Source organism: Streptomyces sp. T12 (assembly GCF_028736035.1).
Lineage (GTDB): Bacteria > Actinomycetota > Actinomycetes > Streptomycetales > Streptomycetaceae > Streptomyces.
In genome coordinates this window covers 5250624-5481309 of record NZ_CP117866.1, presented here as the reverse complement: position 1 = coordinate 5481309, position 230686 = coordinate 5250624, and the positions used below count along the sequence as shown (strand labels likewise).

Sequence of the window (230686 nt, the reverse complement as noted above, 5' to 3'; positions counted from 1 at the left end):
CCAACCGAGGCGCCCGCGTTCTGCGCGGGGCCCGGGCAGACAGCCGCCGGTGGACACCCCCCGTCCACCGGCGGCTTCTGGCGTGACGCAGGCGCCGCGCGCTCGTCAGTGCCTGACGTGGCCCACGAAGGCGACGTACGCCTCCGGCGAGAGGGTGAGGGCGCCGACCTCGGGGTTCTTGGAGTCGCGGACGGCGATGTGGGGGGTGAGGTGGGCGACCTCGACGCAGCAGCCGCCGGTGTTGCCGCTGTACGAGGACTTGCGCCAGGCGGCGCCGCCGAGGGGCGCGCACTCGACGCAATCGCCCCCAGTGCTTCCGCTGTAACTGGACTTACGCCAGGGGACGTTGGTCAGATCCGGTGTGCTGCCCATAACGCTCCTCCAGTACGCCCTTGATCAGTTCCGCCGAATCCTCCATGGACAAGGCGGCTCCCTGCAAGTCAGCGTAACGAAGGGCGGCGTCGCGGATAGTGTCCGGGTTGGCGGTCATGTGGCCCGAGATCAGGTCCTCGGTGTAGATGACGTCCGGGTCGTCGTCGAAGCGGAGCAGGTTGAACGAGCCGTCCAGGCTCGCGTGTCCGCCCACCCCGAAAGGCAGCACCTGGAGGCGGATCCAGCGCTCGTCCTGGAGACCCAACAGGTGGTGGAGTTGCTTCCGCATGACCTCCGGGCCGCCGATCGGGCGGTGCAGCACCGCCTCGTCGAGCACCACCAACGTCAGGGGAGGATGCTCCCGCTTGAGGATGCGCTGGCGTTCCATGCGGGCGGCGACCAGTTCGTCGAGCTTGTCCGGCCGTCCCGTGGCCAGCACGGCACGGGCGTACTCCTCCGTCTGCAACAGCCCGTACACCAGCTGGCACTGGTACGTGGAGATGTACGTCGCCTTCGCTTCCATGTCGGCGTACGCCTGAAACCACGTCGGCAGTTGGCTCCGCAACACCAGCCCGACGAGCCGCGAAAAGCACCCGTCCGTCAGCAGCGCCGCATCCGCCCGTTCCGCGAACTCCCTGGTCGGCACCTTGTGGGCGGTCTCGATCTGGCCCACCAGGGAGCCGGTGCAGAAGATGCAGTCGCCGAGCTCCTGCTGGGACATCCCCGCCGACTCCCGGTACCGGCGGAGCTCGGAGCCGAAGTAGTCCAGCGGCGAGGCGGTGGGGTCGAGTGTGCGGATGTTGGGCATGCGGCGGTCACCCCCAGGTCAGAACGCGGCGCGGCGTTCAGTTCGGTCTGTAGCCGAGCGTAATCACACGACTCCACGCTGATGGCATGAATCACGTAACTGCCCTGCCCGAGGAAGGACTTGGCGCCCGGTACGGCACCGACTTCACCCTCGGTGAGCACTCCGCCCGGCACCTGCGCCGCATCCTGCGCCGGTATCTCGCCGCCTGGGAGATGGACGACCTTTACGACTCGGCGTCCCTCGCGCTCACGGAGCTGATCGCCAACGTCGTACGCCACTGTCCCGACCGGCGTGCCGCGGTGCTGATCCTGCGGCTGTCGGAGGGGCGGGGGCTGCGCGTCGAGGTCACTGACACGAGCCCGCGTCCGCCGTTGTCCACAGCTGTGGACGGACTCTCCGAACTCTCCGAGGACGGGCGCGGAGTGGCGATCGTCGAGGCCGTCACGGATCGGTGGGGGTGGGTTCCCCTGACCGACCGGCCCGGCAAGACCGTCTGGTTCGAGTGTGACGGCAAGGCCGCGGGACGACGTGAGGTGAACTCCGAACGGCGCGAGGGGAACGGGTGTTGACGCCGCGAGGAACATCCCCCCGAAACGCCGAGGACGATTGATCGCTCTGTTCAGAACATGCCGCCAATCAATTCGGCGCGCTCCAGTCTCGGTCTCGTCCCGCCGGACTCCCGGCAGAACGAACCACCGGAGCACCCACATGCCGAAGACAGCCAAGCCCCGCCGACGCTCCCGCCTCGCCCAGGCCGCCCTCGTCCTGGTCAGCGCCGCCGCACTGACCGTAGGCCTGACGGGCAGCGCCAGCGCCGGCGTCCTGAATCCGCTGCCCTGGAACGCGAGCACCTTCCAGAACAAGTACATGCCGCTGTTCGACTACGACGGGGACGGCTGCTTCCCCGCGGCGGCTGTGGACGCGGGCGGAAACCTCAACGGCGGTCTCAACCCCAGCGGCTCGATCACCGGCCAGTGCCGGGACGGCCACCTCGGCCGAGCCAACACGTACTCACAGTCCCTGTGCAGAAACGGCTGGTGCGCCTACGTGTACGCGCTCTACTTCGAGAAGGACCAGACGCTCAACGGCGCCGACGCCTTCGGGCACCGCCACGACTGGGAGTCCGTCGTGGTCTTCCAGAAGCAGGGCGAGGAGCGCCCCCGGTACCTGGCCGCGTCCCGGCACGGCGGCTACAGCACCCACCCGATCAACGAGGTGCCGATGGACGGCAACCACGTCAAGATCGTTTACCACAAGGACGGCGCGAGTACGCACGCCTTCCGCTTCGCCAAGTGGGGCGAGGACACGGAGGCCTGGGGGCCGGGCAACCACTGGGACACCCCGGCCCTGGTGACCATGGAGCAGATGGACAAGACGCCGCGCGACGCCCTGTGGAACTCCCAGTGGGGCAGGGCCAACTTCCCGCTGACCAACAACCTCGTCAGCAACATCAACAAGGCCCGGCCCGACGAGGTCCCCGCGTTCTGACGCGAGGTCCCCGCTTCTGACGCACGGACCGACAACGAGCCGCCCCGGCGGGACACCACCCCCTGGTCCCGCCGGGGCCTCCCTTTGGCTCTCTGTCTCTCACCCGTCTCTTACGCGCCCTCTTCGCCCGGCTGTCAGCGCCATGACTTAGCCTTCGATCACTCACGGCGGCACGCGTGTCCTCTTCTGCCGCGGCCGCCCCTCACTTTTTCGTTCCGGGGGGTTCGAAACCACCGTGCGCAGACGCACTCTCCCCGCCGCGACAGCGCTCGCGGTCCTGTTCAGCTCGGTCGCCCTGGTCGCGACCGGCACCGGGTCGGCGGCCGCCGACTCCAGCACGTCCCTGCCCCTGAAGTCGACCGGCGACATCGTCGTCGACGGGGTCCACCAGCGGGTCTTCATCAGCGACCCGACCGCGGGCCAGGTCGTCGTCACCGACTACGCCGGCGCGCTCGTCGGCACCGTCGGCTCGCTGCCCGGCGTCCGCGGCCTGGAGCTGTCGCCCGACTCCGGCACCGTGTACGCGGCCGTGGGCGACGCCGACGCGATCGTGGCCATCGACACCGCGACCGCGACCGAGGCCCACCGCTACTCCACCGGCACCGCCGACCCGCAGTACCTCGCGGAGACCGGCGGCAAGATCTGGTTCGGCTACGGCGGCGCCGCCGAGGGCAACATCGGCTCGCTGGACCTCAGCGGCACCGACCCGGCCGTCACCCTGAACCAGGCGCCCACCAACGCCTGGTACTCCGCCCCCATCCTGGACGCCTCCGCCGGCGCGCCCGGCACGCTGGTCGCGGGCGCCCTGGGCCAGAGCCCGGTCGTCCTCGCGGTGTACGACGTCTCCTCGGGCACGCCCAGCCAGACCGCGTATGCCTTCGACCCGGGTTCCACGGGCGGCGGCAACCTCATGGACATGGCCGTCACGCCCGACGGCAAGGATGTCGTCACGGCCAGCGGCGCCCCGTACTACCAGGCGGTCTACAAGCTCACGGACCTGTCCAAGGACGGCAAGTACGTCACCAACCCGTACCCGAACGCGGTCGACATCGCTCCCAACGGCGATGTCGCGGCGGGCACCAGCTCGACGGACGAGGCGGACGTCCATCTGTTCAAGCCGGGCACCTCGCTGCCGCTGAAGGAGTACACGTTCGGCTCCGACCAGCTCGCCGCGCGCGGGCTCGCCTGGGCGCCGGACGGCAGCAAGCTGTTCGCGGTCTCCAGCAGCAACACGCTGTACGTCTACGACGACCCCACCAAGGTGTCGTCCACCCTCACCGCGTCCGCACCGGCCACCGCGACCCGCGCCCAGCCGCTGACGGTGACCGGCACGCTGACCTCGTCGGCCGCGTTCCCGGCGGGCACCACGGTCGCCGTCACCCGCACCGACGACGAGTCCCCGAGCGGCAAGTCCCTCGGCACGGCGACCGTCGCCGCGGACGGCTCGTACTCCTTCACGGACACCCCGCCGGCCGGCGGCAAGGTGACCTACACGGTGACCTACGCGGGCGACGCGGACCACGCGGGTGCCACGGCCTCCGGTTCGGTGACCGTCGCCAAGACGGCGACGACGGTGACGCTGAACAACAACCTCAAAGTGTACGGCTACGGCAGCGACGTCACCTTCACCGCGCACCTCGGCACCACGTACAAGAACCGCACCGTGGAGATCTGGGCCGACCCCTACGGCTCCGACAAGCCCAACGCGCTGGTCAAGAAGGGCACGGTCGACTCGTCCGGCAACCTCACGGCGACCGTCCGTCTCACCCGGGACACCAAGGTCAGCGCCAAGTTCACGGGTGACACGCGGTACGCGGCGAAGACGACGACCAACACGGTCTACTCCAAGGTGGCGATCTCCACGTCGCTGACCGGCGCCTACAAGACGGCCACCGCCTGGAACGCGAAGTACTACTACTTCCACCAGTCCAAGGACCCGGTCTTCAACACGACGATGACGATGTACCCGGGCCGCAAGTACCAGTTCCAGATCCAGCAGTTCTACAGCGGGGCCTGGCACACCAACACCACCCAGTACTTCGGCCTGGACCGCTACGGCAAGGACTCCGTCCTCCTGGACGACACCCCGCCCACGGGCGTCCGCTTCCGGATCCGCTCGTCCTACATCGACACGACGTCGGGCGACAACGTCAACACGACGACGTACGGCAGCTGGAAGTACTTCACCTTCACCCGCTGAACCGTCACCCGCTGACCTGCAGCTGCCGCAGCCGCTGATGGACGTTCTCCAGAGCGCCCCGTCGGCGGCCCGGCACCCGGCCCCTCAACTCCGCGAGCGCAGACCCCAGTTCACGCGCGTGTGCCGTGTCGTGGATCTGCCCCCACTGATGGTGGGCCCGGTCCACCGCGGCCTCCACCGCGGGCGTGTCCGGGGCCTGCCCTGCGGAGAGCCTCGCCGAGGCGACCGTCAGCCAGGTACGGCAACTGCGCACCGAGTCCCCCGCCAGCATCGCCAGATCCGCCCGGACCTCGATCCAGTGCAGGGCCTCCTCGGAGTAGGGCCCATGACTGCGCACGGCAACCTGCTCATGATGCGCAGCCAACCCATCAGCCTCCCCGGCCCGCCCGCCCTCGATGGCGGCAGCGATATCGGCGTGCGGGTCACTCGGCAAGGGGCTGTGCGAGGGGCTCAGCGCGAAGGCCAGGGTGGGGGTGGGGGCGGCAGCGGGCATGGGGGTGGACGCGGCAGCCGGCACGGGGGTCGGCGGCGCGGAAATGGGGACGGGGGTCGGCGTGGAAGCCGGTGCGAGGTCCGGCGCGGGAGTCGATGCGGGGCTCGGCGGCGCGGAAATCGGGACGGGGGTCGACGCGGAAGCCGGTGCGAGGTCCGGCGCGGGAGCCGATGCGGGGCTCGACGGCGCGGAAATCGGGACGGGAGTCGGCGCGGAAGCCGGTGCAGGGCTCGGCGGCGCGGAAATCGGGACGGGAGTCGGCGCGGAAGCCGGTGCGAGGTTCGGCGCGGGAGCCGATGCGGGGCTGTGGGCAGGGATCGGCGGGAGGTTCTGCGCGGCACTCGACGCGGAAGCTGAGGCGGAGCTCGGCATGGAAGCCGACGCGGGACCGTGAGCAGGGACCTGCGGGGCACTTTGCACCGGCCCCGGCGGGAAGTTCTGCGCAGCACTCGACTCGGAAGCCGACCCGGAACTCGGCATAGAGGCCGATGCGGAACTCGGCACGGACGTCGACACAGAGCTCAGCCCGGAAGTCGCCACGGAACCCGGCACAGAAGCCGACGCGGAGCCATGAGCAGGGACCTGCGGGGCACTCTGCCCTGGACCCGGCGGCAGATTCTGCGCGGCACTCGACGCAGGGCCCAGTACGGGACTCTGCACAGGGGCCGGCGGAGGATTCTGCCCGCCACCCGGCACAGGTACCGGCACGGAACTCCGCGCATCACCCGCCACCGGAAGCGGCACAGCACCCTGCCCGCCACCCCCCACCGCAACCGGCACAGCACCCCGCGCATCACCCGCCACCGGAAGCGGCACAGCACCCTGCCCGCCACCCCCCACCGCAACCGGCACAGCACCCCGCGCATCACCCGCCACCGGAAGCGGCACAGCACCCCGCGAAGCCCCCGGCCCCGGGGCCGGTGCCGGTGCCGGGCTCGGGGCAGGGAGTTGGGTCGGGCCCTGGGCCGTCAGGATGATGTCGGTGCCCGGGCCGCCCTCGGGGGCGATTCGGGACAGAGCCTGGTGGTGCAGTTGGTCGAGGGGTGGGCGGTGGCCGCTGCGCAGGAGGGTGGCTACGGCCTTCATGTAGGCCGGCGTCGCCACCGTGCGGCGGTTCGGCGGGGGCGCGATGCGGCCGTACACCGTACTGTTGCGGCCCGAGTCGAGGGGGTTGGCGAGGAGCCACTCCCAGGCCTCGGCGTCGGCGTGCAGGTCGAGGAGCAGGGTGGTCGAGCCCGGTGCGCGCAGGCGCAGTTCCTCGCGGAACCAGTGCCAGGGGAAGCCGGTGTAACGGACCGTCGCCGGGGTGGTCCGGGCCAGCGCGAGGTGGGGCAGGTGCTGGCGGCGGTCCAGTTGCAGCTGGCCGGTGACGAAGACGGTGAGCGGGGCGGGGGCGGCCGCGGCGGCGCGCAGGCGGGTGAGGACGGCCTGCGGTTCCAGGGGGTCGGCGAGTTCCACGACGTTCGCCGTGTCCGTGCCGGACAGCACCGTGGGCGGGACCGCGGCGAGGACGGGGAGCACGGAGGCGGCGTCCACCAGACAGCCCTTGGCCGCCGGTGCGGCGGCCAGCAGCAGCACGGTTCCGGGCATCGGTCCCTCCCCATCCCCCGTCGATCACGTACGGCAGCACCGTAACCGCTGCGGCTGCAAAGGGGGGATCTCAGGACCGCAAACGTCCATTTCCGTCCCCATTCCCCCGCATCCCCTTCCCCTGCATCCCGTTCTCCCGCCGTACCGCGAACACAGTTGTGTCGTCGTCCAGATGCCCGCCGCAGTGCCGCAGCGTGCGCTCCCGCACGAAGGCGACCAGACGCCGGGGCTGCGCGAGCCCCGGGTCGGCCGCGATGGCGGCGGCGACCTCGTCGGCGAGCGGATAGAAGGCGCCGTCGCCGTCCCGGGCCTCGGTCACGCCGTCCGTGGTCAGCAGCAGCGTCTCGCCGGGAGCGAGCGGCACCCGCAGCACCGGCGGCGGGCCGTCGGCGGGGACGAGTCCGCCGTAGCCGAGGGGCAGACCGTGGCCGGGCGGCAGGGACCGTACGCCGTCGGGGCAGACGACGAGCGGGGTCTCATGGCCGAGGACGACGGCGTCCATGGCGTCCCGCTGCTCCTTGGGGAAGCCGAGCAGCACGGCGGTGGCGAACCGGTCGCCCTCCTCCTTGCCGAGCGCCATACCCATCCGGATGTGCCGCTGCATGCGCACCTCCAGCCGTACGGCGACCGTCGTCAGGTCCACCTCGTGGTAGGCGGCCTCGCGAAACGTGCCGAGCAGCGCGGCCGCCGCCTCCACCGCGCCGAGCCCCTTGCCCTGCACGTCGCCGAGGATGACGCGGGTGCCGTGCAGGCCGGTCTGGATGTCGTAGAAGTCGCCGCCGACCCTGGCCTCGGTGTCGGCCGCGAGATACACCGCCGCGTGGTCGAGGCCGCCCCACCCCGCAGGCAACGGGCGCAGCACGGTACGCCGGACGGTCTCGGTGACGTCCTGCATGTGCAGCATGCGCTGCTCGCTGCGGACCCGGACCACGCAGGCCAGCGTGGCGAGGACGCCGCCGATGCCGGCGAGCACGAGGTCGGGCAGGCCGGCCTGGTACTCGTGCGGCAGGACGGCGTCTGCGGCGACGTACGTGGCGGGCGCGAGCACCGCGAACACGGCCGTCCCCCACACCCCGCAGATCGCGGCGGCGATACCGGGCACCAGCACGATCCAGGACAGGATCCTGAAGTCGCTGCTGGTCTTGAAGTCGACCAGCACGATGCCGACGAGCAACAGCAGAGGCGGCACCCAGGCGACGCTACGGCCGCGCACGCGCAGCAGCTGCGCCCGACGCGCCTCGCCCTGCGGGCCGGCTCCAACGTCGCTTACGGCCCTCATGGGCTTCAGCGAAGCACGGCGTTCGGTGAGCCGCATCCGGGTACCCGGGGTCTCTGAATTCGCCATCGAATTCGCCACCGAAATCGCCACCGAATTCGCACCGTCGACTTGCCGAACGGCCGCCATCAGGTGTGCCCTGGATGGCGGGGGCGAGGAGAGAGAGGAGTGCTCTCATGGCTCATGCGGCACCCGCGCCCGGCGGGCGGACTGCAAGGACGGGCACCAGCGGCACGAGCGGCCTGCCCGACGTGTTCAGCGCGCGGACGCACCGCGTCGCGAGCGTGGCCGTACCGATCGTCCTCGGCCTCGTCTACGGCTACTGGGCCGCGGCGAACCGGCGCTCCGGCGGTGAGATCACCGGCTGGAACCTGCTCTTCGGCTTCGTCACCGCGGCCGCGTTCATGGTGCTGTACGTCGCCGTGCGCTGGATCGCCGAACGCTCGATCCGCGAGGTGCACGCGATCCTGTGGGCCGCCTTCGCGGGCAGCGCGTTCGGGTTCCTGTACGACCAGACCGGCAAGAGTGTCCTCAGGTCCGCGCTCATGGGGCTGGTGATCGGCGCGGTCTTCTTCGCCGTGCTGTTCTACCGCTACTACACGCACGAGGACGCACAGGGCCGCCGTATCGGATGACGGACGCGGACGACGCACGCGGACGACACACGCACAGATCGGCCCCGGCCGCCACTGGAGCCGGGGCCGACCCGTTCCCCTTCATCCACCCACGGAACCAGGAGCGTCGTTCCGCTCCTTGCTCCTCTGATCCATGAGACACCCGTTCGGGTGAACGCTCCACCGGAGAGCGCAATAGTGCCGCCGTATGCAGGCACACCACTGGCCCGCCCGCCCCGATGACCCTTGCCTGAAGGCGTGCTCCCCCGTCTGCGGAACGCCCTGTCGGCAGCGCTGATCGCCCTGTCGTGCCTCCTGGTGCCGTTCGGCGTGCTGGCGGCCTGGGTGACGTACGGGCTGGCCGACACCGGCCGGTACGTCACCGCGATGGCGCCGCTCGCCGCGGATCCGGCCGTGCAGGGCGCGGTCGCGGACACCGTCGGGGCCGGGATCACGCAGGAGGTCGACCGCAGGCTGGCCGAAACCCCCGCGTCGCCCGAGCTGCGCACCATGCGCCCCTTCGTGCACGACGCGGTGCGCTCGTTCACCCGCACCGAGGCCTTCCGTACGGCGTGGGACGCGGGCAACAGGGCGCTCCACGACGCCCTCCTGAGCGCCCTCCAGGACGGCCGCGACCGCCCGGTCACGGTCGACGTCGCCCCCATCACCGCCCAGGTCAAACACCAGCTCATCGATGACCACGTCTCGTTGGCGCACCGCATCCCGGTCGAGCACACCGAGGTCCCCGTGCTCCCGGCCCACCGACTGGACCGGCTCCGGAAGGGGTACGACGTGCTCGAAGTCGCCGGTTTCTGGCTGCCCGTCTCGGCCGCCGTGCTCGCCGCGACCGGCATCGCGGTCTCCGTCTGCCGCCGCCGCGCGGTCACGGCGACCGCGCTGGGCACGGCCCTCGGTGGCGCGTTCCTGGCCTTGGCGGTGGCGATCGGCCGCCGGCTCACGCTGGCCGACCTGTCCGAGCCGGCCCACCGCCCGGCCGCGGGCGCGGTCTACGACGCCCTGACGCAGACCCTGCGCACGGTGTCCTGGCTGCTGGTCACCCTCGGCCTGACGGTGGCCCTGCTCTGCCGGCTCGCGGAGTTCCTCGTACGACGCCGGCGAGCGTCCGCAGCGCCCGCCGCAGATCAGGCTCCGGCGCCGACGCGAGCCCGAGCCTGACGGCGTCCGGGGTGCGGTTCGGGTCGACGACGAAGGCGGGTCCGGGCGTCACCGCGATGCCGTGCGCGGCCGCGGCGGCCGTGAAGGTGTCCGCACGCCACGGGGCGGGCAGCTCCCACCAGGCGAAATAGGCGCGCGGATCGGACCGTACGGCGAACCCGCGCAGCTCCTCGCCGACGATCCGCTGTCGGCGCGCCGCGTCCGCCCGCTTCGCCGCGACCAGCCGCTGCACCGTCCCGTCCCCGATCCACCGCGCGGCCGCGTCCACCGCGAACCGCCCCGCACTCCACCCACCGGACCGTACGGCCGCCGCCACCGCCCCGAGGCGCGCCTCGGGCACGAGGACGAAGCCGACGGTGAGCCCGGGGGCGACGCGCTTGGAGAGCCCGTCGACGACGTGGGTGAGGTCGGGCGCGTGGGCGGCGAGGGGGTCGTCGTCCGTGAGGAAGGACCAGATGCGGTCCTCGACGACGGGGATGTCCAGGGCGCGGACGGCGGCGGCGAGTTGGCGGAGCCGCTCACCGCTCGCCGTCAGGGACGTCGGATTGTGCAGGGTCGGCTGGAGGTAGAGCGCGGACAGCGGGGCTCTGCGGTGCACGGCGGCGACCGACTCCGGCTGCACCCCGCCCTCGTCCGCCGCCAGCGGGACCAAGATGATGCCGAGCCGGGCGGCGATCTCCTTGACCAGGGGATACGTCAGCGGCTCGACGCCGAGGCGCCCGCCGGGCCGGACGAGGGAGGCGAGGGTGGCGGCGATGGCCTGGCGGGCGTTGCCGGTGAACAGGAGCCGGTCGGGGGCGGGGCGCCAGCCCGGGGTGGCGAGCAGGGCGGCCGCCGCTTCCCTGGCCGCGGGTGTGCCGTTGGCCGCGGCCGGGCGCAGGGCCTCGGTCAGGACGTCGGGGCGCAGGAGCGGTGCGAGGGCCGGGGCGAGGAGCTCCGACTGGCCCGGTGCGGACGGGTAGTTGAGCTCCAGGTTGACCGGCGCCGCGGTCGCGGCTTCGACGAGCGCCCGCCCGGTCGCCGCCGGAGCGGCCCGCACGAAGGTGCCGCGGCCGACCTCGCCGACGACCAGTCCCCGCCGTACGAGTTCGGCGTACACCCGCCCCGCCGTCGACCCGGCGATCCCGCGCCGCCGCGCGAACACCCGCTGCGGAGGCAGCCGTTCGCCGGGCTTGAGCCGACCGGCGGTGATGTCGTCGGCTATGTGCTCGGCAAGGCGCCGATAGTCGTTCACGTGCTCTCCCCCTGACATTGCACCGAGAGCAAAGATCTTATTGCACCGAGCAGTTGGGCCGATCTAGGGTCGATCACATGACCCCTTCCCTCGCATCCCTAGCATCCCTCGTATCCCTCGCATACGAGGACAAAGGCGGCGCCGATCCGTCATCGACTCCCCTCGTCCTCGTCCACGGCCACCCCTTCGACCGCACGATGTGGACCCCGCAGATCGAGGCGTTCTCCGCCGCCCGCCGCGTGATCGCCCCCGACCTGCGCGGCTACGGCGCCTCCCCGGTCCTCCCCGGCGTCACCCTTCTCTCCGACTTCGCCCGGGACATCGAGGCCCTGCTGGACGACCTGAAGGTGGAGACCTTCGTGCTGGCGGGCCTGTCGATGGGCGGCCAGATCGCCATGGAGTGCTACGCCCAGTTCCCCGGCCGCATCCGGGGCCTGGTCCTCGCGGACACCTTCCCGGCGGCGGAGACGGCACAGGGCAAACGGACCCGGGGCGCCATGGCGGACCGGCTGCTGCGCGAGGGCATGCGCGGATACGCCGACGAGGTGCTGGAGAAGATGGTCGCGCCGTACGCGGACGCCGAGGTCAAGGCCCATGTGCACCGCATGATGACGGCGACGCCGCCCGAGGGCGCCGCGGCGGCCCTGCGCGGCCGGGCCGAACGCCCCGACTACCGCGACCTGCTGACCCGGGTCGGGGTCCCCGTCCTGGTCGTCGTGGGCGCGGACGACGCCTACACCCCGGTGTCGGACGCGGAGGCGATGCACGCGGCGCTCCCGGACTCGACCCTGCGGGTGATCGAGGGGGCCGCACACATGCCGAACCTGGAGCGGCCGGGGGAGTTCAACGAGGCGCTGGGGGCGTTCCTGTCCCGCGTCGACGCGTGAGCCGGGCGCCACCCATGCCCCTACGCACCACTCGAAGCCATGTTCAAGACGGCCACGAGCAGCACGAACGCGATCGCCACCCCCTGGACGGCCTTCCCCCAGCCAGGCATCGGCTCGCCCCTCTTGGCCACCGACCGCGCGGCGGTGAAGGCGACCAGCAGCCCGATGACGGCGAGGGGGGCGAGTACCAGGGTCAGCCAGTTGATCTGCACGGGCGTCATCTCGGATCTCCTTGCTCGTACTGTTCCGCTCGGTGACCGGCGCCTCATCATCGGCGCGCACCACCGGGACCCCTCCCGCCCACGCAACCTTCACCCCATGGCCCCCGTCTTTGAGGGAGGATTCGGGCATCCCACCCACGAGCGGAAGGCCGACACTTGGAGACTGCGGCTGCCGAGTGGACGGCGTCCCCGGACGGCATCCCCGGACGACGGGCCGGGCGGCGGTTCGGCGCCTGGTCGGCCGGCCTGCTGTTCCTGGGCGTCAGCGTGGTCGTCGGCTGCCGGGTCGCCGACACCGACGGAATCACCCCCGTCCCGCAGTTCCTCGCCTTCCTGCCGTGGCTGCTCGTGCCCACCGGACTCGGGCTGCTGCTCGCGCTGTTCTCGCGCTGGTGGTCCGGCGTCGTGTGGGCCGTCGCCCTCTTCGGGCTGCTGGCCTGGTTCATCGAGCCGTACGGGAAGACCGGTGAGCCGGGCGGGCCCGCGCTCGTCTCCTTCCGGGTGCTGACCTCGAACGTCGAGTTCGGGCACGCGACCGACGCCCTGGTCGCCGCCGTCCGCCGCGAGAAACCCGACATCGTCTTCGTGCAGGAGTGCGAGTACACCTGCGACGCCAGGCTCAAGGAGGCCCTGAGCGCCGGCTATCCGCACCGGGCGGCACAGGTGGCGGGCGGCTCGGCGGGCTCGGTCGTCCTCAGCCGCTTCCCGCTCGGCTCCGCCGACGGCGTCGACGGCGCCATGGCCATGCCGGGCGCCGTCGCCGACGTACGCGGGCATGCCGTACGGCTCCAGCTCGCACACCCCACGCCCCCGCTGCCCGGCCGGACCGACCTGTGGCGCCGGGAGCTGGGCGACCTGCGCGACTTCGCCGCCGAGAACACCGGGGACGGCAGGACCCCCCTCGTCCTCGCCGGCGACTTCAACGCCTCCCAGGACCACGCCGCCTTCCGCCGCATCCTCTACACCGGCCTGCGCGACGCCGCCCGGCTCGCCGGCCACGACCGCACACCGAGCTGGCCGGCCCGCACGACACCGGCGTTCGGCGTGCAGATCGACCACGTGCTCCTGTCCGCCGGCTTCTCCGCCCGTACCGCCCGGTTCCTCGACCTGCCCGGCACCGACCACCGCACGCTGCTCGTCGACATCACCCTTCACCAGCGCCGATGAGGCCGACGACGAGCTGACCAAGGGTGCTCATAATGGGCCGCATGTCCCGCGAGTTCCCCATCGGCCGCACACCCCCCGACTGGCTGGTGCGGAACCTCCGGGCCCAGCCGGCCCCCGTCAACTGGCCGGCCGTGGCCCGCGCCGCGATCGCGATGGCCCTCCCCCTGGCCATCGGGCTGGCCGTCGATCGCCCCTTCTACGGCGCCCTCGCCTCCATGGGCGCCCTCAACGGCGTCATCAGCGACACCGCCGCCGCGTACCGCGTCCGCATCCCCACCATCGCGATCCCGCAGCTCTTCGGCGCCGTCGGCGTCACCGTCGGTGCCCTGGTGTACGGCCACGGCTGGGTCGCCGTCGCCGCGGTCACCGGCGTCGCGCTGGTCTCCGGGATGATCTCGACGATCGGCGCGGTCGCCTCCGCGGCGGGGCTGGTGCTGCTGCTGACCTGCGTGGTCGGCGCGGGCCTGCCGATGCCGGGCGAGTGGTGGCTGGCGCCGCTGCTGATGTCCGGCGGCGGGCTGCTCGTGCTGGCCCTCGCGCTGCTCGCCTGGCCGCTCAGGTCGGGGGTGCCGGAGCGGGCCGCGGTCGCGGACACCTACCGGGCGGTCGCCGAGCTACTGGCGGCCGGGGGCAGCGGCAGCACACCGGCGTACGACGACGCCCGGCACGCCGTCACCCAGTCCCTGAACCAGTCGTACGACATCGTCCTTGCCCACCGCGCCCGCCATCACGGCCGCAGTCCCGAACTGACCCGGCTGCTGGCCCAGCTGAACGCCATCACCCCGGTCGTGGAGGCCGCCCCCGCCGCCCGCCTCAGCGGCACCCCGCTCCCGCCCGAGGTCCCGGCGGCCGTACGGCACCTCGCCTCCGCCGTCGAGACCGGCTACACCGGACCGATAGGGCTGCGGCTGCCCACCCCGACCACCGAGACCGCCCGCGCCGTCGACCACGCCCTGCGCCACGCCGCCGAGGTCGTGACCAGCCCGGACGTTGACCCCCATGGCATCGACGACCGCCTCGGCCGACCTGCGGCCCTGAGCATCCGCGCCGCGCGCGCCGCCCGCGACGTCGCCCTGTCCGCCGCCTCCTGGCGCTACGGCCTGCGCCTCGCCCTGTGCATCGGGATCGCCCAGGCGCTGGTGTCCCTCATCCCGGTCCCCCGCTCCTACTGGGTCGCCCTCACCATCACCTTCGTCCTCAAGCCCGACTTCGGCTCGGTCTTCTCCCGCGCCCTGCTGCGCGCCCTCGGCACGGTCGGCGGGCTGGTGATCGCGGCGGCGGTGCTCGCGGAGGTGCCGCGCGGCTGGTGGGACGTACCGGTGCTGTTCCTGCTCGCGCCGCTGATCCCGGCGCTCACCCCGCGCGGGTACGGCTACCAGACGGCCGCCATCACCCCGGTGATCCTGCTCCTGTCGGACGTCCTGAACCGCCAGGGCACCGCGCTGCTGCTGCCCCGCCTGGTCGACTCCCTGATGGGCTGCGCGATCGCCCTCGTCGCCGGGTATCTGCTGTGGCCGGAGAGCTGGCACACGCGGGTCGGCGACCGGCTCGCGGACGCCGTGGAGGACACGGCGCGCTATGTGGAGGGCGCCTTCGGGCCGGACGCCGTCGACCCACCGGCCCGCGCCCGGATGCGCCGCCGCCTCTACCGCAACCTCTCCGCCATCCGCACGGAGTTCCAGCGCGCCCTGACCGAACCCCCGCCGACCGGACGCCGGGCGGCCGCTTGGTGGCCCCTGGTCGTCGCCGTGGAACGCATCGTCGACGCGACGACGGCGGCACGGGTGCGGGTGAAACACGGGGCGGATCCGCCGTCCGCGGGCGAGGTGGCCCAAGTCGCGCGTCAGCTGTGGGAGTTGGCGCAGGGAGTGCGGGAGGCCGAGACGCTGTACGCGGTCCGTACGGACCTCACCGGCCCGGCGGACAGCGTCCTGGAGCCGCTACGGCAAGAGGTGGCGGCGGCGCGGGCGATCGCCTCCCCGCACTGAACAAGAAGGCGCGGCCGCCCCGTGCAGGAGGGCGACCGCGCCATGTGGGGGGTGGGTTCTTGACCGTGCCCGCGCTAGCGGGCCTTGTGCAGGGCCTTGTCCATCGCCGCGGCGAACCCGTTGGCCCACAGCTGCTCCACCTTGGCCCGCTCGTTCGCGTCCGGGATGGAGTTCGTGCAGGACGTGCCGGGACCGCCGCCCGACATCAGCTCGCTGCACGGCCCCTCGTAGTGGTCCGGCAGACCGAGGACGTGGCCCGTCTCGTGCGCGGTGACGCGAGTCGAGTCGTACTCCTCGTTCTGCGCGTAGTCGAGGAAGATGTAGCCGTTGCCGTGACCGTCGGTCGAGGCGTAGGAGCCACGCGAGTCGTTGCCCTCGCGGTAGGTGAAGTCGGCGCTGGAGCCCTCCTGGAGCTTCACGTTGGACACCGAGCTGTTCCATATCTCGGTGCTGCGGGCTATCTGGGCGCTGAACTTGGGTGCGGCGGACGCGTCGTAGGTGACCGTGACGGCCGCGGCCTTCGGGTTCGCGGCGCGCTTCTCGGCGACCGACTTCAGGACAGCCTGGAAGAAGGCCCGACTGGCGTCGGAATCGGCCGACTTGGCGACGTAACCGGCCTGTGCGGGGGCCGGGGCCGCCGTCGCCGGAGCGATCGTGCCGAAGCCGAGGGCCGCGACACCGAGACCGACTGCCACCGCTGAACGGGCGGACAGGGAAAAGGACATACGCATCGATGACTCCTAGGTGGGGGGTGAGTCGTCAAGGCGAGTGTCGGTGCCTGTGCGGCGGCTGTGATGATGGCAACCGGTGATAGCACGGACCTATCACGGCCCCGATTAGCAAGCTTCAGGGCGGATTTGTGCGGCTGGTGAAAGCTTTGATTCCGCTTTAGTCTCCGAGGGCATGGACCTCGAGGTGAGACACCTCCGCGCACTGTGCGCCATAGCCGACACCGGCAGCCTGCACCGGGCAGCCCGCCAGCTGGGCGTCGCCCAGCCGTCGCTCAGCACACAACTGCGGCGGATCGAGCAGGAACTGGGCGGCGCACTGTTCCTGCGCGCGAGATCCGGCTGCCGCCCCACCCCGCTCGGCCGGCTGGTCCTCAGCCGTGCCCGCCCGCTGGTGGCCGATATGCGTGCCCTGGTCGCCGAGGCGAGGGCGGCCGCCGTGGGCGGCCCGGAGCTGCGGGTCGGCTCGACGGCCAGCAAGGCCCTCGCGGGCTGGCTGCGCCGGCTGCGCGGCCACGGCCAGGACCCGACCCTCCACATGAACGTCTCCCCGAACGCCCTCCTGCGCATGGTCGCCGACGGCCAGCTGGACGTCGCCTTCGTGCACGAGGTGGAGGGCAGCCCCCTGCGCGTCCCACCCGAACTCCGCCTGCGCGTGCTGATGGAACGCGAGCCGCAGTTCGTGTCGCTGCCGACCGACCACCCGGCCGCGGCGAAGTCGGAGGTCACCCTCCCTGACCTGGCCGACGACCGCTGGATGGTCGACCCGACGGTCGACGGCGAGTGGGACGCCGTGCAGCGGATGTTCCGCGCGGCCGGCGTCAACCCCCATGTCCTGCACGGCGACTACTACACGGCGGACGCCCTGGTCGCCACCGGCGAGGTGGTCGCCGTCTGCCAGCCGACCCACGCCGACAGCCCCACCATGGCGGTACGGCGCCTGCACGGCGACCCGCTCGGCGTACGCCTGCTCCTCGCGGCCCGTACGGAGACGGACCTGGACGGCGTCTATCCCGCGCTGGAGGAGGCGTACTGGGAGGCGGCGCGGCAGGCACCGGCGTACCGGGAGTGGCTGGAACGCGACGGCGAGCGGCAGCCGCCGGTCCCAGCACTCCCGTAACCGGTGTCTGTGGGGGTCAGACGCCGATGTCGCAGCCGTCCTCGCGCCAGACCGCCACGACGGCCGGACGGTTGATCTTGCCCGGGCCCTCGGGCCAGTCGCTCAGCGGCTTCTCGGCGGTCGCGCCGTCGATCTCGCCCGGGTGCTGCACGGAGACGAGCACGCGGCGGTCCTGGATGACCGGGCCGCAGGTCTCCGCGCCCTTCGGCATCGTCAGGAACTGCTTGAGCTCACCGCGCCGGTCACCGCGCGTGGCGACACCGAAGAGGCCGTCGTGCGAGCCGAGCTGGTTGCCGTCGGTGGAGATCCACAGGTTGCCGTACGAGTCGAAGGCGACGTTGTCCGGGCAGGAGATCGGGGAGACGTCCTCCTTCGGGAACCCGGCGAAGTAGGTGGCCGGATCGTTCGGGTCACCGGCCACCAGGAACAGCTTCCAGGCGAACTTCTTGCTGTCGGCGCGGTTCCAGCGCTCGGTCAGCTCCAGGACCTGGCCGTGCTTGTTGCTGTTGCGCGGGTTGGCCTCGTCGACGGCGGCGAAGCCGGCCTTGCCCCGGTTGGAGTTGTTGGTGAGGGCGACGTACACCTTGCCGGAGTACGGGTTCGGCTCGATGTCCTCGGGCCGGTCCATCTTCGTGGCGCCCACCTTGTCACCGGCGAGACGGGTGAAGACGAACACCTCCTCCGCGCTCATCCCCTCGACGTGCGAGACGGCACCGTCGGCGGTGGCGGTGGCCAGCGGGATCCACTCACCGCTGCCGTCGAACTCACCGTCGGACGGAAGCTTGCCGGTGCCGTCGATCTCGATGGCGGGCGAGTCACCGGTGAGCTTGGCGACGTACAAGGTCCCCTCGTCGAGCAGCGAGAGATTGTGCTCCCGCACCGCCCGGCTCGTCCCCTTCTTCATCCGCTTGCTGCTGACGAACTTGTAGAAGTAGTCGAAGCGCTCGTCGTCACCGGAGTAGACGACCGGACGCCCGTCCTCGGTCAGCCGCACGGTCGCGCCCTCGTGCTTGAAGCGGCCGACCGCGGTGTGCTTGCGCGGCTTGGAGGACGGGTCGTACGGGTCGAGCTCGACGACGTACCCGAACCGGTGCGGCTCGTTCGGCTCCTGCGCCACGTCGAACCGCTTGTCGAACCGCTCCCACTTGCGCTCGCTCGCCCCCGTCCCGAGGCCGTAGCGCTTGTCCGTCGCGCGGGTGGCGTTGGCGAAGTACTGGTTGAAGTTCTCCTCGCCGTGCAGCGTGGTGCCCCACGGGGTGACGCCACCTGAGCAGTTGTTCAGCGTGCCGAGGACCTTGGTACCGGTCGGGTCGGCGGAGGTCTTCAGCAGGTCCGAGCCGGCGGCGGGGCCGGTGACCTTGAACTCGCTGGTGGCGGTGACGCGCCGGTTGAGCGGGTGCCGGGGCACGGCGGTGAGCTTGCCGCTCCCGCGATCCCCCTCGACGACGACGGCGGACAGGCCGTGCGCGGCCCAGGCGACCTCGACCTGCTGCTTGGTCGGGTTGGCGGCGTCGTACCCGCGGAACATGAGCACTTCGTCGGTGTACTCGTGGTTGGCGACGAGTATCTGCCGGCCCCGCTCGCCGGGCAGCGGGAGCAGGGCGAGGAAGTCGTTGTTGTAGCCGAACTGCTGGGACTGCGCCTCGCCGGTCTGGTTCTCCGGGTCGAACGCGGGCGCGCCGCGCAGGATGGGCTCGCCCCAGCGGATGACGATGTTCTGCGCGTAGCCGTCCGGAATCGTCACGGTATCGGCGGTGTTCGGCGCGACGGGGTCGAACCGGAGACCGCGGGCACCCCGGGAGAAGGTACCGCCGGCCCGCTCGGCCTCGGCGGCGGCCTCGGCGGCGGCCGCCTTCGGCGCGGAGACGGTGGCGGTGGCGCCCACGGCGGCGGCCGCGGTGACGACGGCGGCGGCACGCAGCGTGGTACGGCGGCTGACGGCCTCGGCGATGACGTCACCGACGTACGGGTTCGTGGTGGTGTTGGGCACCTCATGGAAACAGGCGTCACCACACCGGAACCGGCAGGTCAGGGCGGCCCGGCCACCAGGATGCGAGTCACTGTTGGTCCGGATGATCGGCAACTGAATACGCATGGCTTTTTGTACTCCCCTTGCTTCCCCTTGAGTGCAGCGTGGGGGACGGTAGGGGCACGTTTGTGCGGGAGCGGGGCGACCGTATGAACTAGAGGTGAATCAGAGGTAGACGTACGGCAGTTGGGGTCGGGGCCGGACTCGGCTCGATGCCGCCCTTGACGTACCGAGGGCCCCTGTGTCAGCCCCTCCCCAAGATCACCATCTGGGGCCGCTAACCTTACGTGTCCGTCCTGGCCAGGGATCTACGGGCATCAACTCACGCGAAGGGTTGCGCACATGGGCATTCTCACTCTCCTGCGGAACGCATTCGGCCGGTCACGCAAGGGGCGTACCGCCGAAGCAGAGGGTGCGACTCCTTCGCCGGAGCCACAGCCGACGGTCCCGTCCCCGTCCCCGGAACCGCAGCCGGCGGCTACCGCGCAGGTACCGGAACCGCGCGCGTCGGAAGGGTCGACGAAGTCGGAGGGAACCGGCAAGTCCGACAAGACAGACAAGCCTGCCAAGGCGGACCCCGTCGAGCAGACGGACGACGGAGCGCACGAGCTGGTCTCGGCCGCCTTCGACAACGTCGCGGTGCCGAAGCCGACGACGCCGGTGGAGACGCGGGCGGAGTCGGCGGCGGCGGAGCCGACGGGGGCCGAGGAGCGGGCGGCGGAAACGCCGGTCGCCGAGGAGCCGGTGGCGGAAACGCCGGTCGCCGAGGAGCCGGTGGCGGAAACGCCGGTCGCCGAGGAGCCGGTGGCGGAAACGCCGGTCGCCGAGGAGCCGGTGGCGGAAACGCCGGTCGCCGAGGAGCCGGTGGCGGAAACGCCGGTCGCCGAGGAGCCGGTGGCGGAAACGCCGGTCGTCGAGACGCCCGCGGACGAAGAAGCCGTCGCAGAGACGCCCGTCGCCGAGGAAGCCGCCGAAGCAGAGCCCGCAGCCGAGACGCCCGCGGCCGACGAGGCCGTCGCGGAAGCGCCCGTCGCCGAGGAACCCGTCGACGCGGAGCCCGCCGCCGAACCGGTGACCGAAGAGCCCGCTGCCGAGACGCCGGTCGTCGAGGAAACCGTCACGGAAGAGCCCGTCGCCGAGACGCCCACCGCCGAGGAAGCCGTCGCTGAGACGGCGGCCGAGGCGCCTGTGGCGGACGAGCCGGTGGCCGAGGAGCCCGCGCCGGTGGCGGCGGACGAGGCGCCGGCACCCGAGCCGGAGGCGATCGCCGAGGTCACCCCGGAGCCGGCCCCCGAGGCCGAGGTGCCCGCCGAGGTCACACCCGACCCCGAGCCGGTAGCCGCCGAGGCCACGCCTGAACCGGTCGCGGAGCCGGTCGCCGCCGAGGCTGACCCTGAACCCGTCGCGGAGCCGGCGCCCGCTGAGGCGTCCGACGAGCCCGCGGCCGCCGACGGCGAAGAAGCCCCGCAGGAGCCACTCGCAGCCGACGACGAAAACGCCACGGCCACCGCCGCCGACCTCCCCCCGGGCCTCCTCACCGCCTACAAGTCCGCCGGCGCCACGCTCGACGAGCTCAACCTCACCGGCACCCGGGCCAAGGTCTACCTCGTCCTCGACCGCTCCGCCTCCATGCGCCCGTACTACAAGGACGGCTCCGCCCAGGCCCTCGGCGACCAGACCCTCGCCCTCGCCGCCCACCTCGACCCCGAGGCCACGGTCCACGTCGTCTTCTTCTCCACGGAACTCGACGGCACCGCCGACCTCACCCTCACCGACCACGAGAACAAGATCGACGAGCTGCACGCGAGCCTCGGCCGCATGGGTCGTACGAGCTACCACGTGGCCGTCGACGAGGTCGTCTCCCACCACCAGAAGACCGCCCCCGACACCCCCGCCCTGGTGATCTTCCAGACGGACGGCGCCCCCGACGCCAAGACCCCCGCCACCCAGGCCCTCACGGACGCCGCGAAGAACCACCCCTCCGTGTTCTTCTCCTTCGTCGCCTTCGGCGACCCCGAGAACAAGGCCTTCGACTACCTCCGCAAGCTCAAGACGGCCAACACCGCCCACTTCCTGGCCGGCGAGACCCCGCTGGAGCTGACCGACAAGCAGGTCTACGAAGGCATCCTGGCGAACTGGCGCCCGTAGCGGACGGGAGCAGCCCAACCACCGCCCCCGCCCACGGCCGCCCCTTCCCACCCCTTAAAACGGGAAGCGGGCGGCCCACCCATGTCGGCTACGATTTCAAGGTTCACAAAACGACCGACATGGGAGCAGCCCCCGATGGCTCGACACCTCATCACCAGCGCCCTTCCGTACATCAACGGGATCAAGCACCTGGGCAACATGGTGGGGTCCATGCTCCCGGCGGACGTGTACTCCCGGTACCTGCGCCAGCGCGGACACGACGTCCTGTACATCTGCGCCACGGACGAGCACGGCACCCCCGCCGAGCTGGCCGCCAAGGAACAGGGCGTCCCGGTCGACGAGTTCTGCGCGCAGGCGCACGACCAGCAGAAGGCGATCTACGACGGCTTCAACCTGGCCTTCGACTACTTCGGCCGCAGCTCGTCCCCGCAGAACCACGAGATCACGCAGGAGATCGCGCGGGAACTGAAGGCGAACGGCTTCATCGAGGAGCGCGCGATCCGCCAGGTGTACTCGATCACGGACGGCCGCTTCCTCCCCGACCGCTACATCATCGGCACCTGCCCGCACTGCGGCTACGACAAGGCCCGCGGCGACCAGTGCGAGAACTGCACGCGCGTCCTGGACCCGACGGACCTGATCGATGCCCGCTCGGCGATCAGCGGCAGCAGCGATCTGGAGGTCCGCGAGACCAAGCACCTCTTCCTCCTCCAGTCGGTGCTGGCCGACGAGGTCGAGGCGTGGGTCGACGAGCGCGCCGACAACTGGCCGGTGCTCGCCTCCTCCATCGCCCGCAAGTGGCTCACCGAGGGCCTGCACGACCGCGCGATCACCCGTGACCTGGACTGGGGCGTTCCGGTCCCGGCCGACACCTGGCCGGACCTGGCCGCCGAGGGCAAGGTCTTCTACGTCTGGTTCGACGCCCCGATCGAGTACATCGGCTCCACGAAGGAGTGGGCGGACCAGGACCCGGAGAACCGCGACTGGCGTTCGTGGTGGTGGGAGTCGGACGCGGACGTCCACTACACACAGTTCATGGGCAAGGACAACGTCCCGTTCCACAGCGTGATGTTCCCGGCAACCCTGCTGGGCACCCGCGCGCCGTGGAAAAAGGTCGACGTCATCAAGGCCTTCAACTGGCTCAACTACTACGGCGGCAAGTTCTCCACCTCGCAGAAGCGCGGCGTCTTCACGCACGACGCGCTGGAAATCCTGCCCGCCGACTACTGGCGTTACTTCATGATGGCCAACGCCCCCGAGTCGGACGACTCGTCCTTCACGTGGGAGCACTTCACGGCCACGGTGAACAAGGACCTGGCGGACACCCTCGGCAACTTCGTCAACCGCGTCCTGTCCTTCTCCCGCAAGCGCTTCGGCGACGAGGTACCGGCGGGCGCCGAGCCCGGCGAGGCGGAGGCGAGGCTGGGCGAGGAGATCGCCCGTCTGCTCGCCGAGTACGAGGAGCACATGGAGGCCATCCAGTTCCGCAAGGCAGCGGCAGCCCTGCGCGCCCTGTGGTCGGCCGGCAACTCCTACCTCGAGGAGAAGGCACCCTGGCTGGAGATCAAGACCGACAAGGACGGCGCCGCCCTCACCCTCCGCACCGCGATGAACCTGATCCACCTCTACGCGGTGGTCTCGGAACCGTTCATCCCGGCGACGGCGAAGACAATGCGCGAGGCTTTCGCCCTGAGCGACGACACCGCCACCTGGGTCGGCGCCGACGAGGCGAAGTCCCTGACCTCCGTCCCCGCCGGCACCCCCTTCACCGTCCCGCCGGTCCTCTTCGCGAAGCTCACGGACGAGGACCTGGAGACGTACAAGGAGCGCTTCGGCGGCGAGTAGGAACGGAACGGAACGAGACAGCGCGAACGGGCCCGGAACCTGCCTCACCGGCTGGTTTCCGGGCCCGTTCGCTTCTGCCGTTCAGCCTCCGTACGCAAGCGCCAGGGCCCCGACCACGGGGGCGGCGTAGACCAGCGGGAACGGGATGTGGGCATACCACCGGGCACGCGCCACGGTCACGGCGGCCCCGAGGAAGTACAGCACCAGCCCCACCCCCGCCAGCACCCCGATAACCGGCACGAACAGCCCGACCACCAGCCCGACGGCCCCGGCAACCTTCGCCAGCCCGAGCCAGGTCCACCACGACCGGGGCACGGAGTAGTCGGTGAGCGCCTGCACGATCCACTGGGCCCGCATGAGCAGGACGGTGCCGGAGAAGCCAGCCATCAGGGCGGCGACGAGGGTCACGACGACATACGCGGTCTGCATGGAAACTCCTGGTCAGGTGCAGTCGGAGCCGCGCGGCCGGTGCCACGCGGCGGGTCCACTGCCTCCCTGACGCCGCCCGCCGCGAAAGTGTGACGGCACTACTCAGAAGATTGCCCCCTCGGCGCCGAAGTCCGCTTCCCGCGTCAGCACCCCGGCCGGCACGACGGTCACGAAGGGTGCGGTCCTGTTCCCACGCCTGGAGGAGAAACCTGGTGCGGAGTAACGCAGAAACCTGCAAGGCCCCGGTTCCGCAAGGTTCCCGGGGCTTTGCGCTGAGTTCACAGCACTCTGGTCACTTCCTGCGACTGTCGGCAACACTGTGATGCCAAGCGGAACTTGGTCACCTATGCTGATGACGGGTCAGGCGGGCGGGGGCGATGGCAACACCAGGGGAGACGAGGCCGGAAGCGGCATCCGTACGCAACGAGTTCGCACTGGAGCGGTATCGGTATCTCCTCCAGCAGATACATGCGGTGAACGAGAACGCTCACCGCTTCCTCGCCCTCTACCAGACGCTCGCCACCACACTCGTCGGTGCGGCCCTCGCCCTCTTCGTCGGGTACCGCAAGTGGGATCTGGCGCCGGCCACCGCGCGCAGCGGGGTGATCGGGTTGTTGATCCTCGTCACAATGGTCGCCGCGTTCACCGCCACACTGATCGTGGTGGGAGCCCTTGCCTGGCTGGACTACCGCAACGAGGAGTGCGACATCACCGACGAGGTCGTCGGAGCGGGGTTCCGCACACGCCCACGTCCCGGCAATTTCCTGCGCTGGTACGAAACGTACGTGCTGCTCTTCATCCTCGTATCGGTGATCACCATGTGGGTGCTCGCCGCGTTCTTCCTCCTGCCCGCGATGAGGTGATCCTCCCCGGTGCCCGAGCACGACTACACCAACACATCCCTGTGGCGGCACACCCTAGTCGCGCGGCCGGGCCCCGATCCCCACGCCCAACAGCGGGAACGACTGCGCGCGTCGTACGTGGAACTGCGGAAGAAGGCGGCCACGCTCCTTGAGGAGAACGCGCGCAGTATGCCCGATTTCACGGTGCACGACATCAGCCATGTGGACGCGCTGTGGGAGACGGCCGATCTCGTCTGCGGGACCGAGGTGACCCTGAATCCCGCCGAGGCGTACGTGCTGGGGTGCGCCTTCGTGCTGCACGATGCCGCGATGGGGTCGGCCGCGTACGGAACGAGCGTGCCCGAGGCGCTGGGCGAGAAGCGGTGGCGGGATCTCGTGGCGATGACCTACTACGACCGGGAGGGATGCTGGCCCGACCGGGAGGAACTGGACGCACCGCCTCCCGAGATAGCGAAGGCCTGCCAGGCGGCCGCGATCAGGGCGACGCACGCGGATCAGGCCAGGCGGCTGGTGGACCAGCCGTGGCGGTCCAACACGGGCAACGACATCTTCCTCATCGAGGAGGTGCAGTTGCGGGAGGTGTACGGTCCGCTGATCGGCGAGCTGGCGGCCAGCCACTGGTGGCCCGTGGACCGGCTCGCGGACGAGTTCCGCCACCAGAGCGGCTCGCTGCCCTGGCAGCCCAGCAACTGGACCATCGAGCCGCTGAAGCTGGCCTGCGTCCTGCGGCTCGCCGACGCGACCCAGATCGACAGCCGCCGCGCCCCCACGTTCCTGTCCTCTCTGCGCAAGCCGCGCGGCGTCTCCCGTGAGCACTGGCGGTTCCAGGAACACATCAGCCGCCCGTACCTGAAGGGCGACCGGGTCACCTACAACTCGCTGCGTCCCTTTCCCCCGCAGGACGCCACCGCCTGGTGGCTGGCCCTCGACTATCTGCGCGGTATCGACCAGGAGCTGAAAGCGGTCGACGCCCTACTGCACGATCTCGGACGGACTCGACTCGCGGCCCGGGCGGTCGCCGGCGTCGACTCCCCCGAGCGTTTCGCGGAACTCTTCCGTGTGCAGGACTGGCGGCCCATCGACGCGACCGTCAAGGTGTCCGACGTCCCGGCCCTGGTCAGAAACCTCGGCGGGGAGCAACTGTACGGTGACGCACCCGAGGTCGCCGTACGCGAGCTGATCCAGAACGCCCAGGACGCCGTCCTGGCCCGCCGAGCACTACAGCCCGGTTTCCCGGACGGGCGCGTGGAGGTCCGGCTGGCCGAGACCGACGGTTCCTGGTGCCTGGAGGTCAGCGACAACGGCGTCGGCATGGACGAGGAGATCCTCCTCCACGGCCTGCTCGACTTCGGCAGCAGCGGGTGGAGCTCGGCCCGGGTGCGCAACCGGCTGCCGGGACTGGCCAGCGGAGGCTTTCAGCCCAGCGGCCGGTTCGGTATCGGCTTCTTCTCCGTCTTCCTGCTCGGCGACCGCGTGGAGCTGATCACGCGCCGCTACGACGGCTCGCTCGCGGACGCACGTCGCATCGCCTTCGACGGGCCCGCCAGCCGCCCTCTCCTCACTCCACTGTCCACACAGGACTGGGTCCCGGAGGGCACGACCGTACGCGTCATGCTCAAGACGAGCCCCTACGACGCCCAGGGCCTCTTCCAGCGATCCGACGACGAACGACTCACCCAGCTGGTCCAACGGCTGGTCCTGGAGAACGCCGTACCGGTTCACGCGTGGGAGCCTGGCGCGACCGGACCCGAGGTCATCCCACCGTTCTCGCTGGCCATGGGATCACCGGACGAGGTCTTCGACCGCCTCTACCCGCCCCAGACCGACAGTTGGCGCAGTGCGGAGGAGAAACTGCGCCTGCGGATGCGCGACGACTTCGCCGAACGAGCGACCGAAGTGCTGGACGAGAAGGGACGGCGCATCGGGCTGGCCACACTCTGGAACAGCATGCACTTCCAGGGACGGCGCAACTTCCTGGGCACCGTCACGGTCAATGGCTTCCTCGCCGACACGTCCGTGTCCTTCGCGGGCTACCTCGCCGGACAGCCCAGCCGGGCCTCACGGGACAGGGCCGACCTGGTCGCCACACAGGAGCAGGTACGGCACTGGATGCGTGCCCAGGAACAACGTCTCCGCAGCACGGGGCACTTCGAGGACCCACTTCAGCTGGAGCTGGCCCACACCCTGCACTGCGCCTTCGACCTCCTGCCTGACAACGTCGCCTTCGCTCTGACGGCACAGGGCGTGCTGCGCCCGGCCGACGTGGCCGAGTGGGCCGCGCAGCGCAACGAGGTCTTCCTTACCTTCGGATGGCCCATCACCTGGCGTACCCGACCGCCGGAGGTCTACCACTACCTCTCCGGACAGCCGGTGCCGCTCCCCGACAACTGGATCTTCATCGTCCAGATAGTCTCCACCTCACCCCTGGGGCAGGTCTTCCCGGCGAACCGCGACACCGCGTATGACTCAGCCCGCGACCACCCCACGCTGACCTGGCAGAAGCAGTGGTGGCGCCTGTCCGGTGGCCTGCACGGGCTCTTCCTGCGGGAGCTGTGCCAAGTCTGGTCCTGCACCATCGAGTCCCTGCTCGCACCGGTCGCCCAACGCAACTGGTCCGACACCCTCCACTTGGACGACGAGAGCCTCGGTCCCGTTTCGGGCTACCTCCTGCAGCGTCCTTCGAGCGCGGCCGACAAGAACAGCTGACAAAGTGTCGGCGTCACGTACGGCTCGTCCTCAGAAGGCGCACGAGCGCGGCGAGTCCGTTGGGGGTGACGGGGAGTATTCGGGCGGGGTCGTCGCTTTCGCGGAGGAGTAGCTTGCCTTCGGCGGCGGCCAGTTCCACGCAGTTGGCTCCGTCGCTCCCGCTGGAGAAGGTCGACTTCTGCCACTTGATCACGTCTACAGCTCCTTCGCCAGACGGTGGATGTAGTCCCGGGACCGGGCCGGTTCGAGGGACACCGCCTCCACCTTACGAAAGAGCGTTCGCATGGACAGGAGCTGAACCGGCGCATCCACGAAGGCCGTCCCCTGAGGGGTATCCCGCTGGGCCGTGTCCAGTACGGGTACACGACCGCCCGCGTACATCAGTTCCGCACTCGCCCCCGCGAAGCCGTCCACGTCAAACGGGATCACTCGTACCGTGACGCCGGGCGCCTCGGAATGCGCCAGTACCGCGTCGAGCTGAGCCCGCGCCACGCGCCGGTCGGCGACCCGGGTACGCAGCACCGGTTCGTGGAGTACCGCCGTATACGGGGTCGTCCCGAGGTCCGCCTGCCGCCGCAACCGGTGCTCGACCCTCACCTCAAGCTCATCCTGCGGAAGTTCGGGGCGCCAGTAGGCGAACACAGCACGCGCGTACTCCTCGATCTGCAGCAGCCCCGGCACATGTGCGGTGGCGACCTCCTGGAGGAACGTCGCATGGTGCTGCAGCTCCGCCAGGTCGAGGAACACGGGAGGCAACCTGTCCCGGTACTCCTCCCACCACCCCCGCGTACGATCCGTCGCCATCGCCACCAGCGCGTCGACCAACGCGGCGTCCACACAGCGATAGTGGGCCGCCAACCTGCGCACCCGCTCCTCACTGACTCCCGCGATGCCCGCCTCCATCTGGCTCATCTGCGTCGATGTCGACCCGAGGAACCCCGCCACCTCCCGCGCGGTCATGCCCGCGGCTTCCCTTAGCCTGCGCAGCTCCGCGCCGAACCGCACCTGACGCGCAGTCGGCTGACTTCTCGGCGGCATGCGGCCCTCTTCCCTCAACAAGCCTTACCGGCATCCCACTTGTGGGTGCCAGAGTACGCAACGAGCTTGCCATGGAATAAATTAATGCCATACCGTCAGTGACGCGACGCACACGCTGCGGCACCCCGGGACCCCGGAAGCGCATCGCCCCGCCCTGCCACGGCGGCCGCGACGGAGCCACCGCCCACGCCACCGCAGCACATCCCAACTCCCCACCCTTCGAGCGGAGTTCACGCATGCGCGAAACCGAACCCTGGGAGTACGTCCTCTACATCCCCAACACCCCCCTGGCCGTCCCCATCTGCCGCCGCACCCTCCGCCTCGTCCTCACCGGCCACGGCCTCCCTCACCTCATCGAAGCCGCCGAACTGCTCACCACCGAACTGGTCACCAACGCCATCCAGCACACAAAGGGCCCCGCCGCCATAAAGCTCCGCGCCGAAGGCACCACCCTTCGCATCGGCGTCTGGGACGCCGACCCCACACCACCCCTCCACTCCCGGCACACCACCCCGGGGGACGCGGAGACGGGCCGCGGCCTCGCCCTCGTACAAACCTGCGCGGACACCTGGGGCTGGGTACAGCAACGGGACACCAAGCGCATCGTCAGCGCCGGCAAGTACGTCTGGTGCGAACTCACCGGCGACGCGGCCTGAACGTTCCCCCGAACCCCGAAAGAGTGAACGACCCCTAATCGGCCGGACGCCACGGCCCTTGATCCACCTAGGTTGCGCGCATGGTCACATCGGCACACGAGGGCATGCACCGCATCTTCCAGGAGCGGCCCGAGATCCTCACGCCCGTCTTCAAGGTGCTGGGCATCGAGTTACCGGAGAAGGCGGCCGCATACGCGATCACCACCGACGCGACGGAAACCAAACCAATGGCCCGCCACATCGACACCGCGCTGCGCATCGACCCGTCCGACGGTGACCCCTTCCTGCTCGCCGTCGAGGCGCAGGAGCGGCGGGACCCGAAGAAGGCGTCGAGCTGGCCTTACTACGTCGCATATCTACGGGCGAAGTACAACCTGCCGGTGCTCCTACTCGTGGTCTGTCGGGACCGGGCCACGGCGAAGTGGGCAACCGGCCCCTTCGACTGCGGTACGCGCGGCTGGATCGCGCAGCGGACGTGCCCTCTGGTCGTCGGTCCCGACAACCTGCCCGTCATCACCGACGAGAGAACCGCGGGCGAGAAGCCCGCACTGGCGGCGTTCTCCGCCCTGACGCACGCCAACAGCCCTGGCATCAGCGCCATACTGGACGCGATGGGACGCGCGCTTCTGGGCATGGATGAGAAGGCCGCCGAATACTTCTACCAATTCCTGGACGTCACCCTGGGGAAGACCCCTGCCGGAGACAAGTGGAGGAACATCATGGGTTTCGTCAACTATTTCCCCGGCAGGGGGCACCTGATGGAGAGGACCTATCTCGAAGGCCAGGCCAAGGGCGAGGCCATGGGAATCCTGCGGGTCCTGGAGGTGCGCGGCCTCCCCGTCTCCGACGAAGTCCGCCAGCGCATCACCACGTGCACGGACCTCGGCCTCCTCAACGAGTGGCTCGACCGCGCCGGTACGGTCACGCATGCGGAGGAGCTGTTCACCGAGGCCCCTGAGACTCCTGTGAGCGCCCCCGAACAGGCCTGACCAACCCCTGTCCTAGGACAGCACCCCGGCCCCGGTCGTCGTAGCCAGCTCCGTGACCAAGTTCTTCGCGGACGTCTGCAGCCCCGCCGTGAGCGCCGGCTTCCAGTTGACCGTCGTCTTGATCTTCTTCGAGCTCGCGGCGTTGTAGGCGGCCACGATGTCGGTCGTCGTGCCGTTGACGAGGTTGCCGCCGCCGGCGATCGAGCCGGTGCCGTCGCCGCTCAGCAGCTTGGCGACCTTGGCGCCGGACGGCAGCTTCCAGGCGTTGTGCTCGGCGACGACCTGGGCCTTGGCGCGGGAGTCGATGCTGTACTTCGGCGCATAGCCGTTGAGCGTGGTCGTGCCGTAGACGTTGTTGTAGAGGTGGATCTGGCCGATGCGGGCCAGGGGCGCCCGCTGCACGATCCCCTTCCACACGTTGTGGTGGATCGTGACGCGGAGCTTGCCGGTGCTGTCGGTGTCGCTGCTGCCGATCAGCATCGTCTTGTCGTGGTTGCTGAACACGTTGCGCTCGACGGTCACCAGGTCGGAGCCGTTGGTGATGTCGAGGGCTCCGTCGTGGACCTGGTACTTGCGGCCGAAGTAGGTCTTCTCGGAGCTGTCTAAGGTCGGCGCGTCGGTGAAGGTGTTGTGGTCCGCCCACACGTTGGTCACCCCGCGCAGGGTGACGGCGTCGTAGTTGGAGTTCCACTCGCCGGACGAGCCGTCGGTCGGGTCCCACTGCGGGAAGCAGTCCTGGGTGTCGGCGAAGGTGAGGTTGCGGACGATGACGTTCTTGACGTTCTGCACCTGCAGGCTGCCGCCCCTGATGCCGGCGTTCGTGCCGGGGATGCCCACGATGGTGGTGTTGGCGGGCACCCGGAAGACGATGTTCTTCTTCTGCTTGTCCGCGGCGGCCTTGCGGGCGTTCTCCTGCGTGCCGGACGGCGCCTTCTTGCCGTAGGTCGCCGGGTCGTAGGCCTTGAGGTAGGCGGACAGTGAGTAGCCGGTGCCGGAGGCGTAGTCGGCGCAGGTCAGCTTCTTGCCGACGTCGCTGGTGTTGGCGTCGATGGTGCCCTTGATCTTGATGATCCGGGGTGTGGTGTCGGAGACCGAGCCCAGCGCCTTCACGAGCTGCGCGCGGGTGCTGACGGTGAAGGTGTGCGCGGAGTCGGCCTTCGCACCGCCCGTCGTACCGGATCCCGAGGCCGCCCATCCATCCTTCGCGGGCAGGGACTGGTGGTACAGGTCGACCGCGCCCGCGTTCGCGTTCAGCACGAGCACACCGGCACCGACGCCGGCCGCCGCGACGGCGGCGGTGACGACGAGGGTGCGGCGCTTGCGGAGGGAACGGCGGTGAGTGGGGCGGTGGGAAGGGGCTGCCACGAATTGAGTCCTTACGTGCTTCGGTGAGGCTCGCGCACCGGCGAGCGGGCCCGCGTGAGCGGGCTTCCGATTCCTTCGTGGTCGCGGAGATCGGAAAGGTTGCCGTGGATTTTTTGGCTGAATGGTGGTCAAGTCGCGGACATCACGCGGATGTTGCCCATTGGGTTGGCATCGATCGCCCCCCACCGCCACCATGTCCCCCTTCACGACCGTATGGTTTCCGCCATGGCAGTCCCTGAGGTCATCCCGATCGCCTACGAGCCGCACGGCCGGACCGAGGCGATCGGCTGTTACGCAGACGGGCAGTTCATGGGGTCGGTCATCTACGCCTTCCCCAAGGGGTTCGACCTCGACACCGGCTGGGAAGAGCACAAACGCCTCTATTCGGTCCTGCACACCTTCGACGCCGAGGGCAGGTACCGCGACTCGGAGATCTGGTGCGCGGGCACCTGGGCCGAGCAGCAGCGCGCCCCGCACGGCCCCGACTCGGTGCTCGCCCGCGCCCGGGCCCACCTCGCGACCCGGCTGCGCAGCCTCCCGCGCCGTACGTACACGGACATCGCGATCCGTCCCTTCCAACTCACCGTCGACGGCGTGCTGTTCGGCCTGGTGACGGGGGAGGACGAGGACGAGGCATGGGCCGAGCTCCATCCGGACAACCTGGGCTTCGGCGCGCCCTGGGACGGTTCGTACGACACCTGATCGTTTACGCCTCTATGCCTGGACACCCCCAAGGCGCTATACATTGCGAAGATCACGCAAGGCCATCAAGTGGGGGGATCCATTCATGGCACTCTTCGGGAACGCGCACACCATCGACCAGGGGCAGGCGCAGCAGGACTTCGCACGCCTGCTGGGCCACGGGGAGCAGGTGCACGCCGCGTACCTGCTGATACGCGACACCATCCTGTTCACCGACCGCCGTCTGATCCTGGTCGACAAGCAGGGCATCACCGGCAAGAAGGTGGAGTACCACTCCATCCCTTACCGCAGCATCACGCACTTCGCGGTCGAGACCGCCGGCACCTTCGATCTGGACGCCGAGCTGAAGATCTGGGTCTCGGGGACGCCGACGCCGATCGAGAAGACGTTCACCAAGGGCGTCGACATCTACGAGGTTCAGGCGATCCTCACGCAGTTCGTGGCCAAGTAGCCACACCTGTACGGCGGCATGTTGGCACCGCGCTGATCCGGGTACGGACGCGATAATCGGGGCCACCATGCCGCCGCTCCCGCACCACGACCTGGTGACCGACGTCCTCACCGTCGGCGCCCGCTACCCGCTCGTCCTGGCCGGCGACAGTGCTGTCCAGGCACACGGCCTGACCGCGCGGCGTACGGCATCGGTGGAGGTGGCGACCGAGAACCCCGAGCCCATGGACCAGATCGCGGCGATGGTCCGTCACGGCCTGACGGAGCGGGGCTGGCAGGTACGCCCCCTGGAGACCGACCCGCTCGCCTCCCGCCTGCTCGTCACGGACCCCGACGCGGGTGAGGAACGTACGGTCGACCTGCTCAAGGAAACCCTCTGGCGCCCTGCGGTGATGACCGACCTCGGCCCGGCCCTCTCCCTGGAGGACCTGATCGGCACGAAGGTCCGCGCCCTGACCGACCGCGGCGCCGCGCGCGACGTCGTCGACGTCTATGTGGCCGCGGGCCACTGGAGCTACCCCGACCTGGAGGAGCGGGGCCGCCGCCACGCCTGGGACGAGCTGGGCCTGGCGGACCTCCAGTCCCGGCTGGAGGCGACGGAGCTGTTGGACGACCGGGAGTTCACCGCCCGGGGACTCGACGAGGAGTCGGTGCCGGTATTCCGCCGGTGGGTTCGTGCGTGGGCGGACGACATCGCGGAGCGGCTGCTGGAGGAGGAGGCGCTCAGTCCGCCGACGGACGAGTGACGCCCCGGTTCCGGCCCCTCGCAGCCTGCCGTCCTGAGCACCTTCACCTGCGTGAACACCGACCCTGCGCACTCCTAACCCCCTGATAAGATCCGGCCACTTGTGCGAGGGCACGGGCCCTCGTAGGGGAGGGAACCTCACGTGGGCAGACACGCCCTGAGACGGGGCGGGCTGGCCGCCGCCGTCTCCTCACTCGCGGTCGCCGTCGCGGCCGCGTCCGTCGTCGTCCTGTCGGAGGGCGGCGGCTCCGCGGAAGCGGCCGAAGCCGACACCACCGCGATCACGCTGGTCGACCCCAGCACCACCACGCCGCGCACCGACCGCCCGTACGTCGCTGGCGGCACCGGCTTCCTGCACCGGCAGACCGGCAGGGCCGGAATGCAATGGACCGACTACGCGACGGGTCGGACCGTCACCGTCGAGAAGGCCGACGGCAGCGTCTACGCCCCGTCCTCGACCTGCTACTACATCGACTCCGAGTGCCGTCCGGCCTGGTACGGGTCGGACGGCGACCTGGTCGCCCTACCGTCGTCGTCGGTGACGTCCTCGACCGTCACCCTCTGGGACCCGGCCACGGCCACGGCCAGGAACCTGAGCTGGCCCGGCTCCACCACGCACGGCTACTACCGGGCCCTGGCCGGGGACACGGTCGTCACCACCTACTCCCTGATCGACAAGGTCGACGGCGAGTGGCAAGCCCGCAAGGTGACCGGTGATCCGACGGCCGTGGGGAGCGACGACGTCCTCGCCGCGGACTCCTCGGGCGTGCTCTGGTCGGTCGACACCGGCAGGATCGGCTACATCGACGTCGCCTCGGCCGTGAACACCAATGTGTTCGCCGACGCCACCTACGCCTCGCACTACGTGATGAGCGAGGACCGCATCGGCTGGTACCAGGAGGGCACCGCCGAGCTGCACCTGAAGTCCCGCGCCGACCTCACCGCCCCGGAGCAGCTCGTCAAGCTGCCCGCGCACCCCGGCGCGCTCGACGGTGACCCGGTCCTGGTCGGCGACTGGCTGCTGCTGCCGCTGTCCTCCCGTGAGCTCGGTTCCAAGCTGCTCGCGGTCAGCGTCACCGACCCCTCGGTGCAGCAGACCCTGCTGACGAGCGCCGGCGAGTACGCGCTGGAGACCGCCGACGGCGGCGCCCTCGTCACGGGCGGCACCGACGCCACCGACTGGTGGGTGCAGCGGGTCAGCCAGGCCGAGGACGGCACGCTGAAGCTGGAGAAGGTCCGGCAGGCCCCGGCGGTGGAGAACGCCAAGACGGGCATCGCGCTCAGCCGCGGCAGCCTGCGCGTCGCCGAGGACGACCCGGCCAGTACCACCACGGACACCACCTCGGTACACACCCTCACCACCGACGGCTCCACCGCGCTGACGGCGTCCGCCGCCACGGAGAGCGGCTCGATGTACGGGCCGGTCTGCCCGTACGCGGGCGCCACCTGCGCGGCGCTGTGGGGGAACCTCTCCGCCGAGGACGTCTACCTGGACCTGAACGGCGGCACCGACGAGGGCGAGAGTCTCGGCGACGACCGGCTCAAGGCTATCGGCGGCCACTACCTGGACTTCGGCGGCCAGGGCGGCGCGATCGTGGACGTCTCCGACGACTACGCCGTCTACAACTCCGGCGGCACCACGCCGGCGCAGTACGTGGGCGAGTTCGGCCAGGGCGAGAAGCTGAAGCGGACCGTCCGCGCCGCCGCCCTGAACGGCTCGACCCTCTGGAGCGCCACCACCACCGCCGGCAAGCTCACCTCGTACAGCATCCCGCTGGCGAAGACGCTCTCCACGGTGACCGTGCCGGGCCTGGCCTGTGTGCCGAGCGAACTGCAGGCGGCGGGCCGCTGGGTGTACTGGGCCTGCGGGACGGACTCGGCCGGCGTGTACGACACCAAGGCCGGTACGTCGAAGGCGGTCGCCCCCGGTGACGTGCTGCTCGGTGACGGCTTCACCGTCCGCCACGACCACGCCACCCACACCCTGGTCCTCACCGAGTCGGCCACCGGGAGCACCCGAGTGATCGCCTCCGACCTGGCTGCCAACGGCCTGACGGCGGACCGCCGTTATCGCTGGACGGTCGACGAGTACACCGGCCTGGTCGCCTGGTTCGACGACTACGAGCGCACCCACGTCACGACCACCGGCATCGCCCCATCGGCCGTGACGGCCTTCGAGACGTCGGCCGGCAGCTATGCGGCCCCGAACGTGCCCTTCGAGGCCGACTGGGTGCTGTCCCGCCCGGTCACCTCCTGGTCGCTCACCCTCACCTCCGTGCAGAGCGGCGCGACCGGCAAGGCCACCCGCACGCTCACCGGCGGCGCAACCCCGGACCGGGTGTCGGTGTCCTGGAACGGCAAGAAGGCCGACGGGAGTTACTTCCCCACCGGCTGGTTCAAGTGGACCCTGAAGGCGACCGGCCTCGCCGCCGTCACGGAGAACACGGTCACCACCGGTGAGGCCTTCCTCCAGCGCGGAGCGCCGGTCCGCCGCGACTTCGTCAGCCCCGACGGCCCGGACGGCCGCGGTGACCTGCTCACCCTGAACTCCTCCGGCGGCCTGACCTTCCAGAGCGGCACCGGCACCGGCAAGTTCGGCGACAAGTACACCGGCACCGGCTGGGCCACCACCGTCACGGCCGTCCCCTTCGGCGACCTGAGCGGCGACCGCTGCAACGACGTCCTCGTGCGGTACACCAGCGGCGCGCTGCGCCTGTACAAGCCGGGCTGCGGTGCCGCGGTCAAGCCGTCGACGTCGTACACGACCCTCGCGACCAGCGGCTGGACGCAGTACAACGTGCTGACCTCGCCGGGCGACGTCAGCGGTGACGGACGGCCGGACCTGATCGCGCGGAACTCGTCCACCGGAGCGGTCTACCTCTACAAGGGCACGAGCGACGGCAAGCTGTCCGCTCGTGTGAAGCTCTACGACAACTGGAAGGGCTACAAGAAGATCGTCGGCGTCGGGGACATCACCGGCGACGGCAAGCCCGACCTCCTCGCCCAGGACACCGCGAACACCCTGTGGCGCTACAACGGCAAGGGCGACGGCACCTTCGCCGCCCGGGTGAAGCTGTTCGCGAACTGGGGCGGCAACTACAACGTCGTCGTCGGCGTCGGCGACATCACCGACGACGGCCACCCGGACCTCGTCTCCCGCGACACCAGCGGCAACGTGTGGCGCAACAGCGGTGACGGGAAGGGGTCGTTCGGCTCGCGAACGCAGATCGCGAGCGGATGGAGCGGCTACAAGTCCCTGACCTGACAGGGCGTTTGATGGAGGGGGGCGGTCCTTCGGGGGCCCCCTCCGCGTTCACGCTCGTGTCGCGGCCGTCTCCGGGACCGACGGTGCGGCCGTCCGCGTCCGGTGGATGAACGCCACGCCGCACACCGCGAGGAAGGAGGCCGCGGAGAGGGTGTACAGGCCCCCGTTGGTGCTGCCGGTGGTGTCCTGGAGATAGCCGAAGAGGGTCGGCGAGACGAAACCGCCGAGGTTCCCTATGGAGTTGACCAGGGCGAGCCCCGGCGCCGCGATCCTCAGGTCGAGCCCCGACTGGGCCATCGGCCAGAACAGCGTGGCCGCGCACTTCCCCCCGACCGCGGCCAGCGTGAGCGCGGCGAGGCCGAACCAGGGGGAGCCGAGGGTGGCCAGGAAGGTGCCGACCGCGGACAGGACGAGGGCGATCGCCAGGTACGGGCGGCGGTCGGGGGCGCGGTCGGTGAAGTGGGCCATCGTGTACATCGCGATCACCGCGCAGATCCATGGCACGGCCGTGAGCAGGCCCACCTGGAAGGGCGACAGCCCGCCGATGTCGTCGACCAGGCTCGGCAGCCAGAAGGTGATCGCGTACCCGGTGAGGGCCATCGCGAAGAACACCGCGGTCAGCAGGGCGACCTGGGGGTGCAGGATCAGCTTCAGCCGGGACGTCCTGGGGGCACGGTCGCGCGCCTCCTTGTCCCGGGCGACCGCCCCGCTGAGCGCGTCCTTCTCCTCCTGGGTGAGCCAACGCGCGTCCTGGATGCGGGAGACGAGGAAGAAGCCGGCGATGAATCCGACCAGGATCGAGAAGGCCCCCTCCAGCGCGAACATCCAGCGCCAGCCGGCGATCCCGCCCGAGCCGTGCAGTTCCAGCAGCGCGCCCGTGATGGGCCCGGTCACGATATACGCCGTCGCCGAGCCGCCCAGGAAGATCGCGCTCGCCCGGCCCCGGCTGGAGTCGGGCAGCCACTGGGTGAAGTAGAGCAGCACACCGGGGAAGAACCCGGCCTCCGCGACGCCGAGCAGGAAGCGCAGGACGTAGAACATCCACACGTTGTGGATGAAGCACATCGCCACGATCACCGCGCCCCAGGTGATCATGATGCGGGTCAGCCAGACGCGGGCGCCGAACCGCTCGAGGAGCATGTTGCTGGGCACCTCGAACAGGGCGTACCCGATGAAGAACAGCCCCGCGCCGAGGCCGTACGCGGTGGCGCTCACGCCGACGTCGGCCCGGAGTTCGTCCTGGACGAAGCCGACGTTCGTCCGGTCCATCTGGTTGACCAGCAGCATCAGGACGAGGATCGGCAGCATCCGGCGCAGGAACTTGCCGACGGCGCGGCGTTCGGCGTCGGGTATCACCGACACCTGGGCGGCTTCCGACATCGTTGTCTCCCCTAGGTCGTACACATACATGAACCTGGATCACGTACGCGGGCTCGGGGAACGTTACGGAGGCATCTCTTCAGGGTCAACGGCTGTACCGGATGTCCATACATGTGAATGCGGGGCGGACGTGTTTGCGCACATCCGCCCCGCACGTCGTACGTCCGCCGGTCAGGTTCCGGTGTTGGTGGCCTCGGGGTCGACGCCCATCGTGATCGTCGCGACGACGCCCTTGGCGATGTCGTTCTTCTTGTACTTCAGCTTCAGCAGGCCGCCCTCGGTCCCGTTGTCCGGGTAGATGGTGTCCTCGTCGAGCGTGGTGCGGGTGGTGGTGTTGGTGGAGTACGGCTCCACCTCCGCGGACGCCAGCACGGACTCCTCGTCGAAGAAGAACTGACCGGTGTGACAGGTGTTGCCGCCCTCGTACCCCGCGTCCGTCCAGGTGCCGCTCACATGCACCTTGGTGTGGATGTGGACGCAGCGGCCCTGGTACCAGCCGGGGAAGATCGTCCTGAACTCCACCACGCCGTTGCGGTCCGTCTTCCAGGTGCCGCGCAGGTAGCGCTCGTCGTCCGTCGGCTCCTCGTGGCCGCCACCTCCGCCACCCGGCTCGCCCGAGGGCTCCCCGGACGGGGGCTCGCCCGTCGGCTCACCGGACGGCGGGGTGCCGCCCCCGCCGCCACCGCCGCTGCCCATGGCCTCGTATCCCGAGTAGACGCCGAGCGCGTTGCAGTGCCAGATGTCGACCGCTGCGTTCCTGATGGGCTTGCACGTCTCGGAGTCGATCACCTTGAGGCGGAGGGTGAGCGGGATGCCCTCCTCGTCCTCGGTCACATCCTTGCGGAGCTTGTCCGCGTCGATGTAGTAGGGGCCCTCGGTCGTTTCGGAGGTCAGCTTGTAGCAGACCTCCGAGCTCGACGCGCCGGCACTCGCGGTCGCGGACCCGCCCTTCGCTCCGGACTCACCCGCGAAGGCGCCCGCCGCCAGCGTGCCGCCCACGCCCACCGCGGCGGCCGCTCCGGCCCCGGCGACGACGACCTTGCGACGCGTGAGGTCCCGCTTGTGCTTCGGCCCTTCGGCCGTCTGGTTTCCTGTGTGGTTTCCCGTCATGTGCAGGGAAGTTAGGGACCGCGCCTGTCAGGAGGTTAGGTAAGGGCTGGGTGAGAGCCCTGCATGACCGCCGTAAACGAACGTGGCAACGAAAGTGGCTCGGAACCGACGTCGGTTCCGAGCCACCTACGGCTGCTTCAAAGACCTACTTCGGCTGCGGCTTGCGCACCGACAGGTGCAGCTCCTTCAGCCGCGCCTCCTCCAGCTCCGTCGGCGCGCCCATCATCAGGTCCTGGGCGTTGCCGTTGAGCGGGAAGGCGATGGTCTCGCGGATGTTCGGCTCGTCGGCGAGGAGCATGACGATGCGGTCCACGCCGGGCGCGATGCCGCCGTGCGGCGGGGCGCCGAAGCGGAAGGCGCGCAGCATGCCCGCGAACTTCTCCTCGACGGTCTCGCGGTCGTAGCCCGCGATCTCGAAGGCCTTGAGCATGATCTCGGGCTCGTGGTTCCGGATCGCGCCCGAGGACAGCTCGACGCCGTTGCAGACGATGTCGTACTGCCAGCCCAGGATGTCCAGCGGGTCCTGGGTCTGCAGGGCCTCCAGGCCGCCCTGCGGCATCGAGAAGGGGTTGTGCGAGAAGTCGATCGCGCCGGTCTCCTCGTCCTTCTCGTACATCGGGAAGTCGACGATCCAGCAGAACCGGAAGACGCCCTCCTCGAAGTGCCCGGCACGCTTGGCGGCCTCGACGCGGACCGCGCCCATGATCTTCGAGACCTCGTCGAACTCGCCCGCGCCGAAGAACACGGCGTGACCGGCGGCCAGCGAGAGGCGCTTGGTCAGCTCGGCGACGTTCTCCTCGGTGAGGAACTTCGCGATCGGGCCGGAGAGCGAGCCGTCCTCGGCCACGCGGACCCAGGCCAGGCCCTTCGCGCCCTGCGAGACCGCGAAGTCACCGAGCTGGTCGAAGAACTTCCGGGGCTGCGCGGAGACGTCCGGCACCGCCAGCGCGCGCACGTGCTTGCCGGCGAAGGCCTTGAACTCCGAGCCCTCGAAGATGTCGGTGATGTCGACGAGCTCCAGCTGGGCGCGCAGGTCCGGCTTGTCGGAGCCGTACTTCAGCATCGCCTCGCGGAACGGGATCCGCGGGAAGGGCGAGGTGACGTGGCGGCCGCCCCCGAACTCCTCGAACAGCTCCGTCATGAGCTGCTCGATCGGCTGGAAGACGTCCTCCTGCTCGACGAAGCTCATCTCGACGTCGAGCTGGTAGAACTCGCCCGGCGAGCGGTCCGCACGCGCGTCCTCGTCACGGAAGCAGGGCGCGATCTGGAAGTAGCGGTCGAAGCCGGAGATCATCAGCAGCTGCTTGAACTGCTGCGGCGCCTGCGGCAGGGCGTAGAACTTGCCCGGGTTCAGGCGGGAGGGGACGACGAAGTCGCGGGCGCCCTCGGGGGAGGTCGCCGACAGGATCGGCGTGGCCATCTCGTTGAAGCCCAGCGCCGTCATCTTGTGCCGGATCGCCGAGATGACCGACGTACGCAGCAGGATGTTGCGGTGCATGCGCTCGCGGCGCAGGTCCAGGAAGCGGTACTCCAGGCGCCGCTCCTCGTTGACCCCGTCCTCGGTGTTGATCGTGAACGGCAGCGGGGCGGCCGCGCCGAGCAGCTCGACCTCACCGACCTCGACCTCGATCTCGCCGGTCGGCAGGTCGGGGTTGATGTTCTCGGCGCCGCGGGAGACGACCTTGCCGTCGACGCGGACGGTCGATTCCTTGGACAGCTTGTCGAGGGCCTCGTACGCGGGCGTGCCGGGACGGGCGACGAGCTGCGTGATGCCGTAGTGGTCGCGCAGATCGATGAAGAGGATGCCGCCCAGGTCGCGCCGATTGTGCAGCCAGCCACTCAGCCGGACGTCGGTGCCGACGTCAGAGGAGCGGAGCTCGCCGCAGGTGTGGGACCTGTACCGATGCATCGTCGTTCATCCAGTCTTCGCGGATCGGGGGGCGTGTTTCACGTGAAACTTTCCCCAAGCCTACCGGGGACCCAAAGATCGGCTCCCCACCATTTGGCAGCGCTCCGGCACTCCTGCCGACCGGATGCCCCGTACAGCTTCGGTGGCAGTGTGCGATCACCTCTTCTTAGAGTGGGGCAATGCGCACTGGTGAGCCCCTGCCCGCCGTGGGGGAGGTTCTCGCCGCCCTCGCGACCGGGCTGTGGCACTGGAACACCGCCACGGGACTGGTCTCGGTCGACGCGGAGGCGGCACGGCTGCTCGGGCTGCCCGCCGAACAGTCCACCCTCAGCCAGGCCCAGGTGCGCTCCCGCCTGCACCCGGTGGACTGGAACGAGATCAGCGGGGTGATCCAGCTCGCCGTCGCCGAAGGCACGCTCGGCGAGGTGCGGGTGCGGATCATGGACGAGCGGGGCCGGGTCGTCCGCGTCGGCCGCAGCCGCTTCCACGCCTCCTTCGACCGCGAGAAACGGTCGTACGAGGTGACCGGCTCCCTCCAGGAGGTCACCGAGCCGACGCCGGGCGCCCACGCCGGGCGTACGGCGGTCACCGGCGACTGGCGGCGCTCGCGGGAGGCGTTCCTGCTGGACGCGGGCCGGGCGCTGGCCGAGGCCCGGTCCACGGCGGAGGTGCTGCGGGTCGCGGCCGGCCTGTCGATGCCGGGCTTCTCACCGGACGGCCTCGCGGTGTTCGGGGTGACGGGCGACCGCCTGACGATCATCGGCCACCACGGCCACCAGCCCGGCGACGAGGGCCCCTTCACACACATGGCCCTGGACACGGACTACCCGGCCGCCGAGGTCGTCCGCACCGGTCGTGCCGTGTACCTCTCCTCGCCCGAGAAGTACAAGGACCGCTACCCGGTCACCTGGCCGCTCGCCGCGCACTTCAACCGCCAGTCCTGGGCGTTCCTGCCGCTGACCGTGGCCGGCCGCACGATGGGCGCCTGGATGGCGGCCTTCACCTATCCGGTCGCGTTCACTCCCGACGAGCGGTCCGTGCTGACGACGGTGGCCCGGATGCTCGCCCAGGCCCTCTCCCGCGCCGAGGCCGCCGAGTCCGCGCGGGAACTGACGGACGGCCTCCAGCGCTCGATGCTGCCCAAGCTGGGCCCCGAGATACCGGGCATGAGCGTGGCCGCCCGCTACGTCCCGACCGGCGGCGGGCTCCAGGTCGGCGGCGACTGGTACGACATGATCCCGCTGCCCAACGGCCGCTTCGCCCTGGTCATCGGCGACGTCCAGGGCCATGACGTGCGGGCGGCGGGCCTGATGGGCCAGCTCCGCATCGCCCTGCGCGCCTACGCCTCCGAGGGCCACCGCCCCGACGCCGTTCTCTCCCGCGCCTCCCGCTTCCTGCACGGCATGACGTTCGGCTCCCTCGACGAGGACCCGTCCGAGCTGCGCTTCGCGACCTGCCTGTACGTCGAGGTCGACCCCACGAACGGCCTGCTGGACATCGCCCGCGCCGGGCACCCGGACCCGGCGATCCGGATGACCGACGGCACAGTGCTCGCCCGCCCGACGGCCGGCGGCCTCCCGCTCGGCATCGATCCGGACGCCGACTATCCGACGACCAGGATCACCCTGGAACCCGGCGAGACGATGCTGATCTGCACGGACGGCCTGATCGAGACCGGCGGCCACGACCTGGAGACCGGCTGGAAGCGCATCCGCGCGATCCTGGAGGAGCACGACGGCGACCTGGAGGCGCTCGCCGACGCCCTCGTCCAGGCCGTGCACGGCCCGTCCTCCCACCACACCACCGGCCCGCTCGCCGACCGGCGCGAGGACGACATAGCGGTGCTGCTGCTGTGCCGGGAGGGGGAGGGCTGCGGCTGCGGCGCCCCGGTGACCGTCCGGCCGACGATCCGCCGCACCATGATGTCCGTGGCCCAGGCGGAGCCGGAGCGGGTGGCGGTGGCCCGGCAGCAGCTGCGGGAGCTGCTGCACGACTGGGCGTCCGAGGACCAGGTGGACTCGGCGGTGCTGCTCCTCTCCGAGATGCTCACGAACGTCCTCGTCCACACCGACGCCGACGCCCTGCTCCTCGCCGAGGTGCGGGGCGGCCCGGGCGACCGCCGCATCCGCGTCGAGGTGACGGACACCAGCGACGACCTGCCGCACAAGCGCCGCCCCGGGGAACTGGCGTCGTCCGGGCGGGGCCTGATGCTGATCGAGCTGCTGGCTCAGTCGTGGGGAGTGGACCCTCGGGGCGAGGGCAAGAGCATCTGGTTCGAGCTCTACGAGTCCGAAGGCGCCGACGGGTCGGGGGGCGCGGACGGTTCCGGGGGCTCCGACGGCTCGGGGGGCTCCGGGCTCGCGTAACGGTCCTGCAGTTCGTGTACGACGCCGAAGGCGGCGGCGGTCAGCGGTACGGCGAGCAGCATGCCGAGGACTCCGGCCACGGACGCCCCTGCGGTGATCGCCACCATGACGGCGGCCGGGTGCATCTGCACGGTCCGGCTCTGGATCATGGGCGTCAGCACATGCCCTTCCAGGACCTGCACGGCGAGCACGACGGCCAGCACCCACAGCGCGATGACGAAACCCCGGTCGGCGAGCGCGACCAGCACCGCGACCGCCCCCGAGAGGAACGCGCCCAGGTAGGGGATGTAGGCCCCGACGAAGACGAGCGCCCCGAGCCCGACCGCGCCCGGGACGTCGAGGACGAGCAGCCCGACGGTGATGCAGAGGGCGTCGATGAGGGCGATGAAGGTGGTCCCCCTCATGAACCCTTCCACGCCCTGGAACGCCCGCCGGGCCATGGCCTCCATGACCTCCCCGGCCCCGCCCGGGACGACGGACCGCAAGGCGCCGGCGGCCCGGTCGGAGTCCCGCAGGAAGAAGAAGACGAGCAGCAGGGCGAGCACCGCCATGGCGATGGTCTCCGCGACGACACTCACCCCGCTGATGACCCCGGAGGCGGCGGTCCCCCCGAAGTCGGTGAGCAACTCCTTGGCGTTGGAGGCGACGTCGTCCAGCGAGGTCCCGGCGGCCCCGAAGTGCTCGGCGAGATCCTGGGCCGCCTGCTTGAGCGCGGCGAGGATCTGGTCGCCGGTGTCGACGATCGCGGCGACGACGATGTACACGGCCCCGCCGACGACGGCCACGACGGCCACGCAGGTGAGCCCGGCGGCGACGGACCGGTTCACCTTGGCCTTCACCAGCCGCCGGTGCAGGGGCCCGAGCAACGCCGTCCCGAGCAGCGCGAGCAACACGGGCACGACGGCCGTACGGAACTCCACGGCCAGCCGGATCCCGACGTAGACGACCCCGGCGACCAACAGCACGACGACACACCAGGCGGCGAGCCGCCGGACGGGGTCGGGGAGCAGCGGGGTGGGGGCCTGCACGCTTCCAGCGGATCATGCGCGGGCGGGGCTGTCGTGCGCGGGCGGCCACTCGGATGACGCCTCGTCATCCATCACTACCGAACGACGCACACTGATCGCCGCGGAACTACGCCTCCGTCGGCGGCCGCAGCACCAGCACCACTCCCGCGAGCACCGTCCACACCCCCATGAGCAGCACCGTCAGCCACGCGCTGAACGGCCCCGCCAGGCACAGCACCGCGATGACGAACCCGAACCAGGCCAGCCACTGCGGTACGGCACCGGTCGTGCGGGACGCCCGCCACACGGCGAACAGCAGCACCGCCGCGCCGATCATGGCGGCGATGGTGCCGGCGTAGGACACGTCCAGGAGCAGGAGGGCCACCGTTGCGGTACCCGGGGTCACCACGAACGCCTCCGTGTGGCTGGCCGTGATGGCGTAGATGGCACCGGCGATCGTCGCGATCATCGTCAGTGCGACGAACAGGATGCCGCCCACGAGCACCAGGGACGACCGGCTCGCGGTGACGCGGGCCAGGGCGGCCAGGAAGAACAGGAAGAGCAGGCCCGCGGCCAGCATCACCAGGGCCATGGCCTCGGTCAGGTCGCGGTTGCCGGCGTCGCGGTAGAACTCGACCGTCTCGCGCAGGCCGTTCCTGCCGTCGTAGTCCGGGCTGTTGCCGTATGTCACCACCAGGGCGACGAGCATCAGGGCGCCGGAGGCGATCCCGGCGACACCCGGCCAGAAGATTCCTCGCGGCCTCACGCCCGGGGTGTGCGCCCTCGGTGGCGCCGGTCTCGTCGGGGTCGTGGTCATGTCGCCCTCCCACGCGATGGAGTCACGTGAGGGTCCCGAAACAGGACTCTTTTCCTATTCTGCCCCTCCTGTCCCGCAGGAGGGGCAGGAGGGGCAGAAGGGGCAGACAGATGACCGGTTGCCGCTCTAGAGCTGGTCGGGGCCGCTCTCCGACATCCCGTGCACGGCTGGGATCGTCCCCAGCCTGCCCTTCTGGAAGTCCTCGAAGGCCTGCTGGAGCTCTTCCCGCGTGTTCATCACGAACGGGCCGTAGTGGGCCATCGGCTCACGGATCGGCTGTCCGCCCAGGAGGACGACCTCCAGGTCCGGCGTGTGGGAGTCCTGCTTCTCGTCCGCGCGCACGGTCAGGGAGCCACCGCTGCCGAAGACCGCCGTCTGGCCCAGCTGGACGGGACGGCGCTCCGCACCCACCGAGCCGCGGCCCGCGAGCACGTACGCGAGGCCGTTGAAGTCCTCGCGCCACGGCAGGGTGATCTCCGCGCCCGGGGCGAGGGTCGCGTGGATCATCGTGATCGGGGTGTGGGTGACACCGGGGCCCTGGTGGCCGTCCAGCTCGCCCGCGATGACGCGCAGCAGCGCGCCGCCGTCGGGGGTGGTGAGCAGCTGGACGTGGCCGCCGCGGATGTCCTGGTAGCGAGGCGCCATCATCTTGTCCCTGGCCGGGAGGTTCACCCACAGCTGCAGGCCGTGGAAGAGACCGCCGGACATGACGAGGGACTCCGGCGGAGCCTCGATGTGGAGGAGACCGCTGCCCGCGGTCATCCACTGCGTGTCGCCGTTGGTGATGGTGCCACCGCCGCCGTTGCTGTCCTGGTGGTCGAAGATCCCGTCGATGATGTACGTGACGGTCTCGAAGCCGCGGTGCGGGTGCCAGGGGGTGCCCTTGGGCTCGCCCGGCGCGTAGTCCACCTCGCCCATCTGGTCCATCATGATGAACGGGTCCAGGTGGCGGTAGTTGATCCCGGCGAACGCACGGCGCACCGGGAAGCCCTCGCCCTCGAAACCGCTCGGCGCGGTCGTGACGGCGAGCACGGGACGGGCCACTGCCTCCGCGGGCGCGGCGACGCGCGGCAGCGTCAGCGGGTTCTCGACGGTCACTGCAGGCATGTCGGTACCTCCTTGTGCGTCCAGTTTAGTTGAGCATTGAACTTCCTGCCACCCCTAACGAGGAAAGCCCGGAGGGCATTCCCTCCGGGCTCCCGTCCGAGCCGGACTGGTGTCAGTTACTGAAGTACAGGTACTTCCAGGCCCCGTACGTCGTCGAGTTCACCGTGTCGCCGGACGAGCCGTTGACGTACACGGACCGCATCCGCGCCTTGATGCCCGACTCACCGGGCGCCTCGAGGGTCACGGCCGACTTCCCGTTCGCGCCGAGCGGGAAGTACTCCGAGTCCGCCGAGTACCACGTGCCCTGGTAGTAGACCTGCAGGTCGAAGCGCTGCTGGCGGCCCGGGTAGTAGGTCATCGTCGTGGTCAGCAACGGGTCGGTGCTCTTGTGGAACCAGTAGTAGGTCTTCGTACCGATCTTCGCCGTCTTGTAGTGCCTGGAGACGGCGGTCGAGACCTTGACCCGGGCGTACGCCGTGACCTTCGCCGTCTTGGGCTTGTAGCGGGCGTCGCCCTTGAAGACCGCGGTGACGGCGGTGTCCCGGGTCATGTCGACCAAGGCGGAGATGTTGCCGTCGGAGTTGACCGTGCCGGTCTTGATCAGCTTGTTGGGCTTGTCGCCGCCGAAGGGGTCGGCCCAGATCTCGACCGAGCGGTTCTTGTACGTCGTCCCCAGGTGCGCGGTGAACTTGACGTCGGCGCCGTAGTTGTACAGCTTGCCGTTGTTGTTCAGGCTGAGCGAGGTCGAGTTGCGGGAGACCTCGACGGTGTCGGAGGCGGTTGCCGCGGTGTGCACCGCGTCGCCCGCGTACTTCACCGCGTACTTCACCTTGCCGCCGGCCGGCGGGGTGTCCGTGAAGGAGTACGTGCCGTCGGCCTTGACCGTCACCGGGGCCAGTGCCTTGCCGTTCGGGCTCTCCAGGTCGGTGCGGGTCACCGTCAGCTGGACCCCGCTCGGCAGCGGCAGCGTCGCCGAGATCTTGCCGGTGACGGTCAGCTGCTTGGCGCGGGTGGCCGAGGCCGGGGCGTTGACCGTGAGGGTGGGGACGTTGAGCGTCGGGTCGGTGAGCGCCTTGAGGGTGTAGCCGGAGGCCGAGTTCACCAGGGCGAAGATCCGGGAGGAGTCCGGAGCCCAGGCCAGGGCGGCCGCAGACTGCGTGCCGGTGCTGTAGGTGCGCACGGGCTGGGTGGCGTTCGGCCGGTAGACGGCGACCTTGGTGCCGGAGATCTGGGCGACCAGACCGCTGCGGCCGATGTCGGCCCGCTGGCCCGCCGGGTAGGCGCCGGCCTTGGCGAAGGTGCCGTTCGCGTAGGCGTGCCGGTCGGTGCCGTTGACGAGCACCTGGTCGCTGCCCGCGACGAGGTCGATGTCCCCGACGCCGTCGTTCAGGGCGTACGAGGTGTCGTGCCAGGCGGTCACCTCGGGCGTGCCGCTCGACACGTCGAGGACGGCCTCGGTGCCCGAGGAGTCCCCGGTCTCGCCGACGGCCAGAAGGCCCGGCCGCAGCGGCTCGGTGTCCAGCAGGGCCTGCCCCCACAGTCCGCTCCCCGTTCCCTCGGTCGGGAGCTGGGCCAGCGCCACCGGATCGGCACCGCTCGCCGGGTCTACCGCCGGGTCGACGGAGCCGAGGTCGCCGTCCCACTGGTCGCCGTAGCTGAACCAGACCTTGCCGCCGGCGAACTCGACGTACACGGGGCCCGTGTTGGTGGCGACCGGGTAGCGGGCCTTCACGTCGAGGGTGGCCGCGTCGAGGGCCACGATCTCGTGGCTGACCCGCGCCGCGGCGTACAGGGTGCCGCCGTCGTCGGAGAGCGCCAGGTCGAAGATCCCGTCGATGCCGTCCACCGAGTCGACGCGGTTGCCGTTGTAGTCGGCGGCGACGATCCTGTCGTTCGCGTCGTCGCCGACGAAGACCCGCTTGAGCGTGTCGCTCACGACGATGCCCCCGGGCGAGCCGACCGTGGCGGTCACGGCCGAGGCCGTCCCGGCCGATACGGCGGTCAGCGCCGCCGAGCTGAACAGGACCGCGAGCGCCGTCGCGGCCGAGGTGCTGCGCATGCGCACAGTGATGAACCCCCACAAGGAATCCCGGGGTTGCCGGGAGATGAGAGCGCCGCGCGGCACCCGGACGCGGACCGCGTGAAGGCGGTGACGTGCGGGGCGCGGCTGCCAGGGGGCACTCTATGGCATGGCTGTGACAACCGGGGAGGGATATTCGGGCCCGGCCCTGTGGGGTCCGACTAGCCGTACATCCGGCGCATCGCGAACTCGACCATCTGCTCCACGGCCTTCGCGTCGAACACCATCCGGTGCTCGCCCTCCATGTCCAGGACGAAGCCGTAGCCGGTCGGCAGCAGGTCGATCACCTCGGCGCCGGTGATGACGAAGTACTTGGACTCCTTGCCCGCGTACCGCCGCAGCTCCTTGAGCGAGGTGAACATCGGGATCACCGGCTGCTGGGTGTTGTGCAGGGCGAGGAAGCCGGGGTTGTCACCGCGCGGGCAGTAGACCTTCGACGTCGCGAAGACCTGCTGGAAGTCCTCGGCGGACATCTGCCCGGTGGTGAAGGCCCGCACCGCGTCCGCGAGCGAGGGCGGGGACGGCTCGGGGTAGAGCGGTGGCTGCTGGCCGTACCCGCCGACGCCGCCGGCCATGGGCTGCTGCGGCGGGGCGTACCCCTGCTGTGCACCGACGTTCTGGTCGTAGCCGTACATGGGCGCAAGAGTACCGAGAGCGGCGGGGCGGCGGGCCGGTACGGGCGCCCTCGCAAACCGACAGCGACTCGACAGCCGTCGGCCTGGCTTCCGACAGCTGCCGTTCACTAGCGTCCAAGCATGCGCCCACACCACGACGACGAGGTCCACGAGCACGACAGAGGACTCTCGTACGACCTTCCCGTGCTCGCCCGCCGCCGGATGATCCGGCTGATGGCGGGCGCGAGCCTGATTCCACTGGTGGGCTGCACCTCCGAGGAGGACACCTCGGCTTCCTCCGCCTCTTCTTCCCCTCCTTCCTCCTCTTCCTCCTCTTCCTCTTCCTCCTCGTCCGAGGAGTGCGCCACCATCCCCGACGAGACCGCCGGCCCCTACCCCGGCGACGGCTCGAACGGCGTGAACGTGCTCAAGGAGAGCGGTGTCGTCCGCAGCGACATCACCCGGAGCTTCGGCGACTCCGCGGGCGGCACCGCCGACGGCGTGCCCCTGACCGTCACACTCACCGTCGTCGACGCCGCCTCCGGCTGCGGGACTCCGAAGAAGGGCGCCGCCGTCTACCTCTGGCACTGCGACCGGGAGGGCAACTACTCCCTGTACTCCGAGGGCGTCACCGACGAGAACTACCTGCGCGGCGTCCAGGAGACCGACGACAAGGGCCAGGTCACCTTCGAGAGCATCTTCCCGGGCTGCTACCCGGGCCGCTGGCCGCACATCCACTTCGAGGTCTACGGCAGCCTGGCCGACGCCACGGCCGCCACCTCCCTCACCAACACCTCGCAGCTCGCGTTCCCCAAGGACGTCTGCGACACGGTGTACGGCACGGACGGCTACAGCCGGAGTGTGACGAACCTGAGCGAGCTGTCCCTGGAGACGGACGGCATTTTCAGCGACGGCTACGACCAGCAGATGGCCACCATGAAGGGGAGCACCGCGGAGGGGTACACGGCGACGCTGACGGTTCCTGTGTGACCTGTCCGGTGTGGCCTGGCCGGTGTGACCTGTCACAGATGCGCGATCGGGGTTGCGTCTTATTACTGGCGGGTAGCATCATCGTAGCTACTTGTTGGTACGTGAACTAGCGCGAGGATGCACACCCAGTGCCTCGCCGATCTCTCTAACGGAGCCGTCGCCATGGGGCACTACAAGTCGAATCTCCGCGACATCGAGTTCAACCTCTTCGAGGTACTCGGCCGCGACAAGCTGTACGGCACCGGCCCGTTCGAGGAGATGGACACCGAGACCGCGAAGAGCATCCTCGAGGAGCTCACCCGCCTCGCCGAGAACGAGCTGGCGGAGTCCTTCGCCGACGCCGACCGCAACCCGCCGGTCTTCGACCCCGAGACGAACACCGCGCCGGTCCCGGCGTCCTTCAAGAAGAGCTACAAGGCCTTCATGGACTCCGAGTACTGGCGCCTCGGCCTGCCCGAGGAGATCGGCGGCACCACCTCCCCGCGCTCCCTGATCTGGGCGTACGCGGAGCTGCTGCTCGGCTCCAACCCGGCCGTGTGGATGTACTCCTCCGGCCCGGCGTTCGCCGGCATCCTCTACGAGGAGGGCAACGAGGTCCAGAAGAAGATCGCGCAGATCGCGGTCGAGAAGACCTGGGGCTCCACCATGGTCCTCACCGAGCCGGACGCCGGCTCGGACGTGGGCGCCGGCCGCACCAAGGCGGTCCAGCAGGAGGACGGCTCCTGGCACATCGAGGGCGTGAAGCGCTTCATCACGTCCGGTGAGCACGACATGGAGGAGAACATCCTCCACTACGTCCTCGCCCGCCCCGAGGGCCACGGCCCCGGCACCAAGGGCCTGTCCCTCTTCCTCGTCCCGAAGTACCTCTTCGACTTCGAGACCGGCGAGCTGGGCGAGCGCAACGGCGTGTACGCGACGAACGTCGAGCACAAGATGGGCCTCAAGGCCTCCAACACGTGCGAGATGACCTTCGGCGACCAGCACCCCGCCAAGGGCTGGCTGATCGGCGACAAGCACGACGGCATCCGCCAGATGTTCCGCATCATCGAGTTCGCCCGCATGATGGTCGGCACGAAGGCGATCTCCACGCTGTCGACCGGTTACCTGAACGCCCTTGAGTACGCCAAGGAGCGCGTCCAGGGTCCGGACCTGGCGAACTTCATGGACAAGACCGCGCCCAAGGTCACCATCACCCACCACCCCGACGTGCGCCGCTCGCTGATCACGCAGAAGGCGTACGCGGAGGGCATGCGCGCGCTGGTGCTCTACACCGCCTCCATCCAGGACGAGATCCAGGTCAAGGAGGCGGCGGGCGAGGACATCTCCGCGCTGGAGGCCCTCAACGACCTGCTCCTGCCGATCGTGAAGGGCTACGGCTCCGAGAAGGGCTACGAGCAGCTCGCCCAGTCGCTGCAGACCTTCGGCGGCTCCGGCTTCCTGCAGGAGTACCCGATCGAGCAGTACATCCGCGACGCCAAGATCGACACCCTGTACGAGGGCACGACCGCGATCCAGGGCCAGGACTTCTTCTTCCGGAAGATCGTCCGCAACCAGGGCGCCGCGCTGAACTCGCTCGCCGAGGACATCAAGAAGTTCCTGGCGCTCGGCGAGGGCGGCGAGGAGCTGGCCGGCGCCCGCGAGCACCTCGCGAAGGCGGCCGTCGAGCTGGAGGCGATCGTCGGCCTGATGCTGACCGACCTCGCGGCCACCGAGCAGGACGTCAAGAACATCTACAAGGTGGGCCTGAACACCACGCGCCTGCTGATGGCCTCCGGTGACGTCGTCGTCGGCTACCTGCTCCTCAAGGGTGCCGCCGTCGCCGCCGAGAAGCTTCAGACGGCCTCCGCGAAGGACAAGGCCTTCTACACCGGCAAGATCGCGGCGGCGAAGTTCTTCGCGGCCAACGTCCTGCCGGGCGTCACCGGCGCGCGCAAGCTCGCCGAGGGCGTCGACCTGGACCTGATGGAGCTGGACGAGGCGGCGTTCTAACCCGACGAGACGGCGCTCCAACGGCTCGTTCCAGCCACTCGTTCCACTCACTCACGGACAATCCACATCGCCCTTACGAGGGCCCGCTCCCCATCACCGGGAGCGGGCCCTCGTACGTCGTTAAGGTGAACCCCATGAGCGAACCCCCCCGCTTCGACCGCGGCCACACCGACGACCTCATGTCCTTCCTCGCGGCCAGCCCGTCGCCGTACCACGCCGTGGCGAACACCGCAGAACGGCTGGAAAAGGCCGGCTTCCGACAGGTCGCGGAGACGGACGCCTGGGACGGGACGAGCGGTGGCAAGTACGTGCTGCGCGGTGGCGCGATCGTGGCCTGGTACGTCCCCGAGGGCGCGGTGCCCCACACGCCGTTCCGGATCGTCGGCGCGCACACGGACTCCCCCAACCTCCGTGTGAAGCCGCTGCCGGACACCGGGGCGCACGGCTGGCGGCAGGTGGCCGTGGAGATCTACGGCGGCCCCCTGCTCAACTCCTGGCTCGACCGCGACCTGGGCCTGGCGGGCCGGCTGACGCTGCGGGACGGCACGACGCGGCTGGTGAACGTGGACCGTCCGCTGCTGCGGGTCCCCCAACTCGCCATCCACCTGGACCGTTCCGTGTCGGCGGAGGGGCTCAAGCTCGACAAGCAGCGGCATCTGCAGCCCATCTGGGGCCTCGGCGACGACGTGCGCGACGGCGACCTGATCGCCTTCCTGGAGGAGACGGCCGGGCTGGCGGCGGGCGAGGTCACCGGCTGGGACCTGATGGTCCACTCCGTGGAGCCGCCGGCGTACCTGGGCCGGGACAAGGAGCTGGTCGCGGGCCCGCGCATGGACAACCTGCTGTCCGTGCACGCGGGCGCGGCGGCGCTGACCGCGGTGGCCGCCTCGGGCGCCGGACTGCCGTCCATCCCGGTGCTGGCCGCCTTCGACCACGAGGAGAACGGCTCGCAGAGCGACACCGGTGCCGACGGGCCGCTGCTGGGCGGCGTCCTGGAGCGTTCGGTGTTCGCGCGCGGAGGGTCGTACGAGGACAAGGCACGTGCCTTCGCGGGCACCGTCTGTCTGTCCTCCGACACGGGCCACGCGGTCCACCCCAACTACGCGGAGCGGCACGACCCGACGCACCACCCGCGCGTCAACGGCGGGCCGATCCTGAAGGTCAACGTCAACAACCGCTACGCGACCGACGGTTCGGGCCGCGCGGTGTGGGCCGCCGCCTGCGAGAAGGCCGACGTCCCCTTCCAGTCCTTCGTCTCCAACAACTCCATGCCCTGCGGCACGACGATCGGCCCGATCACCGCGGCCCGGCACGGCATCAAGACGGTCGACATCGGCGTGGCGATCCTGTCGATGCACAGCGCGCGGGAGTTGTGCGGCGCGGACGACCCGCATCTGCTGGCGAACTCGTTGGTGGCGTTCCTGGAGGGGTAGTCGCGCGTGACCGGGGTACTCGCCTCCGACCGGAACCACCGGACAGGGAGGCGACAACTCATGGGCCGGTGGGGGTCCCCCCATGCACAAACTCTGTTTCTTCTTAAGTTTTTCTATGTGATCCAAAAAAGTGGTGTAAACCGTCACTCCGTCATCGCTCACCCCGCCGTGGAGCAGCGACGGCCCCCGCTCGCCGGGCGCACTGAACCCTCAGGCGTCGCGGAGCGCCCCCAGGAAGCGCGAACGGCCCGCCACCGAGGGAATCCCCGGCAACGGGCCGTGAACGGCGTCAGAGAGATCTACAAGGAGTCTTCTTTGGTGAGCTGCGCCCACTCGATCCTGACGCGCTGCTCCGGAACGAACCGCTGACCACGCTTGCCCTTTGTGACCTCAACACGGTCGATGGCGAGCGACAGGCGGTCCCTGCGATTTTCGTCCGTAGAGGACACCCACGCTTCGTGGAGGAGCACGCCGTCGAGCATCGGGCCAACATTCACAGATGGCATGGGCAGCTTCGCCAGATCGGCGCGCAGCCCCTCAATGCGATCCCGCAGCCGTTCGGTCAGCCTGTTGTAACGCTCCACCGCAGCGGCGCCCTTGAACTCACCGCGCACGTACCGAGCGTCTTCGAGGTCCGCCAGCCGCGCCTCTTCATCCTGTATTTCGCGCGTGATCGCGTCACGCTTGGCGAACGTCTCCGGGTCCGAGCGCTTCACCCAGCGATCGGCCATCGCGATGAGCAACGGGTCGTCCAGTTCGAGGGCCGGGATCTTCGCGAGGAAGCTTGCGACTACGTGCTCATCCACCCGGTCAGCCAGCGCAGAAGCTCCGACGCACTGGTTCCCGGCGCGCCGCGCCATGCACTGGTAGCTGTTGCCGACGCGGTGCATCCGCCGCCCACAGCCGGGCACACCACAGAAGATCAAGCCCGTGAGGAGCGCCGTTCCCTCCGGCTTGGGGCGGCGCTTCCCTGCATACACGAAGGTACGGGCTTCCAGTTGGCGCATGATCCGCTCCCGCTCGCCAACCGTGATGATCCCTTCGCCTATCTCCACCGTGTCCAGCGTTTGCGGGTCCCGATACGGGAAGACACGGCTCGTGTACTTCCTCCCGCCGTCCTCCGTCTCGACGGTCTCTGTCTCCGGCATGAGGCCCGCGAAGGCTGGCGACCGTAGAAGCTACATGATGCTCGCCGCGTTCCACTGCCCACCACGGGGCGAGAGAATCTCGTACTCGTTGAGCAAGCGAGCGATCTTCACCAGCGAGGTCCCCGCAAGCGCCTCATCAGCGATCAGACGGGCGTAGACGGCATCCTCGGAGTCGTGGACCAGCTTCTTGGTCTCCGGGTCCACCATGAGCCCGTAAGGCGGCTGACCGCCGATCCACTGTCCCTTGCTGCGCAGGTAGCGCTTCGCGTTCCCCACGCGAGTGCCGATGTTCTTGGACTCCGTGCGCGCCAGCTCGGCGAGCATGGCGACGATCATCCGGGCGGAGTCGTTCGAGGTGTCCAACCCGTCCACGACGGAGACGAGACGGCCACCCGCCTTCTCGATGTCGTCCAACACCTGGCCGACCTGCCCGATGCCCTTCCGCGACAGTCGGTCGAGCTTCCAGACGATCAGCGTGCCGACCACTCCGGCGGTGACTGCCGCAAGTGCGGCGTCGAACCCCTTGCGCTCAACGGCCTTGTAGCCGGAGCGCCCCCTGTCTATGTGGACCTTGCGGACGGTGAGACCGTTCCGTTCAGCCCATGCACGGCAGTCGGCTTCCTGCCGTTCGATTGCGGTCTTGCCGTCCCGGTCGAGAGACAGGCGCAGGTACAGATCACAGATCGTGTCTTGATGCACCAATTGAGTATCTCCAGAAGTTCAGTGCTCCGTAATGAACTTCCAGAAGTCCAGGATCACGATGCGTCCGCGCAGGTCGGCGAGGCCGTACGGGCGGCCGCCCGTGTTCAGCCAGCCGCCCTTGCCGATCAGCTCGGGGGCGCGGACGCGGACGCGACGGGGGGTCGGGGCCGGGGATGAGTCGGTCATGGTTCAAGCGTGCCACCCGCCACTGACAGTCACGTCAGCGCGTGTCCCCTGGTGGCGTCCACGTGGTCCGGTACGTCGTCGTGGCGGTCGCCGACGGTGAGGGTGCCGGTGGGTTCCAGGACCAGGATCGCGGAGGGCGTCGGGGCGTACGGCTTGTGCTCGGTGCCGCGCGGGACGGTGAAGACGCTGCCCTTGGGGAGGACCACCGTGCGTTCCCCGGCAGCCTCCCGCAGGGAGATGTGCAGCTCGCCCTCCAGGACCAGGAAGAACTCGTCGGTGTGGTCGTGCACGTGCCACACGTGCTCGCCCTCGACCTTCGCGACGCGTACGTCGTAGTCGTTGACGGCGGTGACGATGCGGGGGCTCCACCGGTCGGTGAAGGACGCGAGGGCCTCGGTGAGGGAGATGGGTTCGCTGGTCATGCACGCCATGCTCGGCGGTGGCCCGGCACGGGCACGAGTGCTAGAAATCGCACATGCCGCAAGGATCCTCTCAACCGCATCGCGTGGTTCTCGTGGTCGACGAGAACTCCAACCCGTTCGAGATGAGCTGCGCGATCGAGGTCTTCGGGCTGCGCAGGCCGGAACTGGGCCGGGAGCTGTACGACTTCGGGCTGTGCGCCGCCCAGCCCCTGACGCGTATGCGGGACGGGTTCTTCACGCTCACCGGGGTCGCGGGGCTGGAGGCCGCCGAGGAGGCGGACACGCTGATCGTCCCGAACCGGCCGGACACCGGCACGCCCCGCTCACCTCAGGTGCTGGAGGTGGTGCGCCGGGCACACGCGCGTGGCGCCCGGTTGATCGGCTTCTGCTCCGGAGCGTTCACGATCGCGCAGGCCGGGCTCCTGGACGGGCGGCGCGCGGCCTGCCACTGGATGTGGGCGGAGTCGTTCCGGGTGCGGTTCCCGAAGGTCCGTCTGGAGCCGGACGTGCTGTTCGTCGACGACGGGGACATCCTCACCGCCTCCGGCAGCGCGTCGGCGCTCGACCTGGGCCTGCATGTCGTGCGACGGGACCACGGCGCCGAGATCGCCAACCACGTCTCCCGTCGGCTGGTCTTCGCCGCCCACCGCGACGGCGGCCAGCGGCAGTTCGTGGAGCGGCCCGTACCGGACGTGCCGGACGAGTCGCTGGGTCCCCTGCTGGTGTGGGCGCAGGAACGGCTGGGCGAGCCGCTGACGGTGGCGGACCTGGCGGCACGGGCGGCGGTGTCGCCGGCCACCCTGCACCGCCGGTTCCGGGCGCAGCTGGGGACGACGCCGCTGGCGTGGCTGACGGGGGAGCGGGTGGCGCTGGCGTGCCGGCTGATCGAGCGCGGGGAGGAACGGCTGGACGTGGTCGCGGCGAGGAGCGGCCTCGGCACTGCGGCGAACCTCCGCGCGCGCGTGCGGCGCGAGACAGGGCTCAGCCCGTCGGCCTACAGGCGGCGTTTCGGACCGGGCGGCGGGGAACCCCTCGTCTCATGAGATTCCTCGTACGCGACCGGCTCCTCGGCTTCGGTGACGACTACTGGATCGAGGACGACCGGGGCAACAAGGTGTACCTCGTCGACGGCAAGGCGATGCGGCTGCGGGACACCTTCGAGCTGAAGGACACGCAGGGGCGCGTCCTCATCGACATCCACCAGAAGATGTTCGCCCTGCGCGACACGATGGTGATCGAGCGGGACGGCGGCCCCCTCGCGACGATCCGCCGCAAGCGGCTGTCCCTGCTGCGCAACCACTACCGCGTGTCCCTGGCGGACGGCAGCACGGAACTCGACGTCAGCGGCAAGATCCACGACCGGGAGTTCGCCATCGAGTACGACGGCGAACTGCTGGCCGTCGTCTCCCGCCGCTGGCTGCATGTGCGCGAGACGTACGGCGTGGACGTCGTACGGGACGACGCGGATCCGGCGCTGCTGATCGCGGTGGCGGTGTGCGTGATCCACCTGGCGGAGAAGGAGCGGCGGGACGACGACTGAGACGGACGACTGTGACCGAGGGGCGAGCCCTCAGCGACGCGGCGCCGCCAGCCCCAGCACCCGGTCCTTCAGCGCCGGGAACTGATCCCGTGTCACCGCGACCTTCCCCGGGTCGAACTCCACGGTGAGGACCTGCTCCCCGGCACCGGCCTCCGCCAGCACCTCGCCCCACGGATCCACCACGATCGAGTGACCGGCCTGCGGAACTCCCGCGTGCGTCCCGGCCGTTCCACAGGCGAGCACGAACGCCTGGTTCTCCACCGCCCGCGCCTGAGCCAGCAGCGTCCAGTGCGCCCGGCGGCGCTCCGGCCAGCCCGCCGGAATGACCAGGGTCTCGGCGCCGGCGTCGACGAGGCCGCGGAAGAGTTCGGGGAAACGGAGGTCGTAGCAGGTGGCCACGCCAAGAGTCGTCTCGGGCAGACGAACCGTCACCAGTTCCTCGCCCGCACCCATCAGCACGGCCTCGCCCTTGTCGAAGCCGAACCGATGGATCTTTCGGTACGCGGCGGCCAGATCGCCGGAGGGGGAGAAGACGAGAGAGGTGTTGTAGAGCGGCCCGTCAGGGTCTCGCTCCGGGATCGAGCCCGCGTGCAGCCACACGCCCGCGTCGCTCGCGGCCTTCGCCATCGCCTCGTACGTCGGCCCTTCGAGCGGCTCGGCCTCGCTGCCGAACTCCTCGTAGGCGAACGCCCCGGTCGTCCACAGCTCGGGCAGCACCACCAGATCCGCCCCGGCCTGTTCCCGTACCAGCGAGGCAACCCTCACCCGACGCGATTCGACCGATTCGCCCTCATTGACGTCGATCTGGAGCAAAGAGGCGCGCACACTACCACCGTCCTGGCATTCGAGCGGTCCACACAGGCTTCCACACAGGCCTACGATCGTCACACGAAAGCACTGCCGGGGTGCCTCACAGCAGCGTAACTTAGCGTTTCAAGACACCCGCCGACAGAAGCCGCCGCCCACTGGCACCGCCGCCAGCACCTGCCCGCGTACCGACGTTCCAACCGCCGAGGGGTCCCGTTCCGTGAGTCTGCATCCCACCCTCCAGCCCTACGCCGACGCCTGGACCCACTCCATCGAAGCGATATCCGAGCTGGTGACGCCGCTGGTGGAGGGAGAGTGGAACCGGCGTACACCCTGCCCCGGGTGGTCGGTGCGCGACGTGGTGTCCCATGTCATCGGCCTGGACTGCGAGATGCTCGGCGACCCGCGCCCCATCCACACGCTCCCGCGCGACCTCTTCCACGTCACGAACGACCACCAGCGCTACATGGAGATGCAGGTCGACGTCCGCCGCCACCACACGGCGCCGGAGATGACGTCCGAGCTGGAGTACACGGTCATCCGCCGCAACCGCCAGCTGCGCAACGAGTCCCGTGACCCCGGCACGAAGGTGCGCGGCCCGCTCGGGGCGGAGCTCACCCTCGAAGAGTCCATGCGGGGCCACGCCTTCGACGTATGGGTGCACGAGCAGGACCTGCGCACCGCCCTCGGCCGCCCCGGCAACCTCGACTCCCCCGGCGCGCACGTCGCACGCGACGTCCTGCTCGGCCGGCTGCCCGACATCGTCGCCGTCCGGGCCGACGCCCCGCGCAGCTCGGCGATCGTCTTCGACGTCCACGGCCCGATCGAGTTCCTCCGCACGATCCGCGTCGACATCCAGGGCCGCGGCTCCCTCGAAACGGCCCCCGCCCTGGGCCCGGCCGCCACCCTCACCCTCGACTGGGAGACCTACGTCCGCCTCGCCTGCGGCCGTGTCACGCCGGATGCCGTGGCGGACCGGGTGAAGGCGGAGGGGGACCCGGACCTGACGGCCGCGATCCTGCGCAACTTCACGGTGACGCCGTAGCGATCTCAGCCCGTCCAGGGGTGCCCCTCTGGGGGTGTCGGTAGGGGCGGCGGGCGCGAAATCCACTGTCGCCCACTCCGCACCCGCGGCTAACGTCCCGCCGTGACCGAAACCGAGATCGACACCGCCACCAGCCATCCGCCGCGCCTGACCCGCCTGACCTTCCACGGCCCGCTGTCGGAGACGCGCGCGAACAACCTCGTGCAGCGACTCACCCGGACAAACCCCACCACCGTCCTCGACATCGGCTGCGGCTGGGGCGAGTTGATGCTGCGCGTCCTGGCCGCCGCGCCGCAAGCACAGGGCACAGGCATCGACGTGAACGCCGAAGACCTCGCTCGCGGCCGCCGCGAGGCCGAGACCCGAGGGCTGGCGCACAGGGCCGCGTTCGTCGAGGAGTCCGCCGCCGGGACCTCGCGCGGCCCCGCCGACCTGGTCCTGTGCGTCGGAGCGAGCCAGGCCCTGAGCGCGGCCGAGCCGCCGGAGCACACCACCGAGGCTCTGCGCGCACTGCGCCGCCTGGTCGCCGACGGCGGCCGGGTGCTGCTCGGAGAGGGCTTCTGGGAGCGCACCCCGACCCCCGCCGAGCTCTCCGGCATGTGGCCGGGAGCCGCGGCGACGGACCACTACGACCTCGCGACCCTGCTCGATCTCGCGGTCGCCGCCGGTTTCCGCCCGGAGTGGACCGAGACGGCGAACCTCGACGAGTGGGAGGAGTTCGAGTCGGCGTACCAGGCGGACGTCGAGACATGGCTGGCCGAGCACCCCGAGCACTCGCTCGCGGCCGAGACACGCGAGCGCCTCGACCGCCATCGCGCCCAGTGGATGAGCTACCGCGGGGTACTGGGACTCGCCTACCTCACCCTCGTCCCGGCCCGCTGACACCCCACTGACCCACGGCGTCGGCTCAGGCGGGAACGTGCACGATCTCCACCCTGCTGGCGACCAGCCGTTCCCGCTCCCTGCGCGCCGCCCGCTTGCGCAGCCGCAGGATCTGGCTGACCCCCAGTGCCTGGAGGACGAACACCGCCGAGAAGGCGATGGCGTAGTCGTCCCCCGTGGCGTCCAGCAGCACGCCGATCGCGAACAGCGTCGTCATCGAGGCGACGAAACCGCCCATGTTGGTGATGCCGGACGCCGTCCCCTGCCGCTCCGGCGGATTCGCCGGCCGGGCGAAGTCGAAGCCGAGCATCGAGGCCGGGCCGCACGCCCCGAGCACCGCGCACAGCACGATCAGCAGCCACATCGGCGCCGTCTCACCGGGCCAGGCCAGCGTCGTCGCCCACAGCACCGCCGTCGCCCCGACGGTCCCGAGCGTCAGCGGCAGCCGCGCCTCGTGGTGCCGGGCGACGATCTGGCCGTAGACCAGGCCCACGACCATGTTAGCCAGGACGACCAGGGTGAGCAGTTCACCGGCCGTCGCCCGGGACAGCCCCTGCGCCTGGACCAGGAACGGCATCCCCCACAACAGCAGGAACACCATCGCCGGGAACTGCGTCGTGAAGTGCACCCACAGCCCCAGCCGCGTGCCGGGTTCCCGCCAGGACGCGGCGATCTGACGGCGTACGTACGCCGCACCCAGGTGCGGCAGCGGCTCCGGCTCGTGTCCCTCGGGGTGGTCCTTCAGGAACAGGAGGAGCAGGACCAGTACGACGACACCCGCGGCCGCGCTGCCCGCGAACGCCGCCGTCCAGCCCACGCCGTGCAGCAGCCGGGCCAGCACCAGCGTGGAGACGAGGTTGCCCGCCATGCCCGCGAGCCCCGCGAGCTGCGCGATCAGCGGGCCGCGCCGGGCCGGGAACCACCGGGTGCCGAGCCGCAGCACGCTGATGAACGTCATCGCGTCGCCGCAGCCCAGCAGCGCGCGCGAGGCGAGGGCCATGCCGTACGACGGCGAGAAGGCGAAGCCCAGCTGCCCCACCGTGAACAGCACCACGCCGATGGTCAGCACCTTCTTGGTGCCGAGCCGGTCGACCAGCAGGCCGACGGGTATCTGCATGCCCGCGTAGACGAGCAGCTGCAGGATCGAGAACGTCGACAGGGCCGAGGCGTTCACGTCGAAGCGGTCGGCGGCGTCGAGGCCGGCGACCCCGAGGGACGTACGGAAGATGACGGCGACGAAGTAGACCGAGACGCCTATGCCCCAGACGGCGACGGCGCGGCGGCCGCCCGGAGGATCCCCCGGCAGCACGGCCCTCATCGCTCTTCCCCCCGCGCCAGATGCGAGAACCAGCCGATGTGCCGGTGGACCGTCCCGACGGCGGCCTCGGCGTCCCCGGAGCGCAGGGCCTGAAGGATCTCCTCGTGCTCGACGAGGGTCTTGGCGATCCGGTCGGGGTGCGAGTGCAGGACGGCGACACCCATGCGCAGTTGCCGGTCGCGGAGCTGGTCGTACAGCCGCGACAGGATCTCGTTGCCGCCGCTGCGCACGATCTCCGCGTGGAAGCACCGGTCGGTGACGGCGGCCCCGGCGAGATCACCGGCGGCGGCCTGGGCCTTCTGCTGGGCGAGCAGTTCCTCCAGGCGCGCGATGAGCCCGGGCGGCGCGGGCACGGCCTTGCGCGCCGCGTGCTCCTCGACGAGCATCCGCGTCTCGACCACGTCCTTGATCTCCTGTGCGGAGACCGGCAGGACGAGTGCGCCCTTCTTCGGATAGAGCTTGATCAGTCCCTCGACCTCCAGCCGCAGCAGCGCCTCCCGCACCGGCGTGCGCGAGACCCCTACGGCCTCCGCGAGCTCGCCCTCGGTGAGGAGGGTCCCGCCCTCGTAGCGGCGCTCCAGGACACCCTGCTTGACGTGGGTGTAGACACGGTCGGCGGCGGGGGGCTGCTTCATGGACTGCTGCTTCACGGGTGCGGGCGGGGCGGAGGGCATGCCCACAGCATAGATACAACACGTACGCATGAGGGCGTCCGTCCAGCATCCGGACGGGAAACCTGACCATGACTCAGACACGGGGCCCCGCCACACCCGTCGCACAACCTTCTGTGCTAGTTACGTGTCACACATGTGCGGCCCACTTGTCTTCCCCTTCCAACTCGGCCGCACACTGGGGCATTCGACGTAATCGGGGTATTTCAGTTGATAACCGCCACTAAGGGCTTCCGCTTCCGCAGAGCCGCAGCCGTCGCCGTCACGACCGGCGCAGTGCTCGCCACCGGAGCTCTCACCGCGGCTCCCGCGCAGGCCGTGACGACGCCCACCATCACCGCCAAGAGCGGATTCCTGATGAACAGCGCCAACGGCGCCACGCTCTTCAAGAAGTACGAGAACACCCACCGGCTCACCGCCTCCACGACGAAGATCATGACCGCGAAGGTCGTGCTCTCGCAGTCGAACCTGAACCTGGACACCAAGGTCACGATCAAGAAGGCCGTCAGCGACTACATGGTCGCCAAGGGCTACCCCTCGTCGGCCCACCTGATCGTCGGCGACAAGGTCACCGTTCGTCAGCTGCTGTACGGGATGATGCTGCCGTCCGGCTGTGATGCCGCGATGGCCCTCGCCGACAAGTTCGGTACCGGCACGACGGTCTCGGCTCGCACCAAGAACTTCATCGCCAAGATGAACACGATGGCCAAGAACCTCGGCATGACGAACACACACTTCGACTCGTTCGACGGCATAAGCAACGGCTCGAACTACTCGTCGGCGAAGGACCTGACGCTCCTCGCCCGCAGCGCGATGAAGAGCACCACCTTCAAGGCCGTCGTGAAGACCAAGTCATACACGGCGAAGACGATCACGAGCTCCGGCTCCACCCGCACGATGGGGGCGTGGACCAACACCAACACGCTGCTCGGCTGGAACGGCACGCTCGGCATCAAGACCGGCTCCGGCACCGAGGCCAAGTACTGCCTCGTCTTCGCCGCCACGCTCAACGGCGAGTCGGTGATGGGCGCCGTCCTGACCGCCTCCTCGGCGGACAACCGCACCGCGGACGTGAAGAAGCTGATCAACTACGGCTACGCCCGGATCAGCTGACGCAGGCTGACACCCGCTTGCACCCGCGGTGAATGAAAGGGGGCGGCCACTCGACAGTGGCCGCCCCTTTTCGTGTCACCGCCGGTGGCTCACGCCCAGGTGATCAGCCGCTTGGGCTGCTCCAGGATCGCCGCCACGTCGGCCAGCACCTTGGAACCCAACTCCCCGTCCACCAAACGGTGGTCGAAGCTGAGCGCCAGCGTGGTGACCTGACGCGGCTTCACCTTGCCCTTGTGGACCCACGGCTGGAGCTTGATCGCGCCGACCGCGAGGATCGCGGACTCGCCGGGGTTGAGGATCGGCGTGCCGGTGTCGACGCCGAAGACGCCGACGTTGGTGATGGTGACGGTGCCGCCCTGCATCGCGGCGGGGGACGTCTTGCCTTCCTTCGCCGTGGATACCAACTCGCCCAGCGCCCCGGCCAGTTGCGGGAGAGTCTTGGTGTGGGCGTCCTTGATGTTCGGCACGATCAGGCCGCGCGGGGTCGCCGCCGCGATGCCCAGGTTCACGTAGTGCTTCTGCACGATCTCCTGGGCCGCCTCGTCCCAGGACGCGTTCACGTCAGGGTTCCGCTTGATCGCGACCAGCAGGGCCTTGGAGATCAGCAGCAGGGGGTTCACGCGCAGGCCCGCGAACTCCTTGTCCTGCTTGAGCTCCTCGACCAGCTTCATCGTGCGCGTCACGTCCACCGTCACGAACTCCGTGACATGCGGCGCCGTGAACGCCGAGCCGACCATCGCCGCCGCCGTCGCCTTGCGGACGCCCTTCACCGGGATACGGGTCTCGCGGGCCGTGTCGTACGTGGCCACCGGCGCCGACGCAGCCGCCGGGGCGGCCACCGGGGCGGGCTGGGACACCGGCTCGGGAGCCGGGGCCGGCGGGGCCACCGCCGCGTGGACGTCCTCGCGCGTGATGATGCCGTCGGGGCCGGTGGGAGTCACCGTGGCCAGGTCGACGCCCAGGTCCTTCGCCAGCTTGCGCACCGGCGGCTTCGCCAGCGGCCGGGGAGGCGTCACCGCTACCGCGGGGCCGTGGCCGTTCAGCTCGGACTGCAGGGCCTGCGTCGCCGTCGAGGGCTCCTGGCGCGGAACGTCGGCCCCCTTGCGCGGGCGGCGCTTGGTCGAGGACGCGGCCACGCCGTAGCCGACCAGCACCGGCTGGCGGCCCTGCGGCTTGGCCTCCTCCGGCGCCTTCTCGGCGGGAGCCGGAGCCTGGGCCGGCGCCTCGGCACCGGCCGCGGCCGTCCCGCCCGACACGTCCACCGCGATGATCGCCATACCGACGTCCACCGTCGTGCCCTCGGGGAAGTGCAGCTCGCGGACCACCCCGTCGTACGGGATGGGCAGTTCGACGGCCGCCTTGGCCGTCTCGACCTCGCACACCACCTGACCGTCGGTGACCGTGTCGCCCGGCTGGACGTACCACTTGAGGATCTCGGCCTCGGTGAGTCCCTCGCCCACGTCGGGCATCTTGAACTCGCGCACGGACGCTTCAGTCATCGTCGTCACGACCCTCTCCTCAGTACGCCAGGGCACGGTCGACGGCGTCGAGCACCCGGTCCAGGCCCGGCAGGTACTCCTCCTCCAGACGCGCCGGCGGATACGGGGCGTGGTAACCGCCCACCCGCAGCACCGGGGCCTCCAGGTGGTAGAAGCAGCGCTCCGTGATCCGGGCGGCGATCTCCGCGCCCGAGCCGAAGAACACCGGGGCCTCGTGGACCACGACCAGGCGGCGGGTCTTCTCGACGGAGGCCTGGATGGAGTCGAAGTCGAGCGGGGAGACCGAACGCAGGTCCAGGACCTCCAGGTTCCGGCCTTCCTCGGCGGCCGCGTCGGCGACCTCCTGGCACAGCTTCACCATCGGGCCGTAGGCGGCCAGGGTGAGGTCCGTGCCCTCGCGGACGACCCGCGCCTTGTGCAGCGGGCCCGGGATCGCCTCCGTGTTGACCTCGGCCTTGTCCCAGTAGCGCCGCTTCGGCTCGAAGAAGATCACCGGGTCGTCGCTCTGGATGGCCTGCTGCATCATCCAGTACGCGTCCGACGGGTTGGAGGGGCTGACGATCTTCAGACCCGCCACGTGCGCGAACAGCGCCTCCGGGGACTCCGAGTGGTGCTCCACCGCGCCGATGCCGCCGCCGTAGGGGATGCGGACGACGACCGGGAGCTTGACCTTGCCCAGCGAGCGCGCGTGCATCTTGGCCAGCTGCGTGACGATCTGGTCGTACGCCGGGAAGACGAAGCCGTCGAACTGGATCTCCACCACGGGGCGGTAGCCGCGCAGGGCGAGACCGATCGCGGTGCCGACGATGCCCGACTCGGCGAGCGGGGTGTCGATGACGCGGCTCTCGCCGAAGTCCTTCTGCAGGCCGTCCGTGACCCGGAAGACGCCGCCGAGCTTGCCGACGTCCTCGCCCATGATGAGGACCTTGGGGTCGGAGTCCAGGGCGCGGCGCAGCGACTCGTTGATCGCCTTGGCCAGAGCCATCTTTTCCGCTGCCATGTCAGGCCCCCTCTACGTCAGCGAACGACGCCTGGTAGGCGGCGAACTGGGCGCGCTCTTCGTCGACGAGCGCATGCCCGTCCGCGTACACGTTCTCGAAGATGGCGAAGTGGTCCGGGTCCGGCATGGCGCGGACCGCTTCGCGCACTCGTTTGCCCAACGCCTCGGACTCCGTCTCCAGTTCCGTGAAGAATCCCTCGTCCGCGTGGTTTGAGGCCTCCAGGTACCGGCGAAGACGCAGGATCGGGTCCTTCGCCTCCCACGCCTCGCGCTCCTCGTCGGCCCGGTACTTGCTCGGGTCGTCGGAGGTGGTGTGGGCGCCCATGCGGTAGGTGTACGCCTCGACCAGCGTCGGCCCCTCGCCGCTGCGGGCGCGCTCCAGCGCCCACTTCGTCACGGCCAGGCAGGCCAGGACGTCGTTGCCGTCGACGCGCACGCCCGGGAAGCCGAAGCCCTGCGCGCGCTGGTAGAGCGGGACGCGGGTCTGCTTCTCGGTCGGCTCGGAGATCGCCCACTGGTTGTTCTGGCAGAAGAACACGACCGGGGCGTTGTAGACCGCGGAGAAGGTGAACGATTCGGCCACGTCGCCCTGGCTGGAGGCGCCGTCGCCGAAGTACGCGATCACCGCGCTGTCGGCGCCGTCCTTGGCGATGCCCATGGCGTACCCGGTCGCGTGCAGCGTCTGGGAGCCGATGACGATCGTGTAGAGCTGGAAGTTGTTGCTGTTCGGGTCCCAGCCGCCGTTGTTCACACCGCGGAACATGCCGAGCAGGTTGGTCGGGTCGACCCCGCGGCACCAGGCGACGCCGTGTTCGCGGTAGGTCGGGAAGACGTAGTCGTCCTCACGGGTGGCCCGGCCGGAGCCGATCTGGGCGGCCTCCTGGCCGAGCAGCGACGCCCACAGGCCCAGCTCGCCCTGGCGCTGCAGGGAGGTGGCCTCGGCGTCGAAGCGGCGGGTGAGCACCATGTCGCGGTAGAGGCCGCGGAGCTCTTCGGGGGTGATGCCGGCGACGTACTTGTCGAACTCGGCGTTCTTGACGCGCTTGCCCTCGGGCGTCAGCAACTGCACCAGTTCGGGGTCGGTGCCTGGCGATTTCCTTGCGGTCGTGCGCTTGCCGGCCGTGCTCTTGGTACCGGCGCTGCGTCGCGGCTTTGGCGCGGCAGTGCTCTCCACGGTCACGTGTGCTCCTCCGTCGGTCCGGCTCCCGGGTTCGCCGGGTGCCAGTGCGGCTCACCTGCAGCCCTACGGACGCACAGGGTGGGTGCGGCTCGTACGGGAACAGGCGTGACAGGTGCCCCGGCGAGCGCCCTGCAAAAGGCACGTTACCCAGTGCTCCACATTTCTGTGAAACCCCTCCTGACCTGCGATTTTGCTTGGATTTCCAAGTAAATCGCGAAAGTCCGGAACAAGTCCTGGTCACAGCCTTGCAGGGGGCCGGAACAACGGCACGTTATATCGGTGACCCAGGTCACGGGAAGAGCAACCGAGGGCGAGATCACTCATCCCGTGTGACGCTGAGCACGTACGCGAAGGCGGAAGAATCCGGAAATTCCGCCCGCCGATCACGAAGCGTGTCCGCTGCTACGACCGACTCGAGGCTGCGCATTCCGGCCACTCGGCAGTCCCGGTAAATGGCACGCGCGCGTGAAGCCCGTTTCCGGGCCGCACGCGCGCGTGGTGGCTTCTTCAGTGAGACGGTGCCGTGAGGCCGGTCAGACGCCGTCGTCGGTCGGTGTCGGCAGCGTCGGCGGATCCGACGGCTCCTCCGTGGGGTCCTCCGTCGGCTCCTCGGTCGGCTCGGCCGTGGTCGGCTCCTCGGTCGGCTCGGCCGTGGTCGGCTCCTCGGTCGGCTCCTCGGTGGGCGTGTACGAGGGCTCGTACGACTGCGTGTAGTCCGGGTCGGTGCCCGCGCCGGTGCCGTCGTCCGTGGCCGTGTCGGTGGGCTCCTCGGTCGGATCGTCGCTCGGCGTCTCGCTGGCCTTGTCCTCGTCGGTGGTCTGCGAGGTGGTGGGCGTCTGCGTGGTGTCGTTGCCGGGGTTGTCCGAACCGGTGCCCTTGAGCGCCAGCGCGACGCCCGCCGCGATCGCGATCACCGCGAGGACGGCGAGGATCCACAGCTTGCCGCGACCGCTGCCCTTGTTCCCGTGCCCCTCGAAGCCGCCCTCGTCCCCGCCGCCGTACCCGGAGGGCAGGATCGGCTTCGGGATCTGCGTCGTCCCGGAGCCGGAGTCCGAGGGGTGCCCCATGACGGTCGTGTTCGCGAAGCCCGCCGCCGGGGTGTGCCGGCCGTCGTGCATCGCCACCGGGCCGGTGTTCCAGGTGCCGGTGTGGCCGCCGTGGTCGTACAGCATCTGCAGGCCGTACTGGACGAGGCCGCGCATCTCCTCGGCCGTCTGGAACCGGTCGTCCGGCTCCTTGGCGAGCGAGCGCATGACAAGGCCGTCGAGCTCCGGCGGGCAGCCGTCGGAGAACTCGGACGGGGGCGTCGGGATGTCCTGGACGTGCTGGTAGACCACCGACAGCGGGGTCTCACCGGTGAACGGCGGCCGCAGCGCGAGGAGTTCGTAGAGCAGGCAGCCCGTCGCGTACAGGTCGGAGCGGTGGTCGACCGCCTTGCCGAGCGCCTGCTCGGGCGACAGGTACTGCGGGGTGCCCATGACCATGCCGGTCTGCGTCATCGTCGACTGCGCGCCGTGCAGGGCGCGGGCGATGCCGAAGTCCATCACCTTCACGGCGCCGTTGTCCGTGATGATGACGTTGGCGGGCTTGATGTCGCGGTGCACGATGCCGTGCTGGTGCGAGTAGGCGAGCGCCTCCAGGACACCGGAGACGATGATCAACGCCTGCTCGGGGCCGGGCGCTTCGGCGTTGAGGAGCAGGTCGCGGATGGTCCGCCCCTCGACGATCTCCATCACGATGTACGGCACGCTGTGGCCGCCCACGAAGTCCTCGCCAGAGTCGTACACGGCGACGATCGCGTGGTGGTTGAGGCCGGCCACCGACTGGGCCTCGCGCGTGAAGCGGGCCTTGGACACCGGGTCCTCGGCGAGGTCGGAGCGCAGCAGCTTGACCGCCACGGTGCGTCCGAGGCGCACGTCCTCGGCCGCGAACACCTCGGCCATGCCACCCCGGCCGAGTCTGCGGGTCAGCCGATAACGGCCGTCCCCGACAAGTCCGCCATTACCCCACATCTCCGGCGCGTCTGACATACCGCCGCCAGCCGCCTCGGGGTCGGACGGGCCCTGAGCGCGCTGCTGCTGTGCCATCGGTCCTCGCCGTCGTTTCTGCCCGCGGTGCGCGCGGTGTTGTTACGGTCTCCGTCGGCCACGCTACAGCCTCCGCGCAAGCCGTCGGTCCGAGAAGGCCGCCCCCAACCGGAAGGAGAGGGACCGGCCATCAAACCGGTACCCCGTCCGCTCGTGCAAATTCTGTGTACCGCCCGTACTGCCCCGGTAACTCTTCCGCGACGCTTCTTTCGCGTACGGTCACGGAACGGGCACCGCGCTTGACCTGTCAGTGCCGTGGGGCAGACTTGGCCGGGAATAGCACGTGGATCACTCGGGAACACCCGATCCACGGCAGTCGCAGGCGCCTAAGAGGCTACGGGGGACGCAGCACATGAGCCAGGACGGCGCACAGGGCCGGTACGCGGGGCGGGCGCTCGCCGGCGGCCGCTATCAGCTGCGCGACTTGCTCGGCGAGGGCGGCATGGCCTCGGTGCATCTCGCGTACGACGCCGTGCTCGACCGGCAGGTGGCGGTCAAGACCCTGCACACCGAACTCGGCCGCGAGCAGGCGTTCCGCGAGCGCTTCCGCCGCGAGGCCCAGGCCGTGGCCAAGCTCACGCACACCAATATCGTCTCCGTCTTCGACACCGGCGAGGACGATGTCGACGGCATGACGACGCCGTACATCGTCATGGAGTACATCGAGGGCCGGCCGCTCAGCTCGGTCTTCGACGAGGACGTACGGCAGTTCGGCGCGGTGCCCGCCGACAAGGCGCTGAAGATCACCGCGGATGTGCTCGCGGCGCTGGAGATCAGCCACGAGATGGGCCTGGTCCACCGGGACATCAAGCCGGGCAACGTGATGATGAACAAGCGCGGCGTGGTCAAGGTCATGGACTTCGGCATCGCGCGCGCCATGCAGTCCGGTGTGACGTCGATGACACAGACCGGCATGGTGGTGGGCACGCCGCAGTACCTCTCGCCCGAGCAGGCGCTGGGCCGCGGGGTGGACGCCCGCTCCGACCTCTACTCGGTCGGCATCATGCTGTTCCAACTCGTCACCGGGCGGCTGCCGTTCGAGGCGGACTCGCCGCTGGCGATCGCGTACGCACATGTGCAGGAGGAGCCGGTCGCTCCGTCCTCGATCAACCGCGCCCTGCCGCCTGCCGTGGACGCGCTGGTCGCCCGCGCCCTGAAGAAGAACCCGAACGAGCGCTTCCCGAGCGCCGAGTCCATGCGCGACGAATGCCTGCGCGTGGCGGCGTCCTTCCAGGCGGCCCCGCCGAGCATCGTGCCGGGCTCTCAGACGCAGAGCGGCCAGGGCGTCGGCGCCTCGGTGTTCCCGCCGGTCGGCCAGGCGCCGCCGCCCGGGGGCCCGGTCCAGACGCCGTACCAGCCGGCCTCGGCGCCGACCCCCGCGCCGAACCCGTACGGCACCCCGCCGCCCGGGACGCCCGCGCCGTCGTACGGCTACCCGCAGCAGCAGCCCGGCTACCAGACACCGCCGCCGGCGGCGTACTCCCCGCAGCCGGGCCACCCGACCCCGCCGCCGTACACCATCTCGCCCCAGCCGCGGACCACTTCGGGCGGCGGCAAGAACAACCGCGCGGTGATCATCGGCTCGATCGTCGTCTCCCTCGTCGCGGTGGGCGGCCTGATCGCGGCCCTGACGCTGACCGGCGGCGGCACCGAGGACGACCCGGGCGCGGACGGCACGAGTACGTCGGCGCCGGCCACGAAGGCGGCCGGATACCGGGCCGGGGACAGCTCGCGGACGGTCGAGACGACCACGTGCACCGAGCCGCGGGAGTCGTACCTCGACCCCGAGCAGGTGCGGATGCCGGACTTCTCGTACCAGTACTGGCCTTCGGTCGTCGAGTGCCTCAAGGCCGCCGACTGGAAGTACGAAACGACCTCCAAGAACGAGAACACGTACGGCGAAGGCACGGTGCTGGTCCAGTCCCCCGAGGCGGGCACGGACATCGACCCGGAGAACCCGCCGACGATGAAGTTCACGGTCTCGACGGGCAATCCGGAGTGACCTCCGCACCCGCGATCTGATCTGAAAGGGCCCGGCAGCACTCGCTGCCGGGCCCTTTGCGTGGATATGTAGATATCTGGCCTATGCGCCTACGTACCGGGTCTTACAGGTAAGGCCCGCCCGTGCGGCCCGCCTGGCGCTGCTCACCGTCCTCGAGGCCGCCGACTCCCGGCGGGAGGGCGCGGCGCATCTGCTCCAGCTGGGCCCGGGCGGCCATCTGCTGGGCGAAGAGCGTGGTCTGGATGCCGTGGAAGAGGCCCTCCAGCCAGCCGACCAGCTGGGCCTGCGCGATGCGCAGCTCCGCGTCGCTCGGGGTCGCCTCGTCCGTGAACGGCAGGGAGAGCCGCTCCAGCTCCTCGACGAGCTCCGGCGCCAGGCCGTCCTCCAGCTCCTTCACGGAACTGGCATGGATCTCCTTCAGCCTGACCCGGCTCGCCTCGTCCAGGGGAGCCACGCGCACCTCTTCGAGCAGCTGCTTGATCATGCTGCCGATCCGCATGACCTTCGCCGGCTGCTCGACCTGCTCCGTCACCGGGATCTCGCGGGAGTCCTCGTCTCCGTTGCCGCCAGTGAGCGCCATCCCGTCCTGGCCCACGACCAGGATCTGGGGGTTCTCGGACGGCCTTTCGTTCCTCGGCATCTCCATGCCGCCATTCTCTCGCACCCGTACAGCTCATCATCGTGGTGCCCCCCGTGGGGAGAGATCCACCGTTTACGTTGCGGGACTTTCCGTCAGTCCTCGACGGTTCCGACCCCTCGGGCCTCTCCGGCCCCTCCTGCCTGTCCAGCCTGTCCTGCCTGTCCTGCCTGTCCTGCCTGGGTGAGCCGGAGCAGGCGGGCCTCGCAGATGTCGAGCCAGCGGCTCTCCGCCTCGGCGTGGAACACGAGCTGCTCCAGGACGAGCAGCCGAGCCATCTCGTCGGGGTGCTCGTGCGCCCGCGCCAGCGCCTCGGCCCGCCGCCGTACATGGCCGTGCAGGGCCTGGGCCACATGCCGGCGCTGCGCCTGCACGACCTCCCGTACGTCGACGCCGGGCGCCCCGACCGCCATCACCAGCTTGATCGCCAGCTCGTCGCGCGGCGGGCTCGCCCGCTCCACGGGCCGCTCGAACCAGGCCCGCAGCTCGGCGCGGCCCGCCTCCGTCAGCGCGTACAGCACCCGCCCCGACTCGTCCACGCCGTCCTGGACGACCATGCCGTCCCGCTCCAGCCGGCCGAGGGTCGTATAGACCTGGCCGATGTTCAGCGGCCAGGTCCCGCCCGTACGCCCCTCGAACTCGGTGCGCAGCCGCGAGCCGTAGCGGGGGCCGGGTTCCAGGAGCGCCAGCAGTCCGTGTCGTATCGACATAACCGGATTGTGCGCCTGATTCGGTCGGGTGGCGGAGTCTGAAATGCCGGGTGCGTGGGGTGCTGTGAGGCTGGTTCCGTGACTTCATGGCTGAGGATGACGTGGGGGCGGCGGGGGCGGACGCGTGCTGCTTTCGGCGGCCCACGCACCTTGTCCTGGCCGGCACCGACGGCTGCCGCCGAATGTGTCCCGGGTACTGCGCGTCGGCTCGGGGGGCGGCCGGGGGTGCGGTGGGGCGTGCGGGCGGTGCGGGCTCTTCAGGCGCTGCGGTCTGCGGGGACGCTGGTCGTGCTGGTGGCGGGGCTGTTCGTGGGGTTGTGCGGGAGTGGGGTGTCGTACGGCCTTGAGGGCCCGCATGGTGCCGCCGCATCCGGGGATTCCTCCGGGCCCACCGCCACCGGCCGGGCCTCCTCCGGCTCCACGGCCAAGCGCCGGCCTCCCTCCAGCCCCACGGCCAAGCGCCGGCCTTCCTCCGGATCTACGGGTTCGGGGGGACCCGTCTCCCCCCGTGCGGCCGCGTCTCCCTCCGCACCCGTGGCTGACTCCGGGGCCTCCTCCAGCTCCTCCGCCGAGTCCCGGCCTTCCTCCGCCGCTGAGGCTCCGTCCGGGGCACCCTCCGCCTCCTCCGGCCTCTCCACCCCGTCCGGGGAGTCCGGAGAGGCCAGGAAGCCCGGAGAGGCCAGGAAGCCCGGAGAGGCCAGGGAATCCCGGGCGGCGTCCAGCTCTCCCGCACACGCCCCGGCCGCCTCCCGTCCCGACCCCTCCGACAAGCCGTCCCGCGCCGGGAGCCGGGCTGGTGAGGGGCGGGAGCGGCCGGGGCGGGAGAAGGGGCCGTTGGAGGACGAGGAAGCCGCGGACCAGGAAGCCGCGGACCAGGAAGCCGCGGACGAGGAGCCGGACGGTGGCGTGGGCGACGAGGAGGGCGAGGGCTCGGCGTTGCCGGAGGACGAAGGCGAGGGCGAGGGTGAGGACGACGGTGGAGGCGTCGCCGAGAGCCCGGACGGCGCCGGTGACTCCGCCCGGGACGCCGCCACGGTGCCCTCCGCCCCGTCGGCCCGTCCCGTACGGCAGCCTGGCCCGCGTGCCGAGGGCCCCGCCGAGCCCATGCTGCAGGTCCTGCCCCTCGGCAGCGGGCTGGTGCTCATCGGGCTCGGGCTGGGCCTCGCCTTCGTCGGTCTCCGGCTGCGGCGCGGCTAGGGCGTGCCCTCGGCGCGTCGGACGAGGGCCCTACGGCGCGACGAGCAGCACCTTCCCTACGTGCCCGCTGTCCTCCACCACCCGGTGAGCCTCGGCGGCGTCGTTCATCGGGATCTCGCGATCGACGACCGGGCGGACATGGCCGGCGTCCAGCAGGGGCCACACGTGCTCGCGCGCGGCCGCGACGATCGCCGCCTTCTCGCCGAGCGGACGGGCGCGCAGCGAGGTCGCGCTGATGGCGCCGCGCTTGCCCAGCAGCGCACCGATGTTGAGCTCGCCCTTGACGCCGCCCTGCATGCCGATGATGGCGAGGCGGCCGTTGACGGCGAGGGCCTGGACGTTGCGGTCGAGGTACTTGGCGCCCATGTTGTCGAGGATGACGTCGGCTCCGGCGCCGTCAGTGGCCTTCTTGAGCTCGGCGACGAAGTCCTGCTCCCGGTAGTTGACCAGGATGTCGGCGCCCAGCTCGGCGCACCGGTCCAGCTTCTCCTGGGTGCCCGCCGTGACGGCGACCTTGGCGCCGACGGCCTTGGCGAGCTGGATGGCCATGGTGCCGATGCCGCTGGAGCCGCCGTGCACGAGCAGGGTCTCGCCGGGGCGGAGGTGGGCGATCATGAAGACGTTGGACCAGACCGTGCACACCACCTCGGGCAGGGCGGCGGCCTGCGTCAGGCTCAGGCCCTTGGGTACGGGCAGCAGTTGGCCGGCCGGGACGGCGACCTTCTCGGCGTAGCCGCCGCCCGAGAGCAGCGCGCACACCTCGTCGCCGACGGACCAGCCGGAGACGCCGGAGCCGAGCGCGGCGATCCGGCCGGAGCACTCCAGGCCGGGGTAGGGGGAGGCTCCGGGCGGGGGGTTGTAGAAGCCCTGGCGCTGCAGGATGTCGGCTCGGTTGACGGCCCCGGCCACCACCTCGACCAGCACCTCGCCCTCGCCGGGCACGGGATCGGGGACCTCGTCCCACACCAGCGCCTCGGGCCCACCAGGTTCGGGAATCGTGATCGCATGCATGGCACGGACGCTACTCCTCGGCCTTCGGCCCCCTGTCCCTCGGTCCTTGGGCGGGTGCGGTCGAAAAACCCTGTGCCTCACCGATGAGTTTGCGCGACCGTAAAAGTCTCCCCATACGCAGTCCAAGAACGCGGAAGGACCACTCGGAAGGACCCGAAGCATGAGCACGCAGACGACGTCCGGTCTCGCGATCGAGACGGCAGGCCTGGTGAAGACGTTCGGTGAGACGCGGGCCGTCGACGGCGTGGACCTCGCGGTTCCGGCCGGCATGGTCTACGGCGTCCTCGGCCCGAACGGCGCCGGCAAGACGACCACGGTGAAGATGCTCGCCACCCTCCTACGACCCGACGGCGGCGAGGCCCATGTCTTCGGCCACGACGTCGTGCGTGAGGCCGACGAGGTGCGCGGCCGGGTGAGCCTCACCGGCCAGTACGCCTCCGTGGACGAGGACCTCACCGGCACCGAGAACCTGGTCCTGCTGGGCCGGCTCCTCGGCCACGGCAAGCCCGCCGCGCGGGAGCGTGCCGCGCAGCTCCTGGAGGCCTTCGGGCTGACGGACGCGGCCGGAAAGCAGGTCAAGAACTACTCCGGCGGCATGCGGCGCCGTATCGACATCGCCGCCTCCATCCTCAACACCCCCGACCTGCTCTTCCTCGACGAGCCGACGACCGGCCTCGATCCGCGCAGCCGCAACCAGGTGTGGGACATCGTGCGCGCAGTCGTCGCCCAGGGCACCACCGTGCTGTTGACCACTCAGTACCTGGACGAGGCCGACCAGTTGGCGTCCCGGATCGCCGTCATCGACCGCGGCAAGGTGATCGCCGAGGGGACGAAGGGCGAGTTGAAGGCATCCGTGGGCGCCGGTTCCGTCCATCTGCGGTTGCGGGAGGCCGCACAGCGGCCGCAGGCCGAGCGCGTACTGCGGACGACCCTGGACGCGGACGTGCAGCTGGAGCCCGACCCCGTGGCCCTCACCGCGCGCGTCGGCTCCGGGGCGGCCAACGGGCAGGGCGCGGCGGAACAGGCCGCCCGCGCGCTCGCCGAACTGGCCCGCACCGGCATCACCGTCGACAACTTCTCGCTGGGCCAGCCCAGCCTGGACGAGGTGTTCCTCGCCCTCACCGGACACGACACCCACGACGCCCGCGATGCCCGCGATGCCCGCGATGCCCGCGACGACGCCGGCAAGGACGACAAGGACGAGGTGGCGGCATGAGTACCGCGACGCAGACCGAGAGCAGGGAACTCGCCCCCGTCAGCGCCGAGTCGCTCGCCGCGCTGCTCGTCTCCGGGGAGCGGCCACCGCGGCCCAGCGCCTGGTCGGCCTCGATGACGTTCGGCTGGCGGGCGATCCTGAAGATCAAGCACGTGCCGGAGCAGCTCTTCGACGTCACGGCGTTCCCGATCATGATGGTGCTGATGTACACGTACCTGTTCGGGGGCGCCCTGGCCGGGTCCCCGAAGGAGTACATCCAGTTCCTGCTGCCGGGCATCCTGGTGATGTCGGTCGTGATGATCACGATGTACACCGGCGTCTCGGTGAACACCGACATCGAGAAGGGCGTCTTCGACCGGTTCCGTTCGCTGCCCATCTGGCGGCCGTCGACCATGGTCGGCTATCTGCTGGGCGATGCCCTGCGCTACACCATCGCCTCCCTCGTGATGCTCACCGTCGGTATCATCCTGGGCTACCGCCCGGACGGCGGGGTCGGCGGAGTGCTCGCCGGGATCGCGCTGCTGGTCGCCTTTTCGTTCGCGTTCTCGTGGATCTGGACGATGTTCGGGCTGATGCTGCGCTCCGAGAAGTCGGTGATGGGCGTCAGCATGATGGTGATCTTCCCGCTCACCTTCCTGTCCAACGTCTTCGTCGACCCGAAGACCATGCCGGGCTGGCTGCAGGCCTTCGTCAACAACAGCCCGATCACCCATCTGTCCTCAGCCGTCCGCGGGTTGATGGCGGGTGACTGGCCGGCCGACGAGGTCGCCTGGTCGCTGGGCTGGGCGGGCCTGTTCGTGCTGGTCTTCGGACCGATCACGATGCGGCTGTACAACCGCAAGTAGTCAGGCCCAAGTAGTCGGGCCCAAGTAGTCGGGCCCAAGTAGTGGGGCCCAAGTAGTGGGGCCCAAGTAGTCGGGCGCGCAGCCCGGCCAACCAGTCGGGCGGGGCTTCAGCCCTGGGGCAGACGCCGTTCATCGGGTGCGACCTGACTGCCCGGCGTCGCCCGCACGATGGTGATGAGCCGGTCCGTCAACTGCAGTGTCCCGACGGCCGGATCGTCGTATCCGAGCACCCGGTGCCCGCGTACGACGCTCACCACCAGGTCGTCCGTCTGCCGCGGGCTCCTGCCCACCTCGGCCTTTATGACCGGCCGTTCGACGATGTCGAGCCCGCTGCCCTGCTGGATCAGGTCCTCCAGGACCATGCCGGCGGCGGGGCTGAGCACGGAAAGGCCGAGCAGCCGTCCGGCCGCGCTGGCGCTGGTGATGACCGCGTCGGCGCCGGACTGCTTCAGCAGCGGTGCGTTCTCCTCCTCGCGCACCGCGGCCACGATCTTCGCGCCGCGGTTGAGCTGCCGGGCCGTCAGCGTCACGAGGACGGCGGTGTCGTCGCGCTGGGTCGCGATGATGATCTTCCGCGCCTTGTGCACCTCGGCCCGCTTCAGGACCTCGCTGCGTGTGGCGTCCCCGGTGACCCCGGCGTAGCCGTCCGCGACCGCCGCCTCGATCACCTTGGAGCTCGGGTCGACCACGATGACCTGGTCCTTCCTCAGTCCCGTCGCGCAGACGGTCTGGATCGCCGAACGCCCCTTCGTTCCGAAGCCGACGACGACGGTGTGGTCGCGCAAGGTGGACCTCCAGCGGGTCAGACGCCATTCCTCCCGGGTCCGTTCGGTGAGGACCTCGAGCGTGGTGCCGACCAGGATGATCAGGAACAGCACCCGCAGGGGCGTGATGACGAAGATGTTGGTGAGCCGGGCACCGTCACTGACGGGGGTGATGTCGCCGTATCCGGTGGTGGAGAGGCTGACGGTCGCGTAGTAGAAGGCGTCGAGGAGGTCGACGGAACCGTCGGAGTTGTCGTTGTAGCCGTCGTGGTCGGCGTAGACGATCAAGGCCGTCGCCACGAGCAGCGCCAGGGCCAGGGCGACCCGCTTCGCGACCTGCCGGAACGGATGCTCCACGATCTTCTTCGGGAGCTTCACCCGATAGGTCGCGACCCTCTCGTCCGCCCGACGGGCGATCGCGTCCTGGCCCGGAAGTTTCACGTGAAACACACCTCGATGCCGGCACTCGCCCAGGGCAGGTCGAGCAGTTCGGTCTCCTGACCCGCGCGGACACCGCCCGGTGGTACGACGGCGACGGCGTCGGCCGCCGCCATGCCCCGCAGCATGGCCGGCCCGTGGTAGTGCAGCGGCACGGCATGGTCGCCGCGCAGCACGACGGGGATGAGCCGGGTGTCGTACGGATGCCCGTGCGCCGCCTCCTTCAGGGGCAGCGTGTACGGCTCCGGGGCCGGGTGGGCGGCGAGCGTGCGCAGTAGGGGTTCGGCAAGGGTGAGCAGCCCGGAGACGGCGGCGAGCGGGTTGCCGGGCAGGCCGACGAGGTGCTGGTTCTCCTTGGTGCGGGCCAGCAGCATGGGGTGGCCGGGCCGCACCTTGACGCCGTCCACCAGGAGTTCGGCACCGATGCGCTGCAGCGTGGGGTGGACGTGGTCGACCGGGCCGGCCGCGGTGCCGCCGGTGGTGACGATGAGGTCGGCGTCGGAGCGGGTGAGGGCCTTGTGCAGGGCCTTGGCGTCGTCGCCGAGCCGGCGCACGGAGGTGACCTCGGCGCCGAGTGCGCGCAGCCAGGGCGGCAGCATCGGGCCGAGGGCGTCGCGGATCAGCCCGTCATGCGGGAGCCCTTGGGTGAGCAACTCGTCGCCGAGGACGAGGACTTCGACGCGGGGGCGGGGGACAGCGGTGAGGGTGTCGTATCCGGCGGCGGATGCCAGGCCGAGTACGGCCGGGGTCACGAGGGTGCCGACGGCGAGCAGTTGATCGCCGTTACGGCATTCCTGGCCGCGTGGGCGGATGTCCTGGCCGGGCTGGATCTCCCGGGTGGCGTGCAGACGGTCCTTGGCGTCCGTGCGGCCGTGCTCGCTGCGCAGGACGGCGGTGGTGTCCGGCGGGATCCGGGCGCCGGTCGCGATGCGGACGGCCTCGCCGTCGGTGAGCGGCTCGGGTTCGGCGTGCCCGGCCAGGACCCCCTCGTCCCTTACGTCCCAGGGGCCGGGGCCCGCGACCGCCCAGCCGTCCATCGCCGAGGTGTCGAAGGAGGGCAGGTCGGTGAGGGCGGTGAGGGGAGCGGCCAGGGTGAGGCCGAGCGCGGCGCCGAGGGGGACGGAGACGGGAGCGCGGCCGGCGGACCGGGCGGTGGCACGCGCGGCGCGGGCGGCGGTGTCGCGGGCTTCGCGCCAGGGGGTGGCCTTGTGGTGGCGGTCGGGATTGTGGGAGCCCGGGGCGTGCTGGCCGGGTGCGGGCACGTGGTCGCCGGGGGTGTGGGGGCCGTTGTGTTCCTTCACGAGGGCGAGTACCTCCTCGACGTCGAGGTCCTCGGCGTCCTCGTCCGCCTGGATACCGCGGGCGGTCATCCGGCGTCCGGGCGGGTGTCGGGCGTGGCGTCGGGGGCCGCGTCGGACTTGGCGGCGGCCTCCTCCGCCCAGCGCAGGGCGAGTGCGGCGGCCTTGCGGGAGGCCTCGGCGACGGCTTCGGGGCCTCCCTGGCCTCCCCTTGCCTGCGCTGCCGCGTACCCGACGAGGAAGGTGGTCAGCGGGGCCGCGGGCCGCGCCACACCGTGGGCGGCGTCGCGGGCGAGATCGAGCAGGACCTTGGTGTCGACGTCGAGCTCGATGCCGAGCTCGTCCTTGACTGCGGAAATCCATTCATCCAACACGTGCCCATGCTCCCTGATGCGTGCCCTGGCGGTGGCGATGTCGTCCCAGGTGTCGCAGTCGAAGGACGCGACGGGGTCGGGGACGCGGGTGAGGCCGAGCGCGCCGGTCAGCCGGCGCAGGGGGAGGCCGGTGAGGCCGTCGTGCCCCTGGGCGAGCGCGTCCAGTTCGCGGCGCAGCGCGGACGCGCGGTACGCGGCGACGAGCGGCTGGTCGCGGCCGTCGGCGTCGGTGAGCAGCGCGCCGTCGGCGCCGGTGGTGTGCAGGGCGGCCAGCAGCCGCCGCACCGTGCCGTCGTCGAGGAACGGCAGGTCGGCGGAGAGGACGACGACCCGCTCCGAGGTGGTGCGCCGCAGCCCGGCGTCGAGTGCGGCCAGCGGGCCACCGCCGGGCGGGTCCTCGCGCGCCCAGGTGACGGGGCGCGCGGTCGGGCGGGGGTCGGCGACGACGACGGTGGACCGCGCGTCGGCGCAGGCGGCGAGCACCCGGTCGAGCAGCGCCCGCCCGCCGACGCGCACCCCTGGTTTGTCCACACCGCCGAGCCGCCGCGCGCCGCCCCCGGCGAGCACGACGGCGTCGAACGCGACGTCGTGCCCGGTCTCCTGCTGGGCGTCGGCGGCGCCTTGCGCGCCCGGCGGTTCGTACGCGGTCACCCCCCGAGTATGCGTGCCTCCGCGATCACAGGGAACGCAGGGGAAGCAGCGGGCCTCGGGGGATCCGTCACAGCGTGCGCAGCAGCACCGCCGGGTGTTCCACGCAGTCCGCCACGTACCGCAGGAAACCGCCTGCCGTGCCGCCGTCGCAGACCCGGTGGTCGAAGGTGAGCGCGAGCTCGACGACCTGCCGCACCGCCAGCTCACCCTCGTGCACCCAGGGCTTGGGGATGATGCGGCCCACGCCGAGCATCGCGGCCTCGGGGTGGTTGATGATCGGCGTGGAGCCGTCGACGCCGAACACGCCGTAGTTGTTCAACGTGAAGGTGCCGCCGGTGAGTTCCGCGGGCGTGAGGGTGCCCGTGCGGGCCGCCTCGGTCAGCCGGGCGAACTCCGCGGTCAGCGACTCCGCGTCCCGCGCGTGTGCGTCCCGTACGACCGGGACGACGAGGCCCCGCTCGGTCTGCGCGGCGAATCCGAGGTGCACATGGTCGAGCTGGACGATCTCCCTGGCCTCCATGTCGACCGTGGAGTTGAGCTCGGGGAACCGGGCGAGGGCGGCGGTGCAGATGCGGGCCAGCAGGGCGAGGAGGGAGATCTTCGGCCCACCTGTGGCGTTCATCGCCGTCCGCGCCCGCATGAGCTCCGTGGCGTCGGCGTCCACCCAGCAGGTCGCGTCCGGGATCTCCCGCCGGCTGCGGGAGAGCTTGTCGGCCACGGCGCCGCGGATGCCCTTGAGGGGGGTGCGGATGCCGCCGAGGGGGGCGGAGGAGCGGACGGGGGCCTGCGCGGGCGGGACGGCAGCGGAGGGGGCCGGGGTCGTCGGCGTCACGCGCGGGTGCGGCTCGGCCGACGGCTGGGCCGTCCGTCCGTGTGCCTCGGCGGCCCGCAGCGCGTACTCCACGTCGGCCCGCAGAATCAGCCCGTCCGGTCCGGAGCCGTGCAGCTCCCTCAGGTCCAGGCCGTGCTCGCGGGCGAGGCGGCGGACGAGCGGGGAGATCACGGGTACGGGGCCCTCGCTGCGGGACTCCTCGTCGGCCGGTGCCACGTCAGGGCCGTGGCCGACAGGGCCGTGCCCCGCCGCTGTGCCGACGGGGCGCGCGACGCCCGGGGCGGGGGCGTGCTCGGCGGTCGCCGTGCCCTCGCGCGCGGCGGCACCGTTCGCCGCCACGCCCGCCGGCTGCCCCGCCGGTGTCGTCGGCGCGGTCGGCCGTACCCGCCTGCGCCGCGCCGGGGCCTCGGAGGTGCCGTACCCCACCAGCACGTTCCCGGAGCCCTCGGTCTCGTCGCCGGAGGCGGGCGCCCCCACCGCCACGGTCAGCAGCGGCGCCCCGACGGGCAGCTCCGTGCCCTCCTCGCCGAAGCGGGCGGTGACCACGCCGGCGTAGGGGCAGGGGATGTCGACCATCGCCTTGGCCGTCTCGACCTCGACGACCGGCTGGTCGACGGCGACGACCTCACCGACCTCCACCAGCCAGCGGACGATCTCCGCCTCGGTGAGCCCCTCCCCGAGGTCGGGGAGCTTGAACTCGAGCACCTGTGCCATCAGCTCTCGGCCTCCCACTGCAGACGCCCCACGGCGTCCAGGATCCGGTCCACGCCGGGCAGGTGGTGACGCTCCAGCATCGGCGGCGGGTAGGGGATGTCGAACCCGGCCACACGCAGCACCGGCGCCTCCAGGTGATGGAAGCAGCGCTCCGTGATCCGGGCCGCGATCTCCCCTCCCGGGCCACCGAACCCGCCCGACTCGTGTACGACGACCGCTCGCCCGGTCCGCCGTACCGAAGCGGCGACCGTCTCGTCGTCGAACGGCACCAGCGAGCGCAGGTCGACGACTTCCAGGTCCCACCCCTCTTCCCGCGCCGCCTCGGCGGCTTCGAGGCAGACGGGCACGGACGGTCCGTACGTGATGAGCGTGGCGCTCCGGCCCGAGCGCCGCACCACCGCGCGGCCAATCGGTTCAACGTCCGTCGGACGGTCCGGGTTCCAGGAGCCTTTCGACCAGTACAGCCGCTTGGGCTCCAGGAAGACGACGGGGTCGTCGGAGGCGATGGAGGCGCGCAACAGCCCGTAGGCGTCGGCGACGGTCGCGGGCGTGACGACATGGAGCCCCGGAGTCGCCATGTAGTACGCCTCGGACGAGTCGCTGTGGTGCTCGACGCCGCCGATGCCGCCGCCGTAGGGGACGCGGATGGTGATCGGGAGCGGCATCGCGCCGCGCGTGCGGTTGCGCATCCGGGAGACGTGGCTGATCAGCTGCTCGAACGCCGGGTAGGCGAACGCGTCGAACTGCATCTCCACGACCGGGCGCAGGCCGTACATGGCCATGCCCACCGCCGTGCCCAGAATCCCCGCCTCGGCCAGCGGCGTGTCCGTGCAGCGGTCCTCGCCGAACTCCTTGGCGAGCCCGTCGGTGACCCGGAAGACACCGCCGAGGGTGCCGACGTCCTCGCCCATGACATGCACGGCGGGGTCTTCCGCCATGGCGTCGCGCATCGCGCGCGTGAGGGCCTGCGCCATGGTGGCCGGCTTGACGGCGACGGTGGTCATCGGTGCGACCCTTCCGACTCGGCGTCGAGCTCGGCGCGCAACTGGGCCTGCTGTTCGCGCAGTTGCGGGGTGGGCTCGGCGTAGACGTGGGCGAACAGGTCCATCGGGTCGAGCACCGGGTCCTGGTTCATGCGCTCGCGCAGGTCGGCGGCCATCGCCTCGGCGGCGTCGCGCGCGGCCTGCTTGCCGGCCTCGTCGATCAGGCCCCGCTCGGTCAGCTCGTGCTCCAGGAGCGCGATCGGGTCGTGGCCGCGCCAGGTCTCCACCTCGGAGTCGCCGCGGTAGCGGGTCGCGTCGTCGGCGTTGGTGTGGGCGTCGATGCGGTAGGTGATCGCCTCGATCAGGGTCGGTCCGCCGCCGGCGCGCGCGTGCCGTACGGCGTCGCTCAGCACCTCGTGCACGGCGGCCGCGTCGTTGCCGTCGACCAGGCGGCCGGGCATGCCGTAGCCGACGGCCTTGTGGGCCAGCGACGGGGCCGCGGTCTGCTTGGCGAGCGGGACGGAGATCGCGAAGCCGTTGTTCTGGACCAGGAAGACGACCGGCGCCTGCCATACGGCGGCGAAGTTCAGCGCCTCGTGGAAGTCGCCCTCGCTGGAGCCGCCGTCGCCGACCATGGCGAGCGCGACCACGTCGTCGCCCTTGAGGCGGGCAGCGTGCGCGAGGCCGACGGCGTGCGGGAGCTGGGTGGCGAGCGGGGTGCACAGGGGCGCGACGCGGTGCTCGCGCGGGTCGTAGCCGGTGTGCCAGTCGCCGCGCAGCAGGGTCAGCGCCTGAACGGGGTCCAGGCCGCGGGCCACGGCGGCGAGGGTGTCGCGATAGCTGGGGAACAGCCAGTCGCGGTCCTCCAGAGCCAGCGCGGCGGCGACCTCGCAGGCCTCCTGGCCGGTGGTGGACGGGTACACGGCGAGGCGACCCTGCTTCGTGAGCGCGGTCGCCTGCGCGTTGTACCGACGGCCCCGCACCAGCTCGGCGTAGAGCCGGCGCAGCAGGCCGGGGTCGGCCTTCGCGGCGGCCTCGGTGCCGAGGACGCGATACGGCTCCGCGTCGGGCAGCAGCGGCGCGGGGTCCATGCGGGGCTGCCAGGCGGGCGGCGGCGATGGCCGGTACGCGCCTCGCTGCTCCATGACCGTCATGACGGCACCTCCTCGTGGGAGCGGCTACGAGAGGCGCAGCTCTTGTGATGCGCCTCACCTACCGATTGTTCGGTCGTCGGCACATTTTGGCTACAGGCGCCCTCAGGCTGTGGACAAACGGTTCTCCACAGCCTCCAATGAACGCAGTACGTCCACGGCAGGAAGGTGGGGGGACATGGCGCCTGAACAAATGGCCGAGAGCCCGGACAGCGGCACTCCCCTGCCGCCCCCACGCCCGCTCGACGTCATTGATCAGGACATCCTCCAGATGCTCCAGGCGGACGGCCGCGCGTCGATACGGTCGGTCGCCGAGCGGGTCCATGTCTCGCGCGCCAACGCCTACGCCCGCATCAACCGCCTCATCGAGGACGGCGTCATCCGCGGTTTCGGCGCCCGCGTCAACCACGAACGCGCAGGCCAGGGCACCTCGGCGTACATCACCCTGAAGATCGTCCAGAACTCCTGGCGCACGGTGCGCGAGCAGCTCAGACAACTGCCCGGTGCCTCTCACATCGCCCTCGTCGGGGGCGATTTCGATGTGCTGCTGCTGGTCCACACCTCCGACAACAGGGCGCTGCGCGAGCTGGTGCTCACCCGGCTCCAGGCGATCCCCGAGGTGCTCAGCTCGCGCACGCTGCTGGTGTTCGAGGAGGAGGACCTGGAGCCGCAGGGCTGAGCGTTCGTCCAGGCCGTCAGCCCGTGGTCATCACCATGGCCAACAGCACCACGAGCAGCAACGGAAGGAACGCGCACACGAGAGCGGCACAGGCCGCCGTGATCCGCAGCATCCGCGCCGACCGGCGATGCGGCAGCGCCCAGGCGACCGCGAGCAGGACGAACGCCCAGCAGACCGCGCCCCCGAGGACGCGGAAGGTGTTCCCGCCCCACAGGGCGTACTCCCACCCGAGGAGCGGCAACCCGAGCAGCGTGGCCACGAGAGGCGCCCGCCACCACGTCGAGTCGTCGGCAGACGACGGCATGTCGTTCTGGATCATGCGTCACAGCCCACCACCCGAGGGGCCCCGGAGCATCGGGTGGCGTACTCACCCGGCCACGCGCGCGTACTCAGGCCGCCGTCGCGGCAAGCGGCAGTCAGCCCGCCTGCCGCAGCCCCCCGAAGACCAGCCGCACCACGGTGTCGGCGACCTCGCGCTCGTTCATGCCGCGGCCGTCCGGCCGGTACCACTCCACGATCGAGTTGATCATCCCGAAGACGAGCCGCGTCGCCAGCCGCACCTCCACGTCGGCGCGCACCTCCCCGTCGGCGGCGGCCGCCTTCAGCAGTGCGGCGACCTGGTGGTCGAAGTCGCGGCGCCGTTCCAGGGCCCACCGCTCGGTGTCGGTGTTGCCGCGCACGCGCAGCAGCAGCGTCACGTACGGCAGGTCGCCTATGAGCACCTCGACCATGCGCCGTACGACGTATTCCAGCCGGTCGGCGGCGTGCCCCACGCGCGCGTGCTCCTCGTCGAGGATCCCGAAGAGCCCGTCGAGCGCCCGGCTGACGGCGCGGCGCAGCAGCTCCTCCTTGCCGCTGACGTGGTGGTAGATCGACGACTTGGAGATTCCGGCCGCCTTGGAGAGGTGCTCCATGGAGGTGCCGTCGTAGCCACGCTCGTTGAAGACCTGCACGGCGACGGAGAGCAGCGTCTCCGGCGTGTACGTGTCGCGCTTGGCGGTGGTCATGAGGTGTTGCCCTCCCGCTTGTCGGAGGCGTACGCGTGGCGGTACAGCGCGAGGGACGGCGCGTAGCGCCCGGAGGGGTCGCGCAGGTGCAGGTCGTCGAGGAGGGCGTACGCCCAGTTACGGCCGAGCCTGCGGCTCCACTCGAAGGGGCCGAGCGGGTAGTTCACGCCGAGGCGCATCGCGGTGTCGATGTCCTCCTCGGTGGCCACGCCCTTGGCGACGGCGTCATGCGCCAGGTCGACGATCCGGGCGACCGTGCGGGCGACGATCATGCCGGGGACGTCGCCGATGACGCTGACGTCCTTGCCGAGCGCCTGGAAGAGGCCGGTGGCCTCGGCGAGGGTCTGGGGCGAGGTGTCCTGGGAGGCGGACAGGGCGATCCGGGTGGCCCTGCGGTAGTCGAGGGCGAGATCGAAGTAGACGACGTCCCGGAACTCCACCGACGTCTGGCCGTCGGCGAGCGCGAGCTGGCCGCCGCTCGGCAGCACCAGGCGGGTGCCGTGGTCCTCGTCCTCCTCGCGCACCGGGATGCCCGCCTCGCGGATCAGCGCGAGCAGCTCGGATGCCGGTCCCAGGTCGCCCTCGGCGACGACGTAGGCGGGCGGCCGGCCCTTCTCCGCGGTGTGCGGCTCGTCGCGCTCGGCAGCCCCGTTCCCATCGGAGTAGTCGTACCAGCCGTGCCCGCTCTTGCGGCCGAGCCGGCCGGACTCGACCAGGCGCCGCTGGGCGAGCGAGGGCGTGAAGCGCACGTCCTGGAAGAAGGACTGCCACACGGAGTGCGTGACGGACTCGTTGACGTCCTGACCGATGAGGTCGGTCAGCTCGAACGCGCCCATCTTGAAGCCGCCGCACTCGCGCAGAACGGCGTCGATGGTGGCCGGATCCGCGCCTTGCGCCTCGTAGACGGCGAAGGCCTCGGCGTAGAAGGGCCGGGCGATGCGGTTGACGATGAAGCCGGGGGTGTCGGCGCAGGCGACCGGCGTCTTGCCCCAGGCCCGTGCCGTCTCGTACGCGCGCGTGGCCGACGTGACGTCGCTGGCGAACCCGGAGACGACCTCGACGAGCGGCAGCAGCGGCGCGGGGTTGAAGAAGTGCAGGCCGACGAAGCGGCCCGGGTTGGCGAGGGCGCCGCCGATGGCCGTGACGGACAGGGACGAGGTGTTGGTGGCGAGCAGGCAGTCCTCGTCGACGATGCCCTCCAGCTCGCGGAACAGCTCCTGTTTGACGTCGAGGCGCTCCAGGACGGCCTCGATGACCAGGGCGCAGTCCGCGAGGTCGGCGAGCGAGTCGGCGGGCAGCAGCCGGGCGCGGGCCGCGTCGCGGTCGGCGCCGGTGAGGCGGTCCTTCGCGACGAGCCGGTCGAGGCGGGCACCGATCGCGTCCGCCGCGGCCTGGGCGCGCCCGGGAGCGGCGTCGTACAGCCGTACGGGATGGCCCGCGACCAACGCGACCTGGGCGATGCCCTGGCCCATGGTGCCGGTGCCGACAACGGCCACGGGGCTGCTGAGGTCGAGTGCTGTCATGTGCGCGATCCTCCCGCACGGGGTTTTCCACAGATGCGGCGGACCCCCTTGAACCGACCGATCGTTCGGTTACTCTAACTCTGACTGCCTGTTCCTGCCCATGTTTCTGCCCAGGTCATGAGCTCAACGGAGAGCTCTGGAAACGAGGAGTTGGTCCCGCATGGCCGCCGAACTGACCGCCCACGAGCTGATCGCCAAGCACCGGCCCACCCTCGACCAGGCGCTGGAGGCGATCCGCACCCGCGCGTACTGGTCCCCGCACCCCGAGCACCCCAAGGCCTACGGTGAGAACGGCAGCCTGGACGCGGCGGCGGGCAAGGCCGCCTTCGACGCACTGCTGGGCAACCGCCTCGACCTCGGCCAGGCCGGCACGGACGACTGGGTGGGCGGCGAGGTCTCCCCGTACGGCATCGAGCTGGGCGTCGAGTACCCGCACGCGAACATCGACGAGTTGCTGCCGGCCATGAGGTCCGGCATGCGCGCGTGGCGGGACGCCGGCGCGGAGATGCGCGCGGTGGTCTGCGTCGAGATCCTCAAGCGGATCAGCGACCGGACGCACGAGTTCGCGCACGCGGTCATGCACACCTCCGGTCAGGCCTTCATGATGGCCTTCCAGGCGGGCGGCCCGCACGCGCAGGACCGTGGCCTGGAGGCGGTGGCGTACGCGTACGTCGAGCAGGTGCGCACCCCCGACACGGCGGAGTGGACCAAGCCGCAGGGCAAGCGTGACCCGCTCGCGCTGAACAAGCAGTTCACGCCGGTCCCGCGCGGGATCGCCCTGGTCATCGGCTGCAACACCTTCCCGACCTGGAACGGCTACCCGGGCCTGTTCGCCTCCCTCGCCACCGGCAACGCGGTCCTCGTGAAGCCCCACCCGCGCGCGGTACTGCCACTCGCGCTCACCGTGCAGGTCGCCCGTCAGGTGCTCACCGAGGCGGGCTTCGACGCGAACCTGGTCGCGCTGGCCGCCGAGCGGCCCGGCGAGGGCATCGCCAAGACCCTGGCCACCCGCCCCGAGATCCGGGTCATCGACTACACCGGTTCGACCGTGTTCGGCGACTGGCTGGAGGCCAACGCCCGCCAGGCGCAGGTCTACACGGAGAAGGCCGGCGTCAACACGGTGATCGTCGACTCGACGGACAACTACAAGGGGATGCTGTCCAACCTGGCCTTCTCCCTGTCCCTGTACAGCGGCCAGATGTGCACCACCCCGCAGAACCTGCTCGTCCCCCGCGACGGCATCCGCACCGACGAGGGCCCCAAGACCTTCGACGAGGTCGTCGCCGACCTCGCCCGCTCGGTCGACGGCCTCCTCGGCGACGACGCCCGCGCGAACGCGCTGCTCGGCGCGATCGTCAACCCCGACGTCAAGGCCCGCCTGGAGGCCGCTGCGGGGCTGGGCGAAGTCGCCCTCGCCTCCCGGGAGATCGCCAACCCGGAGTTCCCGGACGCGGTGGTCCGTACGCCGGTGATCGTGAAGCTGGACGGGGCGCGGAAGTATTGGGAGGGGGCGGACGACGAGGCCGCCTACATGAGCGAGTGCTTCGGGCCGGTCTCCTTCGCCGTCGCGGTCGACTCGGCGTCGGACGCGGTGGAGTTGCTGCGGCGGACCGTGCGGGACAAGGGTGCGATGACCGTCGGCGCGTACACCACCGACGAGGAGGTCGAGCAGGCCGTGCAGGAGGCCTGCCTGGAGGAGGCGGCCCAGCTGTCGCTGAACCTCACGGGCGGGGTGTACGTCAATCAGACGGCCGCGTTCTCCGACTTCCACGGGTCGGGCGGCAACCCGGCCGCCAACTCCGCGCTGTGCGACGGGGCGTTCGTGGCGAACCGGTTCCGGGTGGTCGAGGTGCGTCGGGAGGCCTAAGCCCGCAAAGCGCCCCCGGTGAGACTCCAGTGGTACAGCGTCATCGCCACGCTCGTCGCCAAGTTGTAGCTGGAGACCTGGGGGCGCATCGGCAGGGACACCAAATGGTCGGCACGCGCGCGTAGTTCGGCGGACAGCCCACTGCGCTCGGAGCCGAAGGCGAGGACGGCGTCGTCCGGGAGCTTGATGCCCCGGATGTCGTCGCCCTCCGGGTCCAGCGCGAAGACCGGCCCGGGCGGCAGCTCGTCCACGCCCAGCCGCTCCACCGCCGTCGCGAAGTGCAGGCCCGCCCCGCCGCGCACGACCGTCGGGTGCCAGGGGTCGAGGGTGCCCGTGGTGACCACGCCGGTCGCGCCGAAACCGGCGGCCAGGCGGATCACGGCGCCCGCGTTGCCGAGGTTGCGCGGGTTGTCGAGGACCACGACCGGGGCGGTGCGGGGCGTGTGCGCCAGCTTCGCGAGGTTGGCAGCGCGGGCCGGTCGTACGGCCAAGGCGGCCACCGCGGTGGGGTGCGGGCGCGGCACCAGGGACGTGTACGTCGACTCCGGGACCTCGGTCAGGAGCGCGTCCAGCGTCTCCCGTACATCCGGCGCCAGCTCGTCGGCGAGGGCCAGCGCGGCCGCCCGGTCGACGGCGACCGCCACCGGGACCTCGGCTCCGAAGCGCACGGCGTGCTTGAGGGCGTGGAAGCCGTCGAGCAGCACGGAGCTCTCGGCGAGCCGGTTCCAGGAGGTCACGGTCATGCCGTGAAGCCTACGGGCGCGTGCTCGGGGTTCTCCCGGGTGCGCGGCTCGGGGAGCGGCGTACGGTCGTCGCCGCGCCGGACCAGACTCCACAGACGTCCACGCGCGCGTGCCGCCCACCCGCCGAGGCGGCGCAGGAACGACGTCGGCAGGAAGACCGCGTCCGCCGCGATCATCGCCAGCGAGAAGAACGGCAGGCCGAGGACGACCGCGATCACGGCGTGCTCGGTGATCATCGCGGCGAGGAGGACGTTCTTGACCCGCCGGTTGAACAGCGTGAAGGGGAAGGCGACCTGCACGACGACCGTGCCGTAGGTGATGAGCATCACCATCGTGCCGCTGGACGACAGCACGTCGGCGAGGGCCGGCCAGGGCGAGAAGTAGTCGAGGTGCAGCGGGTAGTAGACGGCGGTGCCGTCCTGCCAGCGGGAGCCCTGGATCTTGTACCAGCCGGCGGTCGCGTAGATCAGGCACGCCTCGGCCATGATCACCAGCAGGGCGCCGTTGTGCACGATGTTGCCGACGACGTCGAGCAGGATGCGGGGCTGGGCGGTCCGGGCGCGGCGGTCCACGATCCACCACACGGCCTGCCCCAGCCAGACGCCCCACAGGATCACCGGCACGGTCAGGTCGCCGCCGAGACGACCCGCCGCCGTCACCGCGACCAGCGCGAACCCGAGCACGCTCCACAGGGCCGGGCCGACCCGGTCGGGCCCGATTCCCTCGCCACGCGCGTGTGCCTCGCGCGCGAGGCGTGCCCGGCGCTCGTCCAGGGACCAGACCTGGCCGCAGCGTGTGAACACGAGGTAGAGGCACATCAGGTGCAGGACGTTGTCGCCGCCGTCGCCCATGAAGATGGAGCGGTTCTGCAGCGAGAGCACACCGACCATGAACAGCACGGACATCGTGCGGCTGCGCCAGCCGAGCAGCAGCAGCACGCTGGTCAGGACGGCGAGCGCGTAGACGGCCTCGAACCAGAAGTGGCTGCTCGACCACATCAGCGCGGTGAAGGAGCCGTTCGTCCCGATCAGCTGCTGGGCGAGGTCGAAGTCCCAGGGGCCGTCGGGGCCGTACAACTCCTGGCGGTGGGGGAACTCACGCAGCAGGAACAGCAGCCAGGTCGCGGTGAAGCCGATGCGGATCACGGCCGTCTGGTACGGGCCGAGGGCGGACTCGGTGACACGGGCGATGCCCAAGGAGATCGCGAGGGTGAAGCGGTTCACCGGGCACCTCCCTCGGCCTCGGCCGCGGCATCGGTCGTGCCGACGGCACTGGTCCTGCCCGCGGCTTCGCTCCCGCCCGCACTGCCGGCCCCGTCCTTCGGGACCCACCACCAGGGCAGCACGCGGTAGGTCGGCTTGTCCGAGACCTGCTCCTCGCTCCACTTCGGCGGGCGCACATTGGTGGTGCGGGAGCGGACCTGGACGCGTTCGACGACGCCGGCGTCGCCGGCCGCGTTCGCGCGGTCGAGGCGCAGCTGCACTATGTGCCGCAGATACGTCTCGGACAGGGCGCCGCGCAGACCGACGGGACGGTTCTGGGCGTCGTGCGTGGCGACGAAGAAGTCCCAGGCCCGGCGCAGCTCGTTCTGCTGGGTGTGGCTGGGCAGCAGATTGCCGTCGATGGCCCGGCCGTCCTGGGCGGACAGGTCGTACCAGCCGGTGGTACGGGTGCCGCCGTCGGCCGTGCCGACCTGGGCACGGACCTGCACCGCGATGTTCTGCTGCAACGGGTTGGGGGCGAACAGCTTCCAGTTCTGTTCGAACTCCGGGTATATCCAGTCGTCGATCGCCTTGCCGTGCTGCTTGGTGACCGTGTTCGGCGGCGCGACATGCAGGAAGACCATGCCTATGTGGACGCAGACGGCGATCGCCACGACGGCGAGGGCGAGCGCGGCGCCGATCTGGTACCGCAGGGAGAGAGCGGCCACGCCGATGCGGGGTTCGGGGAGCGGCGAGGCAGGAGAGGCGGCAGGGGCTGGAGAGGTGTCAGGGATAGGCGAGGCGGCAGAGATGGGCGAGGCGGCAGAGGCAGCAGGAGCGGACGAGGGCACGACGACGGGCGGCTCCTCCTGCGGCCCATGCCGGGCGGCCGAGCCTGCGTCGTACGCGTCTGCCATGCCGTTTCGTTCCCCGATTCCGGTTCCGGTCCGTCTTCCCTCAGCGCTCGCACGGGAACGGTACTCAGGCCCACCCGCCGGGAACAGCCCCAGTCGGGCCGCCGCCGTCCACACCTTACGGGGGTCCTACGCGATCTCACCGGGGTCTACGAGACCCTCACGACTGCGGTCCCACGAGACCCTCACGAGGGACCCCACGAGGGACCCCACGAGGAGCATTCCCTTCTTCTAGAACCTGTTCTATCTTGACGCTCCGTCAGATCGCCGTGCGTGTGGAAGGGCAGGGACCGTGGACTTCACCTTCACCGAGGAACAGCAGGCGGCGGCCGAGGCGGCGCGCGGAGTGTTCGCCGGGGTCGCACCGGACGCAGTGCCCTCCCCAGCGCTCACGCCGGGCGCCGTCGCCGACGACTTCGACCGCCCGCTGTGGGGCCGCCTCGCGGACGCGGACCTGCTGAGCCTGCTGCTCGCCGAGGAGTACGGCGGCGCGGGCCTCGACGCCATCGCGCTGTGCCTGGTGCTGCGCGAGTCGGCGAAGGTACTGGCCCGGGTGCCGCTGCTGGAGAGCAGCGCGGCGATGGCGGCCGTCCAGGCGTACGGCGGCCCGGAGGTGAAGGCCGACCTGCTCGCCCGCGCGGGGCGCGGCGAGGTGGTGCTGACGGTCGCCGCGCACGGCCGCACCGGGCACGACCCGGCCGAGCTCGCGGTGACCGCTCGACAGGAGGGTTCGGGGTGGGTCCTGGACGGGGTGCAGACCGCGGTGCCCTGGGCGTACGACGCCGATCTCGTGGTCGTGCCGGCCCGTACGGCCGACGACCGGACCGTCCTCGCGCTGGTGCCGCGCGACGCGGAGGGGGTTTCGCTCGCCGAGCAGGTCTCGACCAGCGGGGAGCGGCTGGGGGAGCTGCGGCTGGAGTCGGTGCGGCTCGCGGCGCGGGACGTCCTCGACCGCGAGGGGGCGTGGGAGTGGCTGCGGGAACTGCTGGCCACGGGCACGTGTGCGCTGGCGCTCGGGCTGGGTGAGCGGGTGCTGGGGATGACGTCGCAGTACGCGAGCAAGCGGAAGCAGTTCGGGCATCCGATCGCCACGTTCCAGGCGGTCGCCGTGCAGTCCGCAGACCGCTACATCGACCTGCGCGCGATGGAGGCCGTGCTGTGGCAGGCCGCGTGGCGGATCGCCTCGGGGACGTCGGGGGCGCTGCCCGCCTCCGGAGACGTGGCCGTGGCCAAGATCTGGGCCTCGGAGGGCGTACGGCGGGTCGTGCAGACGGCCCAGCATCTGCACGGCGGCTTCGGCGCGGACGTCGACTATCCGCTGCACCGGTACCACGCCTGGGCCAAGCACCTGGAGCTGGCGCTCGGCCCGGCGGCGGCGCACGAGGAGGCGCTGGGCGATCTGCTGGCGGCGCATCCGCTGGCCTGACGGGTGTCTCCGACGGCTCGGCGGAAGCAGCTCAGCTGAACTACTCAGCTGAACAACTCAGAGGAGCAGCTCAGAGGGGCAGCTCAGCGGGCTACTCAAGGAACAGCTCAGAGGACGTAGCCCGGCTGGCCCTCGTCGTTCACCACGGGGCGTCCGGCCGCCGCCCACACCTGCATGCCGCCGTCGACGTTCACGGCGTCGATGCCCTGCTGGACGAGGTACATCGCGACCTGCGCCGAGCGGCCACCGGAGCGGCAGATCACATGGACGCGGCCGTCCTGCGGGGCGGCCTCGGTCAGCTCGCCGTAGCGGGCGACGAACTCGCTGATGGGGATGTGCAGCGCCCTCTCGGCGTGACCCGCCTGCCATTCGTCGTCCTCGCGGACGTCCCAGGAGGAAGTCGTCGTCCTTGAGGTCGGTGACCTCGACCGTGGGTACGCCAGATCCGAAGTGCATGGCTCCGACGCTACCTGACGGGTGCGGCTGCGTTGGGAGCGCCTACGGGGGGCGGGTGGTACGGCAGTCCTAGGGTGCGCCCCCTTGGGGCGATTCCCGGCCCCTAGCCGAGCAGCGCCACGAGCTCCGCCTCCCGCTGCGCGACCTGGGCCAGGAGCTGATCCGCGATCTCCTCCAGGAGGCGGTCCGGGTCGTCCGGGGCGAGGCGGAGCATCGCGCCGATCGCGCTCTCCTCCAGCTCCTTCGCGACGAGGGCGAGCATCTCCTTGCGCTGGGCGAGCCATTCGAGGCGGGCGTAGAGCTCCTCCGCGGGGGTCGGGCCCTGCTCCTTGGGCGCGGGGCCCGCGGCCCACTCCTCGGCCAGCTCCCGCAGCAACGCCTCGTCGCCACGGGCGTAGGCGGCGTTGACCCGGGTGATGAACTCCTCGCGCCGGGACCGCTCGGCCTCTTCCTGAGCCAGGTCCGGGTGGGCCTTGCGGGCCAGCTCGCGGTAGAGCTTGCGGGCCTCGTCACTGGGGCGCACCCGCTGCGGCGGCTGCACCGGCTGCTCCGTGAGCATCGCCGCGGCCTCCGGGAACAGCCCCTCGCCGTCCATCCAGCCGTGGAACAGTTCCTCGACGCCGGGCATCGGCAGCACCCGGGCGCGGGCCTCGTCGGCCTTGCGGATGTCCTCGGGATCGCCGGTGCGGGCAGCCGTGGCCTCGGCGATCCGGGCGTCCAGCTCGTCGAGGCGGGCGTACATCGGCCCGAGCTTCTGGTGGTGCAGCCGGGAGAAGTTCTCCACCTCGACGCGGAAGGTCTCCACCGCGATCTCGTACTCGATCAACGCCTGCTCGGCGGCCCGCACGGCCCGCTCCAGCCGCGCCTCGGGCCGCTCCGCCCCGTCTTCGGCCGTCACCTGCGCCTCACCACCCTGCTCAGCTCCACCGGCGGGCACCTCGGCACCGCCCTGCGTCCCCGCACCAGCGGGCTCGGCCTGGGACTGCTCAGCTTCCGGCGTCGTCACCCGACCAGCGTAGGCCACCCTCCACCCGGGACCGCCCCTCGCAGTCCGTCCGTGATCACGTCCCCCGAGGGCCGCGACGTCGCAGACGTCCAGGAAGTCCGCGGGACAGCGGGACGGCGGGACGCCGGTGTACCGGACGAGCGGGTCCTCGTCGTGCTTGAAGCAGTCGTGCCTGCCCGAAGCGCGCCCGAAGCACGCCCGGAGAACCGGAGAAGTCGTCCGGAGGTGTCGCAGTGCCCAGGGCCCGTGGCAAATCACCCGAGCTCCCGGGGGCAGCCGCTACGCCGGCGCAGGCAGCCGCTCCGGACAGGGCCTAGCATCGATGACGCCCGTCGCCTCCCCGGCCCGCCCGCCGAGGTCGACGTACGTCACCCAGCGCCCCTCACCGAGGGCTTCGTGCCCGTCACACCCCCACCTCCGCCGCGATCCGCCCCGCCCGCACCGCCGTCACCAGTGCCGCGTGGTCCGCCTCCGTGCGGTCGGCGTAGGTGACGGCGAACGTGGCGATCGCCTCGTCCAGTTCCTCGTTCTTTCCGCAGTAGCCGGAGATCAGGCGCGGGTCGGCGCTGTGCGAGTGGGCGCGGGCCAGGAGGGCGCCGGTCATGCGGGCGTAGTCGTCTATCTGGTCGGCGGCCAGCGCGGCCGGGTCGACGCTGCCCTTGCGGTTGCGGAACTGGCGGACCTGGAAGGGGAGTCCGTCGACCGTCGTCCAGCCCAGCAGGATGTCGCTGACCACCTGCATGCGCTTCTGGCCGAGAACCACGCGCCGCCCTTCGTGCTCCGCCTCCGGCGCCTCGAAGCCGGCCGTCACCAGGTGCGGGACGAGGGCCGAGGGGCGGGCCTCCTTCACCTGGAGGACCAGGGGTTCGCCACGGTGGTCCAGAAGGAGGACGACGTACGAGCGCGTGCCGACGCTGCCCGTGCCCACCACGCGGAACGCCACATCGTGCACCGAGTGGCGGGACACGAGGGGATGGCGGTCCTCGGAGAGCGTGGCGACCCAGCTCTCGAGCGACGCCGCCACCGCCGCGGCCTCCGCGTCCGGGACCCGGCGCAGAACCGGCGGGGCGTCGACGAAGCGGCGGCCGCCGTCCTCGGTCGGCTCCGTCGACTTCGCCGCGAAGCGCCCGCTGGTGTTGGCCCGCGCCTTCTCCGCGACCCGCTCCAGCGTGCCGAGCAGGTCATGGGCGTCGGTGTGGGAGACGAGCTCCTCGTCCGCGATCGCGTTCCACGCGTCCAGCACCGGGAGCTTGGCCAGCAGCCGCATGGTGCGCCGGTAGGCACCGACCGTGTCGTGCGCCGCCTTGCGGCACGCGGCCTCGTCCGCGCCCGCCTCCCGGCCCGCGAGCACGAGCGAGGCGGCGAGTCGCTTGAGGTCCCACTCCCAGGGGCCGTACAGCGTCTCGTCGAAGTCGTTCAGATCGATGACCAGGCCGCCGCGCGGGTCGCCGTACAGACCGAAGTTCGCCGCGTGCGCGTCGCCGCAGATCTGGGCGCGGATCCGGGTCATGGGAGTGCGGGCGAGGTCGTACGCCATGAGCCCTGCCGAGCCGCGCAGAAACGCGAAGGGCGTCGCCGCCATCCGGCCGACCCTTATCGGGGTGAGCTCGGAGAGCCGGCCGAGGTTGGACTCCTCGACGGCCGCCACGGCGTCGGGGCGGGCGGCGTCGAGGTCGAAGAGCGCGTGCTCACCGCGCGGCACCTGCCTGCGCAGCGCCTTGCCCTCCTCCTTGGGCGACCCGCCGCCCGGCCACTGCGCGAAGCCGCGCACCCGGGGCAGCCGACGCGCCACGGATTCCGACGCCACCACAGCCGAAGCCTGACCCGCAGCCGGACCCGCAGCCGCCTCCGCCGTAGCCTCGCCACCGACCTCGGTCATCCCGACCGCCTCCCCCGCTCACGCACGAACATCAACTCGTGCCGACGGTACAGCCGGTGGCCGAAACGCGTCACACCCTGTGGACAACTCCGCGGATGTGGAAAACCAGGCTCAGCGGCCCATCGCCTCAGCAGCCCATAGGCCTGAACAGCTCATAGGCCTCGGCCTGAACAGCCCATCGGCCTCCGCGTCAGCAGCCCTCGGGCCGCTCCCCGTCCGCCAGATACTTCTTCGCCCACCCACCCAGCTCGGTCAGCGCGGGCTCCAGCGCGGCGCCCGCCTCCGTCAACCGGTAGACGACCCGCAGCGGAGGCCCCTCGTACACCTCGCGCACGACGAGTCCCGCGGCGGTCAGTTCGGTGAGCCGGTCGGAGAGCATGCGCTCGCTGATACCGGGAATCGCCCGGCGCAGGGTGACGAAGTACGCGGGCCCTGTGGTCAGGACCGACACGATCGGGCCGGTCCAGCGCTTGCCGAGCAGTTGGAAGACGCGGGTGATGCCGTCGTCGACCCGCTTGCACGCCGCTACGTCGTGACTCTGCTCAGCCGCCATGCCCTTCAGGGTACTGCCCTGCCGTACGGGGATGAAAAAAAGTAAGTAACTGTGTTATCCATAGTCGAGTACGAACTTTCAGTCCCTGCGGGCAGATGCCCCGCCCGCTGCCGTCCCCTCCTGGAGACCCCCATGGCAACGCTTCTGCACATCGACTCCTCGGTCTTCCCCACCGACGCCTCCGCCTCCCGCGCCGTCACCGACGCCTTCCGCCGCACCTGGCAGGAACAGCACCCCGAGGGCACGGTGATCCACCGCGACCTCGCCACCGACCCCGTGCCGCACATCTCCGCCCACGCCCACACCGCCGGCTTCTCCGATCCGGCCACGCACACCCCGGAGCAGGCTGCGGCGTTCGCCGAGCGCGTGCGGCTGATCGAGGAGCTGGAGCGGGCGGACGCGGTGCTGATCGGCGCCCCGATGTACAACCTGACGATCCCGTCGACGCTGAAGGCCTGGCTGGACAACGTGGTCCTGTTCGGCCGTACGGCGGGCGACGCCCAGTCGGTCAAGGGCACCCCGGTCACCGTCATCGCGAGCCGCGGCGGCGCCTACGGGCCGGGCACGCCGCGTGAGGGCTACGAGTACGTGCAGAACTACCTGTCGGCGATCCTGGCCGACTTCCTCGGCGCCGACCTGGACTTCATCGTCCCGGAGCTCACGATGGCCCCGGCCAACCCGGAGATGGCCGACCTGGTCCCGCTCTTCGAGGCCTCCCGCGAGCGCGCTCTCGAGGAGGCCGCCACGAAGGCGAAGCAGCTGGCACAGCGCCTCGCGGCGTAACCAGCGCCCGCGGCCGGCATGGCTCGGCTTCGCAGCGCGACGCGGTCGGTGGCCGCACGCGCGCGTAGGGCCCCGCTCCAGCGGTGCGGGTGCCCAGGCGTCCCTACGCGCGCGTGCCGGGAAGTTGCAGTCGGAGCCGGCCACGACGCCTCACCGGGCGTCGTGGCCGGCTCCCCGCACCGCCACACCGGTCGAATACCCCGGCGGCGGGTTCCCCGGCTGGTCTCCTTCCGCGTACTGCCCCACCGACGGCAAGCACAGCGCCACGACCAGCCCGACCACCGCGAGCACGGTGACCCGCGCCACATACGCATCTCGGCGCTCCGCCACTCCCCAGGAACGGCCGCCCCTGCGCTCCGCCGCTTCCCGGAGACGCCCGCCCCTACGCTCCGCCGCTCCCCAGAAATGGGCACCCCGCCCTTCACCCACGCCCGACACCCGCCCCCACCAACCGCCCGACCCGGCGAGCAGCCGCCACCAGCTCCGTACGCCGGAACCAGGTGGCCAGGACCAGCGGATAGACCAGGTACCCGAACCGTGTCGCCGGGATCAGGCACATCGCCAGCCCCAACCCGAGCGCCAACCGGTCCGCCGCGGCGACGACGGTCCGGGGCGGACGTACCGCCAACGACACCGCCACGGCGACGGCGGCGGCCGCGAGGGCTGCCATGGCGAGGACGGACCCGCCGGGGACGTACGTGGCCAGCAGGTACCCCGGCAGCGGGCTGGCCGCCGGCGAGCGCACCCCGCCCTCGCCGAGCGGGAAGAGCACCACATGCTCGACGAAGGCGTGCGGGTCGGCCAGGGCCACCGGCACCACCGCGACCGCGGCCACCAGCACGGCGACCGCACCGGCCCGTACCGCCGCCCGCCGCCCCGCCGTCACCGCGAGCAGCACCAGTCCCACCGGCAGCAGCGGCCAGGCCGTCCACTTCAGCGCGGCCGCGGCCCCCATAGCCAGCCCGGCCGCCGTACCGTTCCCGCCCCGGCCGGCGAGCGCCAGCCCCAGGCACATCAGTCCGATCACCGGAAGGTCGACCCCGCCGACGGCCAGCGGCAGCGCTACGGCAGGGAAGGCCGCGAGGAGGAGCACGGCGGCGCGCGCGCTCGCGTCGCCGCCGAAACCGAGGGAGTCGCGCCCTGAGGGCCGAGCGGCGACAAGCATGCTCGCCAGGAACGCCGCGCAGAACCACACCCGGGCGTCCGCGAGCGGTGTACCGCCGAACAGCGCGTGGGGTATCCCGAACAGCGCCATGCCGGGCAGGTAGGGGTTGTAGTCGTCGACGCCGACCGGATGCGCCAGGTACGGGCTGCCGGAGTGCAGCAGCAGAGCGCCCGACTGCTCGACGACCCGCACCTCCGACTGCGCGGCGCCCGCGACGATCATGAACGCCAGCGGAACCACGACGGACCCGAGCAGCGCGGCAACCGCACTGCGCCCGCTCCAGGCACGCGGCGCCCGGCGGGCGAGCTCCGCCGCGACGACGTACCCGACGGCGGCGCAGACACCCCAGATCCGGTGCGGCGTGAGGGTCGTGACCACGGCCAGCGACAACGCGAAGCCCGCGCATCCGAGCCAGAACAGCACGTCCCGGCGCCCACGGGGAGCCCTGCCGGACGGCTTACGGCTGCCTTGGAGGGGCTTCTGCCGTGCGGGGGCCGGGGCGGGGGCACGGAGGGTGCCGCCGGGCCTGACTCCGGCGACGAAGGAGAGTGACTCGGGTGGCATCGGTGGGCTCCTGGGGAAGGGGAGCTCCAATCTCGCGCCGAGGCCCCGGCGGCCACCTCGGCCGAACGGCCACCGTTCACCACCCTCACGGCGGGCAGCTCAGCCGAACGACCGACCCGGCGCCCGAAAGCCGCCCGGGCGACCCCAGGACGGAACGACCGAAGGACGGAACGACCGACCGATCGATCGACCACGGACACCGCACCGGCACAATCACCGCATGCATCTGATCTCTGTCGTCCTCGTCGCCCTCATGGCGCTGCTGCACGCCTACATCCTGGTCCTGGAAATGTTCCTGTGGCAGCGCCCCCCGGGCCGCCGGTTCCACGGCTTCGACGCCGAGCTGGCCCGTTCCACCGCGGCACTGGCGGCCAACCAGGGCCTCTACAACGGCTTCCTGGCCGCAGGCCTGGTCTGGGGCCTCATCGCCGACGACCCGACCGGCTACCGCGTCCAGATCTTCTTCCTGTCCTGCATCATCGTCGCGGGCGTCTACGGCGCGGCCACCGCCAACCGCCGCATCCTCTTCGCCCAGGCCCTGCCCGCCGCCGTAACCCTTGCCACGGTCATCGCGGCCGGCTGAGTCCCGTGCCGTGGCCTGAGAGCTTCATCACAGGTCACGGCAGCCGAGGACGCCGTACCGAAGCGCAACGTGTCGAACGCAACAACACAAAATGATCGTTTCCCGGGAAGAGATTGATCGTTTCCCACTGTGCGTCCTTGAGCCGTCAGTCGTGCTTGCTCGGCCGCCTTGATCAGGGCCTCGGGCGCAGGGCCTTCGGCCTGCTCGTCCGACAGCCAGTTCCAGGCGTGCAGCAGTCGGAGCGGCCGGTCGCGGCGTACGGCCTCACGGGCCGCCCACTCGGCGGCGGTCGGGCTCTCGGCGGATCCGTCGACTCCGACGACTACGGGCTGGGCCATGACCCGCACCTCCAGAAGCTCGTTCGGCTTCCGATACCAGCGTCATGCCGCCGCGGAGGCAGGAGGAGGGGCCGTTGGGCCCGAGCGGAGGCCTTCGTCGCGCGGGTCAGCGTGCTGGGTAGCCGTGGTCAGGAGGCGGAGGGCTCGCGCCCGGCTACTCCGTCGGTACCGGGACCCGCCACACCAATGTGGTGCCGCCGTCGGGTGGACTGCTCAGCTCCACTTCCCCGCCCAACTGCCGAGCCCGCTCCGCCATGTTGCGCAGCCCGCTGCGGCGACCATCGGCCGGGATCCCGACGCCGTTGTCGGTGACCGTGAGGCGGACCTCGTGGGATTCGGCCGTCAGAAGGATGTCGGCCCGGTCGGCGCGGGCGTGCCGGGCGATGTTGGTGAGGGCCTCGGACAGGACGGCCACCAGGTGGTCGGCGATCTCGCGCGGCACCTGGGTCTCCACCAGCCCCTCCATCCGCACGCTGGGCGCGAAGCCCAGCACCGGTGCCGCCTCGCCCACGATCCGCACCACACGCGCCCGCAGCCCGCCCTCGCCGGCGCCTTCACGCGAGCGCAGCCCGAAGATCGTCGACCTGATGATCTTGATGGTTTCGTCGAGGTCGTCCACCGCTCGCACGACGCGTTCCGACGCCTCGGGATGCTCGATGAAGCGGCCGGCGCTCTGCAGGGTCATGCCTGTGGCGAACAGCCGCTGGATCGCGAGGTCGTGCAGGTCGCGGGCGATGCGGTCACGGTCCTTGAGGACGGCGACCTCCTCGGCGTCCGCGCGTCGCTCGGCCAGCTCCATCGCAATCGCCGCCTGTGCCGCGAAGCCTTTCAGCGGTTCGATCTCCTTGTCGGAGAACACCGTCCGGCCGGTCTCACGGACCAGCAGGACGACGCCCCGGAAACCACCGGAATCCGTTCCGATCGGGACGGCGACAGCCGGGCCGAGCCCGGCGAAGCGGGCGGGCGCCGACGACACTCGTTCGTCGCGGGAGACGTCCGTGCTGGTGACGGGGGTGCCGGAGACGAACGCCTCACCGATCAGGCTGCCCTCCCTGGGGATCACCAGGCCCCGGTGCATGTCCGCATCCGTCCCGACGGCGAGTTCCACGGCGAGCGAGTCGGTGTCCTGCACCGGCATCGCGACCATGGCCAGGGCCGCTCCGGTGATCTCCCGGGCACGATCGGCGATCAGTCCGAGGACCGTGCCGCGCTCGCCGCCGGACATCAGGGTGTGGGTGATCTCCGCGTTCGCCCTCAGCCAGCGTTCCCGCAGCCGGGAGTCCTCGTACAGGCGGGCGTTGTCGATCGCGACGCCGGCTGCCACGGCCAGGGTGGACAGGACCGACTCGTCCTCCTCGTCGAACTGCGCCCCACCCCGCTTCTCGGTGAGGTACAGGTTGCCGAAGACCTGGTCGCGCACCCGGATGGGAACGCCGAGGAAGGTGTTCATCGGCGGGTGGTTGGGCGGGAAGCCGTACGAGGCCGAGTGCTCGGAGATCTTGCCCAGGCGCAGCGGCTCGGGATGGCGGATCAGCTCACCGAGGATGCCATGTCCCTCCGGGAAGTGGCCGATCCGGCCGATCTGCTCCTCAGTGACCCCGACCGTGTGGAAGGCGGACAGCCGCTTGCCATCCGGTCCGATCACGCCGAGGGCGGCGTACTCGGCGTCGACCAGCATCGCGGCGGCCTCGACGATGCTGCGCAGGGCCTGCTCCAGGTCGAGCTCCCGGCCGACGGCGAGCACCGCCTCCAGCAGGCTGCGTACCCGGTCACGGGTACCGCGGGCCGCGTCTAGCCGTGCCTGGAGCTCCTCCAGCAGCTCGTCCAGCCTCAGCTGCGGCAGCCGTACGCGGGCTTCCCAAGGCTCCTCGGAGCTTCCCACCTGCGTCTCCTCCGGTCACCTGGGCGGGCGGGCACCGGCCGCTCCGGACATGGGTCACGGTACCGGCCCACGGCGCGTGACGGTACGGAATCGGATCCGGTGGTACGTGGTCCGTGACCGCTCCCGCCAGGTTCGAGCACCCGGCTCGGCAGCCGGGCGACAGACCACTTGGGCCGTTCGGCCCTGCCCCGGGGACGGACAGCATCTGCCAGGCCCGGCCGGACCGTTCGACGCTGGAGCTGCGTCGAGATCAAGAACCGAACCCAGGAGCCGGACGAGCCCGCCGAGCCGAGGAGCGCAGCGTCATGGTCCGTTACGTGTACGACTTCCATGAGGGCCGCCGGGAGATGGCGGATCTGCTGGGCGGCAAGGGCGCGAACCTGGCCGAGATGACCCGGCTGGGACTGCCGGTCCCGCCGGGCTTCACCGTCACCACCGATGCGTGCCGGGCCTTCCTCGCCACCGGCTCGGAACCGGACGGCATGGTGGCGGAGGTCTCCCGGCACCTGTCTGCCGTCGAGGCCGCCGCGGGCCGGCGGCTGGGGGAGCGGGACGACCCGCTGCTGCTGTCCGTCCGGTCCGGGGCGCGGTTTTCGATGCCCGGGATGATGGAGACCGTGCTCGACATCGGGCTGAACGACGACTGCGTCCTGGGGCTGGCCAAGGTCTCGGGCAGTGAGCGGTTCGCCTGGGACTCGTACCGCAGGCTGGTCCAGATGTTCGGCAGTACGGTCCTGGGCGTCGACGCGGCCTTGTTCGAGCGAATCATGACGAGGCTCAAGAGCCTGCGCAACGCTCCCGACGATCTGCACCTGGACGCACGCGACCTCGCCGAGCTGGTGGAGGCGTACAAGGAGCTGATCCGTGACGAGACCGGGGAGGACTTCCCGCAGTCTCCCGCCGAGCAGCTGCGCCGGGCGGTCCTGGCGGTCTTCCGCTCCTGGAACGGCGAACGCGCCCGCCTCTACCGGCGCCGCGAACACATCCCCGACGACCTGGGCACCGCCGTGACGGTTCAGCGCATGGTCTTCGGCAACCTCGGCCCGGACTCCGGCAGCGGCGTCGCCTTCACCCGCGACCCGGCCACCGGGCGCAGCGGGCTCTACGGCGACTACCTGCCCAACGCGCAGGGCGAGGACGTCGTCGCCGGCATCCGCAACACCGTGCCGCTGACCGAGCTGGAGCGACTGGATCCCCGGTCCTATGACCAACTGCGTGCCCACATGCGAACCCTGGAGCGGCACTACCGGGACCTGTGCGACATCGAGTTCACCATCGAACGCGGCACGCTGTGGATGCTGCAGACCCGGGTCGGCAAGCGCACCGCCGAGGCCGCGTTCGCCATCGCCGCCGAGCTGACCGACGAGGGGCTCGTCACCCGGGACGAGGCGTTGGCGCGGGTCAGTGGCGACGGGCTGGCCCGGCTGATGTTCCCGCGTTTCGACACCTCCGCGACCGGCGAGGCTCTCGCCCACGGCATCCCCGCGTCGCCGGGTGCCGCAGTCGGCGCGGCAGTCTTCGACTCCGCCGAGGCGGTACGGCGTGCGGCGGCCGACGAGAAGGTGGTCCTCGTCCGCCAGGAGACCACCCCCGACGATCTGCCGGGCATGATCGCCGCACAGGCCGTGCTGACCAGCCGTGGCGGCAAGACGAGTCACGCGGCTGTGGTGGCCCGGGGCATGGGAAAGGTCTGTGTGTGCGGCGCCGAGGAACTCGCCGTGGACACCGAGGCCCGGCGGTTCACCACCCGCGCCGGCACCGTCGTCGAAGAGGGCACCGTCGTATCCGTGGACGGCTCCGACGGTGCCGTGTATCTCGGCGCAGCCCCACTGGCCGACTCCGCGGTCATACGGTTCCTGGAGACCGGCGAGCGGTCGGCGGGCGTGGTCGGCGCCGTGGCTCGCGTTCTTGAACACGCGGACGCTGTACGGCGATTGGAGGTGCGGGCGAACGCCGACACCCCTGAGGACGCGCGGCGCGCCCGCCGCTTCGGAGCGCAGGGCATCGGGCTGTGCCGCACCGAGCACATGTTCCTCGGCGAGCGCCGCAAGCTGGTCGAGGAGATGATCCTGGCCCGCGACGACGCCGAGCGCGAACGGGCGCTGAATGCGCTCCTGCCGCTGCAGCGACAGGACTTCACCGACATCCTGGAGGCGATGGACGGCCTGCCGGTCACCATCCGCCTGCTGGATCCGCCGCTGCACGAGTTCTTGCCCGACCGCACCGATCTCGCCGTACGCATCGCCGCTGCCGAGGCGCGCGGCGGGCAACCCGATCCGCACGAGCGGGCGTTGCTCGAAGCCGTGGGCCGTATGCACGAGGAGAACCCGATGCTCGGCCTGCGCGGCGTGCGCCTCGGCCTGGTGGTCCCGGGCCTGGTCGCCATGCAGGTACGGGCCGTCGCCGAGGCCGTCGTGGCCCGCACGCGGGCCGGGGGCTCACCGCACGCCGAGATCATGGTGCCGCTGGTCGGCGCGGTCGAGGAACTGCGGATCGAGCGTGCGGAAGTGGAACGCGTGCTCGCCGAGGTGTCCGAGGAGTCCGGCGTCCCCATGCGGTGCCCGGTCGGCACGATGATCGAACTGCCGCGCGCCGCGCTCACCGCCGGCCGCATCGCCGAGGAGGCCGAGTTCTTCTCGTTCGGCACGAACGACCTCACACAGACCACCTGGGGCTTCTCCCGGGACGACGTCGAGGCCGAGTTCTTCTCCGCCTATCTCGACAAGGGCATCTTCCCCGCCTCACCGTTCGAGACGATCGACCGCGACGGCGTGGGACGGCTGGTCCGCATCGCGGTCGACGAGGGCCGCGCCGCGCGCCCCGGCCTGACGATCGGCGTCTGCGGCGAACACGGCGGCGATCCCGAGTCCGTCCACTTCTTCCACGCCACGGGACTGGACTACGTGTCCTGCTCGCCGTTCCGGGTGCCGGTGGCGCGTCTGGAGGCGGGCCGGGCGGCGCTGGCCGGGACCGAGGGCAGCGACAGTCGGTGAGGACGCGGCGTACGGGGCCGTCCGGGCCCTCATCGGGGCCCATCGGCCCTTGGAGCGGTTCATGGTCCGGGAGACAGTGGAAGCAGGAGCGGCACCGATCCCCCGCGGTGTCGCTCCGCCCCCAGCGCAGACCAAGCAGTGAGCAACGCACCCCAACGGAAGCCAGTCATGGTCCACGACGACAGCCGGCCGGCCCTCGCAGGGCCGCGCCGCCGCATCGAGTTCAACGGTGCCGAGGCGCTGCGGCTGCTGGGCAGCGTGTCCCTGGGGAGGATCGTCTTCACCCGGCACGCGCTGCCGACCGTCCGCCCGGTCAACCACGCCCTGGACGGCGGAGACATCGTCATCCGCACCCATGAGGGCGCCGCCCTGACCTCACACGCCCAGCGGGCCGACGACCCGGGTGTCGTCGTCGCCTACGAAGCGGACGCCATCGACCCGCAGACACATCTCGGCTGGAGTGTGGTCGTGATCGGGTACGCCCGGCTGGTGACCGATCCCGACGACCTGGCCCGCTGCCGGGCGCTGGTGCGGCCGTGGGTGGAGCAGGCCATGGACCAGGCGATCCGCATCCGCCCCGACCTGGTCACAGGCATCCTGCTCACCGCAGACGGCAGCTCGGACGAGGCCTGAACCACGCCCGGGCAGCACAGACAAGAAGTGCCGGTCAGCCGCCGGGAACGACGACCACGGGGCAGTGCGAGCGGTGCAGGAGGGCGCCGGCGTCAGTGCGAGTCTGGCGCCGCCCTGCGGCGGTTTTGCCCCGCAAGTCCAGATTGACCCGCGCGTGCGGATCGCATGAGCCGGTCGGACCCCTCGAAGGGCCGTACAGGGGCTGGTTCGTACGGCTGCCGCATGCGGCCTCCTGTGGGCTCACCGGACCCTCGCGGCAGGGACCGTTCGGCCCTTCCGCCCGGTCTTCGGCGGGGCTTTGATCAGACCATGTCCGACAACCACACGCGGCTCGCACCGTCCCAGGCGGTACACACCGTCGACGGGACGACGATCGTCGCGCTGCACGGCGAGATCGACCTCGTGACAGCGATGCCGCTGGCAGCATGCCTGGACGCGCTGGCCTCGGGTCCGCGCCCCGATCTGGTGGTCGACCTGCGTCCCGTGTCCTTCATCGACTGCTCGGGACTGGGTGTCCTGTGCCGGACGCGTAACCGGGTCCTGGCACGTCACGGCCGCCTCCGGCTGGTCATCGGCAGCAGACGCGTCCTGCGGATTCTCCGCGCCGCGGGCTTGAGCGGAGTGTTCGAGGTGCATCCCGACCTGTCCAGGGCACTGGGCCGTGCGCCGACCGTCGACGCCTCTCCCGTCGCCCTGGGCTGAACGGCCCATCCCCAGCCGTGAATCAGTACCGGGCGGCCCTGCGGCGTCGGGACGATGTCGTCAAGGCTTGGATCGTGCTGGCCGTGTGGATGGTCGTCGCGGTGGGAGGCACCGTCGCCGGTCTGGTGACGGCTCACGCCACCGACGAGGCCCATGCACGGCAGCGTGCCGAGCGCAATCCCGTCCGCGCGGTGCTCCTCGCCGACGTGCCGATACGCGCATCGGCAGTCAGGTCGTCGGGCGACAAGGCGCTGGCCAAGGTCGGCTGGACGGCGCCCGACGGCTCCCCCCGAACCGGCCGCACGCTGGTCGACACAGGGCTGAAGGCCGGAACCGGACTGACGGTCCGTCCACGCCACGGGAGCCCTCGCACGGTGGCGGCTCGACCGGCGGCGCATCGACGGGTGGGGCCGGGAGTGGGACCTGGTGGGTCCGAGCTGGGGACACCGGACCAGCTGAAGGAACGCGATCCCCTGCGAAAGGCACGACCATGAACGACAGGACCGCGCCGCCTGGGAGGACCACGAGGTGCAGCTGCTGGCCCACGCGCTGAAGTCGTGGCGGGAGAAGTACCCCGAGGTGCGCGTGCTGGAGGACGTCCGGCTGTTCACTCCGGCCCGGGCCCTCATCCAGCTGTGCGCGGGCGCTGCTGCGTGAGGCCATGTGCCGCTGCCCGGCACCAGGGTCGTCCGCTTCGTCGGCTGATCGTCGGCTAATCACCACCCGTCAGCTCAGCGGCCACACGCCCCGCCCACTCCTCGATCGCCGTGAAGTCCCGGAAGTCCCCGCCCTTCCCGGAGCGCAGGATCATCCCGGCCACCCACCCCTTCGCACCCTCCTCCAGGCAGCCCCCGAAGGTGACGTGCTCCCTGGCGTCCAGCCGCGTCATGGCCTTCTTCACTCCGGGCACGGGCGGGATGTCCCGCTCGGAGGCCGAGGGGTCGAGGGGGCCGCTGCTGAAGAGCCAGAGCGGGCGTTCGGCGAGGGCCCGGCCGTGCCGCCGGACGAAGCGGCGGGCGTCCTTGTGCCAGCGTCCGGCGTACAGACCGCCGCCGACCACGACGGCGTCGTACGAGGACACGCTCGCCACGGTCCGGGCGGGCAGGGCATCCGCCGTGAGCCCGTCCTTGCGCAGGACGTCGGCGATGGCTTCGGCGATCTGCGCGGTCGATCCGTTTGTCGTTCCGTAGGCCACCAACACGTTGCCGGTCATGGTGGTCCGCCTCCTCTCAGAGCCGGCGCAGCCAGTCGGCCACGCCCTGCAGTGTCGGCTCATCGGGCCGCAGCCGCGTGTCGTCCACGCTCCAGGTGAGCTGGTCGACCACGGCGACGACACCGTCGATCCGGCGGGTCATCGAAACGGCGATGTCCCTCTCGCTCTTGCGTTCCGTCTGGCCGGTGAGGGTGACGACCCCTTCCGTGACGGAGACGTCGATGCTGGGCGGCAGCAGCCGCAGAGCGCGTATCAGCACCTCCTGGACGATCTCGTCGCGGATCTCCCCCGTCGGGTCGCAGGAAGACCTGGAGCAGGTCGCGCCGGGTGACGATGCCGACCAGGCGGTCCGCCTCGTCGAGGACGGGCAGCCGTTCCACGCGCCGCTCGGCCATGGTCCGGGCGGCCTCGACGATGGTGTCGTCGGCGTGCACCGTGATGGGAGGTTCGGTCATCAGCCGACCGGCGGTGCAGGCCTTGGCCTTCGTTGCCTGCCGCCTGGCGCGCCATCAGGTCCGTTTCGGAGATGACGCCGATCACCTTGTCGTCCTCGTCGACGACGGGCAGTCCGCTGATCCGGTGGTCGGCGAGCAGCAGCGCGACCTCCTTGAACGGGGTGCCGTACTCGGCCCGGACGACGTCCTTGGTCATCACGGAGCCGACCTTGTTGTGCTTCATGGCTGGTCCGCCTCAGCGCAGGCGGCGCAGATAGGGGTCGTGGGGCCGCCGCGGCAGCAGGCGGACGCGTGCGTCGAGCACGGTGACCCGGCCCGGTGTCGCGAGGACCGGGTTGAAGTCGGCCTCGGCGAGTTGCGGCAGGTCCGTGGCCATGCGGGACAGGCGCAGCAGCAGTTGTTCCAGGCCCTCGAGGGCGACGGGCGCACTGCCGCTCGCGCCGAACAGGAGCGAGGCGCAGCGCGGGGACGTGATCAGGTCGTGCACGTCGTGGTCGGTGAGCGGGGCGAGCCGGGCGGCGTGGTCGGCCAGCACCTCGGTGGCCGTACCGCCGAGGCCGAACAGCACGAGCGGCCCGAAGACATCGTCCTGGACGACGCCCGCGAACAGCTCGGTGCCGCGGGCGGCGAGCGGCTGCAGGACCACTCCGGTCATCAGGCCCGCGAACCGCGTCTCCAAGTCCCGGAACGCGGCACGCACCTGGGTGTCGCCCCGCAGGTCGAGGTGAACCGCGTGCTGCTGCGTCTTGTGCACCAGCCCCGGCCAGTAAGCCTTCATGACCACCCGTCCGTCGAAGCCGCGCAGCCGGTCGGCGGCGAGGACGGCGGCGTCCTCGGTCTCTGCCCAGGCCCAGCCGATCTGGGGGATGCCGTAGCAGGACAGCAGGTCGGCGCAGGTGCGTGGTTCGAGCCAGCCACCGTCCGGATGCGCGCGGAGGTGGTCGTCGACGACCGCGTGCGCGCGTCGGGCGTCCACGTCCGTGAGCTCCGTGACGGTACCGGCGGGACGCCCGAGCCAGGCCGCGCGGGCGGCGGCGTGCGCCAAGGCCCGTGCCGCCGCGTGCGGTTCGGCGTAGGAGGGGATCGTGCCTCGGTCGGCGGCAGGCAGCAGTTCGACCGGCAGGGCCTGTTCCAGGCGTACGACGGCGACGGGCCGGGCCCGGCGTCCGGGGGACCGGGTGAGTGCCCGTACCAGGTCGTCTCCGGTCGCCTCGGCGAGCGCGGTCGGGACGAGGGCCACCAGTACGGCGTCGGTTCCCGTGCACCGCATGAGCCGGTCCACGCACGCGCCGAGCTGTTCCTCGGTCACCGCGGCGGTGGCGTCGACAGGGTTGCCGATCGCGGCACCGGCCGGGAGTACGGCGAGCAGGTCGTCGACCGTCGTGGGGCTGAGCGGCGGCAGGACGAGCCCGGCCTCCGCGCAGGCGTCGGCGGCCAGGACGCCCGCGCCGCCCGCGTTGGTGACGATCGCGACCCGGGAGCCCTCCGGCAGTGGCTGGGAGTGCAACAGGGCGGCAGCTTCGAGGAGTTCGCCGACCGAGCGGGTCGCAGTGACGCCGGCCTGGGTGAACAGCGCCTGGCGGGTCATGGTGCGGGTGGCGGCGGCCGCCGTGTGCGAGGCTGCCGCGCGGCGGCCCGCGTCGGTACGCCCGGCGTCGACGGTGAGCACGGGCATGCGGCGGGTCACCCGACGGGCCGTACGGGAGAACGCGCGCGGGTTGCCGAAGGACTCCAGGTGCAGCAGGGCGAGGTCGGTGCGGCCGTCGCTCTCCCACCACTGGAGCATGTCGTTGCCGCTGACGTCGTACTTGTCGCCGAGGGAGACGAAGGAGGAGACGCCGATACCCAGGCGGGACAGCCCGTCGAGCAAGGCGATGCCCACCCCGCCGGACTGGACGGCGACGCCCGCCGTGCCGGGGCGCGGGTGGCCGGCGGCGAACGTGGCGTCGAGGCGCAGTTCCGGCTCGGTGTTGGAGATGCCCAGGCAGTTCGGTCCGACGAGGCGCATGCCGTGGGTGCGGCAGGTGGACAGCAGTGCCTGTGCCTGGTGGCTGTCGAGACCGGCCGTCACCACGAGCAGCGCCCGTACGCCCGCTCTGCCGCACTCCTCGGCGGTCTTCGGGATCACGGCGGCGGGGACGGCGAGCACCGCGAGGTCGGGGGTCCTGGGAAGAGAGCTGACCGACGGATGGCACGGCACTCCCAGGATCGAGTGCGCGGCCGGGTTCACCGCGGTCAGGCGCCCGGCGTACCCAGCCGCGTGCAGATGGTGGAGGATCGCCCGGCCGACCGAGCCGGGCTTGCGTCCGGCACCCACGACCGCGACGATCTTCGGCCGCAGCAGGGGCCGGAGACTGGCCACGTCGGCGGAGCGCCCGCGTGCCTCCACGGCCGACAGATAAGCATCGTCCTCGTCGAGTTCGACGGTGCAGCGCACCTCCGGGCCGTCGAAACGGCGGGTGACGCGCAGCCCGAGGTCGGCGAAGAGGCGGACCACCTCGTGGTTCTCGCTGAGCGCGTCGGCGGTGAACGTGGTGATGCCCTCGGTACGGGCCGCGAAGACGAGGTGTTCGACGAGCAGGGTGCCGACCCCGCGGTGGTGGAGTCCGTCGGCCACGGCGATGAAGATCTCGGCGGAGTCCTTGGCGTCCTCCCCCGTGTCGTACTCGGCGAGACCGATCACCCGGCCCTGGGTCTCGGCCAGCAGCGCCCGGTATCCGGGGCGGGCCGGACCACAGGCACGGTCGGCGGCCAGGGCGGCGGAACGCCGGCTCGCGGCGGAGAACCTGAGCCGCAGGTTCTCCGGCGACAACTCCTCGTAGAACCGCTCCAGCCGAGCGTGGTCGCCCGGTGCCACGCGGCGGATGCACACGGTGGTGCCGTCCGCGAGCAGGGCGTGGACCGGGGAGCGCGGGTGTAGCACGTCGTCCGTCATCGTGGGTCTCCTCCCGGCCTCTCTCGGCACTTCGAGCATCCAGCGGATCGGCGAGGGGTCCCATGGGCTGTCCGGGGTGTTCCGGGGGCCGGTCGGCCCAACGTTGTCCGCTGGTCGTCCCTGCTGGTCGTCCCAGGTGCGCGGAGGGGACCGGTGATCGGCGGCACCGGTCCCCTCCGAGTCCGTTTCAGGCGTCAGCGACGAGGGTCGTGAGGTCGAGGAGCCGGTTGGTGTAGCCCCACTCGTTGTCGTACCAGCCGAAGACCTTGCCCAGGGTCCCGTTGGCCTGCGTGAGCGCCGGGTCGAAGACGCAGGAGGCGGGGTCGCCGATGACATCGCGGGAGACGATCGGCGCCTTGGAAACGCGAAGGATCCCGTTGAGCGGTCCCTCGGCGGCCACGGTGAACGCCTCGTTGATCTCCTCCACGCTCGCCTCGCGGTTCAGGACGACGGCGAGGTCGGTGAGCGAGCCGTCCTCGACGGGTAGCGGACGGCGATCCCGTCCAGCGCGCCCGCCAACTCCGGCACGACGAGGCCCACGGCGCGGGCGGCGCCGGTGCTGGTCGGGATGACGTTCAGCGCGGCCGAGCGGGCCCGGCGCACGTCCTTGTGCGGGCTGTCGAGGAGCGACTGGTCATTGGTGTGGCCGTGGATGGTGGTCATCACGCCGCGGTCGATGCCGAAGGCCTAGTGCAGCACCTTCACCATGGGGGCGACGCAGTTGGTGGTGCAGGAGGCGGCCGAGACGATCCGGTCGCGGTGCCGGTCGTAGGTGTCGTCGTTGACGCCCATGACGATGGTGGCGTCCACGCTCTCGACGATGTCGGCGCCTAGTCAGACCAGTGGAGCTCCGCCGGATTGCGCTCGGCGCTGATGGCGATGCGTCGCCCGTCGACGGTGATCGAGCTGTCGTCGTGTCTGACCGCGCGTCCGATGTGCCCGAACGTCGAGTCGTACTCCAGCAGATGGGCCAGGGCGGCGCGTGAGGTGATGTCGTTGATCGCGACCACCTCGACGTCCTGGGTGCCCGCTTCGGCGCGGTCGAGTGCCGCGCGCAGGTAGATGCGACATCGACGACTGCCCGCAGGCCCACACGATCCCCGGACTGCTGGTCTACCGCTACGACTCACCGCTGTTCTTCGCCAACGCCGAGGACTTCCGCCGCCGTGCCCTGGCAGCCATCGACGAACAGACCGGCCCCGTCCGCTGGTTCGTCCTCAACACCGAGGCCAACGTGGAGGTCGACATCACCGCGTTGGACGCCGTCGACGAACTACGCCGCGAACTCACAGACCGCGGCATCGTCTTCGCTCTCGCCCGCGTCAAGCAGGACCTCCTGGACGACCTCCAGGCGTACGGCCTCGCGGACTCCGTGGGAGCGGACCTGATCTTTCCGACCCTGCCGACCGCCGTGGCCGTCTATCGGAGATGGGCACGCGATCACTAGGCCGACAGGCCATGCGCCCCGAAGTCGGGCGTCAGTGACGTACCCACATCGCTCACCCCCTCCGTCGGCGGGTCGTCTCACGCCTTCATGGAACCGCCGCGTCGACATCGCGGCTGGGTGTCGAAGGTCTCCTGGTCGGAGCCGGGTGGCCCCCCTCCATGGACCGGGCGGCCCATGGCCCGCCGCCGACTGCGGGCACACGCTGGCCCTGGAAGTCCCTGCACCCCAGTCGGGAGGCACGCCATGATCCCCACGCCCACGCCCAGCATGCTGCGCGCCCTGCCCGCCGAGCACCGGCAGCGGCTCATGCGCCTCGCCCGCGAGGTGTCCTTCCCGCAGGGGACGCGCCTGTTCGAGGAGGGCGGCCGGGCCGACCGGTTCTGGATCATCCGGACGGGCACGGTCGAGCTGGACATGCACGTGCCGGGCCGCCGCGCGGCCGTCATCGAGACCCTCCAGCACAACGAACTCGTCGGCTGGTCCTGGCTGTTCACACCGCACGTCTGGCACCTGGGCGCCGCGGCGACGACGCCGGTGCGGGCGTACGAGTTCGACGCCACGGCCGTCCGCACGATGTGCCGGGAGGACCCGGCCATGGGCCACGCCGTCACCCAGTGGGTCGGCGACGTGCTCGCCCACCGCCTCCGCTCCGCCCGCACCCGGCTCCTGGACCTGTACGCCCCCTACGGCGCCGGCAGCCACGTCTGAGAGGCCCACGAGCCGAAGCGAGGAAGGAGCCACCATGCACGGCACCCCGCACATCGTCAGCGACGTCATGACCCACACGGTCACCGCCGTCGGCCGCAGGGCCACGTTCAAGGAGATCGTGCAGCTGATGCAGGACTGGAAGGTCAGTGCCCTGCCCGTCCTCGAAGGCGAGGGCCGCGTCGTCGGCGTGGTCTCCGAGGCCGATCTACTGCCCAAGGAGGAGTTCCGCGACAGTGACCCGGACCGGTACACCCAGCTCCGCCGCCTGTCCGACCTGGCGAAGGCCGGCGCGATCACCGCGGAGGAGCTGATGACCTCCCCTGCGCTCACCACCCGCCCCGACGCGACGCTCGCCCAGGCCGCCCGGACCATGGCGCACGCCAAGGTCAAGCGGCTGCCGGTGGTCAATGAGCTGGGCATGCTGGAGGGCATAGTCAGCAGGGCCGACCTGCTCAAGGTGTTCCTGCGCGGCGACGACGAGATCGCCGAGGAGGTTCGGCGTGAGGTCGTGGCCTACCTCTTCCCGGCGCCGGGCTCGGCGCTCCGGGTCCAGGTGCACGATGGGGTGGTGCAGCTCACCGGGCACGTCCGGGACACGGCGCTGATCCCCGTGGCCGCCCGTCTCGTGCGTGCCGTCGAAGGCGTGGTGGATGTGGACTTCGAGCTGGAGGGCCGCACGAGCGTCGCCGGGTCGAGGGGCAGGCCACTCTCGTGATCTTCGATGCGATCAGAACACCACCGGGGGCTGCTGAACCGTGGCCGTTGGGCCAGTAGGGGCACATCTCGCAGCCGATGGGGCCGGACGGCCCTAGTGCATCCTGCCCCGGCGAGCAAGGATCGGCACACGAGCAGTCCGTGGTCCGCAGGCCGTGAGCCACCGGGAACAAGGGGTCGTCATGACCGAGACAGGCACCTTCACGGAGCAGAACCCGATCCGCGTGTTCCTGCTGGACGACCACGAGGTCGTACGACGAGGCCTGACCGATCTCCTCGACGCCGAACCGGACATCTTCGTGGTCGGCGACGCGGACACCGTCGAGCACGCCCTCGTCCGAGGCCCGGCGCTACGCCCACACGTCGCCGTGCTCGACGTACGCCTCCCGGACGGCGACGGCATCACGGTCTGCCGCGAGCTGCGCAGCCAGATGCCGGAGCTGGCCTGCCTCATGCTGACGTCGTTCGACGACGAGGACGCCTTGCTCGACGCCATCATGGCCGGCGCCGCGGGCTACGTCCTCAAGCAGATCAGAGGTTCCGACCTGATCTCGGCCGTCCGCACGGTCGCCTCGGGCCAGTCCATGCTGGACCCCGCAACCACGGCCCGCCTGATGCGCTCCCTGCGCGCCGACCCAGCCGAGACGCCGTCCATCGCACCCGAGCTGGCAAGCCTGTCGCCCCGCGAGAGGGACATCCTCGCCCTGATCGGCGACGGCCTGACCAACCGCGAGATCGGCAAGAAGCTGTACCTGTCGGAGAAGACCGTCAAGAACCACATCTCCCGGCTCCTGGCCAAACTCGGTGTCCAGCGCCGCGTCCAGGCCGCGGTCCTCGCCTCGCACATGGAGCAGCCCGGGACGGGCGAACGCCAGAGGCCGTGAGCCCCAGCCGTGGCGGCACGGGCCGCCACCTGGGGTCGCTGGTGGGACTGCTGGGACTGGTGGGACATGCCATCGTGCAGCGGAAGGAAACGACGTGGAGATCACCGCGTACGGAGTCCTCGCCGACGACAGGCCGCTCCTGGAGGAAGCCTTCGACCGGACATTCGGCGCGACCACAGGGACCCCGACGCACCCACCGCCGCCCGATCCGAGAACCGAGGAGCTGGACCCCGACCGGCCACCTCGCGCCGGCGGCACAGATCGATCCGACCTCGGCGCGGCAGCACCACAATGACAGGCCCCACCCGTGAGATAGCTCACGGGTCGGGGCCTGCTGTGTGACCTGACCAGGCTGTGTGATGCCTCACAGCGATCATGGAAACGAGAAACGGGCCCCTGCGGTGACTTCCGTCACCTGCAGAGACCCGTTTCATCGGTTTCTCAGCGTGCGCGAGGGGGGAGTTGAACCCCCACGCCCTTGCGGGCACTGGAACCTGAATCCAGCGCGTCTGCCTATTCCGCCACCCGCGCATTGGGTGTGTCCTCGGGCTTCTTCCCTTGTGGTCCGGCGCCTTCCGACACGCAGAACATTAGCACGTCGGCCAGGGTGAGTTCACATCCCTTACCCCCGGGCAGCAGCCCTGCAGCCGCCCACCAGCACCGTCGGCATCTCCCACCGACAGCACCGAACCAACCCGCGACGCCATCCGTTCCGTATCAACGAGTACCTGTTCACGTATCAACCTCGTACCGGTACCTCACATCTGTCCAGGAGCCGGTCGGGGTCCACAGTCAGGTGCGGGACACTGGTTTGCGGCCACCTCTACGATCCATGGCAGGACTATGGCCCTGAGGAGTTCGAAGCAGAGCTCCACAGGGAACTTCGAGGGCGTCGACACCCGTCGACCGGGCCGACAGGGGGAACCAGCCGATTCACCGGCGCGTGGATACGATCAGTAAGCAGTACCAGGTGAAGCAGTACCCGCCCGGCGGGATGCAGGACGAAGCAGGCGACGGAGGAGGTGCCCCATGGGAGTCCTGAAGAAGTTCGAGCAGCGTCTCGAAGGTCTGGTCAACGGCACCTTCGCCAAGGTGTTCAAGTCAGAGGTCCAGCCCGTGGAGATCGCGGGAGCGCTCCAGCGCGAGTGCGACAACAACGCGACCATCTGGAACCGCGACCGTACGGTCGTCCCCAACGACTTCATCGTGGAGCTGAGCGCGCCGGACCACGAGCGCCTGAGCCCCTACTCCGGCCAGCTCGGCGACGAGCTCGCCGGCATGGTCCGCGACTACGCCAAGCAGCAGCGCTACACCTTCATGGGCCCGATCAAGGTCAACCTGGAGAAGGCCGACGACCTCGACACCGGCCTGTACCGCGTGCGCAGCCGTACGCTCGCCGGCTCCACCAACCAGCAGGGCGGCGGCCAGCAGGCTCCCGCGCCCGCCGCCCCGGCCGGGCGGCCCGGCGGCGCCCCGGGTGGCTACGGCTACCCGCCGGCCGCCGCACCCGCGGGCGCCCCGCCGATGCCGGCCGCGCCGCCCCCGGGCGGCCGCCCCGGCGGTTACGGCTACCCGCAGCCCGCGGGCGGCCAGCGCCCCGCGGCCCCCGCGGCCGGCGGACGCACCCGCTACTGGATCGAGATCAACGGCACCCGCCATCAGATCTCCCGCCCGACGCTGGTGCTGGGCCGCAGCACCGAAGCCGACGTGCGGATCGACGACCCCGGCGTCTCCCGCCGGCACTGTGAGATCCGGACCGGAACGCCCTCGACGATCCAGGATCTCGGGTCCACCAACGGCATCGTGGTGGACGGGCAGCACACCACCCGCGCTACGCTCCGCGACGGCTCGCGGATCGTCGTGGGCAGCACCACCATCATTTACCGGCAAGCCGAAGGGTGAAGCGGGGGCAATGTCAGAGCTGACCCTCACGGTCATGCGGCTGGGTTTCCTGGCCGTACTGTGGCTGTTCGTGATCGTGGCCGTGCAGGTCATCCGCAGCGACCTGTTCGGTACGCGCGTCACCCAGCGCGGCTCCAGGCGCGAGGCCGGCCGACCGCAGCAGGCCGCCCGGCAGGCGGCGGCGCCTCCGCAACAGCGCGGCCAGCAGGGCGGCGGCCGCCAGCGCCGTAACGCCCCCACCAAGCTGGTCGTGTCCGAGGGCACTCTGACCGGCACCACCGTCGCGCTCCAGGCCCAGACCATCACCCTGGGCCGGGCGCACGACAGCACCATCGTGCTGGACGACGACTACGCCTCCAGCCGGCATGCCAGGATCTACCCGGACCGCGACGGCCAGTGGATCGTCGAGGACCTGGGCTCCACCAACGGCACGTACCTCGACCGAACGCGGCTCACGACCCCCACACCGATTCCGCTGGGCGCGCCGATCCGCATCGGCAAGACCGTCATCGAGCTGCGGAAGTAGTACGACAATGAGCGAGCGGAGCGAGCACGCAGCGGCGGCCCACACGACGGGCCCCGGCGCGCTCCCGACCGGAGGGTGGGCACCGTGCGGATGTACCCGGAGCCGACGGGCGAGGTGCGCATGAGTCTGTCACTGCGCTTCGCCGCCGGATCGCACAAAGGCATGATCCGGGAGGGCAACGAGGACTCCGGATACGCCGGACCCCGCCTGCTCGCCATCGCCGACGGCATGGGCGGCGCGGCCGCCGGCGAGGTCGCCTCGTCGGAGGCCATCTCGACGATCGTCGCCCTCGACGACGACATCCCCGGCTCGGACATCCTCACCTCGCTCGGCACCGCCGTACAGCGCGCCAACGACCAGCTGCGCTCGATGGTCGAGGAGGACCCCCAGCTCGAGGGCATGGGGACGACCCTGACGGCCCTGCTGTGGACCGGGCAGCGACTCGGCCTCGTCCACGTCGGCGACTCGCGCGCCTACCTGCTGCGCGACGGCGTCCTCACCCAGATCACGCAGGACCACACCTGGGTGCAGCGCCTCGTCGACGAGGGACGCATCACCGAAGAGGAAGCCACCACCCACCCGCAGCGCTCCCTGCTGATGCGCGCGCTGGGCAGCGGCGACCACGTCGAGCCCGACCTGTCCATCCGCGAAGTCCGCGCCGGCGACCGGTACCTGATCTGCTCCGACGGCCTGTCCGGGGTGGTGTCCCACCAGACCCTGGAGGACACCCTCGCCAGCTACCAGGGCCCCCAGGAGACCGTGCAGCAGCTGATCGAGCTCGCGCTGCGCGGCGGCGGCCCCGACAACATCACCGTGATCATCGCGGACGTCCTCGACCTGGACACCGGCGACACCCTCGCCGGGCAGCTGTCCGACACCCCGGTCGTGGTCGGCGCCGTCGCCGAGAACCAGAACCACCTGCACGACAACGGCATCATGCAGACCCCGGCCGGCCGCGCCTCCGGGCTCGGCCGCCAGGTTCCCGGACAGGGCGGCGGGGGCGGCGAGTTCGGCCCGCCCGGCTCCGGTGACACCACCGGCTACATCCCGGCGGGCAGCTTCGGCGACTACACCGACGACGACTTCGTCAAGCCCCGCACGGGCCGCAAGTGGCTGAAGAGATCCTTCTACATCGCCCTCGCGCTCGGCGTGATCGGCGGCGGCCTGTACGGCGGCTGGCGCTGGACGCAGACGCAGTACTACGTCGGCGCCAACGAGGAACACGTCGCCCTGTACCGCGGGATCAGCCAGGACCTGGCCTGGGTCTCGCTCTCGAAGGTGGAGAAGGACCACCCCGAGATCGAACTCAAGTACCTGCCGCCGTACCAGAAGAAGCTGGTCGAGGCGACCATCGCCGAGGGCGGTCTGAAGGACGCCCAGGCGAAGATCGACGAGCTCGCCCTGCAGGCCTCCGCGTGCCAGAAGCGCTCCGAGCAGCAGGCCGCCGAGAGCGAGAAGAACTCCAGGACGGGCGAAGGCGAGGCCGGAGGCACCACGGGAACCACCCGTACCTCTCTTACGTCCAAGGCGACACCGACGCCGAATCCGTCGGCCACCAACTCCCCGAACCCGTCCACCTCCCCGACACCGACTGCGACGCCAAGCCCCGGCCCCACTCTCTCGGAGGAAGAGCAGAAGGTCGTCTCGAACTGCGGTACGCAGTAGGCAAGCCGTGAGAGGCCCCGTCACACCATGAGCAGTACTACGAACTCGCCGACGCACCACACATCCACGATCGGCGCGATCGGCGCGCCGAGCCGGCGCAACACCGAGCTCGCGCTGCTGGTGTTCGCGGTCGTCATCCCGGTGTTCGCCTACGCCAACGTGGGGTTGGCGATCAACGACGAGGTGCCCACCGGGCTGCTCGGCTACGGCATGGGCCTCGGCCTGCTGGCCGGCGTGGGCCATCTCGCGGTGCGGAAGTTCGCGCCCTACGCGGACCCGCTGCTGCTGCCGCTGGCGACGCTGCTGAACGGCCTGGGGCTGGTGGCCATCTGGCGGCTGGACCAGTCGAAGCTGCTGCAGCAGATCGGGCAGGCCGGCGGCAAGGCGACCAACCAGCTGATCTACACGGCCATGGGGATCGCCCTCTTCATCGCCGTGCTGGTCTTCCTCAAGGACCACCGCACCCTGCAGCGCTACACCTACATCTCCATGGCCGGCGCGCTGTTCCTGCTGCTGCTCCCGCTCGTCCCGGGCCTCGGCGCCGACATCACCTACGGCGCCAAGATCTGGATCCAGGTCGGCAGCTTCACCATCCAGCCCGGTGAGTTCGCCAAGATCGTGCTGGCGGTCTTCTTCGCCGGCTACCTGATGGTCAAGCGCGACGCGCTGGCCCTCGCCAGCCGCCGCTTCATGGGTCTGTACCTGCCGCGCGGCCGCGACCTCGGACCGATCATCGTCGTCTGGATGATCTCGATCCTCATCCTGGTCTTCGAGACCGACCTCGGTACGTCGCTGCTGTTCTTCGGAATGTTCGTCATCATGCTGTACGTCGCCACCGAGCGGACCAGCTGGATCGTCTTCGGTCTGCTGATGTCCGCGGCCGGCGCCGTCGGCGTGGCCAGCTTCGAACCCCACGTCCAGACCCGTGTCCAGGCCTGGCTCGACCCGATGCGCGAGTACACGCTCAGCCGCAACGGCAGCACCGACGGCCTCGTCCACTCCGAGCAGGCCATGCAGGCCCTGTGGGCGTTCGGCTCCGGCGGCACCCTCGGCACCGGCTGGGGCCAGGGCCACTCCGAGCTCATCCGCTTCGCCGCCAACTCCGACTTCATCCTCGCCACCTTCGGCGAGGAGCTGGGCCTCGCCGGCATCATGGCGATCCTGCTGATCTACGGCCTGATCGTGGAGCGCGGCGTGCGCACCGCCCTCGCCGCCCGCGACCCCTTCGGCAAGCTGCTCGCCGTCGGCCTCTCCGGCGCCTTCGCGCTCCAGGTCTTCGTCGTGGCCGGCGGTGTGATGGGCTTGATCCCGCTGACCGGTATGACGATGCCGTTCCTGGCGTACGGCGGTTCGTCGGTCATCGCCAACTGGGCGCTCATCGGCGTACTCATCCGCATCAGCGACACCGCCCGCCGTCCCGCCCCCGCCCCCGCCCCCAACCCCGACGCTGAGATGACCCAGGTGGTCCGCCCGTCATGAACAAGCCCCTGCGCCGGATCGCGATCTTCTGCGGCCTCCTCGTCCTGGCCCTGCTCATCCGCGACAACTGGCTCCAGTACGTCAAGGCCGACTCCCTGCGGGAGGACCCCGACAACCGCCGGGTCCTCATCGCCCGCTACGCCACGCCCCGCGGCGACATAATCGTCGGCGGCAACCCGATCACCGGGCACACGGAGACCACGTCGGGCGACTTCAAGTTCAAGCGCACGTACAAGAACGGCGCCATGTGGGCGCCCGTCACCGGCTTCGTCTCGCAGGCCTACGGCGCCAACCAGCTGGAGTCCATCGAGGACGGCATCCTCAGCGGCACCGACGACCGGCTCTTCTTCCGCAACACCCTCGACATGATCACGGGTAAGGAGAAGGAGGGCGGCAACGTCGTCACGACCCTCAACGCCGCCGCGCAGAAGGCCGCGTACGCCGGCCTGAAGAAGCAGGGCGGCAAGGGCGCCGTCGCCGCCATCGAGCCGTCCACCGGCAAGATCCTGGCGCTGGCCTCCTTCCCGTCGTACGACCCCTCCACGATCGCCGGCGGCGGTGAGTCCGACGCGGAGGCCTGGAAGAAGCTCGACAAGAAGAACAACCCCGACGACCCGATGCTCAACCGGGCGCTGCGCGAGGTCTACCCGCCCGGATCGACCTTCAAGGTCGTCACCGCGGCCGCGGCGCTGGAGAACGGGCTGTACAAGACCGCGGACGAGAAGACGAAGTCGCCGGACCCGTGGGTCATGGAGGGCACCACCACCAAGCTGCCCAACGAGGGCAACATCCCCTGCGAGAACGCGACGCTGCGGGTCGCCCTCCAGTACTCCTGCAACACCGTCTTCGGCAAGGTCGGCTCCGACCTCGGCAACGACGCGATGCTGGAGGAGGCCAAGAAGTTCGGCTTCACCGAGGAGCAGTTCACGCCGACCCGCACCAGCGCGTCCGTGTTCTCCGACAACATGAACCCCTCGGAGACCGCGCTGTCCTCCATCGGCCAGTTCAACACCGCCGCCACCCCCCTGCAGATGGCCATGGTCGCCTCGGCCGTCGCCAACGACGGCACGCTGATGAAGCCGTACATGGTCGACGAGATCCAGACGCACAACCTCGACCCCCTCGAGAAGACCGGCCCCGAGGAGATGAGCAAGCCGCTGTCGGCGGAGAACGCCCAGATCCTGCAGTCGATGATGGAGACGGTCGTCGAGGACGGCACCGGCAGGAACGCCCGGATCTCGGGCGTCAAGGTGGGTGGCAAGACCGGTACGGCTCAGCACGGTGTCGAGAACAGCGAGAACCCGTACGCGTGGTTCATCTCCTACGCCAAGCTCTCCGACGGCAGCTCGCCGGTGGCCGTGGCCGTGGTGATCGAGGACGACGCGGCGGTCCGCGACGACATCTCCGGCGGCGGCCTCGCGGCCCCGATCGCCAAGAGCGTCATGGAGGCGGTCATCGGCAACAAGAAGTGACCCCGCTCACGCCCCCTTCACATCGGTGCACGTTGCGATACCGGTCCTGTATCGGGTTACGAGCTTGGCCAGGTCACACAAGATGAGCCGGGTACGGTATGCCCGGACGGACCACCGTCACACCCACAAGGGTGAGGGCGGGACCGACGGAGAGGGCTGGTAGGTAGCTATGGAAGAGCCGCGTCGCCTCGGCGGCCGGTACGAACTGGGCCAGGTGCTCGGTCGTGGTGGCATGGCGGAGGTCTACCTCGCGCATGACACCCGCCTCGGCCGCACCGTGGCGGTGAAGACGCTGCGAGCAGACCTCGCGCGCGACCCGTCCTTCCAGGCCCGGTTCCGCCGGGAGGCCCAGTCGGCCGCCTCGCTCAACCATCCCGCGATCGTCGCGGTCTACGACACGGGCGAGGACTACATCGACAACGTGTCGATCCCGTACATCGTCATGGAGTACGTGGACGGCTCCACACTGCGGGAACTGCTTCACTCCGGCCGCAAGCTGCTGCCGGAGCGCGCCATGGAGATGACCATCGGCATCCTCCAGGGTCTCGAGTACGCCCACCGCAGCGGCATCGTCCACCGCGACATCAAGCCCGCGAACGTCATGCTGACGCGCAACGGCCAGGTCAAGGTGATGGACTTCGGCATCGCCCGCGCCATGGGCGACTCCGGCATGACGATGACCCAGACCGCGGCCGTCATCGGCACCGCCCAGTACCTCTCGCCGGAGCAGGCCAAGGGCGAGCAGGTGGATGCCCGCTCGGACCTGTACTCGACGGGCTGTCTGCTCTACGAGCTCCTGACGGTCCGCCCGCCCTTCGTGGGCGACTCCCCGGTCGCGGTCGCCTACCAGCACGTCCGCGAGGAGCCCCAGGCCCCCTCTGTCTTCGACCCCGAGATCACGCCCGAGATGGACGCGATCGTCCTGAAGGCGCTGACCAAGGACCCCAACTACCGCTACCAGTCGGCCGACGAGATGCGCGCCGACATCGAGGCCTGCCTCGACGGCCAGCCGGTCGCGGCGACCGCGGCCATGGGCTCCGTCGGCTACGGCGGCTACCCCGACGACCAGCCGACCACGGCCCTGCGCGCCACGGACGCCGGCGCCACGTCGATGCTGCCGCCCATGAACCCCGACGACGGTGGCTACGGCTACGACGACCGCGTCGACCGGCGCCGCCAGAAGAAGTCCAACACCTCGACGATCCTGCTGGTCGTCGCGGCCGTACTGGTTCTCGTGGGTGCGGTTCTGATCGGCAAGTGGGTGTTCGACGGGAAGAGCGCGAGCAACAACCAGGTGCCTGTTCCGAGCCTCGTCGGCGAGACCCAGAACAGCGCCAAGGAACTTCTCGCCAACGTCGACCTCAAGCTGGGGCAGGTCACCAAGAAGGAGTGCGCGGACCAGCCCGTGGGCAAGATCTGCGACCAGGACCCTGACTCCAAGACCCCGGTCGAGAAGAACTCCACGGTCAACGTCGTGGTGTCGACCGGTGCGCCGAAGGTGACTGTGCCGAGCGTGATCGGCTTGAGCCTGGAAGAGGCCAGGACCAAGCTCGGAGCCGACGACTACCAGTTCGAGATCAAGACGGAGACACGTGAGGTCTCCTCCGACGACCCGGGCACCGTCCTCGACCAGGACCCGCCGCGCGGTGAGGAAGTCGAGAAGGGCTCGACGATCACCCTCACCGTCGCCAAGGAGGAGGAGAAGGCCACCGTGCCGGACGTCCTCGGCAAGTCCTGCGACGAGGCGAAGGCCCAGATGACGGCCAACGACCTGGTCGGCAACTGCGTCGAGGCGGAGACCCAGGACCCGAACCAGATCGGCAAGGTCATCGCGACGTCGCCGGAGGCGAACAGCCAGGCCGACAAGAACTCCACGGTGACCATCCAGATCGGCAAGCAGGCCCAGCAGAAGACGCAGGTGCCGAATGTCGTGGGCCAGACGGTGGGCCAGGCCAAGCAGACGCTGCAGGCAGCTGGCTTCACCAACATCCAGTTCGCCAACGGCAACGACCAGAGCGACACCGCCTTCGTCACCGACCAGGACCCGAAGGCCAACCAACAGGTCGACGACCCGGCAGGCACCCAGGTCACGCTGACCACCCTGAGTTTCGGCAACAACGGCGGAAACAACGGCGGCGGCGACAACGACGGCCAGATCTTCGGTGGTGCAACGGGAACGTCCGCCCGCACAGAGGACTGACCCGACACGAATGAGTGAAGCCCAGGCGCCCGAACTCGGCGCCCGGGCTCACTTACTGTAGACACTCACCGAGGCTGGCGGATGGGATTTCCCGCGGCCCCGGCGGCCAGCGGCCGAGCACTCCAGCGCGCCGAGTATGAGGCACCTCGTACCGAAGGTGAAGAATGCACCCACGGCAATCAGGGCTGCTGAGCCTCGCAACGCCAGCGAGCCCTGCGCCTTCTGCGTGAGCCGCATCGAGTTGATGCCATCTGCCGACATTGATGTCAGGAAGCGTGCTTCATTCCAGCAGCGCCACGACCCGACAGATTACCCTGAAGAGAATCAACCGCAATTCACTAAATGCATCATATCGCCTCTTTGAGTAGAGGCCACGCGGGCTAATATTCGCCAGGCGCGAATCGCCATATGGCTCGAATTGCATGTCCTACTACTGGACGGCAGGTCCGCTTGATATACGATGAGAGGACATTTACTTCCTTTACTCTGGAGGAGATATGGCAAGGCCGCTTTCCCGATTCGCGGCAATCGCTGGCGCTTCCGTCGTCGGTATAGCCATCGGAACCTCGCCGGCTAGTGCCGCTACTTATGACTGGAATACGCAAGGCACTCCCGCGGATGTCGTGGGCGCGCACACCTGGGGATCGATCACGGTTACGTCTGGAGCCGACGGCAAGCTACACGTTCAGGGGCAGGTGAAGGACACAAAGGCGGATAACCACGCGGCGACCGCAACGATAAGGCAGAAGTTCAAGATTAGTGGGAACTATCAGCATCACACCGGTGAGGACAGGACGGGTGCCAACGACTCGCAATACGGCTCCATGAGCTTTAGTGTCTTCGTTTCGGAAGTGGCTTCCGTGGATGTGGCCGAATGCGTCCTGGATGTTGGGTGCGGTAACTGGACTCGAATCTGGCCGCGGTGACCTAAAGTTGAATGTTGGGTAAAGTTCCTTCTTTTTGATCGGAAGCGATAGGTGGTTCTTTCTGGGCCGGATGGAAGTACGGGCTTTGTTCATCGGGTCGGCAAAGATTCTGTACGGCGCGGACGGCGCGCTCTACGTGGCGAGTTGTCCCCCTCACTACTGAGGTCCCCGAGCATCGCCGCCGTACGCCGTAAGGTGCTTGAGGAGTGGAGCGCCGGAAAACCGCTGAGGATCTTGGAGTAGGCAGGGCACGATCCACGGAGGCCCGAAAGCCGCAAGAGTAGGTGCGACTTTCGGGCCTCCGTCATGCTAAGTGACAGACTCCCTGCAAGGAGGTCTGTCAGCGCAACTCCTCCGGCAACGTCCGCTCCCCATCCACCTTCTCCACCCGCACCAGCTCCCCCCACACCACATACCGATACCGGCTCGTGTACACCGGCGTGCAGGTCGTCAACGTGATGTAGCGGCCCGCCTTCGTCTTGCCCGACTCCTTCGGGACGGCGGACAGGACCTTGACGTTGTACTTCGAGGTCTCGGGAAGCACGGCGTAGACCTTGTAGACGTACCACTTGTCCTTCGTCTCGAAGACGATCGGGTCGCCCTTCTCGATCTTGTGGATGTTGTGGAACTCCGCGCCGTGGCCGTCGCGGTGAGCGGCGACGGAGAAGTTGCCCTTCTTGCCCGAGGTCGGCAGGGTCGCCTTGACCGGGTCGGTGTAGTAGCCGGCGACGCCGTCGTTGAGGATCTTCGTCGACGTGCCCTTCTCGACCAGGATGTCGTCCCCGCTCATCGTGGGCACGTGCAGGAAGCCGATGCCGTTCTTCGAGTCGAACTCGGCGGGGCGGCCGGAACCCTCGTCCTGGTGGGCCCAGGTGTCACGGACCTTGTCGGCCTGCTTCGCCGCCGCGCGGTCGGCGACGACGTTCGTCCACCACAGGGAGTAGACAACGAACAGGCCGAGCACCAGGCCCGCTGTGATGAGGAGTTCGCCGAACACACTGACCGCCATCGCGATCCGACCCATACCCCGGCGGCGTGGCGGGGGCGCGTTGGTTTCCTCTGGTGCGCCTTCGGTAGTCGCTGCCACGTTCATCGGGGTCCTCCGTGGATGCCCTGGCCTTCAGGCCGGGAAGGAAACGTACTCCTGCAGAACAGGGCGGGGAGAGCCGAGTCGCCGCCAGGACGATTCGGTGTCCACCACTGATAATTCATCAGGTACTCACAAGTTGACATGATAGTTTGTGAGCCATGGCCACTCATGTGAAGCGGGCGTTCAAGTACCGCTTCTATCCGACCGATGCGCAGGCAGCTGAGCTGTCGCGTACGTTCGGATGCGTGCGGAAGGTCTACAACCTGGCGCTCTCGGCACGTACTGAGGCGTGGGCGCTGCGGCAGGAACGGGTCAACTACAACGCAACGTCGGCGATGCTGACGGCGTGGAAGCAGACTGAGGAACTCGCATTCCTCAACGATGTCTCCTCCGTCCCGCTCCAGCAGTGCCTGAGGCACTTGCAGGCCGCGTTCACCCACTTCTTCTCCAAGCGGGCCAAGTACCCGCGGTTCAAGTCGAAGAAGAGGTCCCGCAAATCCGCGGAGTACACCTCCAGCGCGTTCCGGTTTCGGAACGGAAAGCTGACCCTGGCCAAGATGACGGAACCGCTGGACATCGTGTGGTCCCGTCCCCTCCCGGAAGGCGTGTCGCCGTCCATGGTGACCGTGTCCCAGGACGCCGCGGGCCGCTGGTACGTGTCCCTGCTGTGCGAGGATCCGTCCGTCAAGCCGCTCCCGGCAACCGGCACGGCAATCGGCGTGGACGCTGGGCTCGACCACCTGCTGACCCTGTCGACCGGAGAGAAGATCACAAATCCCCGGCACGAACGGCGGGACCGCGACCGCCTGGCCAAGGCTCAGCGGCAGCATGCCCGCAAGACCAAGGGCAGCAACAACCGGGAGAAGGCACGCCGGAAAGTCGCCAAGGTCCACGCCCGGATCGCCGATCGCAGGCGTGACCACTTGCATCAGATCACCACTCGGCTCGTTCGTGAAAACCAAACGATCGTGATCGAGGACCTCACGGTTCGGAACCTGCTGAAGAACGGCCACCTCGCGCGCGCCATCTCCGATGCGGCGTGGAGCGAGTTCAGGAGCCTGCTGGAGTACAAAGCCCACTGGTACGGCCGCGAAGTGATCGCGGTCGACCGCTGGTTCCCTTCGTCCAAGCTCTGCTCCACCTGCGGAAGCTTGCAGGACAAGATGCCGCTCAGCGTCCGCACCTGGACATGCGACAGCTGTGGCACGACCCACGACCGGGACGTGAACGCAGCGAAGAACCTCTTGGCCGCCGGGCTGGCGGTGTCGGCCTGTGGAGCCGGTGTAAGACCTCAACGGAGCACTCCGGGCGGGCAGTCGGCGACGAAGCAGGAAGCCCTACGGCGCGAGCCGCAGGAATTCCCCTCCTCAAGGAGGGGAAGGAAGCCAACTGCCCTTAACTGACGAGCGCATCCGGCTTGCCCTTGCTGCGCGGCCGTTCCTCGACCATCTTGCCCCAGACGATCAACCGGTACCTGCTGGTGAACTCCGGCGTGCACGTGGTGAGCGTGATGTAACGGCCCGCCTTGGTGAAACCCGACCCCGGCGGAACCGGATCCAGCACGCTCACATTGCTCGGCGACGTCACCGGCAGGATCGACGCCATCTTGTAGACGAAATACTTGTCCTGCGTCTCCACGACGATCTCATCACCAGGCGTGAGCCGGTTGATGTACCGGAACGGTTCGCCATGCGTATTGCGATGCCCCGCCAGCCCGAAGTTGCCGGTCTTGGCATCCGGCATCGCCGTCTTCAGCTTGCCCTCGCCGTAGTGACCGACCATGCCCCGGTCGAGCACCTTCTTGTTGCTGACGCCCTCCGCTATCGGCACGACGACATCCAGCTTCGGGATGTGCAGGATGGCGAAACCCTGCCCCGGCTCGAACGTCCCCGGGTTCCGCTTGCCGCTCGCCCAGTCGTCCTGGAGGCTGCTCGTCTCCTTGTCCGCCTGCGCATGCGCCCGGACGTTCGTCCACCACAACTGGTAGCTCACGAACAGCAGCATCAGCACGCCGGTGGTGATGAACACCTCGCCGATCGCCCGGCTGGCAAGGACGCCCGGACTGGGCCTGCGCGCCCGCGCCTGCCTACGGGCCTCCACGCGCGAGAGGGGAGCCTGGGAGGCCTCCGAACCGCTCTCGCCCGCCTCTGTGGCCTCCGACTCCTGACGAACGCCGCCATGACGCCCGTGACGCCGCTTGGCGGCCTTTCTACGGGCCGCACGGCCGCCCGTAGGGGTTCCCGTGACTGAAGAGGCTGAGGAGGCGGCAGAAGCCGATATGGACTCGCCTGCCGGCGGATCGGGTATCCGCAGCGCCACGGTCTCGTCGTCGGGCGGGGGTATGTACGGCTCCACGTGCGGTTCCGCATACGGCTCCTGGGACGCCGCAACCCCCTCGGCACCGTAACCATCGGCGCCATAACCATCGGCGCCATAACCATCAGCGCCATAGCCCTCGCCGCCGTAGCCATCAGCGCCGTATCCCTCGGCGCCCTGCCCCTGAGCGACGTACCCCTCCCCGCCGTACCACTCCCCGAGCGCACCGGACTCCTCGTACGGCTGCTGCCCGTACGAGGTGCCCTGGTCGCCGGCGCCGCCGTAGGAATCCGTGAAGGACTCCCCGTACGCGGCGCCGGACTCGCGCTCGGGGCGCAGCGCGGTCACGCCGTGGCCCTGCCCACCACCGGGGCGAGCCCCGTCGACCTCGCCACCGCACCCTGGTCGCCGCACTCCACCAGCCAGTTGGCCAGCATCCGGTGCCCGTGCTCGGTCAACACCGACTCGGGGTGGAACTGCACGCCCTCGACCGGGAGTTCGCGGTGCCTGAGGCCCATGATGATGCCGTCGTGCGTGCGGGCGGTCACCTCCAGCTCGGCCGGCACCGTCTCCGGCTCGGCCGCCAGCGAGTGGTAGCGCGTCGCCGTGAACGGCGTCGGCAGGCCCGCGAAGACGCCCTTGCCCTCGTGCTCGACCAGCGAGGTCTTGCCGTGCAGCAACTCCGGCGCACGGTCCACCACACCGCCGTACGCCACCTGCATCGACTGCATGCCGAGGCAGACACCGAAGACCGGCACTCCCGTCGAGGCACAGTGGCGCACCATCTCGATGCAGACACCGGCCTCCTCCGGCGTACCCGGACCCGGCGACAGCAGCACGCCGTCGAAGCCGTCCTGGGCATGCGCCGTCGACACCTCGTCGTTGCGCAGCACCTCGCACTCGGCGCCCAGCTGGTACAGGTACTGGACCAGGTTGAAGACGAAGCTGTCGTAGTTGTCCACGACGAGAATGCGCGCGCTCACTGGCCCTCCACCGTCACATCGCCGAAGGGCAGCAGCGGTTCGGCCCACGGGAAGACGTAGTTGAACAGGACGTAGACCACGGCCACGACCAGAACGAGCGAGATCAGCGCCCTCACCCACGCATTCCCCGGCAGATGCCGCCAGATCCAGCCGTACATGCCGTCCCTTCCGTCGCGCCACGGCACCAGACTCACGCCGTACAGCCAACAGACTAACGGCGCAACGCTTCCGGTTTCCCGGCCTCCACAGGCTGCGTGGAGTCCAGATGCGCCCACACGATCAGCCGGTGACTGTGCCCCCACTCCGGATCACACGTGGTCAGGGTCAGGTAGCGGCCCTCACGCGTATACCCCGACTTACGAGGCACAGCGTCGATCACCTCAATGTCCGTGGGCAGTGTTTTGTAAGGGCCTTTGTCGATCCGATACGTGAACCAGGTCGTCCCGTCCGTCAGCACCACCGCGTCACCGGGACGCAGCCTGGGGAAGTCCTTGAACGGATCCCCGTACGTACGCCGGTGGCCGGCCACCGAGAAGTTGCCCTTCTGGCCGAGCTGGGCGGTGTTCGCGTAGTGACCGAGACCCTTCTTGAGAGTCTTGGTGGCGGTGCCTTCGAGAACCGGCTTGTTCCACGTGAAACCAAGCCGCGGGATGTACATGATCGCGAAAGGCTTGTCCGCGGTGTACGGGACGGGCTTCGGCGGACTCGCCTGCGAACTCTCACTCGGAGCCGCGGTGCTCCCGGGTGCCGCGTCCGTCGGGCGCACCGCCCCCTGCGCCCACTGCTCCTGTAACTGATCGATCTGGTCGGCCATGACGTTGTCGGCCTTCACGCCGGTCCAGAACAGCACATAGACGACGAAAAGAACGATCACCGTGCCGACCGTGATGCACAGCTCGCTGACGGTCCTGACGACGACACGCACCGGCAGCTCCAGAGAAGGCTCACTCCAAGGGCTTGGCGTACTGCAGATCCACTGTGCCCGAGTAGCCCGGCAGAGTCACCGTCCCGTCCTCGGTGACTTTCCAGCCGAGACCGTAGACATTGACGTACACCATGTAGTTCTGGATCGCCGGCGAGGCCGCGAGCGCCTTCTGCATCTTCTCCGGATCACCGACCGCCGTGATCTTGTACGGCGGCGAATAGACCCGGCCCTGAAGGATCAGGGTGTTGCCCACGCAGCGCACCGCGCTGGTGGAGATCAGCCGCTGGTCCATGACCTTGATGCCCTTGGCACCGCTCTGCCACAGCGCGTTGACCACGGCCTGGAGATCCTGCTGATGAATGACCAGGTAGTCCGGCTGCGGCTCGGGATAACCGGGAAGCTTTGCCGTGGCGTCCGGCGGGGCGTCATTGAGCGTGACCGTGATCGCCTCGCCCGTCAGCTTCTGCGTCCCCGCGCTCTGCTCCAGCGCCGCCAGCTTGTCGTCCTCGGCCTTGGTACTGCCGTCGTCCCGCTCGGCCAGCGCCTCCACGTCGTCCCGCAGAGCCGCGTTCGACTCGATGCGCTCACCGTTCTCGTGGCTGCGCTCCTGAATGAGGTCCGAAAGCTTCAGCAGCGAGGCATCCGTACGGATATTGGTGCCCTTGGCCGTATTGAAACTGGTGAAGAAAATGAGCCCCGCGAGAGCGAAGACAGCCGCGGTCAGCACCCGCACCGGCCGGAAGCGGCCGCGGACAGGGCTGGATCCTGACCCGGGGGAGTCGGCAGAATTGCTCAACGTACCCTTATCTCCTTCGGCGCCGCGGAAGCACTACGCTAACGGACGCCCGGGGGAGCAATCAGAGTCCCCTTGTACGCTGCCCCGAGCCAGCCACAGTTCCCTGCGCGGCCACGCAGCGCATCGACAGGAGAGACCCTCGTGCCGAAGTCACGTATCCGCAAGAAGGCCGACTACACGCCGCCGCCCTCGAAGCAGGCGACCGCCATCAAGCTGAACAGCCGCGCATGGGTAGCGCCAGTGATGCTGGCCATGTTCCTCATCGGCCTCGCCTGGATCGTCGTCTTCTATGTGACCGACGGTTCACTGCCCATCGACGCGCTGGGCAACTGGAACATCGTGGTGGGCTTCGGCTTCATCGCCGCCGGATTCGGCGTCTCCACGCAGTGGAAGTAGCGGTCGAAGCGACACCCGAAGCGGCGGCCACTTCGTGGTGAACATAGTCCTGCCCAGGGCTATCCGCTGAGTTATCCACAGCCGTTTTCCACATGGGGAAAAGAAAGACGATCTGTGGATAACCCATCGGGTGTTGACGCCGGTGTGACGGAACTACCGGTGAGCACTCGCGACCGAAAACTCGTTCGCCCCCTGCCTGACCTGTGGAAACACGGGTCAGTGACAGGGGGCACAGTTGTTCCCGCACAGTGTGCACAAGATCCGCCACCCGCTGTGGACAACAGCGGGCTCACGTGGATGAAGGCCGCGCTCAGGTGAGCTGCAGTGTCCTCAGCACGGTCATCAGGACGACGACGGCCAGGACCAGCGCGCAGGTGCCGTACTGGACCAGTGTGCGGCGCTGACGCGGGGCGTGGACCATGGCGTAGCCGATGACGACGCCGGCGACGAGGCCGCCGATGTGGGCCTGCCAGGCGATGTTGTTCCAGCCGAAGGTGAGGATCAGGTTGATCGCCAGCAGGGCCATGATCGGCCGCATGTCGTACTGGAGCCGGCGCATGAGGACGGCAGTGGCGCCGAAGAGGCCGAAGATGGCGCCGGAGGCGCCGAGCGAGGAGCTGGTCGGGGCGGCCAGGAGGTAGGTGAGGGCGCTGCCCGCGAGGCCTGAGCAGAAGTAGAGCGCGAGGTAGCGGGCGCGTCCGAGGGCGGCTTCGAGGGGGCCGCCGAGCCACCACAGGCTGAGCATGTTGAAGGCGATGTGCCAGATGGCCTCGTGCGTGAACATCGAGGTCACCAGGCGCCACCACTCGCCTTCGGTGACGCCTTCGGTGGGGTTGAAGGGGGCGGGTGGCCAGGTGCCGACGAGGACGAGGTCGTTCAGGAGTGTGGTGCTGGTCTGGACGGCGATGAAGACCGCGAGGTTGATCCCGATGAGGATCTTGGTGAGGAGGCGGGGGTCGGCGGTGACGGTGCCGCCGGCGATGGTGCGGGGGCGGGCGGCGTCGGGGGCGTGTCCGGTGCCGGAGCCGTTGCGGACGCAGTCGGGGCACTGGAAGCCGACGGAGGCGCTGACCATGCAGTCAGGGCAGATCGGGCGGTCGCAGCGGGTGCAGCGGACGCCGGTCTCGCGGTCCGGGTGGCGGTAGCAGACCGGCAGGCTCTGCGCGTCCTGCGGGCTGCCTGCCGGCTGGTCCATGAGGTCCCCTAGGTCGTCGTACGCGATGCAGTCCTCATGCATCGCCCCGCTCATCCTTACGGACGAGCGGGGCGTTTGGTTCCCTGTGGGAGGTGTCGGACTCAGCCTTCGCGGGTCTCGACGACGACCGACTCGATGACGACGTCGCTCAGCGGGCGGTCGGTGCGCGGGTTGGTCTGGACGGTCGCGATGGCGTCGATGACCTTCTGGCTGGCGGGGTCGGTGACCTCGCCGAAGATGGTGTGCTTGCGGTTCAGCCAGGTCGTCGGGGAGACGGTGAGGAAGAACTGCGAGCCGTTGGTGCCCGGTCCGGCGTTGGCCATGGCGAGCAGGTACGGCTTGTCGAAGCGGAGGTCCGGGTGGAACTCGTCCTGGAACTGGTAGCCGGGGCCGCCGGTGCCGTTGCCGAGCGGGTCGCCGCCCTGGATCATGAAGCCGCTGATGACGCGATGGAAGACCGTGCCGTCGTAGAGCTTGGCGGTGGACTTCTCACCGGTGGTGGGGTTCGTCCACTCACGCTCGCCCTGGGCGAGTTCGATGAAGTTCTTGACCGTGATCGGCGTGTGGTTCGGGAGGAGCCGGACCTGGATGTCGCCGTGGTTGGTCTTCAGGGTGGCGTAAAGCTGCTCGGCCACGATCTGCCTTCCGTTGTCTTCCTGTGACCCCCCGATCCTTGCACGGACGGCGGTCGGCGTCCCCCGGCGGTCGTTCATCGGCACGCGACGGGAGCGATCCCTTGCAGAAAACTGCGCGAGTACTCCCGGGACGGGGCGCGCAACGCGGGGATCCGTGGCATTGTCGACCACAAGCTCCTGTTGCCCCGTATTGATCCGCTATTGCACTCGATCAACTCGATCCGCACCCATATGCCTGTCTTCACATGCTGCGGAGCGGTCGGGGAGGCATGATCCGTAAAAGGGTGGAGAGTCGAAATACGTACGCCACCGAGGAGGAGGATCCCGTGACCCGCATCGACAGCGTGCGCGCCGCGACCGGCTCGGCGAAGGACAGCGTGCTGCACGCCGCGGAAGTGGTGGCGCCCTACGCCGACACCGCCAAGGACAAGGCCACGCACTACGCGCACGAGGCACGCGTACGGCTCGCGCCTAAGGTGTCGCAGGCCACCGAGCAGGCCCGCGCGCAAGCCCTGCTGCAGTACGGCGCGCATGTCGCGCCGCGTCTGGAGCAGGCCCGTGCGCATGTGCCGCCGAAAGTCGATCTGGCCGCTCATGAGGCGGCCGTCCGTACGCGCAAGGCGGCTCGGCAGGCCGCCGACTATTCCCGGCCGAGGATCGAGCAGGCGGTGGCCGCGGCCGCGCCCGTCAGGGACGAGGCCGCTGCGCGCGGTGCCGCCGCACTGGCCGCGCTGCGCGGTCAGGTCTCGCCGAAGGAGATCGAGAAGCTGGTCCGCAAGCACCAGCGACGCGCCAAGGCCGGCCGCGCCGCGAAAGTGCTGGCAGCGGCCGGTGCTCTCGCTGGTGCCGCGTTCGCCGCCTGGAAGTGGTGGGACAAGCAGGCCAACCCGGACTGGCTGGTCGAGCCTCCTGCCGCGACCGAGGTGCCGGAGTCGAGCCGTCTCGCTTCGGTGGACGGCAGCGGCAAGTCCGTTCTCGATCCTGAGGTCCAGGCGAAGGAGGCCGAGGAGGAGGCTGCCCGGCGCGACGAGGGCCGGTGATGTGAAGGCCGGTGACGGCTGGCGCATTGCATCGAACTACGCCGTGGGGCGAGGGACTTGAAGGTCCTCCGCCCCACGGCGATGTTTCACGTGGAACATCGGCCACGCTCGCGGGCAGACCGGCCCGTTTCACGTGGGACGGCGGCCGTGTTTCACGTGGAACGCCGGTCGCCCGGTGACGGTCGAGCTCTCGGCCGTGTCGTGAGCGGGGTTCCGGGCATGGTTGCGCGCAGGGTCGTGGGCTCGCCGGCGTGACGGCAGGGGGTCGAGCTTGTGGCTGCGCTGGGGAGTGTCCTGGACCGCCGGGACGGGCGTGGCGAGGGCGCGTATGCGGTCGGTGAAGTCGGGGTCGGGCAGGGGGAGGTCCAGGTCGTCATCGACGTAGGCGACGGCGGCGGGGATGTAGTGCAGGACGGCGTTGACCGGGTCAGGGACGGGCGAGGTGTCGGGCTTGAGGGCGCGCAGAACGCGCAGGGTGGTGCTGATCTCGTCCTCGGGCTCGGGCCCGGGCTCTGGGCCTGAGTCGTCGCTGCGGTCGTTGACGCGGTCGTCGATGCGGTCGTCGATGCGGATGCTGGCGTCGGCCGCGACAGTGTTCTGGTCGTGGGGGTTCTCGCCCTGGGGGGTCTCACCTTGGAGGCCGTCACTTTGGGGGTACTCGCCTCGGAGGTCCGCGATGCCGGGCTGGACGCTGCGGGCGTACCGGGCGTGCTGTGTCTGCCACCAGTCGGCGACGCCGTGCTCGCCCAGGGCGCGGTGGTGCAGGTAGAGGCAGTAGCTGGCGGCGGTGTCACCGGCGCCGGCGGCGTACTGCCACCACATGCGGGCCGACTCCTCCCGTGCGCAGAGCTGGAGCATGCAGCCGAGAACGCGGGCGCCGGGGGGTTCGGGCAGTGCTCGGGCGAGGAATTCCTCGAGGTCTGTGAGGGCGTCTGTGTGGGTGATGACCGTCTCGCAGAGGGTTTGCAGGTTGTCGGCGGCGGAGCTCTCGTCGGTCGGCGGAGCCTGGCCCGGCGGGGCTGGTGGGGCAGGCGAGGCCGACGGTGTTTGTCCGGGCGTGCCGTGTGCGGGGGTCGGGCCGTGGGTGGCGCGTGCCAGGGTCGAGCCGGGGGTGTCCGGGCGAGTGGCGGCGCGTACGGACAGGCGTGCGGCCGCCGCGTCTATGGCTGCCTGGGTGTAGGGCCGACGGTGGAGGCGGGCCCGGGCGAGCAGGTCGTCAATGGGCGATGTCATCGGCTTTCCCTTCCTCGGCGTGCCCTTCGTCGTCCGTACGGGGTTGCGTGAGGTTCTGCTTCACGCCGTACGCGTGCTGGAGGCGCCGTTTGGCGTGGCGGACGGTGGAGCGCACGCCGGCCGGGGTGATGCCGAGGGCGGCCGCTATCTCGACCGCGCTGTAGCCGAGCCCGAAGTGCAGGAAGGCGACGTCCATCTGACGCGGCGGCAGTTGCTCGATCTCCGCGTAGAGGTTGAGGCTTTCCTCGAGCTGGCTGATGGGGTCCACGGCCTGGGTCAGCGCCACGGTCTCGAAGGCCTCGCCTATGAGTGCCGGGCGGCGGTCGCGGGTCCGTGAGTGGTCGATGGTGCTGTTCCTGATCACCCGCCAGGCGTACGCGGTGGGGTTCTCCTTGGACAGCACGGTGCTCCATGCCTTGAGCAACTGCTCGAAGGCGGCGTCCACCGCTTCCTCGGCGTCGTGCCAGTTACCCAGTCGGGACTTGGCCCAGTTGACGTACAACGGCCGGTACATCTGGTGGAAGGCCTCGAAGTCCGGCGGCAGCTTCTTCATACGCGGGGCGCGGGAGGCTTGGCTCGGCAGGTCCTGACTCACGCCTGCCCCTCGTGGTGTGCGTCCTTGGCGCCCTCGCCGAGGTCGCGCCGCATCTCACTGATGCCCGCCCGTACGCCGGCCGCGGCGAGCCGGCGCAGCAGTACGACCGCGTCGCGGCCGAACACCCGTAGGGCGAGCGCCGCCAGGATCACCTCGCCGGCAATGTCCATCGTCACTGTGCTGTTGTGCCTTCCTGGTGTCAGGCGAGGCCTGTCAGCACCCCCGGCGGCCTCGGGACGGCGCGTGTTTACGCCCTCCGCCCACGATGACGTTTGCAACGGCCTGTGTGTGCAAGTCCCGCACAGACTTTCTTAACGGAGCGCATCCTTCTGATTACCCGCCTGCATTCACGCCAGCTCACACAGGGGCTCCGCACCGGAGCGCGCCACCCTGGCGCCACGTCGACCACCTGCGCAACCACTCCGCGGGCTGTACACACCTCACGAATTTGCGCAAACATCCGCAACGACACCACCACCCGTCACGTGATGCACATCACTCGGGAAGCGGCTCCGCCAGAGCCCATGGAATGCAAAAACCGGCCAGAGGCCACGAGGGCGTCTGACCGGTCCGAGGTGTGGAGCCTAGGGGAGTCGAACCCCTGACATCTGCCATGCAAAGACAGCGCTCTACCAACTGAGCTAAGGCCCCGGAAGAGGAGCGTCCAACCGGAAGAACCTCGTACCGGCGGGCGCCGCAGACCAGAGTACCGGGTCACCCCCCGTATCTCACAAAAAGATTGGGGGTCCCGATGAACGACCACTCTCCGTAAGATGCTCGGCGTGGTTCGCTACAGCGAACCACGGTTTTTGGGGAAGCGATGGGGAGACGCAATGGACGCCGCACAGCAGGAAGCGACCGCAAGAGCGCGGGAACTGCAGCGGAACTGGTACGGGGAGCCGCTGGGGGCGCTCTTCCGTAAGCTTATCGACGATCTTGGTCTCAACCAGGCTCGTCTCGCGGGGGTACTGGGACTGTCCGCACCGATGTTGTCGCAGCTGATGAGCGGGCAGCGGGCGAAGATCGGCAATCCCGCCGTGGTCCAGCGGGTGCAGCTGCTGCAGGACCTGGCGGGGCAGGTCGCGGACGGCAGCGTGAGCGCGGCCGAGGCCACCGACCGCATGGATGAGATCAAGAAGTCGCAGGGGGGCTCGGTGCTCAGCAACACGACGCAGACGACGAGCAGTTCGGGGGCGCCCACGGTCAAGCGGGTGGTCCGCGAGATCCAGTCCCTGCTGCGCTCGGTGGCCGCCGCGGGGGACATCATCGATGCCGCGGACACCCTCGCCCCCACCCACCCGGAACTGGCAGAGTTCCTCCGGGTGTACGGCGCCGGCCGCACCTCCGACGCCGTCGCGCACTACCAGTCCCACCAGAACTGACGCCGAGGCCCGGTCGCCGAAGGGGGTTCGGCAGCCGGGCCCACGGACAGGTTCTGAGCGGTCATGAGCAGGCCGTGCGGTTCGCCGGTGCGGCCATGCGGGGGTCTGGCCGCACATGCTGGAATCACGACGGGGTGTGTCTCTCGCCGCCGGGACAGCAAGGGCCTCAAGGGCCGCCTACGGGAAGGGCGCGAGGGGCAGCCGGCACGAGGGGAGCCCGCGGAGGGTTCGCCAAGGGGCGCCGAGGGAGCCCGCAAGGGGAAGAGAGAGGGGACAGCGAGGGGAGTCGTATCGCTCGTCGAGGGGGAAGCAAGGGGGGTAACCGAAGGGGGAGGAGCGACGCACAACCATGGGTGAGGTCTTCGCCGGCCGGTACGAACTGGTCGACCCGATCGGACGCGGAGGCGTCGGCGCCGTCTGGCGCGCCTGGGACCACCGCCGCCGCCGGTACGTGGCCGCCAAGGTCCTGCAGCAGAGCGACGCGCACTCGCTGCTGCGTTTCGTCCGCGAGCAAGCCCTCCGGATCGATCACCCCCATGTGCTCGCACCCGCCAGCTGGGCCGCCGACGACGACAAGGTGCTGTTCACCATGGACCTGGTGGCCGGCGGTTCGCTGGTCCACCTCGTCGGGGACTACGGCCCCTTGCCGCCCTCCTTCGTCTGCACGCTCCTCGACCAGCTGCTCGCAGGGCTGGCCGCCGTGCACGCGGAGGGCGTCGTCCACCGCGACATCAAGCCCGCCAACCTGCTCCTCGAGGCCACCGGTACCGCTCGCCCGCGACTGCGCCTGTCCGACTTCGGCATCGCCATGCGGCTGGGCGAACCCCGCCTGACCGAGACCAACCTCGTGGTGGGAACGCCCGGTTACCTCGCGCCCGAGCAACTCATGGGTGCGGAACCGGACTTTCCCGCCGACCTGTTCGCCGTAGGGCTGGTCGCGCTGTATCTGCTGGAGGGTGCCAAGCCGGACACCAAGGCGCTCGTCCAGTACTTCGCCGCGCACGGAACACCCGGTGCGCCCAAGGGAATTCCCGACCCGCTGTGGCAGGTCGTGGCCTCGCTGCTGCAGCCGGATCCGCAGGCGCGGTTCCGCACGGCCACAGGGGCACGCAAGGCCCTTGCCTCGGCCGCCGAGCTCCTGCCGGAACCGGGCCCCGATGACGAGCTGATCGAGATCTTCGACCAACTCGGGCCGCTGCCACCGGGGTTCGAGGCGGGCGGGCCGCTCAAACCGGCGCCAGGAGTCGACAGGGGCAGGGGCAGGGGTGACTCCCGGCAGTCCGGCACGGGCACCGCGGGTGCGGCCGGCACCGGCGCCACACCGACCGGCACCGGCTCCGCAGCGCCGGGCACTGGGTCCGGGACGGCCGACAGCAACGGCTCGGGCGCCGTACCGAGCGATCCACGCCAGGGAGTGGCCGGACCGACCCCGGCCTGGGAGGTCGCGGCGTCCCACTCCACGCCCGGCCCGCACACACCCCGCCCCGGATCCCAACCGCCCGCCGCCCCGGAGCCGTCCACCCCTGCGCAGCCCGGCGACAGGGACGGTCCTCTCACCATGTCGGACACCGGCAGCTTCCACCTGCCACCGCCCCAGGCCACAGGCTCCTCCCGGACTCAAACGCCCCCGCCACAGCCGCACCCGGCACAGACGCCAGCCCAGGCACAGGGCCAGAGACAGGCGGGCCAGGCGCACCAGGGCGCGCAGCATCACTCCGCTCACGTCTCCCCCTACGACAACACGCATGTCCTGTCCTCCCCTCACCCACACGCACCTCAGTACCCGGCTCAGCCCCCGACGCCGGCGCAGCACCAACGCGTCGATGCCTCTACTGCTTCGTACACCGCCCAGAGCCCGCAGGTTCCACCTTCGGAACTCCCAATCCGGCAGCCCCGCCGCCGCGGCGGCCACCGCGCCACCCGTCGCGCCTCCCACGGCCTCGCACGACGGCCTGGCCCACCCGCCAAGGTGACAGTCCCGCTCCTACTGCTGGCACTGGCCTGCTACGCCGTGGGCTTCTGGGCGCTGACCCGCATCTGAGCTCACTGTCGACGGTGCTACCAGGCCCCAACCCTCCGCCGAGCCACCACAGCCCACACCCCCAGCACCACCAGCACCAAGGTCCCCGCACCGATCCCGCTCACCGCGAGCACAGTCATCGCAGCGCCACCGCCACCCCCGGACCCGCCCCCGGCCCCGCCCCCCGCAGCCGCCCACCGATCGCCTTCCGCAACCTGGAAGACGCCCCCAGGCTCCGACTCCCCCGCATAACCGGGCCCGGCCTCCGCCGCACCCCCCACCCGCACGCGCAACGTCAGCTGGAGCGGCCCGTCGCCGTAGTTCTCGGCCATGTCCGCCGCGAGGTGCACCACGAGGTAGTAGGAACCGGCGAACCGCATGCCTTTGAACCGCTTGTGAGCGGCGTACCGGTTCTCGTACGCGACCGGCGGCAGGGGATCGAGCTCGACGGCCTTCTGTGTGCCTTTGTAGCTGGTGCTCGCGTCGTCGACGAAGCCGTGCACCGGGTTGTAGAGCGAGAGGTTCAGGGCGCCGGACACGTAGCCGTCGCGGCCGTTCGAGCTGCCCAGTTCGGCGGTGGCGTACAACTGCCGGCCCCAGTCGAGCGGCACCCGGTAGAAGAGCGTCCGGCCGGGCGTGATGTCGGAGTTCCAGACGCCCTGCCCGACGGATGCCGCCGAGGCGAATCCGGAGCCGCCGTCGCGTCGCACGTCCTCCCCGGTGACGGGCTCTGGTGAGGCGGAGTTCCAGCCGTCGGGGGCACTCGTGGCGTCGGCCTGCCGCAGGGACGGCTCCGAGGCGGCGAAGAGCTCCAGGTCCCAGGTTTCCGGGGCGGAATCCGCCCTACCGACGCGCTCGACGATCACGTAGTAGGTGCCCGCGCCCTCGCAGCGAGGCCGGTTGGAAGAGGCCTCGCGTGCGGCCCACGCCGTGATCGGGCGTGGGCTGTGGGCGACACCGAAGATCTCGGTGTCGAGGGAGCAGTTGGTCCCGTCGGCGTCCTGCACGGACACCCTGATGCCGTCGCTCGCGGAGACGGTGGTGCCGGCGGCGGGGATCGCCATCGCGGAGACGTACGCGTCGGAGGTGGCGTCGAGGTCGAGGCGGTAGTGGACCTTCACGCCGCTCGGCAGGGAGCTCTTGTACGTCGTGCCGGGCGTGAGTGGTGCGGCGTCCGCGGTACCCGTCGCGCCGACGATGGGCCGGGCGTCCGGTGCGAAGGTGTAGGGGCTCGGCGTTCCGGCCGCGAGCGCGGACCGGCCCGGCAGGGCAGCCGTCGTACACAGCAGCAGTGCGGCTACGACGGCCCCACGCGCGCGTGCCGAGCAATGACCGCGCCTCACCCTCGCGCGACGCCACCGCGCCGTACGCCGCCGCCCCATCACGCGCCACCCCTCGTCGTCACCGGACCATCGACCGTCGCCCATCCTGCCCAGCCCGGCCGCTCGTCACCCGCGTAATCCGTACGACCGTCCGAAACGCCCGGCTCTAAGACCTGCGCGCCACTCCCGCAACTCGAAGCCACGGAACTCCGCGAAACGGCGAGAGCACAGCCGGCTCGCAGCGAACACACAAAACCCCGACCGCGAGGCGGCCGGGGTCTGTTCAGATTCCGATGTCGTGGCTCACGAACCCGTGGGCACGGAGTCAGTCGCCTCCGTCCACAGATCCTGCTCGGCGCGATCCGCCTGGATCTGGCGGTACACGAGGAGCCCGCCGATGGCGGCCAGTGCGACCAGGAGAAGCTTCTTCACCGCGCGACCTCGTCTTTCCTTGACGTAGGGGACCTCTGGCGCCCGACTATACACACCGACCGATATCGATCGGTGACCTGCGTCGGGGCTCAACTGCCGTCCGGTGGACCGCAGTAGAAGCGGATGGCGGCGCCCCGATCGGAGAGTGATGACACCTCGACAGATGGTGACATTGCTCCCCTCCCTCGCTTTCTTGCGGCTTTCAGGCCCGATGCACCCATCCGAGTGCTGTTCATCTGAAGATCGACGCGTCATGAGCGTCGGTCCATGACTTCTCGGCCCCCATACACATCATGAGGAAAGTACGCAAATCGCCCAACCCGAAAGTGAGGGGCCATGGCCCGGAACAAGGTCATGAACCTGTGGACCACCATCGTCACCGCCTTCCTCGCGCTGTGCACGGCGCTCGGATTCGTCACGACGAGCGCTGCTGCCGCCGCACCGCACAAGGAGGCGGCGCGCAAGAGCGACAGCGACCGCGACACCAGCGCACAGCTGTCAGTGCCGGCGATGCCCCAGTGGGCCTGGTCCTACGCCAGAGCACTGCCCCCCACGATGAAGCAGCGCATCCGCGCCGAGGCACACGGCAAGACCCCCAGCTGCCGCCACCGTCCGCTCACGGACACCGAAGCGGCCGCGTCCACCTCCGCAGTCGGCGCCTGCGACTCCGCCGCACCCCCGGCCCAGCCCCTGGTCCCGCACCAGCGCTGAACCCACGGCTCACCCCGAGACGTAACTGCCTCAACCAGTTGTCCCAGACCGCACCGTCACAGCGAGCTTGCGTACACAGCAGCACCGCTCATGCACAGAACCGCTCATACACAGCACGGCTCATACACAGCACCGTCTTGCACAGCACCGCTCAGGACGCCGGCCTCTACGACGTACCTCATCCCGCTTCGACGATGTGTCGGAGATAGGCCCAAGGGTCGTTGAGGTAGCGCCGCCAGTGGTCGACGAGTTCCAGATCCCGCCAGTCGGCGGGACGCATTCCGTGGTCGCCCACCTCGATGATCTCGGCGCCGGGCAGCGCCGTCAGCACAGGTGAGTGCGTGGCGCAGATGATCTGCGCGCCGGAACGCCCCAGTTCATGCAGCAGCCCGACGAGTTGAAGACAGGAAGCGAAGGACAGCGCGGCCTCGGGCTCGTCCAGGACGTACAGCCCCGGGTCCTGGAACCGCTCCTGGAAGGCCATCAGAAAGCCTTCACCGTGGCTCATCTCGTCCGCGGCCCCGGACAGCCGCCCCGTCTCCTGCTCCCGGCCCAGCGCGTCCAGCGCGGTCTCCGCCCGCAGAAAGAAGCCTCTGCGGCGCGTCCGAGACCCACGCAGCATACGGCGGCCGGCCGCCGTCGCCTCGAACCGTATCCGCCCGCCCAACGCCGACGGCTCACGCTGACTGGCGTACCGGTAGCCCGCGGATCCGCCCCAGGAGTCCAGGCCGAACCCCTCCGCCAGCGCCTCGACGAGCGTCGACTTGCCCGATCCGTTCTCCCCCACCAAGAACGTGACCGGCGCGGTGACCTTCAGGCCGTCGTCCAGCAGCTGCCGCACGCACGGCACCGACCACGGCCACTGGCTCCCTTCGCCCAGCTCGCCCTCGGCAACATGCGCGTATGCCCGTTCGACGATCATGCCGCCAGGCTCTCATCCTGCACTGACAATCGCGTCCCACGAGACTCGCTCCGCGGGACAGGGCACAAGAACTGCAAGCCCGCCAGGCTGGACCCGCGCGCTCTCAGGGAGCGTTACTGGCTCCGTTGGCCAAGGATGCAGAACTCGTTGCCCTCGGGGTCTGCCATGACAATCCACGGCTGGTCACCCTGGCCGATGTCGACACGCTTCGCGCCATGAGCCTCAAGGCGAGCCACCTCGGCCGCCTGGTCATCGGGCACGAAGTCGAGATGCAGCCGGCTCTTGCCCTGCTTGCTCTCATCAAACCGGACGAAGTCCAACCCTGGCCTGCGATCCGGCTCCGGGCGGATCTCGAACTCGTCCTCAGAGGAGTGGACCACCACCCAGCCAAGAGCCTCGGCCCACCACTGACCCAAGGCCACCGGATCCACCGAATGAACAATTACCTGTTCCCATTCCAAGGTCATCAGCCGATCCTAGGCATACGGGCGCTTCGAAAGCAGGCGCTTGAAGCGCTTAGAGGGAGGCCACGCCCCCGGGAAGCCGTCGCGATGCTCGCTGCGCTTCTGGAGGTTTCTGGAAGATCCACTCATCGGCTGATGTCAGTCGTGGATGGCAAAGACCCCCAGCCGTGACGGCTGGGGGTCTTTTCGCATGTGGGGCTAACAGGATTTGAACCTGTGGCCTCATCCTTATCAGGGATGCGCTCTAACCAACTGAGCTATAGCCCCGCCGCGCTCTGCGGTGTGTGTCCCGCGCGCTGACTCCTGAAGATTAGCGCACGACATGGGCAGTCCCAAAATCGGTTGTCGGGGGACCGCCAGAAGGGGTTTGCAACCGTCTCCGTGCGGCAACCGTCATCCGGCCTCGGTCACCCTCACTCGTCTTCCGCGAGCGTCAGCTCGACACCGCCCACGAAGCCGGCGGAGAGGTTGTAGATGAACGCGCCGAGCGTCGCCAGCGCCGTCGCGAGGACGACGTCGATGACCGCGATGATCGACGTGAACATCAGGACGTGCGGCAGTGACAGGAAGGACTGCAGGTCGAAGCCGTTCGACTCGTTCGAGCCGGTTGCCTCGGAGATCGTGCCGCCCACCGTCGAGAAGACGCCCATGGCGTCCATGACCATCCAGAGCACCGCGGACGCGACGATGGTGCAGATGCCCAGCGCGATGGAGAGCAGGAAGCTGACCTTCATCACCGACCACGGGTCGGCCTTGGCCACGCGCAGGCGCGCCTTGCGGGTGCGGGGCGTCGTACTCGCCCCCGTGCGCGGCCGGCGTACCGCGCTCGCCGGAGCGGGCGTCTGGTAGGCCTGCGGCGGGTGGTAGGGCCCGGAGGGCTGCTGCGCCTGCCGTTCCCCCGGCAGCGGCGACGTCGGCGGCGCGGAGGCCGCCTGCTGCGCCCCTGCGGGCGCGGGCTGCGGCTGCGGCTGGGCGCCCGGAGCAGCCGAGCCCGCGCCGGCCGCGTACTTCTGGGGCTGCGGGCCTCGGGTGTCCGTCACGGTTCCCCCCTGGGATCCAGGTGTGTCTGGCGAGGGCGAGTCCTTCGCGGGCGACTTGATCGCTTTGAGCTGGGTCGTGTGCGTGTCCGTCGCACGCGCGGCGGAGCCACGGCCGCCGCCGTCCGTGTCCTTACCGGCCGTAGAACCGGTCGAGGTACCGGACGATCCGGCGCCCGTGGCTCCGCTCACGATGACTCTCTCCTCGTGCTACTCGGCCGAGGGTGCCTCACCCTCGTCCGTGCCGATGGTCGCGGCGGCACCCTCGTCGGTCTCGTCGACGGCCAAGTCGCCGTCGACCTCCTCCGCCTCGCGTCCCGCCTCGGCGTTACGAGCGATACCGACCACGGCATCGCGCTTGCCCAGGTTGATCAGTTGGACGCCCATGGTGTCACGGCCCGTCTCCCTGACCTCGTTGACTCGCGTACGAATCACACCGCCGCCCAGCGTGATGGCGAGGATCTCGTCGGTCTCCTCGACCACCAGCGCACCGACGAGCGAGCCGCGGTCCTCCACGATCTTGGCGGCCTTGATACCGAGGCCGCCGCGGCCCTGGACGCGGTACTCGTCGACGGGGGTCCGCTTCGCGTACCCACCGTCGGTGGCAGTGAACACGAACGTACCGGTTCGAACAACATTCATCGAGAGCAGCTCGTCTCCCTCGCGGAAGCTCATGCCCTTGACACCGGAGGTGGCACGGCCCATGGGACGCAGCGACTCGTCCGTCGCCGTGAACCTGATCGACTGTGCCTTCTTGCTGATCAGAAGCAGATCGTCGTCGGCCGAGACGAGCTCGGCACCGATCAGTTCGTCGTCCGAACCGTCCTCGCGCTCGCGCAAGTTGATCGCGATCACGCCGCCGGAGCGGGGCGAATCGTAATCCTTCAGCGGCGTCTTCTTCACAAGTCCGGCCTTCGTGGCGAGCACCAGGTACGGCGCCGCCTCGTAGTCGCGGATCGCGAGGATCTCGGCGATCGCCTCGTCCGGCTGGAAGGCCAGCAGGTTCGCCACGTGCTGGCCGCGCGCCTCACGTCCGGCGTCCGGCAGCTCGTAGGCCTTCGCCCGGTAGACGCGGCCCTTGTTGGTGAAGAACAGCAGCCAGTGGTGGGTCGTGGACACGAAGAAGTGGTCGACGATGTCGTCTTCCTTCAGCTTCGTACCGCGTACGCCCTTGCCGCCGCGCTTCTGCGCCCGGTAGTCGACGGTCTTGGTGCGCTTGACGTAACCGCCGCGCGAGACCGTGACGACGATGTCCTCCTCGGCGATCAGGTCCTCGATGGACATGTCACCGTCGTAGGGCACCAGCATGGTCTTGCGGTCGTCGCCGTACTTCTCGACGATCGCGGCGAGCTCCGCGCTGACGATGCCGCGCTGACGGACCGGCGAGGCGAGGATCTCGTTGTACTCGGTGATCTTCGCCTGGAGTTCGTCGTGCTCCTGGACGATCTTCTGGCGCTCCAGGGCGGCCAGTCGCCGCAGCTGCATCTCGAGGATGGCGTTGGCCTGGATCTCGTCGATCTCCAGGAGGTCCATCAGGCCCGTGCGTGCGATGTCGACGGTGTCACTGCGCCGGATCAGCGCGATGACCTCGTCGATGGCGTCCAGGGCCTTCAGCAGGCCGCGCAGGATGTGCGCCCGCTCCTCGGCCTTGCGCAGCCTGAAGCGCGTACGGCGGACGATGACCTCGATCTGGTGCGTCACCCAGTGGCGGATGAACGCGTCCAGGGAGAGGGTGCGCGGGACGCCGTCGACGAGCGCCAGCATGTTGGCGCCGAAGTTCGTCTGCAGGTCCGTGTGCTTGTAGAGGTTGTTCAGGACAACCTTGGCGACCCCGTCGCGCTTCAGCACGATGACCAGGCGCTGGCCGGTGCGGGACGACGTCTCGTCGCGGACGTCCGCGATGCCGCCGATCTTGCCGTCCTTCACCAGGTCGGCGATCTTCTGCGCGAGGTTGTCGGGGTTGACCTGGTACGGCAGCTCCGTGACCACCAGGCACTGGCGGTTCTGGATCTCCTCGACCTCGACGACCGCGCGCATGGTGATGGAGCCGCGGCCGGTCCGGTACGCCTCTTCGATGCCCTTGCGGCCCACCACCAGGGCGCCGGTCGGGAAGTCGGGGCCCTTGATGCGCTCCATGAGCGCGTCCAGCAGCTCCTCGTGCGAGACCTCGGGGTTCTCCAGGTACCACTGGGCACCGGCCGCGACCTCGCGCAGGTTGTGCGGCGGGATGTTGGTCGCCATGCCGACCGCGATACCGGCCGAACCGTTGATCAGCAGGTTCGGGAAGCGGGCCGGCAGGACGGTCGGCTCCTGGGAGCGGCCGTCGTAGTTGTCCGTGAAGTCGACGGTCTCCTCGTCGATGTCACGGACCATCTCCATCGACAGCGGCGCCATCTTGCACTCGGTGTAGCGCATGGCCGCCGCCGGGTCGTTGCCCGGAGAGCCGAAGTTGCCGTTGGAGTCCACCAGCGGCATCCGCATCGACCACGGCTGCGCGAGGCGGACCAGCGCGTCGTAGATCGAACTGTCGCCGTGCGGGTGGTAGTTGCCCATGACGTCGCCGACCACGCGCGCGCACTTGTAGAAGCCGCGCTCGGGGCGGTAGCCGCCGTCGTACATGGCGTACAGCACACGGCGGTGGACGGGCTTGAGGCCGTCCCGGACGTCCGGCAGCGCACGCGAGACGATGACGGACATCGCGTAGTCGAGGTACGAGCGCTGCATCTCCGTCTCGAGCCCGACGGGCTCGACACGCATCGCGAGTTCGCCGCCCTCTTCAGGGGTGACAGGGGTGTTCTCGTCGGTCATTGCTGGTGAAGATCCTTCCTGGTGCGGTCAGCTGAGACCGACTCAGATGTCGAGGAAGCGGACATCCTTGGCGTTGCGCTGGATGAACTGGCGGCGGGCCTCGACGTCCTCGCCCATCAGGACCGAGAACAGGTCGTCGGCCTGGGCGGCGTCGTCGAGGGTGACCTGGCCGAGGACGCGGTGCTCCTGGTCCATGGTGGTCACACGCAGCTCCTCGGCGTTCATCTCGCCGAGACCCTTGAAGCGCTGGATCGAGTCCTCGCGGACGCGCTTGCCGCGCTGACGGCCCATCTCGATCAGGGCGTCACGCTCACGGTCCGAGTACGCGTACTCGACGTCGTCCCGGCCCCACTTGATCTTGTACAGCGGGGGACGGGAGAGGTACACGTGCCCGGCCTCGACCAGCGGCCGCATGAAGCGGAACAGGAAGGTCAGCAGCAGGGTGCTGATGTGCTGGCCGTCGACGTCGGCGTCCGCCATCAGGATGATCTTGTGATAGCGGAGCTTCTCGATGTCGAAGTCCTCGTGCACGCCCGTACCGAAGGCGGAGATCAGCGCCTGGATCTCCTGGTTCTGCAGGATCTTGTCGATCCGCGCCTTCTCGACGTTGAGGATCTTTCCTCGGATCGGGAGGATCGCCTGGTACTCCGGGTTGCGGCCGGACTTGGCCGAGCCGCCGGCGGAGTCACCCTCGACGATGAAGATCTCGCACTTGGTGGGGTCGTTCGACTGGCAGTCGGAGAGCTTGCCCGGCAGGGACGCCGTCTCCAGCAGGCCCTTACGACGCGTCAGGTCACGGGCCTTGCGGGCCGCCACGCGCGCGGTGGCCGCCTGGATGCCCTTGCGGATGATGTCCGCCGCCTCGTTCGGGTTGCGGTCCAGCCAGTCGTTGAGGTGCTCGTAGACGACCTTCTGGACGAAGGTCTTCACCTCGGTGTTGCCCAGCTTGGTCTTCGTCTGGCCCTCGAACTGCGGCTCGCTCAGCTTCACCGAGATGATCGCGGTCAGACCCTCGCGGATGTCGTCACCCGTGAGGTTGTCGTCCTTCTCCCGCAGCAGCTTCTTGTCGCGCGCGTACTTGTTGATCAGCGAGGTCAGCGCCGCACGAAAGCCCTCCTCGTGCGTACCGCCCTCGTGCGTGTGGATGATGTTGGCGAAGGAGTACACACCCTCGCTGTAGCCACCGTTCCACTGCATCGCGAGCTCGAGGGACAGGCTCTTGTCCTTGTCCTCGGCCTCGAGGTCGATCACGGTGGGGTGCACCACTTCTCCCTTGCGGGAGTTGAGGTACTTCACGAAGTCGACGATGCCGCCCTCGTAGTGGTACGAGACGTGCTTGACCTCGTGCTTCTCGTCCTCGCCTGCCTCGTCCGCACCGGCGGTGGCCTTCGCCGACTCGCGCTCGTCGGTGAGGTTGATGCGCAGCCCCTTGTTGAGGAACGCCATCTCCTGGAAGCGTCGGGAGAGCGTCTCGAAGGAGTACTCGGTGGTCTCGAAGATGTCCGGGTCGGCCCAGAAGGTGACCGTCGTGCCGTGCTCGTCCGTGGCCTCGTGCTGGGCAAGCGGGGCCGTCGGGACACCCAACTTGTAGTCCTGGGTCCACCGGTAGCCGTCGGTCTTGATCTCGACGGAGACCTTGGTCGACAGGGCGTTCACGACGGAAACACCCACGCCGTGCAGACCGCCGGAGACCGCGTAGCCGCCGCCCCCGAACTTTCCGCCCGCGTGCAGGACCGTCAGCACGACCTCGACGGCCGGCTTGCCCTCGGAGGGGACGATGCCGACCGGGATGCCACGGCCGTTGTCCACGACCCGTACGCCACCGTCGGCCAGGATCGTCACGTCGATGGTGTCCGCGTGCCCGGCCAGCGCCTCGTCGACGGAGTTGTCGACGACCTCCTGCACCAGGTGGTGGAGTCCTCGCTCACCGGTCGAGCCGATGTACATGCCGGGTCGCTTGCGGACCGCGTCCAGACCCTCGAGGACGGTGATGGCGCTGGCGTCGTACGAGGCGGTGACCTCGCCGTTCGACGGGGTCACCGCGCCGTTGGCGCCGGCGTCGGTGGACGGGATGTTCTCGTTGGGGTTGCCGGAATCGGCCACGAAGCGCCCTTTCTGGCACAGCACGAGCCAGGCTCGTCGGCGGGTTGCCGGAGCGGCTGCGGCATGTTGCGTTGGTAAGCCTTGATCAGCGTTGCTCAGCTTTTCCCGGACGGTCCCCACGATTGGGGCGGGATTGGCTTCCAGTCTACCGGTTGCGCCGACAGTGATGGGGGTTTGCCGGTACCTGAGTCCTCATGTGCCGCCCTGAACCCGGCTCGGCCGACTCCCGATATACGGATGGGGGCTCCAAGAGGCTCAGAGAGGCACTCAGCGCTTCCGGCCGTCAACCCTTGGCTACTTAGGAGTCAGGTCGAGATTCGCAACCGCGTGCGGGTGTGCGACGAGGAGGTCGCCGGCCGTGCGCCGTGACCACCGACGACTGCTGATGTGATGTCCGTCACCTGTGGAAACCGGGGCCCCCGGGACTGCTGTGACGGCGACTCCGCAGCCGCCGATCCCGGCAACCGGGCAGCCGCGGCACATGTCGACTCCGACGCCGCTGTTCGCTCTTCGGGGAACGCCCGACGCACGCGGGCGGGCCGGTCCGATCAGCCGTAGGTGTCGCCGGGACCGGTGCTGCCGGGCGCGCGCAGGGGCCCGTAACGGCGGGCCGGGCCGCCGGGACCCTGCACCTTGATCTGCCGCACCGCGCCATGGCCGAGGTCCTCGTTGAGGCGGGCGACCAGCGTCGGCGCGAGCAACCGCAGGTTCGTCGCCCAGGCCGTCGAGTCGCAGCGCACGACCAGGACCCGCTCGTCCTCGTCGTACTTCTCCGGCACACAGTGCTTGGCGACGTCCTCGCCCACGATCTGTGGCCAACGGCCCATCACCCCGCCCACCGCCGCCGGGGTCTCCCAACCCCGCTCGGTGATCAAGCGGTTAATGGCAGCGCCGAGCGCCAGGGGGTCGCGGCCGTCGGCCCGCGCGCCGGAGCGCAGCCCCCCGCGCCGCGCCTGCTTCTTCTGCTGCGCCGCATCCCCACGCACGCGTGCCTGCTCCTTGGCCGCCCGCAGCGCCACGCGCGCGAGGTCGACGCCGGAGGGTTCGGGGGCCTTCTTGGGGGCGTTCTCGGACGGGTTGGACGGCTTCTCGCTCATACGCGCTCCACCGTCCCCTCGGACACGGTGTACCGGGCTCCCGTCAGCACATGCGGTACGTCGTCGTCGACCGCGGCGGTCACCAGGACCTGCTCACCGGGCGCGACCAACTCGGCCAGGCGCTCGCGGCGCCGGCTGTCCAGCTCGGCGAAGACGTCGTCGAGGACCAGCACCGGTTCGTTGCCCTCGGCCCTGAGCAGGTCGTACGAGGCCAGGCGCAGCGACAGCGCGTAGGACCAGGACTCGCCGTGCGAGGCGTAGCCCTTGGCGGGCAGCTGACCGAGTTTGAGAAGCAAATCGTCCCGATGAGGGCCTACGAGGGTGACGCCGCGCTCGATCTCCTGCTTGCGGGCGTCGGCGAGCGCCGTCATCAGCTGCTCGAAGAGGTCCTCGCGCGTGTGCGCCTCGCCGGGAGCCGACGGCTTGTAGTCCAGGGCGACAGGGCCGCCGCCGGGGGCCAGTTGCTCGTACGCCTTGTCCGCCAGCGGCTGGATCGCCGCGATCAGGTCCAGGCGCTGGGCGAGCAACTCGGCGCCCGCGCGCGCGAGGTGCTGGTCCCAGACGTCGAGGGTGGACAGGTCCATCGTGCGGCCGCCGTGCCGGCGGGCCAGCGCGGCCGTCTTGAGGAGGGTGTTGCGCTGCTTGAGGACCCGCTCGTAGTCGGAACGGACGCCCGCCATGCGCGGGGAGCGGGCGGTGATCAGCTCGTCGAGAAAACGGCGCCGCTCTCCGGGGTCGCCCTTGATCAGGGCGAGGTCCTCCGGGGCGAACAGGACGGTCCGCACGATGCCGAGCACGTCACGGGGTCTGACCTGCGAGGATCTGTTGATGCGGGCCCGGTTGGCCTTGCCGGGGTTCAGCTCCAGCTCGACCAGTTGCTGCCGGTCGCCCTGTTTGACCTGGGCCCGGATGATCGCCCGGTCGGCGCCCATGCGGACGAGGGGGGCGTCGGAGGCGACGCGATGGCTGCCGAGGGTGGCGAGATAGCCGACGGCCTCGACGAGGTTGGTCTTGCCCTGGCCGTTGGGCCCGACGAAGGCGGTGACGCCCGGGGCGAGCGGGACTTCGACCCGGGCGTACGAGCGGAAGTCGGCCAGCGACAGATGCGTGACGTGCATGGTCGTTCGCCGACCTCCCCCAACGTGTGGTTCAGCTTTCCCCAGTTGTGGACAACCGGGTCACTCCTGAGGGTGCCAGGGTGCCATCCCCAGGGTGTGGATTACTTGTTCTCGTTTGCGACGGCGTTCCCGACGGTCGTACCCGCCGGCTACTTCGTCTCGACCGCGTGGCCGCCGAACTGGTTCCGCAGCGCCGCGATCATCTTCATCTGCGGGGAATCGTCCTGGCGGGACGCGAACCGCGCGAACAGCGACGCGGTGATCGCCGGGAGCGGCACCGCGTGGTCGATGGCGGCTTCCACAGTCCAGCGTCCCTCGCCGGAGTCCTGTGCATAACCCCTGAGCTTGTCCAGGTGCTCGTCCTCGTCGAGGGCGTTCACCGCGAGGTCCAGCAGCCAGGAACGGATGACCGTGCCCTCCTGCCAGGACCGGAAGACCTCCCGGACGTCGGTCACGGAGTCGACCTTCTCCAGCAGCTCCCAGCCCTCGGCGTAGGCCTGCATCATCGCGTACTCGATGCCGTTGTGGACCATCTTCGCGAAGTGCCCCGCGCCCACCTTGCCGGCGTGCACCGAGCCGAAGTCACCCTCGGGCTTGAGGGCGTCGAAGATCGGCTGCACCTTGGCGACGTTCTCAGCGTCACCGCCATACATCAGCGCATAGCCGTTCTCCAGGCCCCAGACACCGCCGGAGACGCCGCAGTCGACGAAGCCGATGCCCTTGGCCGCCAGCTCCTCGGCGTGCCGCTCGTCGTCCGTCCAGCGGGAGTTCCCGCCGTCCACCACGACGTCACCGGGCTCCAGCAGCTCGGCGAGCTCGTCGATGGTCGACTGGGTCGGGGCACCGGCCGGAACCATCACCCAGACCACACGCGGCCCGGGGAGCTTGCCCACAAGCTCTTCCAGGCTGTGGACATCCGCGAGGTCCGGGTTGCGGTCGTATCCGACGACGGTGTGGCCTGCGCGGCGTATCCGCTCGCGCATGTTGCCGCCCATCTTGCCGAGGCCGACGAGACCGAGCTCCATCAGTTGTTCCTTAGGTTGCTGTGGCGTGTGGGGCACCTTCGTACCCACGCCCGAGCCTAAACCCGGACGCACGCGCACATCCGTGGGCATACGCGCTCATACGTACACCCTCACCTGCGGCTTCGCTGGACGGGAGCCGATCACCCACAGGGCCTGCGGAACTGTGGACAGCGGCCCGCGCCGAGGCCCGAGCGGTCCGGACCGAGGGCCCGGAAATCCACCGGACCCTCAGTCTCTGTGGACAACATCAGCCGCTCAGGCGCACCGGCATAATCAGGTACTTGTAGGCCTCGTCCGCCTCGGCGTCCAACGCCGGCTTGCCGCTGAGCAGCGCGGGCTTCGTGGACGTCGTGAAGGACAGCTGGGCGACCGGGGAGTCGATGGCGCTCAGGCCGTCCAGCAGGAACGTCGGGTTGAAGGCGATCGAGATGTCGTCGCCCTCCAGCTGGGCGTCGACCCTTTCCACAGCCTGTGCGTCGTCGCTGGAACCGGCCTCCAGGATGAGCACACCCTGCTCGAAGCTCAGCCGCACCGGGGTGTTGCGCTCGGCGACCAGGGCCACGCGCTTGACGGCCTCCACGAAGGGGGCGGTCTCGATCACGGCGACGCTGTTGAACTCCGTCGGGAACAGCGTGCGGTACTTCGGGAGGTCGCCCTCCAGCAGGCGCGTCGTCGTACGGCGGCCGGCGCCCTCGAAACCGATCAGCCCCTCACCGGCGCCCGAGCCCGACAGCGCAAGGATCACGCTGTCGCCGCTGGTCAGCGCCTTGGCGGTGTCCAGGAGCGTCTTGGCGGGGACCAGGGCGACCGCGGAGGCCTCCGGGTTCTCCGGCTTCCACAGGAACTCACGGACCGCGAAGCGGTAGCGGTCGGTGGACGCCAGCGTCACCGTGTCGCCCTCGATCTCGATGCGCACACCGGTGAGAACGGGCAGCGTGTCGTCACGGCCGGCCGCGATGGCGACCTGGGCGGCTGCGGACGCGAAGACCTCGCCGGGGACGGTGCCCGTGGCGTTCGGCATCTGCGGCAGCGCCGGGTACTCCTCCACAGGCAGGGTGTGGAGTGTGAACCGCGAGGAGCCGCAGACCACGGTCGCCCGTACACCGTCTGTGGAAATCTCCACCGGTCGGTTGGGCAGAGCGCGGCAGATGTCGGCGAGCAGGCGGCCGGAGACCAGGACCGTGCCCTCCTCCTCGACCTCGGTCTCCACGGACACGCGCGCCGAGACCTCGTAGTCGAAGCTGGACAGGCTCAGCTGGCCGTCCTCGGCCTTGAGGAGGAGGCCGGCGAGGACAGGCGCCGGCGGACGGGCCGGGAGGCTGCGTGCCGCCCAGGCCACTGCCTCCGCGAGTACGTCGCGTTCCACCCGGATCTTCACTGTTGCCGCCTCCTGCTGTTGCCGGCGCTTCTCGGCCTGCCTGGCTTCGTCGTCTGTCTCGGTGTCGTCGGCCCCAGTGAGGGGAAGGCCACCGGGGAACAGTCTGACGCACCCCACTGACAGTAGGTGCCTCTCGGGGTCAAGTCGTGACGAGGGGCAGCCGGGGGCCGGACAGCGAGTTGTGCACAGGGCCCTCTTCGAAACGGATTCCCAGCTCTCTCTAGTTGGGAGTAGTAGTAGGGCCTGTGGAAACCGTGGATAACCCTGTTTTCGCAGGTCAGGGCGGAAATTTTGTCCACGGGTCCTGTGGGCGGAGGCGGTGGACAACCGGGCGTCTCTGTGGAGAACGGAAAGTTCTGCACACGCCGTGCACAGCCTCGGGCGACTTCTCCCCAGTGCCGTCCCCAGCTTTACCCACCTTTCCCACAGCCCAACCAGGCAGCTTCGTGTGACGCCTTTCACTCGACACGGTGAGGAGGCGCGTCGCGTTGCCGAACAGTGGACAGCGATGTGGAGAAGCTGGGGATCGCTGGGGACAACCGTCCTCAGCCTGTGGGTTGTCGGTGGACAACTTCATGCACAGCTTGTGGATCACCGCGCTGTCCACAGTCTGTGGAGATCCTTCGTCCACCAATCCACAAGCACCTGACCTCGCCTGATCGTCTCTCGACAGAGGGCGCTGTGGACACGATCTGGACAACTTCCCGGTCCCCAGGATGTGGACGGGAAAAAGTCACCGGATCTGTGGAGGGAGGCCGTAACGCGGCAGGTAATCGAACAGAGGGTGGCCGCGGGACGAAGAAGGGCGCCCCCGGGAACTCGTCCCGGGGGCGCCCTCGGCGTCGTGCTTCTGCCTCTGTCAGCCGTTCTTGATGCGGTTGGTCAGCTCGGTGACCTGGTTGTAGATGGAGCGTCGCTCGGCCATCAGATTGCGGATCTTGCGGTCGGCGTGCATCACCGTGGTGTGGTCGCGGCCGCCGAACAGTGCGCCGATCTTCGGCAGGGACAGGTCCGTCAGCTCACGGCACAGGTACATGGCGATCTGCCGGGCCGTGACGAGCTGGCGGCCGCGGGAGCTGCCGCACAGGTCCTCGACGGTGAGGCCGAAGTAGTCGGCGGTCGCACCCATGATGGCCGTCGAGGTGATCTCCGGCGTCGCGTCGTCGCCGCCGGGGATCAGGTCCTTCAGGACGATCTCCGTCAGGCCCAGGTCCACCGGCTGCCGGTTGAGCGACGCGAACGCCGTCACCCGGATCAGCGCGCCCTCCAGCTCGCGGATGTTGCGCGAGATGCGGGAGGCGATGAACTCCAGAACCTCCGGCGGGGCGTTGAGCTGCTCCTGCACCGCCTTCTTGCGCAGGATCGCGATACGCGTCTCCAGCTCCGGCGGCTGGACGTCGGTGATCAGGCCCCACTCGAAACGGTTCCTCAGCCGGTCCTCCAGCGTGACCAGCTGCTTCGGCGGCCGGTCGCTGGACAGCACGATCTGCTTGTTGGCGTTGTGGAGGGTGTTGAAGGTGTGGAAGAACTCCTCCTGCGTCGACTCCTTGTCCGCGAGGAACTGGATGTCGTCGACGAGCAGGATGTCCATCTCGCGGTAGCGCTTGCGGAAGCTGTCGCCCTTGCCGTCGCGGATGGAGTTGATGAACTCGTTGGTGAACTCCTCCGAGCTCACGTACCGCACGCGCGTGCCGGGGTACAGGCTGCGCGCGTAGTGCCCGATCGCGTGCAGCAGGTGGGTCTTGCCGAGGCCCGACTCCCCGTAGATGAAGAGGGGGTTGTACGCCTTCGCGGGTGCTTCGGCGACGGCGACCGCGGCCGCGTGCGCGAAGCGGTTGGAGGCGCCGATGACGAACGTGTCGAAGAGGTACTTGGGGTTCAGGCGCGCGGTCGGTTCGCCGGGCCCGGGCGCCGGCGCGGGCTGTGCGGCCAGCGGGCCGGGGGCGCCGGTGGTGGGCAGGTTCGCGCCGACGGGGCCGCCGCGGTGCACATGGCCGGAGCCGGGGGGCGGCTCGGGCAGGTCGCGGCGGGCGTCGCGGTCGTAGTCGCCGCGCGGCTGGTCGTAGTCGGGCCGCTGCTGCTCGTAGTCGGGGCGGTGTCCGTCGTACGACTGCCGCTCCCTCGGCTGCGGGCGGTAGTCCTGGGAGGGCGGGCCGTAGGAGTCCTGTGCGTACGAATCCTGTGCGTAGGGGTCCTGCGAGGGCGATGCGTACGGGTCCCGCTCCGGGAAGCCGAGCCGTTGCTGCTGCCAGCCGTACTCGTCCTGCGTCGGACGCGGCCAGCTGCCGGGGCCGGGCTCGGGGCGCTGGTACTCGCCCGGGTAGGCCGGGCGGGCGGTGGGCAGGGGGTCGGTGGAGGGGCCGGGCCGGTGGTCGTCGGCGCGGTGGCGGCCGTAGCCGTCGTACGGGGGGAGTTCCGGATCCTCGTAGCGCGACTGGGGCTGGGCAGGGGGCACCGGCGGCGCCGGGGGTTCGCCGGCGGAGTCGTCGACGGTGATCGCGATGCGGATGGGGCGGCCGCATTCGCGGCTCAGGGTCTCGCTGACGATCGGGGCCAGGCGGCCCTCCAGTACGCCCTTCGCAAACTCGTTCGGCACTGCGAGCAGGGCGGTGTCGGCGACCAGCGCGAGGGGCTGGCAGCGCCGGATCCAGTGCTCGTCCTTCGCCTCGACACCCTGCCCGCGGCTCTCACCGAGGAGTTGCTCCAGTACTCGTGGCCACACTGCGGCAAGATCGGCAGGTACGTCAGCCACAGGGCACGCTCTCTCACGGGTCCCACGAACGTGTGATTGTGGGACGGGTCGGGATTCAAATCGGGTGGAGCCCGAATCAAGGGGACAAGGGAACGAATCGGAGTTCAGTCACGGTAGTCAGGGCGGCGGGTGCGGTTCAAGTTGTTGTCCCCAGCCTGTGGATAGTGTCTCCCCCTGGCCTCCGGTTTGACCGGATGGCGCAGCCGCGCGTACCGTAACCAGGTCGAGTTGTCGATGGCTGCTGCCGCCTGCCTCCGATGGGCACAGATCGCGTCAAGGTGATCGGTAAGCGGTGCACTCGGGCGTTAACGCGAGCTACTCGTGGGCGCACGGTGACAGCCAGGACGGCACCCGCCACCACCGATTTAATTTCTGGAGCCCCCGAGTGAGCAAGCGCACCTTCCAGCCGAACAACCGTCGTCGCGCGAAGACCCACGGCTTCCGGCTGCGTATGCGCACCCGTGCCGGCCGCGCGATTCTCGCGTCCCGCCGTAGCAAGGGTCGCGCCCGTCTGTCCGCCTGATCCCGGTCAGGTCATGACGTCGTGCTGCCCACCGAGAACCGGCTGAGGCGGCGCGAGGACTTCGCGACCGCGGTACGACGAGGACGCCGGGCAGGACGTCAGCACCTCGTCGTCCATCTTCGTAGCGGTGCCACGGACCCGCACGCGCCTGGGGAGAGCGCTCCCCCGACGCGTGCGGGTTTCGTCGTGAGCAAGGCAGTGGGCGGCGCGGTCGTGCGGAACAAGGTGAAGCGCAGGCTTCGTCATCTGATGCGCGACCGAGTCGACCAGCTGCCCCCCGGTAGCCTGGTAGTCGTACGAGCGCTGCCCGGTGCGGGCGACGCCGACCATGCACAGCTGGCCCAAGACCTGGATGCCGCTCTGCAGCGGCTGCTGGGAGGGGGCGCGCGATGAAGTACCCACTGCTGGCCCTGATCAAGCTGTACCAGTGGACGATCAGTCCGCTGCTCGGGCCGGTGTGCAAGTACTACCCGTCGTGCTCCCACTACGGCTATACCGCCATCGACCGCCACGGTGCGATCAAGGGCACGGCACTCACCGCCTGGCGCATCCTGCGGTGCAATCCGTGGTCGCTGGGTGGCGTGGACCATGTCCCGCCGCGCAAGCGGCCGCGGTGGCACGAGATGCTGCGCAACGCTTGGCGCGCACGCAAGGGCGGGCACTCCGCCGCCGAAACGGCCATCGAAGGGAAAGTTCCTCCGAGCCCGGCCGCAGAGACCCCGTCCCATGTCCAAGGAGCATGATTAGTGGACACGATTGCCAGCCTCTTCAGCTTCATCACGACACCCGTTTCCTGGGTCATCGTCCAGTTCCACACGGTGTACGGCGCCCTCTTCGGCGAAGACACCGGGTGGGCCTGGGGCCTGTCCATCGTGTCCCTGGTGATTCTGATCCGTATCTGCCTGATTCCGCTCTTCGTGAAGCAGATCAAGGCGACCCGGGCCATGCAGACGCTCCAGCCCGAGATGAAGAAGATCCAGGAGCGCTACAAGAACGACAAACAGCGTCAGTCCGAAGAGATGATGAAGCTGTACAAGGAGACGGGCACCAACCCGCTCTCCTCGTGCCTTCCCATCCTGGCGCAGTCGCCGTTCTTCTTCGCCCTGTACCACGTGCTCAACAGCATCGCGAACAACGACACCATCGGTGTCATCAACCAGAGCCTGCTGGAGAGCGCGCAGAAGGCGCACATCTTCGGGGCCCCGCTGGCCGCGAAGTTCACCGACAGCTCTTCTGACGTCGCCGCCCTCGACGCGTCGCTGACCACTGTCCGCATCGTCACCGCGGTCATGATCGTCCTGATGTCCGCGTCGCAGTTCTACACGCAGCGCCAGCTGATGACGAAGAACGTCGACACGACGGTGAAGACGCCGTTCATGCAGCAGCAGAAGATGCTGATGTACGTCTTCCCCATCATGTTCGCCGTCTTCGGCATCAACTTCCCCGTGGGTGTTCTCGTCTACTGGCTGACCACCAACGTGTGGACCATGGGCCAGCAGATGTACGTCATCCGCAACAACCCGACCCCGGGTTCCAAGGCCCAGGCCGCGTACCTGGAGCGCCTGACCAAGCACGTCACGCACCACGGCAAGACCCGCGGTCGTGGCGAGCGCACCATCGTCAAGGCCATCGTGGCCAAGGGCCGCGACCGCAACGAGCACGAGCGCAAGTTCATCAACGGCCTGAGCAAGGCCGGTCTCGCGGCGCAGGCCGACGGCACCGTGGTGAAGAGCGAGGGTGCTGTCGCCACCGTGACCGAGGACGGTACGCCGACCACCGCTGCTGCTTCCAAGCGTCAGCAGCCGAAGCGGCAGAGCAAGTCCCAGCGTCAGGGTGGCGGTCCGAAGCAGGCCGGTGAGCCGACGTCGCTGAAGAAGTCCGACGAGCCCGAGGACGCCAAGCCCGAGGACGCCAAGAAGGCCGCGCAGAAGCCCGGCAGCGGCACCCGCAGCAAGGCCCAGTCCGGGCAGCGCAAGGGCGGTCCGCAGCGCCCCAAGTCCCCGTCCAAGAAGTAAGAAGGAGCCCATCCCGTGACGGAAGGCACCACCTCCGCCGCTGCCGAGGGTGCAGACACCCTCAACCGCCTGGAGCAGGAGGGCGAGATCGCGGCGGACTACCTCGAGGGTCTGCTCGACATCGCCGACCTCGACGGCGACATCGACATGGACGTCGAGGCCGACCGCGCCGCTGTCTCGATCATCAGCGACGCGGGCAGCCGAGACCTGCAGAAGCTGGTCGGGCGTGATGGCGAGGTGCTGGAGGCACTGCAGGAGCTCACACGCCTGGCCGTGCACCGGGAGACCGGTGACCGCAGTCGGCTGATGCTGGACATCGCGGGCTACCGGGCCAAGAAGCGCGCCGAGCTCTCCGAGCTGGGTGCCAAGGCGGCCGCCGAGGTCAAGAGCAGCGGCGAGCCCGTCAAGCTGAAGCCGATGACGCCGTTCGAGCGCAAGGTCGTGCACGACGCGGTGAAGTCGGCGGGCCTGCGCAGCGAGTCCGAAGGCGAGGAGCCGCAGCGGTTCGTCGTCGTACTTCCCGCCTGATCGGCCCGTACGTTTCCTCCGGCCCCGTCTGTCCGCAGGCGGGGCCGAACTTTGTCAGCCTGTTAGTTCTGGTGGTTCTGGTGGCCGGCGCCCGGGGTGTCGGCGGTACGGAAGGACGGTCCCCCGTGACGGAGGCAGCGGAGCTTCCCCCTGCGCCCGAGCAGGCGCGTGAGGTGTTCGGCGATCGCTACGCTGATGCGGTCCGCTACGCCGAACTGCTCGCCGAGGCGGGTGTGCAGCGCGGCCTGATCGGCCCGCGAGAGGTGCCCCGCTTGTGGGAGCGGCATCTGCTGAACTGCGCGGTGCTCTCCGAGGTCGTTCCCGAGGGTGTGACGGTGTGCGACGTCGGCTCAGGCGCCGGCCTGCCCGGCATTCCCCTGGCACTGGTCCGCGAGGACCTGAAGATCACGCTGCTGGAGCCCCTGCTGCGGCGTACGAACTTCCTGATGGAGGTCGTGGAGCTGCTGGGGCTGGACCATGTGACGGTCGTCCGCGGTCGTGCCGAAGAGGTCATGGGAAAGCTGACGCCGGTGCATGTTGTGACCGCGCGGGCGGTGGCACCGCTGGACCGGCTGGCCACCTGGGGCATCCCGCTGCTGCGTCCCTACGGTGAGATGCTCGCCCTCAAGGGCGACACGGCGGAAGAGGAGCTGAAGAGCGCGGCGACGGCTCTGAGCAAGCTGGGCGCGGTCGAGACGTCGATCCTCCATGTCGGGGAGGGTGTGGTGGACCCGCTGTCCACGGTCGTGCGCGTCGAGGTCGGGGAGAGTCCGGGCGGTGTGCGCTTCGCTGCGAAGAGGGCGAAGGCAGCCAGGACGGGTCGCACTCGGCGGCGTCGCTGATCCGTCCTGACGACGAGACGTACTCCACACAAGCTGGCAAACCTACGCACGCCGGAGTGTCGCGACAGTTCGGCCAGGGCTGCTGTGCATCGTGTTTCACGTGAAACGTCGCTCACTGCTGCACGGCATCATCAGTCGCGGCCGCGCTGCGGCCGAACCCCGCGACCGAAAGCCCCTCGGATCCCTTGGAGGAGGTGCCTCCGATGACGCTTCGTCCCCCCTGAGGGGCACGGAGTTGTCCACAGAGGTGGATTTCTCCACAGAACACCAGGCCTCACTGGTTCACGACCCCGAAGACATGGGAGGCTCTGTTCATTGCGAGCCTGAAGTCGAGGAGAGTGAATCCGTGCGGTCCGACGCCAACATCGCGGGACCGATGACCGATCCGGTCCCCGGTCCCCGTACCGAGTCGATGGGGGAGGATGTTTCACGTGAAACACCGCCCCCGATGGACGACACTCCCATCGGTCGTGCTGCCCAACTGGCAGTGGAGGCTCTAGGCCGCGCCGGCGAGGGCCTGCCACGGCCCGAGCAGACCCGCGTCATGGTGGTCGCCAACCAGAAGGGGGGCGTGGGCAAGACGACAACGACCGTCAACCTTGCCGCGTCACTGGCCCTGCATGGCGGCCGTGTGTTGGTCATCGACCTTGACCCGCAGGGCAATGCGTCCACAGCCCTGGGGATCGACCATCACGCCGAGGTGCCTTCCATCTACGACGTGTTGGTCGAGAGCAGGCCGCTCTCGGAAGTCGTCCAACCGGTCCCCGACGTCGAGGGACTCTTCTGTGCCCCCGCCACGATCGATCTCGCCGGTGCGGAGATCGAGCTGGTGTCCCTGGTGGCACGCGAGAGCCGACTGCAACGGGCGATCCAGGCCTACGAGCAGCCGCTGGACTACATCCTCATCGACTGCCCGCCCTCGCTCGGCCTGTTGACCGTCAATGCGCTGGTGGCCGGTCAGGAGGTCCTGATCCCGATCCAGTGCGAGTACTACGCGCTGGAGGGCCTCGGCCAACTACTGCGCAACGTCGACCTGGTGCGAGGGCACCTCAACCCCGCCCTGCATGTCTCGACGATCCTGCTGACCATGTACGACGGCCGGACCCGGCTGGCGTCCCAGGTCGCGGACGAGGTGCGCACCCACTTCGGCGACGAGGTGCTGCGGACGAGCATTCCCCGCTCGGTCCGTATCTCCGAGGCGCCGAGCTATGGACAGACCGTGCTGACGTACGATCCAGGGTCGAGTGGTGCCCTGTCCTATCTTGAGGCGGCACGAGAAATCGCGCTGAAGGGTGTCGGCGTCAGTTACGACCCGACGCACGCCCACATCGGCGCCCAGAGCAACCCGAGCATGGTGGAGGGGATCCAGTGAGCGAGCGACGGAGGGGTTTGGGCCGTGGTCTAGGCGCACTGATCCCTGCTGCACCGACTGAGAAGACGGTGGCCCCGGCTGCGGTGGGGGGTGCTGCTTCGGCATCCCCGGCCGCTGTCCCGGTTCTGACCGACCGGGGGGTGGCCGCGGCGAAGGTGGCCACACTGCCGCCTGTTTCACATGAAACCGAGGAGCTGTCGCCGAACGGCGCTGTGGAGGCGCCTGCGTCTCCCATGGGTGCCCACTTCGCGGAGATCCCCCTCGATGCGATCACGCCGAACCCGCGGCAGCCGCGTGAGGTCTTCGACGAGGACGCCCTGCAGGAACTGGTTACCTCCATCCAGGAGGTCGGCCTTCTCCAGCCGATCGTCGTACGCCAGATCGGCGCCGCGCGGTACGAGCTCATCATGGGCGAGCGCCGCTGGCGGGCCTGCCGTGAGGCCGGCCTCGACGCGATCCCGGCGATCGTGCGGGCCACGGACGACGAGAAGCTCCTCCTGGACGCCCTCCTGGAGAACCTGCACCGTGCTCAGCTGAATCCGATCGAAGAGGCGGCCGCCTACGATCAGCTGCTGAAGGACTTCAACTGCACGCACGACCAGCTGGCGGACCGCATCGGCCGTTCTCGCCCGCAGGTCTCCAACACCCTGCGTCTGCTGAAGCTCTCGCCGAAGGTCCAGAACCGGGTGGCAGCCGGCGTCCTCTCCGCCGGGCATGCGAGGGCGCTGCTCTCCGTCGAGGACTCGGAGGAGCAGGAGCGGCTCGCGTACCGGGTGGTGGCCGAGGGGCTTTCGGTCCGGTCGGTCGAGGAGATCGTGACCCTGATGGGCTCCCGCCCGGAGAAGGCCCAGCGTTCCAGGGGGCCGCGGGCAGGCTCCGTGCCCTCCCCGGCGCTGTCCGACCTCGCGACTCGGCTCTCGGATCGCTTCGAGACTCGGGTGAAGGTCGAACTGGGCCAGAAGAAGGGCAAGATCACCGTCGAGTTCGCCTCTCCGGATGACCTCGAGAGGATCCTCAGCACGCTCGCTCCGGGCGAGAAGCTGGCTCTGCAGAAGAGCCTTCTGGATGATGACGCGGAGGAGACCGAGGCCTGAGGCCGACAGGCCAGGTTTACCCCCGGCCTACCCACGCGGGCCGTGTCCGGTGTGCACCGGACACGGCCCGCTCTTTGCTTTCTGGCGGTATCGATGGAATCGCATCGTGGATACGATGCGTTCGGGTATGGCGCATCCACCTGGCAGACCTCTTAGGGGAGGCGAGGTCCATGCGAACGGTGAGCCGCACCGGACTGGTGAGCGCGGGCCTTGGGCTGGGCGCGGTCGGCGGGTTCGTCGGCAGCCTGCTCAGGGAACGGAGCGCCCTGACAGCCGCTCGCGACGCCGCGGGCGAAGGAAGCGAGGAACAGCCTCCATGGGGCGTCGGCTCGTACCGCTCACGCTGGACAACCTTCAGGACCTTCCCAAGCGCTGCCGCGCGTGTGTCTTCTGGGAGTTGGACCCGGTCAGCGGCGAAGCCGCGGTAAAGGCCGGCACCCCTGCCCTGGAGAAGGAAGCCTGGATCTCCGCCGTCCTGCTGGACTGGGGCTCCTGCGGCCGGGTCGTCTACGTCGACGACGTACCGGTGGGCTTCGTGTTGTACGCGCCTCCTGCTTACGTCCCCCGCTCGACGGCCTTCCCCACGAGCCCTGTCTCACCGGACGCGGTGCAGCTGATGACCGCGTTCATCATGCCGGGCTACCAGGGCCAGGGACTTGGGCGGGTGATGGTCCAGACGGTCGCCAAGGATCTACTGCGGCGGGGCTTCAAAGCGATCGAGGCCTTCGGAGACGCGCGCTGGAAAGAGCCTGCGTGTGTTCTGCCCGCGGACCATCTCCTGGCCGTTGGCTTCAAGACGGTTCGCCCTCACCCGACCTCGCCGCGTTTGCGGTTGGAGCTGCGGACGACACTGTCCTGGAAGGAAGACGTGGAGATGGCGATCGACCGGCTTCTGGGAGCAGTCCAGAAGGAGCCGGCGCTGAGGCCTCTTTAGAGCGAGGCGCCTCTCCAAAGCAAATGGGCCAACCCCCTCGGGTTGGCCCATTCGTGTTTCACGTGAAACGTCACTCGGCGATGAAGTCCTCGAGGTCGCGAACGATGGCGGCCTTCGGCTTGGCGCCGACGATGGTCTTGGCGACCTCGCCGTTGTGGTAGACGTTCAGCGTCGGGATGGACATGACGCCGTACTTGGCGGCCGTACCCGGGTTCTCGTCGATGTTCAGCTTGACGATCTCGATCTTGTCGCCGTACTCGGCGGCGATCGCCTCGAGGGACGGCGCGATCTGGCGGCACGGTCCGCACCAGGCGGCCCAGAAGTCCACCAGGACGGGCTTGTCGCTCTTGAGGACGTCCTGCTCGAAGGAGTCGTCGGTCACGTTCTTCAGGGTGCCGGCCACGGCGGGCTCCTTAACTGTGGTGCGTGGTGGGGTGGGTGGGGGTCAGACAGAGGTCTTCTCGGGCTCGGCGTTCTCCTCGTCCGCGAGGGCGGCGAGGAAGCGCTCGGCGTCGAGGGCGGCGGAGCAGCCGGTGCCGGCCGCGGTGATCGCCTGGCGGTAGGTGTGGTCCACCACATCGCCGGCGCCGAAGACACCGGTCACGTTGGTGCGCGTGGAGGGGGCGTCGACCTTGAGGTAGCCCTCCTCGTCCAGCTCCAGCTGGCCCTTGAACAGCTCGGTCCGCGGGTCGTGCCCGATCGCGATGAACAGGCCGGTGACCGCCAGGTCCGAGAGCTCGCCGGTCTTGACGTTGCGCAGCTTCAGGCCGGAGAGCTTCTGCTCGCCCTGGACCTCGGCCACCTCGCTGTCCCAGACGAACTTGATCTTCGGGTCGGCGAACGCGCGGTCCTGCATCGCCTTGGAGGCGCGCAGGGTGTCACGGCGGTGGACGATGGTCACGGACTTGGCGAAGCGGGAGAGGAAGGTGGCCTCCTCCATCGCGGTGTCGCCGCCGCCGATCACGGCGATGTCCTGGTCCTTGAAGAAGAAGCCGTCGCAGGTGGCGCACCAGGAGACACCGCGGCCGGAGAGGGCGTCCTCGTTCGGCAGGCCGAGCTTGCGGTGCTGCGAGCCGGTGGCGACGATGACGGCCTTCGCCCGGTGGATCGTGCCCGCGGTGTCGGTGACGGTCTTGATCTCACCACTCAGGTCGACGTTGACGATATCGTCCGGGATGAGTTCGGCTCCGAAGCGCTCGGCCTGGCCGCGCATGTTGTCCATGAGCTCGGGGCCCATGATGCCGTCCTGGAAGCCCGGGAAGTTCTCGACCTCGGTCGTGTTCATGAGCGCACCGCCGGCGGTGACGGCGCCCTCAAACACAAGCGGCTTCAGCGACGCGCGCGCGGTGTAGAGCGCCGCCGTGTAGCCGGCGGGCCCGGAGCCGATGATGATCACGTTACGGACGTCGCTCACGGCTTGGTTCCTCGTCTCTGGACTGCGTCGTCGGACCGGGTGGAGCCCCTTTCAGAACTCTCACCCACCCAACGGATCCTAAGGGGCGCGCATTCCCACTGTGTCCGGGCACACGGTGATGCCACACCGTAGGGGTTGTCACGCCTGAAGGAGACGAAGCGCCGGCTTCTCAGGAGCGCGCGTAGGAGTCCGTCAGGAGAACCTTGGCCTTGGTCGACGACGGCTGCTTCACACAGGTGGCGTCCATGACGTAGACGGTGACCCGGGTGATGTCAGAGGCATCGGGCAGCACGACGAGCAGAGCGTCCTTCCCCTTGTAGACGCCTTCCTTAGCAGCGAGCGCCGCGTCGTTGCGGCCGATGCCCTTCTTGATGCACTCGGGCACCGTGATCTCGCGCAGGATCTGGGGGCTCTTGGTGTCGGGCCCGCCTTCCACGCCCAGGCTCCGTTCCGGAGCGCGGGAGCTGCCTGGGGAGCTCTCGCTCTTGGCGAGGAGATCGGCGACCTGCTTCTCCAGCTTCGCTGCGGAGAACGTATCGGCGGCGGTCTGCCCACCGTCGGCCGATGGACCAGCCCCTCCGCCCCCCATCAGTGAGGTCAGCAGCACAGAGCCGAGGCCCAGGGCGGCGGCTGTGAATGCGGCGCTGAGGACGGCGACCTTGCGTCGGCCGGCCTTCTTGCGGTCCTTGCGGCCGGGGCCGGTGGTCGAGGAGCGGGCGCGGCCTGCCGGACGGTCTGTCGTTGCCGATGTTTCACGTGAAACATGCGCGCCGTCGTCCGCTGCGGAGACCGAGCGGGTCACGCCGGCGAGCTTCGGCTGGTCGACGTCATCGGGCGCCGTGGCGTTGAGCAGAGCCTCTGCGGCGAGGGCGGCGTCGATCCGCCCCGCGACATCGGCGGGCATGTGTGAGGGTCCGGGCAGTGTGCCGAGCAACCCTCGGATCTCCTCAAGTGATGTGTGGACGTCCGCGCACAGCTCGCACTCGTCCAGATGCCGCCGTACGTCGGCGGTCCTGGACGGGGGGAGAAGGCCCTCGGTGAGGTCGGAGATCTCGGCGACGTCCGGGTGCCCGGCCGTGTCTGTCGTGGAAGTCACGCTCGCCCACCTCCGCCCTTCACTGCAGCTGAATCACTCGGCCCGGTATCGCGCGGATCCGTGGCTCGCCCTGTGGCGTGTGGACCCGCTGCCGGTGGGACGGATGTCCCCTGCGTCCGGTTCCGCCTCTCGTCGGGATACTTGCCGTCACTGGCGCTTTCCGGTCGCAGATGCTTGAGGAGAGGCAGGAGTCTGGCTCTGCCTCGCGCACATCGGCTCTTGACCGTGCCGGTCGGCACATCGAGGACCCGGGCGGCTTCCGCGACCGGGTATCCCTGCATGTCCACCAGGACGAGCGCCGCGCGCTGATCGGGCGGCAGCGTGCCGAGGGCCTCCAGCAACTGGCGATGCAGATCGTTGCGCTCGGCCGGAGCGGATGCCTCCTCGTGGGGCTCCAGCAACTGCTCCAGGCGCTCGGTGTCGTCGACGGGGGAGGTCTTACGGGAGGCGGCCTTGCGGGCGCGGTCCAGACAGGCGTTCACGGTGATCCGGTGCAGCCAGGTCGTGACGGCCGACTGGCCCCTGAACGTGTGGGCGGCCCGGTAGGCGGAGACGAGGGCGTCCTGGACGGCGTCAGCGGCCTCCTCGCGGTCGCCGAGCGTCCGCAGGGCCACCGCCCAGAGCCGATCGCGGTGACGCCGCACGAGCTCACCAAAGGCGTCGGGATCGCCTTCTACATGGCTGGCGAGAAGGTGCTGGTCGCTTGCATCGCCGTATCCGGCGTCCTCTGCCATCGGCCCCTCCCATGGGCAACTCTAAGCGAGCTCGCGGCATCGTGGAGAAGTCCTGAACACAGGCCCTCCGGCACATCGCGAGCCCGCCCTCGGTCAGCCCTTGATCTCGACCTCCGAGATGCCACCGCGGAACCGGTCCGCAGACCCGTCTTCCGGCAGCTCCGTAATGTGGATGAGAACGTACCGCGTACGGATCGGCTTCTTCAGTTCGACCTGGAGGCTGGATCCGGTGGACGACAGCTTGGTCAACCGCTGGGAGAAATCACTCAGGGATGTGGGAGCCGAGGCACTGGCGTCCGCCGCGAGCACTTCGGCGGTCTGCCCGCTGCGGTACATGGAGATGTCGAGGCGGGACAAGCTCTTCACGCTTCCGAGGTCCAGGATCAGTCCACTGCCCTCCTTGCGCTGCGGCAGGTTGCCGAAGTTGGCGTATCCCTGGTACTGCGGGGTGACCCATGCGGTGTCCGCCTTGCCGTCGATGGCGAGCTGGACCTCGTCCTCCTGTATGCCGGACCCGCTCGGCGCGAACTCCTGCACGCTGTCGATCGGGATCTGCTTTAGGGGCGCGGCGGGCTTGTCGCCGCCGTCCTCGTCCGTCGTCTGCGTCTGGTTACTGTCCTCGGACTTGTTGCCCTGGTCCATGAGCGCATCCGCGAGCTGCCAACTGCCGAGGCCGAGGGCAGCGATCAGGAGGGCCGAGACGGCCCACTTGAGCGCCTTGCCGGTGCGGCTCTGCAGTGGGGGCGGCGGGGTCGGTACCGGCTGGGTGGCGCCCGGATGCGGCGCCTGGCGGCCGTAGGTGCCCTGCTGGTACGTCGTGCGCTGATAGTCCGGCGGGGCCGTGAACGCGGGCTCCGGCGGGCGGATGCGGGGCATCTCGCCGATCGCCTTCACCAGCTCCTCCGGCGTCGCGCACGCGGACTCGTGCCGGGACGCGGTCGCGCCGTCGTTGACCAGCGCGCGCATGGTGAGCTCGGACAGGCCACGGTGGACGCCGGCGCGCACCTGGTCGGGGGCGATCAGACCGACGTCCTTCGGCAGCCCCGACAAGCCGTAGGCGTCGCTCTCGTACGGCCAGCGCTGGGTGAGCGCGGCGTACAGCAGCGCGCCGATGGCCTCCGTGTCGGTGCGCTGCGGGGTGTCGGAGCTGATGCCGCGCAGCGCGGCGTTCACCGCGAGGCCGCGGATGCGCCACTGGCCGGTCGACGAGCGCAGCACGGCGTTCGGGTTGAGGCGGAGATGGGCCAGGCCCTCGCGATGGGCGGCGGCCATGGCGGCGGACACCTGGGTGACCATCTGGTAGGCGTCGTACACCTCCAGCGGGCCGGAGGCGAGCAACGTGGTCAGTTCGGTCGCGTCGGGGAGCCACTCGTGGACGACGTAGACGAGGTCGTTCTCCTCGACGGCGTCGAGGACCTGGACGAAGCGGGGGTCGCCGAGCAGCGCGGAGGAGCGGGCCGCGGCCAGTACGGAACGGGCCCGCGCATGGTCCGCGGGCAGGATGTGCACGCCGACGGCGCGACGGAGTTTCTCGTCGACCGCACGCCAACTGCTGAAACCGTCCAGACGGGTGACGCACTCCTCGAGGCGATAGCGTCTGGCGAGTTTGTGTCCGCTGTGCAGCTCGGGTGGTGAGGCCTTTCCGGGACCCTCGGTCCCGCCACTCCCCTGTGCCTCGTCGGTGTCCGTGTCCCGCTCCCGATTCTTGGCCACCCCGTCGGCCGTGGACTGGTCCGCCTGTGCGGTCAGCGGCTCGTCGCCGCTGTTGTCTGCCACGTCGACGGCAGCCGTGCTCCGTTCCGCCACCGTCGTTCCTGCCTCCCCATCTATTGCGCGCCGTACGACTTCGTGCGCGCCGTCCGACGCCGAACCAATTGTGCCCACAGTCCGCCGCTATGCACGACACACGGTGGCGGACGATGGTTGTGCGCGTACCCCAGCTTCAGCGACCCAGGCGCCCGCGAACCATGCCGACCAGTGAGTTCAGCTCTTCGATGCGCATCCGGCGGGCGGCGACGAAGAAGATCCCGAGCAGCACGGCTCCGCCGGCCAGCAGGGCGGCGAAGGAGCCGAGGACGCCCTGGCCGAGGGCCCGGGCGATCCCGTAACAGGCCGCACCGCTCAGCAGCGCCGCGGGCACCGAGGCGATGCAGAGTCTTGCGTACGTCCGCATCACCCGGGTGCCGTCCAGGTCGCCGCCCAGCTTCTTGCGCAGCCGGTTCCAGGCGACGCCGACACCGATCGCGTAGGCCAGGCCGTACGAGGCGGCCATGCCGACCACGGCCCAGCGGGCCGGGATGACGTAGTAGCAGACGGCGGAGGCGGCAGCGTTGACGGCCGCCACGATGACCGTGTTGTAGAAGGGGGTGCGGGTGTCCTCGTAGGCGTAGAAGGCGCGCAGGACAACGTACTGCACGGAGTACGGGATCAGGCCGAGGCCGAAGGCCATCAGCATGAAGCCCATGTTCGTGGCCTCGCTCGTGCCCGAGGAGCCGAACATCAGGGTGCACATCGGGATGCCCAGGGACAGGAACCCGAAGGCGATGGGGACGATCGCGACCGCCGTCGTCCGCAGGCCCTGGGAGATGTCGTCCCGGACGGCACCGCCGTCGCCCTCGGCCGCCGAGCGGGAGAGCCGCGGCAGTAGAGCGGCCATCAGCGAGACGGTGATGATGGCCTGCGGCAGACCCCAGATCAGCTGGGCGTTGGCATAGGCGGCGAAACCGGTGCCGTCGACGCCGGAGTCGATGCCCGCGGAGGTGGACAGCTGGGTGACTACGAGCGCCCCCGCCTGGTTGGCCAGGACGAACAGGATGGTCCACTTGGCGAGCACTGCGGCCTTGCCGAGGCCGTGGCCCCGCCAGTCGAAGCGAAGCCGCAGCCGGAATCCGGTCTCGCGCAGGTACGGGATCATCGCCAGGGCCTGGACGACCAGGCCGAGCAGAACACCGATGCCCAGGAGCCGCTGCCCCTCCGGCGGGATGTTCGTGACCTCCATGCCGGAGTGCTCCGCGGTGCCGTACACCCAGAGGAACATTCCGAGCGTCACGATGATGACGATGTTGTTCAGGACCGGGGTCCACATCATCGCGCCGAACTTGCCGCGAGCGTTGAGGATCTGCCCCATCACCACATGGACGCCCATGAAGAAGATCGAGGGCAGGAAGTACCGGGTGAAGGTGACCGCCACGTCGTTGGCGGCGGGGTCGCCGGCGACCTTGGTGGACAGCGCGCTGACCAGGAGTGGGGCGCCGTACATCGCGAGTGCGGTGAGTGAGGCCAGCGCCACCATCACCAAGGTGAGCAAACGGTTCGCGTACGCCTCGCCGCCGTCCTCGTCGTCCTTCATGGCACGCACGAGCTGGGGCACGAAGACGGAGTTGAGGCCGCCGCCGACGGTCAGGATGTAGATCATCGTCGGCAACTGGTAGGCGACCTGGAAGGAGTCACCGAGAAGGCCGAGTCCCAGTGCCGAGACGATCATCATGGAACGGACGAACCCGGTGAGCCGGGAGACCATCGTCCCCGCCGCCATCACCGCGCTCGACTTCAGCAGACCGCCGACCCGCCCGCCCTTCTTCGCGGCAGGCGCCGGGGCAGGAGCGGGCGACGGCGCGGTCACTTCGGCAGCGGCAGGTGGCGCAGGGGCCTCGTACGGGCCCGCAGCCGGGCCCGTGGCCGGTGCCGGGGAAGGTCCCGGGACTGTCGGCGGCTGGTACTGCGGATATCCGCCGCCCTGCTGCTGGTCGCGGAAGAGGTGCGCGAAGGCGTCGTGCTCGGGGCGCTCCTCGGTGGAGTGCGTGACGAGGTCGTCGACGCCCACGTACTGGGTCGTGCGGGGGTCGTCGCCGTACGGCAGGTACTGGTTCGGGCCGTCCGGCTCGGGCGCCGGGGTTTGTGCCCATACGTGCGGGTCGGGGGCGTACGGCGACTGGGGCGGCTGGCCGTACAGCGGCTGCTGCGGCTGGTACGTGCCCGGCGGGGGCGGCGGGTGGGCGGCACGGTCGTACAGCGCCTCGGCGACCGGGTCCTGGGCGGTGAGGTCCTGGGCCCGGTAGGGGTCCTGGTCGTAGGCGTCCTGGAGGTACATGTCCGCGGGGTGCTGCGGCGGTACCTGGCCGTGCTCGGGCGGCGGGCCCTCGGGGTGCCCCGAGCTGCCCGCGGCCTGGCCGCGGTCACCGTCGTACGGCGCGTTCATGGTTACCCCACCTCATCGTCCCGGGCCCACCGGCCACGACATCGCTCAACGGTCCACTCTCTCACCCGTGCCGGACGGGTCGGCGCTTTCCGTTGCGGTGTCCGGTGTCAGGTCACTCGGCTGCTCCGGGGCGTCTGCCCGGGTACCGGTGCCGGATTCCTCCTCGAGGAGGTTCTCGGGCGTGAGACGGCCCGCGGGGCCTTCCTGGTTCTCCGGGCCGCCGTCGGCTTCGCTCCTCTCCGTGGGGCCGTCCTCCTCGGCCTCACGGGCGGCGGCCGCGCGCTTGCGCTGCGTGTACATCCGGAATCCGGCGAGGACGAGCAGGAGGAAGCCGCCGCCGATGACCAGCATCACGGTGGCCGTGAACTCGGTGACCTTCACGTCGAACGTGACGGGCGCGCCGTACGGCTGGCCGTCCTCCGTGAACAGCTGGGCGACCACCGTGGCCTGGCCGTTGGCCTGAGCCGACGTGGTGAACTTCACCGTCTGGCTGTGCCCGCCGGACACCGCGACGTCCTGTTCGTAATAGCGCTCGCCACTGATCTCGAGGCGCCTCGGGCTCTTCGAGGTGAGCCGGAGCACCAGGTGCTCGACGCCCTGCACCAGGTTGTTCTGCACCGTCACGGGAATCGTGGCGCTGCGTCCGGAGAGCTTGGTCTCCGACTTGTCGATCAGCGTGACCTGGCCCGCCAGGGAGTCGATGTACGCCTCCACGCCGTTGCGATAGTCCGCCGCCTGCGCGGAGCGGCCGCGCCACGACGTGGACATCTCCCGGTTCATGGCCCGCCCGAAGGGCGTCACCACGCGGGCCTCCTTGCTGAGGATCACCTTGAACTTGTCGAGCTTGTCCTGCGTGGTCGCGATCTGCTCGTAGACCGACCGCGGCAGCTCCTGCTTGCGCAGCGAGGAGGGGTACTCGGAGGCGGCTGGCACCTTCGTGGTGGCGCCGGAGTCGGGCTTGGCCGTGGCCGCGGCCGAGAGCTCCTGGGACTGGGACCACGTGCCGCCCTGGAGCGCCGCCACCGCCTCGGCCATCGCCTGGGCCTGGCTCGCAGTCGGCATCCGCTGCGGAGCGACGACGATGCTGCGCTGCTTGTCCGCCTGCAGGTTGAGGGCCAGGCTCTGGGCCAGGAACCTCTGCACGGTGAGCGTCGAGCTCGACGCCCTTGTCAGGTTCCCCTGGAACACCGTCGACATCCGTGCGTCTGCCACGACCGCCGTCGTGCCGCCGCCGATGGGGCGGGCCGCGGAGGGCGTGTAGGGCAGGCCGCCCGTCTCCACCAGGCTGTCGCTGCGGGCGATCACCTTGTCCGCGCCGGCCGAGGTGGCGACCTTGACGATGGACGGGTCGACGGCGCCGTTCACGGGCCAGGCGAAGTCGGTGGTGGGCTCCACGTGAAGGATCGAGTCGACCGTGTCGGCGGCGACGTCGGCGGCTTCCTTGAGGTGGTTCAGGGAGCCGGTGACGTTCGTGCCGTTGTGCGCCAGTGAGGCCAGGTCGGGGTCGGCGAAGGGCAGGGCGACGACCTCCTTGTCCTGCACCGCCTCCTGCAGCTCGGCCAGCCACTGTTTGGCGACCTCCTGATGGGTGCCCGCCGTGGTCGTGTCACCCTCGCCCTGCACGCGGTAGCTGTCCGTCATCGCGTCCACGGAGGCCAGCAGTTCGGGGTCGATCACCCAGGTGACGTCGAGCTCCCTGCCCAGCGACACCAGCTGCTGCAGACGGCCGCCGGGGGAGATCTCCTTGGCGAGGTCGTCGTCGCGGAAGACCGGCGTCTGCGATTCGTTCGACCCCGTCTGCGCCGTCATGTGTGCGGTGGAGATGAGCGGCCACAGCACCGTCGTCCGGGTCTTCGTGTCGGCCCCGTCGGGCTGCCACGGCAGGAACGTCCGCTGGATGCCGAGCACCTGATCCCAGGGCTGCGCGGACGTCTCGCCGGACAGGGAGACGGCGAACTGGTAGACCCCGTCTCTGCCCAGGTCCAGATCGTCGACCGGCACGGAGATGCTGAAGCGCTGGGAGACGCCCGGGGTGAGCTTGGAGAACTTCTTGACGTACTTCCCGCCCACCGGAGCCCCGTCGACACCCTCCTGGTAGCCGGTGCGACCGGCGACCGCGTCGATGTCCGAGCGCGTGTTCAGGGCGGGCCCCGGGCGCAGGTCCACCTGGGCGTCGGTGACGGCCTGCTTGCCCTGGTTGGTCACCGTGCCGGACACGGTCAGTGTGTCGCCGTCACCGGGGACGGAGGGGGTGAGCGAGTCCACAGCCACGGCCACCGTGCCCGAGCCGGAGGCGGCCTGCAGGGAGTCCTGCCCGGCGGCCTGCGAGGGCGCGGCGGCGGGCAGCTGGAGCAGGCCGGCCAGCAGAGGCGCCCCGGCGAACAGTGCTCCGGTGCGCCGCAGCCACCGGCGGGCAGGTGAGGGACTCATCCCCTGGAAGTCTGCCGCCTCGGCCACGCGCTCGCCCGTCCCTCGTCGTCGTCAGTGGTCGTCGGAATGTGCGTCCACGCATGGTAACGATGCGCGCTGAGGGGAAGTGCCGCGGTGTGCTCCACAAGATCGGGCCGCACCGTCGTCCTGCCCTGTATGTACAGGAATAAAGAGGAGCGATTCCCTACGTCGCAAGGCGGGCCTCGTGCACCTTTTGATGCGGGTATCCGTGCACGCGGTGTGCACGTTTAATGGAGGCGCCCGCGATCGCCCGGGCCACGTACCCTCTTCTGTTGTGCCGAACGCCAACGAAGACAAGCCCAGTGTCCTGAGCCAGGTGCAGCACCGCGCGGTGAGTGAACTGCTGCGGGTCGCGCCTGTCGCCGACGACCTCGCCCGCCGTTTCCAGGAGGCCGGGTTCTCACTCGCCCTGGTCGGCGGATCGGTCCGGGACGCGCTGCTCGGCCGGCTCGGCAACGACCTGGACTTCACGACCGACGCCCGCCCCGAGGACGTACTGAAGATCGTGCGCCCGTGGGCCGATGCCGTGTGGGAGGTCGGGATCGCCTTCGGCACCGTCGGGGCGCAGAAGCGTGTCCGCGGCGGAGCCGCTGATCGAGACTTTCAGATCGAGGTGACGACCTACCGGTCGGAGGCCTACGACCGGACCTCACGCAAGCCCGAGGTGTCGTACGGCGACTCCATCGAGGAAGACCTTGTCCGGCGCGACTTCACGGTGAACGCTATGGCCGTCGCGCTGCCGGAGAAGGAGTTCATCGATCCGCACGGCGGGCTGGAGGACCTCGCAGCGCGGGTGCTGCGGACCCCGGGTACGCCGGAGGCGTCCTTCTCGGACGATCCGCTGCGCATGATGCGGGCGGCGCGCTTCGCGGCCCAGCTCGACTTCGAGGTGGCTCCTGAGGTCGTCACTGCCATGAAGGAGATGTCAGGCCGCATCGAGATCGTCTCGGCGGAGCGGGTGCGGGATGAGCTGAACAAGCTGATCCTGTCCGCGTACCCCCGCAAGGGGCTGACCCTGCTGGTCGACACCGGGCTCGCGGATCATGTGCTGCCCGAGCTGCCGGCGCTGCGGCTGGAGAGTGACGAGCACCATCGGCACAAGGACGTCTACGAGCACACGCTGATCGTCCTGGAGCAGGCGATGGCGTTGGAGGAGGACGGCGCCGACCTGACCCTCCGGCTGGCCGCACTGCTGCACGACATCGGCAAGCCGCGCACGCGCCGCTTCGAGAAGGACGGCCGGGTCTCGTTCCACCACCATGAGGTGGTCGGCGCGAAGATGACGAAGAAGCGCATGCTGGCGCTCAAGTACTCCAACGAGCTGGTGAAGGACGTCTCACGTCTGGTCGAACTCCACCTGCGCTTCCACGGCTACGGCACCGGAGAGTGGACGGACTCCGCCGTCCGCCGCTACGTCCGTGACGCCGGCCCGCTTCTGGACCGCCTCCACAAGCTGACCCGCTCCGACTGCACCACGCGAAACAAGCGCAAGGCCGCCGCCCTGTCCCGCGCTTACGACGGCTTGGAGGAGCGGATCGCTCAACTCCAGGAGCAGGAGGAACTGGACGCCATCCGCCCCGACCTCGACGGCAACCAGATCATGGAGATCCTCGGCGTCGGGCCCGGGCCGGCCATTGGTCGCGCGTACAAGCACATGCTGGAGTTGCGGCTGGAGAACGGGCCGATGGTGCACGACGAGGCGGTTGCGGCGCTCAAACAATGGTGGGCCGCGCAAGGCTGAGGCTGTGAGACGGGGGGCATGTTTCACGTGAAACATGCCCCCCAGGATGCGTCGAGGGGCGGTGTTTCACGTGAAACACCGCCCCTGTCGGCGTCCGCCTACTTCTTGTAGTCCTTCAGGCAGAGCAGAAAGTCGCTGCTCTTGCTGCTCTGCGTGTACGTGTACTGGAAGTCCTTGGCTTCGCTCTCGCACTTGCTGCTGGCTGTGAGCTCGGTGGTGTACGAGCCCTCGATCTTGGCCAGCACCACGTACTGGGCTTCCGAGGAGCTGCAGTCGACGACCTCGAGGTCCGGGTGGGTGGAACTGGTGCTGCCGCGGTGCATGCAGTCACCGACCGCCGCCGTGTCGGCGTCGTCCCGGCTGGATATGAAGCCCACGATGGCCACAGTCACGGCGGCCACGACGATGACGATGTTCTTGATCGTCTTGAAGCTGAGCTTGCGGCGAGGCTGCGGCGGAACCGGTGCGTAAGGCGCCGCGCCCTGCTGGGGGAACCCGGGCTGGCCCGGCTGCTGCGGGTAGCCGGCCTGGGGCGGGTACGGTGCCTGGCCCTGAGGCTGGCCGTAGGGCTGCTGCCCCTGGGTGTACGGGTTCTGGCCCTGGGCGAACGGGTTGCCCTGGGGCGGCGGAGTGGTCACTTGGGGGTCCCCCTAGAACTTGGGTGCGTGGCGCGAACTAAGCGCGGAAATAAGACGCACGTAAGTTATCGGCCCCCACTGACACCCGCGTAGCCGGGAGTGGCTCTGTGTCATTGATGTGACACAGACCGGTGTTCAAAGCGGGCCATAGCCCCAGCAACTGCCGCGTAGATAACAGCGACTGCGACAACGAGTGCTGTCGAGCGGCCGTCCGGCGGAAGTATCACGGCGGCGACGCCGGCGGCGCTGACGAACGCGACGTTGAACAGCACGTCGTAGACGGAGAAGATCCGGCCGCGGAAGCCGTCCTCGACCGAGGCCTGCACGATCGTGTCCGTCGCGATCTTCGCCCCCTGCGTCGTCAGGCCAAGGACGAATGCCGCCATCAGCATGGGAGTTGTGGCGAACGGGAGGCCGAGGGCGGGCACCAGGACCGCGGCCGCCCCCGCACACACAGCGATCCAGAGGCCGGAGCCCAGCCGCCCCGCAGCCCACGGGGTCGCCACCGCCGCGGCGAAGAAGCCGACGGCAGAGATCGCCAACGCCAGCCCCAGCAGGGCGAGTCCGTCATCGGCGTTCGAGGAGAAGGCGTATCGGCAGAGCATTAGCAGCGTGACCAGCAGGGCGCCGTAGCAGAAGCGCATCAGGGTCATCGTGAGCAGCGCCCAGACGGCTTCCCTCCGCGGCGGCGTGGCGAGATGACGTACCCCGGCCGCCAGATCGCGCGCGGTGCCGGAGATCGCCGCGGCCAAGCGTGGCTGCACCAACTCTCGATCAGGACCTAGCAGTTCCCGCGGCATGCGCAGTGCCGCCAGCCCCGCGCACAGATACAGGGCAGCTCCCAGGAGCACCACTGCAGCATCGGAGTTCCAGGCCGCCAGCCGTACGACGAAGGCCAGACCGGCCCCCACGCTCGCGGCGAGCGTTCCGGCGGTCGGGGAAAGGGAGTTGGCGATCACCAGACGTTCGTCGTCGACCACGCGTGGCAGCGCGGCGGACAGTCCGGACAGGACGAAGCGGTTGACGGCGGTGACGCACAGGGCGGAGACGTAGAAGAGCCAGTCCGGGACCTCGGTGATGATCAGGAGGGCTGTCGCCGAGGCCAGCACGGTGCGTAACAGGCTGCCGTACAGAAGAACCTGGCGGCGGCGCCAGCGGTCCAGCAGGACGCCGGAGAATGGGCCCACCAGGGAGTACGGCAGGAGCAGCACCGCCATCGCGGAGGCGATCGCGGCGGCCGAGGTCTGTTTCTCCGGGGAGAAGACGACGTACGTGGCGAGCGCGGTCTGGTAGACGCCGTCGGCGCCCTGTGAGAGCAGGCGTACGACGAGCAGGCGCCGGAAGTACCGGAAGCGCAGCAGGACCCGCAGGTCGCGTACGACGGACATGGGGCACAGCCTCACATACGGGGAGGGCCCCCGGGCGATGCAACCCGGGGGCCCTCGGCAGCTCTGGCAGGAGCGTATTAGTGCGGCGCCGTCTGCTTAGCGCTCGACCTCGCCCTTGATGAACTTCTCGACGTTCTCGCGGGCCTCGTCGTCGAAGTACTGGACCGGCGGGGACTTCATGAAGTAGCTCGACGCCGACAGGATCGGGCCGCCGATGCCGCGGTCCTTGGCGATCTTCGCGGCGCGCAGGGCGTCGATGATGACGCCGGCGGAGTTCGGGGAGTCCCAGACCTCGAGCTTGTACTCCAGGTTCAGCGGGACGTCACCGAAGGCGCGGCCTTCGAGGCGGACGTAGGCCCACTTGCGGTCGTCGAGCCAGGCGACGTAGTCGGACGGGCCGATGTGGACGTTCTTCTCGCCGAGGTCCCGGTCGGGGATCTGGGAGGTGACGGCCTGCGTCTTGGAGATCTTCTTGGACTCGAGGCGGTCACGCTCGAGCATGTTCTTGAAGTCCATGTTGCCGCCGACGTTCAGCTGCATCGTGCGGTCCAGGACGACGCCGCGGTCCTCGAACAGCTTCGCCATGACGCGGTGCGTGATGGTGGCGCCGACCTGGGACTTGATGTCGTCGCCGACGATCGGGACGCCCGCCTCGGTGAACTTGTCCGCCCACTCCTTCGTACCGGCGATGAAGACCGGCAGGGCGTTGACGAAGGCGACCTTGGCGTCGATGGCGCACTGGGCGTAGAACTTCGCCGCGTCCTCGGAGCCCACGGGCAGGTAGCAGACGAGGACGTCGACCTGCTTGTCCTTGAGGACCTGGACCACGTCGACCGGGGCCTCGGCGGACTCCTCGATCGTCTCGCGGTAGTACTTGCCGAGACCGTCGAGGGTGTGGCCGCGCTGGACGGTCACGCCGGAGCGGGGCACGTCGCAGATCTTGATGGTGTTGTTCTCGCTGGCACCGATGGCGTCCGCGAGGTCGAGGCCGACCTTCTTCGCGTCGACATCGAAGGCGGCGACGAACTCGACGTCACGGACGTGGTAGTCGCCGAACTGCACGTGCATCAGGCCGGGGACCCTGGACGCCGGGTCGGCGTCCTTGTAGTACTCGACTCCCTGAACCAGCGACGCGGCGCAGTTGCCGACGCCGACGACGGCTACGCGAACCGAACCCATTCCGGTTGCTCCCTGTGTGTACGAGTGAGGCCCTGACTGGGCTCTCACGTGGCGGTGTCGCCGGGCGAATCCGTCCCGGGGGTGCCCCCGGGACGGGGCAGATCGCCCGGCTCTCCAGATGTGGTGTCCTGATGAGCGGACCCCCCGGAAGCGGAACCTTTCAGGTCCCGCCCGGCCCGCTCGCTCTCGATGAGCTCGTTCAGCCAGCGCACTTCGCGCTCCACGGACTCCATCCCGTGGCGCTGGAGCTCAAGCGTGTAGTCGTCGAGGCGCTCCCGGGTGCGCGCCAGGGAGGCGCGCATCTTCTCCAGACGCTCCTCCAGCCGGCTGCGGCGGCCCTCCAGCACGCGCATGCGCACGTCCTGTGGTGTGCGTCCGAAGAAGGCAAATCGGGCAGCGAAGTGCTCGTCCTCGTACGCGTCAGGGCCGGTCTGCGAGAGCAGTTCCTCGAAGTGCTCCTTACCTTCCGCCGTCAACCGGTAGACGATCTTGGCGCGACGCCCCGCGAGTGGTGCGGTGAGGGCGTCCTCGGGGGTGTTCCCCGGTTCCTCGATCAACCAGCCGTTGGCGACCAGCGTCTTGAGGCAGGGGTAGAGCGTGCCGTAGCTGAACGCACGGAACACGCCCAGCGACGTATTGAGTCGTTTGCGCAGCTCATAGCCGTGCATCGGGGATTCGCGGAGCAGTCCGAGTACGGCGAACTCAAGGATCCCGGAACGTCGGCTCATCCCCTCGCCTCCTCGTCATATCTCGCGCTGATGTATCGACTCGATACATCACGACGATAGAACGGCCTTCCGGATGCGACAAGTGGGGGAACGGTGAACGGGATCACATCAACGATTCATGTGGAGCGAGTTGCCTGATTTGGGATGAAGTTCGGGGCTAGTGGGGCTTTGGCGGTGCGTAGTCTGTGCGCCATGCACAGCACTGGGAACCGAGTGGCGCCTGAGGGCGTCGTCGTCCTTGGTGCAGTACGGGTGAATGCGGAACCGACCGCATCCGTACTTCGGGGGGACCGGAAAACAGCCGCCGTTGTCAGGCGCGCAGGGGTGCGCCTGCCCGAGGAGTAGTCGTTCGATGAGCGAGCACCGTCGCAAACCGCCGCAGCCGCAGGGAGGCGGACGTGCCGCGGCCCGACGCGGCCAGGCCGGCTCGTCTCCCGGCCGCCGAGCGGCACCGCGAGGCGCCACCGGATCTCCTTCCGACTCGTACGGGTCGGAGTCCAGCGGTTCGGAAGGCGAGGAACGTCCGTACGGCGGACGCGCCGAGGCACGGCGCGCTGCCCAGAGAGGCGGGGGCAGCCGCCGTAGAGCGGCAGAACCGGGCCGGGGCGGCCGCCGTGCCGCTCCCGGCGCCCCGAGCGGTCCCGGGCGCGGCCGAGGGCGGTCGGCCCCGCCCGCCAAGAAGCGGTTCATCGACTATCCACGTGCGGGCAAGTACGGTGCGGCGCGCTGGGTGCCGTCGTGGCGGCTCATCACGGGCATCTTCCTCGCTTTCATGGGCGGTCTGGTCACTGCTGCGGGCATCGGGTACGCCATGGTGGGCATCCCCACTGAACAGGACACCGCTCTGGCGCAGAACAACGTCTTCTACTGGTCCAACGGCAAGCAGATGGCGTCGACCGGCGGTCAGACGAACCGCCAGCTCGTGAGCAACGCGGAGATCCCGAGGGAGATGAAGAACGCGGTGGTCTCCGCCGAGAACGCGTCCTTCTACGAGGACAGCGGCATCGACCCGGCCGGTATCGGGCGAGCCCTCCTCAACATGGCGCGGGGCGGCGAGACGCAGGGTGGTTCGACCATCACCCAGCAGTTCGTGAAGAACACCTACCTGAGCCAGGAACAGACGATCTCCCGTAAGTTCAAGGAACTGTTCATCTCCATCAAGGTGAACCAGAAGCTGTCCAAGGACGACATCCTCGCGGGCTACCTCAACACCGCCTACTACGGCCGTAACTCCTACGGCATCCAGGCGGCGGCCCAGGCGTACTTCGGCGTGGACGCCAAGAAACTCACCACCTCGCAGTGCGCCTTCCTCGCCGCCGTACTGAAGGGCCCTAACTTCTACAACCCCGACGGCGGTGTGGGAGCGGGTGCCACGGCGGCGGCCAATACCGAGCGGGCCAAGGAACGCTGGTCGTGGATCCTGGACCGCATGGTCGAGGTGGGGCGCATGTCGGCCGCGGACCGTGCCAAGGTCGGCAGCTTCCCCAATTTCAAGAAGCAGAACTCGAACCTGTCCGGGCAGAGCGGCTATCTCATCGACATCGCCAAGGAGTACGTCGCCAAGAAGGCGGGTCTGTCCCCCGAGGACCTGGAGAAGGGCGGCTACCGCATCTACACGACCTTCGACAAGAAGAAGGTCAACGAGCTGGCGGCAGCCGTCGAGAAGACGCGGAAGGGCTTCCTCGAACCCAAGAAGCGGGAGAAGGACAAGTACGTCCAGTTCGGTGGTGCGTCGGTCGATCCCAAGACCGGAGCGATCGTCGCGCTGTACGGCGGCGAGGGCTACGACAAGGGGCACTACTCCAACAACGCCAACACCCTGGGTGTGCCGGTCGGATCGACCTGGAAGCCCATCGTGCTGGCCGCCGCGATGAAGTACGGGACCTACGAGACCGCCCCTGAGCCGCTCTCGCCCCTGGCCAAGTACAACGGCAACGACCTTCTCGTGATCAAGGACCAGAACGGCGACCCGATCATGGGTAACAACGGAAAGCCGTTCCGACAGAAGAACGAGGGCACCAAAGCCTGGGGCATGGTCACGCTCAAGAAGGCTATGGAGCAGTCCATCAACAGCCCGTTCGCGCAGCTGGGCATCGATGTGGGCCTGCGTAACACCCAGAAACTCGCGAACGACATGGGCATTGCGTCGAACTTCTTCGACCAGGCCAACATCAGGAACGTGTCCTTCTCGCTCGGTACGTCGACGCCCAGCGCCATCCGCATGGCCGACGCGTACGGGACCTTCGCCAACGACGGCAACCACTACGAGCCGTACTCCGTCACCAAGGTGCTCAAGGACGGCGAGCTGCTCAAGGGGTTCGAGGCCCCGAAGGAGCAGAGCGCCATGGACGCCAACATCGCGAACAACGTGACGGACGTCCTGGAGAACGTGGTCCAGAACGGCACCGGTAAGAAGGTCGCGGACATCGGGTTCCCGGTGGCCGGCAAGACGGGTACGACCGACCAGAACAAGTCGGCGTGGTTCGTCGGGTACACCAGGGAGCTGTCCACAGCCGTGACCCTGTTCCGGACGGACCCCGGCAAGGGCAAGCTGCTGTCCATGAACGGCACCGGTGGCGTGCCGTCCATCCACGGTGGTGACATCCCGGCTCAGGTCTGGAAGGACTACATGGTCGAGGCGATGAAGAGTTACGGCATCCCGGAGCCCTTCCCGGAGGCCGAACCCATGGGCGAGATCATCAACGACACGCCGACGCCGACCGTGGCGCCGACACCCACCGAGACTGTCGAGGAGAGCCCGAGCCCCTCGCCGTCGCCGTCCGAGTCGCTGACGTCGCCGTCGCCGTCGCCGACGACCACCTGTGGCGACTTCAGCTGGCAGTGCGACACCGCCAACGGTGGGCAGAACGGTGGCGCGGACGGAGGCGTGACCTCGTCACCTACGCCGACGGTGACGGAGACGGACAACTCCGGAGGCAATGCCAACGGCAACGGAGGCATCTTCGGCGGACCATCAGGCTGACCGACGGTCTCACCTGACGCGAGAAGGCCGGTGGCCGGCACCCACGAAGCAGGGTGCCGGCCACCGGCCTTTGCCGCTTGTACGGCTGTTCAGCCCCCTTCCCGCTCCCCGGGACCGGGAAGGGGGCGCGGCCTGTTTCACGTGAAACGTCGGTTTCACGTGAAACACTCAGACGTCGCACCCAGGTCGTCCTCGCACCGTTCTCAGACAGGTACGGCAGGATGTGCCCCATGCCCAGTGCAGAGACGACGCCCACGAGCGTGCACGAGCCGGACCTGGTGCGGCCGACCAAGGCGGACGAGGTCGCCGCGAGCGGGAGTGAGCTGATCGGTGGCCCCATCGGACGGCGCGCCCTGCTCGGGACGTCTTGGTGGACTCCCGTGCGGATCGTCGCGCTCGTGGCGATCGGCATGTTCGCCCTCGGTCTGATCCAGAAGGCACCCTGCTACAACGGCGCATGGTTCTTCGGCGCCAGCTCGCAGTACACGCATGCCTGTTACTCGGACATCCCGCACCTCTACCAGGGGCGCGGCTTCGCCGACGGGCTGGTGCCGTACTTCGACAAGCTCCCCGGCGACATGCAGTACCTCGAATACCCCGTGCTGACCGGGGTGTTCATGGAGGTCGCCTCCTGGCTCACGTCGGGCAGCGGCAGTATCCAGGACCAGGAGCAGTGGTACTGGATGGTCAACGCCGGGATGCTGATGGTGTGCGCGGCCGTCATCGCCGTTTGCGTGACCCGCACGCACGCCCGGCGCCCCTGGGACGGTCTGCTGGTCGCCCTCGCGCCCGCCTTCGCGCTGACCGCGACCATTAACTGGGACCTGCTGGCCGTCGCCCTGACGGCCGCCGCGATGCTGATGTGGTCACGCGGCCGCTCCCTCGCCTTCGGCATCCTGCTGGGGCTCGCCACGGCCGCCAAGCTCTATCCCGTCTTCCTGCTCGGACCCTTGCTCGTCCTGTGCTGGCGTGCAGGCAAGTGGCGGGACTTCGGGAAGGCGCTGGGCGGCACTGTCGTCGCCTGGCTCGTCGTGAACCTTCCGGTGATGCTCCTTGCCTGGGACGGGTGGTCACAGTTCTACCGGTTCAGCCAGGAACGAGGCGTCGACTTCGGCTCCTTCTGGCTGATCATGGCCCAGAACTCCACCGACCCGCTGAGCACGGAAACCGTCAATACGCTCGCTACCCTGCTGATGCTGCTGTGCTGTGCTGGCATCGCCGCGCTCACGCTCACCGCGCCGCGACGTCCGCGCTTCGCGCAGCTGGCCTTCCTGATCGTCGCGGCGTTCATCCTCACCAACAAGGTCTACTCGCCGCAGTACGTGCTGTGGCTGGTGCCCCTGGCCGTGCTGGCCCGGCCGAAGTGGCGGGACTTCCTCATCTGGCAGGCGTGCGAAGTGGCGTACTTCCTCGGGATCTGGATGTACCTCGCGTACACGACCAGCGGGGATGCCCACAAGGGCCTGCCGCCCGACGGCTACCACTGGGCCATCGGCGTGCACCTGCTGGGGACGCTGTACCTGTGCGCCGTCGTCGTGCGGGACATCCTCATGCCGGAGCGGGACCCGGTGCGCCGGGGCGGCGACGACGATCCCTCGGGCGGCGTGCTCGACCGAGCGGACGACGTCTTCGTGCTCGGCCCCGCGGCCCATCCACCGCGGCACGCGGCCCACTTCGACAGGCCGCAAGTGGAGTGGGGCAAAGAGGGGACGACCGGCGGTTCGCTCTGAGCGAACAGGGCGTAGGCAGGGCACGCGAAAGGCCGTACACGGAAGAGTCCGTGTACGGCCTTTCGTCGTGCGGCGTTGCCGAGCGGCGGTCGTTCAGTCGCCGCGGCGTTCGTTCAGCGGTCGACGAGCCGGTCGAACTGCGTGGTGGTGTGCCGCAGATGGGCGACCAACTCGTCACCGACCTTCGGCTCGGGAGCGTCCGAGGGGACGAACAGGATCGAGACCTGCATGTGCGGCGGCTCCGCGAACCAGCGCTGCTTGCCGCCCCATACGAAGGGAGAAAGGTTCCGGTTGACGGTGGCAAGGCCGGCCCGGGCGACGCCCTTGGCGCGCGGCATGACGCCGTGCAGGGCCTTGGGGGCCTCCAGACCCACCCCGTGCGACGTACCGCCCGCTACGACCACCAGGAAGCCGTCGGAGGCCGCCTTCTGCTGCCGGTAACCGAAGCGGTCGCCCTTGGAGACGCGCGTGACGTCCAGGACCGCGCCGCGGTACTCGGTGGCCTCGTGGTCCCCCAGCCACAACCGGGTGCCGATGCGGGCGCGGAAGCGGGTCTGCGGGAACTGCTGCTGCAGGCGGGCGAGTTCCTCGGCCTTGAGGTGGCTGACGAACATCGTGTGCAGCGGCAGCCGGGCGGCACGTAGGCGGTCCATCCAGCCGATGACCTCCTCGACGGCGTCCGAGCCGTCGGTGCGGTCCAACGGCAGGTGGATGGCGAAACCCTCGAGCCGGACGTTCTCTATGGCGGCGTGCAACTGCGGCAGTTCGCGCTCGCTCACGCCGTGCCGCTTCATCGAGGACATCACCTCGATGACGACGCGGGCCCCGACGAGGCCGTACACGCCGTCCACCGAAGACACCGAGCGGATGACCCGGTCGGGCAGCGGCACCGGCTCCTCGCCGCGCCGGTACGGCGTCAGTACCAGCAGATCACCGCCGAACCAGTCCTTTATGCGTGCGGCCTCGTACGTCGTGCCGACTGCGAGGACATCGGAGCCCAGGCGCGTGGCCTCCTCCGCCAGCCGCTCGTGCCCGAACCCGTAGCCGTTGCCCTTGCAGACCGGGACCAGGCCAGGGAACTGCTCCTGCACGTGCTTGTGGTGCGCCCGCCAGCGCGCGGTGTCGACGTAGAGCGTGAGCGCCATGGCCGGACCTGGAACCTTTCTCGTGGCTGCGGTGTATCAGAGGTATGGAAGCTATCGCCGGTGCAGCTGTTGACGGTATCGAAGCAGAGAACGCGAGGTCAGCGACGCGACATGTAGATGTCGAGCGCCTTGTGGAGCAACTTGTTCAGCGGGAAGTCCCACTCGCCGAGGTACTCGGCGGCCTGCCCGCCCGTGCCCACCTTGAACTGGATCAGGCCGAACAGGTGGTCGGTCTCGTCCAGCGAGTCGGAGATGCCCCGCAGGTCGTAGACGGTCGCGCCGAGCGCGTAGGCGTCGCGCAGCATCCGCCACTGCATCGCGTTCGAGGGCCGGACCTCACGGCCGATGTTGTCGGAGGCGCCGTAGGAGTACCAGACGTGTCCGCCGACGATCAGCATCGTCGCCGCCGACAGGTTCACGCCGTTGTGGCGGGCGAAGTACAGCCGCATGCGGTTGGGGTCCTCGGTGTTGAGGGCCGTCCACATGCGCTGGAAGTAAGACAGCGGGCGCGGCCGGAAATGGTCGCGCACAGCCGTGATCTCGTACAGGCGCTGCCACTCCGCGAGGTCCTGGTAACCGCCCTGGACGACCTCGACGCCGGCCTTCTCGGCCTTCTTGATGTTGCGGCGCCACAGCTGGTTGAAGTTCTTGTGGACCTCTTCCAGGGAGCGGTTCGCCAGCGGCACCTGGTAGACGTAGCGCGGCTGGACGTCGCCGAAGCCCGCGCCACCGTCCTCGCCCTGCTGCCAGCCCATACGACGCAGCTTGTCGGCGACCTCGAAGGCGCGCGGCTCGATGAAGTCGGCCTCGATGTCACGCAGCCGCTTCACGTCCGGGTTCTGGATGCCCTGCTTGATGGAGCCCGCCTCCCAGCGCCGGATGATCACCGGCGGGCCCATCTTCACGGAGAAGGCACCCTGGTGCTTCAGGTGCGCGAGCATCGGCTCAAGCCAGTCGGTCAGATTCGGCGCGAACCAGTTGATGACGGGGCCCTCGGGCAGATAGGCGAGATAGCGCTTGATCTTGGGCAGCTGCCGGTAGAGGACGAGGCCCGCACCCACGAGTTCGCCGCTCTTGTCGAACCAGCCGAGGCTCTCCGAGCGCCACTCCGCCTTGACGTCAGCCCAGGCCGGAACCTGCATGTGGCTCGCCGACGGCAGGCTCTGGATGTACGCCAGATGCTGCTCGCGACTGATCGTCCTCAGGGTCAGGCTCATTCGGGGCGCTCCTCGGGCTGGTGTGTCCCCATGGGTACAGGGGCTCCGGCTCTCGCGCCGAAGCCTACTGCGCCTTGGGAGCGCCCCGACTGGGCGTATGGAAGCTTCGCCCCGGCCCTGTGGGCCGCCGAGGCGTTCGGTGGCGTTCTATTCGCTGTTCTACCGGTGTTCGGAGGGCAGTCTCCGTGGCCGGTTTTTCGGAGGACGGTGCCCTGGCGTCAGAAGACCCCTCCGAAGAGGCCGCCGTGCGCCATGCCGAGGAAGAAGCCGACCGCCGAGGCGCCGAGGCCGATGATCAGTCCGAAGCGCTCGCGGGTCGTCTCCGAGATCCACTGGCCGTACGCGCCGGTGAGGATCCCCACCAGACCGGTCCAGGAGCTGAGCAGGTGCAGGTTGTGGAACATCGCCGTGACGAAAGCCGTGATGCCCAGCACCAGGGTCACCGCGAGCAGGGTGTCCTGGAGAGGGTGGGGCTTTCCGTCCGTGGCGAAAAGGCCTCCGACGGTGTTGGGTCGCATTGCCTGTGCCATAGGGCACCTCCTGCGGAAGGCGGCGCATCGTAGCGCCATACACACCCGATGTGTACAGATTGTCGGTGACGGCGCCCGGATTTCAACCGGACGCCGGTGTGCAGGTACTGTGTACCGTCTGCACCGGTGTCTGCCCGAGCCAGCTCGGGGAAACCGCGAGGTCACCCCCGATTGTCAGTGGCGGCCGATACCGTTGCGTACGCATCACAACCCTCCTGCCACGGAACGACCGTGGCCGCTGAGTCCAAAGGAGGTGGGTTCCACATGCGTCACTACGAGGTGATGGTCATCCTCGACCCCGATCTGGAGGAGCGCGCTGTCGCCCCCCTGATCGAGAACTTCCTCTCCGTCGTCCGTGAGGGCAACGGCAAGGTCGAGAAGGTCGACACCTGGGGCCGTCGTCGTCTCTCGTACGAGATCAAGAAGAAGCCTGAGGGCATCTACTCGGTCATCGACCTGCAGGCCGAGCCTGCGGTCGTGAAGGAGCTCGACCGCCAGATGAACCTGAACGAGTCGGTCCTCCGGACCAAGGTCCTCCGCCCCGAGACCCACTGAGCTTCCGCTCAGCTGATCTCGGGATTCGAGTAGCAGCACAAGCAGCCAGCAGCAAACCCGCCGAGAGGTTCCCCCATGGCAGGCGAGACCGTCATCACGGTCGTCGGCAATCTTGTCGATGACCCCGAGCTGCGCTTCACCCCCTCCGGTGCGGCGGTCGCGAAGTTCCGTGTCGCGTCCACTCCCCGTACCTTCGACCGCCAGACGAACGAGTGGAAGGACGGCGAGAGCCTCTTCCTCACCTGCTCGGTCTGGCGTCAGGCGGCGGAGAACGTCGCCGAGTCGCTCCAGCGAGGCATGCGCGTCATCGTGCAGGGCCGGCTGAAGCAGCGGTCCTACGAGGACCGTGAGGGCGTCAAGCGCACGGTCTACGAGCTGGACGTCGAGGAAGTCGGCGCCAGCCTGCGCAACGCCACGGCCAAGGTCACCAAGACCGCCGGTCGCGGTGGCCAGGGTGGTTACGGCGGCGGTGGCGGTGGCGCCCAGGGTGGCGGCGGCTGGGGCGGTGGCCCCGGCGGCGGTCAGCAGGGCGGCGGCGCTCCCGCCGAGGACCCGTGGGCGACCGGCGCTCCCGCCGGTGGCCAGCAGGGCGGCGGTGGCGGCGGCTGGGGTGGAAACTCCGGCGGCGGTGGCGGCGGTGGCGGCTACTCGGACGAGCCCCCCTTCTAGGCCTTGGGCCGAGGGGCGGGTCGTACCCAAACTTCTTGATCACACAGGAGAATCACCATGGCGAAGCCGCCTGTGCGCAAGCCGAAGAAGAAGGTCTGCGCTTTCTGCAAGGACAAGGTCACGTACGTGGACTACAAGGACACGAACATGCTGCGGAAGTTCATTTCCGACCGCGGCAAGATCCGTGCCCGCCGCGTGACCGGCAACTGCACGCAGCACCAGCGTGACGTCGCCACGGCCGTGAAGAACAGCCGTGAGATGGCGCTGCTGCCCTACACCTCCACCGCGCGATAAGGGAAGGGTGACCGACACATGAAGATCATCCTCACCCACGAGGTCTCCGGCCTCGGTGCCGCGGGCGACGTCGTCGACGTCAAGGACGGTTACGCTCGCAACTACCTGATCCCGCGGAAGTTCGCTATCCGTTGGACCAAGGGTGGCGAGAAGGACGTCGAGCAGATCCGTCGTGCTCGCAAGATCCACGAGATCCAGACCATCGAGCAGGCCAACCAGGTCAAGGGCCAGCTCGAGGCCGTCAAGGTCCGCCTGGCCGTCCGCTCCGGCGATGCCGGTCGTCTCTTCGGTTCCGTCACCCCGGCCGACATCGCTTCGGCGATCAAGGCTGCCGGTGGCCCCGAGGTCGACAAGCGCCGCATCGAGCTCGGTGCGCCGATCAAGACCCTGGGCGCCCACGAGACGTCCGTGCGTCTGCACCCCGAGGTTGCCGCCAAGGTCAACATCGAGGTCATCGCGGCCTGATCGCTGCGCTCGGCTTGAACAGCTGAAGGAAGGGGCCGTACCCAGTGGGGTACGGCCCCTTCGCTGTACAGCGAAGGGATCCGGTCCGTTTCACGTGAAACAGCGTGTTTCACGTGAAACATTCAGCGCGTCGCGCCGGTCACGATCCAGCGGCCCGAGCGGGTGCGTGCCCAGAGCGTCAGCATGCGCACCGTCATCATCAGCGTCATGGCCGCCCAGACTGCGGTGAGGCCTCCGCCGAACGCGGGGACGAGCAGCGCCACCGGGGTGAACACTGCCAGGGTGAGCACCATGGCCCAGGCAAGGTAGGGACCGTCGCCTGCCCCCATCAGGACGCCATCCAGGATGAAGACGACGCCGCAGATCGGCTGGGAGAGCGCCACCATGAGCAGGGCGGGCAGCGCCGTTTCCTTGACGATCACGTCACTGGTGAACAGCGGCAGGAAGAACGGTCGGGCGATCACCACGAGCAGGCCGAGTACGACCCCGGCTGCGATGCCCCACTCCACCATGCGGCGGCAGGCGGCCCGGGCGCCCTCGGCGTCGCCGGCGCCGAGATACCGCCCGATGATGGCCTGTCCGGCGATGGCGATGGCGTCCAGTGCGAAAGCGAGCAGGCTCCACAGCGACAGGATGATCTGGTGCGCCGCGATGTCGGCGTTCCCGAGGCGGGCTGCCACGGCCGTGGTGATCATCAGAATCGCCCGCAGCGAGAGGGTGCGGACCAGCAGGGGCACTCCAGCCTGTGCGGAGGCCCTGATCCCGGATACGTCGGGGCGCAGGGAGGCTTCGTGCTTGCGGGCCCCCCGGACGACGACCACGAGATAGGCCGCGGCCATGCCGCACTGGGCGATGACGGTGCCCCAGGCGGAGCCAGCGATGCCGAGGTCGGCGCCGTAGACGAGGCCCGCGTTGAGGGCGGCGTTGGCGACGAAGCCTGCGATGGCGACGTAGAGCGGCGTCTTGGTGTCTTGCAGTCCGCGTAGAACACCCGTGGCGGCGAGTACGACGAGCATGGCCGGTATGCCGAGTGCCGAGATCCGTAGATAGGTGGTCGCGTAGGGGGCTGCGGTGTCCGAGGCGCCGAAGAGTTCTACGAGATACGGTGCGGTCGGCAGGACGATTGCAATGACGGCGGCGCCGAGGAGGAGGGCCAGCCAGATTCCGTCCATGCCCTGGCGGATGGCGGCCTGGAGGTCACCGGCGCCGACGCGTCGGGCAACGGCCGCCGTCGTGGCGTAGGCGAGGAAGACGAAGACGCTGACGCCTGTCATGAGGAGAGCCGAGGCGACCCCGAGTCCGGCGAGCTGTGCGGTGCCGAGATGACCGACGATCGCACTGTCGGCCATGACGAAGAGGGGCTCGGCGACGAGCGCGCCGAAGGCCGGGACGGCGAGTGCGACGATCTCTCGGTCGTGCTGTCGCCGTGTGGCCGTAGGGGTCGCGGGAGCCTGTGTCATGGCCACCAATCTAATCGTCCACAGGTAAGAGATGCAATGGACTAATGACCCTTACTGGCAGTCTCGTGGTGTGTGCTTGTGCGTACCGTTCGAAGCGATCTTGGTCCGACTGGGGAAGTTTTTCTTCTGCACAGCCGGTGGACGGTGAATGTGCAGGTCAGCAATGGTGTCCGGAATTCTTGGAGGGCTTGTTCACAGGCCTGTCCACCGTGTCGTGCACAGGTTTTGCGGAGTTCTCCACAGCATCTGGGCCGTCGTCCACATGGCCTGTGGATAACCAGATTGGCTGACGGTGCCCGCGGGCCTACCGTGGTCCGGCGCCCACTCCGTCCGCCGGCCGTGAAACCCTCACAAAACCGGCGAGCCAGAACCGGAGTTGGGCCTCTTATTTGTCAGTGGCGTGCCGTAGAACTGAGGGGCACGGCGAGGTCCGCTCGGCGGACGGGAGGAGGTGGCTCGGTTGAGCATTTCCGAGCCCTTGGACGACCCGTGGGCCGACAGCGGTCCCAGTGATCGTCTGCCTGCCTCCCGCCGACGCGGCGACGGTGGCCGGGGACGCGACGAGCAGCATGAGCGCGGTCGGGACACCGGAGAGTGGGACGGCGGCGGTTCGGCCTTCGAGCGGGTTCCGCCGCAGGACCTCGATGCCGAGCAGTCCGTCCTCGGCGGCATGCTCCTGTCCAAGGACGCCATCGCCGATGTCGTCGAGGTCATCAAGGGCCACGACTTCTACAAGCCCGCACACGAGACGATCTTCCAGGCGATCCTCGACGTCTACGCCAAGGGCGAGCCGGCCGACCCCATCACCATCGCCGCCGAGCTCACCAAGCGCGGCGAGATCAACAAGGTCGGCGGCGCCTCGTATCTGCACACACTCGTCCAGACGGTGCCGACGGCGGCGAACGCGGAGTACTACGCGGAGATCGTCCATGAGCGCGCCGTACTGCGCCGCCTGGTCGAGGCCGGCACCCGCATCACGCAGATGGGATACGCGGCCGACGACGACGTCGACGAGATCGTCAACCGCGCCCAGGCCGAGATTTATGCGGTCACCGAGCAGCGCACCAGTGAGGACTATCTGCCGCTCGGCGACATCATGGAGGGCGCGCTCGACGAGATCGAGGCGATCGGCTCGCGCAGCGGTGAGATGACCGGTGTGCCCACGGGGTTCACTGACCTCGACTCGCTCACCAACGGCCTGCACCCGGGCCAGATGATCGTCATCGCGGCCCGTCCCGCGATGGGTAAGTCCACGCTCGCACTGGACTTCGCGCGGGCGGCGTCGATCAAGCACAACCTGGCGAGCGTCATCTTCTCCCTCGAAATGGGGCGCAACGAGATCGCGATGCGTCTGCTGTCGGCCGAGGCGCGCGTGGCCCTGCACCACATGCGTTCCGGCACTATGACGGACGAGGACTGGACACGCCTGGCGCGGCGAATGCCCGAGGTGTCGGCCGCGCCGCTCTACATCGACGACTCCCCGAACCTGTCGATGATGGAGATCCGCGCGAAGTGCCGCCGGCTGAAGCAGCGCAACGACATCAAGCTCGTGATCATCGACTATCTGCAGCTGATGCAGTCCGGTGGTTCGAAGCGTTCCGAGAGCCGTCAGCAGGAGGTCTCGGACATGTCCCGTAACCTCAAGCTCCTGGCCAAGGAGCTGGAGGTCCCGGTGATCGCGCTCTCGCAGCTCAACCGTGGTCCCGAGCAGCGCACGGACAAGAAGCCGATGGTGTCCGACCTGCGTGAGTCCGGCTCCATCGAGCAGGACGCCGACATGGTGATCCTGTTGCACCGCGAGGACGCCTACGAGAAGGAGTCGCCGCGCGCGGGCGAGGCGGACATCATCGTGGGCAAGCACCGTAACGGTCCGACGGCGACGATCACGGTCGCCTTCCAGGGCCACTACTCGCGGTTCGTGGACATGGCGCAGACCTGATCCACCTCCCCGTAGGGTCTCAAATCTCGCGGCACAATCTCATCTCCGATGGCACCGTGAGACAGCGGGAAGCTGCTCAGCGCCTCGTCTCGTACCTGGTCAGGACCACGCCGCCGGGAAACGTCCGCGTCTCCACCAGGTTCAGGTTCACCCAGCTGTCCAGCGCGGTGAAGAACGGCGTGCCGTCGCCCACCAGGACCGGATGGGTGGCGATCGCGTACTCGTCGATCAGCCCGGCGCGCATGGCCGCCCCGGCGAGCGTTGCGCCGCCGATGGTCATTGGGCCGCCGTCCTCGGCCTTGAGCCGGGTGATCTCGGCGATCGCGTCGCCGGTGACCAGGCGGGTGTTCCAGTCGACCTTGTCGATCGTCGAGGAGAACACCACCTTCGGCGTGTCCCGCCAGTTCCGCGCGAACTCGATCTCCGCCGGGGTGGCGTTGGGCTGCTGGTCGCCGGTCGGCCAGTAGGAGCTCATCGTCTCCCATAGCTTGCGCCCATACAGCGACAGGCCACTCGCCCGCTCGTGGTCGAGCCACCACTGGAACAGCTCGCGGCTCGGCGGTCCGCTCCAGCCGATGTCGTCGCCGGCCGCGGCGATGTAGCCGTCCAGGGTCAGGTTCATGCCGTAGATCAGTTTCCGCATGGCCCAGCCTTCCGTCCGTGGGTGTCCGGCGTATAGACCAGCGCGGCGCGGGAAACTCATCGGTGCGCGATCTGGGCTCGCCGGTAGTCCTCGTGCTCGGGGCTCAGCGTGGTGTACTCGGCCGACACGGGCAAGCCGCCTGATCTCGACCTCGCCCTGGGATATGCGCTCGACTCCCGAGAGCCCACCGGGGTGGACTGGGGGCATGACGACATCTCAAGAAGAGCTGCTCCCCGCCACCCGCCGGGCGCTGCTGCATCGCATCGCCGTGGCCCAGGCCGAAGGGCGTGCGCCCTCGTTGGTCGCCGCTGTCGTACGGGACGGCCGGACGGTGTGGCACGGCTCGCGCACCTCGGTGGACGGGCACGGGCCGGACGAGAACGTGCAGTACCGCATCGGCTCGATCACCAAGACCTTCACCGCCGTACTCGTCCTGCGACTGCGCGACGAGGGACTGCTCGACCTCGGTGACCCGCTGGAGAAGCATCTGCCGGGCACGGGCGCGGGGGAGGCCACCATCGCCGAGCTGCTGGCGCACACGAGCGGGTTGGCGGCCGAGACACCGGGACCCTGGTGGGAGCGGAGCCCCGCATCACTGCGTCCCGGGCTCTCCGACGTCCTGGGTGAGCAGCCCTTCCTGCATCCGTCGGGCCGTCGATTCCACTACTCGAACCCCGGCTATACGCTGCTGGGCGCGCTGGTCGAGGAGCTGCGGGGGGCTTCCTGGGAGGACGTACTCCGGCGTGAAGTGCTCGAACCCCTGGGTCTGAACCGTACGAGTACGCGACCGCAGGCGCCGCACGCGGGAGGCTGGGCCGTGCACCCCTGGGCCGACGTGATGCTTCCCGAGCCCGTCGAAGACCTCGGCCTGATGGCGCCGGCTGGTCAACTGTGGTCGACGACCAGCGACCTGGCGAGGTTCGCGGCCTTTCTGGTCCAGGGCGACGACCGGGTGCTGGGCGCCGAGTCGCTGCGGGAGATGAGGACGCCGGCGGCTCCGCCCGAGGCGGCGGACATGGCGAGTGGCTATGCGTACTGCCTGGGCCTGGAGATCCGGCACCAGGACGGCAGGACCCTGGTCGGACACTCGGGTTCCCTGCCGGGCTTCCTTGCCTGCCTCACCGCCAGCGTGGAGGACGATGTCGCCGTCGTCGTCCTGGCCAACTGCACCTCCGGCCCTTTGCTGTTCACCGTTGCCGCCGACCTCGTCCGCATTGTCGCCGAGGCTGAGCCCCGGATCCCCGAGCCATGGCGCCCGATGACCGAAGTCGAATCAGCGGCGCTGGAGTTGGCGGGTCAGTGGTACTGGGGAACCCATGCCTTCGGCCTGCGGCTGGCGGCCGACGGGCTGGTTTCGTTGGAGCCGTTGTCCGGCAAGGGTCGTCGTTCCCGGTTCAGGGCCAACGGTGACGGCACGTGGACGGGCTTGGAGGGCTACTACGCAGGCGAGCTCCTGAAGGCCGTACGGCGCCCGAACGGAGCCGTGGACCATCTGGACCTCGGGTCGTTCGTCTTCACGCGTCAGCCGTACGACGAGGGGGCTGCTGTGCCGGGCGGCGTGGATCCCGACGGATGGCGGGGGATCGGCCCGTTCTGATCGCCCGGTGAGCGCCTGTTTCACGTGAAACAGGCGCTTCGCCGTGTCAGAGCGTGAGCTTGAAGCCCACGTGCGAGGCCGTGAAACCGAGCCGCTCATAGAAGCGGTGGGCGTCTGTACGGGTGTTGTCGGAGGTCAGCTGCACCAACTGGCAGTTCTGGCGCCTGGATTCGGCGACCGCCCACTCGATGAGCTGTGTGCCCAGGCCGCTGCCGCGCTCATCGGCGTGGATGCGTACACCTTCGATGATGGAGCGGGTCGCGCCCCTGCGGGACAGCCCGGGAATGACCGTGAGCTGGAGCGTGCCGACGACGCGGCCCTCCCGGACCGCGACGACCAGGTGCTGGTTCGGGTCGCTGCTGAGCCGCTCGAGCGCGGCCAGGTAAGGAGTCAGGTCGTCCGGTGACTCACGCTGGGCGCCCAGTGGATCGTCCGCGAGCATGCCGACGATCGCGGGGACGTCATCGGCGACGGCGGCCCGTATTTCAAGATCTCCCATGCTTGCACCCTATGCGGGTGCGCGGAGTGTCTCCACGGCCCGGACCAGTGGGGCCAGTTCGGGGTTCTTCGCGGCTTCGTCGAGGGCTTCGCGCAGGGCTGTGTCGTTGGTGGGGCGGGCTGCTTGGAGGAGGTTGAGGCCTGGTTCGGTGACGTCGGTGTAGATGCCGCGGCGGTCGGTGGGGCAGAGGTAGCGGGAGAGCAGGCCGCGGTCTTCCAGGCGGGTGACGAGCCGGGTGGTGGCGCTCTGGCTGAGGACGACGGCGTCGGCGACCTGTTTCATCTGCAGATGTCCGCCTTCGCCGTCGTGCTGGCGGCTGAGTACGTCGAGCAGGGAGTACTCGCGCACGCTCAGGTCGTGTCCGGTCTGCAGGGCGCGCTCGATGTGCGCCTCGATCCTCCCGTGCAGCAGGGAGAGGGCGCACCAGCCCTGGGCGAGGGCGGTGAGCGCGGGGTCCGTCGCTGTCATGGCGTGTCCTCCATCCCGGAGTGGCTGAAGCCAGAGTAGAGCAGTAATGCAATAGCCTGCGCTTGCAAGTATAGCGCGTCTGCAAGTATTGTCTTCACTCGTAAAGCGCTCCTGCAATCTTCTGGAAGGTATACCCCCTTCATGCCTCTCGCGCTTCTGGCCCTCGCGATCGGGGCCTTCGGAATCGGAACGACCGAGTTCGTGATCATGGGATTGCTGCCCCAGGTCGCGGGCGACTTCGGGGTCTCCATCCCCACAGCGGGGCTGCTCGTGACCGGCTACGCGCTCGGCGTGGTCCTCGGCGCTCCCCTGATGACCGTGCTCGGCACCAAGGTCTCCCGTAAGCGGATGCTGATGCTGCTGATGGGACTGTTCATCGTCGGCAACCTGCTGTCCGCTCTCGCCCCCGCCTTCGCCATCATGCTGGCCGGCCGGGTAGTCGCCTCGCTCGCCCACGGCGCCTTCTTCGGCATCGGTTCGGTCGTCGCGGCCGACCTGGTAGCCCCGGACAAGAAGGCCGGAGCCATCGCGATGATGTTCACCGGCCTGACCGTCGCCAATGTCGTCGGCGTCCCGTTGGGCACGTTCGTCGGGCAGTCCGCCGGCTGGCGCGTCACCTTCGGCATCGTCGCCGCCCTCGGCGTCGTCGGCCTGGTCGGCGTCGCCAAGCTCGTCCCCGACCTGCCCCAGCCCCAGGGGGTGCGCCTGCGCCACGAACTGGCCGCATTCAAGAACGCCCAGGTCCTGCTCGCCATGGCGATGACGGTTCTCGGCTTCGGCGGCGTCTTCGCGGCCATCACCTACATCGCGCCGATGATGACCCATGCCGCCGGCTTCGCCGACGGCTCGGTCACCTGGCTGCTGGTCCTCTTCGGGCTCGGCATGGTCGGTGGAAACCTCATCGGCGGCAAGTACGCCGACCGCGCGCTGATGCCCATGCTGTACGTCTCCCTGGGCGCCCTCGCTGTCGTGCTCGCGCTCTTCACGCTCACGGCCCAGAACAAGGTCCTCGCGGCCGTCACCATCGCGCTGATCGGCGCCCTGGGCTTCGCCACCGTACCGCCGCTGCAGAAGCGCGTCCTCGACCAGGCACACGGCGCCCCGACGCTGGCCTCGGCCGTGAACATCGGCGCCTTCAACCTCGGCAACGCCCTCTCCGCCTGGCTCGGCGGCATCGTCATCGCGGCAGGCTTCGGCTACACGTCCCCCAACTGGGTCGGGGCCGCCCTGGCCGCGGCCGCGCTGCTGCTCGCGCTTCTCTCGGCCGCACTGGAGCGCCGCGACCGAGCATCCTCCAGCACCGTCGTCACGGGCACCGTGCCTGCCGAGCAGCGAGCTGCCGTACACCACTGAGCCGACCTGTGTCGGGGTCAGGGCCGCCCCCGGCACATCCGGCCCCGTGAGACCCACCCTCAGCACCACACCACAAGGAGAAACCTCCTCATGAGCACTGCCACCGCGGTTGCCCCCCTGACCGCTCAGGACGCCGACGTCCTCGTCGCCGCAGCCCACCGGGCCGCCGAGGCCGCCGGGGTGACCGTCAGCGTCACGGTCCTGGATGCCGGAGGCCATCTGCTCGCCTTCCGACGGGACGACCGAGCCGTGCTGATCTCCGGGGAGACCAGCACCCGCAAGGCCTACACGGCGCTCCAGCTCGACGCCCCCACCGCCGATCTCGTTGAGGCCGTGCAGCCTGGTGGCCTCTTCCACACGCTGCCCACCGCGCTAGACCGGCCGCTGCTGTTCATCGCGGGTGGTGTGCCGATCCATCGGGACGGCCGGCTGATCGGCGCGATCGGGGTGGGCGGCGGGGCGCCGGAGCAGGACCACCACTTCGCGACCGCCGCGATCGAGGTATTCGCCTGACGACACCCCAGAATCGACGACAACGCGTCGATTACGAACGCCGACTACGAACGTCGACGACGAAACGCCGGTCCCCGACGGGGACCGGCGTTTCCGACTGAAGGTCTCAGCCCGCCGCCACCGTCAGCGGAGCGAACCGCCGGGTCCAGTCACCGGGCAGTTCCGAGATGCCGTACGTCATGACCGCGTTGAAGGCGACGGAGGCCAGCCCGTGCTCCTTCGCCCAGGTCAGGAGCTCCTCGTGGCGTACGTCGATGTCGGTGCGCAACGGGCGGTCGGTGTGGGCGGCGAGGGAGGCGATGAGCGCCTTGGCCGTCTCCGTGTCGCGGGCGATCAGTGGCCCCACGACCTGCGTGTCCATGTTGGGCCAGGCACCGGCGTATCCGATGATCCGGCCATTCTCCTCGGCGACGCGCAGCTGGTCGGCGAATGCGGGGAGCCGCGTGATGATGTGCGTGCGATCGGCGCCGAAAACCTCCTCGTCGAGCCGCAGGATCGTGGTGAGGTCCTCGGCGGTGGCCGCGCGCGTGGCCACCGACGGCCCCGAGGCGCCGGGCGTGAAGTGCCCGCACAGCATCTCCGCCCGGCCGGTGACCTTGAAGCCGAGTTCCTCGTAGAGCGGTTGGCCGTTCGGCGTCGAGTGCATCGTCAGTGGTGTCGTGCCCATCGCGGAGACGACGTGACGCATCAGGCGGCGCCCGATGCCCTGGCGGGAATGCCGCCCGGCGACCAGGACCATGCCGATGGCGCCCAGGTCGAGGCGGTCGTGCGGCCCGTACTCCGTGATGACACAGGCGCTGACGAGCCCGCCGTCGGGGTCGTCGATGCCGTAGCCCTTCCCGGCTGTGAGGAGGAACCCCCACTTGTGTTCCTCACGGGGCCAGCCCCGATCCTCGGACAAGTCGGCGCAGGCGGTGAGATCGCGAGGCGTCAGACGGCGGATGGGCAGAGCGGCGAGGGAAGGAGTCGGCACGCAGGTCAGGCTGTCTGACGACTGCCCTGGTCGTCCAGCCGTTTCCGGGGAGACGTACGAGCTTTTGGCCATGTCATGGGCCGGCGCACAGCGTGCCTGCAGACGCTGGGTGTTTCACGTGAAACATGGAGAAACGGCTGGCGTCCAGCAGGCGATCGATCATCAAGGGCCTGTTTCCGATCTCCGCTCAAGGGAGTCTCCGGCCAAGGGTGCGACAGCACATCCCATTAGCCTCATGGCCTATGGCCAGACTTCACCTCTTCGACCTCGACGGCACCCTTCTGCACGGAAGTTCCGCCCCCGTGGAGATCTCGCGGCAACTCGGGCTGGAAGCCGAGACCGTGGCGCTCGACCGAGAGATCTCGGCGGGGCTGATCGGGCCGCCTGAGTATGCGGCGCGGGTGCACGCGCTCTGGGCGGATCTCACCGAGGCCCATGTGGCGGCCGCTTTCGAGGGCGCTCCTTGGTTGGCCCGGATCCGTGAAGTCTGGGCGGAGATCAGGGGGCAGGGAGACTACTGCGCGGTCGTATCGCTCTCGCCCTCCTTCTTCGTGGAGCGGCTGACGGGCTGGGGCGCGCACGCGGCGCACGGTTCCCGCTTTCCAGCCGTGCCGTTCACCGAGCCCGTCGACCCGGCAGGAGTTCTCAGTGCCGCGGCCAAGGTCCTCATCGCCGACCGGCTTTGTGAGGAGTTCGGGGTGACGCGGGCCGATTGCGTCGCCTATGGCGACTCGCTGTCGGACAAGGACCTGTTCGGAGCCGTCCCGGTCTCCGTCGCCGTCAACGCAGATGGCCATCTGGCTGGTCTCGCGACCCACTCCTACATGGGGATGGATCTGTGGGAAGCCTATGAATTGGTGCGCAGCAGCCGCTAATTGAAGGAATTAGTCGTTCGCTGCCTCGTCCAAATCGTGAGGGAGGAAGGGGGGACTTGTGATCGGGGCATCGGCCGGTAGGGTCGACTCCGGTTCGTGTCCGAGCTGTGATGCAGACTCCCAGCGCGGACCGAGCGCAAGGCAATGCAGCCTAACGGGACGGAGAGATCGAAGACCCGCATTCACGGGTATGCGGCCGGGGCGCCCACGCGCGGTGGGATGCTGCGGTGAGAGTGCTGCGGCCAATGTCACACTCTCGCCCTACTTGCCCGTACCGAGTCGGAATACGGGTTGAATGTCGCCGTATTGGTCGCGGCAACGAACGGGAAAAGCAAGCCATCGCGGGGGAAGCAGGCACCTTCCGAGCAAGGAAGTGCGCAGACCGACCGAAAGATGTTCGAGGCGAGGCACACCATGGACGCTCCGACCACCACGTCGGCCGACACCGGCACTTCCGGCGGCGGGGGCGGCTGGTTCACGCCGCGCAAGCAGCCGGCGACGACTCCGGGCAGCGAACAGGAGACGGCTGACGGCCGCCGCCTGGCCGCGATGCGCCCGGTCGGCAGGACGGCGACGGGCGACGACACGCCCCCCTCGGCCCAGGACGGCACACCGCCTGCCACGACGACCGACCCGGCGGCGCCCGCCCCTGCGGACACCGGCGCAGGCCCCGGAACGCCGGACCCCGCCTCAGGCCCGGCCCCGGACCAGGCACCCGCCGGGCCCGCATACGGCGCCGGCGAACACGGCCGGGCATCGAACGCCGCCGCTGATCCGACCTGGGGCCCTGGGCCTGGCCCAGTCGACGCCTACCGCGCGAGCTACGGCACAACGGCCCGGGAGCGAGAGGCACCGGCCGCGACACCGGCCGCGACACCGACCCCCGGCACGCCCACCCCGGGTCACATACTGCCCGCGCCCACGCTGTCGACGCCTGCCGCCCCTCCTGCTCCCGCCTCGGCCAGAGCCCAAGAGTCCGCGGCACCTGCCCCAGCCCCAAGCCAAGCGGCGCCTGCCCCCGCTGCCGCTCAGGCCACCACCGCCCACCCGGCGATATCAGGCCTCAGCCCCATAACCCCACCTGCCGCTCAACTGAGCGTGCCGACTCAGCGCCCCGCCCCGGCCCAACCCGCGTCCCCGGATGCCATCCTGATCCGCCGGACGATGGCCGAGATCGGCCCCGTGGCCGACAAGGTCACCTCGTACTTCTATGCGCTGCTCTTCGTACGCCACCCCGACCTGCGCTCCCTTTTCCCGGCCGCGATGGACACCCAGCGCGACCGGCTGCTCAAGGCGCTGCTCACCGCGGCCGAGCACATCGACAACACACCCGTTCTCGTCGAGTACCTGCAGAACCTCGGCCGCGGCCACCGCAAGTACGGAACCCGGGCCGAGCACTACCCGGCCGTCGGCGAGTGCCTCATCGGTGCGCTGAACAAGTACGCCGTCGGCGTCTGGGACGCGGAGATGGAGGCCGCCTGGGTGCGGGCGTACACGACGATCTCGCAGGTCATGATCGACGCGGCGGCGGCGGACGAACTACGCGCCCCCGCCTGGTGGTATGCGGAGGTCGTGTCGCACGACCTCAGGACCTCGGACATCGCGGTCGTCACCGTCCGCCCCGACCAGCCCTATCCCTTCCTCGCCGGGCAGTACACGAGCCTGGAGACGCCTTGGTGGCCGCGGATCTGGCGGCACTACTCCTTTGCCTCCGCGCCCCGCTCCGACGGCCTGCTGACGTTCCATGTGAAGGCCGTGCCCGCGGGCTGGGTCTCCAACGCGCTGGTACACCGCGCCCGGCCGGGAGACATCATCCGGCTCGGCCCGCCGGCCGGTTCGATGACCGTGGACCACACCACCGACAGCGGTCTGCTCTGCGTGGGCGGAGGCACCGGCATAGCGCCCATCAAGGCGCTGGTCGAGGACATCGCCGAGCACGGCGAACGGCGACCGGTCGAGGTCTTCTACGGCGCCCGCACCCACCAGGACCTGTACGACATCGACACGATGCTCAGACTCCAGCAGTCCCACCCCTGGCTGGAGGTCCGCCCGGTCGTGGACCGGCACGGACTGCTCCAGCTTCCCGACGCCATACGCGAGTTCGGGCCCTGGACCGAGTACGACGCCTACGTCTCCGGTCCGCCTGGCATGATCCGCAGCGGTGTGGACGCGCTGAGAGACATCGGCATCCCGTCCGAGCGCATACGCCATGACTCGGTGGAGGAGCTCGTCGCCACCGGGGACTGATGAACCGTCGCCACCGGGGGCTGGTGAACGTCGCTACCTGGGTTGATGAGTCGTCGCCGAAGCCGAGGCCGGCCGTCGGTGTCAGCCCAGGTCGGGGGCGTGCATGGCGCGGACGCCCTCGATGTTCCCGTCCAGGTAGTGCCGCAGCGACAGCGGTACGAGATGGACGGAGGCGATCCCGACGCGGGTGAACGGCACCCGCACGATCTCGTACTCGCCGATGGGCTCGTCCACCTCGGGCCCGTGCCGCAGGGACGTGTCCATCGACTCCAGGCGGCAGACGAAGAAGTGCTGCACCTTCACACCGGTCGCGCCGCCGTCCTCGCCTATGTGCTCGACGGTGTCGACGAAGCAGGGCACCACGTCGACGATCTTGGCTCCGAGCTCCTCGTACACCTCGCGGTGCAGGGCCTCGACGACAGTCGTGTCCGTCGGCTCGACCCCGCCACCGGGGGTGAGCCAATAGGGATCCACACCAGGCTTGGTGCGCTTGATCAGGATCAGATCGTCGCCGTCCAGCAGGACGGCGCGGGCGGTGCGCTTGACCACGGGTCGGACGGTCATGGGAGAAATGTGGCCCGGCTGGTTCCACGTGAAACATCGCGAGACGTCACCACTCGAGCTCACGGTGTGATGGCCCCAGATGCCCTGCTCAGGCCTTATGGGGAACCGCTCCTCAGGCCCAGTCGGAAGCCGCTCGCAGCAGCCACTCGTGGGCGCGTGCGATGTGCGGCATCGTCAGCGTGCCGGTGCGGACCACCAGGAAGTACGTCCGCAGTGGCGGCACCGGCGGATCGTGCAGGGCGACGACGTCGCCGCGCTCCAAGGCGGCCGCGCACAGATAGCGGGGCAACACCGCCAGCCCTGCCCCCGCCGCCGCGCAGGCGAGGACCGCGCGCAGGTCGGGGACGATCACGGTGCCCGGAGCGGCGGGCCGGGAGTCGTAGACCGAAGCCCAGTAGCGGGAGACGAAGGGCAGGGACTCGTGGACCTCCACCACTGGGAGGTCCTCCAGCGCGTGCACTCCCTTGAGGCGCAGTGTCCCCGAGCCGATCCGGTCGGCCCAGCGGGGAGCGGCGACGAGGACGTGCTCCTCGTCGCAGAGTGGAGTCGCCGTGAGCAGAGCGCCACGTGGACGGGCCGTGCTGATGGCCAGATCATGATGCCCGGCGGCCAGCCCTTCGAGGGTCTCCTCGGCGTTGCCGAAGGACGCGCGCAGGGCGAAGCCCTGGCCGTCTTCGCCGGTCAGCTCGGTGAGTGCGGGCAGCGCCCGCTCGGCGGTGAACTCAGGAGGGCCGGCGAGGTGCAGGGAGCGTAAGGAGGACTCGTCGTCGAGACCCGTCTCGGTGATCTCCACCAGGGCGTCGAGATGCGGCGCGGCCTTGTGGGCGAGTTCGTCGCCGATGGTCGTCGGTGTCACTCCGCGGGCCTGCCGTAGGAACAGGGGGCGGCCCAACTGTCGCTCCAGGGTGCGGATCTGCGAGGTCACGGCCGGCTGCGACAGCCCGAGCAGCGCGGCGGCACGGGTGAAGGAGCCGGCCCGGTGCACCGTGACAAAAGTGCGCAACAAGGCCAGATCCATGCCACACCCTCCCCTTCCCCGCCCTTCTCCCCACCCTCAGGGCAGGGCCCAACTATAAATAAGTCGATAGGTCGCTGTCGCTACTGTGATTGGACACTGACAGAGAGTCAACTAGCCTTGTTCGCGCGGTTCTTGGCGCGCAGAACCGAGGACGGTCCGAGCCACGAGGGGGGAGGTTCGGACCGTCCGTTCTGCGTAGACACCGACGGACGCGGCGGCGAACGCGATCACTCCGCCGATTCGTCCAGCGCACGCAGCACATCGGCCACCAGGTCCTCGGGATCTTCCGCACCGACCGACATACGGATGAAGCCCTCCGGTACGGCGTCGCCGCCCCAGCGTCCGCGCCGCTCGGCCGTGGAGCGCACCCCGCCGAAGCTGGTCGCGTCGTCGACGAGCCGCAGGGTGTCGAGGAAGCGCTCGGCACGCGCGCGCGTGGGCAGCGTGAAGGACACCACGCACCCGTAGCGCCGCATCTGCTGTGAGGCGATCTTGTGCGAGGGGTCGCCCGGCAGCCCCGGATAACGCACCCCGAGCTCCTCCGGCCAGTTCCGCAGCGTCTCGGCGACCGCCAGGGCATTGGCGTTCTGCCGTTCCACACGCAGCTGGAGCGTGGCCAGGGAACGGTGCGCTAGCCAGGCCTCCATGGGCCCCGGGATCGCCCCGACGATCTTGCGCCAGCGCCGTACGGCGGCCATGGCCTCGGCGTCGCGGCCGGTGACGTATCCCAGCAGCACGTCGCCATGCCCCGTCAGCTGCTTGGTGCCGCTGGCCACCGAGAAGTCGGCGCCGAGCTCCAGTGGCCGCTGCCCGAGCGGTGTCGCGAGCGTGTTGTCGACGGCGACGAGCGCGCCACGCGCGTGTGCCGCTTCGACGAGCCGCCGGATGTCGCACACGTCGAGGCCGGGGTTCGACGGCGTCTCGATCCACAGCAGCTTCGCGCCGTCCAGGACGCCGAGCTGTGCGTCCCCGCCGGTCGGCGCCGTGCGCACCTCGATGCCGTAGGCCTCCAGCTGCGCCCGTGCCAGGGGCAGCGCCTGGTAGCCGTCGCTGGGCAGGACGACCGCGTCCCCGGCGCGCAGCTGGGAGAAGAGCACCGACGAGGTGGCGGCCATGCCCGACGCGAAGACCAGCGTCTCGACGCCGACCTCCCCCGGCGCCTCCAGCTCGCCGATGGCGCGCTCCAGGTGCGTCCAGGTCGGGTTCTCGTCACGGCCGTAGGTGTACGGCCCCGTGGGCTCACCCGGCAGGTGGTAGTGGGCGGCGAACACCGGGCCCGGCAGGGTCGGCTCGTACTTGACCGGCTCGGGCAGCCCGGCCCGTACCGCGCGCGTGCCGTCCCCGCCGCCGGAAGGCACTTGCTGAGGATTGGTACCGCTCATGCCGCCTGCCCTCCCGCCTGCTCGCGGACCTCCGCGAGGAGGCCCGTGCTTGCCGCCTCCACCATCTCGAGGCACTCCTCGAAGCCGTCCCGGCCCCCGTAGTACGGGTCGGGCACATCGAGGTCGTCTCCTACGGCGGGGTCGTAGGAACGCAGCAGCCGCACCTTCGCCGCGTCCTCCGGGGAGGGCGCAAGTCGGCGCAGGGCCTTGAGGTGCCCGGAGTCGAGCGCGATGACGAGGTCGAGGCGGGCGAACCACGACGCCTGGAACTGCCGGGCCGTGTGGCCGCTTTCGTAGCCGTGCTCCTCGAGGACGGAGACGGTGCGGGAGTCGGCCGGGTCGCCCTCGTGCCAGCCGCCGGTGCCGGCGCTGTCGACCTCGACCAGGCCGTCGAGCCCGGCCTCCGCCACACGGGCGCGGAAGACGGACTCGGCCATCGGGGAGCGGCAGATGTTGCCGGTGCAGACGAAGCAGACGCGGTAGGTCATCGGATGCTCAGTCCCCGTCGGGCAGGACGACGTTGAGCGCCCAGGAGACGATCGAGATGATCAGGCCGCCGAGCACGGCGGTCCAGAAGCCCTCGACGTGGAAGCTCAGGTCGAGCTTGTCGGCGAGCCACGAGGTCAGCAGCAGCATCAGCGCGTTGACGACCAGGGTGAACAGACCGAGCGTCAGGATGAGCAGCGGCAGGCTCAGGAGCTTGACGAGCGGCTTGACCAGGAAGTTCACCAGGCCGAAGATCAACGCGACGACGAGCAGGGTGCCGACCTTCTTGCCCGTGCTGTCACCGGTGAGGGTGATGTTGTCTATCAGCCAGACGGCGACCGCCAGGGCGCCCGCGTTGGCGATCGTCTTGACTACGAAATTCTTCATGTGTCTGATCGTGGCAGACGAGATCGGCCATGAGCACTGTGACAAGGGCGGACGAGAGCGATGAAGGCATTCCGGCTGGACGAACTGGAGGCGGAGCGCGCCGCCAACGAGGGCGCCTACCTGCAGTTTCTGCGCGAACGGAACATGTCAGTCGGTCTGTATGCGCTCAATGCCGGTGAGCATGATCCACAGAAGCCGCACAATCAGGACGAGGTCTACTTCGTTGTGAGCGGCCGCGCCCAGATCACCGTCGGCATGGAGACCACACACGTGGCGCGCGGCAGCGTGGTGTACGTGCCGGCAGGAGTCGCCCACAAGTTCCACCACATCAGCGAGGACCTGCGGGTGCTCGTGGTGTTCTCTCCGCCAGAAAGCTGACCTTTGGCCTCGGGGTTCCCTAGGGGATCGATCAGGGGAGGACAAGGGCTGCGAGGCCCCCGCCGGGCACCTGCCCGCCCTAGCATCGAGTGCAGGGAATCAGCAGATTCGAAGGACCGGATCCGGCACTGTGCCGGGCGGAGAGGTAAGGACGAGGGCGATGCGTGAGATCTTCGCAGGACTGCCGTGGTGGGTGAAGTGGATCGCGGTGCCGGTTATCGCCCTGGTCGTGTTCGGCGGGTTGATAGCCAGCGTCGTCGGGTTCGTCATCGGGCTGCTCTTCAAGGTGCTGGTCTTCGTGGCACTGGTCGGTGGACTGATCTACGTCGTAAGGAAGTTCATGTCGAGCTCCTCGTCGCGCAGCGATTGGTGAGGGCCGGCAGCGACTGGTGAGGGCCGTGGGAAGAGGGAAGCGGTAACAGGAATCACCGGTTCCCTCGGGCGAGGGAAGTTTTCCGGGCAGGGCGTCTGCGAGCGGTGGCGTACGAATAGAGTCCGGAAATCGACGCGGGGACGACCCCGTGAGCGGCGTGCACCCCTCTCCCGTGTTCCCCAGCACGGGCTCCCCCCTCGCGCCTTTGGGAGTGACCCTTGGCCACGGTTGACACCGCACCCTCAGAACCCCACTCACCCCTCGGACGGCCGCACTCCTCCGTACCCCAGGTACCGAGACAGGCCTCCCCGAGGACACCCCCCGAGCAGCCGCACTCCGCGACGCTCATCGGATCCGTCCAGCGTGCGATGCGCCTGCTGGAATGCGTCGCCGAGCACGAGTACGGCGCTCCCGCGAAGCAGCTCGCCCGTGAGACGGGTCTGGCGCTGCCCACCGCTTACCACCTGTTGCGCACCCTGGTGCACGAGGGCTATCTGCACCGGGACAAGGGCCTGTTCTTCCTCGGCGAGGCAGCGGTTCGGCTGAGCAGCAGCGGAGCTCAGCAGAAACGTCGCAGCGCCGTTGCCGAAGCACTCGCCCAATGGCGTGATGCCATTGGTGTCCCCGTTTACTACGCCCAGTACCGCGACGGCGAGATCGAGGTCATGTGCGTCTCCGACACTCCGGGCAATCCGGCGGTCGAGGAATGGGCCGACTTCCGTGAGACAGGCCACGCGCACGCCATCGGTCAGTGCCTGCTGTCCCAGTTGGACGAGGACGCCCGCCGCGATCACCTCGACCGCCATCCCGTGCAGTCCATCACCCCGTACACGGTGCGCGACAGCCGCACGCTGCTGCAACGCCTCGAACGGACGCGTCGGATGGAGCCGGTGACCGAGCGCCAGGAGTACGCGCTGGGCACGGTGTGCGCGGCGATTCCGATCACAGTGGGCACCACGGCCGCGACGATGGCCATTTCCCTGCCCGCCCATCAGGCCGACCGGTTGCTGTCGGCGGCACGGCAGCTCCAGGACGAAGTCGGGCGGCTCCTGGGGTCACTGGCGATCTCTATCAGTATCTGAAAACTCACTCCTTGTGATCTCTCGTGTACGTTCAGCAAGATTCCACCAGTGTCGGGTCCGTTCCCGGCCAGTCGACTGCAAACGACGGGGTAGGCGATGCGCGAGTCCGTACAGGCAGAGGTCATGATGAGCTTTCTCGTGTCCGAGGAGCTCTCGTTCCGTATCCCGGTGGAGCTGCGCTACGAGACCTGTGATCCCTATGCCGTACGGCTGACCTTCCACCTGCCGGGTGATGCCCCCGTGACCTGGGCCTTCGGCCGCGAGCTGCTGGTCGACGGGGTGGGCAGACCGTGCGGAGAGGGAGACGTACGGGTCTCCCCGGCCGGTTCCGAGACGCTGGGCGACGTCCTGATCCGGCTTCAGGTCGGTGCCGACCAGGCGCTGTTCCGCTCCTCGGTGGCGCCCCTGGTGGCCTTCCTCGACCGCACCGACAAGCTGGTGCCGCTCGGGCAGGAGGGCGCGCTCGCCGACTTCGACGCCCACCTTGATGAGGCCCTGGACCGCATCCTGGCGGAGGAGCAGAGCGCGGGTTGAAGCGTTACGGCAGCGAGAGGGTGGCGTAACGCTTCGCCGGGGCGCTGCGGGGGCGCGCGGGAACGCTTCTTCTTCGCGGGCGTGCGCCGTGTTCCGGCTCAGGGGCGGGCCCGTCGGCTGCGCGAGATCGGCGGCCGCGTCCGTCACCGCTTCCGGCGTCGCCCCCGCCCGCCCCGTCCCTGAGCCGGCTGCCCCGGAGCGGGCTGTGCGCCCGCCGGGACCGGCTGGGCACCCGCAGACACCGCCCCCTTCTCCGGCCGGTCGGCCGAGACCACCAGGGCCGCGAGAGCCGTGGTGACCGGCACCGACGCGACCAGGCCGATGGAGCCCACCAGCGTGCGCACGATCTCCTCCGCCACCAACTCACTGTTGGCGACCGTGCCGACGCTGCTCTGCGCGATCGAGAAGAGCAGCAGCAACGGCAGCGCGGCGCCGGCGTAGGCGAGCACCAGTGTGTTGACGACGGACGCGATGTGGTCGCGGCCGATCCGGATGCCCGCGCGGTACAGCCCGCGCCAGCCCATCGTCGGGTTGGCCTCGTGCAGCTCCCAGACCGCGGACGTCTGGGTGACCGTCACGTCGTCGAGGACGCCGAGCGAACCGATGATGACACCGGCGAGCAGCAGACCGCTCATGTCGATCGACGGGTACAGCCCGTGAATCAGACCGGTGTTGTCGTCCGTGTTGCCGGTGAGCGCGGCCCAGTCGATGAACCCCGAGCCGAGAAGGCCGATCAGCAGCAGCGAGAGCAGCGTGCCGAGCACCGCCACGGACGTACGGGCCGACAGGCCATGGCACATGTAGAGCGCGATCAGCATGATCGCGCTGGCCCCCACCACCGCCACGACCAGCGGGTTCGAGCCCTGCAGGATCGCCGGCAGGATGAAGAAGGTCAGCACCAGGAAGCTGATGGCCAGCGCGACCAGCGCCATGACACCGCGCATCCGGCCCACCACCACGACGGCGAGCGCGAAGATACCGGCGAGCAGCGCCATCGGGATCCTGCGGTTCACGTCGGTGACCGAGTACTGCAGGTCCTTGGGCGCGGAGGGCTCGTAGGCGACCACGACGTCCTGGCCCTCGTGCAACTGCCGTGACTGGTCGGGCTGCACGATCTCCGTGAAGGTACGGCCCTTGTCCTTGCCCGTGTCGACGCGGATCGTCGCCTTCTTGCAGGTGCCGTTCTCCTGCTGCACCGCGGAGGAACCCTCGGCGGTGGAGGTGTCACCGGTCGGGGGCACTCCCGAGGCGCCGACGTCCTTGCAGCTCACCTCGACCACCTTGGCGACCGTGGCCTCCTGCGTCTGCCGGTCGAAGCCGACTCCCGTGCGCTCGTGCGGCGGGGCGCCGCCCGGCCACAGCACCGCGAGCCCCACCACCACCGCCGCGGCGAACGGGATCAGGATCGCCGCGATGACCTTGCGCAGGTGCTGGGAGACGGGCGCCGCGGGACCATGGGCGTGGCTGTGGGAGTGCGCATGCCCGCCACCGCCACCGCCGTCGCCGTCGCCGCCGCCACGTGAGCCGCCGGATCCGGACCCGTGCCCATGGCCACCGCCGGAGTCGTGACCGTCACCCGGGGCGGGCCACTGCCCCGGTGAGCCGCCGGAACCGGACCCCTGATCGTGCGGGCCACCAGAACCGGGGCCGTGCGGGCCGCCGCCGGATCCTGGGCCGTGCGGGCCGCCGGGCCCGCGCCCATGCCCCCCGCCCCCGTGGCCCTGCATCCCACTGGCCCCGGCCCCGTGTTCGTGCCAGCCGCCGGAATCAGCCGCGTGATCGTCGTGGCCGCCTGCCGAACCAGGCCCGTATCCACCGTCGTATCTGCCGCCAGCCACCCCCGAACCCCGGCCGTCTGTACGGCCGTTGCCCCGCGCGGGGCCGTTTCCGGGGCCGCTTCCGAAGCCCGAGCCGCGGGGCTGCTCGGGCGGTGGGTACGGAGGCTCATGCGTCGTGGTCACCGACCGATCATCGCAAGAACGACCGGGGCCCTCTGTTCACCGCGCCCGAATTGACGCTAGCGTGGTGCCACCTTTGTACACGCGGGAGCTCGGAGCACCGGGCTGAGAGGGCGCTGACCTCCGTCCCTGCGATGTTTCACGTGGAACATCATCCGAAGAGAGTGATGTTCCCCACGAAACGTCGGCAGACGGAAGCCGCTGCGTCGACCGCCGAACCTGTTACCGGGTAATGCCGGCGTAGGGAGTAGGTCTCATGACCATCAAGGACGCGCGCACGCCTGCCTCCGTTCAGGACGACACGTCCGAGGAGGCCGGGAAGTCCATCGGCTGGCACAAGGCGTACGTCGAGGGCTCACGCCCCGATCTGCGGGTGCCAGTCCGCCAGGTGCACCTCACCAACGGGCAGTCGGTCACGCTGTACGACACATCGGGCCCGTACACCGATCCCCTGACCGACACCGACGTCCGCAGGGGGCTGCCCCCGCTGCGGGAGAACTGGATCATCGGCCGCGGCGACACCGAGGAGTACGCGGGCCGGCCCGTTCGTCCGGAGGACGACGGGATCAAGCACACCTCGCCGCGCGGCGGCCTGCGCAACCTGGACGCGGTCTTCCCCGGACGGCCGCGCCAGCCGCGACGGGGCCGTGACGGTGGCGCGGTTACGCAGCTCGCCTACGCGCGCCGCGGCGAGATCACACCCGAGATGGAGTACGTGGCCATCCGGGAGAACGTTTCTCCGGAAGTGGTCCGCGAGGAGATCGCGGCGGGCCGGGCCGTGCTGCCCGCCAACGTCAACCACCCGGAGATCGAGCCGATGATCATCGGCAAGCGGTTCCTGGTGAAGGTCAACGCCAACATCGGCAACTCCGCGGTCACCTCCTCCATCGAGGAAGAGGTCGAGAAGATGACCTGGGCTACCCGCTGGGGTGCCGACACGGTCATGGACCTGTCGACCGGCCGCAACATCCACACCACTCGCGAGTGGGTGCTGCGCAACTCCCCCGTGCCGATCGGCACGGTGCCGCTCTACCAGGCACTGGAGAAGGTCGACGGCAGGGCCGAGGAGCTGACCTGGGAGATCTACAAGGACACGGTCATCGAACAGGCCGAGCAGGGCGTGGACTACATGACGGTCCACGCGGGCGTGCGCCTGCCGTATGTGCCGCTCACCGCCAACCGCAAGACCGGCATCGTCTCGCGCGGCGGCTCGATCATGGCGGCGTGGTGCCTGGCGCACCACAAGGAGTCGTTCCTGTACGAGAACTTCGAGGAGCTCTGCGAGATCCTCGCGGCGTACGACGTCACGTATTCGCTGGGTGACGGCCTCAGGCCGGGCTCGATCGCGGACGCCAACGACGAGGCGCAGTTCGCGGAGTTGAAGACGCTCGGGGAACTCAACCGGATCGCGAAGCGTTTCCATGTTCAGACCATGATCGAAGGGCCGGGACATGTCCCGATGCACAAGATCAAGGAGAACATCGACCTTCAGCAGGAGATCTGTGATGAAGCTCCGTTCTATACGCTCGGCCCGCTGACCACGGACGTCGCTCCGGCCTACGACCACATCACCTCCGGCATCGGTGCCGCGATGATCGCCTGGTGGGGCACGGCCATGCTCTGCTACGTCACACCCAAGGAGCACCTGGGCCTGCCCAACCGTGACGACGTCAAGACCGGCGTCATCACCTACAAGATCGCCGCCCACGCGGCCGATCTCGCCAAGGGGCATCCCGGTGCGCAGGAGTGGGACGACGCGCTGTCCGACGCCCGCTTCGAGTTCCGGTGGGAGGACCAGTTCAACCTGGCTCTCGACCCGGACACGGCACGGGAGTTCCACGACGAGACCCTTCCGGCCGAGCCCGCCAAGACGGCCCACTTCTGCTCCATGTGCGGGCCGAAGTTCTGCTCGATGAAGATCTCCCAGGACATCCGTCGCCAACACGGCGGATCCCAGCAGGAGATCGAGGAGGGCATGGCTCAGAAGTCGAAGGAGTTCGCCGCGGCCGGCAACCGGGTGTACCTGCCGATGGCGGACTGACGCCGACGGCCTGACCCAGGGCGCCATGCCCCGGCGTCCTGCGTCCTGCGTGCTGCTCCGGCGTCCTGCGTGCTGCCCAGGCTTCGGCTTGCGCCTCCCCGAGGAGGTCTCCCCGGGGCTCCGTCTTGGAGAAGGGTCCCCTGGCGGGGGCTCTCCTACGGCGGAGGCGCAAGCCGAGGGGCTACTCCGGCTGGTGTTCCGGCCCTCCGAAGTCCGGGCTCGTGTAGTCCGGGCTGGAGAAGCTCGGCCGTGAGCCCCGGGAGCCACCGTCGTCCGGGCTGCTGAAGCCCGGGCGGTCGTAGCCGAGGTTCGGGATACGGCCGGCCGGCGTCGACGGTGGCGTGCGGTGCAGTGCCGATGCCGTGCCGGGGTCGGCGAGCGCCTCCCGCAGGAAGGGCAGGATGCCACGCTCCAGCAGGGCCTCGCGCCAGGCTTCCCTGGCCCGGGCAACCTCCTCGCTCAGTTCGCCGTACGGTCCTCCGTCGAATGCCGGACGGTTGCGCAGGGCGGTGAGCAGGAGTCCGACGGCGGCGACCAGGATCGCGGCCGCCGCCACGGCGCCGAACACCCATCCGGTGGTCAGCATCGTCTGGGCGAAGGCCGGCTCGGGGTCGAGCATCTTCAGGATGTAGCCGACGAGCAGGAAGATCGCTGCGGCGGTGCCGGCGAGGACGGGTGCCAGGACGGCGACCACGGCGACCACGCCGGGGCCGGCGGTCTCGGCGACTTCTCCCATGGTGGTGGCGAGCCCCATCGCACTCGTGCCCGGCTCGGTGGAGCTGGACTCGCGGGTGGACGACGGGGTGGACGGCGCCGGTTGGCGCAGTTCCTCGCGGACCTTCACGTAGTGCTGGTACTCGGTCGCCGCGGCCGCCGTGATGAGTGCGGTGGCGTTGAGCGCCATGGTGCGCAGCTGTTCGGAGTTGAGCCGCTGTCCGACAGCGGCCAGTTCCGGGCGGTGTGGTGCGGAGCGCAGCGCCTCATCGAGGATCCGCTCGTATTCCTGGCGGTCCTCACTGTGCAGGTGCTGCGGAACGCTGTTCATGTGCATCCCCCGATGCTCCGTAGGGCTTGGGGCTCGCATGCCAACGAGCCGTCGGGCAGAAACGGAGGGGAGCCTGCTACGGATAAGCCGATGGTAGAGCGGTGACGGCACACGTTGACAGGGGGTTTGCCAAAATTGGGCCCTGGCCTGCGCCGTCTTCCGTCACTGCGTCGTGAGGGGACGCCTGCCCGGTGAACGTTCAGATATCCAGGGGAAGTTGCTGGACCAGCAGCTTTCCGGCCATGGTCACTCCGCCGTCCATCGCGATGGCGAGGCGGTCGGCGTAGACGTGCGGCCCCTCGATCAGGGGCCCGGTGCTGTCCTCGCCCTCCTCGGAGCCGACCTCGCCCAGCAGGTACGGAATGGGGCTGTGGCCGTGAACGATGCGGGTGCCGCCGTACGTATCGAGCAGGGAGCGAACGTGGTCGGCGCCACCCTCGTCGCGGAAGGAGAAACGCTTGGTGAACTTGCGGAAGAGGTCCCAGACTTCGTCGGCGTCATTGCGCGTGAGCGTCTCGCGGACGGTGTCGTTGACCGCCTCGATCGAGTCGCCGTAGTCGAGATAGGCGGTGGTGTCCGAGTGCACGAGCAGGTGGCCGTCGACCTCCTCCATGGCGTCCAGCCGGGACATCCACTGCAGGTGGTGGTCCTGGAGACGGTCCATGTCGGTCTTCTGGCCGCCGTTGAGCAGCCAGGCCGCCTGGAAGGTGGCGGTGCCCGCGCCGGAGTTGACGGGGGTGTCGCCGAACCGCTTGGCGCCGATCAGCAGCAGCTCGTGGTTGCCCATCAGGGCCTTGCAGTAGCCGCCGGCCGCGGCGGCCTCCGCCGACAGCCGCATCACGAGATCGATGACGCCGATGCCGTCGGGGCCGCGGTCGGTGAAGTCGCCGAGGAACCACAGCCGGGCGGTGCCCGCGCACCAGTTCCCCTCCGAGTCGATGAGGCCCTTCTCCTGGAGGGCGGCCACCAACTCGTCGAGATAGCCGTGCACGTCACCGACCACGAACAGCGGACCCGGACCGTCCACCGACTGCGGATCCGGCATGTCCGCGGGGTCGACGGTCACCTGAAGGGTGTCACCGCGGTTGATCACGGGCAGGTCGCGCTGCGTGGGCGTGTAGCCCTCCGGATAGGCCTCGTCGCGGGGCGGGGCGACGTCGCCCGGGTGCGTGCTGTGGGCGTACGGACCGGTCTCGTGGACGTAAGCGGGCACCCGGAAGTCGCGCAACGTCGCCGTCCGCTCCATCTCGGGTCCCTGACCGGCCCCCTGAGTCATCAGACCCCTCCACCATCGCGCCGCAGCTGCACCGCATCGGACTGCCTGGTCGCAGCGGCCCGCGGGTGTCGTGGGCCCATCATAGGAATGCCGATCGCGCCATGTGATGACCCAGGGGTGGTGAATCGGAGCAGGACTGCTGTTCACTGCGGCTTTCGCCCCGATTGGGCAGGGCTTCGGCCGCCCGATGACCGCGCTTTCTTTCGCTCCTCGACCTGCTTGTGCACTCCCCCCGACCTGCTTCTACCGCTCCTCGGGCGACCGGGGCGGGCTGACCGTCGTACGCGGCGGACGTCGCTGGGACGAGGTACGCACGATCAGTTCGGTCGGTATCACCTGCTCGACCGGCCGGTCCGACTCGACCCCCTCGATGGCATCGATGAGGAGCTGGACCACGGCCGTGCCGATGCGGCGCGGCTTGAGGGAGAGCGTGGTGATGGGCGGCTCGGTGTTGGCGTACACGGTCGACTCGCTGCAGCAGACCAGAAGCAGGTCGTCCGGTACGCGCAGTCCGTAGCGGCGGGCGGCGGCGAGCAGGTCGGTGCCGTTCGGGTCGAACAGGCCGTAGACGGCGTCGGGGCGGTCGGGGCGGGCGAGCAGCCGGTCGGCGGCGACGGCGCCCGCGCACGGGTCGTGCGCCGGGTAGGCCTCGTACACCGGATCCTGGCCGACCCGCTCGCACCAGCGCAGGTAGGCGGTGGTCGACAGGTGGGTGTACGTGTCCGTGGTGGTGCCCGTGAGCAGACCGATCCGGCGGGCGCCGGCGTCGGCCAGGTGGTCGAGGATGCCGAGTACGGCGGCCTCGTGGTCGTTGTCGACCCAGGCGGTGACCGGGAGCGAGCCGGCCGGGCGGCCGTCGGAGACGACCGGCAGGCCCTGCCTGACCAGTTCGCTGACGACCGGGTCCTGGTCGGACGGGTCGATGACGACCGTGCCGTCGAGGGCGACGTTCGACCAGACGTCGTGGCGCGAGGTCGCGGGGAGGATCACGAGGGCGTAGCCGCGGGCGAGCGCGGCCGAGGTCGCGGCGCGGGCCATCTCGGCGAAGTACGCGAACTCGGTGAAGGTGAAAGGTTCATCCCCGTATGTCGTCACGGTCAGGCCGATGAGGCCTGATTTGCCGGTACGGAGTGTCCGGGCGGCGGCCGAGGGCCGGTAGCCCAGCCGGTCGGCGACCTCGCGGACATGGCGTCGGGTGGCGTCGGGGAGTCGGCCCTTGCCGTTGAGGGCGTCGGAGACGGTCGTGATGGAGACCCCGGCGGCGGCGGCCACGTCTCTGATGCCCGCCCGGCTGGGCCGACTGCCTCGACGTGAGGTTTCCGCGCGGCTCACCTGGTGCTTCCCTGCTGCTGTCATGGCGAGCCGATAGTAGGGCTCATGCGGTGGGGTAGTGCGGACGCATATGCACTCGTTGACAGGCACGTTTCTGCAAGGTCATCGAGCGTCAAACCCCTTGGAAACCAAGGGAGTTGAACGATCCAATGATAGGACCTGACTTGTCGGCACGCATGGGCCTGCCAAGTGCGCGATGTTTCGAAGAGGTCTCAACTCACCTTCACGAGGGATGCGCGCCACGGCGCGAGCCACCGGCGCGTAGATATATGTGTGACGCGCCCCCCAATTCGTACAACTTCGTACGACGATGCCCCTGATGCGGGTGAGGCGGAAGGGGTCTGCACTCGGTGGCGTCGCACCTGTACGCATCGGGGCCGAATCCTCATAAGGTGAGGAGTATTGGAGTCGGCGGTGGTGATGGGCCGCCGGTGGTCGCGAGGAGGACTGCGGTGAGTGAGACGAGCCCCAAGCTGCGCGCGGAGCTGGAGGGGATCCCCACCTACAAGCCCGGCAAGCCTGCTGCGGCCGGTGGTCCGGTGGCCTACAAGCTGTCCTCCAACGAGAACCCATATCCGCCGCTGCCCGGCGTGATGGAGACCGTGACGGCCGCCGCCTCGTCCTTCAACCGCTACCCGGACATGATGTGCACGGCGCTGATGAACGAGCTGTCCGAGCGCTTCGGCGTCCCGGTCTCCCACCTGGCTACCGGCACCGGCTCGGTCGGCGTCGCCCAGCAGCTGATTCAGGCCACGGCCGGACCCGGCGACGAGGTCGTCTACGGCTGGCGGTCCTTCGAGGCGTACCCGATCATCACGCAGATCAGCGGTGCCACCTCCGTGAAGGTGCCGCTGACCCCGGGCGATGTGTACGACCTGGATGCGATGGCCGCCGCCATCACCGACCGGACCAGGCTGATCTTCGTCTGCAACCCCAACAACCCGACGGGGACGGTTGTGAAGCGGGCCGAGCTGGAGCGGTTCCTCGACCGGGTGCCCGGCGATGTGCTGGTGGTGCTCGACGAGGCGTACCGCGAGTTCATCCGCGACCCCGAGGTGCCGGACGGTGTGGAGATCTACCGTGACCGGCCGAACGTCTGTGTCCTACGGACGTTTTCCAAGGCGTACGGCCTTGCCGGCCTGCGTGTCGGCTTCGCGATCGCCCATGAACCGGTCGCGGCGGCACTGCGTAAGACGGCCGTGCCCTTCGGGGTGAGCCAGCTCGCGCAGGACGCGGCCATCGCCTCGCTGCGTGCCGAGGACGAACTGCTGGGCCGGGTCGGTTCGTTGGTGTGCGAGCGCAACCGCGTGGTCGACGGGCTGCGGGACCAGGGCTGGACGGTGCCCGAGACCCAGGCCAACTTCGTGTGGCTGCGGCTGGGGGAGCACACGGTCGACTTCGCGGCGGCGTGCGAGCAGCACGGCGTGGTGGTCCGACCGTTCCCGGGCGAGGGTGTGCGGGTGACGGTCGGGGAGGCCGAGGCGAACGACATCTTCCTGAAGGTGGCGGAAGGGTTCCGCAAGGAGCTGTAGGGCTCCGCAAGCAGGTCAGGCGTCCACGAGTTCCACGCGCACGGGGTCGCCGTCGCGGACGGTCGCCAGCAGGCGCGGGTCGCCGTCTATCTGGCCGAGGACGTTGCACGGGCTCGCGAGGCGGCATTCGTCGCCCCGCGAGATCGGTGTGGGCCCGTAGGGGAGGGCGAGGGCGTCGCCGTCCGTCCAGAAGGCGACCGTGCCCGGGTCGACGACCTGTCGGGCGTTGGTTTCACGTGGAACGGTGACGCCCGTGTCGAAGTAGACCTCCTCGCCCCACGTGCGGGCGGTGGAGACGAGGGGCAGGGCCTTGGCGAGGGCCTGCGTGGTCGGGGTGTCGTCGAGGGCCGCGGTGAGGTGACCCGCGGGCCAGGAGATCCGTATCCGCAGGGGTGTCTGTGTCTGCATGCAGGCGATTCAACAATATGTTGAAGTTCACGCCAAGGGGTTGACCCTAACGAGGGACCCCCCTTCGGGGCCGGAGCGCGGGTGCTGCATAATTGCTTGTGAATGTGAACGCTTTCACAAGCGTAGGTAAGGAGCGGCGACGTGGACCTGGCTTTGGCGCCGGAGACTCTGGCGCGCTGGCAGTTCGGTATCACCACCGTCTACCACTTTCTGTTCGTCCCCCTGACGATCTCGCTGGCCGCCCTGACGGCCGGGCTGCAGACCGCCTGGGTGCGCACGGAGAAGGAGAAGTACCTCAGAGCAACGAAGTTCTGGGGCAAGCTCTTCCTGATCAACATCGCGATGGGCGTGGTCACCGGCATCGTGCAGGAGTTCCAGTTCGGCATGAACTGGTCCGACTACTCCCGCTTCGTCGGTGACGTCTTCGGCGCTCCACTCGCCTTCGAGGCTCTGATCGCCTTCTTCTTCGAGTCCACCTTCATCGGTCTGTGGATCTTCGGCTGGGACAAGCTGCCGAAGAAGATCCACCTGGCCTGTATGTGGATGGTCTCCATCGGCACCATCCTGTCGGCGTACTTCATCCTCGCGGCCAACTCGTGGATGCAGCACCCCGTCGGCTACCGGATCAACGAGGCGAAGGGGCGGGCCGAGCTCACCGACTTCTGGCTCGTGCTGACCCAGAACACCGCGCTCGCGCAGGCTTTCCACACCCTGTCGGCGGCGTTCCTCACCGGCGGCGCCTTCATGGTCGGCATCTCCGCCTTCCACCTGGTGCGCAAGAACCACATCCGCGAGATGAAGACCTCGCTCAGGCTCGGCCTGGTCACCGTCGTCATCGGCGGCATGCTCACCGCGATCAGCGGTGATGTCCTCGGCAAGATCATGTACGAGCAGCAGCCGATGAAGATGGCCGCGGCCGAGGCGCTGTGGGACGGCGAGGAGCCGGCGCCCTTCTCGGTCTTCGCCGTCGGCGACGTCGACAAGGGCCACAACAAGGTCGCCATCGAGATTCCGGGGCTGCTGTCCTTCCTGGCCAAGGACGACTTCACCTCGTACGTCCCCGGCATCAACGACGTCAACAAGGCCGAGCAGGAGAAGTACGGTCCCGGCGACTACCGGCCCAACATCCCCGTCGCCTACTGGGGCTTCCGCTGGATGATCGGCTTCGGTATGGCGTCGTTCGCCATCGGCCTGGTCGGACTCTGGCTGACCCGCAAGAAGTTCATGCTGCCGCAGCACCTGAGGGTCGGTGACGACGAGGTGCCGCATCTGGTGCTGCTCCCGAAGAAGGCGCTCGGCCCGAAGCTGACGAAGTGGTACTGGCGCATCGCGATCTGGACCCTGGCCTTCCCGCTGATCGCCAACTCCTGGGGCTGGATCTTCACCGAGATGGGCCGCCAGCCATGGGTTGTCTACGGCGTCCTGCGCACCCGTGACGCGGTCTCCCCCGGTGTCTCCCAGGGCGAGGTCCTCACCTCGATGATCGTCTTCACCACGCTCTACGCCATCCTCGCCGTCGTCGAGGTCAAGCTCCTCGCGAAGTACGTCAAGGCCGGTCCGCCTGAGCTGACGGAGGCAGACCTGAATCCGCCCACGAAGATCGGCGGCGACGACCGTGACGCCGACAAGCCGATGGCCTTCTCCTACTAGGCCGAGGGAGTTGCACAGTCATGGAACTTCACGACGTCTGGTTCGTCCTGATCGCCGTCCTGTGGATCGGCTACTTCTTCCTGGAGGGCTTCGACTTCGGGGTCGGGGTCCTCACCAAGCTGCTCGCCCGTAGCCGGCCCGAGCGGCGGGTGCTGATCAACACCATCGGCCCCGTCTGGGACGGCAACGAGGTGTGGTTGCTCTCGGCCGGCGGCGCGACCTTCGCTGCTTTCCCCGAGTGGTACGCCACGCTCTTCTCCGGCTTCTACCTGCCCTTGCTGCTCATCCTGGTCTGCCTGATCGTCCGGGGCGTCGCCTTCGAGTACCGGGCCAAGCGGCCCGAGGAGAACTGGCAGCGCAACTGGGAGCAAGCCATCTTCTGGTGCTCGCTGATCCCGGCGTTCCTGTGGGGTGTGGCCTTCGGCAACATCGTGCGGGGCGTGAAGATCGACCAGAGTCATGAGTACGTCGGCAACGTTCTGGACCTGCTCAACCCGTACGCGCTCCTCGGCGGTCTGGTGACGCTGACGCTGTTCACCTTCCACGGTGCGGTGTTCACCGCGCTCAAGACCGTCGGGGAGGTCCGGGAACGGGCACGGACGCTGGCCCTGCGGGTCGGTCTCGCCGCCGCCGTGCTGGCGCTGATCTTCCTGCTCTGGACGCAGGTCGAGAACGGCGACGGCAAGAGCCTGGTCGCGCTGGTCGTGGCCGTCGCGGCGCTGGTCGCCGCGCTCGTGGCGAACCAGGCCGGGCGCGAGGGATGGTCGTTCGCGTTCTCCGGCGTCACCATCGTGGCCGCCGTGGCGATGCTCTTCCTGACGCTCTTCCCGAACGTCATGCCGTCCTCGCTCAATGACGAGTGGAGCCTCACCGTCACCAACGCCTCGTCGAGCCCCTACACGCTGAAGATCATGACCTGGTGCGCGGTGATCGCTACACCGATCGTCATGCTCTACCAGGGCTGGACCTACTGGGTGTTCCGCAAGCGGATCGGCACGCAGCACATCGCTGCGGACGCCGCTGCGGGGGCCTCGCACTGAGTCCGCTGCCGGCGGGGTGGTTCACGATGTTTCACGTGAAACACCCCGCCCTGGACCGAAGGGCATGTTTCACGTGAAACCGATCGATCCGCGTCTTCTCCGGTACGCCCGCACCACTCGCCTCTTCCTGGTCGCGGTCGTCGGCCTGGGCGCCGTCGGTGCGGTGCTGGTCATCGCGCAGGCGATGCTCATCGCGGAGGCGGTGGTAGGTGCGTTCGAGCATGGGATGTCCGCCGCTGAACTGCGCACTCCCCTGCTGCTGTTGGCCGCTGTAGCGGTCGGCCGCGCGGTCATCGCGTGGCTCACCGAGCTCGCCGCGCACCGGGCCAGCGCGGCGGTGAAGTCGGAGCTACGGGGGCGGCTGCTGGAGCGGTCGGCCGAGCTGGGGCCCGGCTGGCTGAGCGGACAGCGCACTGGTTCTCTGGTTGCCCTCGCCACGCGGGGAGTCGATGCCCTCGACGACTACTTCTCGCGCTATCTGCCGCAGCTGGGGCTCGCGGTGGTGGTGCCTGTGGCCGTGCTGGCGCGGATCGTGACCGAGGACTGGGTCTCGGCGGCGATCATCGTCGGCACCCTTCCGCTTATCCCGATCTTCATGATGCTGATCGGCTGGGCCACGCAGTCCCGGATGGACCGTCAGTGGCGGCTGCTGTCCCGGCTGTCCGGGCACTTCCTGGACGTCGTCGCCGGGCTGCCGACCCTGAAGGTGTTCGGGCGGGCCAAGGCGCAGGCCGAGTCGATCCGGCGCATCACCGGCGAGTACCGCCGGGCGACCATGCGGACACTGCGGATCGCCTTCATCTCCTCCTTCGCGCTGGAGCTGCTCTCGACCCTCTCGGTGGCACTGGTCGCCGTGACGATCGGCATGCGGCTCGTCCACGGCGAGATGCATCTGTACGACGGCCTGGTCATCCTCGTGCTGGCGCCCGAGGCCTACCTCCCGCTGCGTCAGGTCGGCGCGCAGTACCACGCGGCGGCCGAGGGGCTGTCCGCGGCCGAGGAGATCTTCGAGGTGCTGGAGACGCCGGTGCCGGCCTCGGGGACCGCGGCGGTGCCGACGGGGACGGTGTCGTTCGAGGGAGTCTCGGTCCGCTATCCCGGACGGTCCGCCGACGCCGTGTCGGACGTGAACCTCGCCGTCGAGCCCGGGGAGACGGTCGCACTCGTCGGGCCGAGCGGCGCAGGCAAGTCGACGCTGCTGAACGCGCTGTTGGGGTTCGTGCGGCCGGCCAAGGGGCGGGTGCTGGTCGGGGGAGCCGATCTCGCCGAGCTCGATCTGCGGGAGTGGCGCTCACGTATTGCCTGGGTGCCGCAGCGGCCGCATCTGTACGCCGGGACGATCGCCGAGAACGTACGGCTGGCACGCCCCGACGCGGACGACGCTGCCGTACGACGTGCGCTGGGGGATGCCGGGGCGCTGGAGTTCGTGGATGCGCTGCCTGGGGGCGTCGACACCGTGCTGGGTGAGGACGGGGCCGGGCTGTCCGCGGGGCAGCGGCAGCGGCTCGCGCTGGCCCGGGCGTTCCTCGCGGACCGGCCCGTACTGCTGCTCGACGAGCCGACGGCCGCGCTCGACGGGGCCACCGAGGCCGAGGTCGTGGAGGCCGTGCGCAGGCTGGCGGTGGGGCGGACGGTGCTGCTGGTGGTGCATCGGCCGGCGCTGCTGGGCGTGGCGGACCGGGTGGTGCGGCTGTCGGAAGCCGCGGTACCCGTGCGGGCAAGCGCACTGCCCGAGGCGCCCGTGCCCGCCGCCGGCCGCCCGGTCGACCTGATCGACCCGATCGAGCGGGAAGCACATGGCGGTACCGCTGCGGACGAACCTCAGGCCCCTTCGGACGACGCCGGGGCCGTGCCGCTCACGACTCGCACACGGGGCGTCCTGGCCCGTGTCCGCGCCCTGTCCGGTCCCCGGCGCGGCCGCCTCGTCCTCGCGCTGCTGCTCGGGAGCCTCGCGCTCGGCAGTGCCGTCGGGCTCATGGCGACCTCCGGGTGGCTGATCTCGCGGGCCTCGCAGCAGCCGCCGGTGCTGTATCTGATGGTGGCCGTGACGGCGACACGGGCCTTCGGTATCGGGCGGGCCGTGTTCCGGTACGCCGAGCGGCTGGTGTCGCACGACGCGGTGCTGCGCATGCTGGCCGACACCCGGGTCGCCGTGTACCGGCGGCTGGAGCGGCTGGCGCCCGCCGGACTGCGGCGCACGCGTCGGGGCGATCTGCTGTCGCGGCTCGTCGCCGACGTGGACGCACTGCAGGACTACTGGCTGCGGTGGCTGTTGCCCGCGGCTGCGGCGACCGTTGTGTCCGCCGGTGCCATCGGCTTCACCGCGTGGCTGCTGCCCGAGGCCGGTGCCGTGCTCGCGGTGGGGCTGCTGGCGGCCGGGGCGGGAATCCCGCTCGTCACGGGTGCCGTCGCCCGCCGTGCCGAGCGCAGGCTGGCCCCTGCCCGTGGAGTGCTCGCGACGCGCGTGACGGATCTGCTCACCGGCACCGCGGAGCTGACCGTCGCCGGCGCCCTGCCCAGCCGTACGGCCGAGGCGCGGCGGGCTGACGGGGCGCTCACCCGGATCGCCTCGCGGGCCGCCACGGCCACCGCGCTCGGCGACGGACTCACTGCGCTGATCTCCGGCCTCACCGTCGCCGCCACCGCCCTCGTGGGCGCCCAGGCGGTCGCCGAGGGGCGGCTGGGCGGCGTCACGATGGCCGTCGTCATCCTGACCCCCTTGGCTGCCTTCGAGGCCGTCCTGGGGCTGCCGCTCGCCGTGCAGTACCGGCAGCGGGTGCGCAAGAGCGCGGAGCGCGTGTACGAGGTGCTGGACGCCCCCGAGCCCGTACGGGAGCCGGAGCGGTCCCGGCAGGCGCCCGCTTCGCCCTTCCCCGTCGCCGTCAGGGGCCTGACTGCCCGTCACGCGGGGCAGGACCGGGACGCGCTCGCCGACCTCCACCTGACCCTGGAGGAGGGCCGCCGGATCGCCGTGGTCGGCTCGTCGGGGTCCGGCAAGACGACGCTGGCGCAGGTCCTCCTGCGCTTCCTGGACACGGACGCGGGCTCGTACACGCTGGGCGGCGTGGACGCGTACGCGCTGGACGGCGACGACGTACGGCGGCTCGTCGGGCTGTGCGCGCAGGACGCGCACCTCTTCGACAGCTCCGTGCGCGAGAACCTGCTCCTCGCCAAGAAGGACGCCACCGAGGCCGAACTGCGCGACGCCCTCGAGCGCGCCCGGTTGCTCGGCTGGGCCGACAGCCTGCCCGACGGGCTGGACACGCTCGTGGGCGAGCACGGGGCGCGGCTGTCGGGCGGGCAGCGGCAGCGGCTCGCGCTGGCCCGCGCACTGCTCGCCGACTTTCCCGTGCTCGTGCTCGACGAGCCCGCCGAGCACCTCGACCTGCCCACCGCCGACGCCCTCACCGCCGACCTGCTGGCCGCCACCGAGGGCCGCACAACTCTGCTCATCACCCATCGTCTGGCCGGTCTGGACGCGGTGGACGAGGTGGTCGTCCTGGATGCGGGGCGTGTGGTGCAGCGGGGGACGTTCGCGGAGCTGGCCGCTGTGGAGGGGCCGCTGCGGCGGATGGTGGAGCGGGAGGAGGAGGCGGATTTGCTGGTGGGGGCGCCGTAGCGCGCGGCCGGCCCTTGGTCGTGGGTGAGTGCTCCGGGGTGTGGACCGCTCGTCGACACTCGCGTCAACAGGCGTACTGACCCATCCGCAGCAACGCGTCCCCCAGGCGTACGACCCGAACAAGACCGGGACCCGGCCCGCGGGCCAGGATCGCTGACATGTGCTCATACCGCCGCAAACGCATGCTCGTTCCGGCGCTGCTGTGCGCGCTCGCCCTGCTCGTGGCCCCGTCCGCCGACGCCACCGGCGACGGGAAGGACACCCCGGGCCGCGACGGCGGGGGAAACGGCGGTGATGTGGTCCTCGGTGCGCAGGTGGCGCGCCTGTACGAGGACGCGGCCCTGGCGACACAGCGGTACGAGGCGGGGCGGCAGGAGGCCGAGGTGCAGCGGGCGAAGGCACAGCGGATCGAGGCGCTGCTCGAACGCGAGCGGCGGCAGATCGGCGTCCTGCACGAGGACCTGGGCCGGATCGCGCGCGCCCAGTACCGCAGCAGCGGCGGGATGCCGCTCACCGCGCAGCTGATCCTCGCCAGGAGCCCGGACCAGCTGATGCGCGGGCAGCATGTCTTCTCGCAGACGAACCTGGCCGTCAACAACGCCATCGAGAAGAACCGTCGTGCCGAGGCCCGGCTGACCGCGGACGAGGCCAAGGCCGCAGCGGCCTGGCAGACCCTGGACAAGCGCAACGCCGCGCTCGCCGAGCTGAAGAAGGGCATCGAGCAGAAGCTCGAAGCGGCGCGGTGGCAGTTGCAGGGGCAGGCCGACGCCTCCGTGGCCGCCGGCTCCTGCGCGGGTGCCGTGCGGCTCGACCAACCGCAGACGGACTTCACGACCGAGTGGGTCGCGCCGGTGGAGTCGTACGAGCTGTCCGCGGCGTTCGGCAGCGGCGGGTCGCGGTGGGCGAACCGGCACACCGGGCAGGACTTCGCGGTGCCCATCGGTACGCCGGTGCGGGCGGTCGGGGACGGGCGTGTGGCCAGGGTGTCGTGCGGGGGCGCCTTCGGCATGGAGATCGTCGTCCGGCACGTGGACGGCTACTACACGCAGTACGCCCATCTCGCCTCCTCCGCCGTCGACCAGGGCGAGCGCGTGGACACCGGGCAGTGGATCGGCCAGACGGGCACGACCGGCAACTCCACCGGCCCGCACCTGCACTTCGAGGCGCGGGTCACTGCGGAGATGGGCTCGGCGGTGGATCCGGTGCCGTGGCTGGCGGCGCGGGGAGTGCAGGTGGGGTAGGAGGCCGGGCCAGGCCTAGTCCCGCTGCGCCAGCAGCTGTTCGATCACGACCGCCACACCGTCCTCGTTGTTGGCGACCGTGCGCCCCGACGCGGCGGCGACGACATCCGGGTGCGCGTTGCCCATCGCGTACGACTGGCCCGCCCAGGTCAGCATCTCCACGTCGTTCGGCATGTCCCCGAAGGCCACGACCTCCTCGTGCGAGATACCGCGCTCGGCGCAGCACAGGGCGAGCGTGCTGGCCTTGGAGACGCCGGGGCCGCTGATCTCCAGCAGGGCGCTGGGGCTGGAGCGGGTGACATTGGCGCGGTCGCCGATGGCGAGGCGGGCGAGGGTGAGGAAGGCGTCGGGGTCGAGGGTGCGGTGGTAGGCGAGGATCTTGAGTACGGGCTCGCCGGCCCCGGGGGCGTCCGGCGCCAGGAGGTCCTCGGCGGGCGCGCGCTCGTCCGGTATCTCCATGTGCAGCTTGGGATAGTCCGGCTCCTGGTAGAAGCCGTACGTCTGCTCCACCGCGTACACCGTGCCCGGAGCCGCCTCGCGCAGCAGCCGTACGGCGTCCAGCGCGTTCTCCCGAGCCAGCTCCCGCACCTTCACGAACCGGTGGGCGCCGGGGCCGCCGTGCAGGTCGACCACCGCCGCGCCGTTGCCGCAGATGGCCAGGCCGTGACCGTGGACGTGGTCGCTGACGACGTCCATCCAGCGGGCCGGGCGGCCGGTGACGAAGAACACCTCGATGCCCGCCTCCTCGGCGGCGGCCAGTGCGGCCACCGTGCGAGGGGAGACCGACTTGTCGTCCTGCAGAAGGGTGCCGTCCAGGTCGGTGGCGATGAGCCGCGGGCGGACAGCGGCCGCGGCCGGGGTCTGGGGCTGTCGAGTCGCTGAGGTCACCGGGTCATTCTCCCGCATATGCCTGCACGGCCGTGCGGCAGTCCGCACATCTGAGGCGGCACCTGAGGAGAAACCGTCCCTGCGGGCCCCGCCCACACGGCCCTGACCAGCATTGTCGTGCCCGACCGGCTCACCGCAGCTGAGCCGCCGCCTCCATGGCGATCTGCTCGAAGATCTTCTCGTCGGCTGCGAAGTCCGAGTCGGGGATCGGCCAGTGGACCACGATCTCGGTGAATCCCAGTTCCTGATGGCGCCCCGCGAAGTCCACGAACGCGTCGAGGGACTCCAGCGGGCGGCCGCGGTCCGGGGTGAAACCGGTGAGCAGGATCTTGTCGAGGTCGGCAGTGTCCCGGCCGATCTCGGCGCACGCGTCGGCCAGCTTCTCGGCCTGCCCACGAATGGCTTGAATCGACTGTTCAGGAGTGCCGTTCTCGTACAGCTTGGGGTCGCCCGTGGTCACCCACGCCTGCCCGTACCGCGCCGCGAGCCGCAACCCGCGCGGTCCGGTCGCGGCGACCGCGAAGGGCAGCCGGGGGCGCTGCACACAGCCCGGGATGTTGCGCGCCTCGTGCGCCGAATAGAAGTCGCCCTCGTACGACACCGCGTCCTCGGTCAGCAGCCGGTCCAGGAGCTGGACGAACTCGGCGAACCGGTCGGCCCGCTCGCGCGGCGTCCACGGGTCCTGGCCGAGCACGGTGGCGTCGAACCCCGAGCCGCCCGCACCGACGCCGAGCGTGAAGCGGCCACCGGAGATGTCGTCGAGGGAGACAAGCTCCTTGGCATACGGCACGGGATGCCGGAAATTCGGCGAGGTCACCAGAGTGCCGAGCCGCAGACGGTCGGTGACGGCCGCGGCGGCGGTCAGCGTCGGCACGGCACCGAACCACGGGCCGTCCCGGAAGCTGCGCCAGGACAGGTGGTCGTAGGTGTACGCGGTGTGGAAGCCGAGCTGCTCCGCGCGCTGCCATGCCTCGCGGCCCCCCTCGGACCAGCGACGGTACGGGAGGATCACGGTGCTCAGGCGCAGACTCATGTGTCGAGCGTAAGCGGCCGACCGGGTTTCACGTGAAACAGTCACCGCGCGCGGCTGCTCAGCCACGGAGTGAGGCTGATCATGGGCAGGTACTCCCGGTGCGTACACCATCGGGGCAGGGAGGTCAGTGCGACTCGGGAAAGCGCAGGAACTCCGGTGGCACGGCCTTCGTCAGCCACACCCCGTTCGCGCTGATGTGGAAGACATGGCCGTCGCGGTGCATGGCGCCGGCGTCCACGGAGAGCACCACTGGGCGGCCACGCCGGGCCCCTACCCGCGTGGCGGTCTCGCGGTCGGGCGAGAGGTGCACGTCGTGCCTGCTCATGGGCCGCAGCCCTTCGGCGCGGATCGCGTCGAGGCTGCCGGCCACGGTGCCGTGGTAGAGGTACGGCGGTGGCGTCGCCGGGGGCAGTCCGAGGTCGACGTCGATGCTGTGGCCCTGGCTGGCGCGGATCCGGGTGCCCTCGATCGCGAAGCGCTGCTTGTCATTGGCGGCGACCACGTGGTCCAGCTCTTCCCGGGTGAACCGGAATCCGTGCGCGGCCGCGGCGGCGATCAGCGTGTCGATCTCGACCCAGCCGGCCTCGTCGAGCGTGAGCCCGATTCGCTCGGGCTGATGGCGCAGGTGCTTCGAGAGGTACTTCGACACCTTCACGGTGCGTCTTTCATCCATGTCACCAGCGTGCCGGGAGAGGTGTGAATCACGCGAACGATTTCGCTCCGGATGTTTGATCCACAACCAAGTGCGGTTATCCACAGGGGAATTGGCGATTCTGTGGACAACGAGCCGTCGATTCAAGAGGTTTCGTCAAGATCGGTTGACGTGACATGATTTGCGGCCAGCCGGTCCAAGGCGCGGGCCCTCACCTCCCGTTCGGCGGCCAGCGCGATGAAGGACGCGGCCTGGTCCGGGCCAACAAGCCTCTCCACGGCCGCCATCGTCTCGGCCGGGACCGTCACGGAACGCGTCCGATCCCGCAGATCGGGGGTCTCGCCCGCATCCAGGTGCTGACGCAGGTGCCGCACCGCCAACAGACGCATCGCTCGGGCGAGTTCGGCGTCCACTGTCTGCTGAGCGAGCGGGCGCAGTCGTCGTACGAGAGAGGCCGCTTCGGCCGCTTCGGCGTCCGACGGACGGTGTGGACCGTCCAGGTAGCGGGCGAAGACGTGTTCGGTGGTGAACTCCAGGAAGCGGGCGGCGATGTGCTCGACCTGACCTCTCAACTCCCTTAGGTGGCCGGAGATCGCGGACAGGGGAACACCGGCGGCGTGCAACTCGACTGCCACGGCAAGCTCTTGGGGGCTCGGCACGAGGAACGAGTCCGCGTCGCCGGGGACCGGCTCCAGCACGCCGAGGTCCACGGCATCGGCCACCGCCGCGTCGTCCGGGGTGCCGCCGAAGCGCTCGTCCAGCTCGGCACGCGAGATCCGTACCGCCTCCTCGTCGGTCCACGGCCCGTCCACCTCGGCGACCAGCCCGAGCACCCCACCGAGGCCGCGACCGGCGTCCCAGGCCTCCAGGAGTTCCTTGATGGAGGCCAGGGTGTAGCCGCGGTCGAGGAGGTCGGCGATCTGGCGCAGGCGGACGAGGTGGGCGTCGGAGTAGACGTTGGCCCGGCCGCGGCGCTCGGGGCGGGGGAGCAGGCCTCGGTCCTGGTAGGCGCGGATGGTGCGGACGGTGGCACCGCTGAGGTGAGCGAGGTCCTCGATCCGGTAGGCGGGAAGGGTCGGCCCGCCGACAGCGTGGCCGACCTCACGGCGCTGATCGGCCAGGCGGCCGACCTCACCGCGCTGGTCGGCCACCCGGCTGACCTCACTCATAGCGGTGGCTCCCCACTCATAGCGGCGGCTCCAGCCGCGCGATCCTGCGCAGCGCCCGCGGCGTGAACCTCGACATGAGATACGCCCCGCGCGCCTCGGGCGTCACCGGAACCACGGCCTCACCGCGCACCACCGCCCGCAGGATCGCGTCGGCGACCTTCTCCGGCGGATAGTTCCGCAGCCCGTACAACCGCGCCGACTTCTTCTGGCGCCGCTTCTCCTCCTCGGCGTCGACCCCGGCGAAGTGCGCGGTCGAGGTGATGTTGGTGTTGACGAGGCCGGGACAGATCGCGGTGACGCCGATGCCCTGGCCGGCCAGCTCCGCGCGCAGGCACTCGCTCAGCATCAGCACGGCTGCCTTGGAGGTGCTGTAGGCGGGCAGCGCCTTGGAGGGCTGGTACGCCGCCGCCGACGCGGTGTTGACGATGTGGCCGCCCTGCCCGCGCTCGGCCATCTGCTTCCCGAACAGGCGGCAGCCGTGGATGACACCCCACAGGTTGACGTCGAGGACCTTCTTCCAGTCCTCCGGTGTGGTGTCGAAGAAGGAGCCCGACAGGCCGATCCCGGCGTTGTTCACCAGGACGTCCACCACGCCGTACTCGGTGGCGACCTTCTCGGCGAGCTTCTCCATGGCCTGCTCGTCGGAGACGTCGACCGTCTCCGCCCAGGCCGCGGGGGCGCCGATCAGACGGGACATCTCGGCGGTGCGGGACGCGGCCTCGGCGTCCCGGTCGACGGCCACCACACGCGCGCCGGCCTCGGCGAACGCGTACGCCGTCGCCCGCCCGATGCCGCTGCCGGCGCCGGTGACCAGGACGAGCTGCCCGCCGAAGCGGTCGGCGTACTTCCCGGTGGCCGTCACCCCTTCCGGCCGCCCGCCCTCCACGGATGTCACGAACTCGGTGATCCAGGCCACCAGTTGGTCGGGGCGGCTGCGCGGAATCCAGTGCTTCGCCGCAAGCGTGCGACGGGTCAACTGCGGAACCCACAGCTCCAGTTCGTCGTAGAGCCGCTCCGACAGGAAGGCGTCTCCAAGGGGCGTGATGAGCTGCACCGGCGCGTGCGCGTATGCGTCCGTGCGCGGACGGCGCAGCCGGGTCCGTACGTTGTCCCGGTACAGCCACGCCCCGTGCGCCGCGTCCGTCGGCAGCGACGAGGTCGGGTAGCCGGCGCCGGGGATCTTCTCCAGGCGCTCCAGGATGCGCGGCCAGGTCTTGCCGAGGGGACCGCGCCAGGCCAGTTCGGGCAGCACGGGTGTGTGCAGCGCGTACACGTACCAGGATTTGGCGCCCTGGCCGAGGAGTTGGCCGACCCGGCGGGGGGTGGGGCGCTTGATCCGGTTGCTGATCCAGTGTCCGAAGTGGTCCAGGGACGGGCCGGACATGGACGTGAAGGAGGCGATCCGGCCCTCGGTGCGCTTGACGGTGGCGAACTCCCAGGACTGCACCGAGCCCCAGTCGTGCCCCACCAGATGCACGGGCCGGTCCGGACTGACCGCGTCCGCGACGGCCAGGAAGTCGTCCGTCAGCTTCTCCAGCGTGAAGCCGCCCCG

General features: G+C 69.6%; 201 protein-coding genes, 3 tRNA genes, 5 pseudogenes and 1 riboswitch (1 of these 210 running past the window's edge). Of the genes and pseudogenes, 90 read left to right on the top strand and 119 right to left on the bottom strand.

Translation table 11 applies throughout. The features are described 5' to 3' along the window. Positions 1-105 precede the first annotated feature (105 nt). The gene (locus PBV52_RS24595; protein ID WP_274241135.1) at positions 106-372 is read right to left on the bottom strand and encodes a DUF397 domain-containing protein; all 267 of its coding nucleotides are present in this window, start codon (positions 370-372) and stop codon (positions 106-108) included. Further along, the gene (locus tag PBV52_RS24590) at positions 332-1180 is read right to left on the bottom strand and encodes a helix-turn-helix transcriptional regulator (RefSeq protein WP_274241134.1); all 849 of its coding nucleotides are present in this window, start codon (positions 1178-1180) and stop codon (positions 332-334) included. The genes PBV52_RS24595 and PBV52_RS24590 overlap by 41 nt, the downstream gene beginning before the upstream one ends. A gap of 86 nt (positions 1181-1266) precedes the next feature. Between PBV52_RS24590 and PBV52_RS24585 the strand changes: the two genes are divergently transcribed. From PBV52_RS24585 to PBV52_RS24575, 3 genes are all read left to right on the top strand, one after another. Next, positions 1267-1749 (top strand): ATP-binding protein, encoded by a 483-nt coding sequence (locus PBV52_RS24585; protein ID WP_274241133.1) that lies wholly within the window; start codon positions 1267-1269, stop codon positions 1747-1749. 139 nt (positions 1750-1888) lie between these two features. Then, positions 1889-2668: an NPP1 family protein gene (locus PBV52_RS24580; RefSeq protein WP_274241132.1), complete on the top strand. Its 780-nt coding sequence runs from the start codon at positions 1889-1891 to the stop codon at positions 2666-2668. Between the two features lie 235 nt (positions 2669-2903). Further along, the gene (locus PBV52_RS24575; RefSeq protein WP_274241131.1) at positions 2904-4868 is read left to right on the top strand and encodes an Ig-like domain repeat protein; all 1965 of its coding nucleotides are present in this window, start codon (positions 2904-2906) and stop codon (positions 4866-4868) included. Between the two features lie 1273 nt (positions 4869-6141). Here the strand turns inward: PBV52_RS24575 and PBV52_RS24565 are convergent. After that, positions 6142-6951 (bottom strand): annotated as a pseudogene (locus tag PBV52_RS24565) (hypothetical protein); the annotation flags it as partial. A 70-nt stretch (positions 6952-7021) separates the two neighbouring features. Then, positions 7022-8230, bottom strand: a complete 1209-nt coding sequence (locus PBV52_RS24560; protein ID WP_274241130.1) for a PP2C family protein-serine/threonine phosphatase — start codon at positions 8228-8230, stop codon at positions 7022-7024. 173 nt (positions 8231-8403) lie between these two features. Here PBV52_RS24560 and PBV52_RS24555 point away from each other — a divergent pair, with 173 nt between their 5' ends. Further along, positions 8404-8862 carry a hypothetical protein gene (locus PBV52_RS24555; protein ID WP_274241127.1) on the top strand — a complete coding sequence of 153 codons (459 nt, stop codon included), beginning with the start codon at positions 8404-8406 and terminating at the stop codon, positions 8860-8862. A gap of 1033 nt (positions 8863-9895) precedes the next feature. Here PBV52_RS24555 and PBV52_RS24545 read toward each other — a convergent pair. Next, positions 9896-11251, bottom strand: coding sequence for a PLP-dependent aminotransferase family protein (locus PBV52_RS24545; RefSeq protein ID WP_274241126.1), 1356 nt, complete (start codon positions 11249-11251; stop codon positions 9896-9898). Positions 11252-11328: 77 nt separating this feature from the next. Here PBV52_RS24545 and PBV52_RS24540 point away from each other — a divergent pair, with 77 nt between their 5' ends. After that, a complete protein-coding gene (locus PBV52_RS24540) occupies positions 11329-12138 on the top strand; it encodes an alpha/beta fold hydrolase (RefSeq protein ID WP_274241125.1) in 810 nt (269 codons plus the stop codon). A 20-nt stretch (positions 12139-12158) separates the two neighbouring features. Here PBV52_RS24540 and PBV52_RS24535 read toward each other — a convergent pair whose 3' ends face one another. Next, entirely contained in the window at positions 12159-12359 is a 201-nt protein-coding gene (locus PBV52_RS24535; protein ID WP_274241124.1) for a hypothetical protein, read from the bottom strand. Positions 12360-12515: 156 nt separating this feature from the next. On the opposite strand from PBV52_RS24535, the gene PBV52_RS24530 reads away from it, so the two are divergent. Then, positions 12516-13526 carry an endonuclease/exonuclease/phosphatase family protein gene (locus PBV52_RS24530; RefSeq protein ID WP_274241122.1) on the top strand — a complete coding sequence of 337 codons (1011 nt, stop codon included), beginning with the start codon at positions 12516-12518 and terminating at the stop codon, positions 13524-13526. 41 nt (positions 13527-13567) lie between these two features. Continuing rightward, complete coding sequence (locus tag PBV52_RS24525; RefSeq protein WP_274241121.1) at positions 13568-15514, top strand: FUSC family protein; 1947 nt, start codon at positions 13568-13570, stop codon at positions 15512-15514. 74 nt (positions 15515-15588) lie between these two features. On the opposite strand, the gene snpA is transcribed toward PBV52_RS24525, so the two are convergent. Further along, positions 15589-16245, bottom strand: a complete 657-nt coding sequence (snpA, locus tag PBV52_RS24520) for a snapalysin (RefSeq protein ID WP_373921899.1) — start codon at positions 16243-16245, stop codon at positions 15589-15591. A gap of 172 nt (positions 16246-16417) precedes the next feature. On the opposite strand from snpA, the gene PBV52_RS24515 reads away from it, so the two are divergent. Then, complete coding sequence (locus tag PBV52_RS24515; protein WP_274241120.1) at positions 16418-17362, top strand: LysR family transcriptional regulator; 945 nt, start codon at positions 16418-16420, stop codon at positions 17360-17362. Between the two features lie 16 nt (positions 17363-17378). Here PBV52_RS24515 and PBV52_RS24510 read toward each other — a convergent pair whose 3' ends face one another. Then, positions 17379-19457, bottom strand: a complete 2079-nt coding sequence (locus PBV52_RS24510) for a PhoX family phosphatase (RefSeq protein WP_274241119.1) — start codon at positions 19455-19457, stop codon at positions 17379-17381. Positions 19458-19733: 276 nt separating this feature from the next. On the opposite strand from PBV52_RS24510, the gene PBV52_RS24505 reads away from it, so the two are divergent. After that, the gene (locus PBV52_RS24505) at positions 19734-21539 is read left to right on the top strand and encodes a VWA domain-containing protein (RefSeq protein WP_274241117.1); all 1806 of its coding nucleotides are present in this window, start codon (positions 19734-19736) and stop codon (positions 21537-21539) included. A gap of 135 nt (positions 21540-21674) precedes the next feature. Then, positions 21675-23384, top strand: coding sequence for a methionine--tRNA ligase (gene metG / locus PBV52_RS24500; RefSeq protein ID WP_274241116.1), 1710 nt, complete (start codon positions 21675-21677; stop codon positions 23382-23384). A gap of 81 nt (positions 23385-23465) precedes the next feature. Here the strand turns inward: metG and PBV52_RS24495 are convergent, their stop codons facing one another. Continuing rightward, complete coding sequence (locus tag PBV52_RS24495; protein ID WP_274241115.1) at positions 23466-23813, bottom strand: DoxX family protein; 348 nt, start codon at positions 23811-23813, stop codon at positions 23466-23468. Positions 23814-24190: 377 nt separating this feature from the next. Here PBV52_RS24495 and PBV52_RS24490 point away from each other — a divergent pair, with 377 nt between their 5' ends. Together PBV52_RS24490 and PBV52_RS24485 are read left to right on the top strand one after the other, a co-directional pair. Next, entirely contained in the window at positions 24191-24676 is a 486-nt protein-coding gene (locus PBV52_RS24490) for a hypothetical protein (RefSeq protein ID WP_274241114.1), read from the top strand. Positions 24677-24685: 9 nt separating this feature from the next. Further along, positions 24686-27382, top strand: a complete 2697-nt coding sequence (locus PBV52_RS24485; protein ID WP_274241113.1) for an ATP-binding protein — start codon at positions 24686-24688, stop codon at positions 27380-27382. Positions 27383-27395: 13 nt separating this feature from the next. Here PBV52_RS24485 and PBV52_RS24480 read toward each other — a convergent pair whose 3' ends face one another. Both PBV52_RS24480 and PBV52_RS24475 read right to left on the bottom strand, forming a co-directional pair. Further along, entirely contained in the window at positions 27396-27575 is a 180-nt protein-coding gene (locus tag PBV52_RS24480; RefSeq protein ID WP_274241112.1) for a DUF397 domain-containing protein, read from the bottom strand. A 2-nt stretch (positions 27576-27577) separates the two neighbouring features. Next, a complete protein-coding gene (locus PBV52_RS24475) occupies positions 27578-28420 on the bottom strand; it encodes a helix-turn-helix transcriptional regulator (RefSeq protein WP_274241110.1) in 843 nt (280 codons plus the stop codon). A gap of 236 nt (positions 28421-28656) precedes the next feature. Here PBV52_RS24475 and PBV52_RS24470 point away from each other — a divergent pair, with 236 nt between their 5' ends. Continuing rightward, a complete protein-coding gene (locus PBV52_RS24470) occupies positions 28657-29076 on the top strand; it encodes an ATP-binding protein (protein ID WP_274241109.1) in 420 nt (139 codons plus the stop codon). 80 nt (positions 29077-29156) lie between these two features. Beyond that, positions 29157-30065: a hypothetical protein gene (locus PBV52_RS24465; protein WP_274241108.1), complete on the top strand. Its 909-nt coding sequence runs from the start codon at positions 29157-29159 to the stop codon at positions 30063-30065. A 12-nt stretch (positions 30066-30077) separates the two neighbouring features. Here the strand turns inward: PBV52_RS24465 and PBV52_RS24460 are convergent, their stop codons facing one another. After that, positions 30078-31430, bottom strand: a complete 1353-nt coding sequence (locus PBV52_RS24460; protein ID WP_274241107.1) for a polysaccharide lyase family 1 protein — start codon at positions 31428-31430, stop codon at positions 30078-30080. Positions 31431-31655: 225 nt separating this feature from the next. Here PBV52_RS24460 and PBV52_RS24455 point away from each other — a divergent pair, with 225 nt between their 5' ends. The 4 genes from PBV52_RS24455 to PBV52_RS24440 all read left to right on the top strand — a co-directional run bounded on the left by PBV52_RS24455 (position 31656) and on the right by PBV52_RS24440 (position 36592). Then, a complete protein-coding gene (locus tag PBV52_RS24455) occupies positions 31656-32132 on the top strand; it encodes a hypothetical protein (protein WP_274241105.1) in 477 nt (158 codons plus the stop codon). A gap of 85 nt (positions 32133-32217) precedes the next feature. Continuing rightward, positions 32218-32583, top strand: a complete 366-nt coding sequence (locus PBV52_RS24450) for a PH domain-containing protein (RefSeq protein ID WP_128433949.1) — start codon at positions 32218-32220, stop codon at positions 32581-32583. Between the two features lie 67 nt (positions 32584-32650). Beyond that, a complete protein-coding gene (locus tag PBV52_RS24445) occupies positions 32651-33328 on the top strand; it encodes a nucleotidyl transferase AbiEii/AbiGii toxin family protein (protein WP_274241103.1) in 678 nt (225 codons plus the stop codon). A 141-nt stretch (positions 33329-33469) separates the two neighbouring features. Beyond that, positions 33470-36592: a VCBS repeat-containing protein gene (locus PBV52_RS24440; protein WP_274241101.1), complete on the top strand. Its 3123-nt coding sequence runs from the start codon at positions 33470-33472 to the stop codon at positions 36590-36592. Positions 36593-36640: 48 nt separating this feature from the next. Here the strand turns inward: PBV52_RS24440 and PBV52_RS24435 are convergent, their stop codons facing one another. The 3 genes from PBV52_RS24435 to aspS form a co-directional block, all read right to left on the bottom strand. Next, complete coding sequence (locus PBV52_RS24435) at positions 36641-37972, bottom strand: MFS transporter (RefSeq protein WP_274241100.1); 1332 nt, start codon at positions 37970-37972, stop codon at positions 36641-36643. A gap of 171 nt (positions 37973-38143) precedes the next feature. Beyond that, entirely contained in the window at positions 38144-39082 is a 939-nt protein-coding gene (locus tag PBV52_RS24430) for an intradiol ring-cleavage dioxygenase (RefSeq protein ID WP_274241098.1), read from the bottom strand. A gap of 145 nt (positions 39083-39227) precedes the next feature. After that, positions 39228-40991 carry an aspartate--tRNA ligase gene (gene aspS / locus PBV52_RS24425; RefSeq protein ID WP_274241097.1) on the bottom strand — a complete coding sequence of 588 codons (1764 nt, stop codon included), beginning with the start codon at positions 40989-40991 and terminating at the stop codon, positions 39228-39230. 179 nt (positions 40992-41170) lie between these two features. Here aspS and PBV52_RS24420 point away from each other — a divergent pair, with 179 nt between their 5' ends. Next, on the top strand, positions 41171-43357 hold the full coding sequence (locus PBV52_RS24420; protein WP_274241096.1) for a SpoIIE family protein phosphatase: 2187 nt from the start codon (positions 41171-41173) through the stop codon (positions 43355-43357). On the opposite strand, the gene PBV52_RS24415 is transcribed toward PBV52_RS24420, so the two are convergent. The 5 genes from PBV52_RS24415 to PBV52_RS24395 form a co-directional block, all read right to left on the bottom strand. After that, the gene (locus PBV52_RS24415; RefSeq protein WP_274241095.1) at positions 43273-44385 is read right to left on the bottom strand and encodes an AI-2E family transporter; all 1113 of its coding nucleotides are present in this window, start codon (positions 44383-44385) and stop codon (positions 43273-43275) included. The genes PBV52_RS24420 and PBV52_RS24415 overlap by 85 nt on opposite strands. Before the next feature lie 106 nt (positions 44386-44491). Further along, positions 44492-45130: a hypothetical protein gene (locus tag PBV52_RS24410; RefSeq protein WP_274241094.1), complete on the bottom strand. Its 639-nt coding sequence runs from the start codon at positions 45128-45130 to the stop codon at positions 44492-44494. 177 nt (positions 45131-45307) lie between these two features. Beyond that, positions 45308-46288, bottom strand: a complete 981-nt coding sequence (locus PBV52_RS24405; protein ID WP_274241093.1) for a pirin family protein — start codon at positions 46286-46288, stop codon at positions 45308-45310. Positions 46289-46400: 112 nt separating this feature from the next. Next, positions 46401-48347: a YncE family protein gene (locus tag PBV52_RS24400; protein WP_274241091.1), complete on the bottom strand. Its 1947-nt coding sequence runs from the start codon at positions 48345-48347 to the stop codon at positions 46401-46403. 182 nt (positions 48348-48529) lie between these two features. Then, the gene (locus PBV52_RS24395) at positions 48530-49003 is read right to left on the bottom strand and encodes an SseB family protein (protein WP_031483212.1); all 474 of its coding nucleotides are present in this window, start codon (positions 49001-49003) and stop codon (positions 48530-48532) included. A 120-nt stretch (positions 49004-49123) separates the two neighbouring features. Here PBV52_RS24395 and PBV52_RS24390 point away from each other — a divergent pair, with 120 nt between their 5' ends. The 3 genes from PBV52_RS24390 to PBV52_RS24380 all read left to right on the top strand — a co-directional run bounded on the left by PBV52_RS24390 (position 49124) and on the right by PBV52_RS24380 (position 53394). Continuing rightward, positions 49124-49972 (top strand): intradiol ring-cleavage dioxygenase, encoded by an 849-nt coding sequence (locus PBV52_RS24390; RefSeq protein ID WP_274241087.1) that lies wholly within the window; start codon positions 49124-49126, stop codon positions 49970-49972. 162 nt (positions 49973-50134) lie between these two features. Beyond that, positions 50135-51961: an acyl-CoA dehydrogenase gene (locus PBV52_RS24385; RefSeq protein ID WP_274241086.1), complete on the top strand. Its 1827-nt coding sequence runs from the start codon at positions 50135-50137 to the stop codon at positions 51959-51961. A 134-nt stretch (positions 51962-52095) separates the two neighbouring features. Then, positions 52096-53394 carry a M18 family aminopeptidase gene (locus PBV52_RS24380; protein WP_274241084.1) on the top strand — a complete coding sequence of 433 codons (1299 nt, stop codon included), beginning with the start codon at positions 52096-52098 and terminating at the stop codon, positions 53392-53394. A 299-nt stretch (positions 53395-53693) separates the two neighbouring features. Here PBV52_RS24380 and PBV52_RS24375 read toward each other — a convergent pair whose 3' ends face one another. The 4 genes from PBV52_RS24375 to PBV52_RS24360 are packed head-to-tail and all read right to left on the bottom strand — an operon-like array spanning position 53694 to position 55852. Then, a complete protein-coding gene (locus PBV52_RS24375) occupies positions 53694-54542 on the bottom strand; it encodes a zinc ribbon domain-containing protein (protein ID WP_274241083.1) in 849 nt (282 codons plus the stop codon). Between the two features lie 30 nt (positions 54543-54572). Further along, positions 54573-55241, bottom strand: coding sequence for a recombinase family protein (locus PBV52_RS24370; protein ID WP_274241082.1), 669 nt, complete (start codon positions 55239-55241; stop codon positions 54573-54575). 21 nt (positions 55242-55262) lie between these two features. Beyond that, entirely contained in the window at positions 55263-55430 is a 168-nt protein-coding gene (locus PBV52_RS24365) for a hypothetical protein (protein ID WP_274250023.1), read from the bottom strand. Positions 55431-55459: 29 nt separating this feature from the next. Next, entirely contained in the window at positions 55460-55852 is a 393-nt protein-coding gene (locus tag PBV52_RS24360; protein WP_274241081.1) for a cupin domain-containing protein, read from the bottom strand. 53 nt (positions 55853-55905) lie between these two features. On the opposite strand from PBV52_RS24360, the gene PBV52_RS24355 reads away from it, so the two are divergent. Together PBV52_RS24355 and PBV52_RS24350 are read left to right on the top strand one after the other, a co-directional pair. Then, positions 55906-56895: a helix-turn-helix domain-containing protein gene (locus PBV52_RS24355; protein ID WP_274241080.1), complete on the top strand. Its 990-nt coding sequence runs from the start codon at positions 55906-55908 to the stop codon at positions 56893-56895. Continuing rightward, positions 56892-57392, top strand: coding sequence for an LURP-one-related/scramblase family protein (locus PBV52_RS24350; protein WP_274241079.1), 501 nt, complete (start codon positions 56892-56894; stop codon positions 57390-57392). Before PBV52_RS24355 ends, PBV52_RS24350 begins: the two co-directional genes overlap by 4 nt. A 30-nt stretch (positions 57393-57422) precedes the next feature. On the opposite strand, the gene PBV52_RS24345 is transcribed toward PBV52_RS24350, so the two are convergent. Next, a complete protein-coding gene (locus tag PBV52_RS24345; protein ID WP_274241078.1) occupies positions 57423-58217 on the bottom strand; it encodes a carbon-nitrogen family hydrolase in 795 nt (264 codons plus the stop codon). Between the two features lie 202 nt (positions 58218-58419). Between PBV52_RS24345 and PBV52_RS24340 the strand changes: the two genes are divergently transcribed. Beyond that, positions 58420-59244, top strand: a complete 825-nt coding sequence (locus PBV52_RS24340) for a maleylpyruvate isomerase family mycothiol-dependent enzyme (protein ID WP_274241077.1) — start codon at positions 58420-58422, stop codon at positions 59242-59244. Between the two features lie 102 nt (positions 59245-59346). Continuing rightward, positions 59347-60126 carry a class I SAM-dependent methyltransferase gene (locus PBV52_RS24335; protein WP_274241076.1) on the top strand — a complete coding sequence of 260 codons (780 nt, stop codon included), beginning with the start codon at positions 59347-59349 and terminating at the stop codon, positions 60124-60126. A gap of 25 nt (positions 60127-60151) precedes the next feature. On the opposite strand, the gene PBV52_RS24330 is transcribed toward PBV52_RS24335, so the two are convergent. Beyond that, complete coding sequence (locus tag PBV52_RS24330) at positions 60152-61444, bottom strand: nitrate/nitrite transporter (protein WP_274241075.1); 1293 nt, start codon at positions 61442-61444, stop codon at positions 60152-60154. Beyond that, positions 61441-62118, bottom strand: a complete 678-nt coding sequence (locus PBV52_RS24325) for a GntR family transcriptional regulator (RefSeq protein WP_274241074.1) — start codon at positions 62116-62118, stop codon at positions 61441-61443. Before PBV52_RS24325 ends, PBV52_RS24330 begins: the two co-directional genes overlap by 4 nt. A 207-nt stretch (positions 62119-62325) precedes the next feature. On the opposite strand from PBV52_RS24325, the gene PBV52_RS24320 reads away from it, so the two are divergent. After that, positions 62326-63228 carry a D-alanyl-D-alanine carboxypeptidase family protein gene (locus tag PBV52_RS24320; RefSeq protein WP_274241073.1) on the top strand — a complete coding sequence of 301 codons (903 nt, stop codon included), beginning with the start codon at positions 62326-62328 and terminating at the stop codon, positions 63226-63228. Between the two features lie 89 nt (positions 63229-63317). Here the strand turns inward: PBV52_RS24320 and PBV52_RS24315 are convergent, their stop codons facing one another. From PBV52_RS24315 to PBV52_RS24300, 4 genes are all read right to left on the bottom strand, one after another. Beyond that, positions 63318-64736 carry a dihydrolipoamide acetyltransferase family protein gene (locus tag PBV52_RS24315; RefSeq protein WP_274241072.1) on the bottom strand — a complete coding sequence of 473 codons (1419 nt, stop codon included), beginning with the start codon at positions 64734-64736 and terminating at the stop codon, positions 63318-63320. A gap of 10 nt (positions 64737-64746) precedes the next feature. Beyond that, positions 64747-65727 carry an alpha-ketoacid dehydrogenase subunit beta gene (locus PBV52_RS24310; RefSeq protein WP_274241071.1) on the bottom strand — a complete coding sequence of 327 codons (981 nt, stop codon included), beginning with the start codon at positions 65725-65727 and terminating at the stop codon, positions 64747-64749. Between the two features lies 1 nt (position 65728). Then, positions 65729-66907 carry a pyruvate dehydrogenase (acetyl-transferring) E1 component subunit alpha gene (pdhA, locus tag PBV52_RS24305; protein ID WP_274241070.1) on the bottom strand — a complete coding sequence of 393 codons (1179 nt, stop codon included), beginning with the start codon at positions 66905-66907 and terminating at the stop codon, positions 65729-65731. 533 nt (positions 66908-67440) lie between these two features. Continuing rightward, a complete protein-coding gene (locus PBV52_RS24300; protein ID WP_274241069.1) occupies positions 67441-68994 on the bottom strand; it encodes a protein kinase in 1554 nt (517 codons plus the stop codon). Positions 68995-69346: 352 nt separating this feature from the next. Here PBV52_RS24300 and PBV52_RS24295 point away from each other — a divergent pair, with 352 nt between their 5' ends. Continuing rightward, entirely contained in the window at positions 69347-70996 is a 1650-nt protein-coding gene (locus PBV52_RS24295; protein ID WP_274241068.1) for a protein kinase, read from the top strand. A gap of 103 nt (positions 70997-71099) precedes the next feature. On the opposite strand, the gene PBV52_RS24290 is transcribed toward PBV52_RS24295, so the two are convergent. The 3 genes from PBV52_RS24290 to PBV52_RS24280 all read right to left on the bottom strand — a co-directional run bounded on the left by PBV52_RS24290 (position 71100) and on the right by PBV52_RS24280 (position 72771). After that, the gene (locus PBV52_RS24290; protein ID WP_274241067.1) at positions 71100-71642 is read right to left on the bottom strand and encodes a bacterial proteasome activator family protein; all 543 of its coding nucleotides are present in this window, start codon (positions 71640-71642) and stop codon (positions 71100-71102) included. A gap of 86 nt (positions 71643-71728) precedes the next feature. Further along, positions 71729-72343: a PadR family transcriptional regulator gene (locus tag PBV52_RS24285; protein WP_274241066.1), complete on the bottom strand. Its 615-nt coding sequence runs from the start codon at positions 72341-72343 to the stop codon at positions 71729-71731. 257 nt (positions 72344-72600) lie between these two features. Further along, positions 72601-72771: a hypothetical protein gene (locus PBV52_RS24280; protein ID WP_274241065.1), complete on the bottom strand. Its 171-nt coding sequence runs from the start codon at positions 72769-72771 to the stop codon at positions 72601-72603. Positions 72772-72877: 106 nt separating this feature from the next. Here PBV52_RS24280 and PBV52_RS24275 point away from each other — a divergent pair, with 106 nt between their 5' ends. Beyond that, positions 72878-73540, top strand: coding sequence for a hypothetical protein (locus PBV52_RS24275; protein WP_274241064.1), 663 nt, complete (start codon positions 72878-72880; stop codon positions 73538-73540). 30 nt (positions 73541-73570) lie between these two features. On the opposite strand, the gene PBV52_RS24270 is transcribed toward PBV52_RS24275, so the two are convergent. Next, the gene (locus PBV52_RS24270) at positions 73571-74551 is read right to left on the bottom strand and encodes an NAD(P)H-quinone oxidoreductase (protein ID WP_274241063.1); all 981 of its coding nucleotides are present in this window, start codon (positions 74549-74551) and stop codon (positions 73571-73573) included. A gap of 160 nt (positions 74552-74711) precedes the next feature. On the opposite strand from PBV52_RS24270, the gene PBV52_RS24265 reads away from it, so the two are divergent. Together PBV52_RS24265 and PBV52_RS24260 are read left to right on the top strand one after the other, a co-directional pair. After that, complete coding sequence (locus tag PBV52_RS24265; protein WP_274241062.1) at positions 74712-75767, top strand: ATP-binding cassette domain-containing protein; 1056 nt, start codon at positions 74712-74714, stop codon at positions 75765-75767. Beyond that, on the top strand, positions 75764-76612 hold the full coding sequence (locus tag PBV52_RS24260) for an ABC transporter permease (RefSeq protein ID WP_274241061.1): 849 nt from the start codon (positions 75764-75766) through the stop codon (positions 76610-76612). The genes PBV52_RS24265 and PBV52_RS24260 overlap by 4 nt, the downstream gene beginning before the upstream one ends. 107 nt (positions 76613-76719) lie before the next feature. Here PBV52_RS24260 and PBV52_RS24255 read toward each other — a convergent pair whose 3' ends face one another. From PBV52_RS24255 to pdhA (PBV52_RS24230), 6 genes are all read right to left on the bottom strand, one after another. Further along, positions 76720-77817: a TrkA family potassium uptake protein gene (locus tag PBV52_RS24255; RefSeq protein WP_274241060.1), complete on the bottom strand. Its 1098-nt coding sequence runs from the start codon at positions 77815-77817 to the stop codon at positions 76720-76722. Next, positions 77814-79184 (bottom strand): molybdopterin molybdotransferase MoeA, encoded by a 1371-nt coding sequence (locus tag PBV52_RS24250; protein ID WP_274241059.1) that lies wholly within the window; start codon positions 79182-79184, stop codon positions 77814-77816. The genes PBV52_RS24255 and PBV52_RS24250 overlap by 4 nt, the downstream gene beginning before the upstream one ends. Then, positions 79181-80137, bottom strand: a complete 957-nt coding sequence (locus PBV52_RS24245; RefSeq protein ID WP_373921898.1) for an NTP transferase domain-containing protein — start codon at positions 80135-80137, stop codon at positions 79181-79183. Before PBV52_RS24245 ends, PBV52_RS24250 begins: the two co-directional genes overlap by 4 nt. Before the next feature lie 67 nt (positions 80138-80204). After that, positions 80205-81683 (bottom strand): dihydrolipoamide acetyltransferase family protein, encoded by a 1479-nt coding sequence (locus PBV52_RS24240; protein WP_274241058.1) that lies wholly within the window; start codon positions 81681-81683, stop codon positions 80205-80207. Then, entirely contained in the window at positions 81683-82687 is a 1005-nt protein-coding gene (locus PBV52_RS24235; protein ID WP_274241056.1) for an alpha-ketoacid dehydrogenase subunit beta, read from the bottom strand. Before PBV52_RS24235 ends, PBV52_RS24240 begins: the two co-directional genes overlap by 1 nt. Beyond that, positions 82684-83820, bottom strand: coding sequence for a pyruvate dehydrogenase (acetyl-transferring) E1 component subunit alpha (gene pdhA, locus PBV52_RS24230; protein ID WP_274241054.1), 1137 nt, complete (start codon positions 83818-83820; stop codon positions 82684-82686). The genes PBV52_RS24235 and pdhA (PBV52_RS24230) overlap by 4 nt, the downstream gene beginning before the upstream one ends. 190 nt (positions 83821-84010) lie before the next feature. On the opposite strand from pdhA (PBV52_RS24230), the gene PBV52_RS24225 reads away from it, so the two are divergent. Beyond that, the gene (locus tag PBV52_RS24225) at positions 84011-84496 is read left to right on the top strand and encodes an Lrp/AsnC family transcriptional regulator (RefSeq protein WP_274249538.1); all 486 of its coding nucleotides are present in this window, start codon (positions 84011-84013) and stop codon (positions 84494-84496) included. A 16-nt stretch (positions 84497-84512) separates the two neighbouring features. Here PBV52_RS24225 and PBV52_RS24220 read toward each other — a convergent pair whose 3' ends face one another. From PBV52_RS24220 to PBV52_RS24210, 3 genes are all read right to left on the bottom strand, one after another. Continuing rightward, positions 84513-84815 carry a hypothetical protein gene (locus PBV52_RS24220; RefSeq protein ID WP_274241053.1) on the bottom strand — a complete coding sequence of 101 codons (303 nt, stop codon included), beginning with the start codon at positions 84813-84815 and terminating at the stop codon, positions 84513-84515. 97 nt (positions 84816-84912) lie between these two features. Beyond that, positions 84913-85503 carry a TetR/AcrR family transcriptional regulator gene (locus PBV52_RS24215; RefSeq protein WP_274241052.1) on the bottom strand — a complete coding sequence of 197 codons (591 nt, stop codon included), beginning with the start codon at positions 85501-85503 and terminating at the stop codon, positions 84913-84915. Further along, on the bottom strand, positions 85500-87026 hold the full coding sequence (locus tag PBV52_RS24210) for a 3-hydroxyacyl-CoA dehydrogenase (RefSeq protein ID WP_274241051.1): 1527 nt from the start codon (positions 87024-87026) through the stop codon (positions 85500-85502). Before PBV52_RS24210 ends, PBV52_RS24215 begins: the two co-directional genes overlap by 4 nt. A gap of 160 nt (positions 87027-87186) precedes the next feature. Here PBV52_RS24210 and paaN point away from each other — a divergent pair, with 160 nt between their 5' ends. Next, a complete protein-coding gene (paaN, locus tag PBV52_RS24205; RefSeq protein WP_274241050.1) occupies positions 87187-88893 on the top strand; it encodes a phenylacetic acid degradation protein PaaN in 1707 nt (568 codons plus the stop codon). Here paaN and PBV52_RS24200 read toward each other — a convergent pair. From PBV52_RS24200 to PBV52_RS24190, 3 genes are read right to left on the bottom strand one after another with little or no spacing between them, the layout of a single operon-like run. Continuing rightward, the gene (locus PBV52_RS24200) at positions 88890-89636 is read right to left on the bottom strand and encodes an RNA methyltransferase (RefSeq protein ID WP_274241049.1); all 747 of its coding nucleotides are present in this window, start codon (positions 89634-89636) and stop codon (positions 88890-88892) included. The two genes, paaN and PBV52_RS24200, sit on opposite strands and share 4 nt — an antisense overlap. After that, positions 89633-90859 carry an HTTM domain-containing protein gene (locus PBV52_RS24195; RefSeq protein WP_274241048.1) on the bottom strand — a complete coding sequence of 409 codons (1227 nt, stop codon included), beginning with the start codon at positions 90857-90859 and terminating at the stop codon, positions 89633-89635. Before PBV52_RS24195 ends, PBV52_RS24200 begins: the two co-directional genes overlap by 4 nt. After that, positions 90856-91755, bottom strand: coding sequence for a DUF5819 family protein (locus PBV52_RS24190; protein WP_274241047.1), 900 nt, complete (start codon positions 91753-91755; stop codon positions 90856-90858). The genes PBV52_RS24195 and PBV52_RS24190 overlap by 4 nt, the downstream gene beginning before the upstream one ends. Positions 91756-92044: 289 nt before the next feature. Here PBV52_RS24190 and PBV52_RS24185 point away from each other — a divergent pair, with 289 nt between their 5' ends. Then, positions 92045-93178 carry an acyl-CoA dehydrogenase family protein gene (locus PBV52_RS24185; protein WP_274241046.1) on the top strand — a complete coding sequence of 378 codons (1134 nt, stop codon included), beginning with the start codon at positions 92045-92047 and terminating at the stop codon, positions 93176-93178. Positions 93179-93285: 107 nt separating this feature from the next. On the opposite strand, the pseudogene PBV52_RS24180 reads toward PBV52_RS24185, so the two are convergent. The 4 genes and pseudogenes from PBV52_RS24180 to PBV52_RS24165 all read right to left on the bottom strand — a co-directional run bounded on the left by PBV52_RS24180 (position 93286) and on the right by PBV52_RS24165 (position 97072). Next, a pseudogene (locus tag PBV52_RS24180) lies at positions 93286-93634 on the bottom strand (rhodanese-like domain-containing protein). A 103-nt stretch (positions 93635-93737) separates the two neighbouring features. Then, entirely contained in the window at positions 93738-94640 is a 903-nt protein-coding gene (locus PBV52_RS24175) for a hypothetical protein (RefSeq protein WP_274241045.1), read from the bottom strand. Between the two features lie 403 nt (positions 94641-95043). Then, positions 95044-96519, bottom strand: coding sequence for a DUF2252 domain-containing protein (locus tag PBV52_RS24170; RefSeq protein WP_274241044.1), 1476 nt, complete (start codon positions 96517-96519; stop codon positions 95044-95046). A gap of 190 nt (positions 96520-96709) precedes the next feature. Next, positions 96710-97072, bottom strand: a complete 363-nt coding sequence (locus PBV52_RS24165) for a helix-turn-helix domain-containing protein (protein ID WP_274241043.1) — start codon at positions 97070-97072, stop codon at positions 96710-96712. Between the two features lie 132 nt (positions 97073-97204). Here PBV52_RS24165 and PBV52_RS24160 point away from each other — a divergent pair, with 132 nt between their 5' ends. Further along, positions 97205-97855, top strand: a complete 651-nt coding sequence (locus tag PBV52_RS24160; RefSeq protein ID WP_274241042.1) for an FMN-dependent NADH-azoreductase — start codon at positions 97205-97207, stop codon at positions 97853-97855. A 150-nt stretch (positions 97856-98005) separates the two neighbouring features. Here the strand turns inward: PBV52_RS24160 and PBV52_RS24155 are convergent, their stop codons facing one another. After that, positions 98006-98161 carry a hypothetical protein gene (locus PBV52_RS24155; protein WP_274241041.1) on the bottom strand — a complete coding sequence of 52 codons (156 nt, stop codon included), beginning with the start codon at positions 98159-98161 and terminating at the stop codon, positions 98006-98008. A gap of 115 nt (positions 98162-98276) precedes the next feature. Next, entirely contained in the window at positions 98277-99584 is a 1308-nt protein-coding gene (locus tag PBV52_RS24150) for a glycosyltransferase 87 family protein (protein WP_306801444.1), read from the bottom strand. Positions 99585-99804: 220 nt separating this feature from the next. Between PBV52_RS24150 and PBV52_RS24145 the strand changes: the two genes are divergently transcribed. Beyond that, the gene (locus PBV52_RS24145; RefSeq protein WP_274241040.1) at positions 99805-100167 is read left to right on the top strand and encodes a DUF1304 domain-containing protein; all 363 of its coding nucleotides are present in this window, start codon (positions 99805-99807) and stop codon (positions 100165-100167) included. Here the strand turns inward: PBV52_RS24145 and PBV52_RS51785 are convergent. Together PBV52_RS51785 and PBV52_RS24135 are read right to left on the bottom strand one after the other, a co-directional pair. Next, positions 100077-100505, bottom strand: a complete 429-nt coding sequence (locus PBV52_RS51785; protein WP_373921897.1) for a universal stress protein — start codon at positions 100503-100505, stop codon at positions 100077-100079. The genes PBV52_RS24145 and PBV52_RS51785 overlap by 91 nt on opposite strands. Before the next feature lie 154 nt (positions 100506-100659). After that, positions 100660-102387: a GAF domain-containing sensor histidine kinase gene (locus PBV52_RS24135; RefSeq protein ID WP_274241038.1), complete on the bottom strand. Its 1728-nt coding sequence runs from the start codon at positions 102385-102387 to the stop codon at positions 100660-100662. Positions 102388-102692: 305 nt separating this feature from the next. Between PBV52_RS24135 and ppdK the strand changes: the two genes are divergently transcribed. From ppdK to PBV52_RS24110, 5 genes are all read left to right on the top strand, one after another. Continuing rightward, positions 102693-105380 carry a pyruvate, phosphate dikinase gene (ppdK, locus tag PBV52_RS24130; protein ID WP_274241037.1) on the top strand — a complete coding sequence of 896 codons (2688 nt, stop codon included), beginning with the start codon at positions 102693-102695 and terminating at the stop codon, positions 105378-105380. Between the two features lie 168 nt (positions 105381-105548). Continuing rightward, a complete protein-coding gene (locus tag PBV52_RS24125) occupies positions 105549-106013 on the top strand; it encodes a pyridoxamine 5'-phosphate oxidase family protein (protein WP_274241036.1) in 465 nt (154 codons plus the stop codon). A 309-nt stretch (positions 106014-106322) separates the two neighbouring features. Continuing rightward, entirely contained in the window at positions 106323-106715 is a 393-nt protein-coding gene (locus PBV52_RS24120; protein ID WP_274241035.1) for an STAS domain-containing protein, read from the top strand. A gap of 17 nt (positions 106716-106732) precedes the next feature. Further along, on the top strand, positions 106733-107209 hold the full coding sequence (locus PBV52_RS24115; protein WP_306801443.1) for a hypothetical protein: 477 nt from the start codon (positions 106733-106735) through the stop codon (positions 107207-107209). Between the two features lie 34 nt (positions 107210-107243). After that, positions 107244-107372, top strand: coding sequence for a hypothetical protein (locus PBV52_RS24110; protein ID WP_274241034.1), 129 nt, complete (start codon positions 107244-107246; stop codon positions 107370-107372). Between the two features lie 55 nt (positions 107373-107427). Here PBV52_RS24110 and PBV52_RS24105 read toward each other — a convergent pair whose 3' ends face one another. The 4 genes and pseudogenes from PBV52_RS24105 to PBV52_RS24090 all read right to left on the bottom strand — a co-directional run bounded on the left by PBV52_RS24105 (position 107428) and on the right by PBV52_RS24090 (position 112382). Then, the gene (locus PBV52_RS24105; RefSeq protein WP_274241033.1) at positions 107428-107928 is read right to left on the bottom strand and encodes a flavodoxin domain-containing protein; all 501 of its coding nucleotides are present in this window, start codon (positions 107926-107928) and stop codon (positions 107428-107430) included. A 16-nt stretch (positions 107929-107944) separates the two neighbouring features. Next, a pseudogene (locus PBV52_RS24100) lies at positions 107945-108606 on the bottom strand (CBS domain-containing protein). Between the two features lie 12 nt (positions 108607-108618). Continuing rightward, complete coding sequence (locus PBV52_RS24095) at positions 108619-111318, bottom strand: bifunctional GNAT family N-acetyltransferase/acetate--CoA ligase family protein (protein ID WP_274241032.1); 2700 nt, start codon at positions 111316-111318, stop codon at positions 108619-108621. A 187-nt stretch (positions 111319-111505) separates the two neighbouring features. Continuing rightward, positions 111506-112382: pseudogene (locus PBV52_RS24090) on the bottom strand (type I glyceraldehyde-3-phosphate dehydrogenase). On the opposite strand from PBV52_RS24090, the pseudogene PBV52_RS24085 reads away from it, so the two are divergent. The 5 genes and pseudogenes from PBV52_RS24085 to PBV52_RS24065 all read left to right on the top strand — a co-directional run. Continuing rightward, positions 112358-112765, top strand: a pseudogene (locus PBV52_RS24085) (STAS domain-containing protein); the annotation flags it as partial. The pseudogenes PBV52_RS24090 and PBV52_RS24085 overlap by 25 nt on opposite strands. A 243-nt stretch (positions 112766-113008) precedes the next feature. Further along, positions 113009-113473, top strand: a complete 465-nt coding sequence (locus tag PBV52_RS24080) for a cyclic nucleotide-binding domain-containing protein (RefSeq protein ID WP_274241031.1) — start codon at positions 113009-113011, stop codon at positions 113471-113473. Between the two features lie 34 nt (positions 113474-113507). Next, the gene (locus PBV52_RS24075) at positions 113508-114188 is read left to right on the top strand and encodes a CBS domain-containing protein (RefSeq protein WP_274241030.1); all 681 of its coding nucleotides are present in this window, start codon (positions 113508-113510) and stop codon (positions 114186-114188) included. Between the two features lie 181 nt (positions 114189-114369). Then, the gene (locus PBV52_RS24070; RefSeq protein WP_274241029.1) at positions 114370-115071 is read left to right on the top strand and encodes a response regulator transcription factor; all 702 of its coding nucleotides are present in this window, start codon (positions 114370-114372) and stop codon (positions 115069-115071) included. 94 nt (positions 115072-115165) lie between these two features. Beyond that, positions 115166-115366, top strand: a complete 201-nt coding sequence (locus PBV52_RS24065; RefSeq protein ID WP_274241028.1) for a hypothetical protein — start codon at positions 115166-115168, stop codon at positions 115364-115366. A 152-nt stretch (positions 115367-115518) separates the two neighbouring features. On the opposite strand, the gene PBV52_RS24060 is transcribed toward PBV52_RS24065, so the two are convergent. Then, positions 115519-115602 (bottom strand) — tRNA-Leu (locus PBV52_RS24060). A gap of 498 nt (positions 115603-116100) precedes the next feature. On the opposite strand from PBV52_RS24060, the gene PBV52_RS24055 reads away from it, so the two are divergent. The 6 genes from PBV52_RS24055 to pknB all read left to right on the top strand — a co-directional run bounded on the left by PBV52_RS24055 (position 116101) and on the right by pknB (position 124315). Then, on the top strand, positions 116101-116973 hold the full coding sequence (locus PBV52_RS24055; RefSeq protein WP_274241027.1) for a DUF3662 and FHA domain-containing protein: 873 nt from the start codon (positions 116101-116103) through the stop codon (positions 116971-116973). A 10-nt stretch (positions 116974-116983) separates the two neighbouring features. Continuing rightward, positions 116984-117499, top strand: coding sequence for an FHA domain-containing protein (locus tag PBV52_RS24050; RefSeq protein ID WP_062713116.1), 516 nt, complete (start codon positions 116984-116986; stop codon positions 117497-117499). A gap of 90 nt (positions 117500-117589) precedes the next feature. Continuing rightward, the gene (locus tag PBV52_RS24045; protein WP_274249534.1) at positions 117590-119164 is read left to right on the top strand and encodes a Stp1/IreP family PP2C-type Ser/Thr phosphatase; all 1575 of its coding nucleotides are present in this window, start codon (positions 117590-117592) and stop codon (positions 119162-119164) included. Positions 119165-119191: 27 nt separating this feature from the next. Beyond that, entirely contained in the window at positions 119192-120643 is a 1452-nt protein-coding gene (locus PBV52_RS24040; protein WP_274241026.1) for an FtsW/RodA/SpoVE family cell cycle protein, read from the top strand. Further along, entirely contained in the window at positions 120640-122115 is a 1476-nt protein-coding gene (locus tag PBV52_RS24035; protein ID WP_274241025.1) for a penicillin-binding protein 2, read from the top strand. Before PBV52_RS24040 ends, PBV52_RS24035 begins: the two co-directional genes overlap by 4 nt. Positions 122116-122284: 169 nt before the next feature. Then, positions 122285-124315, top strand: a complete 2031-nt coding sequence (gene pknB, locus PBV52_RS24030; RefSeq protein ID WP_274241024.1) for a Stk1 family PASTA domain-containing Ser/Thr kinase — start codon at positions 122285-122287, stop codon at positions 124313-124315. 1266 nt (positions 124316-125581) lie between these two features. On the opposite strand, the gene PBV52_RS24025 is transcribed toward pknB, so the two are convergent. Beyond that, positions 125582-126334 carry a class E sortase gene (locus PBV52_RS24025; protein WP_274241023.1) on the bottom strand — a complete coding sequence of 251 codons (753 nt, stop codon included), beginning with the start codon at positions 126332-126334 and terminating at the stop codon, positions 125582-125584. A 155-nt stretch (positions 126335-126489) separates the two neighbouring features. Between PBV52_RS24025 and PBV52_RS24020 the strand changes: the two genes are divergently transcribed. Next, entirely contained in the window at positions 126490-127734 is a 1245-nt protein-coding gene (locus tag PBV52_RS24020) for an RNA-guided endonuclease TnpB family protein (protein WP_274241022.1), read from the top strand. Here PBV52_RS24020 and PBV52_RS24015 read toward each other — a convergent pair. Genes PBV52_RS24015 through PBV52_RS23995 form a run of 5 tightly spaced genes read right to left on the bottom strand, consistent with a single transcriptional unit; the run spans position 127727 to position 131351 of the window. Next, positions 127727-128995: a class E sortase gene (locus PBV52_RS24015; RefSeq protein ID WP_274241021.1), complete on the bottom strand. Its 1269-nt coding sequence runs from the start codon at positions 128993-128995 to the stop codon at positions 127727-127729. The genes PBV52_RS24020 and PBV52_RS24015 overlap by 8 nt on opposite strands. Continuing rightward, positions 128992-129630: an aminodeoxychorismate/anthranilate synthase component II gene (locus PBV52_RS24010; protein WP_093907624.1), complete on the bottom strand. Its 639-nt coding sequence runs from the start codon at positions 129628-129630 to the stop codon at positions 128992-128994. Before PBV52_RS24010 ends, PBV52_RS24015 begins: the two co-directional genes overlap by 4 nt. Next, complete coding sequence (locus PBV52_RS24005) at positions 129627-129824, bottom strand: hypothetical protein (RefSeq protein ID WP_274241019.1); 198 nt, start codon at positions 129822-129824, stop codon at positions 129627-129629. The genes PBV52_RS24010 and PBV52_RS24005 overlap by 4 nt, the downstream gene beginning before the upstream one ends. 17 nt (positions 129825-129841) lie before the next feature. Further along, on the bottom strand, positions 129842-130555 hold the full coding sequence (locus PBV52_RS24000; protein WP_274241018.1) for a class E sortase: 714 nt from the start codon (positions 130553-130555) through the stop codon (positions 129842-129844). A gap of 19 nt (positions 130556-130574) precedes the next feature. Further along, complete coding sequence (locus PBV52_RS23995; protein WP_274241017.1) at positions 130575-131351, bottom strand: DUF881 domain-containing protein; 777 nt, start codon at positions 131349-131351, stop codon at positions 130575-130577. 141 nt (positions 131352-131492) lie between these two features. Here PBV52_RS23995 and crgA point away from each other — a divergent pair, with 141 nt between their 5' ends. Continuing rightward, positions 131493-131747, top strand: a complete 255-nt coding sequence (gene crgA / locus PBV52_RS23990; protein WP_030047324.1) for a cell division protein CrgA — start codon at positions 131493-131495, stop codon at positions 131745-131747. Between the two features lie 310 nt (positions 131748-132057). Here crgA and PBV52_RS23985 read toward each other — a convergent pair whose 3' ends face one another. Together PBV52_RS23985 and PBV52_RS23980 are read right to left on the bottom strand one after the other, a co-directional pair. Then, positions 132058-132942 carry a rhomboid family intramembrane serine protease gene (locus PBV52_RS23985; RefSeq protein ID WP_274249532.1) on the bottom strand — a complete coding sequence of 295 codons (885 nt, stop codon included), beginning with the start codon at positions 132940-132942 and terminating at the stop codon, positions 132058-132060. A gap of 101 nt (positions 132943-133043) precedes the next feature. Then, the gene (locus PBV52_RS23980) at positions 133044-133577 is read right to left on the bottom strand and encodes a peptidylprolyl isomerase (RefSeq protein ID WP_274241015.1); all 534 of its coding nucleotides are present in this window, start codon (positions 133575-133577) and stop codon (positions 133044-133046) included. A 326-nt stretch (positions 133578-133903) separates the two neighbouring features. Here PBV52_RS23980 and PBV52_RS23975 point away from each other — a divergent pair, with 326 nt between their 5' ends. Next, entirely contained in the window at positions 133904-134617 is a 714-nt protein-coding gene (locus tag PBV52_RS23975) for a DUF5324 family protein (RefSeq protein ID WP_274241014.1), read from the top strand. Positions 134618-134746: 129 nt separating this feature from the next. On the opposite strand, the gene PBV52_RS23970 is transcribed toward PBV52_RS23975, so the two are convergent. The 4 genes from PBV52_RS23970 to PBV52_RS23955 form a co-directional block, all read right to left on the bottom strand. Next, a complete protein-coding gene (locus PBV52_RS23970) occupies positions 134747-135850 on the bottom strand; it encodes a hypothetical protein (RefSeq protein ID WP_274241012.1) in 1104 nt (367 codons plus the stop codon). Then, positions 135834-136445, bottom strand: a complete 612-nt coding sequence (locus tag PBV52_RS23965; RefSeq protein ID WP_306801442.1) for a sigma-70 family RNA polymerase sigma factor — start codon at positions 136443-136445, stop codon at positions 135834-135836. The genes PBV52_RS23970 and PBV52_RS23965 overlap by 17 nt, the downstream gene beginning before the upstream one ends. Then, complete coding sequence (locus tag PBV52_RS23960) at positions 136442-136621, bottom strand: hypothetical protein (RefSeq protein WP_062707804.1); 180 nt, start codon at positions 136619-136621, stop codon at positions 136442-136444. Before PBV52_RS23960 ends, PBV52_RS23965 begins: the two co-directional genes overlap by 4 nt. Positions 136622-137023: 402 nt before the next feature. After that, positions 137024-137096 (bottom strand) — tRNA-Ala (locus tag PBV52_RS23955). Positions 137097-137278: 182 nt separating this feature from the next. Here PBV52_RS23955 and PBV52_RS23950 point away from each other — a divergent pair. Further along, positions 137279-137827 (top strand): DNA-binding protein, encoded by a 549-nt coding sequence (locus PBV52_RS23950; protein ID WP_274241010.1) that lies wholly within the window; start codon positions 137279-137281, stop codon positions 137825-137827. 349 nt (positions 137828-138176) lie between these two features. After that, positions 138177-139868, top strand: coding sequence for a serine/threonine-protein kinase (locus PBV52_RS23945; protein WP_274241004.1), 1692 nt, complete (start codon positions 138177-138179; stop codon positions 139866-139868). Between the two features lie 17 nt (positions 139869-139885). Here the strand turns inward: PBV52_RS23945 and PBV52_RS23940 are convergent, their stop codons facing one another. Both PBV52_RS23940 and PBV52_RS23935 read right to left on the bottom strand, forming a co-directional pair. Continuing rightward, the gene (locus PBV52_RS23940) at positions 139886-141274 is read right to left on the bottom strand and encodes a hypothetical protein (RefSeq protein WP_274241003.1); all 1389 of its coding nucleotides are present in this window, start codon (positions 141272-141274) and stop codon (positions 139886-139888) included. 198 nt (positions 141275-141472) lie between these two features. After that, positions 141473-141601, bottom strand: coding sequence for a DLW-39 family protein (locus PBV52_RS23935; RefSeq protein WP_003999697.1), 129 nt, complete (start codon positions 141599-141601; stop codon positions 141473-141475). Between the two features lie 336 nt (positions 141602-141937). On the opposite strand from PBV52_RS23935, the gene PBV52_RS23930 reads away from it, so the two are divergent. Then, positions 141938-142312: a DUF6344 domain-containing protein gene (locus PBV52_RS23930; protein ID WP_274240999.1), complete on the top strand. Its 375-nt coding sequence runs from the start codon at positions 141938-141940 to the stop codon at positions 142310-142312. Positions 142313-142490: 178 nt separating this feature from the next. Here the strand turns inward: PBV52_RS23930 and PBV52_RS23925 are convergent, their stop codons facing one another. From PBV52_RS23925 to dnaA, 11 genes are all read right to left on the bottom strand, one after another. Beyond that, positions 142491-143234, bottom strand: a complete 744-nt coding sequence (locus PBV52_RS23925) for an AAA family ATPase (protein ID WP_274240998.1) — start codon at positions 143232-143234, stop codon at positions 142491-142493. A 113-nt stretch (positions 143235-143347) separates the two neighbouring features. Next, positions 143348-143701 carry a VOC family protein gene (locus PBV52_RS23920; RefSeq protein ID WP_274240997.1) on the bottom strand — a complete coding sequence of 118 codons (354 nt, stop codon included), beginning with the start codon at positions 143699-143701 and terminating at the stop codon, positions 143348-143350. 190 nt (positions 143702-143891) lie between these two features. Further along, positions 143892-143965, bottom strand: a tRNA-Ile gene (locus tag PBV52_RS23915). A 146-nt stretch (positions 143966-144111) separates the two neighbouring features. Continuing rightward, on the bottom strand, positions 144112-144927 hold the full coding sequence (locus PBV52_RS23910) for a DUF3566 domain-containing protein (protein ID WP_274240996.1): 816 nt from the start codon (positions 144925-144927) through the stop codon (positions 144112-144114). An 18-nt stretch (positions 144928-144945) separates the two neighbouring features. Continuing rightward, on the bottom strand, positions 144946-147543 hold the full coding sequence (gene gyrA / locus PBV52_RS23905; protein ID WP_274240995.1) for a DNA gyrase subunit A: 2598 nt from the start codon (positions 147541-147543) through the stop codon (positions 144946-144948). 42 nt (positions 147544-147585) lie between these two features. Then, positions 147586-149646, bottom strand: a complete 2061-nt coding sequence (gene gyrB, locus PBV52_RS23900; RefSeq protein ID WP_274240994.1) for a DNA topoisomerase (ATP-hydrolyzing) subunit B — start codon at positions 149644-149646, stop codon at positions 147586-147588. Between the two features lie 548 nt (positions 149647-150194). Further along, a complete protein-coding gene (locus PBV52_RS23895) occupies positions 150195-150743 on the bottom strand; it encodes a DUF721 domain-containing protein (protein WP_274240993.1) in 549 nt (182 codons plus the stop codon). Further along, the gene (gene recF, locus PBV52_RS23890; protein WP_274240992.1) at positions 150740-151861 is read right to left on the bottom strand and encodes a DNA replication/repair protein RecF; all 1122 of its coding nucleotides are present in this window, start codon (positions 151859-151861) and stop codon (positions 150740-150742) included. The genes PBV52_RS23895 and recF overlap by 4 nt, the downstream gene beginning before the upstream one ends. 149 nt (positions 151862-152010) lie before the next feature. Continuing rightward, positions 152011-152886: a phosphogluconate dehydrogenase (NAD(+)-dependent, decarboxylating) gene (gnd, locus tag PBV52_RS23885; RefSeq protein ID WP_274240991.1), complete on the bottom strand. Its 876-nt coding sequence runs from the start codon at positions 152884-152886 to the stop codon at positions 152011-152013. Between the two features lie 247 nt (positions 152887-153133). Next, the gene (dnaN, locus tag PBV52_RS23880; RefSeq protein WP_274240990.1) at positions 153134-154264 is read right to left on the bottom strand and encodes a DNA polymerase III subunit beta; all 1131 of its coding nucleotides are present in this window, start codon (positions 154262-154264) and stop codon (positions 153134-153136) included. 859 nt (positions 154265-155123) lie between these two features. After that, the gene (gene dnaA, locus PBV52_RS23875; RefSeq protein WP_274240989.1) at positions 155124-157016 is read right to left on the bottom strand and encodes a chromosomal replication initiator protein DnaA; all 1893 of its coding nucleotides are present in this window, start codon (positions 157014-157016) and stop codon (positions 155124-155126) included. A 385-nt stretch (positions 157017-157401) separates the two neighbouring features. Here dnaA and rpmH point away from each other — a divergent pair, with 385 nt between their 5' ends. The 9 genes from rpmH (at position 157402) to PBV52_RS23830 (ending at position 164324) form a co-directional block, all read left to right on the top strand. Next, positions 157402-157539 carry a 50S ribosomal protein L34 gene (rpmH, locus tag PBV52_RS23870; protein WP_003956500.1) on the top strand — a complete coding sequence of 46 codons (138 nt, stop codon included), beginning with the start codon at positions 157402-157404 and terminating at the stop codon, positions 157537-157539. Between the two features lie 21 nt (positions 157540-157560). Further along, on the top strand, positions 157561-157932 hold the full coding sequence (gene rnpA, locus PBV52_RS23865) for a ribonuclease P protein component (RefSeq protein WP_079052375.1): 372 nt from the start codon (positions 157561-157563) through the stop codon (positions 157930-157932). Further along, positions 157929-158282: a membrane protein insertion efficiency factor YidD gene (gene yidD, locus PBV52_RS23860; RefSeq protein ID WP_274240984.1), complete on the top strand. Its 354-nt coding sequence runs from the start codon at positions 157929-157931 to the stop codon at positions 158280-158282. The genes rnpA and yidD overlap by 4 nt, the downstream gene beginning before the upstream one ends. A 3-nt stretch (positions 158283-158285) precedes the next feature. Continuing rightward, positions 158286-159554 (top strand): membrane protein insertase YidC, encoded by a 1269-nt coding sequence (yidC, locus tag PBV52_RS23855; protein WP_274240983.1) that lies wholly within the window; start codon positions 158286-158288, stop codon positions 159552-159554. Positions 159555-159569: 15 nt separating this feature from the next. Further along, positions 159570-160082, top strand: a complete 513-nt coding sequence (locus PBV52_RS23850; protein ID WP_274240982.1) for a R3H domain-containing nucleic acid-binding protein — start codon at positions 159570-159572, stop codon at positions 160080-160082. Between the two features lie 125 nt (positions 160083-160207). After that, complete coding sequence (rsmG, locus tag PBV52_RS23845) at positions 160208-160924, top strand: 16S rRNA (guanine(527)-N(7))-methyltransferase RsmG (RefSeq protein ID WP_274240980.1); 717 nt, start codon at positions 160208-160210, stop codon at positions 160922-160924. Between the two features lie 298 nt (positions 160925-161222). Further along, positions 161223-162296, top strand: a complete 1074-nt coding sequence (locus PBV52_RS23840; protein ID WP_274240979.1) for a ParA family protein — start codon at positions 161223-161225, stop codon at positions 162294-162296. Continuing rightward, positions 162293-163390 (top strand): ParB/RepB/Spo0J family partition protein, encoded by a 1098-nt coding sequence (locus PBV52_RS23835; protein ID WP_274240978.1) that lies wholly within the window; start codon positions 162293-162295, stop codon positions 163388-163390. Before PBV52_RS23840 ends, PBV52_RS23835 begins: the two co-directional genes overlap by 4 nt. A 316-nt stretch (positions 163391-163706) precedes the next feature. Continuing rightward, a complete protein-coding gene (locus PBV52_RS23830) occupies positions 163707-164324 on the top strand; it encodes a GNAT family N-acetyltransferase (RefSeq protein ID WP_274240977.1) in 618 nt (205 codons plus the stop codon). Positions 164325-164394: 70 nt separating this feature from the next. Here PBV52_RS23830 and trxA read toward each other — a convergent pair whose 3' ends face one another. The 7 genes from trxA to PBV52_RS23795 form a co-directional block, all read right to left on the bottom strand. Beyond that, complete coding sequence (trxA, locus tag PBV52_RS23825) at positions 164395-164727, bottom strand: thioredoxin (RefSeq protein ID WP_062707865.1); 333 nt, start codon at positions 164725-164727, stop codon at positions 164395-164397. A 42-nt stretch (positions 164728-164769) separates the two neighbouring features. Further along, entirely contained in the window at positions 164770-165738 is a 969-nt protein-coding gene (gene trxB, locus PBV52_RS23820) for a thioredoxin-disulfide reductase (RefSeq protein ID WP_274240975.1), read from the bottom strand. A gap of 169 nt (positions 165739-165907) precedes the next feature. Next, the gene (locus PBV52_RS23815; RefSeq protein ID WP_274240974.1) at positions 165908-166834 is read right to left on the bottom strand and encodes a hypothetical protein; all 927 of its coding nucleotides are present in this window, start codon (positions 166832-166834) and stop codon (positions 165908-165910) included. Continuing rightward, positions 166831-167568 (bottom strand): RNA polymerase sigma factor SigM, encoded by a 738-nt coding sequence (sigM, locus tag PBV52_RS23810; protein WP_274240973.1) that lies wholly within the window; start codon positions 167566-167568, stop codon positions 166831-166833. Before sigM ends, PBV52_RS23815 begins: the two co-directional genes overlap by 4 nt. 93 nt (positions 167569-167661) lie before the next feature. Then, positions 167662-169374 carry a protein kinase family protein gene (locus tag PBV52_RS23805; protein WP_274240972.1) on the bottom strand — a complete coding sequence of 571 codons (1713 nt, stop codon included), beginning with the start codon at positions 169372-169374 and terminating at the stop codon, positions 167662-167664. Between the two features lie 136 nt (positions 169375-169510). After that, positions 169511-171766, bottom strand: coding sequence for a murein biosynthesis integral membrane protein MurJ (murJ, locus tag PBV52_RS23800; protein ID WP_274240970.1), 2256 nt, complete (start codon positions 171764-171766; stop codon positions 169511-169513). A 45-nt stretch (positions 171767-171811) separates the two neighbouring features. Further along, on the bottom strand, positions 171812-174223 hold the full coding sequence (locus PBV52_RS23795) for a DUF6049 family protein (protein WP_274240969.1): 2412 nt from the start codon (positions 174221-174223) through the stop codon (positions 171812-171814). A gap of 268 nt (positions 174224-174491) precedes the next feature. Here PBV52_RS23795 and PBV52_RS23790 point away from each other — a divergent pair, with 268 nt between their 5' ends. After that, positions 174492-175958, top strand: coding sequence for a CCA tRNA nucleotidyltransferase (locus PBV52_RS23790; protein WP_274240968.1), 1467 nt, complete (start codon positions 174492-174494; stop codon positions 175956-175958). 98 nt (positions 175959-176056) lie between these two features. Here the strand turns inward: PBV52_RS23790 and PBV52_RS23785 are convergent, their stop codons facing one another. The 4 genes from PBV52_RS23785 to PBV52_RS23770 all read right to left on the bottom strand — a co-directional run bounded on the left by PBV52_RS23785 (position 176057) and on the right by PBV52_RS23770 (position 179891). Further along, the gene (locus PBV52_RS23785) at positions 176057-176596 is read right to left on the bottom strand and encodes a hypothetical protein (RefSeq protein WP_274240966.1); all 540 of its coding nucleotides are present in this window, start codon (positions 176594-176596) and stop codon (positions 176057-176059) included. 110 nt (positions 176597-176706) lie between these two features. Beyond that, positions 176707-177984 carry an MFS transporter gene (locus PBV52_RS23780; RefSeq protein WP_274240965.1) on the bottom strand — a complete coding sequence of 426 codons (1278 nt, stop codon included), beginning with the start codon at positions 177982-177984 and terminating at the stop codon, positions 176707-176709. Between the two features lie 96 nt (positions 177985-178080). Beyond that, positions 178081-179163, bottom strand: a complete 1083-nt coding sequence (locus tag PBV52_RS23775; RefSeq protein ID WP_274240964.1) for an inositol-3-phosphate synthase — start codon at positions 179161-179163, stop codon at positions 178081-178083. Positions 179164-179207: 44 nt separating this feature from the next. Continuing rightward, a complete protein-coding gene (locus PBV52_RS23770) occupies positions 179208-179891 on the bottom strand; it encodes a PadR family transcriptional regulator (protein WP_274240963.1) in 684 nt (227 codons plus the stop codon). Positions 179892-180243: 352 nt separating this feature from the next. Here PBV52_RS23770 and PBV52_RS23765 point away from each other — a divergent pair, with 352 nt between their 5' ends. Both PBV52_RS23765 and PBV52_RS23760 read left to right on the top strand, forming a co-directional pair. Continuing rightward, a complete protein-coding gene (locus tag PBV52_RS23765) occupies positions 180244-182874 on the top strand; it encodes a transglycosylase domain-containing protein (protein WP_274240962.1) in 2631 nt (876 codons plus the stop codon). A gap of 230 nt (positions 182875-183104) precedes the next feature. Further along, positions 183105-184604, top strand: a complete 1500-nt coding sequence (locus PBV52_RS23760) for a glycosyltransferase family 87 protein (RefSeq protein ID WP_274240961.1) — start codon at positions 183105-183107, stop codon at positions 184602-184604. A 113-nt stretch (positions 184605-184717) separates the two neighbouring features. Here the strand turns inward: PBV52_RS23760 and PBV52_RS23755 are convergent, their stop codons facing one another. The 3 genes from PBV52_RS23755 to PBV52_RS23745 all read right to left on the bottom strand — a co-directional run bounded on the left by PBV52_RS23755 (position 184718) and on the right by PBV52_RS23745 (position 187496). After that, on the bottom strand, positions 184718-185749 hold the full coding sequence (locus PBV52_RS23755; RefSeq protein ID WP_274240960.1) for an alanine racemase: 1032 nt from the start codon (positions 185747-185749) through the stop codon (positions 184718-184720). A gap of 98 nt (positions 185750-185847) precedes the next feature. Then, positions 185848-186966, bottom strand: a complete 1119-nt coding sequence (femX, locus tag PBV52_RS23750) for a peptidoglycan bridge formation glycyltransferase FemX (RefSeq protein ID WP_274240959.1) — start codon at positions 186964-186966, stop codon at positions 185848-185850. A 218-nt stretch (positions 186967-187184) separates the two neighbouring features. Then, positions 187185-187496: a hypothetical protein gene (locus tag PBV52_RS23745; RefSeq protein ID WP_062707911.1), complete on the bottom strand. Its 312-nt coding sequence runs from the start codon at positions 187494-187496 to the stop codon at positions 187185-187187. A 264-nt stretch (positions 187497-187760) separates the two neighbouring features. Between PBV52_RS23745 and rpsF the strand changes: the two genes are divergently transcribed. The 4 genes from rpsF (at position 187761) to rplI (ending at position 189479) form a co-directional block, all read left to right on the top strand. Further along, positions 187761-188051: a 30S ribosomal protein S6 gene (rpsF, locus tag PBV52_RS23740; protein ID WP_005482942.1), complete on the top strand. Its 291-nt coding sequence runs from the start codon at positions 187761-187763 to the stop codon at positions 188049-188051. Between the two features lie 75 nt (positions 188052-188126). Beyond that, positions 188127-188720 (top strand): single-stranded DNA-binding protein, encoded by a 594-nt coding sequence (locus tag PBV52_RS23735; RefSeq protein ID WP_274240957.1) that lies wholly within the window; start codon positions 188127-188129, stop codon positions 188718-188720. 57 nt (positions 188721-188777) lie between these two features. After that, entirely contained in the window at positions 188778-189014 is a 237-nt protein-coding gene (rpsR, locus tag PBV52_RS23730; protein ID WP_003949403.1) for a 30S ribosomal protein S18, read from the top strand. A gap of 18 nt (positions 189015-189032) precedes the next feature. Then, positions 189033-189479, top strand: a complete 447-nt coding sequence (gene rplI, locus PBV52_RS23725) for a 50S ribosomal protein L9 (RefSeq protein WP_234761503.1) — start codon at positions 189033-189035, stop codon at positions 189477-189479. A gap of 122 nt (positions 189480-189601) precedes the next feature. Here the strand turns inward: rplI and PBV52_RS23720 are convergent, their stop codons facing one another. Next, a complete protein-coding gene (locus PBV52_RS23720) occupies positions 189602-190939 on the bottom strand; it encodes an MATE family efflux transporter (RefSeq protein WP_274240912.1) in 1338 nt (445 codons plus the stop codon). Positions 190940-191399: 460 nt separating this feature from the next. Between PBV52_RS23720 and dnaB the strand changes: the two genes are divergently transcribed. Next, positions 191400-192878: a replicative DNA helicase gene (gene dnaB / locus PBV52_RS23715; RefSeq protein ID WP_274240911.1), complete on the top strand. Its 1479-nt coding sequence runs from the start codon at positions 191400-191402 to the stop codon at positions 192876-192878. Positions 192879-192954: 76 nt separating this feature from the next. Here the strand turns inward: dnaB and PBV52_RS23710 are convergent, their stop codons facing one another. Then, positions 192955-193521, bottom strand: coding sequence for a dihydrofolate reductase family protein (locus PBV52_RS23710; protein WP_274240910.1), 567 nt, complete (start codon positions 193519-193521; stop codon positions 192955-192957). Positions 193522-193726: 205 nt separating this feature from the next. Here PBV52_RS23710 and PBV52_RS23705 point away from each other — a divergent pair, with 205 nt between their 5' ends. After that, positions 193727-195118: a serine hydrolase gene (locus PBV52_RS23705; protein ID WP_274240909.1), complete on the top strand. Its 1392-nt coding sequence runs from the start codon at positions 193727-193729 to the stop codon at positions 195116-195118. A gap of 46 nt (positions 195119-195164) precedes the next feature. Here the strand turns inward: PBV52_RS23705 and PBV52_RS23700 are convergent, their stop codons facing one another. Both PBV52_RS23700 and PBV52_RS23695 read right to left on the bottom strand, forming a co-directional pair. Next, on the bottom strand, positions 195165-195617 hold the full coding sequence (locus tag PBV52_RS23700) for a GNAT family N-acetyltransferase (RefSeq protein ID WP_274240908.1): 453 nt from the start codon (positions 195615-195617) through the stop codon (positions 195165-195167). Between the two features lie 9 nt (positions 195618-195626). Next, positions 195627-196085 (bottom strand): MarR family winged helix-turn-helix transcriptional regulator, encoded by a 459-nt coding sequence (locus PBV52_RS23695; RefSeq protein WP_274240907.1) that lies wholly within the window; start codon positions 196083-196085, stop codon positions 195627-195629. 141 nt (positions 196086-196226) lie between these two features. Here PBV52_RS23695 and PBV52_RS23690 point away from each other — a divergent pair, with 141 nt between their 5' ends. Together PBV52_RS23690 and PBV52_RS23685 are read left to right on the top strand one after the other, a co-directional pair. Continuing rightward, complete coding sequence (locus PBV52_RS23690; RefSeq protein WP_274240906.1) at positions 196227-197438, top strand: MFS transporter; 1212 nt, start codon at positions 196227-196229, stop codon at positions 197436-197438. A gap of 90 nt (positions 197439-197528) precedes the next feature. Further along, a complete protein-coding gene (locus PBV52_RS23685; RefSeq protein WP_274240905.1) occupies positions 197529-197951 on the top strand; it encodes a heme-binding protein in 423 nt (140 codons plus the stop codon). Between the two features lie 106 nt (positions 197952-198057). On the opposite strand, the gene PBV52_RS23680 is transcribed toward PBV52_RS23685, so the two are convergent. Beyond that, complete coding sequence (locus PBV52_RS23680) at positions 198058-198924, bottom strand: GNAT family N-acetyltransferase (protein ID WP_274240904.1); 867 nt, start codon at positions 198922-198924, stop codon at positions 198058-198060. A 242-nt stretch (positions 198925-199166) separates the two neighbouring features. Between PBV52_RS23680 and PBV52_RS23675 the strand changes: the two genes are divergently transcribed. Beyond that, positions 199167-199799 carry an HAD family phosphatase gene (locus tag PBV52_RS23675; protein ID WP_274240903.1) on the top strand — a complete coding sequence of 211 codons (633 nt, stop codon included), beginning with the start codon at positions 199167-199169 and terminating at the stop codon, positions 199797-199799. A 414-nt stretch (positions 199800-200213) separates the two neighbouring features. Then, on the top strand, positions 200214-202046 hold the full coding sequence (locus tag PBV52_RS23670; protein WP_274240902.1) for a globin domain-containing protein: 1833 nt from the start codon (positions 200214-200216) through the stop codon (positions 202044-202046). Positions 202047-202127: 81 nt separating this feature from the next. Here PBV52_RS23670 and PBV52_RS23665 read toward each other — a convergent pair whose 3' ends face one another. The 5 genes from PBV52_RS23665 to PBV52_RS23645 form a co-directional block, all read right to left on the bottom strand. Beyond that, complete coding sequence (locus tag PBV52_RS23665) at positions 202128-202610, bottom strand: NUDIX domain-containing protein (protein WP_274240901.1); 483 nt, start codon at positions 202608-202610, stop codon at positions 202128-202130. 112 nt (positions 202611-202722) lie between these two features. After that, positions 202723-203628 (bottom strand): LysR family transcriptional regulator, encoded by a 906-nt coding sequence (locus PBV52_RS23660; protein WP_274240900.1) that lies wholly within the window; start codon positions 203626-203628, stop codon positions 202723-202725. 227 nt (positions 203629-203855) lie between these two features. Then, positions 203856-205010: a cystathionine gamma-lyase gene (locus PBV52_RS23655; RefSeq protein WP_274240899.1), complete on the bottom strand. Its 1155-nt coding sequence runs from the start codon at positions 205008-205010 to the stop codon at positions 203856-203858. Further along, on the bottom strand, positions 205007-205498 hold the full coding sequence (locus tag PBV52_RS23650; protein ID WP_274240898.1) for a low molecular weight protein-tyrosine-phosphatase: 492 nt from the start codon (positions 205496-205498) through the stop codon (positions 205007-205009). The genes PBV52_RS23655 and PBV52_RS23650 overlap by 4 nt, the downstream gene beginning before the upstream one ends. A 7-nt stretch (positions 205499-205505) precedes the next feature. Then, entirely contained in the window at positions 205506-205883 is a 378-nt protein-coding gene (locus PBV52_RS23645) for a phage holin family protein (RefSeq protein WP_274240897.1), read from the bottom strand. 60 nt (positions 205884-205943) lie between these two features. Between PBV52_RS23645 and PBV52_RS23640 the strand changes: the two genes are divergently transcribed. The 4 genes from PBV52_RS23640 (at position 205944) to PBV52_RS23625 (ending at position 208250) form a co-directional block, all read left to right on the top strand. Further along, the gene (locus PBV52_RS23640; RefSeq protein WP_274240896.1) at positions 205944-206261 is read left to right on the top strand and encodes a cupin domain-containing protein; all 318 of its coding nucleotides are present in this window, start codon (positions 205944-205946) and stop codon (positions 206259-206261) included. A 160-nt stretch (positions 206262-206421) separates the two neighbouring features. After that, the gene (locus PBV52_RS23635; RefSeq protein WP_030820182.1) at positions 206422-206634 is read left to right on the top strand and encodes a DUF5326 family protein; all 213 of its coding nucleotides are present in this window, start codon (positions 206422-206424) and stop codon (positions 206632-206634) included. A 218-nt stretch (positions 206635-206852) separates the two neighbouring features. Beyond that, positions 206853-207716, top strand: coding sequence for an IclR family transcriptional regulator (locus tag PBV52_RS23630; RefSeq protein WP_274240895.1), 864 nt, complete (start codon positions 206853-206855; stop codon positions 207714-207716). Positions 207717-207812: 96 nt separating this feature from the next. Next, on the top strand, positions 207813-208250 hold the full coding sequence (locus PBV52_RS23625) for an SsgA family sporulation/cell division regulator (protein ID WP_062707976.1): 438 nt from the start codon (positions 207813-207815) through the stop codon (positions 208248-208250). Positions 208251-208393: 143 nt separating this feature from the next. Here PBV52_RS23625 and PBV52_RS23620 read toward each other — a convergent pair whose 3' ends face one another. After that, positions 208394-209977 carry a YibE/F family protein gene (locus PBV52_RS23620; protein WP_274240892.1) on the bottom strand — a complete coding sequence of 528 codons (1584 nt, stop codon included), beginning with the start codon at positions 209975-209977 and terminating at the stop codon, positions 208394-208396. A 305-nt stretch (positions 209978-210282) separates the two neighbouring features. Next, positions 210283-210472, top strand: a riboswitch (TPP riboswitch). On the opposite strand from PBV52_RS23620, the gene thiC reads away from it, so the two are divergent. After that, entirely contained in the window at positions 210465-212249 is a 1785-nt protein-coding gene (gene thiC / locus PBV52_RS23615; RefSeq protein ID WP_274240890.1) for a phosphomethylpyrimidine synthase ThiC, read from the top strand. It overlaps the preceding riboswitch by 8 nt. Positions 212250-212430: 181 nt before the next feature. Here thiC and PBV52_RS23610 read toward each other — a convergent pair whose 3' ends face one another. The 3 genes from PBV52_RS23610 to PBV52_RS23600 all read right to left on the bottom strand — a co-directional run bounded on the left by PBV52_RS23610 (position 212431) and on the right by PBV52_RS23600 (position 215926). Then, positions 212431-213300, bottom strand: a complete 870-nt coding sequence (locus tag PBV52_RS23610) for a hypothetical protein (RefSeq protein ID WP_274240889.1) — start codon at positions 213298-213300, stop codon at positions 212431-212433. Positions 213301-213493: 193 nt separating this feature from the next. Then, positions 213494-214570 (bottom strand): metallophosphoesterase, encoded by a 1077-nt coding sequence (locus tag PBV52_RS23605; RefSeq protein WP_274240888.1) that lies wholly within the window; start codon positions 214568-214570, stop codon positions 213494-213496. Between the two features lie 243 nt (positions 214571-214813). Continuing rightward, complete coding sequence (locus tag PBV52_RS23600; protein WP_079052380.1) at positions 214814-215926, bottom strand: LacI family DNA-binding transcriptional regulator; 1113 nt, start codon at positions 215924-215926, stop codon at positions 214814-214816. Between the two features lie 428 nt (positions 215927-216354). On the opposite strand from PBV52_RS23600, the gene hisC reads away from it, so the two are divergent. Next, complete coding sequence (hisC, locus tag PBV52_RS23595; protein WP_274240887.1) at positions 216355-217434, top strand: histidinol-phosphate transaminase; 1080 nt, start codon at positions 216355-216357, stop codon at positions 217432-217434. A 15-nt stretch (positions 217435-217449) separates the two neighbouring features. Here hisC and PBV52_RS23590 read toward each other — a convergent pair whose 3' ends face one another. Continuing rightward, positions 217450-217842 (bottom strand): cyclophilin-like fold protein, encoded by a 393-nt coding sequence (locus PBV52_RS23590; RefSeq protein ID WP_274240886.1) that lies wholly within the window; start codon positions 217840-217842, stop codon positions 217450-217452. A 141-nt stretch (positions 217843-217983) separates the two neighbouring features. Here PBV52_RS23590 and PBV52_RS23585 point away from each other — a divergent pair, with 141 nt between their 5' ends. The 4 genes from PBV52_RS23585 (at position 217984) to PBV52_RS23570 (ending at position 225392) form a co-directional block, all read left to right on the top strand. Next, positions 217984-219492 carry a cytochrome ubiquinol oxidase subunit I gene (locus PBV52_RS23585; protein ID WP_274240884.1) on the top strand — a complete coding sequence of 503 codons (1509 nt, stop codon included), beginning with the start codon at positions 217984-217986 and terminating at the stop codon, positions 219490-219492. A gap of 20 nt (positions 219493-219512) precedes the next feature. Next, positions 219513-220532 carry a cytochrome d ubiquinol oxidase subunit II gene (gene cydB, locus PBV52_RS23580; RefSeq protein WP_274240882.1) on the top strand — a complete coding sequence of 340 codons (1020 nt, stop codon included), beginning with the start codon at positions 219513-219515 and terminating at the stop codon, positions 220530-220532. A 64-nt stretch (positions 220533-220596) separates the two neighbouring features. Then, entirely contained in the window at positions 220597-224151 is a 3555-nt protein-coding gene (gene cydD, locus PBV52_RS23575; RefSeq protein ID WP_274240880.1) for a thiol reductant ABC exporter subunit CydD, read from the top strand. Positions 224152-224309: 158 nt separating this feature from the next. Continuing rightward, positions 224310-225392 (top strand): M23 family metallopeptidase, encoded by a 1083-nt coding sequence (locus PBV52_RS23570; RefSeq protein WP_274240879.1) that lies wholly within the window; start codon positions 224310-224312, stop codon positions 225390-225392. 15 nt (positions 225393-225407) lie between these two features. Here PBV52_RS23570 and PBV52_RS23565 read toward each other — a convergent pair whose 3' ends face one another. From PBV52_RS23565 to PBV52_RS23545, 5 genes are all read right to left on the bottom strand, one after another. Then, positions 225408-226280 (bottom strand): HAD-IIB family hydrolase, encoded by an 873-nt coding sequence (locus tag PBV52_RS23565; RefSeq protein ID WP_274240878.1) that lies wholly within the window; start codon positions 226278-226280, stop codon positions 225408-225410. Between the two features lie 130 nt (positions 226281-226410). After that, the gene (locus PBV52_RS23560) at positions 226411-227313 is read right to left on the bottom strand and encodes an LLM class flavin-dependent oxidoreductase (RefSeq protein WP_274240877.1); all 903 of its coding nucleotides are present in this window, start codon (positions 227311-227313) and stop codon (positions 226411-226413) included. Positions 227314-227437: 124 nt separating this feature from the next. After that, positions 227438-227986: an RNA 2'-phosphotransferase gene (locus PBV52_RS23555; protein ID WP_274240876.1), complete on the bottom strand. Its 549-nt coding sequence runs from the start codon at positions 227984-227986 to the stop codon at positions 227438-227440. A 122-nt stretch (positions 227987-228108) separates the two neighbouring features. Continuing rightward, entirely contained in the window at positions 228109-229134 is a 1026-nt protein-coding gene (locus PBV52_RS23550; protein ID WP_274240875.1) for a MerR family transcriptional regulator, read from the bottom strand. 16 nt (positions 229135-229150) lie between these two features. Further along, on the bottom strand, positions 229151-230686 hold the 3' portion of the coding sequence (locus PBV52_RS23545) for an SDR family oxidoreductase (RefSeq protein ID WP_274240873.1). The gene runs 222 nt beyond the window's last position; only the last 1536 of its 1758 coding nucleotides appear in the window; the start codon falls outside the window, past its right edge; it ends in the stop codon at positions 229151-229153.

Bases quoted from the DNA above. Each gene is read 5' to 3' on its own strand.
- PBV52_RS24595 (WP_274241135.1), bottom strand. From the start codon at position 372: ATGGGCAGCACACCGGATCTGACCAACGTCCCCTGGCGTAAGTCCAGT.
- PBV52_RS24590 (WP_274241134.1), bottom strand. From the start codon at position 1,180: ATGCCCAACATCCGCACACTCGACCCCACCGCCTCGCCGCTGGACTAC.
- PBV52_RS24585 (WP_274241133.1), top strand. From the start codon at position 1,267: ATGAATCACGTAACTGCCCTGCCCGAGGAAGGACTTGGCGCCCGGTAC.
- PBV52_RS24580 (WP_274241132.1), top strand. From the start codon at position 1,889: ATGCCGAAGACAGCCAAGCCCCGCCGACGCTCCCGCCTCGCCCAGGCC.
- PBV52_RS24560 (WP_274241130.1), bottom strand. From the start codon at position 8,230: ATGAGGGCCGTAAGCGACGTTGGAGCCGGCCCGCAGGGCGAGGCGCGT.
- PBV52_RS24555 (WP_274241127.1), top strand. From the start codon at position 8,404: ATGGCTCATGCGGCACCCGCGCCCGGCGGGCGGACTGCAAGGACGGGC.
- PBV52_RS24540 (WP_274241125.1), top strand. From the start codon at position 11,329: ATGACCCCTTCCCTCGCATCCCTAGCATCCCTCGTATCCCTCGCATAC.
- PBV52_RS24535 (WP_274241124.1), bottom strand. From the start codon at position 12,359: ATGACGCCCGTGCAGATCAACTGGCTGACCCTGGTACTCGCCCCCCTC.
- PBV52_RS24525 (WP_274241121.1), top strand. From the start codon at position 13,568: ATGTCCCGCGAGTTCCCCATCGGCCGCACACCCCCCGACTGGCTGGTG.
- snpA (WP_373921899.1), bottom strand. From the start codon at position 16,245: ATGCGTATGTCCTTTTCCCTGTCCGCCCGTTCAGCGGTGGCAGTCGGT.
- PBV52_RS24515 (WP_274241120.1), top strand. From the start codon at position 16,418: ATGGACCTCGAGGTGAGACACCTCCGCGCACTGTGCGCCATAGCCGAC.
- PBV52_RS24510 (WP_274241119.1), bottom strand. From the start codon at position 19,457: ATGCGTATTCAGTTGCCGATCATCCGGACCAACAGTGACTCGCATCCT.
- PBV52_RS24505 (WP_274241117.1), top strand. From the start codon at position 19,734: ATGGGCATTCTCACTCTCCTGCGGAACGCATTCGGCCGGTCACGCAAG.
- metG (WP_274241116.1), top strand. From the start codon at position 21,675: ATGGCTCGACACCTCATCACCAGCGCCCTTCCGTACATCAACGGGATC.
- PBV52_RS24495 (WP_274241115.1), bottom strand. From the start codon at position 23,813: ATGCAGACCGCGTATGTCGTCGTGACCCTCGTCGCCGCCCTGATGGCT.
- PBV52_RS24490 (WP_274241114.1), top strand. From the start codon at position 24,191: ATGGCAACACCAGGGGAGACGAGGCCGGAAGCGGCATCCGTACGCAAC.
- PBV52_RS24475 (WP_274241110.1), bottom strand. From the start codon at position 28,420: ATGCCGCCGAGAAGTCAGCCGACTGCGCGTCAGGTGCGGTTCGGCGCG.
- PBV52_RS24470 (WP_274241109.1), top strand. From the start codon at position 28,657: ATGCGCGAAACCGAACCCTGGGAGTACGTCCTCTACATCCCCAACACC.
- PBV52_RS24465 (WP_274241108.1), top strand. From the start codon at position 29,157: ATGGTCACATCGGCACACGAGGGCATGCACCGCATCTTCCAGGAGCGG.
- PBV52_RS24455 (WP_274241105.1), top strand. From the start codon at position 31,656: ATGGCAGTCCCTGAGGTCATCCCGATCGCCTACGAGCCGCACGGCCGG.
- PBV52_RS24450 (WP_128433949.1), top strand. From the start codon at position 32,218: ATGGCACTCTTCGGGAACGCGCACACCATCGACCAGGGGCAGGCGCAG.
- PBV52_RS24445 (WP_274241103.1), top strand. From the start codon at position 32,651: ATGCCGCCGCTCCCGCACCACGACCTGGTGACCGACGTCCTCACCGTC.
- PBV52_RS24435 (WP_274241100.1), bottom strand. From the start codon at position 37,972: ATGTCGGAAGCCGCCCAGGTGTCGGTGATACCCGACGCCGAACGCCGC.
- PBV52_RS24430 (WP_274241098.1), bottom strand. From the start codon at position 39,082: ATGACGGGAAACCACACAGGAAACCAGACGGCCGAAGGGCCGAAGCAC.
- aspS (WP_274241097.1), bottom strand. From the start codon at position 40,991: ATGCATCGGTACAGGTCCCACACCTGCGGCGAGCTCCGCTCCTCTGAC.
- PBV52_RS24420 (WP_274241096.1), top strand. From the start codon at position 41,171: ATGCGCACTGGTGAGCCCCTGCCCGCCGTGGGGGAGGTTCTCGCCGCC.
- PBV52_RS24405 (WP_274241093.1), bottom strand. From the start codon at position 46,288: ATGCCTGCAGTGACCGTCGAGAACCCGCTGACGCTGCCGCGCGTCGCC.
- PBV52_RS24400 (WP_274241091.1), bottom strand. From the start codon at position 48,347: ATGCGCAGCACCTCGGCCGCGACGGCGCTCGCGGTCCTGTTCAGCTCG.
- PBV52_RS24395 (WP_031483212.1), bottom strand. From the start codon at position 49,003: ATGTACGGCTACGACCAGAACGTCGGTGCACAGCAGGGGTACGCCCCG.
- PBV52_RS24390 (WP_274241087.1), top strand. From the start codon at position 49,124: ATGCGCCCACACCACGACGACGAGGTCCACGAGCACGACAGAGGACTC.
- PBV52_RS24385 (WP_274241086.1), top strand. From the start codon at position 50,135: ATGGGGCACTACAAGTCGAATCTCCGCGACATCGAGTTCAACCTCTTC.
- PBV52_RS24380 (WP_274241084.1), top strand. From the start codon at position 52,096: ATGAGCGAACCCCCCCGCTTCGACCGCGGCCACACCGACGACCTCATG.
- PBV52_RS24375 (WP_274241083.1), bottom strand. From the start codon at position 54,542: ATGCCGGAGACAGAGACCGTCGAGACGGAGGACGGCGGGAGGAAGTAC.
- PBV52_RS24365 (WP_274250023.1), bottom strand. From the start codon at position 55,430: ATGACCGACTCATCCCCGGCCCCGACCCCCCGTCGCGTCCGCGTCCGC.
- PBV52_RS24360 (WP_274241081.1), bottom strand. From the start codon at position 55,852: ATGACCAGCGAACCCATCTCCCTCACCGAGGCCCTCGCGTCCTTCACC.
- PBV52_RS24355 (WP_274241080.1), top strand. From the start codon at position 55,906: ATGCCGCAAGGATCCTCTCAACCGCATCGCGTGGTTCTCGTGGTCGAC.
- PBV52_RS24350 (WP_274241079.1), top strand. From the start codon at position 56,892: ATGAGATTCCTCGTACGCGACCGGCTCCTCGGCTTCGGTGACGACTAC.
- PBV52_RS24330 (WP_274241075.1), bottom strand. From the start codon at position 61,444: ATGAGGGCCGTGCTGCCGGGGGATCCTCCGGGCGGCCGCCGCGCCGTC.
- PBV52_RS24325 (WP_274241074.1), bottom strand. From the start codon at position 62,118: ATGCCCTCCGCCCCGCCCGCACCCGTGAAGCAGCAGTCCATGAAGCAG.
- PBV52_RS24310 (WP_274241071.1), bottom strand. From the start codon at position 65,727: ATGGCAGCGGAAAAGATGGCTCTGGCCAAGGCGATCAACGAGTCGCTG.
- PBV52_RS24300 (WP_274241069.1), bottom strand. From the start codon at position 68,994: ATGGCACAGCAGCAGCGCGCTCAGGGCCCGTCCGACCCCGAGGCGGCT.
- PBV52_RS24295 (WP_274241068.1), top strand. From the start codon at position 69,347: ATGAGCCAGGACGGCGCACAGGGCCGGTACGCGGGGCGGGCGCTCGCC.
- PBV52_RS24290 (WP_274241067.1), bottom strand. From the start codon at position 71,642: ATGGAGATGCCGAGGAACGAAAGGCCGTCCGAGAACCCCCAGATCCTG.
- PBV52_RS24285 (WP_274241066.1), bottom strand. From the start codon at position 72,343: ATGTCGATACGACACGGACTGCTGGCGCTCCTGGAACCCGGCCCCCGC.
- PBV52_RS24270 (WP_274241063.1), bottom strand. From the start codon at position 74,551: ATGCATGCGATCACGATTCCCGAACCTGGTGGGCCCGAGGCGCTGGTG.
- PBV52_RS24265 (WP_274241062.1), top strand. From the start codon at position 74,712: ATGAGCACGCAGACGACGTCCGGTCTCGCGATCGAGACGGCAGGCCTG.
- PBV52_RS24260 (WP_274241061.1), top strand. From the start codon at position 75,764: ATGAGTACCGCGACGCAGACCGAGAGCAGGGAACTCGCCCCCGTCAGC.
- PBV52_RS24250 (WP_274241059.1), bottom strand. From the start codon at position 79,184: ATGACCGCCCGCGGTATCCAGGCGGACGAGGACGCCGAGGACCTCGAC.
- PBV52_RS24240 (WP_274241058.1), bottom strand. From the start codon at position 81,683: ATGGCACAGGTGCTCGAGTTCAAGCTCCCCGACCTCGGGGAGGGGCTC.
- PBV52_RS24235 (WP_274241056.1), bottom strand. From the start codon at position 82,687: ATGACCACCGTCGCCGTCAAGCCGGCCACCATGGCGCAGGCCCTCACG.
- pdhA (WP_274241054.1), bottom strand. From the start codon at position 83,820: ATGACGGTCATGGAGCAGCGAGGCGCGTACCGGCCATCGCCGCCGCCC.
- PBV52_RS24225 (WP_274249538.1), top strand. From the start codon at position 84,011: ATGGCCGAGAGCCCGGACAGCGGCACTCCCCTGCCGCCCCCACGCCCG.
- PBV52_RS24220 (WP_274241053.1), bottom strand. From the start codon at position 84,815: ATGATCCAGAACGACATGCCGTCGTCTGCCGACGACTCGACGTGGTGG.
- PBV52_RS24215 (WP_274241052.1), bottom strand. From the start codon at position 85,503: ATGACCACCGCCAAGCGCGACACGTACACGCCGGAGACGCTGCTCTCC.
- PBV52_RS24210 (WP_274241051.1), bottom strand. From the start codon at position 87,026: ATGACAGCACTCGACCTCAGCAGCCCCGTGGCCGTTGTCGGCACCGGC.
- paaN (WP_274241050.1), top strand. From the start codon at position 87,187: ATGGCCGCCGAACTGACCGCCCACGAGCTGATCGCCAAGCACCGGCCC.
- PBV52_RS24200 (WP_274241049.1), bottom strand. From the start codon at position 89,636: ATGACCGTGACCTCCTGGAACCGGCTCGCCGAGAGCTCCGTGCTGCTC.
- PBV52_RS24190 (WP_274241047.1), bottom strand. From the start codon at position 91,755: ATGGCAGACGCGTACGACGCAGGCTCGGCCGCCCGGCATGGGCCGCAG.
- PBV52_RS24170 (WP_274241044.1), bottom strand. From the start codon at position 96,519: ATGACCGAGGTCGGTGGCGAGGCTACGGCGGAGGCGGCTGCGGGTCCG.
- PBV52_RS24165 (WP_274241043.1), bottom strand. From the start codon at position 97,072: ATGGCGGCTGAGCAGAGTCACGACGTAGCGGCGTGCAAGCGGGTCGAC.
- PBV52_RS24160 (WP_274241042.1), top strand. From the start codon at position 97,205: ATGGCAACGCTTCTGCACATCGACTCCTCGGTCTTCCCCACCGACGCC.
- PBV52_RS24150 (WP_306801444.1), bottom strand. From the start codon at position 99,584: ATGCCACCCGAGTCACTCTCCTTCGTCGCCGGAGTCAGGCCCGGCGGC.
- PBV52_RS24145 (WP_274241040.1), top strand. From the start codon at position 99,805: ATGCATCTGATCTCTGTCGTCCTCGTCGCCCTCATGGCGCTGCTGCAC.
- PBV52_RS51785 (WP_373921897.1), bottom strand. From the start codon at position 100,505: ATGGCCCAGCCCGTAGTCGTCGGAGTCGACGGATCCGCCGAGAGCCCG.
- ppdK (WP_274241037.1), top strand. From the start codon at position 102,693: ATGGTCCGTTACGTGTACGACTTCCATGAGGGCCGCCGGGAGATGGCG.
- PBV52_RS24125 (WP_274241036.1), top strand. From the start codon at position 105,549: ATGGTCCACGACGACAGCCGGCCGGCCCTCGCAGGGCCGCGCCGCCGC.
- PBV52_RS24120 (WP_274241035.1), top strand. From the start codon at position 106,323: ATGTCCGACAACCACACGCGGCTCGCACCGTCCCAGGCGGTACACACC.
- PBV52_RS24105 (WP_274241033.1), bottom strand. From the start codon at position 107,928: ATGACCGGCAACGTGTTGGTGGCCTACGGAACGACAAACGGATCGACC.
- PBV52_RS24095 (WP_274241032.1), bottom strand. From the start codon at position 111,318: ATGACGGACGACGTGCTACACCCGCGCTCCCCGGTCCACGCCCTGCTC.
- PBV52_RS24080 (WP_274241031.1), top strand. From the start codon at position 113,009: ATGATCCCCACGCCCACGCCCAGCATGCTGCGCGCCCTGCCCGCCGAG.
- PBV52_RS24075 (WP_274241030.1), top strand. From the start codon at position 113,508: ATGCACGGCACCCCGCACATCGTCAGCGACGTCATGACCCACACGGTC.
- PBV52_RS24070 (WP_274241029.1), top strand. From the start codon at position 114,370: ATGACCGAGACAGGCACCTTCACGGAGCAGAACCCGATCCGCGTGTTC.
- PBV52_RS24055 (WP_274241027.1), top strand. From the start codon at position 116,101: ATGGGAGTCCTGAAGAAGTTCGAGCAGCGTCTCGAAGGTCTGGTCAAC.
- PBV52_RS24050 (WP_062713116.1), top strand. From the start codon at position 116,984: ATGTCAGAGCTGACCCTCACGGTCATGCGGCTGGGTTTCCTGGCCGTA.
- PBV52_RS24045 (WP_274249534.1), top strand. From the start codon at position 117,590: ATGTACCCGGAGCCGACGGGCGAGGTGCGCATGAGTCTGTCACTGCGC.
- PBV52_RS24040 (WP_274241026.1), top strand. From the start codon at position 119,192: ATGAGCAGTACTACGAACTCGCCGACGCACCACACATCCACGATCGGC.
- PBV52_RS24035 (WP_274241025.1), top strand. From the start codon at position 120,640: ATGAACAAGCCCCTGCGCCGGATCGCGATCTTCTGCGGCCTCCTCGTC.
- pknB (WP_274241024.1), top strand. From the start codon at position 122,285: ATGGAAGAGCCGCGTCGCCTCGGCGGCCGGTACGAACTGGGCCAGGTG.
- PBV52_RS24025 (WP_274241023.1), bottom strand. From the start codon at position 126,334: ATGAACGTGGCAGCGACTACCGAAGGCGCACCAGAGGAAACCAACGCG.
- PBV52_RS24020 (WP_274241022.1), top strand. From the start codon at position 126,490: ATGGCCACTCATGTGAAGCGGGCGTTCAAGTACCGCTTCTATCCGACC.
- PBV52_RS23985 (WP_274249532.1), bottom strand. From the start codon at position 132,942: ATGGACCAGCCGGCAGGCAGCCCGCAGGACGCGCAGAGCCTGCCGGTC.
- PBV52_RS23970 (WP_274241012.1), bottom strand. From the start codon at position 135,850: ATGACATCGCCCATTGACGACCTGCTCGCCCGGGCCCGCCTCCACCGT.
- PBV52_RS23950 (WP_274241010.1), top strand. From the start codon at position 137,279: ATGGACGCCGCACAGCAGGAAGCGACCGCAAGAGCGCGGGAACTGCAG.
- PBV52_RS23945 (WP_274241004.1), top strand. From the start codon at position 138,177: ATGGGTGAGGTCTTCGCCGGCCGGTACGAACTGGTCGACCCGATCGGA.
- PBV52_RS23940 (WP_274241003.1), bottom strand. From the start codon at position 141,274: ATGGGCGACGGTCGATGGTCCGGTGACGACGAGGGGTGGCGCGTGATG.
- PBV52_RS23930 (WP_274240999.1), top strand. From the start codon at position 141,938: ATGGCCCGGAACAAGGTCATGAACCTGTGGACCACCATCGTCACCGCC.
- PBV52_RS23925 (WP_274240998.1), bottom strand. From the start codon at position 143,234: ATGATCGTCGAACGGGCATACGCGCATGTTGCCGAGGGCGAGCTGGGC.
- PBV52_RS23920 (WP_274240997.1), bottom strand. From the start codon at position 143,701: ATGACCTTGGAATGGGAACAGGTAATTGTTCATTCGGTGGATCCGGTG.
- gyrA (WP_274240995.1), bottom strand. From the start codon at position 147,543: ATGACCGACGAGAACACCCCTGTCACCCCTGAAGAGGGCGGCGAACTC.
- PBV52_RS23895 (WP_274240993.1), bottom strand. From the start codon at position 150,743: ATGAGCGAGAAGCCGTCCAACCCGTCCGAGAACGCCCCCAAGAAGGCC.
- recF (WP_274240992.1), bottom strand. From the start codon at position 151,861: ATGCACGTCACGCATCTGTCGCTGGCCGACTTCCGCTCGTACGCCCGG.
- gnd (WP_274240991.1), bottom strand. From the start codon at position 152,886: ATGGAGCTCGGTCTCGTCGGCCTCGGCAAGATGGGCGGCAACATGCGC.
- yidD (WP_274240984.1), top strand. From the start codon at position 157,929: ATGAAGTACCCACTGCTGGCCCTGATCAAGCTGTACCAGTGGACGATC.
- PBV52_RS23840 (WP_274240979.1), top strand. From the start codon at position 161,223: ATGGGAGGCTCTGTTCATTGCGAGCCTGAAGTCGAGGAGAGTGAATCC.
- PBV52_RS23830 (WP_274240977.1), top strand. From the start codon at position 163,707: ATGGGGCGTCGGCTCGTACCGCTCACGCTGGACAACCTTCAGGACCTT.
- sigM (WP_274240973.1), bottom strand. From the start codon at position 167,568: ATGGCAGAGGACGCCGGATACGGCGATGCAAGCGACCAGCACCTTCTC.
- murJ (WP_274240970.1), bottom strand. From the start codon at position 171,766: ATGAACGCGCCGTACGACGGTGACCGCGGCCAGGCCGCGGGCAGCTCG.
- PBV52_RS23780 (WP_274240965.1), bottom strand. From the start codon at position 177,984: ATGTCCGTCGTACGCGACCTGCGGGTCCTGCTGCGCTTCCGGTACTTC.
- PBV52_RS23775 (WP_274240964.1), bottom strand. From the start codon at position 179,163: ATGGGTTCGGTTCGCGTAGCCGTCGTCGGCGTCGGCAACTGCGCCGCG.
- PBV52_RS23770 (WP_274240963.1), bottom strand. From the start codon at position 179,891: ATGAGCCGACGTTCCGGGATCCTTGAGTTCGCCGTACTCGGACTGCTC.
- PBV52_RS23765 (WP_274240962.1), top strand. From the start codon at position 180,244: ATGAGCGAGCACCGTCGCAAACCGCCGCAGCCGCAGGGAGGCGGACGT.
- PBV52_RS23760 (WP_274240961.1), top strand. From the start codon at position 183,105: ATGCCCAGTGCAGAGACGACGCCCACGAGCGTGCACGAGCCGGACCTG.
- PBV52_RS23755 (WP_274240960.1), bottom strand. From the start codon at position 185,749: ATGGCGCTCACGCTCTACGTCGACACCGCGCGCTGGCGGGCGCACCAC.
- femX (WP_274240959.1), bottom strand. From the start codon at position 186,966: ATGAGCCTGACCCTGAGGACGATCAGTCGCGAGCAGCATCTGGCGTAC.
- PBV52_RS23745 (WP_062707911.1), bottom strand. From the start codon at position 187,496: ATGGCACAGGCAATGCGACCCAACACCGTCGGAGGCCTTTTCGCCACG.
- rpsF (WP_005482942.1), top strand. From the start codon at position 187,761: ATGCGTCACTACGAGGTGATGGTCATCCTCGACCCCGATCTGGAGGAG.
- PBV52_RS23735 (WP_274240957.1), top strand. From the start codon at position 188,127: ATGGCAGGCGAGACCGTCATCACGGTCGTCGGCAATCTTGTCGATGAC.
- rpsR (WP_003949403.1), top strand. From the start codon at position 188,778: ATGGCGAAGCCGCCTGTGCGCAAGCCGAAGAAGAAGGTCTGCGCTTTC.
- rplI (WP_234761503.1), top strand. From the start codon at position 189,033: ATGAAGATCATCCTCACCCACGAGGTCTCCGGCCTCGGTGCCGCGGGC.
- PBV52_RS23720 (WP_274240912.1), bottom strand. From the start codon at position 190,939: ATGACACAGGCTCCCGCGACCCCTACGGCCACACGGCGACAGCACGAC.
- PBV52_RS23710 (WP_274240910.1), bottom strand. From the start codon at position 193,521: ATGCGGAAACTGATCTACGGCATGAACCTGACCCTGGACGGCTACATC.
- PBV52_RS23705 (WP_274240909.1), top strand. From the start codon at position 193,727: ATGACGACATCTCAAGAAGAGCTGCTCCCCGCCACCCGCCGGGCGCTG.
- PBV52_RS23700 (WP_274240908.1), bottom strand. From the start codon at position 195,617: ATGGGAGATCTTGAAATACGGGCCGCCGTCGCCGATGACGTCCCCGCG.
- PBV52_RS23695 (WP_274240907.1), bottom strand. From the start codon at position 196,085: ATGACAGCGACGGACCCCGCGCTCACCGCCCTCGCCCAGGGCTGGTGC.
- PBV52_RS23690 (WP_274240906.1), top strand. From the start codon at position 196,227: ATGCCTCTCGCGCTTCTGGCCCTCGCGATCGGGGCCTTCGGAATCGGA.
- PBV52_RS23685 (WP_274240905.1), top strand. From the start codon at position 197,529: ATGAGCACTGCCACCGCGGTTGCCCCCCTGACCGCTCAGGACGCCGAC.
- PBV52_RS23675 (WP_274240903.1), top strand. From the start codon at position 199,167: ATGGCCAGACTTCACCTCTTCGACCTCGACGGCACCCTTCTGCACGGA.
- PBV52_RS23670 (WP_274240902.1), top strand. From the start codon at position 200,214: ATGGACGCTCCGACCACCACGTCGGCCGACACCGGCACTTCCGGCGGC.
- PBV52_RS23665 (WP_274240901.1), bottom strand. From the start codon at position 202,610: ATGACCGTCCGACCCGTGGTCAAGCGCACCGCCCGCGCCGTCCTGCTG.
- PBV52_RS23660 (WP_274240900.1), bottom strand. From the start codon at position 203,628: ATGGATCTGGCCTTGTTGCGCACTTTTGTCACGGTGCACCGGGCCGGC.
- PBV52_RS23655 (WP_274240899.1), bottom strand. From the start codon at position 205,010: ATGAGCGGTACCAATCCTCAGCAAGTGCCTTCCGGCGGCGGGGACGGC.
- PBV52_RS23650 (WP_274240898.1), bottom strand. From the start codon at position 205,498: ATGACCTACCGCGTCTGCTTCGTCTGCACCGGCAACATCTGCCGCTCC.
- PBV52_RS23645 (WP_274240897.1), bottom strand. From the start codon at position 205,883: ATGAAGAATTTCGTAGTCAAGACGATCGCCAACGCGGGCGCCCTGGCG.
- PBV52_RS23640 (WP_274240896.1), top strand. From the start codon at position 205,944: ATGAAGGCATTCCGGCTGGACGAACTGGAGGCGGAGCGCGCCGCCAAC.
- PBV52_RS23635 (WP_030820182.1), top strand. From the start codon at position 206,422: ATGCGTGAGATCTTCGCAGGACTGCCGTGGTGGGTGAAGTGGATCGCG.
- PBV52_RS23625 (WP_062707976.1), top strand. From the start codon at position 207,813: ATGCGCGAGTCCGTACAGGCAGAGGTCATGATGAGCTTTCTCGTGTCC.
- PBV52_RS23620 (WP_274240892.1), bottom strand. From the start codon at position 209,977: ATGCAGGGCCACGGGGGCGGGGGGCATGGGCGCGGGCCCGGCGGCCCG.
- thiC (WP_274240890.1), top strand. From the start codon at position 210,465: ATGACCATCAAGGACGCGCGCACGCCTGCCTCCGTTCAGGACGACACG.
- PBV52_RS23610 (WP_274240889.1), bottom strand. From the start codon at position 213,300: ATGCACATGAACAGCGTTCCGCAGCACCTGCACAGTGAGGACCGCCAG.
- PBV52_RS23605 (WP_274240888.1), bottom strand. From the start codon at position 214,570: ATGACTCAGGGGGCCGGTCAGGGACCCGAGATGGAGCGGACGGCGACG.
- PBV52_RS23600 (WP_079052380.1), bottom strand. From the start codon at position 215,926: ATGACAGCAGCAGGGAAGCACCAGGTGAGCCGCGCGGAAACCTCACGT.
- PBV52_RS23590 (WP_274240886.1), bottom strand. From the start codon at position 217,842: ATGCAGACACAGACACCCCTGCGGATACGGATCTCCTGGCCCGCGGGT.
- cydB (WP_274240882.1), top strand. From the start codon at position 219,513: ATGGAACTTCACGACGTCTGGTTCGTCCTGATCGCCGTCCTGTGGATC.
- cydD (WP_274240880.1), top strand. From the start codon at position 220,597: ATGTTTCACGTGAAACCGATCGATCCGCGTCTTCTCCGGTACGCCCGC.
- PBV52_RS23570 (WP_274240879.1), top strand. From the start codon at position 224,310: ATGTGCTCATACCGCCGCAAACGCATGCTCGTTCCGGCGCTGCTGTGC.
- PBV52_RS23560 (WP_274240877.1), bottom strand. From the start codon at position 227,313: ATGAGTCTGCGCCTGAGCACCGTGATCCTCCCGTACCGTCGCTGGTCC.
- PBV52_RS23555 (WP_274240876.1), bottom strand. From the start codon at position 227,986: ATGGATGAAAGACGCACCGTGAAGGTGTCGAAGTACCTCTCGAAGCAC.
- PBV52_RS23550 (WP_274240875.1), bottom strand. From the start codon at position 229,134: ATGAGTGAGGTCAGCCGGGTGGCCGACCAGCGCGGTGAGGTCGGCCGC.